This is a genomic window from Kitasatospora sp. NPDC057904, from assembly GCF_042887925.1.
Classification (GTDB): Bacteria; Actinomycetota; Actinomycetes; order Streptomycetales; family Streptomycetaceae; genus Kitasatospora.
Genome location: NZ_JBHVOL010000009.1, coordinates 113,014 through 277,069 on the forward strand (window position 1 = coordinate 113,014; position 164,056 = coordinate 277,069).

General features: G+C 73.9%; 152 protein-coding genes, 4 tRNA genes, 1 other RNA gene and 1 riboswitch (1 of these 158 cut by a window edge). Of the genes, 74 read left to right on the forward strand and 83 right to left on the reverse strand.

Features of this window, described 5'->3' with window-relative positions; all coding sequences use genetic code 11:
- On the reverse strand, positions 1-2,050 hold the 5' portion of the coding sequence (locus tag ACFVSN_RS23315; RefSeq protein ID WP_387956499.1) for a BTAD domain-containing putative transcriptional regulator. Its footprint begins 1,268 nt before the window's first position; only the first 2,050 of its 3,318 coding nucleotides appear in the window; its start codon is at positions 2,048-2,050; its stop codon lies beyond the left edge, outside the window.
- A 192-nt stretch (positions 2,051-2,242) separates the two neighbouring features.
- On the opposite strand from ACFVSN_RS23315, the gene ACFVSN_RS23320 reads away from it, so the two are divergent.
- Entirely contained in the window at positions 2,243-3,061 is an 819-nt protein-coding gene (locus tag ACFVSN_RS23320) for a site-2 protease family protein (protein WP_387956500.1), read from the forward strand.
- 18 nt (positions 3,062-3,079) lie between these two features.
- Here the strand turns inward: ACFVSN_RS23320 and ACFVSN_RS23325 are convergent, their stop codons facing one another.
- Positions 3,080-3,268, reverse strand: coding sequence for a hypothetical protein (locus tag ACFVSN_RS23325; protein WP_380443431.1), 189 nt, complete (start codon positions 3,266-3,268; stop codon positions 3,080-3,082).
- Positions 3,269-3,395: 127 nt separating this feature from the next.
- A complete protein-coding gene (gene npdG / locus ACFVSN_RS23330; RefSeq protein ID WP_380498981.1) occupies positions 3,396-4,088 on the reverse strand; it encodes an NADPH-dependent F420 reductase in 693 nt (230 codons plus the stop codon).
- Between the two features lie 46 nt (positions 4,089-4,134).
- Here npdG and ACFVSN_RS23335 point away from each other — a divergent pair, with 46 nt between their 5' ends.
- Entirely contained in the window at positions 4,135-4,833 is a 699-nt protein-coding gene (locus ACFVSN_RS23335) for a hypothetical protein (RefSeq protein WP_387956501.1), read from the forward strand.
- Between the two features lie 65 nt (positions 4,834-4,898).
- On the forward strand, positions 4,899-6,233 hold the full coding sequence (locus ACFVSN_RS23340; protein ID WP_387956502.1) for an MFS transporter: 1,335 nt from the start codon (positions 4,899-4,901) through the stop codon (positions 6,231-6,233).
- 7 nt (positions 6,234-6,240) lie between these two features.
- Here ACFVSN_RS23340 and ACFVSN_RS23345 read toward each other — a convergent pair whose 3' ends face one another.
- A complete protein-coding gene (locus ACFVSN_RS23345) occupies positions 6,241-6,474 on the reverse strand; it encodes a hypothetical protein (RefSeq protein ID WP_380443423.1) in 234 nt (77 codons plus the stop codon).
- A 106-nt stretch (positions 6,475-6,580) separates the two neighbouring features.
- Here ACFVSN_RS23345 and map point away from each other — a divergent pair, with 106 nt between their 5' ends.
- On the forward strand, positions 6,581-7,426 hold the full coding sequence (gene map / locus ACFVSN_RS23350; protein WP_380443421.1) for a type I methionyl aminopeptidase: 846 nt from the start codon (positions 6,581-6,583) through the stop codon (positions 7,424-7,426).
- Between the two features lie 34 nt (positions 7,427-7,460).
- On the opposite strand, the gene ACFVSN_RS23355 is transcribed toward map, so the two are convergent.
- On the reverse strand, positions 7,461-8,162 hold the full coding sequence (locus tag ACFVSN_RS23355) for a bifunctional DNA primase/polymerase (protein ID WP_359961575.1): 702 nt from the start codon (positions 8,160-8,162) through the stop codon (positions 7,461-7,463).
- 423 nt (positions 8,163-8,585) lie between these two features.
- Here ACFVSN_RS23355 and ACFVSN_RS23360 point away from each other — a divergent pair, with 423 nt between their 5' ends.
- Together ACFVSN_RS23360 and ACFVSN_RS23365 are read left to right on the forward strand one after the other, a co-directional pair.
- Positions 8,586-8,813, forward strand: a complete 228-nt coding sequence (locus ACFVSN_RS23360) for a hypothetical protein (protein WP_380443419.1) — start codon at positions 8,586-8,588, stop codon at positions 8,811-8,813.
- Between the two features lie 47 nt (positions 8,814-8,860).
- Positions 8,861-9,058 carry a hypothetical protein gene (locus ACFVSN_RS23365; RefSeq protein WP_380443418.1) on the forward strand — a complete coding sequence of 66 codons (198 nt, stop codon included), beginning with the start codon at positions 8,861-8,863 and terminating at the stop codon, positions 9,056-9,058.
- Positions 9,059-9,155: 97 nt separating this feature from the next.
- On the opposite strand, the gene ACFVSN_RS23370 is transcribed toward ACFVSN_RS23365, so the two are convergent.
- A complete protein-coding gene (locus ACFVSN_RS23370) occupies positions 9,156-9,830 on the reverse strand; it encodes a PadR family transcriptional regulator (protein WP_380443416.1) in 675 nt (224 codons plus the stop codon).
- A 154-nt stretch (positions 9,831-9,984) separates the two neighbouring features.
- Here ACFVSN_RS23370 and ACFVSN_RS23375 point away from each other — a divergent pair, with 154 nt between their 5' ends.
- Positions 9,985-10,383, forward strand: coding sequence for an ACT domain-containing protein (locus ACFVSN_RS23375; RefSeq protein WP_380443414.1), 399 nt, complete (start codon positions 9,985-9,987; stop codon positions 10,381-10,383).
- Between the two features lie 92 nt (positions 10,384-10,475).
- A complete protein-coding gene (locus ACFVSN_RS23380) occupies positions 10,476-10,733 on the forward strand; it encodes a Prokaryotic metallothionein (RefSeq protein ID WP_359961560.1) in 258 nt (85 codons plus the stop codon).
- 80 nt (positions 10,734-10,813) lie between these two features.
- Here the strand turns inward: ACFVSN_RS23380 and rnpB are convergent.
- From rnpB to ACFVSN_RS23405, 5 genes are all read right to left on the reverse strand, one after another.
- Positions 10,814-11,209: RNase P RNA component class A (rnpB, locus tag ACFVSN_RS23385), an RNA gene on the reverse strand.
- 13 nt (positions 11,210-11,222) lie between these two features.
- Entirely contained in the window at positions 11,223-12,719 is a 1,497-nt protein-coding gene (locus tag ACFVSN_RS23390; RefSeq protein ID WP_387956503.1) for an MFS transporter, read from the reverse strand.
- Positions 12,720-12,756: 37 nt separating this feature from the next.
- Positions 12,757-14,241, reverse strand: coding sequence for an RNB domain-containing ribonuclease (locus ACFVSN_RS23395; RefSeq protein ID WP_380443410.1), 1,485 nt, complete (start codon positions 14,239-14,241; stop codon positions 12,757-12,759).
- A 135-nt stretch (positions 14,242-14,376) separates the two neighbouring features.
- Positions 14,377-14,766 (reverse strand): type II toxin-antitoxin system death-on-curing family toxin, encoded by a 390-nt coding sequence (locus ACFVSN_RS23400; protein ID WP_387956504.1) that lies wholly within the window; start codon positions 14,764-14,766, stop codon positions 14,377-14,379.
- On the reverse strand, positions 14,763-15,095 hold the full coding sequence (locus ACFVSN_RS23405) for a hypothetical protein (protein ID WP_380443406.1): 333 nt from the start codon (positions 15,093-15,095) through the stop codon (positions 14,763-14,765). The genes ACFVSN_RS23400 and ACFVSN_RS23405 overlap by 4 nt, the downstream gene beginning before the upstream one ends.
- A 388-nt stretch (positions 15,096-15,483) precedes the next feature.
- Here ACFVSN_RS23405 and ACFVSN_RS23410 point away from each other — a divergent pair, with 388 nt between their 5' ends.
- A complete protein-coding gene (locus ACFVSN_RS23410; RefSeq protein ID WP_380504655.1) occupies positions 15,484-15,933 on the forward strand; it encodes a DUF3995 domain-containing protein in 450 nt (149 codons plus the stop codon).
- Positions 15,934-15,975: 42 nt separating this feature from the next.
- The gene (gene yaaA / locus ACFVSN_RS23415) at positions 15,976-16,761 is read left to right on the forward strand and encodes a peroxide stress protein YaaA (protein WP_380498971.1); all 786 of its coding nucleotides are present in this window, start codon (positions 15,976-15,978) and stop codon (positions 16,759-16,761) included.
- A gap of 66 nt (positions 16,762-16,827) precedes the next feature.
- On the opposite strand, the gene ACFVSN_RS23420 is transcribed toward yaaA, so the two are convergent.
- The 3 genes from ACFVSN_RS23420 to ACFVSN_RS23430 are packed head-to-tail and all read right to left on the reverse strand — an operon-like array spanning position 16,828 to position 19,587.
- On the reverse strand, positions 16,828-17,979 hold the full coding sequence (locus tag ACFVSN_RS23420) for a bifunctional RNase H/acid phosphatase (RefSeq protein WP_387956505.1): 1,152 nt from the start codon (positions 17,977-17,979) through the stop codon (positions 16,828-16,830).
- Positions 17,980-17,983: 4 nt separating this feature from the next.
- Positions 17,984-18,727 (reverse strand): zinc ribbon domain-containing protein, encoded by a 744-nt coding sequence (locus tag ACFVSN_RS23425; protein ID WP_380443398.1) that lies wholly within the window; start codon positions 18,725-18,727, stop codon positions 17,984-17,986.
- A 23-nt stretch (positions 18,728-18,750) separates the two neighbouring features.
- Positions 18,751-19,587, reverse strand: a complete 837-nt coding sequence (locus tag ACFVSN_RS23430; protein WP_380443396.1) for a Nif3-like dinuclear metal center hexameric protein — start codon at positions 19,585-19,587, stop codon at positions 18,751-18,753.
- Positions 19,588-20,091: 504 nt separating this feature from the next.
- On the opposite strand from ACFVSN_RS23430, the gene ACFVSN_RS23435 reads away from it, so the two are divergent.
- From ACFVSN_RS23435 to ACFVSN_RS23460, 6 genes are all read left to right on the forward strand, one after another.
- Entirely contained in the window at positions 20,092-23,511 is a 3,420-nt protein-coding gene (locus ACFVSN_RS23435; RefSeq protein WP_387956506.1) for a lanthionine synthetase LanC family protein, read from the forward strand.
- Positions 23,508-25,496 (forward strand): alpha/beta hydrolase family protein, encoded by a 1,989-nt coding sequence (locus tag ACFVSN_RS23440; RefSeq protein ID WP_387956507.1) that lies wholly within the window; start codon positions 23,508-23,510, stop codon positions 25,494-25,496. The genes ACFVSN_RS23435 and ACFVSN_RS23440 overlap by 4 nt, the downstream gene beginning before the upstream one ends.
- A gap of 149 nt (positions 25,497-25,645) precedes the next feature.
- Positions 25,646-25,789, forward strand: coding sequence for a VenA family class IV lanthipeptide (locus ACFVSN_RS23445; protein ID WP_363659199.1), 144 nt, complete (start codon positions 25,646-25,648; stop codon positions 25,787-25,789).
- Between the two features lie 108 nt (positions 25,790-25,897).
- Positions 25,898-27,556 carry an ATP-binding cassette domain-containing protein gene (locus ACFVSN_RS23450; RefSeq protein WP_387956508.1) on the forward strand — a complete coding sequence of 553 codons (1,659 nt, stop codon included), beginning with the start codon at positions 25,898-25,900 and terminating at the stop codon, positions 27,554-27,556.
- Positions 27,557-28,623: 1,067 nt separating this feature from the next.
- The gene (locus ACFVSN_RS23455; RefSeq protein WP_387956509.1) at positions 28,624-30,291 is read left to right on the forward strand and encodes an ATP-binding cassette domain-containing protein; all 1,668 of its coding nucleotides are present in this window, start codon (positions 28,624-28,626) and stop codon (positions 30,289-30,291) included.
- Between the two features lie 987 nt (positions 30,292-31,278).
- The gene (locus ACFVSN_RS23460) at positions 31,279-31,449 is read left to right on the forward strand and encodes a hypothetical protein (RefSeq protein ID WP_380443386.1); all 171 of its coding nucleotides are present in this window, start codon (positions 31,279-31,281) and stop codon (positions 31,447-31,449) included.
- 60 nt (positions 31,450-31,509) lie between these two features.
- Here the strand turns inward: ACFVSN_RS23460 and ACFVSN_RS23465 are convergent, their stop codons facing one another.
- Positions 31,510-32,598 (reverse strand): Zn-dependent alcohol dehydrogenase, encoded by a 1,089-nt coding sequence (locus ACFVSN_RS23465; RefSeq protein WP_387956510.1) that lies wholly within the window; start codon positions 32,596-32,598, stop codon positions 31,510-31,512.
- A 170-nt stretch (positions 32,599-32,768) separates the two neighbouring features.
- Here ACFVSN_RS23465 and ACFVSN_RS23470 point away from each other — a divergent pair, with 170 nt between their 5' ends.
- From ACFVSN_RS23470 to ACFVSN_RS23485, 4 genes are all read left to right on the forward strand, one after another.
- Positions 32,769-33,428, forward strand: a complete 660-nt coding sequence (locus ACFVSN_RS23470) for a class I SAM-dependent methyltransferase (RefSeq protein ID WP_380499679.1) — start codon at positions 32,769-32,771, stop codon at positions 33,426-33,428.
- A 126-nt stretch (positions 33,429-33,554) separates the two neighbouring features.
- A complete protein-coding gene (locus ACFVSN_RS23475; RefSeq protein WP_387956511.1) occupies positions 33,555-34,790 on the forward strand; it encodes a hypothetical protein in 1,236 nt (411 codons plus the stop codon).
- Positions 34,791-34,797: 7 nt separating this feature from the next.
- Positions 34,798-35,793, forward strand: coding sequence for an N-acetylmuramoyl-L-alanine amidase (locus ACFVSN_RS23480; RefSeq protein ID WP_387956512.1), 996 nt, complete (start codon positions 34,798-34,800; stop codon positions 35,791-35,793).
- Positions 35,794-35,997: 204 nt separating this feature from the next.
- Complete coding sequence (locus tag ACFVSN_RS23485; protein WP_380439437.1) at positions 35,998-36,921, forward strand: hypothetical protein; 924 nt, start codon at positions 35,998-36,000, stop codon at positions 36,919-36,921.
- A gap of 72 nt (positions 36,922-36,993) precedes the next feature.
- Here ACFVSN_RS23485 and ACFVSN_RS23490 read toward each other — a convergent pair whose 3' ends face one another.
- The 3 genes from ACFVSN_RS23490 to ACFVSN_RS23500 all read right to left on the reverse strand — a co-directional run bounded on the left by ACFVSN_RS23490 (position 36,994) and on the right by ACFVSN_RS23500 (position 40,217).
- Complete coding sequence (locus tag ACFVSN_RS23490) at positions 36,994-38,055, reverse strand: prenyltransferase (protein WP_387956513.1); 1,062 nt, start codon at positions 38,053-38,055, stop codon at positions 36,994-36,996.
- Positions 38,052-38,786, reverse strand: coding sequence for a class I SAM-dependent methyltransferase (locus ACFVSN_RS23495; RefSeq protein WP_363656604.1), 735 nt, complete (start codon positions 38,784-38,786; stop codon positions 38,052-38,054). The genes ACFVSN_RS23490 and ACFVSN_RS23495 overlap by 4 nt, the downstream gene beginning before the upstream one ends.
- 120 nt (positions 38,787-38,906) lie before the next feature.
- A complete protein-coding gene (locus ACFVSN_RS23500) occupies positions 38,907-40,217 on the reverse strand; it encodes a glycosyltransferase family 4 protein (RefSeq protein WP_387956514.1) in 1,311 nt (436 codons plus the stop codon).
- Positions 40,218-40,459: 242 nt separating this feature from the next.
- On the opposite strand from ACFVSN_RS23500, the gene ACFVSN_RS23505 reads away from it, so the two are divergent.
- The 7 genes from ACFVSN_RS23505 to ACFVSN_RS23535 all read left to right on the forward strand — a co-directional run bounded on the left by ACFVSN_RS23505 (position 40,460) and on the right by ACFVSN_RS23535 (position 47,527).
- A complete protein-coding gene (locus tag ACFVSN_RS23505; RefSeq protein ID WP_380439431.1) occupies positions 40,460-41,080 on the forward strand; it encodes a TetR family transcriptional regulator in 621 nt (206 codons plus the stop codon).
- Between the two features lie 113 nt (positions 41,081-41,193).
- A riboswitch (cobalamin riboswitch) is annotated at positions 41,194-41,278 on the forward strand.
- A 158-nt stretch (positions 41,279-41,436) separates the two neighbouring features.
- Positions 41,437-42,720: a prenyltransferase/squalene oxidase repeat-containing protein gene (locus tag ACFVSN_RS23510; protein ID WP_387956515.1), complete on the forward strand. Its 1,284-nt coding sequence runs from the start codon at positions 41,437-41,439 to the stop codon at positions 42,718-42,720.
- A 338-nt stretch (positions 42,721-43,058) separates the two neighbouring features.
- A complete protein-coding gene (locus tag ACFVSN_RS23515; RefSeq protein WP_387956571.1) occupies positions 43,059-43,748 on the forward strand; it encodes an SCO2322 family protein in 690 nt (229 codons plus the stop codon).
- A complete protein-coding gene (locus ACFVSN_RS23520) occupies positions 43,745-44,836 on the forward strand; it encodes a CbiQ family ECF transporter T component (protein ID WP_387956516.1) in 1,092 nt (363 codons plus the stop codon). Before ACFVSN_RS23515 ends, ACFVSN_RS23520 begins: the two co-directional genes overlap by 4 nt.
- The gene (locus ACFVSN_RS23525) at positions 44,833-46,434 is read left to right on the forward strand and encodes an ABC transporter ATP-binding protein (protein WP_387956517.1); all 1,602 of its coding nucleotides are present in this window, start codon (positions 44,833-44,835) and stop codon (positions 46,432-46,434) included. The genes ACFVSN_RS23520 and ACFVSN_RS23525 overlap by 4 nt, the downstream gene beginning before the upstream one ends.
- Complete coding sequence (locus ACFVSN_RS23530) at positions 46,431-47,264, forward strand: ECF transporter S component (RefSeq protein ID WP_387956518.1); 834 nt, start codon at positions 46,431-46,433, stop codon at positions 47,262-47,264. Before ACFVSN_RS23525 ends, ACFVSN_RS23530 begins: the two co-directional genes overlap by 4 nt.
- Before the next feature lie 95 nt (positions 47,265-47,359).
- Positions 47,360-47,527 (forward strand): hypothetical protein, encoded by a 168-nt coding sequence (locus ACFVSN_RS23535; RefSeq protein ID WP_380439421.1) that lies wholly within the window; start codon positions 47,360-47,362, stop codon positions 47,525-47,527.
- Between the two features lie 22 nt (positions 47,528-47,549).
- On the opposite strand, the gene ACFVSN_RS23540 is transcribed toward ACFVSN_RS23535, so the two are convergent.
- Complete coding sequence (locus ACFVSN_RS23540) at positions 47,550-48,374, reverse strand: helix-turn-helix domain-containing protein (protein ID WP_387956519.1); 825 nt, start codon at positions 48,372-48,374, stop codon at positions 47,550-47,552.
- A 227-nt stretch (positions 48,375-48,601) separates the two neighbouring features.
- Between ACFVSN_RS23540 and ACFVSN_RS23545 the strand changes: the two genes are divergently transcribed.
- Entirely contained in the window at positions 48,602-49,423 is an 822-nt protein-coding gene (locus ACFVSN_RS23545; RefSeq protein ID WP_387589308.1) for an alpha/beta hydrolase, read from the forward strand.
- Here ACFVSN_RS23545 and ACFVSN_RS23550 read toward each other — a convergent pair.
- Complete coding sequence (locus ACFVSN_RS23550) at positions 49,420-50,748, reverse strand: tetratricopeptide repeat protein (protein WP_380506448.1); 1,329 nt, start codon at positions 50,746-50,748, stop codon at positions 49,420-49,422. The genes ACFVSN_RS23545 and ACFVSN_RS23550 overlap by 4 nt on opposite strands.
- 147 nt (positions 50,749-50,895) lie before the next feature.
- Here ACFVSN_RS23550 and ACFVSN_RS23555 point away from each other — a divergent pair, with 147 nt between their 5' ends.
- Together ACFVSN_RS23555 and ACFVSN_RS23560 are read left to right on the forward strand one after the other, a co-directional pair.
- Positions 50,896-51,399 (forward strand): ATP-binding protein, encoded by a 504-nt coding sequence (locus ACFVSN_RS23555; protein ID WP_387956520.1) that lies wholly within the window; start codon positions 50,896-50,898, stop codon positions 51,397-51,399.
- A 222-nt stretch (positions 51,400-51,621) separates the two neighbouring features.
- On the forward strand, positions 51,622-52,107 hold the full coding sequence (locus ACFVSN_RS23560) for a hypothetical protein (protein ID WP_387589300.1): 486 nt from the start codon (positions 51,622-51,624) through the stop codon (positions 52,105-52,107).
- 218 nt (positions 52,108-52,325) lie between these two features.
- Here the strand turns inward: ACFVSN_RS23560 and ACFVSN_RS23565 are convergent, their stop codons facing one another.
- Entirely contained in the window at positions 52,326-52,859 is a 534-nt protein-coding gene (locus tag ACFVSN_RS23565; protein ID WP_387956521.1) for an NUDIX domain-containing protein, read from the reverse strand.
- A gap of 272 nt (positions 52,860-53,131) precedes the next feature.
- On the opposite strand from ACFVSN_RS23565, the gene ACFVSN_RS23570 reads away from it, so the two are divergent.
- The 4 genes from ACFVSN_RS23570 (at position 53,132) to ACFVSN_RS23585 (ending at position 55,104) form a co-directional block, all read left to right on the forward strand.
- Entirely contained in the window at positions 53,132-53,620 is a 489-nt protein-coding gene (locus ACFVSN_RS23570) for a pentapeptide repeat-containing protein (RefSeq protein WP_387956522.1), read from the forward strand.
- A 3-nt stretch (positions 53,621-53,623) separates the two neighbouring features.
- A complete protein-coding gene (locus ACFVSN_RS23575) occupies positions 53,624-53,800 on the forward strand; it encodes a hypothetical protein (protein WP_387956523.1) in 177 nt (58 codons plus the stop codon).
- A gap of 90 nt (positions 53,801-53,890) precedes the next feature.
- A complete protein-coding gene (locus tag ACFVSN_RS23580) occupies positions 53,891-54,055 on the forward strand; it encodes a hypothetical protein (protein ID WP_380506459.1) in 165 nt (54 codons plus the stop codon).
- 404 nt (positions 54,056-54,459) lie between these two features.
- On the forward strand, positions 54,460-55,104 hold the full coding sequence (locus ACFVSN_RS23585; RefSeq protein WP_387956573.1) for a LysE family translocator: 645 nt from the start codon (positions 54,460-54,462) through the stop codon (positions 55,102-55,104).
- Positions 55,105-55,183: 79 nt separating this feature from the next.
- Here the strand turns inward: ACFVSN_RS23585 and ACFVSN_RS23590 are convergent, their stop codons facing one another.
- Together ACFVSN_RS23590 and ACFVSN_RS23595 are read right to left on the reverse strand one after the other, a co-directional pair.
- On the reverse strand, positions 55,184-55,513 hold the full coding sequence (locus ACFVSN_RS23590; protein WP_387956524.1) for an antibiotic biosynthesis monooxygenase family protein: 330 nt from the start codon (positions 55,511-55,513) through the stop codon (positions 55,184-55,186).
- Between the two features lie 41 nt (positions 55,514-55,554).
- The gene (locus ACFVSN_RS23595; protein WP_380493518.1) at positions 55,555-55,965 is read right to left on the reverse strand and encodes a cupin domain-containing protein; all 411 of its coding nucleotides are present in this window, start codon (positions 55,963-55,965) and stop codon (positions 55,555-55,557) included.
- A gap of 47 nt (positions 55,966-56,012) precedes the next feature.
- On the opposite strand from ACFVSN_RS23595, the gene ACFVSN_RS23600 reads away from it, so the two are divergent.
- Positions 56,013-56,504: a MarR family winged helix-turn-helix transcriptional regulator gene (locus ACFVSN_RS23600; protein ID WP_387956525.1), complete on the forward strand. Its 492-nt coding sequence runs from the start codon at positions 56,013-56,015 to the stop codon at positions 56,502-56,504.
- A gap of 1 nt (position 56,505) precedes the next feature.
- Here the strand turns inward: ACFVSN_RS23600 and ACFVSN_RS23605 are convergent, their stop codons facing one another.
- Positions 56,506-58,599 (reverse strand): MFS transporter, encoded by a 2,094-nt coding sequence (locus ACFVSN_RS23605; RefSeq protein ID WP_387956526.1) that lies wholly within the window; start codon positions 58,597-58,599, stop codon positions 56,506-56,508.
- Positions 58,600-58,932: 333 nt separating this feature from the next.
- Here ACFVSN_RS23605 and ACFVSN_RS23610 point away from each other — a divergent pair, with 333 nt between their 5' ends.
- Complete coding sequence (locus ACFVSN_RS23610; RefSeq protein WP_387956527.1) at positions 58,933-60,087, forward strand: peptidoglycan-binding domain-containing protein; 1,155 nt, start codon at positions 58,933-58,935, stop codon at positions 60,085-60,087.
- A gap of 130 nt (positions 60,088-60,217) precedes the next feature.
- Here the strand turns inward: ACFVSN_RS23610 and ACFVSN_RS23615 are convergent, their stop codons facing one another.
- The 4 genes from ACFVSN_RS23615 to ACFVSN_RS23630 form a co-directional block, all read right to left on the reverse strand.
- Complete coding sequence (locus ACFVSN_RS23615) at positions 60,218-60,802, reverse strand: TMEM165/GDT1 family protein (protein ID WP_380439397.1); 585 nt, start codon at positions 60,800-60,802, stop codon at positions 60,218-60,220.
- A 117-nt stretch (positions 60,803-60,919) separates the two neighbouring features.
- Positions 60,920-61,777 (reverse strand): ABC transporter permease, encoded by an 858-nt coding sequence (locus ACFVSN_RS23620; RefSeq protein ID WP_380439448.1) that lies wholly within the window; start codon positions 61,775-61,777, stop codon positions 60,920-60,922.
- A gap of 56 nt (positions 61,778-61,833) precedes the next feature.
- Positions 61,834-63,450 carry a dolichyl-phosphate-mannose--protein mannosyltransferase gene (locus ACFVSN_RS23625; RefSeq protein ID WP_387956528.1) on the reverse strand — a complete coding sequence of 539 codons (1,617 nt, stop codon included), beginning with the start codon at positions 63,448-63,450 and terminating at the stop codon, positions 61,834-61,836.
- A 171-nt stretch (positions 63,451-63,621) separates the two neighbouring features.
- On the reverse strand, positions 63,622-64,914 hold the full coding sequence (locus tag ACFVSN_RS23630; RefSeq protein WP_380493507.1) for an MFS transporter: 1,293 nt from the start codon (positions 64,912-64,914) through the stop codon (positions 63,622-63,624).
- A gap of 160 nt (positions 64,915-65,074) precedes the next feature.
- Here ACFVSN_RS23630 and ACFVSN_RS23635 point away from each other — a divergent pair, with 160 nt between their 5' ends.
- Positions 65,075-65,635, forward strand: coding sequence for a MarR family winged helix-turn-helix transcriptional regulator (locus ACFVSN_RS23635; protein ID WP_380493505.1), 561 nt, complete (start codon positions 65,075-65,077; stop codon positions 65,633-65,635).
- 120 nt (positions 65,636-65,755) lie between these two features.
- On the opposite strand, the gene ACFVSN_RS23640 is transcribed toward ACFVSN_RS23635, so the two are convergent.
- The 3 genes from ACFVSN_RS23640 to ACFVSN_RS23650 all read right to left on the reverse strand — a co-directional run bounded on the left by ACFVSN_RS23640 (position 65,756) and on the right by ACFVSN_RS23650 (position 69,246).
- Positions 65,756-67,588, reverse strand: a complete 1,833-nt coding sequence (locus ACFVSN_RS23640) for a glycosyl hydrolase family 18 protein (RefSeq protein WP_387589276.1) — start codon at positions 67,586-67,588, stop codon at positions 65,756-65,758.
- A 317-nt stretch (positions 67,589-67,905) separates the two neighbouring features.
- Complete coding sequence (locus ACFVSN_RS23645; protein ID WP_387956529.1) at positions 67,906-68,526, reverse strand: hypothetical protein; 621 nt, start codon at positions 68,524-68,526, stop codon at positions 67,906-67,908.
- 159 nt (positions 68,527-68,685) lie between these two features.
- On the reverse strand, positions 68,686-69,246 hold the full coding sequence (locus tag ACFVSN_RS23650) for a DoxX family protein (protein WP_380439387.1): 561 nt from the start codon (positions 69,244-69,246) through the stop codon (positions 68,686-68,688).
- A 149-nt stretch (positions 69,247-69,395) separates the two neighbouring features.
- On the opposite strand from ACFVSN_RS23650, the gene ACFVSN_RS23655 reads away from it, so the two are divergent.
- On the forward strand, positions 69,396-70,025 hold the full coding sequence (locus ACFVSN_RS23655) for a MarC family protein (protein ID WP_387956530.1): 630 nt from the start codon (positions 69,396-69,398) through the stop codon (positions 70,023-70,025).
- 73 nt (positions 70,026-70,098) lie between these two features.
- Here the strand turns inward: ACFVSN_RS23655 and ACFVSN_RS23660 are convergent, their stop codons facing one another.
- Positions 70,099-70,638: an NADPH-dependent FMN reductase gene (locus tag ACFVSN_RS23660; protein WP_387589271.1), complete on the reverse strand. Its 540-nt coding sequence runs from the start codon at positions 70,636-70,638 to the stop codon at positions 70,099-70,101.
- A 97-nt stretch (positions 70,639-70,735) separates the two neighbouring features.
- Positions 70,736-71,170: an Lrp/AsnC family transcriptional regulator gene (locus tag ACFVSN_RS23665; protein WP_380439382.1), complete on the reverse strand. Its 435-nt coding sequence runs from the start codon at positions 71,168-71,170 to the stop codon at positions 70,736-70,738.
- 238 nt (positions 71,171-71,408) lie between these two features.
- Here ACFVSN_RS23665 and ACFVSN_RS23670 point away from each other — a divergent pair, with 238 nt between their 5' ends.
- Together ACFVSN_RS23670 and kynU are read left to right on the forward strand one after the other, a co-directional pair.
- The gene (locus tag ACFVSN_RS23670; protein ID WP_380439380.1) at positions 71,409-72,239 is read left to right on the forward strand and encodes a tryptophan 2,3-dioxygenase; all 831 of its coding nucleotides are present in this window, start codon (positions 71,409-71,411) and stop codon (positions 72,237-72,239) included.
- A gap of 14 nt (positions 72,240-72,253) precedes the next feature.
- Positions 72,254-73,504, forward strand: coding sequence for a kynureninase (gene kynU, locus ACFVSN_RS23675; protein WP_387589345.1), 1,251 nt, complete (start codon positions 72,254-72,256; stop codon positions 73,502-73,504).
- A gap of 229 nt (positions 73,505-73,733) precedes the next feature.
- Here the strand turns inward: kynU and ACFVSN_RS23680 are convergent, their stop codons facing one another.
- A complete protein-coding gene (locus ACFVSN_RS23680) occupies positions 73,734-75,260 on the reverse strand; it encodes a choice-of-anchor A family protein (RefSeq protein ID WP_387956531.1) in 1,527 nt (508 codons plus the stop codon).
- A 251-nt stretch (positions 75,261-75,511) separates the two neighbouring features.
- Between ACFVSN_RS23680 and ACFVSN_RS23685 the strand changes: the two genes are divergently transcribed.
- Positions 75,512-76,231, forward strand: coding sequence for a 4'-phosphopantetheinyl transferase family protein (locus tag ACFVSN_RS23685; RefSeq protein ID WP_380506488.1), 720 nt, complete (start codon positions 75,512-75,514; stop codon positions 76,229-76,231).
- Positions 76,232-76,340: 109 nt separating this feature from the next.
- On the forward strand, positions 76,341-76,823 hold the full coding sequence (locus tag ACFVSN_RS23690; protein WP_380439374.1) for a DUF2269 family protein: 483 nt from the start codon (positions 76,341-76,343) through the stop codon (positions 76,821-76,823).
- Between the two features lie 83 nt (positions 76,824-76,906).
- Here ACFVSN_RS23690 and ACFVSN_RS23695 read toward each other — a convergent pair whose 3' ends face one another.
- Positions 76,907-77,896 carry an Lrp/AsnC family transcriptional regulator gene (locus ACFVSN_RS23695; RefSeq protein ID WP_387956532.1) on the reverse strand — a complete coding sequence of 330 codons (990 nt, stop codon included), beginning with the start codon at positions 77,894-77,896 and terminating at the stop codon, positions 76,907-76,909.
- 109 nt (positions 77,897-78,005) lie between these two features.
- Between ACFVSN_RS23695 and ACFVSN_RS23700 the strand changes: the two genes are divergently transcribed.
- Positions 78,006-78,806 (forward strand): inositol monophosphatase family protein, encoded by an 801-nt coding sequence (locus ACFVSN_RS23700; RefSeq protein WP_387956533.1) that lies wholly within the window; start codon positions 78,006-78,008, stop codon positions 78,804-78,806.
- Positions 78,807-78,877: 71 nt separating this feature from the next.
- Here ACFVSN_RS23700 and ACFVSN_RS23705 read toward each other — a convergent pair whose 3' ends face one another.
- The 6 genes from ACFVSN_RS23705 to ACFVSN_RS23730 form a co-directional block, all read right to left on the reverse strand.
- Complete coding sequence (locus ACFVSN_RS23705; RefSeq protein WP_380493485.1) at positions 78,878-79,786, reverse strand: amidohydrolase family protein; 909 nt, start codon at positions 79,784-79,786, stop codon at positions 78,878-78,880.
- The gene (locus ACFVSN_RS23710; RefSeq protein WP_380506496.1) at positions 79,783-81,417 is read right to left on the reverse strand and encodes an acyl-CoA dehydrogenase family protein; all 1,635 of its coding nucleotides are present in this window, start codon (positions 81,415-81,417) and stop codon (positions 79,783-79,785) included. The genes ACFVSN_RS23705 and ACFVSN_RS23710 overlap by 4 nt, the downstream gene beginning before the upstream one ends.
- Entirely contained in the window at positions 81,401-82,108 is a 708-nt protein-coding gene (locus ACFVSN_RS23715) for a TetR/AcrR family transcriptional regulator (protein ID WP_387956534.1), read from the reverse strand. Before ACFVSN_RS23715 ends, ACFVSN_RS23710 begins: the two co-directional genes overlap by 17 nt.
- 187 nt (positions 82,109-82,295) lie before the next feature.
- Complete coding sequence (locus ACFVSN_RS23720; protein ID WP_387589253.1) at positions 82,296-83,819, reverse strand: S28 family serine protease; 1,524 nt, start codon at positions 83,817-83,819, stop codon at positions 82,296-82,298.
- A gap of 139 nt (positions 83,820-83,958) precedes the next feature.
- Positions 83,959-84,858: a trypsin-like peptidase domain-containing protein gene (locus ACFVSN_RS23725; RefSeq protein WP_387956535.1), complete on the reverse strand. Its 900-nt coding sequence runs from the start codon at positions 84,856-84,858 to the stop codon at positions 83,959-83,961.
- A gap of 165 nt (positions 84,859-85,023) precedes the next feature.
- Positions 85,024-85,710, reverse strand: a complete 687-nt coding sequence (locus ACFVSN_RS23730; protein ID WP_380506508.1) for a TetR family transcriptional regulator — start codon at positions 85,708-85,710, stop codon at positions 85,024-85,026.
- A 163-nt stretch (positions 85,711-85,873) separates the two neighbouring features.
- Between ACFVSN_RS23730 and ACFVSN_RS23735 the strand changes: the two genes are divergently transcribed.
- The 3 genes from ACFVSN_RS23735 to ACFVSN_RS23745 all read left to right on the forward strand — a co-directional run bounded on the left by ACFVSN_RS23735 (position 85,874) and on the right by ACFVSN_RS23745 (position 87,408).
- Positions 85,874-86,029 (forward strand): hypothetical protein, encoded by a 156-nt coding sequence (locus ACFVSN_RS23735; RefSeq protein WP_380439356.1) that lies wholly within the window; start codon positions 85,874-85,876, stop codon positions 86,027-86,029.
- Between the two features lie 87 nt (positions 86,030-86,116).
- A complete protein-coding gene (locus ACFVSN_RS23740; protein WP_380439354.1) occupies positions 86,117-86,401 on the forward strand; it encodes a hypothetical protein in 285 nt (94 codons plus the stop codon).
- A 125-nt stretch (positions 86,402-86,526) separates the two neighbouring features.
- A complete protein-coding gene (locus ACFVSN_RS23745) occupies positions 86,527-87,408 on the forward strand; it encodes a metallophosphoesterase family protein (RefSeq protein ID WP_387956536.1) in 882 nt (293 codons plus the stop codon).
- Positions 87,409-87,581: 173 nt separating this feature from the next.
- On the opposite strand, the gene ACFVSN_RS23750 is transcribed toward ACFVSN_RS23745, so the two are convergent.
- From ACFVSN_RS23750 to ACFVSN_RS23785, 8 genes are all read right to left on the reverse strand, one after another.
- Positions 87,582-90,140, reverse strand: coding sequence for an FtsX-like permease family protein (locus ACFVSN_RS23750; RefSeq protein ID WP_387956574.1), 2,559 nt, complete (start codon positions 90,138-90,140; stop codon positions 87,582-87,584).
- Positions 90,141-90,160: 20 nt separating this feature from the next.
- Complete coding sequence (locus ACFVSN_RS23755; RefSeq protein ID WP_380493467.1) at positions 90,161-90,916, reverse strand: ABC transporter ATP-binding protein; 756 nt, start codon at positions 90,914-90,916, stop codon at positions 90,161-90,163.
- Positions 90,913-91,200 carry an SHOCT domain-containing protein gene (locus ACFVSN_RS23760; protein WP_380439346.1) on the reverse strand — a complete coding sequence of 96 codons (288 nt, stop codon included), beginning with the start codon at positions 91,198-91,200 and terminating at the stop codon, positions 90,913-90,915. Before ACFVSN_RS23760 ends, ACFVSN_RS23755 begins: the two co-directional genes overlap by 4 nt.
- A 274-nt stretch (positions 91,201-91,474) precedes the next feature.
- Positions 91,475-92,152 carry a response regulator gene (locus ACFVSN_RS23765; protein ID WP_387589239.1) on the reverse strand — a complete coding sequence of 226 codons (678 nt, stop codon included), beginning with the start codon at positions 92,150-92,152 and terminating at the stop codon, positions 91,475-91,477.
- Positions 92,149-93,438, reverse strand: coding sequence for a sensor histidine kinase (locus ACFVSN_RS23770; protein ID WP_380506523.1), 1,290 nt, complete (start codon positions 93,436-93,438; stop codon positions 92,149-92,151). Before ACFVSN_RS23770 ends, ACFVSN_RS23765 begins: the two co-directional genes overlap by 4 nt.
- A gap of 115 nt (positions 93,439-93,553) precedes the next feature.
- Complete coding sequence (locus ACFVSN_RS23775) at positions 93,554-96,166, reverse strand: ATP-dependent Clp protease ATP-binding subunit (protein ID WP_387956575.1); 2,613 nt, start codon at positions 96,164-96,166, stop codon at positions 93,554-93,556.
- Between the two features lie 85 nt (positions 96,167-96,251).
- Complete coding sequence (locus tag ACFVSN_RS23780) at positions 96,252-96,944, reverse strand: VIT family protein (RefSeq protein WP_387956538.1); 693 nt, start codon at positions 96,942-96,944, stop codon at positions 96,252-96,254.
- Between the two features lie 144 nt (positions 96,945-97,088).
- Positions 97,089-97,163: transfer RNA gene (locus ACFVSN_RS23785), tRNA-Val, on the reverse strand.
- A 168-nt stretch (positions 97,164-97,331) separates the two neighbouring features.
- Here ACFVSN_RS23785 and ACFVSN_RS23790 point away from each other — a divergent pair.
- Both ACFVSN_RS23790 and ACFVSN_RS23795 read left to right on the forward strand, forming a co-directional pair.
- Positions 97,332-98,675 carry a hypothetical protein gene (locus ACFVSN_RS23790; RefSeq protein ID WP_387956539.1) on the forward strand — a complete coding sequence of 448 codons (1,344 nt, stop codon included), beginning with the start codon at positions 97,332-97,334 and terminating at the stop codon, positions 98,673-98,675.
- 123 nt (positions 98,676-98,798) lie between these two features.
- Positions 98,799-99,017: a zinc ribbon domain-containing protein gene (locus ACFVSN_RS23795; protein WP_380439336.1), complete on the forward strand. Its 219-nt coding sequence runs from the start codon at positions 98,799-98,801 to the stop codon at positions 99,015-99,017.
- Between the two features lie 43 nt (positions 99,018-99,060).
- On the opposite strand, the gene ACFVSN_RS23800 is transcribed toward ACFVSN_RS23795, so the two are convergent.
- The 3 genes from ACFVSN_RS23800 to ACFVSN_RS23810 all read right to left on the reverse strand — a co-directional run bounded on the left by ACFVSN_RS23800 (position 99,061) and on the right by ACFVSN_RS23810 (position 103,749).
- Positions 99,061-99,897, reverse strand: coding sequence for an HAD family hydrolase (locus tag ACFVSN_RS23800; RefSeq protein ID WP_387956540.1), 837 nt, complete (start codon positions 99,895-99,897; stop codon positions 99,061-99,063).
- Entirely contained in the window at positions 99,897-102,482 is a 2,586-nt protein-coding gene (locus ACFVSN_RS23805; protein ID WP_387956541.1) for a phosphoribosyltransferase, read from the reverse strand. The genes ACFVSN_RS23800 and ACFVSN_RS23805 overlap by 1 nt, the downstream gene beginning before the upstream one ends.
- 64 nt (positions 102,483-102,546) lie before the next feature.
- Complete coding sequence (locus ACFVSN_RS23810) at positions 102,547-103,749, reverse strand: HpcH/HpaI aldolase/citrate lyase family protein (RefSeq protein ID WP_387956542.1); 1,203 nt, start codon at positions 103,747-103,749, stop codon at positions 102,547-102,549.
- Positions 103,750-104,144: 395 nt separating this feature from the next.
- Here ACFVSN_RS23810 and ACFVSN_RS23815 point away from each other — a divergent pair, with 395 nt between their 5' ends.
- Positions 104,145-105,341, forward strand: coding sequence for a TerD family protein (locus tag ACFVSN_RS23815; RefSeq protein ID WP_387956543.1), 1,197 nt, complete (start codon positions 104,145-104,147; stop codon positions 105,339-105,341).
- A 138-nt stretch (positions 105,342-105,479) separates the two neighbouring features.
- Here the strand turns inward: ACFVSN_RS23815 and ACFVSN_RS23820 are convergent, their stop codons facing one another.
- A complete protein-coding gene (locus ACFVSN_RS23820) occupies positions 105,480-106,220 on the reverse strand; it encodes a Tellurium resistance (protein ID WP_380439442.1) in 741 nt (246 codons plus the stop codon).
- Positions 106,221-106,599: 379 nt separating this feature from the next.
- Between ACFVSN_RS23820 and ACFVSN_RS23825 the strand changes: the two genes are divergently transcribed.
- Positions 106,600-107,805, forward strand: coding sequence for a DUF2637 domain-containing protein (locus ACFVSN_RS23825; RefSeq protein WP_380500224.1), 1,206 nt, complete (start codon positions 106,600-106,602; stop codon positions 107,803-107,805).
- Positions 107,806-107,909: 104 nt separating this feature from the next.
- Here ACFVSN_RS23825 and ACFVSN_RS23830 read toward each other — a convergent pair whose 3' ends face one another.
- The 5 genes from ACFVSN_RS23830 to ACFVSN_RS23850 form a co-directional block, all read right to left on the reverse strand.
- Entirely contained in the window at positions 107,910-109,010 is a 1,101-nt protein-coding gene (locus ACFVSN_RS23830) for a DUF475 domain-containing protein (protein WP_380439323.1), read from the reverse strand.
- 174 nt (positions 109,011-109,184) lie between these two features.
- The gene (locus tag ACFVSN_RS23835) at positions 109,185-109,763 is read right to left on the reverse strand and encodes a TerD family protein (protein WP_380493449.1); all 579 of its coding nucleotides are present in this window, start codon (positions 109,761-109,763) and stop codon (positions 109,185-109,187) included.
- 237 nt (positions 109,764-110,000) lie between these two features.
- Positions 110,001-110,576: a TerD family protein gene (locus ACFVSN_RS23840; protein ID WP_380439318.1), complete on the reverse strand. Its 576-nt coding sequence runs from the start codon at positions 110,574-110,576 to the stop codon at positions 110,001-110,003.
- 167 nt (positions 110,577-110,743) lie between these two features.
- Entirely contained in the window at positions 110,744-111,202 is a 459-nt protein-coding gene (locus ACFVSN_RS23845; protein WP_380439316.1) for a peroxiredoxin, read from the reverse strand.
- A 392-nt stretch (positions 111,203-111,594) separates the two neighbouring features.
- Entirely contained in the window at positions 111,595-112,035 is a 441-nt protein-coding gene (locus tag ACFVSN_RS23850) for a DUF3052 domain-containing protein (RefSeq protein WP_380439314.1), read from the reverse strand.
- A gap of 516 nt (positions 112,036-112,551) precedes the next feature.
- Here ACFVSN_RS23850 and aceE point away from each other — a divergent pair.
- Positions 112,552-115,302, forward strand: coding sequence for a pyruvate dehydrogenase (acetyl-transferring), homodimeric type (gene aceE / locus ACFVSN_RS23855; RefSeq protein WP_380439312.1), 2,751 nt, complete (start codon positions 112,552-112,554; stop codon positions 115,300-115,302).
- 130 nt (positions 115,303-115,432) lie between these two features.
- On the opposite strand, the gene ACFVSN_RS23860 is transcribed toward aceE, so the two are convergent.
- Positions 115,433-117,037, reverse strand: a complete 1,605-nt coding sequence (locus ACFVSN_RS23860; RefSeq protein ID WP_380500223.1) for an MFS transporter — start codon at positions 117,035-117,037, stop codon at positions 115,433-115,435.
- Positions 117,038-117,266: 229 nt separating this feature from the next.
- On the opposite strand from ACFVSN_RS23860, the gene ACFVSN_RS23865 reads away from it, so the two are divergent.
- The 7 genes from ACFVSN_RS23865 to ACFVSN_RS23895 all read left to right on the forward strand — a co-directional run bounded on the left by ACFVSN_RS23865 (position 117,267) and on the right by ACFVSN_RS23895 (position 124,410).
- Positions 117,267-117,962 carry a TetR family transcriptional regulator gene (locus ACFVSN_RS23865; protein WP_380439308.1) on the forward strand — a complete coding sequence of 232 codons (696 nt, stop codon included), beginning with the start codon at positions 117,267-117,269 and terminating at the stop codon, positions 117,960-117,962.
- Positions 117,963-118,068: 106 nt separating this feature from the next.
- Positions 118,069-119,370, forward strand: coding sequence for a sensor histidine kinase (locus ACFVSN_RS23870; RefSeq protein ID WP_387589147.1), 1,302 nt, complete (start codon positions 118,069-118,071; stop codon positions 119,368-119,370).
- Complete coding sequence (locus ACFVSN_RS23875; RefSeq protein WP_380439304.1) at positions 119,367-120,041, forward strand: response regulator; 675 nt, start codon at positions 119,367-119,369, stop codon at positions 120,039-120,041. The genes ACFVSN_RS23870 and ACFVSN_RS23875 overlap by 4 nt, the downstream gene beginning before the upstream one ends.
- 117 nt (positions 120,042-120,158) lie before the next feature.
- Positions 120,159-121,280 carry an alpha/beta hydrolase gene (locus ACFVSN_RS23880; protein WP_380500221.1) on the forward strand — a complete coding sequence of 374 codons (1,122 nt, stop codon included), beginning with the start codon at positions 120,159-120,161 and terminating at the stop codon, positions 121,278-121,280.
- A gap of 38 nt (positions 121,281-121,318) precedes the next feature.
- Complete coding sequence (locus tag ACFVSN_RS23885) at positions 121,319-122,548, forward strand: acyltransferase (RefSeq protein ID WP_387956544.1); 1,230 nt, start codon at positions 121,319-121,321, stop codon at positions 122,546-122,548.
- An 87-nt stretch (positions 122,549-122,635) separates the two neighbouring features.
- Entirely contained in the window at positions 122,636-122,980 is a 345-nt protein-coding gene (locus tag ACFVSN_RS23890; RefSeq protein ID WP_380439298.1) for an MmcQ/YjbR family DNA-binding protein, read from the forward strand.
- A 212-nt stretch (positions 122,981-123,192) separates the two neighbouring features.
- A complete protein-coding gene (locus ACFVSN_RS23895; RefSeq protein ID WP_387956546.1) occupies positions 123,193-124,410 on the forward strand; it encodes an alpha/beta hydrolase in 1,218 nt (405 codons plus the stop codon).
- Between the two features lie 40 nt (positions 124,411-124,450).
- Here ACFVSN_RS23895 and ACFVSN_RS23900 read toward each other — a convergent pair whose 3' ends face one another.
- The 3 genes from ACFVSN_RS23900 to ACFVSN_RS23910 all read right to left on the reverse strand — a co-directional run bounded on the left by ACFVSN_RS23900 (position 124,451) and on the right by ACFVSN_RS23910 (position 127,108).
- The gene (locus ACFVSN_RS23900; protein ID WP_387956548.1) at positions 124,451-125,428 is read right to left on the reverse strand and encodes a helix-turn-helix transcriptional regulator; all 978 of its coding nucleotides are present in this window, start codon (positions 125,426-125,428) and stop codon (positions 124,451-124,453) included.
- 166 nt (positions 125,429-125,594) lie between these two features.
- Positions 125,595-126,608, reverse strand: coding sequence for an aldo/keto reductase (locus tag ACFVSN_RS23905; RefSeq protein WP_387956550.1), 1,014 nt, complete (start codon positions 126,606-126,608; stop codon positions 125,595-125,597).
- Positions 126,605-127,108 (reverse strand): MerR family transcriptional regulator, encoded by a 504-nt coding sequence (locus tag ACFVSN_RS23910; protein ID WP_380500217.1) that lies wholly within the window; start codon positions 127,106-127,108, stop codon positions 126,605-126,607. Before ACFVSN_RS23910 ends, ACFVSN_RS23905 begins: the two co-directional genes overlap by 4 nt.
- Before the next feature lie 118 nt (positions 127,109-127,226).
- Between ACFVSN_RS23910 and ACFVSN_RS23915 the strand changes: the two genes are divergently transcribed.
- On the forward strand, positions 127,227-128,066 hold the full coding sequence (locus ACFVSN_RS23915; protein ID WP_380439289.1) for a serine hydrolase domain-containing protein: 840 nt from the start codon (positions 127,227-127,229) through the stop codon (positions 128,064-128,066).
- Positions 128,067-128,107: 41 nt separating this feature from the next.
- Here the strand turns inward: ACFVSN_RS23915 and ACFVSN_RS23920 are convergent, their stop codons facing one another.
- Positions 128,108-128,884 (reverse strand): pirin family protein, encoded by a 777-nt coding sequence (locus tag ACFVSN_RS23920; RefSeq protein ID WP_387589127.1) that lies wholly within the window; start codon positions 128,882-128,884, stop codon positions 128,108-128,110.
- A 206-nt stretch (positions 128,885-129,090) separates the two neighbouring features.
- Between ACFVSN_RS23920 and ACFVSN_RS23925 the strand changes: the two genes are divergently transcribed.
- From ACFVSN_RS23925 to fabF, 5 genes are all read left to right on the forward strand, one after another.
- On the forward strand, positions 129,091-130,287 hold the full coding sequence (locus ACFVSN_RS23925; RefSeq protein ID WP_380439440.1) for a PucR family transcriptional regulator: 1,197 nt from the start codon (positions 129,091-129,093) through the stop codon (positions 130,285-130,287).
- A 90-nt stretch (positions 130,288-130,377) separates the two neighbouring features.
- Positions 130,378-131,328 (forward strand): ACP S-malonyltransferase, encoded by a 951-nt coding sequence (locus ACFVSN_RS23930; protein WP_380439285.1) that lies wholly within the window; start codon positions 130,378-130,380, stop codon positions 131,326-131,328.
- Between the two features lie 73 nt (positions 131,329-131,401).
- On the forward strand, positions 131,402-132,433 hold the full coding sequence (locus ACFVSN_RS23935; RefSeq protein WP_380439283.1) for a beta-ketoacyl-ACP synthase III: 1,032 nt from the start codon (positions 131,402-131,404) through the stop codon (positions 132,431-132,433).
- 80 nt (positions 132,434-132,513) lie between these two features.
- Positions 132,514-132,762, forward strand: coding sequence for an acyl carrier protein (locus ACFVSN_RS23940; RefSeq protein ID WP_380439280.1), 249 nt, complete (start codon positions 132,514-132,516; stop codon positions 132,760-132,762).
- A 133-nt stretch (positions 132,763-132,895) separates the two neighbouring features.
- On the forward strand, positions 132,896-134,164 hold the full coding sequence (gene fabF / locus ACFVSN_RS23945) for a beta-ketoacyl-ACP synthase II (RefSeq protein WP_380439278.1): 1,269 nt from the start codon (positions 132,896-132,898) through the stop codon (positions 134,162-134,164).
- Positions 134,165-134,244: 80 nt separating this feature from the next.
- Here fabF and ACFVSN_RS23950 read toward each other — a convergent pair whose 3' ends face one another.
- Positions 134,245-134,739: a DUF3145 domain-containing protein gene (locus ACFVSN_RS23950; RefSeq protein WP_359969683.1), complete on the reverse strand. Its 495-nt coding sequence runs from the start codon at positions 134,737-134,739 to the stop codon at positions 134,245-134,247.
- A 352-nt stretch (positions 134,740-135,091) separates the two neighbouring features.
- Positions 135,092-136,117, reverse strand: a complete 1,026-nt coding sequence (locus ACFVSN_RS23955; protein WP_387956552.1) for an NADP-dependent oxidoreductase — start codon at positions 136,115-136,117, stop codon at positions 135,092-135,094.
- Between the two features lie 121 nt (positions 136,118-136,238).
- On the opposite strand from ACFVSN_RS23955, the gene ACFVSN_RS23960 reads away from it, so the two are divergent.
- Positions 136,239-136,706, forward strand: a complete 468-nt coding sequence (locus ACFVSN_RS23960) for a MarR family transcriptional regulator (protein ID WP_329931053.1) — start codon at positions 136,239-136,241, stop codon at positions 136,704-136,706.
- 119 nt (positions 136,707-136,825) lie between these two features.
- On the forward strand, positions 136,826-138,316 hold the full coding sequence (locus tag ACFVSN_RS23965; protein ID WP_387956553.1) for an LCP family protein: 1,491 nt from the start codon (positions 136,826-136,828) through the stop codon (positions 138,314-138,316).
- A 15-nt stretch (positions 138,317-138,331) separates the two neighbouring features.
- Here ACFVSN_RS23965 and ACFVSN_RS23970 read toward each other — a convergent pair whose 3' ends face one another.
- The 9 genes from ACFVSN_RS23970 to ACFVSN_RS24010 form a co-directional block, all read right to left on the reverse strand.
- Complete coding sequence (locus ACFVSN_RS23970) at positions 138,332-139,249, reverse strand: 1-aminocyclopropane-1-carboxylate deaminase/D-cysteine desulfhydrase (protein WP_380445348.1); 918 nt, start codon at positions 139,247-139,249, stop codon at positions 138,332-138,334.
- Between the two features lie 9 nt (positions 139,250-139,258).
- The gene (locus ACFVSN_RS23975) at positions 139,259-139,906 is read right to left on the reverse strand and encodes a response regulator (RefSeq protein ID WP_380445347.1); all 648 of its coding nucleotides are present in this window, start codon (positions 139,904-139,906) and stop codon (positions 139,259-139,261) included.
- 11 nt (positions 139,907-139,917) lie between these two features.
- On the reverse strand, positions 139,918-141,207 hold the full coding sequence (locus ACFVSN_RS23980) for a sensor histidine kinase (protein WP_380445352.1): 1,290 nt from the start codon (positions 141,205-141,207) through the stop codon (positions 139,918-139,920).
- Positions 141,204-141,953, reverse strand: a complete 750-nt coding sequence (locus tag ACFVSN_RS23985) for an ABC transporter permease (protein WP_387956554.1) — start codon at positions 141,951-141,953, stop codon at positions 141,204-141,206. The genes ACFVSN_RS23980 and ACFVSN_RS23985 overlap by 4 nt, the downstream gene beginning before the upstream one ends.
- A 31-nt stretch (positions 141,954-141,984) precedes the next feature.
- Positions 141,985-142,887: an ABC transporter ATP-binding protein gene (locus tag ACFVSN_RS23990; RefSeq protein WP_387956555.1), complete on the reverse strand. Its 903-nt coding sequence runs from the start codon at positions 142,885-142,887 to the stop codon at positions 141,985-141,987.
- Positions 142,888-143,129: 242 nt separating this feature from the next.
- Positions 143,130-143,759 carry a GPP34 family phosphoprotein gene (locus ACFVSN_RS23995; RefSeq protein ID WP_380445344.1) on the reverse strand — a complete coding sequence of 210 codons (630 nt, stop codon included), beginning with the start codon at positions 143,757-143,759 and terminating at the stop codon, positions 143,130-143,132.
- A gap of 40 nt (positions 143,760-143,799) precedes the next feature.
- Entirely contained in the window at positions 143,800-144,024 is a 225-nt protein-coding gene (locus ACFVSN_RS24000) for a hypothetical protein (protein ID WP_380445343.1), read from the reverse strand.
- 14 nt (positions 144,025-144,038) lie between these two features.
- Positions 144,039-144,998, reverse strand: a complete 960-nt coding sequence (locus tag ACFVSN_RS24005) for an SPFH domain-containing protein (protein ID WP_380445342.1) — start codon at positions 144,996-144,998, stop codon at positions 144,039-144,041.
- Between the two features lie 271 nt (positions 144,999-145,269).
- Positions 145,270-145,343, reverse strand: a tRNA-Ile gene (locus ACFVSN_RS24010).
- 197 nt (positions 145,344-145,540) lie between these two features.
- On the opposite strand from ACFVSN_RS24010, the gene ACFVSN_RS24015 reads away from it, so the two are divergent.
- Together ACFVSN_RS24015 and ACFVSN_RS24020 are read left to right on the forward strand one after the other, a co-directional pair.
- On the forward strand, positions 145,541-146,401 hold the full coding sequence (locus ACFVSN_RS24015; protein WP_380500248.1) for a hypothetical protein: 861 nt from the start codon (positions 145,541-145,543) through the stop codon (positions 146,399-146,401).
- Between the two features lie 138 nt (positions 146,402-146,539).
- Complete coding sequence (locus tag ACFVSN_RS24020; protein WP_380445341.1) at positions 146,540-147,286, forward strand: trypsin-like serine peptidase; 747 nt, start codon at positions 146,540-146,542, stop codon at positions 147,284-147,286.
- Between the two features lie 134 nt (positions 147,287-147,420).
- Here ACFVSN_RS24020 and ACFVSN_RS24025 read toward each other — a convergent pair.
- Positions 147,421-147,493, reverse strand: a tRNA-Asn gene (locus tag ACFVSN_RS24025).
- Positions 147,494-147,555: 62 nt separating this feature from the next.
- A tRNA-Asn gene (locus ACFVSN_RS24030) sits at positions 147,556-147,628 on the reverse strand.
- Positions 147,629-147,871: 243 nt separating this feature from the next.
- Between ACFVSN_RS24030 and ACFVSN_RS24035 the strand changes: the two genes are divergently transcribed.
- From ACFVSN_RS24035 to ACFVSN_RS24050, 4 genes are all read left to right on the forward strand, one after another.
- Positions 147,872-148,165, forward strand: a complete 294-nt coding sequence (locus tag ACFVSN_RS24035) for a hypothetical protein (protein ID WP_380445340.1) — start codon at positions 147,872-147,874, stop codon at positions 148,163-148,165.
- 116 nt (positions 148,166-148,281) lie between these two features.
- A complete protein-coding gene (locus ACFVSN_RS24040; protein WP_380445339.1) occupies positions 148,282-149,715 on the forward strand; it encodes an FGGY family carbohydrate kinase in 1,434 nt (477 codons plus the stop codon).
- A 103-nt stretch (positions 149,716-149,818) separates the two neighbouring features.
- Positions 149,819-151,222 (forward strand): glutamate decarboxylase, encoded by a 1,404-nt coding sequence (locus ACFVSN_RS24045; RefSeq protein ID WP_380445338.1) that lies wholly within the window; start codon positions 149,819-149,821, stop codon positions 151,220-151,222.
- A gap of 427 nt (positions 151,223-151,649) precedes the next feature.
- On the forward strand, positions 151,650-152,684 hold the full coding sequence (locus ACFVSN_RS24050; protein WP_380500207.1) for a helix-turn-helix domain-containing protein: 1,035 nt from the start codon (positions 151,650-151,652) through the stop codon (positions 152,682-152,684).
- 9 nt (positions 152,685-152,693) lie between these two features.
- On the opposite strand, the gene ACFVSN_RS24055 is transcribed toward ACFVSN_RS24050, so the two are convergent.
- From ACFVSN_RS24055 to ACFVSN_RS24075, 5 genes are all read right to left on the reverse strand, one after another.
- On the reverse strand, positions 152,694-153,875 hold the full coding sequence (locus ACFVSN_RS24055; protein ID WP_387956556.1) for a sigma-70 family RNA polymerase sigma factor: 1,182 nt from the start codon (positions 153,873-153,875) through the stop codon (positions 152,694-152,696).
- A 140-nt stretch (positions 153,876-154,015) separates the two neighbouring features.
- The gene (gene dnaG / locus ACFVSN_RS24060) at positions 154,016-155,917 is read right to left on the reverse strand and encodes a DNA primase (protein ID WP_380445335.1); all 1,902 of its coding nucleotides are present in this window, start codon (positions 155,915-155,917) and stop codon (positions 154,016-154,018) included.
- A gap of 59 nt (positions 155,918-155,976) precedes the next feature.
- Positions 155,977-157,290: a deoxyguanosinetriphosphate triphosphohydrolase gene (locus ACFVSN_RS24065; protein WP_380445334.1), complete on the reverse strand. Its 1,314-nt coding sequence runs from the start codon at positions 157,288-157,290 to the stop codon at positions 155,977-155,979.
- A 152-nt stretch (positions 157,291-157,442) separates the two neighbouring features.
- A complete protein-coding gene (locus tag ACFVSN_RS24070) occupies positions 157,443-158,447 on the reverse strand; it encodes an SGNH/GDSL hydrolase family protein (RefSeq protein WP_387956558.1) in 1,005 nt (334 codons plus the stop codon).
- 120 nt (positions 158,448-158,567) lie between these two features.
- Positions 158,568-159,512 carry a PAC2 family protein gene (locus ACFVSN_RS24075; RefSeq protein WP_380445332.1) on the reverse strand — a complete coding sequence of 315 codons (945 nt, stop codon included), beginning with the start codon at positions 159,510-159,512 and terminating at the stop codon, positions 158,568-158,570.
- 667 nt (positions 159,513-160,179) lie between these two features.
- Between ACFVSN_RS24075 and ACFVSN_RS24080 the strand changes: the two genes are divergently transcribed.
- Positions 160,180-160,926 (forward strand): GNAT family protein, encoded by a 747-nt coding sequence (locus ACFVSN_RS24080; protein ID WP_359969740.1) that lies wholly within the window; start codon positions 160,180-160,182, stop codon positions 160,924-160,926.
- On the opposite strand, the gene ACFVSN_RS24085 is transcribed toward ACFVSN_RS24080, so the two are convergent.
- Positions 160,916-162,133 carry an ADP-ribosylglycohydrolase family protein gene (locus ACFVSN_RS24085; RefSeq protein WP_387956559.1) on the reverse strand — a complete coding sequence of 406 codons (1,218 nt, stop codon included), beginning with the start codon at positions 162,131-162,133 and terminating at the stop codon, positions 160,916-160,918. The two genes, ACFVSN_RS24080 and ACFVSN_RS24085, sit on opposite strands and share 11 nt — an antisense overlap.
- Before the next feature lie 109 nt (positions 162,134-162,242).
- Here ACFVSN_RS24085 and ACFVSN_RS24090 point away from each other — a divergent pair, with 109 nt between their 5' ends.
- The gene (locus ACFVSN_RS24090; protein ID WP_380445330.1) at positions 162,243-163,247 is read left to right on the forward strand and encodes a hypothetical protein; all 1,005 of its coding nucleotides are present in this window, start codon (positions 162,243-162,245) and stop codon (positions 163,245-163,247) included.
- 96 nt (positions 163,248-163,343) lie between these two features.
- Here the strand turns inward: ACFVSN_RS24090 and ACFVSN_RS24095 are convergent, their stop codons facing one another.
- Positions 163,344-163,877, reverse strand: coding sequence for a ribonuclease (locus ACFVSN_RS24095; RefSeq protein ID WP_387956560.1), 534 nt, complete (start codon positions 163,875-163,877; stop codon positions 163,344-163,346).
- Positions 163,878-164,056 lie beyond the last annotated feature (179 nt).

The window sequence follows — 164,056 nt, forward strand, 5'->3', positions numbered from 1 at the left end:
TCGCGGTGTACCAGCCGCGGGCCTCCAGGCTGTAGCCGCGCAGCGACCAGTACCAGCTCATGCCGAGCGCGAGGGCGAGGGCCTGCTCCTCGTCCCGCCGGTCGACCGCGCGGCGCAGCGCGGCCCGGATGTTGTCCTGCTCGCGCTCCAGCACCGCCAGCCAGTGCAGTTGCTGCGGGCCGTGGATGCTCAGGTCGGCGGTGGCGACCAGTTCGCGGAAGTGGGCGAGGTGGCGGCCCTCCGTCTCGGCGTTCTCGACGGCCTCGGCGAGGCGCTCCTCCGCGTACTCGTGGATGGTCTCCAGCATCCGGTAGCGCGGCAGGTCCCCGTCGCCGAGGTCGGCCACCAGCAGGGACTTGTCCACGAGGGAGAGCAGCAGGTCGGCGACCTCGGTGCGGGTCACCTCGACGCCGTCGGCGCAGACCGCCTCGGCGTCCTCCAGGCGCCAGCCGCCGGCGAACACCGACAGCCGCCGCAGGACGGCCCGTTCGCGCTTGCCGAGGAGGTCCCAGCTCCAGTCGACCACCGCGCGGAGGGTCTGCTGGCGCGGCAGCAGGGTGCGGCTGCCTGCGGTGAGCAGGCCGAACCGGCCGTCCAGGCGGTCGGCGATCTGGCGGGCCGTCATCACCCGCAGCCGGGCGGCGGCGAGCTCGATGGCGAGCGGCAGGCCGTCCAGGCGGCGGCAGATCTCGGCGCAGGCCTCCGGCTCGCTGCCCGGGTCGTAGCCGGGACGGGCGGCGGCGGCCCGCTCGCCGAGCAGCCGCAGCGCGACGGGGGCGGGCAGCGGCTCGACCGGCACGACGGTCTCGCCGGGCACGCCGAGCGGCTCGCGGCTGGTGGCGAGCACGGTCAGGCCGGGGCACTCGACGAGCAGGGTGGCGGCGAGGTCGGCGGCGGCCTGGATCAGGTGCTCGCAGTTGTCGAGGACGAGCAGCATCCGGCGGTGGGCGCAGTGCTCGACCAGCCGGCTCAGCGGGTCCTCGGCGCGCTTGTCGATCACCTCGGCGACGATGCTGCCGGTGTGCAGGACGGTCTCGCGCAGGCCGAGCGCGGAGACCACGGCGGCGGGGACGGCCTCCGGGCTCTCCAGCGGGGCGAGTTCGGCCACCCAGACGCCCTCCGGCCAGCGGCCGGCGGCGAGTTCGGCGCGGCCGGCCTCGACCGCGAGGCTGGTCTTGCCGGAGCCGCCGGGGCCGGTCAGGGTGGTCAGCCGGCCGGTCGTCAGCGCCTCGCGCAGGGCGGCGAGATCGCTCTCGCGGCCGACGAAGCTGGTGAGCCGGCCGCGCAGGTTCCCGGCGACGACGGCGCGGGCGGGCGCCCTGGGCGGTGGCACGGCCTCCTCCGGCACCAGCAACTCGGCGTGGAGGTCCTGGAGTTGACGACCGGGGTCGACGCCGAGCTCGTCCGCGAGGGCGCGCCTGGTCCGCTCGTAGTGGCGCAGCGCCTCGGCCGTCCGGCCGCTCCCGTGCAGCGCGCGGAGCAGCAGGTACTGCCAGGGCTCGTCCAGCGGGCGCCGCTCGCAGTGCTCGGTGAGCTCGGCGACCAGGTCGGCGGCCCGGCCGAGCCCGAGCTCGGCGGTGATGCGGTGCCGGCGGGCCTCGTCGCGCTGGGCCTCCAGCCGGGCGGCCGGGCCCCGGTCCGGCAGGTCGGCCAGCGCGGGGCCGCGCCACAGCGCGAGGGCGGCCCGCAGCCGCTCGGCGGCGAGCGCGTGGTCGCCGGCGTCCAGCGCGCGGCGGCCCTCGGCGGAGAGCCGGCGGAACTCGGCGAGGTCGGTGGCGGGGCCGGTCAGCCAGTACCCGGCGGGACCGGAGCCGATCTCGTCCCGGCCGACGGTGCGGCGCAGCCGGCCGACCAGGGTCTGCAGGGCGGCGGAGGCGTCCTGCGGTGGTTCCGCGTCCCACACCTCGTCCACCAGGAGGTCGGCCGGCACCGGACGGCCCTCGCGCAGGACCAGGGCGGTGAGCAGCGCGCGCAGCCGGGCACCGCCGAGCGGGACCGGCGTGCCGTCGTCGTGATGGGCCGTGGTGGTTCCGAGGATGCCGTAGTGCACCGGACCATTCTGGTCGATGTCCGGTCGCGGGGGCGCACAATTGTCCGGGCACCCACGGAAGCCCCCGGAACCCGGACGAGGGCGCCGGACGTTCACCCTGGACGGCTTGTCCGGTCACGGGCGCGCCCGGCATGATCGGTGCGCCGTCCGCTTGCCCCGTTCCACCCCCCCTGACCCCCGGAGCACCACACCATGACCTTCGCCGCAACGCAGCGCTCGCGCAGCGACGACCGCCGGATCAGCCCGGTGTTCTGGGTGCTCCTGGCCATACTGGGCACCTCCGGCTGGGCGGTGTACGCCGGCTACGGCAACGCCTCGTTCGGGGTGTTCCTGTTCGTCGTCGCGGGCTGGATGGTCTCGCTCTGCCTGCACGAGTACGCGCACGCGCGCACCGCGCTGCACGGCGGCGACATCAGCGTCGGCGCGAAGGGCTACCTGACGCTCAACCCGCTCAAGTACGCGAACGTGCTGCTCAGCTTCGTGCTGCCGATCGTCTTCGTGATCCTCGGCGGCATCGGCCTGCCCGGCGGCTCGGTCTGGATCGAGCGCCACCGGATCCAGGGGCGGCTCAAGCACAGCCTGATCTCGGCGGCGGGGCCGCTGGTGAACCTGGTCTGCGCCGCGGTGCTGCTGATCCCGGTGGGTGCGGGGTGGCTGCACAACAGCGACGTACCGTCCTACCACCTGGCGTTCAGCGGCGACCAGATGACGGCCCTCGAAGCCGGCATGGGCTTCCTCGGCCTGCTCCAGCTCAGCGCGGCGCTGCTGAACCTGCTGCCGGTGCCGGGCCTGGACGGCTACGGGATCATCGAGCCCTGGCTGTCGTACAACGCGCGCCGCGCCGTCGAGCCGTTCGCCCCGTACGGGATGCTGGCCGTGTTCGCGCTGCTGTGGCAACCGCAGGTCAACTCGTTCTTCTTCGGGATCATCTACGACGTGATGGACCTGTTCGGGGTGAACTCCACCTACGCGGCGCTCGGCCGCGCCCTGTTCAGCTTCTGGAAGAACTAGCCCGGCCGCAGCAACCGGCTAGCCCTGTTCGGCGGCCTGGGCGGCGGCCAGCTTCGCCCGGCGCCGGTTCATCCACAGGACGTTGCTCGCGACGCCCGCCAGCGGGATCCAGATCAGGCCCAGCCAGAAGCCCTGGGTCAGCGAGACGACGGCGGCGGCCAGTGCGAGGACGACGACGATCAGGGCGAAGACGGACGTGCGGGGCATGGCGGGCGGCTCCTCGGGCGCGGACGGCGGGCCGGCCGGAAGGGATCTGCCCGGCGGCCGGCCCCCATTGTCGCCGACCTCACCTCCGGACCGGGTCCAGGGGTGAGGCCGACACGGCGGGACGTGCTCAGACGTCGGTGATCCGCAGGCCCGCGTGCGCCTTGTAACGGCGGTTGACCGAGATCAGGTTGGCCACCAGCGACTCGACCTGGTGGGCGTTGCGCAGCCGGCCGGCGAAGATGCCCCGCATGCCGGGGATCCGCTCGGCGAGCGCCTGCACGACGTCGGTGGCGGCCCGCTCGTCGCCGAGGACCATGACGTCGGTGTCGATCCGCTCCACCGACTCGTCCTGGAGCAGCACCGCCGACAGGTGGTGGAACGCGGCGGTGACCCGCGAGTCCGGCAGGAGCGCGGCGGCCTGCTGCGCGGCGCTGCCCTCCTCCGGGACGAGCGCGTAGGCGCCCTGCTTGTCGAAGCCGAGCGGGTTCACGCAGTCGACGACGATCTTGCCGGCCAGCTCCTCGCGCAGGGCGGTGAGGGTCGCGGCGTGCCCGTCCCACGGGACGGCGATGATCACGATGTCGCTCTCCCGGGCGACGGCGGCGTTGTCGGCGCCGCGCACGCCGAGGCCCAGCTCGGCGGCCGAGGCCTCGGCCCGGGCGGCGTCGCGCGAGCCGATGATCACCTGCTGGCCGGCCTTGGCCAGTCGCAGGGCCAGCCCGCGCCCCTGGTCGCCGGTGCCGCCGAGGACGCCGACCACCAGCTGCGAGACGTCCGGCAGCTCACGGGCCGGGTTTGTCGCTGAATCGAGGGAAGTCATGGGCCGATCCTGCCAAATCCCCGGCCGGGCGGACATTCTGAGGCCCATGGACGCGGTGAGAGTTTCGGCACTCCGGGAGCGGCTGGCGGGCACCGGCTGGCTGGAGGCGGTCGGCGGCTTCGCCGGAGCGCTGCGCCGCTCGGTGTCCCGGCGCGGGGCGGGCGAGCTGCTGCTGGTCGGCACCGAGGCGTACGAGCCCTGGCACCTGGCCGCCCACCTGGACGACGAGGCCGCCTGGTCGGACGTCCCCCGGCTGGCGCCCACCCTGCTGCGGCACGGCCCGACGGCCGGCGCCCCGGCGCACCTGGCGCACGGCCTCGGGCGGCTCAGCGGGGCCCGGCGCGGCGCCACCGTCCTGGTGGTCGCCCCGCGGGCCGTCGGCGCGCCGCTGCTGGAGCGCGTCCTGGACGCCCGCCGGGGCGGCGCGACGGTGCTCGCGCTGGACGGCGGCGCCGCGGCCGGCGGGCCGGGCGGGCTCGCGAATCCCAGCGGGCTCGCCCGCCTCGACGACCTCCGCGGACTCGACGGCCCCGACCGGCTCGACGGCCCCGACGGACTCGACGACCTCCGCGCGCTCGCGCACGAGCGGCTGGCCGTCGGCACCGGCGCGGAAGAGCCCTTCGACCTCGCCCAGCACCTGGTGAGCGCCGCCGCCGCGCAGCCCCCGCCCCGCCGCTCGGCCCTCGGCCGGCTCGCCGACCTGGCCGCCCGGCTCACCGCGCCCCCGGCGATCGGCCGCTGGTAGGCCCCGCCCCGGCGGCCGGAAAACCCGTTGCGGCACCCGGAACGGCCGTCCGAGGATGGTCGTTCGTGAACGACGACGAACCACCCCATACCGGTCGGCTGCGCGCCCTGCTGCGCTCGCTGCGCCCCGACCTCTCGCCCTGGCGCTCCTCCCGCGACTTCCGGCTGCTCTGGACGTCCGGCTGCGTGACGAGCTTCGGCAGCTTCCTCACCTACGTCGCCGTGCCGATGCAGATCAAGGACCTCACCGGCTCGTCCTTCGCGGTCGGCCTGGTCGGCGCCTTCGAGCTCGTCCCGCTGATCGTCTTCGGGCTCTGGGGCGGCGCGCTCGCCGACGCCCTCGACCGGCGCCGGCTGGTGCTGCTGTCCGAGGCCGGGCTCGGCCTGCTGGCCGGGCTGCTCCTGCTCGACGCGCTGCTGCCGCACCCGCTGCTCTGGCCGGTCTACGCGGTCGCCGCGCTGGTCGCCGCGGCCGACGGCCTCCAGCGCCCGGCGCTGGACTCGCTCGTCCCGCGGATCGTCCGGCACGACCAGCTGGCCGCCGCGTTCGCCCTCAAATCCCTGTACCGCAACGTCGCTTCGGTGGCGGGCCCGGCGCTGGCCGGCGTCACCGTCGCCTTCGCCGGGGTGCGGACGGCGTACGCGCTCGACGTCCTCACGTTCGCCGTGTCGCTGCTGCTGCTCGCCCGGATCCGCGCCGTGCCGCCCGCGAGCGACGCCGAACGCCCCACCCTGCAGGCCGTGTTCACCGGACTCCGGTACGCGTGGAGCCGCAAGGACCTGCTCGGCACGTACGCGATCGACCTCTGCGCGATGCTGTTCGCCTTCCCCGTCGCCGTCTTCCCGTTCCTGGCCTCGGAGTTGGGCGCCGACTGGGCGCTCGGCCCGATGTACGCGGCCTCCGCCGCGGGCGCCCTGCTGGTCGGCGCGACCAGCGGGTGGACCTCCCGGGTGCACCGGCACGGCCGCCTGCTGGTCGTCGCCGCCGTCGGCTGGGGTGCGGCGATGGCGCTCGCGGGCCTGGCCGGCAACGTCTGGGTGGTCCTGCTCGGCCTGGCGCTGGCCGGCGGTGCCGACGAGATCAGCGGCGTCGCCCGCTCGACCATGTGGAACCAGTCCATCCCGGACGAGGTCCGCGGCCGGATGGCGGGCGTGGAATTGCTCAGCTACTCGGTCGGCCCGCAGCTCGGGCAGGTCCGGGCCGGCACGATGGCCGGCCTGATCGGTGTCCGGGCCTCCGTCTGGACCGGCGGTGCGGCCTGCGTCCTCGCCGTCGTCGCCGTCGCCGCGGCGCTCCCCGGCCTGCTGCGGTACGACGACCGCACCGACCCGAACACCGCCGCCGTCCGGGCCGGGCACGAACGGGCAGAGCGCGAACGGGCGGCGGCGGCAGCCCCCTGACGAGCCGTCACTCGGCCTGTCGCTCCGCCCCGCCCTCCGGCTTGTCGTCCGACGCGTTGCGCCACTCGCGGTTGCGCTCCTCGACGAGCTGGAGGGCGTGCGCCGCCTCGTCGCGGGTGGCGTACGGGCCGAGGCGGTCCTTGGCCGGGCACTCGGGGCCCTCCTCGACCTTGTTGTGCTTGATGCAGTAGAACCACTCGCCGGGCTTGCCGGTCGGCTTGCGGTGGAATCCCAGGGGCATGGCGGTCTCCTGTACGACGGCGGACGGTCCGCTACCGATCATTCCCCCGCCGGGGCCGCTCCGCACACCTCCCGGCCGCCCGGGGCCCGGCCGATAGACTCGCCGCATGGCTCTCGTACCCGGCACCCAGTCCCCCACCCGCAAGGTCCCGGCGCACATCGCGCGCCCCGAGTACGTCGGCAAGCCCGCGCCGACGCCGTACACCGGGCCCGAGGTGCAGACCGCCGAGACGATCGAGAAGATGCGGATCGCGGGCCGGATCGCCGCGCAGGCGATGGCCGAGGCGGCCGCGCTGATCGCGCCCGGCGTCACCACCGACGCGCTGGACGCCGTCGCCCACGCGTACATGTGCGACCACGGCGCCTACCCGTCCGACCTCGGCTACCGGGGCTTCCCCAAGTCCGTCTGCACCTCGATCAACGAGGTGATCTGCCACGGCATCCCGGACTCGACCGTGCTCCAGGACGGCGACATCGTCAACATCGACGCCACCGCCTACATCCACGGCGTGCACGGCGACCTCAACGCCACCTACCTGGTCGGCGACGTGGACGAGGAGTCCCGGCTGCTGGTCGAGCGGACCAGGGAGTCGCTCGACCGGGCGATCAAGGCGGTCAAGCCGGGCCGTCAGATCAACGTGATCGGCCGGGTCATCGAGTCCTACGCCAAGCGCTTCGACTACGGCGTCGTGCGGGACTTCACCGGCCACGGCATCAACACGTCGTTCCACTCCGGCCTGATCATCCCGCACTACGACAGCGAGCGGGCCACCGAGGTGATCAAGCCCGGGATGACCTTCACCATCGAGCCGATGCTCACCCTCGGCACCTACGACTACGAGATCTGGCCGGACGGCTGGACCGTCGTCACCAAGGACCGCAAGCGCACCGCCCAGTTCGAGCACACCCTGGTGGTCACGGCGGACGGCGCGGAGGTCCTGACCCTGCCGTGACCCACGCCGCGGTGCCCCGCCCCGGCGGGCGTCGTCAGCCGATGAGCCACTGCTCCTCGGCCACGGCGCCCACCTCGGTGCAGGCGTCCGTCAGCACGTCGAGGACGCGCAGCGGGTCCGGCAGGGACAGCTCGGGCCCGCGCAGCCACCGCACCTGGGAGCCGTCCGGCAGCGCGGCCGGCGGCAGCAGCGTGTACGAGCCACGGCAGTGCCAGCGCAGGCCGGGGTGCTCGGACATGGTGTCCGGCGTGGAGTCGAGCGCGCTCGGCCACCACTCGTCCTCGTCCTGCGGGGTGCCGCGGGTGGCGGTGAAGAACAGGTAGCGGTCCTCGCCGACGGCGGCCACCGGGCCCTCGACGCCGAGCGCCGTCAGCCGCTCCAGGGCGAGCCGCCCGGCCTCGGCCGGGACGTCCAGGACGTCGTGCGCGCGGCCGGTGGCGGTCACGAAGTTGGCGTGCGGGTCGCGGGAGAGCCAGCGGGCCAGCTGCTCCGGATCCGTGGTGGCCTGGGTCTGCCAGGCGAAGGACACCGGGTGCTGGGCGGGCGCCGGACAGGCGACCCGGTCGCACGAACATCGGTAGCCGGCCGGATGGGCCGCGGGTGCGAGCGGGAAACCGGCGCGGACGGCGCCGAGCAGCTGATCCAGTCGGGCGGCGGGAGTGTCCGCGTCGCCCGGACGGGCCCGCTCACGGTCACGCTTCTGCCACCAGGTCGTCCACCTGCTGCCGGCTTCCATCGGGCCCCTTCCGCGCGCTGCCGTGCCTGGTGCGACACAGCGTTCGACGTACCTCTCCGACGCAACGCACGGCGCCCCCCGCTGCTTCCCGGGTCGGTGCTCGGCCTTGCCGTCCACGCCCTGCCGGCCGGAGCCGGGGTCACCGGACGGCCGACGCCCGGGTCACGGTACGGAGTCGCGGCAGCGCTCGGGCTGCGGCTCGAAGGCCGGGAGAGCACGCCGATCCGCGCCTCGCCCGGCCCGCACGGGGCCCGCTGACCCGGGTGGACCCCGAGGGCGTAACAGGAAGGATAAGGGTGCGCGGGCCCTTCGGATGACCGGGGGCGGTGCCTCGCCGGTCACACTCCCGGCACGCAGTGGCCACAAGGCCCCCTCCGGTGGTCCGCCGTAACGTCACCCGCCCGGAGGTGAGACCCTGGTGGGGTGAAAGCGGAGACCGAATTCGTCGGCGGCCCCATGGACGGCCAGGTCCTCCCCATCGAGGTGGGGATGATGCTCGGCGTGCCCAAGAAGTACAAGGTGCCGGTCCCCGCGCACGGCGACACCCCCGCGCGCACACTGGTGTACGTCCGGTCCAAGCAGGTGCACGGCACCCGCTGGTTCTGGCGCTACGAGTACGACGAGGCGGCCACCGAGCGCGCGTCCGACTGACGGCCGCGCGGGCCGCGCCCCTCCGCAGCCTCCCCGGGAGGACGGCCATGGCGAGAACCGTGCGGCACCCCAGGAGCAGGACCCAGGCCATCGCGCACCACAACCGGCAGGTGGCCGGCGTCACCGCGGCGCTGCTGGTCGTGATCAGCCTCTACACCGTCGTCATCGGGCCCGACGGCTGGCTCTGGTTCGCGTGGGCGGTGCTGCTGCTCTCCTGCGTGGCCCTGTTCACGATCCGCGGCTGAGCCCGCTCCCGGGCCCGCCCCCGAACAGCGGCACCGCCCGCTTCCCCCGGCGACGGTCGGGCACCTCGGTCATTCGTCCCCGGTCATTCTTCCTCGGTCATTCGTCCTCGGCGAGGATCAGGTACAGCTTCTTGCGGGCCTCGGTCAGCACCGCCAGGCCCTTGGTGCGCTGCCCCTCCGAGCCGGTGGCCATGACCTGACGGATCGCCTGGTCGACCGCGGCCAGCGCCTGGCCGACCTCCTGGACGGCCTCCCAGTCGACCTCCCGGCCGGCCTCCGCCCACGGCTCCGCGGCCCCCGCCTCGGCCTCGGCCCGGCCCGCCTCGGTGAGCGAGACCAGCCGCTTGCCGCCGATCACCTCCGCGACGATCAGGCCCTCCTCCTCCATCAGCTGGAGGTTCGGGTAGATCGAACCCGGACTCGGCCGCCAGGCCCCGCCGGTCCGCTCGGTGATCTCGGCGATCATCTCGTACCCGTGCATCGGCCGCTCCTTGAGCAGCGCCAGCAGCGAGGCACGGACGTCCCCGCGCCGCGCCCGGCCCCCGCGCCGCCCGTGCGGGCCGCCGCGCCGGCCGCCGTGCCCGCCGAAGCCGTGCCCGAACGGACCGCCCATCGGGCGGCCGGGGCCACCGCCGCCGAACGGCGGACCGAAGCCGCCGAACGCCGCGCGGCGCTCGTAGCCCTCCCCCGGCATCCCCTCGAACTCCGGGCCCGGGCCGCGACGCCGGTCGCCGCGGGGACCCTCTCCACGAAATCGCATTCCTGAGCGCATGGCGCCCACCTCCTGTGGTTCGGCGAAACAGTCGAGTAACTGTCTCGATAGTTCGACGATATATCGGTGACTGTCGCTCGTCAACGGATACCGACACCCGACACGGCCGCCGAGCGCAGCGGTCGGCCCCCGTCCAGCCGCTACGGTGACGGGCATGGCCGGAGAACGCGATCTTTCGACGCTGCTGCGCGGCATGCGCCCGCTGCTCAACCCGGGGCGGTACGTCTACTGCACGCTGCCCGCGAAGGTGCCCGCCGGAATGCGGCCGGTGGTGACCGTCGCCGAACCCGAAGGGGTGACGGTGGTGCTCCCGCAGGAGGAGGCGGACGCCCTCGGGCTGCGGTACGAGTACGTGGCCGCCTGGATCACCCTGCAGATCCACTCGGCACTGGAGGCCGTCGGACTGACGGCGGCGGTCGCCGGCCGGCTCGCCGAGGAGGGGATCAGCTGCAACGTCGTGGCCGGCTTCCACCACGACCACCTGTTCGTCGGCGCCGACGACGCCGAGCGCGCCGTCCGGGCCCTGACGGAGCTGGCCGACCGCTCCGCCTGACGGTGCCGCCGAGTGGCCGCGGCCGTCCGCCCCTTCGACACTGGAGGCAGCCGCCCCGCCAGGGCCGGCCCCACCGGAAGGAGACGGCCGCCATGGCCATCTGCGTCACCTGCGGCAACGACTACTGGCTCGCCTTCGAGATCAAGACGGTCACCGGCGACACCTACACCTTCGACAGCTTCGAGTGCGCGATGGAGAAGCTCGCGCCCCGCTGCGAACAGTGCAGCGTGCGCATCGTCGGCCACGGCGTCGAGGTGGCCGGCATGTTCTTCTGCTGCGCCAACTGCGCCCGCGTCAACGGCGGCCTCGGCGAGCAGATCCGCGACGCCGTCGGCGCCCACCCGGCCTAGTCGGACCCCGCCCCGGCACGACGAAGGCCCTCCGGCCCGCGCTTCTCGCGCGGCCCGGAGGGCCTTCGGCTGCATGGGGGCGGAAGAGTCGGCCTGTACGCCGGGTTCTGTCACCCGGGCTGCTTGCGCGGCCCGGGGAGACGGCCATCCATCTAGGGCTGCCGTTGCCGACAGCCTCGTGCGGTCTACCCGCGAGCTCGGGCGAGCAGCCCTCGAACACTCGCGCACGGCGCCCGGAGGCACCGATCTTGACCTTGCTCCAGGTGGGGTTTACCGAGCCGGCCGGGTCACCCCGGTCGCTGGTGGTCTCTTACACCACCGTTTCACCCTTACCCGCCGCAGAACGGCGGGCGGTCTGTTTTCTGTGGCACTGTCCCGCGGGTCACCCCGGGTGGGCGTTACCCACCACCCTGCTCTGTGGAGCCCGGACGTTCCTCGGCGGGTCTGGGACCCGTCGCGACCGCCCGGCCGGCTCTTCCGCCGTAGTGGTCATCGTAGCCGCTCGGGCGGCGCCTGCCGTACTCCGGTCCGGACCGCCGGCGCATCCCCGCCGAGCCGGGCGGCGACCTGGGCCGCGGCCGCCGTCGCCCGGGCCGAGGTGGTGGCCAGGCCGAGGGCGAGGATCGCACCGCCGAGGCCCACCAGGATCCACCAGCCGGCGTGGCTGGCCGGCGCGAAACCCGTGGCCACCGGGCCGACCACCGCCGAGGTCACCACCGTCCCGATCACCGCCACCCCGAGCGACTGGCCGACCTGCCGGCTCGTCGACGCGACGGCCGCCGCCACACCCGCCTGGGCCCGCGGCATGCCGGAGACGGCCGCGTTGGTGATCGGCGCGTTGACCATGCCGAAGCCGAAGCCGAACAGCGCGTACGCGACGAGCAGCAGCACCGCCGGGGAGTCCGCGGTCAGCCGGGTGAGCAGCAGGCCGCTCGCGGCCAGGCCCAGCCCGGCCGCGACCAGCGGCAGGCGCGGGCCGCGGCCGCCGACGATCCGTCCGGACAGCGGCGCGCAGACCAGCATCATCCCGGCCATCGGCAGCGTCCACAGGCCCGCCTCGACCGGGCCGTAGTGCCGGACGTCCTGCAGGTAGAGGGTGTTGAGGAAGAGGAAGCCGCCGAGCCCGGCGAACGCGCACACCGCCGTGACGGTGGCGCCGGTGAACGGCGGGCTGGCGAAGAAGCGCGGGTCGACCAGCGGCTCGGCGACCCGCCGCTCCCACAGCGGGAAGGCGACCAGCGCGGCCACCGCGACCCCGGCCAGGGCCAGGATCAGCGGGGACGTCCAGCCGTTGCCGGGGCCCTCGATGATGGCGGCGGTGCCGCAGCCCAGCAGCAGGACCATCAGCAGCTGCCCGACCGGGTCCAGCCGGCGCGGCCGCGGGGCGCGCGACTCCGGGACGTAACGGATGGTCAGCGCCACGGCGACCAGCGCGACCGGAACGTTGATCAGGAAGATCGACGGCCACCCGGCGCCGTCCACCAGGAACCCGCCGAGCAGCGGCCCCATCGCCATCGAGATGCCGACCACCCCGCCCCACACGCCGATCGCCCGGGCCCGCTCGGCCGGGTCGGTGAAGGTGTTGGTGATGATCGACATGGCGACCGGGTTGAGCATCGACCCGCCGACCGCCTGGAGCGCCCGGAACGCCACCAGCCACTCCAGGCTCGGCGCCAGACTGCACAGCAGCGAGCCGAGCGCGAAGCACAGCAGACCGATCTTGAACACCCGGCGGCGGCCGAAGCGGTCGGCCACCGAACCGAACAGCATCAGCAGCGAGGCCAGCACGAGGGTGTACGCGTCGATGATCCACTGCAGGCCGGACGCCGGGGCGTCGAGGTCGTGCTGGATCGCGGGCAGCGCGATGTTCACCACGGTGTTGTCGAGGCCGACGATGAACAGGCTCAGACAGCAGATCGCCAGCACGAGCAGGCGCCGGCGGCGCCCCTGATCGGCGGGGGCGGTGGGGGCGGAGGGTTCGGACACGGCACGATCCTCCCACCCCCGCCCGCCCCCGGGCGGCTCAGAGGGCCGCGAAGCGGACCGTCCGGGTGGCCGGATCGGCCGCCGCCAGCCGCACCCGGATCAGCCCGCCGAGCGGCAGCGGGGCCGGGACCGCACCGGGGGCGGCCGCTTCGGGGCCGGCCGGCCGGTCGCAGCGGGCCCGGACGGCCGGCTCGCGCAGTTGGACGGTGCCCGAAGCCGGCCGCTTCTCGTCCACGTCGATCACCACCGCCGTGAAGTCCTCGCCCTCCCGGCCCGCCAGCAGCTCCGCCTCCACCAGGTCCACGCACGCCCGCTCGACCTCGGCCGAACGGCGGTCCCCGCTCGCCATCAGCGCCGGCACGCCGGGCAGCGCCTCACGCGTCCAGTCCGGCACGTCCTCCCCCGCGGCCACCGCCGCGCACACCTCCTGGGCGAACCGGTCGCCGAGCCGGCGCAGCGGCGCCGTGCAGTGCGCGTACGGCGCCGCCAGCGCCGCGTGGCCCGGATCGGCGGGGGCGGGCAGGCCGCGGGACTCGTCGAACGCGTGGTAGCCGGCGCCGCGCAGCAGCCCGGTGCACTCGTTGAGGAACGCGGCGTTGAGCGGCACGTCCGGATCCAGCGAGCGGATCAGCTCCTGGTACGGGAGGCCCTCCGGCCAGGCCACGTCCAGGGCGGCGGCGATCCGGCGCAGCCGCGCGTACGCGGAGGCGGGCGCGGCCGGCAGGGTGCGCAGCAGGCCGACGCCCGCGTCCAGCATCATCTCCGCGGCGGCCATGCCGGTGAGCAGCGAGATCTGGGCGTTCCAGCCGTCGGCCGGGCCGGGCGCGCGATAGCCGAGGACGTACCCGTGCAGGGTCTCCTCCACCTCCTGCTCGGGCACCGGCAGGCTGATCCCGCCGCGCGCCCGCTCCTGCTCCTCGCGCAGCCCGCCGACCGTCGCGAGCAGGGCCAGTTGCTCGTCGGCCCCGCCCAGGTCGACGGCGCGCTGGACGGCCGCGTAGTCCAGGCGGCGGTGCGAACGGACCACGGCGCGGCGCGCGTCCGCGAGCACGACCCCGCCGTCCGCGTCCAGGTCCAGTTGCCACAGCAGCGCCGGGCGGGGCTCGCCGGGCAGGAGGCTGGCGGCGTCCTCGGAGATCCGGGTGGGGTGCAGCGGGATGCGGTGGTCCGGGAAGTACAGGGTTTCGACCCGGCGGCGGGCCTCGGCGTCGATCGCCCCGCCCGGGCGGACGAAGGCGGCGACGTCGGCGATCGCGTAGTACACCCGGTAGCCGCCGCCCGGGCGGCGGGTGAGGTGCATGGCCTGGTCGAGGTCCCGGGAGCCGGGCGGGTCGACCGTGAAGAGCGGCAGGTCGGTGGCGTCGTACTCGGGCATCCGGGGCCGCTCGGCCGCCTCCTCCGCCTCGGCCAGCACCGCCTCCGGCCACTCGGCGTGGATCTCCAGTCGGGTCCTGAGCTCGGCCAGTTCCGCGTTGATCCGGGCGGAGTCGGCGGCCTTGACGCGCAGTTTTCGGCGTGGCATGCACGTCAGCGTAGGGCGAATCGGGTGATTCCGGACGGAGGCTCGGCGGCCCCGGTGGCCCCCTCCGGGGTTTCGGTGGCCTCCGGGGTATCGGTGACCTCCGGGGTATCGGTGGCCTCGGCGGCCTGAGCGGCCTCAGCGGCCCAGGAGCTTCCTGAGGTCGGCGGCGGCGAGGGAGACGGAGTCGTCGTAGCCGCCGGTGGCCAGGCACAGCACGAAGGCGACGGCGTCGTCCGGGTGCGGGTCGGTGTAGGACTCGCCGTTGTAGTCCAGGAACAGCAGCATCGCCTCGAAGGCGGTGCGCTTGTTCCGGTCGACCAGCGGGTGGTTGCGGGCGAGGCTCTGGCCGAGCGCGGCGGCCTTGGTCCAGAGGTCCGGGTAGGCGTCGGCGCCGAACAGGCTCGCTTGCGGGCGGCCGAGGGCGGACAGCAGGGCGCCGAGGTCGCGGATGTTCTCCGGGCCGCCGGCGAGGTAGGTGACGTCGTCGAGGTCCAGGAACTCCGTGGGCCCGGTGGGCCGGGTCACAGGTCCTTCAGCCTCTCCAGCGTCTCGGCGTTGGCCGCGCGGATGCGGGCCACCATGGCCGCCCGGCGCTCGGCCCGGCCGGGCCGCGTCAGGCCCTCCGGCACGTCGGACTGCCGCACCTCGAACGCCAGCTCGGCGGTGTCGCCCCCGCCCTCCCCCTCGGTGACCCGCACCCGCCCGGCCATCACGGCCTGCGCGGCGGCGCGCAGCGCGAACTCCAGCGCCTGCCGCGTCTCCACCGGCAGGTCGGCGGGCAGCCGCACGGACAGGGACTCCTCCACGGCGTCGTCATCCTCGCCGGGCACCAGGTCCAGGGGTCGCAGGGACATCTCACTCACTCTCCTTCGCCACCCACCGTAACGGCCGGTGGACCCCTGCCCCCACCGAATTCCCCCCGCTGTTCCCCCTGGGCACGGGCAGGGCGCAGCAGCCGAACGGCGGGCCACGGCCCGGGGAGCGGACGGACAGCCGACCGACACCCGCCACCCCCACCGAAATACCCCGGGCGCCACCGGCGACAGCAGCCGAACGGCGGGCCACGGAACAGCGAGCAGGCGGACAGCCGACCGACACCCGCCCCCACCGAAATACCCCCGGCACCACGGGCGACAGCAGCAGCCGAACGGCGGGCCACGGCCCGGTCGGACGGCCGGCGGTCAACGGACGTAAGGGTCCGTAGAGTTGGGGCAGGTGGTCGAACGTGGAGGGGGTCCGGTGATGAGTACGGTGAAGGCGACCGGGGTGGCGGTGTCGGCCGCGTTGGCGGGCGTCGGGGCGCTGCACGCGGTGTGGTCGGTGACGCCGTGGCCGTTGCGGACGCCGGAGGAGTTCGCGGACACCCTGGTCGGCGCGGGCGACGAGCTGCCGCCGGCGGCCGCCTGCCTCGCGGTGGCGGGGCTGCTCGGGACGGCCGCGTACCTGGTGGCGGCCGAGGCCGGCGCGCTGCCGCCGGTGGGACCGCGGCGGCTGCGGCGGGCCGGAGTGCGGGCGGTGTCCGGGGTGATGCTGGCGCGCGGGATCGGCGGGCTGGCGCTGTTCGGGAACGTCGTCGAGCGTTCGGAGCGGTTCACGCGACTGAACACCCGGTACTACTCGCCGCTCTGCCTGGCCCTCGGTGCCGGGGCGGCCGTGGTCGCGCGGGCGGGTGCCGGGGAGCCGTCGCAGTAGGGTGGCGGGGTTCGGTTGCCACAAAGTGTTGAGGAGTCCGCTGTGCTGGTGCTGTTGCCGCCCTCGGAGGGGAAGGCCGCGTCCGGGGACGGGGGGCCGGTGGTGCTCGACCGGTTGTCGTTGGCGGGGCTGACGACGGCGCGGGCCGAGGTGCTGGAGGCGCTGGTCGCGCTGTGCCGGGGGGACGAGGACACCGCCGCCGAGGTGCTCGGGCTCAGTCCGGGGCTGCGCGGGGAGATCGCGCGGAACGCCGGGCTGCCGTCGGCCGGGGTGCGGCCGGCGGGCGAGGTTTACACAGGGGTGCTGTTCGACAACCTGGGCCTGGCCACCCTGGACGAGGCCGCGTACGGCCGGGCCGAGCGCTCGCTGCTGGTGTTCTCCGGGCTGTGGGGCGCCGTGCGGATCGCCGACCGGATCCCGCCGTACCGCTGCTCGATGGGCGTGAAACTCCCCGGCCTGGGGGCACTCGGGGCGTACTGGCGGAGTGCGATGGCCCCCGTGCTCCCGGAGGTCGCGGACGGGCTGGTGCTGGACCTGCGCAGTTCCGCGTACGCGGCCGCGTGGAAGCCGGCCGGCGAGGTGGCCTCGCGCACGGCGACCGTCCGGGTGCTCCAGGAGCGGAACGGCAAGCGCACGGTCGTCAGCCACTTCAACAAGGCGACGAAGGGCCGGCTCGTCCGGGACCTCCTGGTGGCCGGCGCCGAGCCGAAGACCCCCGCCGAGCTGATGGACGCCCTGCTGGAGCTGGGCCACCGGGTGGAGCTCGCCGCGGAGGGCACGGCCCGCAAGCCGTGGCAGCTGGACGTCGTCGTCACCGAGGTGCACTGACGGTGTGAGGCGGGGCCCGCGCACTGACGGTGTGAGGCGGGGCCCGTGCCCCGCCTCACGGTCGGGTCAGCGCAGGTGCGACGTGTCGTTGAGCAGCCGCACCGACGCGTTGCCGTCCGCGTAGTACTGGACGGCGCACAGCGAGGCCGCCGACAGCTCCATCCGGTACAGCGAGTCCGGCGGGGCGCCGAGGGCCAGTCGGACCAGCGTCTTGATCGGGCTGACGTGCGACACGACGAGGACCGTCCGGCCGGGGTGGCGGGCGATGATCTTGTCGCGGGCGACACCGGCCCGGTGGGTGAGCGTGGTGAAGCTCTCGCTGCTGCCGGTCGGCTTGGCCTTGGCCGAGCCGAGCCACGCCGTGAGGTCGTCCGGGTAGCGCTCGCTCACCTCGGCGAAGGTCAGGCCCTCCCACGCGCCGAAGTCGACCTCGCGCAGGCCCTCCTCGTACCGCACCTCCAGGCCGAGCCTGGCCGCGACGGTCTCGGCGGTCTGCCGGGTGCGCTGCATCGGGGAGGCGACGACCGCCTGGATGCTGCCGCGCGCGGCGAGCGCCTCGGCGGCCCGCTCGGCCTGCCAGCGGCCCTTCTCGGAGAGCTCCGGGTCGCTGCCGCCGCTGCCGGAGAAGCGCTTCTCCGGGGTGAGCGCGGTCTCGCCGTGGCGCAGCAGCACGAAGGTGGTGGGGGTGCCGAGGTCGGCCGGGGCGGCCCAGCCGGCCTTGGGGGCCGCGGTCTCCAGCGGCGGTTCGGCGACGGCCGCCGCGGCCGGCGCTGCCGCAGCGGGCTTCCTGGGCTCCCACTGGCGGCCCGCCTTGCCGGCGTCCATGGCCTCGTTGGCGAGCCGGTCGGCGCCCTTGTTCCGCTCGCGCGGGATCCAGGTGTAGGTGACGCGGCCCCGCGGGAGGACGGTTTTCGCCTCGGCGGCGAGCGGCTGCATGTCGGGGTGCTTGATCTTCCAGCGCCCGGACATCTGCTCGACGACGAGCTTGGAGTCCATCCGGACGTCCACCGTGGCGTCCGGGTCGAGCTCGCGCGCCGCCCGGAGCCCGGCGATCAGGCCCTTGTACTCGGCCACGTTGTTGGTGGCGTGCCCGATGAACTCGGCGGCCTCGGCGACGATCTGCCCGGTGTCGCCGTCGCGGACGACCGCGCCGTAGCCGGCCGGCCCCGGGTTGCCCCGGGACCCGCCGTCCGCCTCGACGATGAAGCGCGCCACCACCGGATCAGACGCCCGAGTCGGCGGTGCGGACCAGGATCCGCGAGCAGTTCTCGCAGCGGACCACCTTGTCGGCCGGCTCGGCCTTGATGGCGTTGAACTCGGTGATGGAGAACTCGGTGCGGCAGCCCTCGCAGCGGCGCTGGTAGAGGCGGGCCGCGCCGACGCCGCCCTGCGTCTCGCGCAGCTTGGCGTAGAGCTTCATGAGGTCGGCCGGGACGACGGCGGCGACGGTCTCGCGGTCGCGCTTGACCTTGTCGGCCTCGGTGTCGATCTCGGCGAAGGCGGCATCCCGGCGGCCCTCGGCCTCGGTGAGGACGACGGTGGAGTGCTCCAGGCGGGCGGTCAGCTCGGTGACGCGGGTCTGGGCGCTCTCCAGGCGCTCCATGACGTCGAGCACGACCTCCTCCAGGTCGCCCTGGCGCTTGGCGAGCGAGCCGATCTCGTGCTGGAGGTTCTCCAGGTCCTTCGGCGAGGTGATCGCGCCGGAGTCGAGGCGCTGCTGGTTGCGGGCGGAGCGGGCGCGGACCTGCTCGACGTCCTGCTCGGCCTTGGTCAGCTCGCGGGCGGTGTCGCCCTGCTGGGCCTGGGCGGCGACGACCAGGTCCTTGAGCGCGGTGTGGTCGGCGGTGGCCTTCTCGATCTCGGCGTGCTCGGGCAGGCTGCGACGCCGGTGGGCCAGCTGGTCGAGCTTGGAGTCGAAGGCCTGGAGGTCGAGCAGGCGGATCTGGTCGGCGGGCGCGGCGTTCAAGCGGAGAGCTCCTGTGAATCGGGTCAGGCGGGGAAGGACATGGGGGCGTGCGCGGTCCACGGGTCGGTGACCCGGTGGGAGACCTTGGTCTCCACGGCCCAGCCGCGCTGGTCGGCGGCGGCCCGCAGGGCCCGCTCGGCCAGGGTGAGCCAGGGCCACTCGGTGGCCCAGTGCGCGGCGTCGACCAGCGCGACCGGGGCCGCCTCGGCGGCTTCGGACGCCGGGTGGTGGCGCAGGTCTGCGGTGACGTAGGCGTCCACGCCGGCCGCCCGGACCTCGGCGAAGAAGCCGTCCCCGGAGCCGCCGCACACCGCGACCCGGCTGATCAGCCGGTCCGGGTCGCCGGAGACGCGGACGCCGGCGGCGGTGGCGGGCAGGCCCTTGGCGACCTGCTCGGCGAAGGCGGCGAGGGTCAGCGGGGGCTCCAGCAGGCCGATCCGCCCGCCGCCGCGGCGGCCGAGCGGGTCGGTCGGGTCCGGCACCAGCGGACCGGTGACGGTCAGGCCGACGGCCTCGGCGAGGGCGTCCGAGACCCCGGGGTCGGCGTGGTCGGCGTTGGTGTGCGCGACGTGCAGGGCGATGCCGTTGCGGATCAGCGTGTGCACCACCCGGCCCTTGAAGGTGGTGGCGGCGACGCTGGTGGTGCCGCGCAGGTAGAGGGGGTGGTGGGTGACGACGAGGTCGGCGCCCCACTCCACGGCCTCGTCGACGACGGCCTGCACGGGGTCGACGGCGAACAGGACGCGGCCGACCTCGGCCTCGGGGTCGCCGCAGACCAGGCCGACGGCGTCCCAGGACTCCGCCCACTGCGGCGGGTAGACCTCTTCGAGTGCGGTGATGACGTCGGACAGTTTCGGCACCTGTCGAGACTACCGTGCGCGCGGGGGCGGTCGGGCCCCGGCCGCTCGGTCTCGGGGGCGGTCGGGGGGTCTCCCGGGCCCGGGCTGCGGGTTCGGCCGGCGTACATGGGTGCCACCCGCACACGGATGCTCGTCAACCCGCCACGATCCGCCGCTCGCACCCCCCGGGCGCCGGGGGCGCGGGCCGCGCACGCCGGTGCGCCGGGCGCGCGTTGCTCACACCGTGCCCTTCGCACGAATTCGAAACCCGCGCTGGATCACCCTTATGAGTGAAGTGACCGGCTGTGCGTTGAGCCTCTCCCGCCTCGAAAGTAACTTCAGTTCTGCGAACGGCAGTTGCCCCGGCCCGAGGTCGGGATCGCACTCCGTCGGCGCGGGCCGGAGCCCGCCGCACCAGGGGTTGGGCTCATCGCCCCTCATGAGGAATTGCAACGAGGGGCCGTAGCGAGGGGCTGCCACGAGCAGCGCGCACCCGTGGGCGGCGGCCGATACGAAGGGATGTGGATGCGGATGATGGGGGCGGGCACATCGCTGCGTACGGCCGGGGGCCCGGGCCCGGTGACCGGCGGGCCGGACGCGGCCGGTCCGTGGCCGGAGGCGACGCGGGCGGCGCTGGCCGGCACCGGAGACCGGGAGGGCGGCGGGGACTGGGAGGTCACCGCCGGGGGCTTCTGGTGCACGGCCAGGCCGTCCGGGTCGTCACCCTTACCCGGGCAGGGCTGGAAGCTGCACGTCAGCGCGGCCTCGGCGGTGGGAGAGGCGGTGCTCGCGGCCGTCGTGCGGGTGGTCGCCGAAGACCCGTGCACCTTCAAGTTCGCGGCCGGGGAGCAGCGGCTGCGGGAGCTCAACTCACGCAACGGCGACCGCGGTTCGGCGGGCAAGTTCATCACCGTCTACCCGGCGGACGACGGCCAGTTCCGGCGCCTCGCCGCCGCGCTCGACCGCGCGACGGACGGGCTGCCCGGACCCGTCGTGCTCTCCGACCGGCCGTACCGGCCCGGCAGCCGGGTGCACTACCGCTACGGCGCGTTCGCGGCACGCGCCGAGCTCGGCAACGACGGGGAGTACCGGTCGGTGCTGCGCGGGCCGGACGGGGAGCGGGCGGTGGACGTCCGCGGGGCCTCGTACCGGGCGCCGGGGTGGGTGCGGGACCCGTTCGCCCTGCCCTTGGGGCCCGCGACACCGTCGCCCAGGAAGCGGGCCGGCGGCGTGCTGCTCGCCGGGCGGTACGCGATCACGTCCGCCGTGCGGCACAGCACCAAGGGCGGCGTGTTCCTCGGCCGGGAGGCGGCGAGCGGCGCCGAGGTCGTGGTCAAGCAAGCCCGCGCCCACATCGAGGTCGACCGCGCCGGAACGGACGCCCGCGACGCGCTGCGGCACGAGGCCGCCCTCCTGACCCGGCTGGCCGGGCGGGGCCTGGCACCGGCCGCGATAGAACTCATCGAGCAGGACGACTCGGTCTTCCTGGTGCAGGAACGAATCGCCGGGCAACCGCTGGGCAGCTGGGTCGCCACCCGCCTGCGGCGCGACGGCAGCCCCGACGTCGACTGGGCCGAGGCCGGACCGATGGCCCGGGCCCTGCTCGACCTCGTCGAGCGGGTGCACGCGGAGGGACTCGTCCTGCGCGACCTCTCCCCCGGCAACGTCATGGTGCGGCCCGACGGCGGCCTGCGGCTCGTCGACCTCGAACTCGCCGCCGAGACCGGCCGGCACGCCGGCGCGGCCGGCACCCCCGGCTACCGCGCCCCCGAACAGGGCCCGGGCCGGCTCAGCCTCGTCACGGACGGCACGTGCGTCGCCGACCCCGCCGTCGACCTGTACGCCCTCGGCGGCCTCCTCTTCCTCCTCGCCACCGGCCACGACCCGCTCCTCCCCGAGGACCTCCCCCACGCCCGCCCCGTCACCGAACGCCTGACCCGCTGGCTCACCCTCGCCGCCCGCACCGGCACCACCGCCCGCCGCCTGGCCCCGGCCGTCCTGGGGCTCCGGGCGGACACCCCGGCGGAACGCTGGGGGGTGGCGGCCGTCCGCGCGGCGGTCTTCGGCGGGGACGGGGAGGGCGCGCCGTCGGGTGCGAGCCCGAGCGCCGAAGGCCGGAGCGGGGAGGGCACGCCGTCGGGTGCCAGCCCGACCGCCGAAGGCCGGGGCGGCGAGGGCACGCCGTCGGGTGCCAGCCCGACCGCCGAAGGCCGGGGCGGCGAGGGCACGCCGTCGGGTGCGACCCCGACCGCCGAAGGCCGGGGCGGCGAGGGCACGCCGTCGGGTGCATCCGGCGCCACACAGCCCCCTAGCGCGCTCCGCCCCGTCGGCGCCTCCGACCTCCTCCCCCGCGATGCCGCACCCGCCGCCGAGCAACAGGGCGGCACGCAGCCCACGGCAGGAAGCCCCGAGGCCTCCGCGCAGTCCCCCAGTGCACTCCGCCTCGCCGACGTCGTTGGCCTCCCCTGGTACGACGCTGCGCCCGCCGCCGAACGACAGGACAGCACGCAGCCCACGACCGAGAGCCCCAAGGCCGACGGCCACCCTGGGTCCGCAACCGCCCACCCGGGTGCGCAGCAGGCCGGGACGGGCCCGGCCGGAGACGCCTCCGCGCAGTCCCGCAGCGCGGTCCGCCTCGCCGACGTCGTCGACCTCCACTGGTCCGACGCTGCGCCCGCCGTCGACCTCGACCGGGTGCTGACGGACGGCCTGCGGCACCTCGCCGTCACCGCCACGCCCGCACGGCGGGACCGCCTGTGGCCCGTCGTGGCGGCCGGGGAGCGGACGGATCCGTGCAACGTGCAGCACGGGGCCGCCGGGGTGCTCGCCGTTCTCGCCCGTGCCGCGCTCGTGGGCGGGCTTCCCGAAGACGACGGAACGCTCCGGGTGGCGGCGGACTGGATCGAGCGCCGCTGCGCGGCCGAGCCGGTCGTCCTGCCGGGGCTGCACTTCGGGCGGTCGGGCACGGCGTGGGCACTCCTCGACGCCGCCCGGGCGCTCGACGACCGCGAACTCGCCGAGCGGGCCTCGGCGATGGCGCTGCGGGTCGACGTCGAGTGGCCCAACCCCGATGTCTGCCACGGCGCCGCGGGGGCGGGCCTCACCCAGCTGCGGTTCGCCGCCGACGCCGACGCCGACACCGACGGCACCAGGGCGTCCGCCTTCCTCGCCCGCGCCGCGCGCGGCGGCCGTGCGCTCCTCGCGGCCGCCCGGCGGGAACCGTACGGGCTGGTCTGGCCGGTGCCGAAGGACTTCGACTCGGCGCTCGCCGGGATCACCCACCTCGGGTTCGCGCACGGTGTCGCCGGGGTCGGCGCCTTCCTGCTCGCCGCCGCCGAGGCCACCGGCGATCCCGCGCTCCTGGCCGGTGCCGTCGAGGCGGGCCGCACGCTCACCGCCACCGCCCGCCGCGACGGCGGCGGCGGCGCCGGCACCGGCACCGGTCCCGCCTGGTGGCCGCAGAGCGCGGACGACGCCCCGCACGTCCGGCTCCCGCACTGGTGCAGCGGCTCCTCCGGCGTCGGCACGTTCCTCCTCCGGCTCTGGCAGGTCACCGGGGACGCCACCGCCCACGAGCTGGCGCTCGCCGCCGGGCGGGCCGTGCTGGCCGGCCGCTGGCACAGTGGGGTGAGCGCCTGCCACGGTCTGGCGGGCGACGGCGAGTACCTGCTGGACCTCGCCGAAGCCACCGGTGAGCGCGAATTCCACTCCGGGGCCGAGGAGTTGGCGCACCTGATCGTCGCCCGCTCCGCCCTCCGCGACGGCCTCGTGGTGCTCCCCGACGAGACGGGCACCGGGTGCGCGCCCGGCTACGGCACCGGCACCGCCGGCGTGCTCGCCTTCCTGCTGCGCCTGCGGCACGGCGGCCCCCGCCTCTGGGTGGACCCGGTGCCGCCCGCCACGCGCCGGCCGGCCCGCGCCACGGACGAGGTGGGCCGACCGTGAACGTCGCCGCCCCGACCCGCACCAACGCGCTGCGCCGCCTGAGCTTCACCTTCGCGCCCGACGGCAGCCACGCCGCGTGCCTCGCCTCGGCCGCCGACGGCGGCTGGTACGCGGAGAGCTGGCTCCTCCCGGCGGACGGCGGACCGGCGGCCCCGACCGCGCTGCCGCTGTCCGGCAACCGTTCGGAGAGCCTGCGCTCGCAGTTGGTCTCGCTGCCGGACGGGTCGGTCCTGATCTGCCGGCACGACGGCGAGCGGCACGACCTCGTCCACCTGTCGTCCCGCGAAGGCACGTGCACGGAAACGCAGTTGGCGACGCTCCGGATGCCCGGCCTGCGCCTCCTGCCGCTGCCGGCCGGCCGCACCGCCCCCTCCGCCCCCGTGGCGCTCGCGCTCGGCACCGACACCCGCCCGGCGACCACCGTCTGGCTGGTCCGGACGGACGGCAGCGAGCCCGAACAGGTCGCCGAGGTGCCGGGTCTGCACGGCGGCGGGGTCTGGCTGGACCACACCGGGGCGCTGCTCGCCCTGGACCGGGTGAGCGCGGGGATCGTCCGCACCGTCGTGCTGGACGTGCGCAGCGGCGCCGTCACCCCGCTGCTGGAGATCGGCGAGCGCAGCAACGACCGCCTGGTCCTGTTCGACCCGGACAGCCGCTTCGCGATGGTGCGCAGCGACGCGCCGGGCACCGACCGGCTGGGCTGGGGCGTGCTGGGCGGCGGCGAGCCGCTGCGGTTCCCGGAGCGGCTGCACGTGGCGGGGATGTTCCTGCGGCCGGTGGCGCTGCGGCAGGCGGCAGACGGGCCGCGGGTGGCGGTGCAGATCGACCACGGCGCGGGTTCGGCGCTGGCGCTGTGGCGGCCCGCGGCGGGACGGCTGGACCCGCTCCCGGTGCCGCCGGGCCGGCTCGGCGCGGTCGGGCACTGGGGGGAGGCGGGGCTGCGGATGCCGTACTCGGCACCGGACCACCCGGCGGCGCTCGCGGCGCTGGACGTGGACGCACTGCTGGCGCACGGCCCGGCGTCCCCGGCGTCCGGACCGATGCCGCTGCCCCTCCAACTGGCCCCGCTGGGCTCGGGGTTGCCCGGCCCTTGGCGGGACACGGTGCTGCCGTGGCAGCCCGGCGGCGCACGCATCCCCCGTACGCAGCCGCCCGGTTGGCGGCTGGACGGCAGCACGGCACCCGGCGACGGCGGTCGCTGGCAGCCTGCCCAGAGCATCGAACTCGCGGGCCCGGCCGGGCCGTTGGAGGCCGTCGTATACGGCGGCGACGCGTGGCTGAGCAGCCCGCACCTCGTCCTGGCGCTGCACGGCGGCCCGGCGGACGCCTGGCGGCTGGAGTTCGACCCGGCCCTGCAGCGGATGGCCGCGGACGGCCTGGCCGTGGTCGCGCCGAACCAGCGCGGCTCCACCGGGTACGGCGTGCCGCACGCGATGGCGATCCGCGGCGCGTGGGGCGGGCCCGACCTGGACGACGTCCTGTACCTGCTCGACGGCCTCGCGGGGCAGCGCGCGGCGCTCGGCCTGGAGCCGCCGTCGCTGTTCGGCGTCAGCTACGGCGCGTTCCTCGCCCTGCTGGCGGCGGCGCACGCCCCGGCCGAGCACGTGGCGCGGTGCGCGGTGGTCGCGCCGTTCCTGTCCGGCGCCCGGCTGCTGGCCGAAGCGGCGCCCCCGGTGCGGGCGTTGACCACCCGGCTGGGCGGCGGCGAGCAGATCGCGGACGCCCGCGGGCCGCGCGACGTGCTCCAGCTCGCGCACCGGCTGAGCGCCCCGCTGCTCGTGGTGCACGGCAACCGGGACGAGGTCGTCCCGGTGAGCCAATCCCGTTCGCTGCGACACGAGTTGCTGCGGATCGGCCGGGTCGAGGGCGCGGACTTCCGGTACGTCGAGGCGGCCGGCTCCGGGCACGAGGTGCTGGCCGAGGAGGGCGCGGCCGTGCTGCACGAGCTGCTCGCCGCCTTCCTGCGCACCGGCCGGCCGGGCTGACCGGCCCCGCACGGCGACACACCCCACAGACTCCCGGGCCCGACGGCCCGGGGCACCACCCCGGCGCGGCGGACGGAGCCGCCCGGGGGCGATACCCGGCGCCCGCAGGCAGATCGCGGCGGGCGCGCACTCAAGGGGAGGAACAGATCATGGAGAACATGGTGGACTTCGAGACCGACCTCGCGGCGCTCCAGGAGCTGCCGGAGAGCGAGTCCGTCGAGCTGACCGGCCACGGCGCCGGCTGCCAGTACACCTGCCTCATCCTGACCTGCCTGATCTTCACCATCAACTGATCACGGCAGCGCCAGGGTCCTCCGATGACCCACGGGCGCCGTCCCGCCTGTCCGGACAGGCGGGACGGCGCCGTCCTTTTCCCCCGACTCTCCTGCAGGAGCGCCCACTTGCCCCGCCGACCCGACGGACCGACCCTCGCCCTCGGCCTCGCGCTGCCCGTCGAGGCCGCCACCACGCTCGCCCTGCCCGCCGCTCTGGCCGGGGCCGTCGACGCCGTCCTCGCCGGCGCGGGCCGGTCCGCGACCGGCGCGTTCGCGCTGCTCGCCCTCACCGTGGGCACGGCCGCCGCCGCCAACGCCGCCGCCGCTGCCGCCGGACCGGCGGGCGCGGCCGACGCCACCGCCGCCCTGCGCGGACGCCTCGTCCGGCACCTGCTCGACCTCGGGCCGGGCGGCCGGCTGCGCGGCGGGCCGCCGCCCGGCGACCTGGCCGCGCGCCTGGTGGGCTCGGCCGGCGACGCGGGCGGGCGGCTGCCCGCCGGGCTCGGCGCGGTCGGCGCGCTCTTCACGTCGGTGGGCGCGATCGTCGGCCTCGGGGTGCTGTCACCGTGGCTGGCGCTGGCCTTCTTCGCCGGGGTGGTGCCCGGCGTGGTGCTGATCCGGCTGTTCCTGCGCGACGCCGGTTCGGCGTTCGCCCGCTACCAGGAGGTGCAGGCGGAGCTCGCCGCGCGCCTCACGGGCGCACTCACCGGGCTGCGCAGCATCCACGCCGCCGGCGCCGAAGAACGCGAGGCCGCACGGGTGTTGGCGCCGCTGCCCGACCTCTCCGCGGCCGGGCACGCGCTGTGGACGGCGCAGCGCCGCACGGCATGGCAGGCGACGCTGCTGATCGCCGCGGTCGAGATCGCGGTCCTGACGACGGCGGGCGTGCTGCTCGCCGCCGGCGCCCTGGCACCGGGAGACCTCGCCGCCGCGGCCGGGTGGGCGGCGCTCGGGGCCGGCCTCTTCGAACAGGTCGAATCGCTGGTCGGGGTCGCCCACGCCCGCGCCGGGCGGGCCCGGGTCGATGCCCTGCTCGCGCTCCCGCCCGCACCCGTGGGAGCGGCGACGCTTCCGGTCGGCGGCACCGGCGAACTCGCCTTCCGCGGCGCGGTGGTGCGCGACGGCGACCGCGTGCTGCTCGGACCGATCGACCTCACCGTCCCCGGCGGACACACGCTCGCACTGGTCGGGCGCTCCGGCTCCGGCAAGTCCCTGCTGGCCGCCCTCGCCGGACGACTGCGCGACCCCGACGAGGGCGCGGTGCTCATCGACGGCGTCCCGGTCGACGAGCTGGCCCCCGACGAACTCCGGAACGCCGTCGGCTACGCCTTCGAGCGGCCCGCCCTGGTCGGCGGCACGGTGCGCGACGCACTCGCCGGCGCGGGCGAGGCGGAGGCCGAGGCCGCCCGCGCGGACGGCTTCCTGCGTCGGCTGCCCCGGGGATGGGACACCCCGCTCGACGAACTACGGCTCTCGGGAGGCGAGTTGCAACGCCTCGGGCTGGCCCGACTGCTGGCCCGGCCGGCGCGGGTGGTGGTGCTGGACGACGCGACGTCGGGGCTCGACCTCGCCACCGAGTACCAGGTCACCGAGGCACTCGACCGCGCCACCCTCGGCCGCACCCGCATCGTGATCGCCCACCGCGCCACCGTCGCCGCCCGCGCGGACCTGGTGGCCTGGCTGGAAAACGGCCGCCTCCGCGCCCTGGCCCCACACACCGCCCTCCTCGCACACCCGGACTACCGCGCCGCCCTGTCCGACACCGCCCTACAAGCAGCCGCCTGATGGCCCGCCACCGCACACCACACACAGAAAGTCGGCCGGGCCGACTTCCCACGCAGCCCTCTGCGCCCTCCGCACCCCATCAAGCAACCGATGCCGGCACAGAAAGTCAGGCCAACCGAGTGCCGAACGCCTCGAACACCGAAAATCGGCCCGATCGACTTCTTGTGCACGACCCGGCATCGGCCGCCGCAGGCATGGAAAGTCGGCCCGACCGACTTCTCACGCACGACCCGGGAACGGGCGCCGCCAGCGTGGAAAGTCAGCCCGACCGACTTCTTGTGCAGCACCCTGGGCCATCCGCGGGCCACCAGCTCCGCGACGCCCGAGTAGAAAGTCGGCCCGATCGACTTCTCACGCCAGGCCTCGGGCCGAACGCCTCGGACAGCGAAGATCGGGCCGACCGATTTCCCGCGCACGACCCAGGGCCGAACACCTCGGGCACCGAAAGTCGGCCCGACCGACTTCTCACACACGACCCGGGAACGGGCGCCACCGGCGTGGAAAGTCAGCCCGACCGACTTCTTGTGCAGCACCCTGGGCCCGGCGCGGGCCACCAGCTCCGCGACGCCCGCATGGAAAGTCGGCCGGATCGACTTCCCGCGCCAGACCCGGGGCCGGACACCGCGGACACCGAAAGTCGGCCCGATCGACTTCTCACACACGACCTGGGACCGGACACCGCGGACACAGGAAGTCGAGTAGGCCGACTTCCCGCGCACGGCTCGACATCGGCCGCCGCAGGCGCTGTCGCGCAACCCGGCGACGCAGGAAGTCGGCTCGGCCGACTTTCCGTGCAGACGGCTCCTGCCTCCGCTTACTCAGGGCGCGGAGCCCACCGCCGGTCCTCGCGTGCCAAGGCGCCCGGCGCGAGAAGTCGGGCCCGCCGACTTCTCGCGTCACCGTCACCGTCACCGTCACCGCCACCGCAGCCGCCCCGGACGCCCACGGCCGCCCACCACCGCCGCGCAGGAAGTCGGCGGCGCCGACTTTCCACTCCCACCGCCACCTCGCCCGGGTGGGCGCTCCTCCTTCGGCAGTTCGCCACCACACGGCGACCGCTACTGCGGTTGCTCGCCTGGTCCGTGGTCGAGGCCCTGCCGCCGTTGCTCTCCGGGCTGCTCGTGTCGGCCGCCGTGGACCGCGGCTTCCTCGCCGGGCGGCCCGGGGCCGGGGTGGCCTGGCTGGCCGGGTTCGGCGCGGCCGCGGTTCTGCGGGCGTTCGCGGCGCGGGCCGGGTTCCCGCACCTCGCGGCGGTCGTCGAGCCGTTGCGGGACGCGCTCGTCACGCGGGTGGTCCGGAGCGCGCTCGCCCGGCCCGTCGCCGACGCCGCCGAGGTCGCTCGGCTCACCGAACAGGTCGAGTCCGCACGACAGTTGACCGCCACCCTGCTCCGCACCCTGCGCGGCGTCGGAATCACCCTGGCCGCCGCCCTGATCGGCCTGGCGCTGCTCGCGCCCGCCGTCCTGCCGCTCGTCCTGCTGCCGCTCCTGGCCGCCGGGCTGCTCTTCGCCCGCCTACTGCGGCCGCTGGTGGAACGCCGCCGGGCGGTCGTGCTGGCGGAGGAACGGTTCGCCGCCGAGGCGGGCCGCGCCCTGCACGGCCTGCGCGACGTACAGGCCACCGGTACGCAGACGCAGGTGGCCTCCGCACTGGCCGAGGCGGCCGGGACGAGTGCCGCCGCCTCCCGCGCGCTGGGCCGGGCGTCCGCCCTGCGCGCGCTCGTGGTCGCGCTCGGCGGGCGGTTGCCGGTGCTCGTCGTGCTCACGGCAGCGCCGTGGCTGCTCGCGCATGACGTGCTCACGGCCGGCGAACTGCTCGGCGTCGCCACGTACCTGCTCCAGCAGCTCGACCCGGCGGTGCGGACGTTGGCCGGTACGGTCGGCGGCTGGCTGCTCGGCCTCGCGGTCGTGCTGGACCGCCTGGCGACGGCTTCCGTCGCCGACGCCCCGACCACCCGGTCGACGGCGGGAGGCGCGACCGCCCGTGACACGAGCCTGCGCCTCACCGCTCTTCGCTACGCGCACGCCCCCACCGCCGAACCGGTCCTCGACGGGCTCGACGTGACGATCGGCGCGGGGGAGCACGTCGCCGTCGTGGGCCCGAGCGGAGCCGGCAAGTCCACGCTGGCCGGGTTGCTCGCCGGATTGCTCACACCCACCTCCGGCGATCTCACCATCGGTGGGGAACACCTCTCGCCGGGCGATCGCACCCGGGTGGTCGCGTTGCTGCCACAGGAGGCGTACGTCTTCCCCGGCCCGCTGCGCGAGAACCTGACGTGGCTCGCGCCGGATGCCACCGACGCCCAACTCACCCGTGCCATCGAGGTTGTGGGCGCCGGTGAACTCGTCACGCGGCTCGGCGGAACGGACGCCGTCCTCACCGACCCCGCCGCACTCTCCGCCGGCGAGCGGCAGTTGCTCGCGCTCGTCCGGACGTACCTCTCCCCCGCCCCGGTCATCGTGCTCGACGAGGCGACCTGCCACCTGGACGCCACCGCCGAGGACCAGGCCGAACGGGCCTTCGCCGCCCGACCGGGAACACTCGTCGTCGTGGCGCACCGGATCAGCTCCGCCCTGCGCGCGGACCGCGTCCTCCTCCTGGACGGCGGCCGCGGCACGCTCGCGAGACATGGAGACCTCCAGGTCCTGTCGCCGCTCTACCGGGAACTGGTCGGCCACTGGCTGGACTCCACACCGCGCAACAACAGCGCATCGCACACCGGGCACGCGCCATGAAGAAGCCGCCCGCGCAAGCCAACACCTGCGCTCCGGCCAGCGGATCCACGGGATGCGACGCGGAAGGTCGGCGGGCCCGACTTCTCGCGCAGGAGGCCCGGGGCGCGGGCCGGGGCGCGGGGCGGCCAACACCCCTCCACCGCAGGCCGGGCACAGGACGCCGATGTCGCCGACTTCCCACGCAGGCGGCCAGTGGCTGGGGGCGGAGGGCGCTGCACGAGGCGGGCGCCGGCGGGCTGTGCGCTGCCGGGCGTGGGATCAGGATCTCCCGTAGCCGGGGCAGGGCAGCGCAGGGGCAGCCACCGGTCGGAGGCGGGCGGCGCCGGGCGGGGTGGGTGCTGGCGGGCCGGAGGCGGTCAGGGTCTCGGCGGGGCCAAGCGGGGGCGGCGCCGGGCGGGGTGGGTGCTGGCGGGCCGGAGGCGGTCAGGGTCTCGGCGGGGCCAGGCAGGGGCAGCGCCGGGCGGGGTGGGTGCTGGCGGGCCGGAGGCGGTCAGGGTCTCGGCGGGGCCAAGCGGGGACGGCGCCGGGCGGGGTGGGTGCTGCCGGGCCGGAGGCGGTCAGGGTCTCAGCGGGGCCAGGCAGGGGCAGCGCCGGGCGGGGTGGGTGCTGCCGGGGTGGAGGTGGTCAGGGTCTCGGCGGGGCCAGGCCGGGACGGCGCCGTGCGGGGTGGGCGCTGGCGGGCCGGAGGTGGTCAGGGTCTCGGCGAGGACGGCGCCGTGCGGGGTGGGCGCTGCCGGGCCGGAGGCGGTCAGGGTCTCGGCGGGGCCAAGCCGGGACGGCGCCGGGCGGGGTGGGCGCTGGCGGGGTGGGGTGTCAGGATCTCGATAGGATCTCGGGCGCCGCGGCCGTTATGGTGGCCGGGGCACGGGCCGCGATCACCGGCTGTGGCGCGGTTCCTGCGCCCGAAACGGGGGCCCGACCGCGCATTCACAGTGCCGGGCGGGGCGCCGATGCATCTGCAAGCTCCGCACGGAAAAGACGATTCTGATGTCCGACACCCTCACCGACACCACCGGCCCCGCGACCAACGGGACCGACGCCGACGAGATCACGGCCGAGGACACCGCGTCGCACGGCCGCCACCGCGGCCTGTCCTCCGCCGACGACAGCCCCGAGGCCGGCGCGCACGGCCGCCACCGCGCTGCGAACCAGGGCTGACGAGAACCAGGGCTGACGGAGGGCCCGCCGGGAAGAGCTCCCGGCGGGCCCTCCGCGCGCTCAGTCCAGGGTGACGACCGTCCGCAGGGCCTCGCCGCTGCGCATCTGGGCGATCGCGTCGTTGACGTCGGAGAGCGCGACCCGGTGCGTCACCATGCCGTCGAGGTCGATCCGCCCGGCCCGCCACAGGTCGACGACCAGCGCGATCGTGGACGGCACGGGCGCCCCGCCGTAGAGCGAGGGCAGCAGGCGCTTCTCGTTGAAGAACAGCTCGCCCATGGTGAACTGCGCGAGGTCGTCCTGCGCCCCGGCGCCGATCACGACGACCGCGCCGCCGCGCCGGGTGGCGTCGTACGCGGCGCGGACGGTGGCCGAGCGGCCGACCGCCTCGAAGACGTAGTCGTAGCCGCCGCCGGGCAGGCCCTTGGCGGTCGCCTTGAGGTCCTCCGGGGCGATGGCGTCGGTGGCGCCGAAGGCCAGTGCCCGTTCGCGCCGCGAGACCACGGGGTCGACGACGGTGATCCGGCCCGCGCCGCAGACCCGGGCGCCCTGGACGGTCGCCACGCCGACGCCGCCCGCCCCGATCACGGCCACCGAGGCGCCGGGCTCGACGCGCGCGGTGTTGACGGCGGCGCCGACGCCGGTGGTGACGCCGCAGCCGATGAGCGCGGCGGCCTCGTACGGGAGGTCGGCGGGGACCTTGATCACGGCGTCCTCGGCGACGACGACCTCCTCGGCGAACGAGCCGGTGCCGTAGAACCCGGACGCGTCGACCGCGGCGCCGCCCTCCTCGAAGCGGAACCCGGGCGCGCCGAGGCGCCGCAGGCTCGCGACGCAGAGGTGGCCGCGGCCGCGCTCGCAGTGCGCGCAGCGCCCGCAGGGTGCCATCCAGCACAGGACGACGCGGTCGCCGGGCGCGACCGACCGCACGCCCTCGCCGACCTCGACGACGTCGCCCGCGCCCTCGTGGCCGGGCACGAACGGCGCCGGCTGGGGCAGCACGCCGTTCATCGCGGAGAGGTCGGAGTGGCACAGGCTGGCCGCGCGCATCCGGACCCTGACCGTGCCGGGCCCGAACCCGACCGCCGTCACGTCCTCGCGGACGTCGAGCGTGTCCTGCCCGGTCTTGTGCAGAACGGCTGCGCGCATGGGGCTGCTCCCGGTGTGCCTCGGATCCATGGTCGGGCCGATTCTGGCACGGGCGCGGGGCGGCGACTAGAACACGTTCCAGCGGCGGTCCCGGGAGGAAGCGCGGACGTACCGTCGAGTAGGGTCCGACCGGAGTACCCGGAACCCACCCCGTCGCGAGGAGTCGCCCCATGTCCGACCTGCTGGAGAGCGTCCGTCCGGCGGACGAGGTGGTGGCGGCGTTCGAGGCGGCCACCGGGTTCATGCCGGTCGACGAGGGCCTCGCGCTGTACGCGGCCGCGGTCACGGCGGCGCGGCGCACCGGGTTGCCGGTGCTGGAGATCGGGACGTACTGCGGGCGCTCGGCGGTCCTGCTGGCGGCGGCGGCCCGGGAGACCGGGACGGTCGCGCTGACGGTGGACCACCACCGGGGGTCGGAGGAGCAGCAGCCGGGCTGGGAGTACCACGACCCGACGCTCGTGGACCCCGAGGTCGGGCTGATGGACACGCTGCCGGCGTTCCGCCGGACGCTGCACGCGGCCGGGCTGGAGGAGCACGTGGTGGCGCTGGTCGGCCGGTCGCCGCGGATCGCGGCGCTGTGGGGCCGTCCGGTCGGCCTGGTGTTCATCGACGGCGGGCACACCGACGAGCACGCGACCGGCGACTACGAGGGCTGGGTGCCGCACCTCGCCCCGGAGGGCCTGCTGGTGGTGCACGACGTCTTCCCGGACCCGGCGGACGGCGGCCAGGCGCCCTACCGGGTGTACCTGCGGGCGCTCGCGGAGGGCTTCGAGGAGGTCTCCGTCACCGGTTCGCTGCGCGTGCTGCGCAGGCGTGCACCGATGCTCTAACGTCGTGCCGGAGCCGCCGGGCGGGGGTCCGGAGGGTACGGTGGCCGCGCCGCAGCAGGCAGCGAGCGGCAGCGGGACACGGCGGCACCGGACAGAGCGACGGCGGATGGTGGGGGCTAGCGGCACATGACGGACCAGAACAACACCGCTCCGGCGGTCTGGGACCCCACCGCCCGCGGCGGCGCCGGCGGCTGGGTCCGCGGCCCCCAGCAGCCCGCCCCCCAGCAGCCCGGCCGGCCCCAGCCGAACCAGCCGCAGCAGCCCGCCGACGCCGCGCCCCAGGCGCCTCCCGCACCTCCCGCACCTCCCGCGCGCCCCATGGCCCCGCCGCCCGGCCCGGGCGGGGTCGGCGACCAGGGCCCGCCGCTGGGCGCCCGCCCGTACCTGGCGACGGCCCCGGGCTACGACGCGCCGACGGCGCCCGCGTTCCCGTCCGCCGCGCCGCCGCCCCCGCCCGTCCCTCCCGCGTCGCCGTTCCCGGCCCACGCGAGCGCCCAGGCGAGCGCCCAGGCGGCCGCGCAAGCGCCCGGCCCGTACCCCGGCCCCGGCTACCAGTACCCGCCGCGGCCCGGCTACCCGGCCCAGCCGGACCACCCGGCCGGCTACGAGGACCTGGACGACGACGGGGAGCGCCCCACCAACCGCAAGGCGCCCCTGCTGATCGGCTTCGCGCTGCTCCTGGTGCTGGCGGTCGGCGGCGGCCTGCTGATGGCGGTCAAGGACAACGGCAAGAAGGACCAGGCCGCGCCCGCCCCGGCCGCCACGGCCACCGACCCGGGAGCGTCCGGCACCCCGCAGCCGGCCCCGGCACCCAGCGGTTCGGCCGGCGACCCGAGCGCCGCCGCGACCGACCCGGCCTCGGCGGGCGCGACGCCCAGCCCGTCCGCGACCACCGCCGGGCCGAACGCCAAGGCCCAGGCCGGCGCGCTGGACGACCTGCTCACCCAGGGCGAGAGCGCGAAGGCCCCGATCGGCAGCGCGGTGGCGAAGGTCAGCAGCTGCCCGGCCAAGCCCGACATCGCCGACGCGGCGCAGGTGTTCGACAACGGCGCCAAGCAGCGCGACGAACTGCTGCGCAAGCTGGGCGCCTTGAGCGCCTCGGACGTCCCGGGCGGCGCGGACGCCATCCAGTCGCTGAAGTCGGCCTGGCAGCTGTCGGCCGACATCGACCGGGCGTACGCGGCCTGGGCGCGCTCGGTGGCCGGCCAGGGCTGCTCCGGCACCGCCCCGACCACCGCCGACAAGAAGCACGCCGACGAGTTCAACCCCCAGGCGACGCAGGCGAAGAAGGACTTCGTCGGAAAGTGGAAGCCGATCGCCGACGCGTTCGGCCTCACCGCACGGACCCAGGACAGGATCTGAACCGCTCGTGACCGGCCCGACGAACCGCCCTCCCCGCCGCTCCGCCCTGCTGCGCACCACGACGGTGGTCGGCGCGGCCGTACCGCTCTGCCTCGCGGGCTGGTTCGGCTGGCAGGCCGTCAGCCACGACGCGCCCGCCGGCGCGACGGCCGCCACCGGCACGGCTGTCGCGAGCGCCGCGCCCGGGGCGGCACCGCCGTCGACGGCCGCCGCGCCCTCGACGGCCGCCACCCCGGCGCCCGGGGGCACCCCGAGCGCCGCCACGCCACCCGCCGCACCACCCGCCACCCCGTCGGACGCTCCCACCCCCGGGACCGCCGCCTCGACCGCCCTCACCGGCCGCACGATCCTGCTCGACCCCGGCCACAACCCCGGCAACTCCTCGCACACCACCGAGATCAACCGTCAGGTCGACATCGGCAACGCCCGCAAGGAGTGCGACACCACCGGCACCGAGACCGACGCCGGCTACACCGAGGCCGACTACACCCTGGACGTCTCCCGCCGCGCCCGCGCGATCCTCACCGCCCGCGGCGCGACCGTGGCGTTCACCCAGGACGGCGACCGCCCGTGGGGCCCGTGCATCGACGAGCGCGCCAGGGCCGCCGCCGACGCCCACGCCGACGTGGCCCTCTCGGTGCACGCGGACGGCGCTCCGGCGAGCGGCAGCGGGTTCCACGTGATCATGCCCGCCAAGGTGGTCGCCGGGAAGGCGGACAACTCGGCGATCGTCGAACCGTCGCACCGGCTCGGCCTGCTGCTGCGCGAGCGGTTCCACGCCGCGACCGGCGAGCCGTTCGCCGACTACATCGCCGAGAACGGCCTGGACACCCGCTCCGACCTGGGCGGCCTCAACCTCTCGACGGTCCCCAAGGTGTTCATCGAGTGCGGTAACATGCGCAACCCGGCGGACGCGAAGCGGATGACGGACCCTCAGTGGCGCCAGAAGGCGGCCGAGGGGATCGCCGACGCGCTGACGGCGTATCTGACCTCGCGGGGCTGAATCCGGCGGCGCTCCCGCGGCGCCCGGGCCACGCTCCCGGGGCGCTCGGGCTGCGCCGTTTGCAACGAATTCGCCCCGTTCCCGGTCCCCGCTGTGCGCCGGTGGGGCGGTTGGCCCTAGGCTTCTGGTCCGTTCGGGGGTTCCCGGCCGGTCGGCGCGACCGGGCGGACCGCCGTCCACGAACCGTCAACGAGGGGAACGTAAGTGAATCTGCGCGCTCTCACCAGGGGAGACGCCGCCGTCGCAGGCGCGGCCGTCCTGCTCTTCATCGCCTCCTTCCTGCCCTACCTGAGCTGGAACTGCTCCGGGGCGTACTGCGGGAACATCGACACGTCGCAGAACGCCTGGAGCACCGCGCTGTTCCCCGTCCTGCCGTCGATCTACCTGCTGGGCATCGCCGCCGCCGCGCTGATCCTGGTGCAGCGGTTCCAGGGCCCGGCCGCGGCCAACCGTCAGGTCCTCGGCCTGCGGCTGGACCAGTGGGGCATCGCCTTCGCGGTGGCCGCGCTCTGGACGTCCGTCTGGGCGCTGGGCGGCGCCGGCACCGGTCCGAGCGTCAGCCACGGCTTCGGCGCCTGGCTCGGCCTCATCTCGCTGATCGTGCTCGCCGGCGCCGCCGCGGCCGCTCCGCTGGTGCCCGCGCTGAAGGCGCCGCTGGTGACCGACCGTCCGGCCGTCCCGTACCAGGGCGGCTACCCGATGCCGGGCCAGCCCGGTCAGCCCGGTCAGCCCCAGCCCGGCCAGTACGGCTACCCGGTGCAGGGCCAGGACCCGAACCAGGCCCCGGCGTACGGCGCCCAGCCCGGCGGCTACGGCTACCCGGCCCCGGGTGCGCCCGGCCAGGCCGGCCAGCCCGGCCCGCAGGACATCACCCCGGCCCCGGTCGCCGCGCAGCCGGCCCCGGCCCCGCAGCCGGCCCCGGCGGCCGACTTCGCGCCGTTCTGGTTCGCCGTCCCGGCCCCGCGCGCGCTGGCGCCGAAGGACAACCCGGTCGGCGCGCCGATCGGCGAGCTGGTCCCCGGCACCTGGTACCTGGCGGTCGAGCAGCGCGGCACCGCGCTGGTCGCCCAGCTCCAGGACGGCACCCAGGGCGTGCTGGCCGACACCTCGGGCATCCAGCGCGGCTGAACCGCCACGCAGCCGGAAGGGGCGGGACCACCTCGTGGTCCCGCCCCTTCCGCGTGTCCCGGCCCGGCCGCCTCAGCAGCAGTCCTGGACCACCAGTCCCTCCGGCAGGTCGTCCCCGCCGAACACCGCGACCGTCGCCGGGTCGCCGCCGAGCGCGGCGACGGCGAGCAGCAGCGCGCCGGCCGTCCAGGTGGTGCGCTCCTCGGGCCAGATGGCGTCGTCCTCGAACACGTACCCGGTCCAGTAGGAGCCGTCCTCGTGCCGCAGGTGCTTCTGGATCCAGCGCAGGATGTCCACGGCGCGGTCGGACTCGCCGATCGCCCAGAGCGCGAGGGCGAGTTCGGCGCTCTCGCCGCCGGTCACCCACGGACGGTCGCTGACGCAGCGCACGCCGAGGCCGGGGACGACGAAGCGGTCCCAGTCGCGCTCGATCCTGGCCAGCGCCGCCTCGCCGCGCAGCGCGGTGCCGAGCACCGGGTAGTACCAGTCCATCGAGAAGCGGTCCTTGTCGAGGAACCGCTCGGGGTGGCGGGCGACGGCGTGCCGCAGCCGGCCGGCCGCGAGCTCCCAGTCGGGCTGCGGCTCCTCCAGGTACTCGGCGACGGCCAGCCCGCAGCGCAGCGCGTGCAGGATGCTGGACGAGCCGGTGAGCAGCGCCTCGTCGGTCGCGGTGCCGTCCTCGTCGAGGCGCCAGGAGATCGGGCCACCGGGCAGCCGCAGCCGGACGATGAAGTCCAGGGCGCGGCGGACCACCGGCCAGATCCACTCCAGGAACGCGTCGTCGCCGGTGCTGAGGTGGTGGTGCCAGACCCCGACGGCGACGTAGGCGCAGAAGTTGGTCTCCTTGGCCCGGTTGGAGACCTCGCCGTCCGTGTAGGCCGCGTACCAGGAGCCGTCCGGGTTCTGGTGGGCGGCGAGCCAGCGGTAGGCGGCCTCGGCGGCGGCGTGCTCGCCCGCGGTGTCGAGGGCCATCGCGGCCTCGGTGTGGTCCCACGGGTCGAGGTGGTGGCCGGTGAACCACGGTATGGCGCCGTCGGGGCACTGCTCGGCGAGGATGCTGCGGACGGTGCCGGCGGCCTGCTCGGCGTCGAGCACCCCGTCGAGCAGCAGCACCTCGGGGACGGCGGCGGTCATGCGCCGGCCCGCCGCGGCTTGGAGGCGTAGGCGACGAAGCTCTTGCCGATGACCGGGTTGAGGGCCTTCTCGGCGGCCTTGGTGAGCGTGCTGATCACCGGGGTGCCGACGATGTCCCAGACCAGCAGCTGGTGGTAGGCCTTGACGGGCAGCGCCTTGTCGTTGTCCACGCCGACGGCGCACTTGATCCACCAGTACGGCGAGTGCAGCGCGTGCGCGTGGTGGGTGCCGTAGGGCTCCAGGCCGGCGTCCTTGAGCTTGCCGAGCAGTTCGTCGCCGCGGTAGATGCGGATGTGGCCGCCCTCGACCTCGTGGTACTCGTCGGACAGCGCCCAGCAGATCTTCTCGGGCAGCCAGCGCGGCACGGTGACGGCGAGCAGGCCGCCGGGCTTGAGGACCCGGAACATCTCGTTGAGCACGCCCTTGTCATCGGGTATGTGCTCCATCACCTCGGAGATGATGATCTTGTCGAAGTACTCGTCCTCGAACGGCAGCGCCAGCGCGTTGCCCTCCATCGCGGTCGCCGACGCGCCCTCGGGGGCCTCGCCGGCCTGCTCCATCGCGGCGAACCACTTCTTGACCTCGGCGATCTCCTCGGCGTTCTGGTCGAGGGCGATCACGTTGGCACCGCGGCGGTAGCACTCGAACGCGTGCCGGCCCCCGCCGCAGCCCAGGTCGAGCACCCGGTCGCCGGGGGCGAGCGGGAAGCGCGAGAAATCGACGGTCAGCACTGCAGGGCTCCCATTCCTTTTGCTACCAAGCGTCTTGCTACCAAGCGTCTTGCCATCAAGCGCGTTTGACGCTTCACCAGATCTCCCGCACGCCGGTCGGCGCCGCGGACCGGCCCGGACTCAGGGCACGTACCGCCAGCCCGGCCCGGAGCGGGCCCGCGCGCCGACCCCGGTGGCGATCGCCGCGCGGTAGGCGTCGGCGGTCAGTTCGGCGGCCCGCTCCCAGGTGAACCGGGCCAGCACCCGCTCGCGGCCGGCCGCCCCGAGCCGCTCGCGCAGCTCCGGGTCGTCCAGCAGCCGGCCGAGCGCGCCGGCCAGCGCGTCCGCGTCCCCCGGCGGCACGGCCAAGCAGGTCTCCCCGTCCGGCCCGGCCACCTCGGGGATCGCGCCGCCGGTGGTCGCCACCAGCGGCGTGCTGGTGGCCATCGCCTCGGCGGCGGGCAGCGAGAAGCCCTCGTACAGCGACGGCACGCAGGCCACCTCGGCCGAGCGGTACAGGTCGACCAGCTCCGGGTCGGTCAGCCCGCTGCGGAACTCGATGTGCTCCTCCAGCCCGAAGCGGCGGACCGCCTCGGTGACCGGGCCGTCCTCCTTCTGCGGCTTGCCGACCACGACCAGGTGCGCGGGCCGCTCGGTGCGGACCTTGGCCAGCGCCTCGACCAGGTACACCAGGCCCTTGAGCGGGACGTCCGCGCTGGAGGTCGTGACGATCCGCCCGGGCACCCGCGCGACCTCCGCCGACGGGGACCACAGCCGGGTGTCGGCGCCGATCGGCACCACCGAGACGGCGCCGGGCGCGGCGCCCAGGTGCTCGGCGATCTCCCGCTTCGAGCTGCCGGAGACGGTGATCACGTGGTCCAGCCGGGTGGCGACGCGGCGCTGCATCCGGGTGAAGGCGTACCAGCGGCGCAGCGACAGCCGGCGCATCCGGGTGGTGGCCGCGTCCAGCTCCAGGCGCCGGTCGACGGTGATCGGGTGGTGGATCGTGGTGACCAGCGGGAAGCCGTGCCGGGCCAGCCCGAGCAGGCCGTAGCCGAGGGTCTGGTTGTCGTGCACGACGTCGTAGCGGCCCTTGTGCCGGGCCAGGTACTGCCGGGCGCGCAGCGAGAACGTCAGCGGCTCGGGGAAGCCGCCGGTGCGCATCGTGGCGAACTCCAGCACGTCCACCGGCCCGCGGAACTCGCCGCGCCCGGGCGTGCGGAACGGGTCGTCCGCGCGGTACAGGTCCAGGCTGGGCAGCTCGACGAGGCGCACCGACCCCGGCCCCTCGACCTCGTCCAGGACGGCGTACGGCTGGGCGCCGATCACGTCCACGTGGTGGCCGAGCCTGGCCAGCTCGCGGGACAGGTGACGCACGTAGACGCCCTGGCCACCGCAGAACGGGTCGCCGCGGTACGACAGCAGGGCAATCCGCAGCGGCTGCGCGGTCATCCTGGGCCCTCTTCTCTAGCTGCTATCTGTGCTGCCGGTCGCTAAAGTAGATCAGGTTTCAGTGGCTGTGGAACTCGTCATCGACCATGTGAACAATGAGAGACCTCGAAGATACCGGCCCGTAGCTTTCCCTCCGGAGCCAGGGCTGGTGATTCCCGCCACGCCGACCCGGCCGACCCCGGGTCGACGGTGCGCCGCCCCCGTGCGGCGCGCCGCCACCCACGCGCCCCCGGGAGCACCCCTTGTCGTCGCCGAGCACGTCCGCGAGCCCCGCCGCCCCGCCGGCCGGGGAGCCGCCGCTGACCGCCCGCCAGGCCGAGCGCCGGCGGCGGATCCTGCGGGCCGCCACCGCCCTGGCCGCGCGCGGCGGGTACGAGGCGGTGCAGATGCGGGAGGTCGCGGAGAGCGCCGAGGTCGCCCTCGGCACGCTCTACCGGTACTTCCCGTCCAAGGTCCACCTGCTGGTCGCGGTCATGCTCGAACAGCTGCAGAGCCTCCAGGAGCACATCCGGCGCCACCCGCCGACCGACGACGAACCGGCGCCGCGGGTGGCCGACACGCTCACCCGGGCCTTCCACGCGCTCCAGCGCGAACCGCTCCTGGCGGAGGCCATGGTGCGGGCGCTGTCCTTCGCGGACCGCTCGGTCGGGGCCGAGGTGGACCAGGTGAGCTCCGCGACCGGACAGCTCATCCTGGACGCGATCGGCCAGTCCGGGCCACCGAGCGAGAGCCAGCGCGCGGCCGTCCGGGTGATCGAGCACACCTGGCACTCGGCGCTGGTCTCCTGGCTCTCCGGCCGCTCCTCGATCGCCGAGGTCCGGGCCGACCTGCACACGGCGGCGCGGCTGCTCACGCTGCCGTGAGGTCTCCGCTCGCCCCCGCTTACTGGAACGTGTTCCTGCTCGCCGCGGTCCGGCGGGCGGCGCCGGCGGCTAGAGTCAACAGGCAGCAAAAACTTCATCCCGTCCCTCTCCCGGGGGAAGCCGGTGCGAGTCCGGCGCTGACCCCGCAACCGTGAGGCCGTGCTCCCGCGCGTGAGTACCGGCCGAGCCGGAGCGCCCGGGGAGGGGCGAGCGGCCAGGACGTGTCCGTCGGATCAGCCCTCCGACCTGATCCGAGGGACACGACCCGAGGGCCGGACGCACCCGTCCGGCACCGTCGAGGACTACGGAAGGGCCCCGCCGGGCCCGCCCCGCTCACCGAAAGGCACACCTCCACCATGCTCACCGCCGCCCGCCTGGGCGCCGCCGCCCTGTCCGCCGCGCTGCTCACCGGCGCCGCCGCCGCACCGGCCCTCGCCGACACCCCCTCCCCGTCGGCCCCCGCTGCCCCCGCTGCCCCCGAGGGCCTGTACGGCAAGGGCGACCCGACGTACGACGGGGTGTGGCGCCAGTCCCTCGCGCTCACCGCGCTCGCGGCGGCCAAGGTGACCCCGGCCGACCAGGCGGTCGCCTGGCTGACCGGACAGCAGTGCGAGGACGGCGGCTGGCCGTCCTACCGGGCCGCCGGCGCGGCCTGCGACGCCAAGACCGAGGACAGCAACGCCACCGCCGTCGCCGTCCAGGCCCTCGTCGCGCTCGGCGGGCACCAGGACGCCGTCGACAAGGGCGTCCAGTGGCTCAAGACCGTCCAGAACGCCGACGGCAGCTGGGCCTACAACCCCGGCAACCCCGGCGACGCCAACTCCACCGGCCTCGCCGTCAACGCCCTCTTCGCCGCCAGGACCGACCCGGCGGGCGTCGCCAAGGACGGCAAGAACGCCTTCGACGGGCTCGCCCGCTTCCAGCTCGGCTGCGCCGCCCCCGCCGACCAGCGCGGCGCCTTCGCCTTCCAGCCCGACGCCGCCTCCGGCGCCCTCGCGCCCAACGCGCTCGCCACCGCCCAGGCCTCGCTCGCCGCGGCCGGCGGCCGGCTCCCGGTCACCGCCGGCGTCCGCTCCGACGCCGCGCCCAAGCCGCTGACCTGCCAGGACGGCGCCACCGCCACCCCCGCCACCCCGGCCTCCCCCGTCGCGCACGCCGACTCGGCGGAGGCCGCCGGGGCGTACCTCACCGCGCAGCTCGGCGCGGGCGGCAACCACCTCACCCTCACCATGCCCGGCGCCACGCCCACCCCCGACTACACCGCCACGGCCTGGGCCGCCCTCGGCCTCACCCAGAGCGGCCACCCGCAGCAGGCCGCCGGCGCGGTGGACTGGCTGACCCAGAACGGCGCCGCCTGGACGAAGGGCGGCACCGACGCGGGCGCCGCCGCGACGCTGCTCCTGGTCGCCCAGGCCGCCCAGCGGGACACGGCCGCGCTGGTGCAGCAGCTCACCACGCTCGGCCCGGTGCCGAAGGCGACGGCTTCCGCCCCTGCTGCTCCCGCTTCCGCCGCGCCCGCCGCCGAGAAGAAGAAGGACGGCGGCATCTCCCAGTACTGGCTGATCGGCGTCGGCCTGCTCATCGGCGTCGGCGGCGGCCTCATCCTGAGCCTCCAGCGCAAGCGCGCCCCGAAGCTGTGACGTCCAACCCCCGCCACGCCGCCGGAGCCTCCGGGCTCCCGGCGGCGGGCGGGCCCGGCTGGAGCCCGTCGTTCGAGGGCAGCGCGTCGGGCCCGGCGCCCGCGCCCGCTGCCCGCACGCGACGCCCGACGGCGACCGGGCGTGCCCGCACGGCGGTCCGGGGAGCCTCGTCTGCGCCGGGCACCCCGGTCGGGCTCACGGCAGCGAGCGACCGCTCCCGTGCCGCCGCGCCCGGCAACCGCCTCGGGCGCGCCGACGCTCCCACCACCCCTGCCGGCCGACTCGCCAGCCGCCTGGCCGGCCCCACCACCACCCCCGCCAGGCAACTCGCCAACCGCCTGGCCGGCCCCACCGCCCACGGCCACACCGCCGCCAGGCAACCCACCGGCCGCCTCGCCGCGCTCCTCACCGGCCTGCTCACCGTGCTCCTCGTCGCCGGTTCCGCCGTGCCCGCCGAGGCGGCCGGGTACCGGTACTGGTCGTTCTGGAAGGGTGCCGACGGCGGCTGGGCCTACCAGCAACAGGGTCCGTCGGTCCACGTGCCGGCGGACGGGAGCGTCGACGGGTGGCGGTTCGCCATCAGCCCGGACGGCGGGCAGAACGCCGCGCAGCCCCGCGCCGGCGCCGACTTCGCCGCCCTCTGCGCGAGCACGCCCCCGCAGCAGGGCCGCAAGCGCGTGGCCGTCGTCCTCGACTTCGGCACGGCCGACGATGCCGCCTCCGCCGAGCAGCCGCCCGAGCAGCGCACCGCCTGCGCCACCGTCGCCGCCAACGCGACGTCCGCCGAGGTGCTCGCCGCCGTCGCGCCGCCGCTGCGGTACGACACAAACGGCCTGCTCTGCGCCATCGCCGGCTACCCGAAGGCCGGTTGCGCCGACCAGGTCGGCGCCGGTGCGAAGACGGACAGCAAGGCAACGGCCAAGGACGACGGCAGCGGCCCGGACCTCGGCCTGATCGCCGGCGGAGTCCTCGTCGCCGCCCTCGCGGCCGGTGCCGTCTGGCAGTCGCGCCGCCGCCGTCCCCGATGAGGTCCCTTTCCGTGCACGTCTCCCGTCAACTGCACCCCGGCGCCTGGTGGTTGTGGGCGCTCGGCCTGGGCGCCGCGGCCACCCGCACCACCAACCCGGCGATCCTGCTGCTGCTCGCCGCCGTCGCCGGCTACGTCGTCGCGGCCCGGCGCGGTGACGCGCCCTGGTCGCGGTCGTACGGCGCGTTCCTGCGGCTCGGCCTGTTCGTCCTCGGCATCCGGCTGCTGTTCGCCATGCTGCTGGGCTCGCCGATCCCCGGGACGCACGTGCTGTTCACGCTGCCCGAAGTGCCCCTGCCCGCCTGGGCGCAGGGGGTGCGGATCGGCGGCCGGGTCACCCTCGAAGGCCTGCTGGCCGCGCTCTACGACGGGCTGCGCCTGGCCACGCTCCTGGTGTGCGTCGGCGCCGCGAACGCGCTCGCCAGCCCGGCCCGCCTCCTGCGCGCCCTGCCCGGCGCGCTGTACGAGGCGGGGGTGGCCGTCGTCGTGGCGATGACGTTCGCGCCGAACCTGGTCGCCGACGTCCGGCGGCTGCGCGCCGCCCGCCGCCTGCGCGGCCGGACGGACAAGGGCGTCGCCGCCGTGCTGAGCGTCGGACTGCCCGTCCTGGAGGGCGCGTTGGAGCGTTCGGTGGCGCTGGCCGCCGCGATGGACACCCGCGGCTTCGGCCGCACCGCCGACGTCCCGCGACGCCTCGCGCGGGCGACGGCCGCGCTCACCCTGGCCGGGCTGCTGGGCGTCTGCCTGGCCGCGTACGGCCTGCTGACCGCCGGGGGCGCCGGCTGGGCGCTCCCCGTCCTGCTGATCGGCCTGGCCGCGGCGTTCGCCGGACTGCTCCTCGGCAACAGGCGGTCCGTCAGGACGCGCTACCGGCCGGACCCCTGGGCGCTCCCGGAGTGGCTCACCGCCGGTTCGGGCGTCGCCGTCGCCGCGCTCACCGTCTACCTCTCCACCCGCGATCCCGCCGCCTTCGCGCCCACCGTCGTGCCGCCGAGCGTCCCCGTGCTGCCGGCGGCCGCCGTCCTCGCCGCGCTCCTGGGCCTGGTACCGGCGTTCGCCACCCCGACCCCGCCCCGGAGGGCTTCGTGATCACCTTCGAGCAGGTCTCCGTCCAGTACGCGGACGCTCCCGCGCCGGCCTTGAACGGCGTCGACCTGACCGTCCCCGAGGGCGAACTCTGCCTGCTGGTGGGCCCGTCGGGCTCCGGCAAGTCCACCCTCCTGGGCACCGTCAGCGGGCTCGTCCCGCACTTCACCGGCGGCACCCTGCACGGCCGGGTCACCGTCGGCGGCCGGGACACCCGCACCCACCGCCCACGCGACCTGGCCGACCTGGTGGGCACGGTGGGGCAGGACCCGGTCGCGCACTTCGTCACCGACACCGTCGAGGACGAACTCGCCTACGGCATGGAGTCCCTGGGCCTGCCGGCCGACGTCATGCGCCGCCGCGTCGAGGAGACGCTCGACCTGCTCGGCCTCGCCGACCTGCGCGACCGCGCCCTCGGCTCGCTCTCCGGCGGCCAGCAGCAGCGCGTCGCGATCGGCTCCGTGCTCACCGTCCACCCGCGCGTGCTGGTCCTGGACGAGCCGACCTCGGCGCTCGACCCGGGCGCGGCCGAGGAGGTGCTGGCCGTGCTGCAGCGGCTCGTGCACGACCTCGGCACGACCGTCCTGATGGCCGAGCACCGGCTGGAGCGCGTCGTCCAGTACGCCGACCAGGTGCTGCTGCTCACCCCGGGCGCCGCGCCCGTCCTCGGCGAACCGGCCGACGTGATGGCGCACTCGCCGGTGCACCCGCCGGTGGTCGGCCTCGGACGGCTCGCGGGCTGGCGGCCGCTGCCGCTGTCCGTACGCGACGCCCGCCGCAAGGCCGCCGGGCTGCGCGAGCGCCTCGACGGACACCGTCCGGCCGCCGCGCCCTCCCCCGACGGCTCCCCGCTGGCAGCCGCCGACCGCCTCGCCGTCCGACGCGGCCCCGTGCACGCCCTGCGCGGCGTGGACCTCGCCCTCCGCCCCGGCGAGATCACCGCGCTGATGGGCCGCAACGGCGCCGGCAAGTCGACCCTGCTGGGCAGCCTCGTCGGCCTGCACGCCCCCGCCTCCGGCACCGTCCGGGTGGGCGACCGCACCCCGCACCGCACCAGGCCCGCCGACCTGATCCGCCAGGTCGGCCTCGTCCCGCAAGACCCGCGCGACCTGCTCTACGGCGAGAGCGTCACCGCCGAGTGCGCGGCGGCCGACACCGATGCGAGCGCCCCCGCAGGCACGTGCCGCGCGCTGGTCGAACGCCTGCTGCCCGGCATCGCCGACACCGCCCACCCGCGCGACCTGTCCGAAGGCCAGCGACTCACGCTCGCCCTGGCCGTCGTCCTCACCGCCCGGCCCCCGCTGCTCCTGCTCGACGAGCCCACCCGCGGCCTCGACTACGCGGCCAAGGCCCGGCTGGTGGAGATCCTGCGCGGCCTCGCCGCCGAGGGCCACGCCGTGCTGCTGGCCACCCACGACGTCGAGCTGGCCGCCGAACTCGCCCACCGCACGGTCATCCTGGCCGAGGGCGAGATCGTCGCGGACGGCCCGACGGCCGAGATCGTCGTCTCCTCCCCCGCGTTCGCCCCGCAGGTCGCCAAGGTGCTGGCCCCTGGACCGTGGCTCACCGTCCACCAGGTGGCGGAGGCGCTGGAAGCATGACCCGTCCCGTCCCCCTCGGCCGCCGCTCCGTCACGGCCCTGACCCTCACCTCCCTCGTCGGCGTGACGGCCTTCGGCTGGCCGCTGCTCGCCTCGACCAAGTCCGCCCTGGTCGGCCACTCCGCCGACGCCCCTTGGCTGTTCGCCCTCCTGCTGCCGTTGCTGTTGGCCGTCGTGATCGCGCAGATCAGCGAGGGCCGGTCGGCGGGCGGGGGCGCTCCAGGCCTGGACGCCAAGTCCGTCGCGCTGCTGGGCGTCCTCGCCGCGGCAGGCGCCGCGCTGCGCCCGCTCGGCGCAGGTACGGCCGGCCTGGAGCCGATGTTCTTCCTGATGGTGCTCTCCGGCCGCGTCCTCGGCCCGGGCTTCGGCTTCGTCCTCGGCTCGCTGTCGATGTTCGCCTCCGCCCTGCTGACCGGCGGCGTCGGCCCATGGCTGCCGTTCCAGATGCTCGCGATGGGCTGGGTCTGCCTGGGCGCGGGCCTCCTCCCCGGCGCCGCGACCCTGCGCGGCCGCCGCGAACTCGCCCTTCTCGCCGCCTACGGCGCTCTCTCGTCCATCCTCTACGGCACGATCATGAACCTGCAGGGCTGGCCGTACATCGGCGGCCTCTCCAGCTCCATCTCCTTCGTCCCCGGCGACCCGCTCCCCGCCAACCTGGTCCGCTTCGCCGCCTACTGCCTGACGACGTCCCTCGGCTGGGACCTCCCCCGCGCCGCCCTCACCGTCACCCTGTGCCTCACCCTCGGCACCCCCGTCCTGCGGGCCCTCCGCCGCACCACCCGCCGCGCCGCCTTCGCGGCCCCGGTGACCTTCCACCCGCCGGCCGAGTAACGGCCTAATCAATTGCCCTGCCCCACAACCACGTTGCACACTGACGGACGGCCGCGTCCATCGACCGGCCGTCCCACGGGGAAGGGGAAACCGGCATGACCCACACGATCGGCAGGGTGCTCGCGGCCGCCGCACTGGCAGCACTCGGGGCGCTCCTGGTCACCACGCCCGCCACGGCCGGCAACGCCAACGCCTGGGTCGGCAACCCGGTCAAGGCCGGATCGTCGACCGGCCCGGACGGCATCGAATGGCCCGACGACTGATAGCACCCTGCTGAGACGGGTCCTACTCTCGGCACGACACGCACAGACTGCGCGCCTCACGAACCGGCCGACCGCACAGGCCGTCCCGGCCGGGGCACTCGTGGTGCCGCGTCCCCGGTTCCGAGCCGACCACGGCTGGCCGAGGGCGCGGGACGGGCGGAACGGCCAACAGGCGGGCGGCGAGGATCGCGCCGACGCTCCGGGCGATCCGGTCCGGCAGCGGGGCGGACAGTACGCTCGTCAGCTCATCCGGCGTCCAGCCGCCTGCCAGGAGCCCCTCCACCATGGCGGCCTGGTCCGCCAACGGCCTGCCCGCGAGGGCCATACGGGGCTCGCGGCGGCCCAGTTCGAGCAGCAGCGCCATGCCGTCGGTCAGGCGCTGGGGCCGAGCGGGAGGGACGGACGGCCTTCCGGCATCCTTCTCCGTCAACTTCCTTACCTTCACGGAAGGGTTTCCCGTCTTTCCGCCGCCTGGCTCCCCAGCTCCAGGACACCCGGCGGCCGGAGACACGGGAAGCGGCGGCAGCGCGTGAACGGCCTTGCCCGCCACCGGCACTTCATGCACCGAAACAGCCGTCCGAACCTGCCCCGTCAGCGGATCCCGCTGAGTGCGCCGGACGTAGTGCCCGGCCGCCTCCAGCTCACGGAGAGCCCGCGCCACCGTCGTGCGCCCCTCAACGCTCTTCGCCGCCAGCGTCCGAACATCTTCACGAGCGCCGTCCGGCAGGCTGAGCAGGTAACTGAGCAGCCCACGCGCCGCCCAACTCAGCGAGTGCTTACGGACGACATGCCCGTTGTCGAGAATCGTGTAGCCGGGGGCGTGCTTGGGGATACGATGAATCTGCATTGGGAGTCCTTAGCTCCAGGTGCCATACCCCGGGGTGTTGTCAGCACCGCCGGGGCTCACTATGTGCGCGCGCTCCGCTCGAAGCACTCACGCCGCAATAGTCACCGTAGCTTCGTGACTAGCCGTCAAACTCCGATCCACGTCACCCATTCGGACGGCGCAGGCGCACAGCCCCCGGCGCACATAGATCGCGAGTGACACTCGCCACAGGTTGCTACCTTCAACGCATGACTGACTACGAGACTGCGTTCCGGTCGTTGGACGGCACAGCGCTGTTCGGCACGGTCACCCCCTCCCCGACGTCACCTACCGCCCTGGCCGTTCTCATTCACGGAGCCGGTGTCACCCGCGAGGAGGGCGGGTTCTTCGGCCGACTGGCAGCCGGCCTGGCCGCGACCGGAGTGACCTGCCTGCGGTTCGACCTGCGGGCCCACGGCGCCAGCGGCGGGCGTCCGGCAGATCTCACGATCGCCGGAGTGGCCAACGACATTCGCGCCGCAAGCGATCACCTCGCCGAAGTCGCCAAGCGGCCGCGCCCAGTTCACGTCATCGCAGCATCGTTCTCAGGTGGCGCTGCCGCCATGCACGCCGGCCAGTACCCGGGGGAGGTCGAGCGACTGGTGCTGTTGAACCCGCGAATCGACTACAAGGACAGGTTCATCACCGAGCGAGCCGGCTGGTCAGGGAACTACCTCTCGCCGGATCGCGCCGCGCAGCTCGATCAAACCGGAGCTTTGCCGCGACAGCCGTTCGAGACCGGCCGGGCACTGCTCAATGAGATGTTTCTCCTGCCGGCGCCGGAAGCCGTCTGCGCCGGCGTTCATTGCCCGGTACTCATCGTCCACGGGACAAAAGACACCTTCGTGGATGTGCAGTTGTCACGCCAGTACGCCCCCTTGTTCCGGAACGGCTCGGGAGCCGAGTTGTATGAACTCGACGGCGCGCAGCACGGCTTCGCAGTCCATGACGATCCCGCATACGCCGACCCGCAATCACAGGCTTGGCAGCGAGACGTGATCGCCAAGGTGACTGCCTTCCTCTCTTCCTAGCCGGCCGCCAGGATCACCAGTCGCTCGTGGAGTTCCCGTACCTGTGGTCTCTGTCGGTACGGAAACAGGGTCTTCGCAGTGCCGTGAAGTGCGCCGATGGCTTGCCGGGAGCGAACATCCGTAGCAACACGCAGCGCTTTCAGGGCGACTGCGGCAGCTTCGTCAGGTTCCCCGAGATCGGCAAGAGCACCGGCCAAGAACGCGCTGTAGTGAGCACGGTCACGTGGAGCGAACGCCTCGGCGGTGAGATGCGCCTGGAACGCTGCGATGGCTTCAACGGGGCGTCCGGCTTCCCGTAGTCGGATCGCCGTCTGGATGAGGAGCCGTTCCCGCGTGTATCCGTCGCCGAGCGGCCCCGTACACGATGGAGGCTCCGCTGGTCGGTCGGCCCGGTCGAGGGCGGCGTGCGCTTGGTCCAGTACCCGGGCGATCTGATCGGGGTGGGCACCGGTCATCGCCATTCCCCGCGCCTGCTGCTGGAGCGCTTCGGCATGCGCGCGGGCCGGCAGCTTCGACGGCCCGCTCGTCGCGGCCCTGGCAAGGTCGAGCATGCGCGCGGCATCGTGGCGCCCGAGGATCTGGGCCTGCCGCATCAGCACGTAGGCATGCATGGCTTCATCATTGGTGAAGGTCGCCCATTCCTTGGCCTGGTTGTGCCAATAGGCAACGACCTGGTCAGGAGCGCCCGCGTCGTGGTGCAGCCACGCCGCGAACTCCGCCGCCCTGGCCCCGAGGACAAGAAGCTCACGACGGATAGCCGGCCTGGCGTCGCGGGCAGTGGTACTGGTGGCAGACAGGATTCCCAGTGCTGCGGGCAACGCCCGATGCGACCCCACGCGCAGATCCGTACGAGCGGTGTCGTCCAGAGCATCCCGAAGGTGGCCCACAAGTTCGTGGTCAGCAAATCGGTAGGCATTGCAAGCGGCCGCGGTGAGGTGCTCCAGGGCTGCGAGATCGAGCAAGGGCGTGGCGAGCGGACCACTCATGAAGCTGCGGTGAAGCATTGGCTCCTCCACGTCTGACTTCGAGCCGGTAGCCGTCCCGAGCCGGATCGGCTTACTCGGCAGCGGGACGAAACCAAGTCGTTCGAGAGGCGCATCGAACATCTCGGTCAGCACGTACCGCGCATCCCGATTGGGCCAGGCGGTCTGACCGGACTCCCAACGCCTGACCTGGCGAACCGAGATCCTGGCCTTCGAGTTCAGAGTGACGGCTTTGGCGTTATACGCATCGGCGAAGTCCTCTTGCGTACGCCAGCCACGTTCGATCCGCGCGGCTACGAACGTCCCGTTCGCTGCGCATTCGGGCATATCTTGCACCCCCACGAATCCACGCTAGGCCACTGACACCATCCTGCGGCAGGAGACACAAGCTACCCGCCGAGATGTCCGGTGATGTGTCCTCCGGTCCGACCTGGTTCTTTGCCACGAGCCGCCATTGACTGTTCATCAGTCATCTCGGAGGAGGCTCCCGTGCACCGCTCAGTCGACGGCCGGATCCGGCAGCAGCGGCTTCTCGACACCACAGCCGACCGCTCCGAGTCCATGTCGCAGACGGGCTCCGCGAGGGACTCGGCTCCAGCACGCACCGAGATCCCCGGCCCGGCAACGGCCTCCCTGAAGTACCGGTCGGAGTCTGCCTGCACGGCTCGCAAGCTGGTTCGACGCAAGCTCCGGGAGTGGGAGCTGGACGACCTGGCGGACGACGCCCAGCTGATCGTCACCGAGTTGGTCAGCAACGCCTGCAAGACCGGCTGCCTGACATTCATGCTCGTCAAGATCCGCAGGATCACACCCCAGACAGTCAGGATCTCCGTCCGCGATGGCTCGCGCACGGTGCCCGTGCTGCTCCAAGCCGGAAGCGACGACGAGTGCCATCGAGGCCTCGCCCTGATCCACCTGCTGACCGCCGGGTGCTGGGGCACAGCGCTGGACACCTGCGGCAAGACCGTGCATGCCGATCTCCGTGCCCGCTGACGCCCGGTCCCCCCGAAGAGAGGAGCACAGTGTCCGTCCTCCTGTCCCACAGCTCACGCGACCGGTACCAGCGACGGCGCTTGTTGCGGTGCCCCTCGGCGAGCCGAGGGGCACCGCTGTGCGTCAACTGCGCTGGCCAAGTCAGGCGTTGACGATCGCTGCCGTACGGGACATCCGCGCTAGCATCCACGAGCTACTGGCGAACGGACCCAAGGGAACGGCATGGCAGTGATCGCAGTGACCGGGCACATGGACCTGACCGCGGGCAGCATCCAGCCGGTTCGCGATGCGCTCCTGGACCTGCTCTCCGAGTATCCGAGCGATCAGCTGACCGGACTGTCCTGCATCGCCAAGGGCGCCGATGCCTTGTTCGCCGACGTCGTCTTGTCGCTCGGTGGCCTGCTGATCGCTGTGATCCCGTCCGCGGATTACCGCAAGGCCAAGGTCAAGCCCGACTACGCAGCCGAGTTCGACCGCCTGTACGAGGCGGCAACCGACGTGATCGTCATGCCGTTCGCAACAGCCGACCGCGAGGCGTACGAGGCCGCAAGCAACGAGTTGCTTCGCCGCGCTGACCGGCTGGTAGCGGTATGGGACGGTCAACCGGGCAACGGACGGGGTGGGACGGCCGACACAGTGGCAGGCGCACAGGCCGCAGCGATCCCGGTGGACGTCGTATGGCCCAAGGGAGCCTCCAGGAAGGGCTGAGGCGCCGAACGCTGCCCTCCAGATCACAACCTGCACAACGCCCAGGCGTTCCAGTGAGCCCGCCGAAGTCGCCCAGCCACGCACCACCGGTCAGGTCCCCCTGGGCGCCCCGGCCACCCGGCCGGGGCGCCCAGGCAAAAGACCAACCTCCCGGGTGGTCGCGCACCTCCGAGAGTTCCGCCAGTTGCTCAGGCCGCATCGCCGAGCCGGCCGGCTGATCAGAGGCTGGCCTCATCCAGCAGCAGGTACAACACGCCCACCAGCGTGCCGCTGCTGACGATCTCGCGCCGGTCGATCATCCCTCGCAGCTCAGAAAGGGGAATCCACTCGATCCGGTCGGACTCGTTGTGTTCGGTCGGCGGACCCACGTGCTCGACGGCGTCAGCCCGGAAGACGAAGTGCTCGGAGTCGGTGATCCCATTCGCCGGCTGGGCGTAGATCAACGGCTTGACTTCGCCAACCCTCCAGCCTGTCTCCTCCAGTGCTTCGCGAGCAGCCGCCTCCGCAGGGGTTTCGTCCGGTTCGATCAGCCCCATCGGGAGTTCCCAGGCCCAGGTGTCGGTGATGAAGCGATGCCGCCACATCATGAGGACCTGCTTCTCACCGTTCACGATGGCGGCCACGGCAAGGTGCCGCAGCTTGACCACATGATGCTCCCACCAGTGTCCGTCAGGCTGCTCGACGTCGGCCAGCCACAGGTTCACCCATGGGTTCTCGTAGATCGGACGTTCCCCATGGATCTTCCACTGCATCGCGGCGGCCCCTCTCGATGGCCTTCAGCATGTCAGACGCAAACCGGCCGCAGACCTGCCCCGACAGATTTATGTCAAGGTGACGAAATCCTCCAACCCACCGCCGGTCAGGCACCCAGGAGAGCAACGAAGGCCTCCCACGTGCGGGCCTGCCGCGTGGCGCGGCAGGCCCGTCTCGTCACACTCTCTCGGCTGCCGTCCCGGACGGAGACCACCGTGGCCGGGCCCGCGACGCCTGGCGCGGGCCCGGCTCCTTCGAGAGCGAGCGCGCAATGACCACCCGCACCTTCGGCCGCACCAGCATCGCCCTGCCCGATCTCGCCGACGGCTACCTGTCCAACGTGACCTCCCTGGAGAGCGGCCGGGGCACCGTCCAGGACTTCAACTACGCCGACGCCGGCCTGCGGGATCTCGACCTGGCGCACGCCCACCTCATCACAGGCCGAATCACCAGCCCGCGCGCGTCCTACGTGCGGATGGACGAAGTGCGAGTCGACTCGGTCGAGTTCGACGGCTGCGATCTCGGCGATCTCCAGTGGGCCGACGGCAAGCTGTCCCGCGTCGTCTTCAAGAACTGCAAGATCATGGGCGGCACCTTCAACGACCTCACCCTCGACAACGTGCTGTTCGACAACTGCAAGCTCGACTACTCCACGTTCGAGAGGATCCGCGCAGCTGGCCCGGCCGCCTTCACCCACTGTGTGCTCACCGAATCGACGTTCACCGGGTGCGACCTCACCAACGCCGTCTTCAACGACTGAACGTTGCGGGACACCGAATTCCGCCGTGGCACCTACAAGACGACCGACCTGCGCGGCAACGACCTCTCCGCCCTGCGTGGCGTCGGAAATCTTGCGAAGGTCGTCATCGACCGCTCCCAGCAGATCGAGCTGACGCAGGCCCTCATGGCCGAGCTGGAGGTCACCTTCGGGGAACCGTGACGGACAGCAGAGCGGCACGCCGACTGGAAGCCGGGCAACGCGGCCTGACGTCCGCGTACGCTGCGGAGCACACGAGTAGGAGGCATTCCGATGGAGTGGATCAACCCGCAATACGCGGACCTGGTCGCGCGCTACCGGCAGCAGGACGACGACGCCGAGCCGGTCACCCCGTTCGGCGCCCCGCTCCGACGGGTTGACGGCGAGGATGTCCCATCGCGGCTCGGGTTCATCGTGGAGCCGCTCCTGAGCGAGTAGCAGGTGGCGCCCCTGGTCGGCCGCACACCGGTGCGGCCGACCAGAGCCCATTTCCCACCAACCACGCCGACCGACGACGACCGTACGCCCAACGGGGAGCCCGCCCAGCACTCGGAAGTCGGATGGGCCGACGTTCACGCAGTACCGGAGAACTTCGTCTCCACCACCAGGGAAGCTCTCATCAGCTACCTCATTAACGGTCCGAGCGTCTCCCTCGAATCGTGGTCCCAGTGAGGCATTTGTTGCGGTGCCCCTCGGTGAGCCGAGGGGCACCGCTGTGACCGAACTGCCCCGGATGCAGCGTTTCGACCCGGCCCAAGGTGCGCGCCGCCACCGCCTGGAGCACCGCTGGTCGGATGCCGGGTGACGTCCGGTGCGCCGCATCTGACAGGGTGGCGCGTGTGATGATCTCATCGGCGGCAGCCGGCGGAATGGCCCTGGTCGAACTGGGAATGGCGCTGACGCCGGGCCCGAACATGGTGTACCTGGTGTCCCGGAGCGTCAGCCAGGGCCGCGCGGCCGGGCTTGTCTCGCTGGTCGGGACTGCGGTTGGCTTCCTTGTGTACATGACTTTGGCCAACCTGGGGTTGGCGGTGGTCTTCGTTGCCGTCCCATGGCTGTACATCGGCTTCAAGGCCGCCGGCGCGGCCTATCTCGCCTTCCTGGCCTGGCAGACGCTCAGGCAGGGAGGCCGCGGGTTGTTCGAGCCACGCGGCCTCCAGCGCGATTCGCACTGGAGGCTGCTGCGGATGGGGCTGATCACCAACCTGCTCAACCCGAAGGTCGCCATCCTGTACCTCGCGCTCATCCCGCAGTTCATCGATCCCGCTCGCGGCCACACCACGGCCCAAGGGTTCGCCCTCGGCGCCATACAGATCGCGGTGGGCCTCACCGTGAACGGGCTGATCGTGCTCGCGGCCGGGTCGATCGCCGGTCTGCTCAAGAGCCGCCCGGCATGGGCCACGTGGCAACGCCGGATCACCGGGAGCCTTCTCGGTGCCGCCGCGCTCGTCCTCGCCCGGGAGGTACCCGCCCGCGCGCGGGCTTGACCTCGGCCCACGAACCTTCCTCCCACGACGAAGCGGCGCGCCCCGAATGCTCGGGGCGCGCCGCTCGTTCAGCAGATGCTCAGGCCTTCGGGCCCGCCGACTGGACGACCTCGAAGGACCACAGCGTGGAGCCGGACGCGGCCGGGCGCTTCGGGGCCTCGCCACCCCCGGCGGGGGCGCCGCGGTGGGCGGCCTGCATCGGGCCCTCCATCCAGGCCTTGAAGTCCTCCTCGCTGCGCCAGCGGGTGTAGACCAGGTACTGGTCGGTACCCTCGACCGGGCGCAGGAGCTCGAACCACTCGAAGCCGTCGGAGTTCTCCACCGCGCCGGCGCGGGAGGCGAAGCGCTGCTCCAGCACCTCGCGCTGCTCGGCGGGGACGGTCAGGACGTTGATCTTGACGACGGACATGCTGCTCCTTCTCTCGGGTGCTTCGAGAAGTCTCCTACACCTCACGCGATCCACGGCGGGAGCACCCGCTCGTCGCCCTTCGGTGCCATCCCGCAGGCTCCCTCCGGGGTGACGGCGTCGGGATTGTAGGCGTGGGCGGGTGAAGGTGAGGCCACGATGGCGGTGAAGCCGTCGTCGGTCGAGATCTGGCGGGCCGCACCGGCGGGGAGGGCGACGGTGTCCCCGGCGAAGAGGGAAAGCGCTTCACCGGCGAGAGAAACGACGGCGGAGCCGCTCAGGAGCGTCCAGATCTGCTCGACGTCCATGGCGTGCAGCGGCCCCTGCTTCCCGGCACCCATGTCGACATGCCACATCGCAAGGGCAGTTGAGCCCTGGGTCGGCGAGGCGTAGGTGGTCATGACGGCGTTCGGCGTCTCGGTGCGGCGCGCGTCGGCGTGACGGATCACGGGCATGGCGATGGAACCCCCTAAGATGGACAATGTCGTTGTCTATATGGTCAATGAGGTTGTCTATTGTGTCAAGCGAACCCGCCCCGCCCGGCTTCGAGCTGCCGCTGCGCCTCCTGCTCGCCTTCCGGACGATCATCGACGAGCTGCACGAACGCCTGGCCCGCGAAGGACATCCCGACGTGCGGCCGATGCACGGCTTCGTGTTCCAGGCGATCGGGCCGCACGGCACCACCGCCGTCGAGCTCGGCCGCCGCCTCGGCGTGTCCAAGCAGGCCGCCGGGAAGACCGTCGAGGGCTTGGAGCAGCTCGGCTACGTCGAGCGCGGCAGCGACCCCGCCGACGCCCGCCGCAAGGTCGTCCGCCTCACCGCGCGCGGGGTGGACTGCCTCGCCCGTTCGGCCCGGATCTTCGACGAGCTGCGCGCCCAGTGGTCCGCCACCCTCGGCGAGGAGCACCTCCGACAGATGGAGAAGGACCTGCGACTGCTCGCGCCCGGCGACCCGTTCCGGCTCGACACCCCGCGCTGGTTCGGAGCACCGTGAATCAGAACGAGCGGCCCTCGCCCCGGTACGGCGGCTCCAGGCCGCCCACCGGGTCGGGGCGGTCACGCGGGTCGGCGCAGAGGCCGGAGCTGAGCCGGGTGAGCAGGTCGGCGAGGTCGGCGTACTGCTTCTCGTCCCAGTCGCCCAGCAGTTCGGAGAGCTGGGTGCGCCGGGCCGCGACGAGTTTCAGCGCGGCCTGCTCCCCCGGCTCGGTGAGCCGCAGCGGCAGTCCGCCGTGGCGCGAGGCCAGCCCGCGGCTCTCGACCTCGCGGGCCGCCGCCTCGATGACGGCGATCGGCACGACCCGCCGCTCGGCGAGCTCGGCCGGCTCGGCGGAACCGTGCTGGTGCATCTGGAGGAGCAGCCAGCTGGAGGCGGGCAGCAGGTCCAGGCCGGCGGTGGCGGTGATCCGGCGGAACAGGTCGCGCCGGGCCTCGCGGGTGCTCAACACCGAGAGGGCGCGGGCGATTTCGTCCAGCGAGGAGCGTTCCACCGGATTGAGGCCGATGGACTCGCTCAGGTCCGGTGCCGTCACGGTGGTGCGCAGCGTCTGCTCGCGCAGGAACAGCGACAGCACGAAGGCGACCACCGCGACGGGCACCGCGTACAGGAACACGCGGGTGATCGATTCGGCGTACGCGTGGTGGACGGCCGTCTGGACGGCGGCCGGCAGGCGGCTGACGACGCGCGGGTCGGAGGTGATCGCGTCGGGACGGAAGCCGGGCGGCAGCGGCACGCCCCGCAGCGCGTCCGCGAGCCGGGACTTCAGGCCGCTCGCGAAGACCGTCCCGAAGATGGAGACGCCGAACGAGGCGCCGATGGAGCGGAAGAAGGTCGCGCCCGCGGTGGCCACGCCGAGGTCCTGGTAGCCGACCGAGTTCTGCACGATCAGCACCAGCACCTGCATCACCAGGCCCAGCCCGAGGCCGAAGACGAGGAAGTACAGGCTCATCTCCCCCGTGCCGGTGTGCTCGTCGAGCCGGGAGAGGAGCAGCAGGCCGACGGTGGTGACGGCCGTCCCGGCGATCGGGAAGACCCGGTAGTGCCCGGTGCGGGCGACGATCTGGCCGGAGCCGATCGAGGTGGCCAGCATGCCGAGCACCATCGGCAGCATGTGGATGCCGGACATGGTCGGCGAGACCTGCATGACGACCTGGAGGAAGGTCGGCAGGTAGGTGAGCGCGCCGAACATCGCGAAGCCGACGACGAAGGAGATCACCGCGACCAGGCTGAACGTCCGTGAGCGGAACAGCCGCAGCGGCAGGACGGGCTCCTGCCCCGTCCGCTCGACCTGAACGAAGGCGACGAGCAGGACGAGCCCCAGCACGCCGAGCCCGACGATCTGCCAGGAGCTCCACGCCCACGTGGTGCCGCCGAGCGAGGTCATCAACACGAGGCAGGTCGCGACGGAGGCGATCAGCGCGGTGCCGAGGTAGTCGATCCGGTGCTCGCGCTTGACCTCGAGACCGTGCAGCACCGCCGCGATGACGACCAGGGCGACCACGCCGATCGGCAGGTTGATGTAGAAGACCCAGCGCCAGCTGAGGTTGTCGACGAACAGACCGCCCAGCAGCGGCCCGAGCACGCTCGTCACGCCGAACACGGCGCCGAACAGGCCCTGGTACTTGCCGCGGTCGCGGGGCGAGACGAGGTCGCCGACGATCGCCTGCGACAGCACCATCAACCCGCCGCCACCGAGGCCCTGGAGCGCCCGGAAGGCGATCAACTCGCCCATGTCCTGGGCGATTCCGCAGAGCACCGAGCCGAGCAGGAAGATGACGATGGAGGCCTGGAAGAACCGCTTCCGGCCGTACATGTCGCCGAGCTTGCCCCAGAGCGGGGTGGCCGCGGTCGAGGCGAGCATGTAGGCGGTGACCACCCAGGACAGGTGTTCCAGGCCGCCGAGGTCGCTGACGATCGTGGGCAGCGCGGTGGAGACGATGGTCTGGTCGAGCGCGGCGAGCAGCATCGCCAGCAGCAGGGCGCCGATCGGCACCCAGAGGTTGGGGACGGTGACCGCCGGCGGGCCGGGCTCGGGCGCCGGGCTCCGGCCGAAGGCCGCGGGAGGGTCCCGAGGGTCCGGCAGGTCCGTCATGGCGCCTCCTGGCGTCTGCGTGGGGTCGCGGGCCGGGCGGGAGCGGACGGCCCGGGCGGATGATCACTCCCAGCCACCATGCTGTCAGAATTGCCCTGCTTTGTGCCGCCTGATTGAGCCGAACGTAAGCGCCCCACCTGTCAACCGAACACGGACCGTTCACCTGGTGCCAACCACCACCAACCGGCACAACCCCACCGCGGACGGCCGGACGGCCCTGTCCACCCTCCGGGACGTCCTGCATAATCAGGCCCGATCGTGCGACCCGGGACCGCCCGGCCGCGCGCCAGAGAGCACGAGAACCGCGAACCGAGATCCGAGGAGGGCCGGCCCATGCCGGACCAGCACTGCCCGACGTGCGGCACCGCACGCACCGCCGGGTGCGGCTGCCTCCCGGACCGGAGTCTCGACGAGACCGCCGTCCTCCCGCACGTCGAGGGCCCGCCGCTGGTCCGCCCGTACGTGCCGCAGGCAGCCGGCCAGGTCGCGGAGGAGCCGCCGCACGCCGCAGCGCCGCACAGCCCTCCGGCAGCCGCACCCATGGCCGCGCACCCGCCCGTGCCGCCGCTCGGGCCCGACGCGGACGCGTACGCCACCACCGTGCTACCGCCCGTCCCCGGCGCCGCTCAGGACGCGTACGCCACCAGCGTGCTGCCGCCCGTCCCCGGCGCCGCCCCGGACGGGTACGCGCCGGACGGGTACGCGCCCGACGCGTACGCCCAGGACGGCTACGCGACCACCGCGATGCCGCCTGTCCAGCCCGTCCCGCCCGTCCAGCCCGGGGACGACCTCGGCTACTTCCCGTTCGACAACCCCGCCCCCGAGCCCGACCCGGAGGCCGCCCCCGTCGCCGGCCGGGCCGCGCGGAGGGCCGCCGAGCAGGCCGAGCAGAGCCCGCTCGCCCGGCACAAGCTGCTGGTCGCGGGCGCCGGCGCGGGCCTGCTGGCGCTCACCGTCGGCCTCGCGTACGCCGTGACGCCCTCGTCGCCGCCGGCGCAGAAGGCGCTGCCCGCGCCCACGTCGCTCGCCCCCGCGCCGGCGGACCCGACCACCGATCCCGCCCCGCAGCCGAGCGCCGCGGCGCCGACGAGCGACACCCCGAGCCCGACGGCCACCCGGACGGCCAAGCCGAGCCCGACGAGGACGCCGACGCCCACCCCGTCCCACACCCCGACCCCGACGCCGACGCCCACCCCGACGCCGACGCCGACCCCCACTCCGACGCCCACGCCCACCCCGACGCCGACCCCGACCCCCACGCCGCGTCTTCTGCAGCTCGGGATGGCCGGCGCCGACGTCAAGGCGATGCAGCAGCAGCTCTACGCCGCCGAGTGCGGATTCGTCGACAAGTCGATCGTCACCGGCACCTTCGACTACTGGACGCAGTCGGTGCTGATCAGCTACCAGCACGACAACCGGATCAAGGGCGAGAACGGCGTCTACGGTCCCAAGACCCAGGCCGCCCTCGCCGCGGACCCCGGCTGCTGACCCCGGCTGCTGATCCGTTCCCGCTAAGGGCGAGCGGATCCGCCCCCCCCCCCCCCGCTAAGGGCGAGCCGATCCGCCCCCGCTAAGGGCGAGCCGATCCCGCCCCGGAGAGCCGGAACGGGCGGGCGCGTCAGCCCGTGACGGCCCCGACGATGCTGACGCCCGCCAGCACCACCATGATCGCCGCCGCGACGCGGACGATCAGCTTCATCGGCACGTGCTTCAGCAGCTTCTGCCCGCCCACGATCGCGATCCCGCCGACCGCGCACAGCGCCAGCCAGGAGCCGATGCCGACGGCCAGCGGATCGGCGTACTTGGCGGCCAGGTTGGCGGTCATGATCTGGGTCAGGTCGCCGAACTCGGCCACCGCGACGACCACGAAGCTCGCCCCGGCCACCTTCCAGAAGCTGCTGGAGGACGGCTCCTTGGCGGCGTGCTCGTCATCGTCGCCGCCACCGTGGAAGAGCAGCATCGCGGCGCCGGCCAGGAACAGCGCGCCGGTGACGCCCTCGACCCAGCGGTGCGGCAGGAGCGAGAGCAGGTGCCCGGCCACCAGGGCGATGCCCACCTGGACGGCGAAGGCGGCGGCGATGCCGGCGAAGACGTAGCTCGCGCGGTACTTCGTGCCGAGGACCAGGCTGGCCAGGGCGGTCTTGTCCGGCAGCTCGGCCAGGAAGATGATGCCGAACGTCAACGCGGCTACGGTCACACTCATCGGAGGATTCCCTCGGTCGGGCCGCCGGTCCGCGGCAGCTCCGTCAGGGGACGCCTCGGCCCGACAGCACTGGAAACGGTCACAGCACTGCGGCCGAAGGTCTCGCCGGCACCGGTCTCACGACCGCGTGCCCCGGGCGCCGGGCCCGTGGGGGCCAGTATGTCGACGGTCCGGTGGAGGGCTACTCCCCTTCAACGCCGTCCAGGTTACCCGACGCCGGGCGGGCTCCCCACCCGGTGGGAGGTCGGCCGCCGTCACCAGCCCGCGCCCGACCAGCTCCAGGACCACCACGACGGCGGCCGCCTCCACCGCCAACAGGCCGACCAGCACGAACAGTTGGACCGCACCGGCCTGCACCGGGGAGGACCCGCCGAGCAGCATGCCGACGAAGGCGCCGGGGAGCGTCACCAGGCCGACCGTCCGCGTCTGGTCCAGGGCGGGGACGAGCGAGGTCGCGGCGGCCGTCCGGCAGATCTCCAGCCGGGCGTCGCGCTCCTCGAAGCCGAGCGCCAGCGCCGCCTCCACCTCGCCGCGCCGCTGCCGGAGCTCGTCCAGGGCGCGCCGCCCGGCGAGCGAGGTGGCGGTGAGCCCGCCGCCGATCAGGATCCCCGCGACCGGGATGACGGACAGGCCCTTCGGCGGCAGCAGTCCGACGGCCAGCAGCAGGACGAGCACCGGCAGCACCCCGGCGCCGATCGGGGCCGCCGCCCACACCCAGCCCGGCCCCGGGGTCATCCGCCGCCCGGCGGTGCGCACCGCGACGGTGAACATCAGCAGCACGAACAGCGCCGACCACCACAGGGAGCCGACCACCCAGGTGATCACCGCGGCGACGGCCGCCAGCTGCACCACCGCCCGCAGCCCGGCCCGCAGCACCGCGTGCCCGTGCCCCAGCAGGCCCCACCCGGCCACCGCGACGGCGGCCAGCAGCAGGACGGCGGCCACCACCCCGAGCACCGGGGTGACGGGCAGCAGTTGTCCGCCCGACGCGGCGAGCGCGGAGCCCGCCCAGGACCGTCCGGTCAACGGGCTCAGATCCAGCTGGTGAACCACATCCGGTCCTGCCAGGACGTCAACGGGATCACCTCCGCCGTGTAGAGCGGGTAGAAGAAGGCGAAGCACCCGACGATCGCGAGCACGATCAGCCCGGCCGCCGCCGCGCCGATCCGCCGCCGCTCGGGGGTGCTGCCGGCCGGGCCGAGGATCGCGCCGAGCATCTGGGCGACGGCCAGGCACAGGAACGGCACCAGCACGACCATGTAGAAGGAGAAGACCGTCCGCTCCTGGTACTGGAACCAGGGCAGGTAGATCGCGGCCACCGCGCACAGCACGGCGCCCGAGCGCCAGTCGCGCCGGAAGAACCAGCGCCACAGCAGGTAGACGAGCGCGAAGCAGGCCGTCCACCAGAGCAGCGGCGTGCCGAGCCCGAGGATCTGCGCCGAGCAGCCGCCGGGCGTGGTGCAGCCCCGGGTGCCGATCGGGACCTGCTCCCAGTACATGGAGACCGGGCGGCCCATGACCAGCCAGCTGAACGGGTTGGACTGGTAGGTGTGCGGGGTGCTCAGCCCGGTGTTGAAGTCGTACATCTGCGAGTGGTAGTGCCACAGGCTGCGCAGCGGCGCGGGCACCCAGCTCATCGAGACCTGCGGCAGCGGGACGCCGAGGACGCTGTCCGGCGAGAGCCCGGCGCGGTCGTCGGCCCAGTGCCGGTCGTACCCGCCGCCGCCGTTGGCGCCGTTGGCCAGCCAGCCGCTCCAGGCGCCGACGTAGACGACGACCGCGGAGCCGACCATGGCGAGGAAGGCGGGGACGGCGTCCCGGCGCAGCATCGAGCGCCAGGGATGGCGGGCGCCGGCGGCGCGGCGGCCGGACTGGTCCCACAGGACGGTCAGGATGCCGAAGGCGGCGAGGACCATGACGCCGTTCCACTTGACCGCGGCGGCGGAGCCGACGAACACGCCGGCGGCGATCCGCCAGGGCCGCAGGCCGAGCCGGACGGTGTCGCCGTCGGTGACGCCGGCCAGCCGGGCGCGCACGTGGTCGCGGTCGATCAGCAGGCTGCCGAACGCGGCGAGGACGAAGAACATCTGGACGCCGTCGAGCAGGCCGACCCGGCTCATCACCAGCTGGAGGCCGTCGACGGCCATCAGGAGGGCGGCGGTGCAGCCGATCAGGGTGGAGCCGAAGAGGCGGCGGCCGATCCGGGCGAGCATGAGCACGGTGACGGTGCCGAGCAGGGCGGTCATGAACCGCCAGCCGAAGGGGTGCAGTCCGAAGAGCTGCTCGCCGACGGCGATCACCCACTTGCCCAGCGGCGGGTGGGCGACGAACTCCGGGGCGTTGGTGAGCGGGACGCCCTGCGGGACGGCCAGGACGTCGGCGTTGGCGTGGTCCGGCCAGCTGCCCTCGTAGCCCTGCTTGAGCAGCGACCAGGCGTCCTTGGGGTAGTACGTCTCGTCGAAGACGAAGGCGTTGGGGTAGCCGAGGTTCCAGAACCGCAGCAGGCCGGCGAAGAGCGCGACGCCGATCGGCCCGAGCCAGCCGAACCACGCGGCCCGGTCGGCCGCCGCGACCAGCGGCCCGCGCGGGGCCGGTCCGGGGTCCGGGGCCGGTGCCGCCGGGGGGTGCGTGAGCGCCGCTTGCGTCATAGCCTCGCCGATTCGCCGGTGTACCGCTGTGCCAGTGACCGCCGTGCCGGCCGGGGCCGGGCGGTCGACAGGCACTGACACTATGTGGCGGTGGTCGCGAAGCCAAGCGCGACGGGCGCCGCCCGGGTGACCCGGTCGGCGCCCGTGCGCGCGGTGTTCGTCGGGGCCCGCTCAGGCGGCCGTCTGGAGCTCCCGGACGGGGATCGCGTGGACGACGGCCGGGGCCGCGTTGTCCTGCTCCGGCGTGAGGTGCGGGCGCAGCCGCAGGGCCAGGGCGACGATCAGCAGGGTGGAGCCCGCCATGGCCGCGAGGTAGAGCGGCCAGGTGCCGGAGCCGACCAGCAGCACGCCGACGGCCGGGCCGACCGCGATCGCGATCTGCTTCACCAGGGCGTAGCCGGCGTTGTAGGTGCCGAGCAGCCGGGCCGGGGCGAGGTCGGCGACGATCGGGCCCATGGTGGGCGCGAGCAGCGACTCGCCGACGCCGAACAGGGCGTAGATCGAGACGATCGCGACCGTGGCGGCCATGGCCTCGGTCCGGATCAGGCCGGCCACGAGGGCCATCGTCCAGGCGCCGAGCCAGACCACGCCGGCCGCGGCCATGGCGGTGGTGCGGCGGCGGCGCGCGGTGATCCGCACCATGAACATCTGCAGGACGACGATGGTCAGCGCGTTGGCGCCGATCGCGAAGCCCAGGGTGGAGGGCGCGGTGCCGACGGTGTCGGTGGCGAAGGCCGCGACGCCGGACTCGAACTGGCCGTAGCAGGTGAAGAAGATCAGCCCGGCGAGGACGCAGAGCCGCACCATCGCCTTGTCGGCGACCAGGGCGCGCAGGCCGGTCGGGCCTTCGGTCTTGCCGTGGACGGCGGTCAGCTGGACCTTGGGCATCCGGGCGGTGCCGGTGACCAGGGCGAGGCCGAGGAAGGTCGCCGCCTCGATGGTGAACAGCCGGGTGAGGCTGGCCGGGTCGGCCACGTTCACGATCTGCCCGCCGACCAGCGCGCCGATGCCCATGCCCAGGTTGACCAGGGTGAACTGCAGCGCGAAGGCGTGCGCCCGGGTCGCCGCGGTGGAGCAGCGGACGATCATCGTGGCGAGCGCCGGCTGGCAGGTGGTGACGCCCGCGCCGAACAGGAACGAGGAGACCAGCAGGGCGGGGGTGCCGGTGGCGTGCCCGAAGGCGAACGCGCCGGTGGCGGCGAGCGCGGTGCCGGCCAGCAGGACGGGCCGGGGACCGTACTTGTCGATGCCGCGGCCGGTGAACGGCAGGACGGCGAGCGCCGCGAGCGCGAAGACGGTGAACACCATCCCGGCCGCCAGCGAGCCGAGCCCGCGCACCTGGTCCACGTACACGAACATGTACGGCATCGTGAACCCGCTGCCGAACGCGCTGAGCGCGTTGCCGATCTGGACGCGGCGCAGCGGGCCGCCCGCCCCGCGTCGCTGCTGCCTCTGCTGCTTCACCGTGCCGGTCACCGTGCACACCCCTTCTTGGAGATTCGACTGGATACTCTTAAGTCCAGAAGATTTCAGAGCTAAAGTTTGACGAGATAAAGTCTTAGCACCAGAAGAGTGTGGAGTCAAAGGCTTAAGAGATGCACGCCCCCGTGCGACACTGGTCCGCATGACTACGGACAAGCCCGCTCCGGCCAAGCCCAGGGAGCTCGGCATCGCCGAGCAGGTGGCCGTCTACCAGCGGGAGTTCCCCACGGTGGACCCGCAGGTGGAGACCATCGTGCAGACCCTGAACCGGGTCTCGCGGCGGATGGGGGTGGCCTACGACCGGCAGCTGACTGTGCTGGGGATCACGTCCGCGGAGTGGGAGGTGCTGAAGGCCCTGGTGGTCTCCGGCAGCCCCTACCGGCTGGGACCGGGCGAGCTGGCCAAGCGGCTCGGGCTCACCCCGGCGGCGATGACGCACCGGATCGACCGGATGGTGGCCGAGGACCTCGTCACCCGGGAACGGGACGAGTCCAACCGGGTCCGGGTGATCATCGAGCTGACCGAGAACGGCCGCGACAAGTGGCTGGAGTCGATGCGGATGGCGGCGGTGTTCGAGGAGGAACTGCTCCAGGACATCGCGGGCGAGGAGCGGGCCGTGCTGTCGGCCCTGCTGGCCCGGATGCTGCGGCGCATCGAGGAGAGCCGGCCGGACGCACCCGGGCGCGCCGCGGACCCCGCGTAGCAGCCCCGCACATGGCTCCGGCCCGCCGAGGGAGTGGTCTCCCCCGGCGGGCCGGACGTCTTTCGGTTTCGGTGCGGGGTCCGTCAGGCCCTCAGCCGTTCTCGGGATCGGGCCCGGGCGTCAGCAGGGGCCGTTGTCGGTCCAGACGCCCCACTGGCCGCTCTGGGTCGGGTCCTCGCCCTTGGTCCACCACTTGTTGGTGTAGTAGTGGCCCTTCCAGGAGACCTTGGTGCCGCCGGCCGCGTAGGTGGCGTTCGGGTCCCAGCTCGGGGCGGCCGGGCAGGTGACCGGCGTGCCGGTGGGGGTGCCGGTCGGCGTACCGGTCGGGGTGCCCGTGGGGGTCCCGGTCGGCGTGCCGGTGGGGGTGCCGGTCGGGGTCTGGGTCGGGGTCGCGGTGGAGCTCGGGGTGCCGGTCGGCGGGGCCGGGCAGGCCGCGGCCGAGCCGTTGGTGGCGTTCGCCATCGTGTCGAACAGGGAGGTGTTGGTCCCCAGGTCGTACAGCGAGAAGGCGAAGGAGCCGCCGAGGCCGTTGCAGTGGGCGTAGTCGAGCTTGGCCTGGATCGACCGGGCGTCCTCACCGCTCCAGAAGGTGGTGCCGTCGTAGAAGTACGTGGCCTTCGCGGCGTCGTCCCAGAAGGTCTTGGACGGGTTGTCGACGAAGCCCGTGAGCTCCTTGTACATCTGGATGCCGGGGACGTTGCCGGACATCGCGGCGCCGGCGGCGGGGTTGGCGGCGGGCTGGAACAGGCCGTTCTGGCCGTTGTTCGGGACGCCGGTCCAGCCGCGGTAGTAGAACGGCACACCCATGTTGATCTTGTTGGCGGGGAAGCCGCCGGGGATGCCGTAGTCCGGGTCGCCGACCGTCCACGCCTTGACGGCGTTGTCGATCGAGTACTTGCCGTGGCCCGGCTTGGCCGGGGTCATCGGGTCGTTCGGGCCGGAGTAGAGCGGGGCCTGGTGGTTGGTCGGGCCCTGGGCGTCCCAGCCGCCGTGCATGTCGTAGGTCATGACGTCGAGGAACGTGAGGTACTGGCCGATCTTGTCGGTCTCGACGTTCATGATCTTGTCCTGGCCGGCGCCGACCGCCGCCGACAGGGCGTAGGTCTTGTTGTCGGCCTTGCCCTGCGCGTCCAGCTGGTTGCGGAACTCCTGCAGCAGCAGGGTGTAGTTCTGCTTGTCGGCCGGGCTGGAGATGTTGCCGGTGTGACCGCCGCCGCCCGGGTACTCCCAGTCGATGTCGACACCGTCGAAGACGCCGGCCGCCGAGCCCGGGCCGCCGTAGCCGGCCTCGCTCGGGAGGTTGCCCTTGATGAACATGTCGAGGCAGGACGAGACCAGGTGCTTGCGCGAGGCGTCCGTGGCGGCCGCCGACGAGAAGTACTTGGAGTAGGTCCAACCGCCCAGCGAGATCAGGACCTTGAGCTTCGGGTTCTTCGCCTTCAGCTTCTTCAGCTGGTTGAAGTTGCCCGCGATGCCCTGGTTCCAGACGTCGCCGACGCCGTCGACCGAGATGTCGGCGCCGAAGCTCTTCTGGTAGTCGGCGAACGCGTCGCCCGCGCCGTCACCCGCGTTGGGGTTGTTGTCGTTCGTGTCCGCGGCCTTGGTGGCCTCGAAACAGCCCAGGTCGGTCGGGTTGATGTTGGCGAAGTCGTAGATCAGGTAGTCCAGCTTCCCGGCCACGCCGGTGTCCTGGATCGTCTTCGGGTAGTACCCGTTCGCGTAGATCGACCACTGGTCGAAGTAGGCGACCTTGATGCCGCCGCTGGTGGCGGGCGCGCCGGTGGAGTTGGTGGTCGCGGCATTGGCCGCGCCGCCGCCGGTGAGGGCGAGGCCCGCGCCGAGCAGCAGGGAGGCGGTGGTGCCGGCCGCGATCGCGGCCAGGCTCTTCGGGCGCCGACGGCGGACGCCTTCCTGAGCCGGGGTCCCGGCCCTTTCAATGCGTGAGCGCAGCATGGGTGCGTGACTCCTGGGTGTGGGGGTTCTGTCCGCCCCGGGGACGCCGTCCGGGGTGGGGCCGGACGACCGGGGCATGACAGATCAAGGAAGGGAATCGAGCGGGAAAGGGAATCGAGCGGGATCAGGCCGTAACGGACACCGGGATGTGCCGAACCGGCGCCGGCGGCCGTACGGCCGCTGACGCCGGTTCAGGGGCTCCCTGCACCTGGGCAATAAAAATGGACTAGACCAACTCGCCCGTCAAGAGGGGCCGTCGGGCCTTGACCCGCGCTTAAGGTTCGCCTCCCCCACGGGCACCCCCGGCGACCTGCGCGTCAGTAGCGGACGGCGTTCGCCACCACGGCCTTGATCGTCCCGGACAGGTCCCGGTTGCTCTTCGCGGTGGCCTGGGCGCCCTGCCCGGCGGCCACGTCGTCCAGGGTCACCGCCGTCGCGTCCTGCACCTGGCCGGATCCGTCCGTGAAGTCGACCTGGATCACGTACCGGTAGGACTGCTGCCCGTGGTTGGTCACCGTCAGCTGCGCCTGCGCCCTGCCGTCCGAACCGGTCGTCACCGCCCCCACCGCGACGTCGGCCTTGGCGTCCAGCCCGCCCTTGATCCCCGCCACGGCGGACGAGGCGGCCGAGAACGCCGCCGAGGCCTGCGCCTGCGCCGACGAGAGCGCCGAACCGGCCCCGCCGGCCGCCGAGGCCAGCGCCGAGGCGGCCGACGCCGCGGCCGAGACGCCCTTCTCGATCTCGCCGGCGGCCGAGGACACCGCGCTGCTCGGGCTCTTGCCCGACGAGCACCCCGCCAGCACCGCACCCGCGACCACCGCGGTGGCCAACACCCCGGCCACGGCGCGGCGTCGGCGGCGCAGCAGCGGGGCGTCCGGCAGCTGCGCGGTGACCCTGCGGGTGACCCGGGTGGCCCGGGTGAGCGGCTGGCGGTCCATGGGCGGTCCCGTCCCTTCTGGTGTCCTCCGGCGCCCGGGCCGCCCGGCACGCCTCCCGGCCCACCCTCCGAGGCCCCGGGCGGAGCCGCCAGCGGGGCGGTGCCTCCGGGTGAGCCGGGCGGGCGGCGACGTCAGGGTGGCGATGTCAGGGCGGCGACGTCAGGACAGGCCCGAGCCCTCCTGCTCGTCCGCCTCCACCGCCGCCCGCTCCTCGCGCAGCCGCACGACGTGCCGGCGCCGGGCCACCACGCCGTACGCGGACGCGGCGCTCGCGACGAAGGCCAGCACGCCGACCCACGGCCGGTCGAAGGCGTGGCCGGTCACGTGGTCGAGCGAGTACCGGCCCGGGCCGGCCAGGCCCAGCGCCAGCCCGGTCGCGCCGAGGAATGCCGGGTACTCGTAGCCGCCGGAGGTCATGAAGAAGCCGGCCGGGGCGTGCACCGCCACGGCGCCGGCCATCGTGCCAGCCACCACCGCGCCGGCCGCCGGCGTGGCCAGGCCCGCCACCAGCAGCGCACCGCCGCCCGCCTCGCCGAGGCCGGCCGCGATCGCGCTCTCCCTGGCCGGGTGGAAGCCCATGCCCTCCATCGCCTTGGTGGTGCCCTCCAGGCCGCCGCCGCCGAACCAGCCGAACAGCTTCTGGGTGCCGTGCGCGATCAGCACCCCGCCGACCGCGCCGCGCAGGGCCAGCAGGCCCAGGTCCCTACGGTTCAGACACATGTCGCAACCTCGTTCCCGCGGTGGTGGTCCTCCGTCCATGGGACCCGAGACCGCGCACCCGTTCGAGCCGGGACCGCCATCCGGGCGAATCAGCCGCCGACCGGGAACGGACCGCGGCCCCCGGCGGACCCCGCGGTCATGCTGAGCGGATGTTCGTCTTCAACCTGTCCAGCGCCTTCATCACCTTCTTCGCCGTCGTCGGACCGCCGAAGGTGCTGTTGTCCTTCGCCCGGCTGGCCCCCACCCGGACCACCCGGGAACTGCGGCGGCTCGCCGCCTGGAGCACGGTCGTCTCGGCCGTGATCGGCCTGGTGCTGGGCTTCAGCGCGGACGAGGTCACGACGCTGTTCCACATCAGCGACCAGTCGCTGCAGCTCGCCGGCGGGACGATCTTCTTCATCTACGCCGTCGCGCTGGTCTTCGGGGTGCACCTCGGCGAGGGCGAGGACGACGAGCACCTGCCGAACCCGATGCTGGACGGCTTCCGCGAGCTCCTGCTGCCGTACATCGCCAGCCCGCTCGCCGTCAGCGCCGTCCTGGTCGCCTCGCTCACCAAGGACGACTGGGGCTGGCGGACCACCGTCGCCGGGGCCTACGTGGCCGTCGTGGTGATCAACTACGTCGCCGTGGCGCTGCTCGCCCCGCTGATGCGGCGCACCCACCGCACCTCGCTGGAGGTGCTGTCCCGGCTGCTCGGACTGCTGCTGGCGGCGGTGGGCGTCGAGCTGTTCCTGAACGGCCTGGCCGGGCTCGGCGTGCAGATCGCCGAGGGGCACTGAGGGGCACTGGGGGCCCTTGAAGGGCGCCGGGCCCGGCGGCGCCGATGGGCGCCGGGCCCGGCCGGCCGCGCCGTCAGGCCGCGGCGAGGCGGGTCAGCACCTCGCCGATCCGCTCCCGCGCCAGCGGGTCGGCGATCAGGCCGTCCGCACCGACCGCCCCGCGGTCCAGCGGGATCCGGACACAGGCCTCGTCCACGACGGCCGCGCCGGTGTAGCCCAGGACGGCGCGCAGGGTGGCCTCGGCGCCCTCGCCGCGGCCGGGGGCGGCGCAGTTGATCCAGGCCGCCGGCTTGTCGGAGATCTCGACCCCGCCGACCGTCCAGTCCAGCAGGTTCTTGAACGAACCGGGCAGCGTGCCCGCGTACTCCGGCGTGCAGATCAGCAGCGCGTCGGCGGCCTCGACCGCGGCGCGCAGCGCGGCCACCGCCTCCGGCAGCGGATCGGTGTCGTGGTCGGGGTTGAAGTGCGGGAGGTCGGCCAGCCCCTCGAAGTAGGTGGCGCGCAGGCCCGGGGCCCCGGCGGCGAGGGCCTCGGCCGTCCGCAGCACCGTCTCGTTGGAGGATCCGGCGCGGAGGCTCCCGGTCAGAAGCAGGATGTGACGCTCGTTCGGCATGCCGAGGAACCTACTCCCCGGTCCCGGGACCGGGGAGGGGTTTTCCCCACGGCCACGGGAGTCACGGGAGCCATGGGCGTCACGGGAGTCACGGGAGTCACGGCACGACGACCGTGCGCCACGGCACCGGGCTGGAGAGGATCATCGAGCTCGACGGCTGGCCGTAGCCGCCGAGCCGGTCGCACAGCCGCTCGAACTCGGCCATCGTGGGCGCCGCGACCAGCAGCACGCAGCAGGCCCCGCCGGTGACCCGGTGCAGCTGGAGCACCTCGGGCCAGTTCGCCACCTCCGGGTCGCGCAGCACGCAGCGCGGGCCGTAGCACTGGATCTGGACCAGTGCGGTGATCGGCAGCCCGGCGCGGGGAAGGTCCACGTGGGCGTGGTAGCCGGTGATCACACCGTCCGCCTCCAGCCGGCGGACCCGTTCGGCCACCGCGGGTGCGGACAGGCTCACCCGGCGGGAGAGTTCGTTGTACGAGAGCCTGGCGTCGGCCTGGAGCTCGGCCAGCAGGCGGCGGTCGACGGCGTCCATGGCGGCTCCCGGAGTGCTGTGCACGTGGCGTGCGAGTGGCTGGAATCGGCGGTCTTGCCGATCGTAAAGGGAATCGGCGCAACGCCTCGCGAACAACAGCCCGAGGGCCCGTTGCGGTACCCGGAGGCCATTCAATCCGGGGCCGACACCGCCGCACAATGGGGCCCCCGGTGGAACCAGGCCGTCCGTCTGGTCACCGGGCCCGGGCCGTGGTGCCCGGCCGTCAGGAGGGATCGGGATGGGGCACGACACGGTGGAAACGCCCAGCCTGTCATTCGTCGGGGGCGAGGAACCGGGTCGGGGGACCCCGTACGCCCGCTACGCGCGCCTGGACGAGCTGCACGGCCTGCAGCACCCGCTCAGCAAGGCGCCGGCCGAGATGTCGTTCATCGTCACCACGCAGGTGATGGAGCTGCTGTTCGACCTGCTGCGGCACGAGTGGACGCTCGCCCAGCAGGCACTGCGCGAGGACGACCTGCCGGCGGCGCTCGCCGCCCTGCGGCGCGGCACGCACGTCCAGGACGTGCTGACCGAGTCCTGGGACCTGCTCGCCACCATGACACCGCAGGAGTTCAACTCCTTCCGCGCGCTGTTCGGCGAGGCCTCGGGCTTCCAGTCCTCGGCCTTCCTGCACCTGGAGTTCCTGCTCGGCAACAAGAACGCCGCGCTGCTGAACATGTACGCGGACGCGCCGCGCACCCGCGACGAGCTGGCCGAGGCGCTGCGCGCGCCCAGCCTGTACGACGACGCGCTGGCCGTGCTCGCCCGCCGGGGACTGACCGTCCCGCACCTGCCGTCCGAGCAGCGCCACCACGCCTCCCCCGAGGTCGAGGCGGCCTGGCGCCGGGTGTACGCCGAGCCGGAGTTCGCCGGCCTCCAGCCGCTCGCCGAGGCGCTGCTGGACGTCGCCGAGCGGGTCACCCGGTGGCGCCAGCGCCACCTGAACGCGGTCCGCCGCACGATGGGCGCCAAGCCCGGCTCGGGCGGCTCCAGCGGGCTGACCTGGCTGCGCAAGTCGGCCGACCAGGACGTGTTCCCGGAGCTGTGGTCCATCCGGGACGAGATGTGAGCGAGAGGCAGGACATGGGCACGGGCAAGATCACGGGTGCGCTCACGCGCGAGGAGTGCGCGGCGCTGGACGCCGTCGACCCGCTGGCGGCGTTCCGCAAGGAGTTCGCACTGCCGGACGGGGTGATCTACCTGGACGGGAACTCGCTGGGCGCACTGCCGGTGCGCACGCCCGAGCGGGTGCGCCAGGTGGTCGAGGAGGAGTGGGGCCGCGACCTCATCCGCAGCTGGAACGACGCCGGCTGGTTCGAGCAGCCGTACGCGCTCGGCCGCCGGATCGCACCGCTGGTCGGGGCCGGCGCGGACGAGGTCGCGGTCTGCGACACCACCTCCGTGAACCTGTTCAAGGTGCTCTCGGCGGCGCTGCGGCTGCGCCCGGGGCGCGGCACGGTGCTCGGCGACGCCGAGGCGTTCCCGACCGACCTCTACATCGCCGAGGGCGTGACCGGCCTGGTCGAGGGCGCGCGCAGCGTGCTGATCCGCCCGGAGGAGCTGGACGCGCACCTGGACGGGGACGTCGCCGCCGTCGTCCTGTCCCACGTGGACTACCGCACCGGGGAGCTGCTCGACATGCCCGGGATCACCGCGCGCGTGCAGGCCGCGGGCGCGCTGATGATCTGGGACGTGTGCCACTCGGTGGGCGCACTGCCGGTCGAACTCGGCGCCTCGGGCGCGGACTTCGCGATCGGTTGCACCTACAAGTACCTGAACGGCGGCCCGGGCGCGCCGGCCTTCCTGTACGTCGCCGAGCGGCACCTGGCGGCCGGTCCGGTGCAGCCGCTGAGCGGTTGGTTCGGCCACGCGCGGCCGTTCGCGTTCGAGCCCGGGTACGACCCCAAGGAGGGCATCGGGCGCTTCCTGTGCAGCTCGCCGTCACTGCTCGGCCAGGCCGCGCTGGGCGCCAGCCTGGACGTGTGGGAGCGCGCCGACCTGGCCGCCGTGCGGGCGAAGAGCCTCGCGCTGACCGACCTGTTCATCGCGCTGGTCGAGGGCCTGGACGGGATCGAGGTGGCGACCCCGCGCGAGCACGCCCGGCGCGGCAGCCAGGTCGCGCTGCGGTTCGCCGACGGCTACCCGGTAGTGCAGGCGCTGATCGCGCGCGGCGTGATCGGGGATTTCCGCGCGCCGGACCTGATGCGCTTCGGGTTCACCCCGCTCTACCTGTCCCACGTCGACGTCTGGGACGCGGCACAGCATCTGGCGGAGGTGCTGGAGAGCGGCGAGTGGCGGCAGGAACGGTTCTCCCGCCGGGGCGAGGTGACCTGACCGGGCCCGGGCTTCCCGGCCGGGGGATCCGGCCGGGAACGGGCGCTCCCTGCCCGCGTCGTGGGGCAGTGACGAAGGCCATGGACCGGTTCCTCGCGGGACGCTGACCGCACGACCGGTGGCCGGCCCCTCGCGTTCCGGCCTCTTCACACGCTCGCCGACGGCCGCCGGCACGGCTCGGGCCGCCCGGTCGGGAGTGACCGAGCGGCCCGTCGTGCCGTGGGGGTGGTCAGCTGTGGCGGCCGCGGCGGCGGGCGACCATCACGGCGAGGCCGCCGAGGGCGAGTGCGCCGACACCCGCGGCGCCGAGGACGAACGGAGCGTTGCCCGCGCCCGTCGACGGCAGCTCACCGCCACCGTGGTGGTGACCGCTGGACTCGTGCCCGGTCGGGTGCCAGCTGGTCGGCACGGGGCCCGCGGTGGACGAACTCGCCGAGGGCGAGGTGGTGGTGGCCGACGGCGACGTGGTGCTCGCGGTCGGGGACGGCGACGGGGAGTTCGTCGGGGACGGGGAGCTGGTCGGCGAAGGCGAGTTGGTCGGCGAAGGCGAGTTGGTCGGAGACGGGGAGCTGGTCGGCGAAGGCGAGTTGGTCGGCGAAGGGGAGTTCGTCGGGGACGGGGAGTTCGTCGGAGACGGCGAGTTCGTCGGCGACGGGGACGGCGAGTTGGACGACGGCGACGGGCTCGGCGAGGTCTTGCACTCCGGCAGGTCCCCGTCGAACGGGTAGCTGTGGATCTCGTAGCCGCCGGTGCCGGTGTGGATCAGGTTGCCCGCGAGGTACACCCGGCCGTTCATTCCCGCCTGGGCGATGGTCGTCGTCCCGCCCGGGTTGCCCGCCAGGACAGAGCCCTGGAACTGGGCGCTGCCGAGGATCTGCGCCGTGGTCGCGGTCGGGAAGTTGTACATCAGCTTCGAGCGCATGTCCGTGGTCTGGTCCCCGGCCAGGCCCGTGCCCGTGTAGGTGTTGATGACCGGGCTGTCGCCGAGCATGTTCACCACGACGGTGGCCCCGGCCGGGATGTTGTTGAACACCAGGCCGATCTGCCCGCCGGTCGGCGAGGCGAGGTTCCGGGTGACGTTGAAGACCTGCTTCGTGCTGGTGCCGTCACCGGTGAAGGTGGCCTGACTGGAGGACACGTCGACGGTGCCCGTGGCGGTGGCCCGCCCGACGCAGTCCGAGACCTCCTCGATCTGGGTGAGCACCGTCTGGTACGGCGCTGCCGCGTTCGGGTCCTGGATCGACTCGCCGATCGGGTCGATGCTGACGGTTCCGGTGACGCTGCCCGCGTGGCGCAGGTTGCCGAAAGCCGGGCCGTGGGAGTCGCTGCCGCCGATCAGGATCGAGTTGCCGCTCTTCACGTCGACGTTGCCGCCGGTGGTGACGAAGTCGCTGCCGTTGGGCGGCACGACGCGTGAGCCGACACCCACGACGCCCATGTTGTAGACGCCGCCCCCGTTCTTGTCGAGGGTCAGGACCCCGAGCGTGACGATCTTGCCCTCGGCCTCGGCGGCACGGCCGTTGACGGTGTAGTCGCCGCCGGTGAAGACGTTGATCGTGGCGTCCCGGCCGGTGAAGTCGCCGTTGTTCGGCGGCGGCCAGGTGGACGGGCAGTCGGGCCCGGTGCAGGCGCCGAGCGGCGGCGCCAGCGGCGCGGCGGAAACGACCGACAGCACGGCGGCCATCGGCACCGCGGCGAAGGCCGTGGCGACGGCGATCCGCACGGCCCGGCGGCCGGGAACCTGCGGTCTCTTCACGGCGGTCGTTCTGTGATCCGGCGTACCGGTGCCCTGACCCATCGACGCGTTCCTCCACACAAGGAAAAAGGCAGGTCGCTCAACCTGCCATCTTCGGGTGATTACCTGGTGATCCCACATATTCGCGACGCGACGTCACAAATCGGACTATTCATACCCTGTGGATCCTCGGATCCGATCCCGGTGTCCATCGAACGGCCGAGCGGATCGACCGGCCCCCGGGGCGCGGGCCCATGGCCTAGGTTGGGGACATGACCACCGAGGACCACGACCGGCGCCAGGACCGGCCCGCCCCGCTCGTCGCCGTCGCCTCCGCCGAGGCCGTCCTGCGCCGCCCCGAGGTGGGCGAGCACCTGCTCACGGACCTCGAACGGCAACGCGCGGCACGCTTCCGGACGGAGACCGGGCGGGTCGACTTCACCGCCGGCCACCTCCTGGTCCGGCTCTGCGCCGCCCGGCTCCTCGGCGTCCCGGCCGACGGCCTCGCGCTCGCCCAGCAGTGCCCCGACTGCGGCCGGGCCGACCACGGCAAGCCGTTCCTCCCGGACCACCCGGACGTGCACGTGAGCCTCTCGCACACCCGGGGCGTGGTCGCCGCGGCCGCCGGCTTCGAGCCCGTCGGTGTCGACGTCGAGCTCGCCGCGCGCGGGCGCTCGCTGGGCGAGGTCGCGCAGCGGGTGCTCGCGCCGGCCGAGCTCGCCCTGGTGCAGGCGGCCCCGGAGCCGGACCGGGCCTTCCTGCGGCTGTGGGTGCGCAAGGAGTCGCTGATCAAGATCGGGCGGACCAGCATGGACACGCTGGCCGCGGTCGACCTCTCCGACCTGCCACTGGCCGTCCCGGCGGACGGACCGCTGCGCAGCCGCCACCAGGACCTGCACTTCGTCGACTGGACGGACCCGGCGCACGGCGCCGCGGTGGCGGCGGTCAGCACCGCCGAGCCGCAGGTCGTGGAGCTGACGGCCGGGGCCTGACCCGCGCGGCGGGCGCCGGGGTAAGCGGTGTTAGCGTGCCTGGTCGGGCGCCGGACCGCGGCCGCCCCGCCGAATCGCTGCCCACCGCCGGATTAAGGGTGTCCCCGCCATGGCCAAGTTCCTGCTGAGCCTGCACGTCCTCGCGTCGGTCCTGTTCATAGGCCCGGTCGCGGTGGCCGTCAGCATGTTCCCGCGCCGTGCGAAGGCGGCGCTGGCGGGCGGGCCCGACCAGGCCTCCGACGCCGGCGTGCTGCGGATCCTGCACCGGATCACCCAGGTCTACGCGCTGCTGGGGGTGGCCGTGCCGGTGCTGGGCATCGGGCTGGCCCAGGTGATGGACGTGCTCGGGCAGTCCTGGCTGATCGTCTCGATGGTCCTGACCGCGGTCGCCGCGCTCTCGCTGCTGCTCTTCGTGCTGCCCGGCCAGCAGGCCGCCGTCGACGCGCTCGCCCAGGAGACCGGGGACGAGCAGCGCGACAAGGCCGTGAAGGGCCTCAAGATGCTGCCGATGACGGCCGGCGTCTTCAACCTGCTGTGGGCGGTCGTCGTGGTGCTGATGGTCATCCGTCCGGGGTCGAGCACCGGCGTCTGAGGCCGGTAGGCGCTTGAGCGTTGGCGCTTGGGTGCTTGGGCACTTGGGACGCCGGGACGCTGGTGAGGCCCCGGTGGGCCCGGTCACCGCTGTGGGCCGAGCCTCCTGAGCGGGACGCCCGCCCGCTTCACCGCGCGCGCGACGATCGCCGTCTCGGCGCGCGTCACCCCGAGCGGGCCGAGGGTGTCCGTGACGAACCGGTAGAGCCCCGCGTGGTCCCGGCAGAACACCGCGGCCATCAGGTTCGTCGGCCCGCTGGTCGCGAGCACCCCGTGCACGTGCGGGTGCCGGGCCAGGGCCGCGCCGGTCTCGGCGAGCCGGCCGGGCGGCACGTCCAGCCAGAGGTTGGCGTCCACGGCCAGGCCGAGCAGCCGGGGGTCGACGGTCGCGTGGGTGCGCAGCAGCCCGGACTCGTCGAGGCGGTGCAGGCGGCGGCGGACGGTCGACTCGGGTGCGCCGACGGCCTCGGCGAGGGCGGCGTGCGACTGCCGGGCGTCCTCGGTGAGCCGGGCCAGCAGCGCGTGGTCCAGCTCGTCCGACGGCGGGGGCGTCCGCGGGCGCGGTGCGACGGGCCGGGCGAGCGCCGCGGCCTCGTCCGCGTCCAGGTATCCGGCCTGCCACTGCCCGGCGTCCGCGTAGGCGTGCAGGACGGCGTGGGTGGTGGTCTCGGTGACGGCGGCGGTCGCGGGCAGCTGCCCGTACAGCAGGCGGTCGCGGCCGCCGGCGTCGCTCAGCATGACGGCGCCGATCTCCTGGCCGCCGAGCATCACGTCGACGAACGGGACGTCCGGGCGGTCGGCCAGCGCCTTCGCGATGGCGTCCACCGTGCCGCGCAGCACCCGCACGCGCAGCAGCGCGCCGACGGCCGCGTCCTCCACGTCCGGCATCCGCACCACCCGCAGCACGCCGGCCCCGCGCAGCCTGGCCAGGCGGCGGGTGACCGTCCGGGCTGAGACGCCCAGCACCTCGGCGATCCGGCCGGTCTCGGCCCGGCCGTCGACCTGGAGCGCGCAGACCAGCCGGCGGTCGAGGAGGTCGAGGGCCGTGTCCGGATCAGCCGTCGATAGATCCATGGTGTCCGATCTCCATCATTCTGAGCCCATTGAGCGTCCTGTTCATCCGCTCCGACGGTACTCCTTGTCCTGTGCGGCCGGACGGTCCGGCCAGGAGTGGGGTACGACGATGGAACTGTGGGCGCTGGCCGAGGGTGTGGAGGCCGCGGTGCGCGAGGTCGGCGCGAAGCTGGTGGCCCGACGGCCCACCGAGCCGACCCCGGCGCGGACGGCCGAGGAGGCGGTGGCGCGGTTCGCCGAGATCGACGGCCCCGCCGCAGCCGAACTGCGGGAGCGGCTCGGCTCGTTGCGCCCGGACGCCGGTTGGCTGGACGACGAGTTCGACGGCGCGGTGCCGGCCGAGGGCGAGTGGTGGCTGTGCGACGCCACCGACGGCGCGGTGCAGTACCTGCTCGGCCTGCCGTACTGGGCCGTCACCGCGACGCTCGTCCGGGACGGCCGGGCCGTGCTGGCCGTGGTCCACGCGCCCGAGCTGCTCGGTGGACGGACCTACCGCGCCGTGCTCGGCGGCGGCGCCCACCTGGACGGGCGGCCGATCGCGCCGCTGCCCCGCACCCTGGGGTCGGCCGTCGCGGCGACCAGCCAGCCGCCGACCGCCGCCGGCGACCCGGTCGCCCTGCGCCGGGCGGGCGAGTCGCTGGCCGCGATGGCCGGCGCCGTCGTCGCGGTGCGCAACCTCGGCCCGACCGCCCTCCAGGTGGCGCAGGTCGGCTCCGGGCACCTCGCGCTGTTCTGGGAGTACGGCGCCGACGCGCCCAACCTGCTGCCCGGCGCACTGATCGCGAGCGAGGCGGGCGCGACGGTGACGGACACCGCCGGGGCGGCCTGGACGGCCGCGTCCGACGGGTTCCTCGCCGCCGCGCCCGGACTGCACGCGGACGTGGTCCGGGTGCTGCGGAACGTCGACTGACCTGCGGGGCGCGGACGTGGTCCGGGTGCTGGGGACGTCGACTGACCTGCTGCACGCGGACGTTCGGCGGCCTACGCGGACGGGCCGCCGAGACCGAACAGACCAGCCGCGTTGTCGTGGCAGACGGCCCGCAGCCACTCCTCCCCCAGGCCCAGCCCGGCCAGCGACTCCAGCTGGTGGACGTACCGGTACGGGATGTTCGGGAAGTCGCTGCCGAGCAGGACGCGCTCCTGCAGCCCGCGCAGGCGCGGGAGTTCGTCGCGCGGGAACGGGACGTCGGCCTCGGCGAAGTCGGTGAACGCGATCGTGGTGTCCAGCCGGACGGCCGGGTGGCGCTCGGCGAGGTCGAGGAAGTCCCGGTACTCGGGCATGCCGAGGTGGGCGACCACCAGCACCAGCCCGGGATGGCGGGCCACCACCTCGCCGATCGGCCCCGGACCGGTGAACTTGCCCGGCACCGGCCCGGATCCGCAGTGCGTCACCACCGGGGTGCCGCTCTCCGCCAGCAGCCCCCACACGTCGTCCAGCCGCGCGTCCGCCGGGTCGTAGCCGCCGACCTGGAGGTGCGCCTTGAACACCCGGGCGCCCTCGTCGATCGCGCGCGCCACGTACTCCGCCGCCCCGGGCTCGGGGAAGAACGTCGCGGTGTGCAGGCAGTCCGGCGTGCGGGCGGCGAAGTCCGCGGCCCACGCGTTCAGCCAGGCGGCCATGCCCGGCTTGTGCGGGTAGAGCATGGAGGTGAACGCGCGGACACCGAACTCCCGCAGCCGCTCGACGCGCCGCTCCTCGGCCTCCCGGTAGGTGATCGGCCAGGGGCGGTTCACCAGCGGGCCGGCCGCGTCGAAGTACGCCCACACCTTGTCGAGGACGTTCTGCGGCATGAAGTGGGTGTGGACATCGATCAGGCCGGGCAGGCCGAGGTCCCGCCAGAACGCCCGGACGGCCGCCGCCTCGGCGCCTTCCGCGGTGTGGTCGTTCACGCGGGCACCGGGCGGGCGCGGTCGATGATCTCCGTGACGTCGACGCCGGGCGGCAGGGTGCCGAACGCACCGCCGTGGTCGCCGCCGAGGCGGGTCGCGCAGAACGCGTCGGCCACCGCCGGGCTGCCGTACCGGACGAGCAGCGAGCCCTGGAAGGCCAGCGCCATCGCCTCGACCAGGCGGCGGGTGCGGTACTCCAGGTCCGTCGGGTCGGAGAGCTGCTTGCGCAGTTCGGCGACCGCCGCGTCCAGGCGGCGGTCCGCGCCGGCCGCCGAGTCGAGCTCGCCGAGGAACGCCTCGACGCTCTCCGGGCGCCTGGCCATGGCCCGCAGCGCGTCCAGGGCGGCGACGTTGCCCGAGCCCTCCCAGATCGAGACCAGCGGCGCCTCCCGGTAGAGCCGCGGCATGCCGGACTCCTCCACGTAGCCGTTGCCGCCCAGGCACTCCAGCGCCTCGGCCGCGTGCGCCGGACCGCGCTTGCAGACCCAGTACTTGGCGACGGCCAGCCCCAACCGCCGTACCAGCGCCTCGTTCTCGTCCCCGGCGAGGGCGAGGTCGGTGGCGTGGGCCAGCCGCATGGCGACGGCCGTGGCGGCCTCGGACTCCACCACCAGGTCGGCGAGCACGTTGCGCATCAGCGGCTGGTCCACCAGCGCCTTGCCGAACACCCGCCGGTGGACGGCGTGGTGGACGGCCCGGGTCGCGCCGTAGCGCATGCCGGAGGCACCGCCGACGGTGCAGTCGAGGCGCGTCATGTTGACCATCTCGATGATGGTCGGCACGCCCCGGCCCTCCTCGCCGACCAGCCAGCCCACCGCGCCGTCGTACTCCAGCTCGGCGGAGGCGTTGGACTTGTTGCCCAGCTTGTCCTTGAGCCGCATCAGGTGGAGGCGGTTGCGGCCGCCGTCCGGGAGCACGCGCGGCAGCACGAAGCAGCTGAGCCCGCCCGGCGCCTGGGCGAGCGTCAGGAAGAGGTCGGACATCGGCGCCGAAGTGAACCACTTGTGGCCGGTCAGGCGGTAGGTGCCGTCCGCGTGCGGGGTGGCCGTGGTGGTGTTGGTGCGGACGTCCGAGCCGCCCTGCTTCTCGGTCATCGACATGCCGGCGATCAGCCCGCGCTTGGAGCGCGGCTCGCGCAGCCCGAAGTCGTACTCCGTGGCGGCCAGCAGCGGTTCCAGCTCGGCCGCCAGGGAAGGGTTCGCCCGCAGGGCCGGGACAGCGGCGTAGGTCATCGAGACCGGGCAGGTGTGACCCGCCTCGACCTGGCCCCACACGAAGAACTTCGCGGCGCGGGCGGAGTGGGCGCCGGGCCGGCCGTCCCGCCAGGGCGCGGCGTGCAGGCCGTGGGAGACGGCGGTGCGCATCAGCTCGTGCCAGGCCGGGTGGAACTCGACCTCGTCGATCCGGTGGCCGAAGCGGTCGTGGGTGCGCAGCACCGGCGGGTTCTCGTTGGCCAGCCGGCCCCACTCGGCGGCCTGCTCGGAGCCGGCCAGTCGGCCGAGCTCGCGCAGCTCGGGCTCGGCCCAGCCGGCGCCGGCCCGGTCCAGGGCGGCGAGCAGGGTCGGATCGGCGGCGGTGTCGTGTCCGTACGGCAGGGGCACCTGGTTGGTGACCTCATGCGTCGCTGTCATCGCGTCCTCCCAGGGCACGCAGGGTGAAGGAGACCAGGGCGGGGACCACCTCGGCGGTGGTCCGTTCGGGTCCGGCTCCGGCGGGGGTGGTGCTGGGCGGCTCGGGCTCGGCGGGGGCCAGCGCGGGCTCGGGCTCCATGCGGGCCGGATCGGGCTCGGGCTCGGCGGCCAGGGGGCCGGCCAGGGCCTCGCCGACCGCGCCGACCAGGGCGGCGGCGGTCAGCACCGGGTCCTGGGCGGGCAGCCGCCCGGCGGCCACGGCGGCGGCGATCTCGGCCGCGATCACGTCGCGGAACGCCCGCCGGAACACCAGGCGTTCGGCGTCCACGACCGCGTCGGCCGGCTCGACCAGCAGCGCGTACGCCAGCCGTGGCGCGCGCAGGGCACGGGCGGCGAACGTCTCCACGACCGCGGCGATCCGCTGTTCGGGCGTCTCCCGGCGGGCGACGGCCGCGTTCACCGCAGCGATCTCGCGCGTGACCACCCGGCGGAACAACTGCACCGACAACTCGGCCTTGTTGGTGAAGTGCTGGTACACGCTGCCGGTGGCGATCCCGGCGCGGTCCGCGACCGCGGCCATCGTGCAGCCGCCGTACCCGCGCTCGGCGAGCAGGCCGACGGCCGCCTGCAGCACGGCCTCGCGCTGGGCGTCCAGACGGGCTTGGACGGCGGGGGTGCGTCGGTAGGCCATGGAAGCATTGAAGCACCGATTCACTGCTTCGGGGAGGGGTTCGGCGGGGGCGGCTTCCGGCCGGATGCGAGAGCCGGAGCGAGAGCCGTACGCGAAAGCCGGAGCGAGAACCGGACGCGAAAGGCCGCCCCCTCGAATTCACCGAGCGGAGGCGGCCTTCCTGCGTGCGTGGTACCCGGCTACGACACTAGAGCGGGTGGCGCTCCAGCTTCTGGCCCTCCTCGTCGAGCGGGCCGAACGGCGGGATCCGGTACTGCGACGACGGTGCCTGCGACTGCGACTTCGCGAGCGAGCGCGCGTCGTCCTGGCCACCGGCCAGGCCGGCCCACTCCAGCACCTTGGCGGTCGCCGCGGCCGACTCCTCGGCCGGCAGCTTGCCGATGTTGGAGCCGTGGTTGCCGCCCGGAACGGTGTAGACGTAGCAGTCGTCGCTGCCCCGGCCGAGCTCGAACGGCTTGGCGCCCCACGGGTCGTTGCCGCCGTAGACGAAGATGATCCGCTCGGCCTCGCGCTTCACCCAGCGGTCGATGTCGGGCATCGCCTTCGGGTTGAAGGTGGTCGGGATCTCCTTGGGCACGTACGCGCGGGGCGCGTACAGCTCCTTGTAGTCGTAGTGCAGGAGGTCCTTCAGGTACGAGACGTCGAAGTAGGGCGCGCCGAGTTCGGTCGCGGCCTGGTAGTAGTACGCGGTGTACTTGGCGAGGCCCTGGTCGCTGGAGCTGGTCACGCCCTCCTGCGCGTCGAACCACTTGTACAGCTCGTCGTCGGTCGCGGTGGCCGCCACCGGGACCTTCGCGCAGTCGGACTGCAGGCTGTACTGCCAGAAGCCCCAGACCACGTCGAGCACGCTGCCCTCGTAGGCCCGGTCCACCGAACCGACGACGGCGAAGGTCGAGCCGGCCGCCTTGTTGTCGGCCGTGAAGCGCGTCTCCAGCCGGTCCCGGCGCACCAGCAGCTCGCGCTGCACCGCGTCGAGCGCGGCCCGGCACTCGGGGGTGCCGACGTTCCGGAAGAACTCGGAGTACGGCGCGTCGTCGTTCACGTCGGTGTTGTTCGGCGCGACGTACGCGATCGTGCCCGCCACGTCGTCCGGGTAGAACCGGCGGTAGTAGGTGGAGGACATTCCGCCCTTGCTGGCGCCGGTGGAGAGCCACTCCTGCTGGTAGATCTCCTTGAGCGCGGTCACGATCCGGTGCGAGTCGGCGGCCGCCTGGCGGATCCCGGCCTTGGTCCAGTCCGCCGGCTCCGGGCGCGACGGGGTGAAGTACCGGTACTCGATGGAGACCTGGTTGCCGTCGACCAGCCGGGTCGGCTCGGTGCGCGAGGGCGTGGTGCCCAGCGTGTAGCCGTTGGTGTAGAAGACGGTCGGGCGGTCGTAGCCGCGGTGCAGCACGCTGATGCGCTGCTGGAATGTGCCCAGCCAGGGACGGAAGTGGTCGATCGGCTGGGTGTAGGTGAGGAGGAAGTACCGGTGGTCCGCGTCGGTCGGCTTCTCCTCGGTGATGGTCATCCCCGGGATCGCCGCGAGGCGGGCCTTGATGTCCGCGGTCGGGTCGGCGGCCACGTCGCGCTGCGCGTGGGCGGCGGTCGCGGCCGTGCCCTGCGCGAACGCCGGGGCCTGCGCGAACGCCGGGGCCGCCAGGCCGCCGCCGGCGCTCAGCAGCGGTATCAGCAGGGCGGAAACCAGCAGTCTTCTGAACCTGGTGCTCATCAACTCTCCATCTGGTCAACGGATATGACAGCTGCCTCATCGGCACTACTCTGCGGTGCGGTTGGTGCGGCGGCCGCCCGGTGGACGGCCGAATGGGCCACCCGCCGGGTGGCGGGCGGCCCATCGCGGAAGGTGCTGGTCAGGGGCGGGGAAGGGCACAGCCGGGCAGGGTGAGGTCGAGGACGTTCCCGGCGCCGAAGCAGGGCGGGATGATGTACGTCTCCTGGGCGTAGCCGATGCCCTGGTGGACCGTCACCGCGCCGCCCTGGTCGACCTCGCACGGGTTGTTCAGCGTGCAGGACTGGCCGTTCTCGTTGATCGTGTTGTTGACGGCGACCAGCAACCCGCTGTTCGCGTCGACCACCGGCGAGCCGGAGGTGCCGCCGATCACGTTGCAGCCGGACGTGTAGCGGACCGAGTCCTTGAACGTCCAGTCCGCCTCCCGCAGTTGGTAGGCGAAACCGTCGACCGAGCACGAGTAGATCCGCTTCCAGTAACCGGAGACCACCCGGATGTCGGCCCCCTGGGCGGGGTGGTCGGCGGAGACGGTCAGCGGGGCGATCCCGTACTGCGCCTGGATCGTGTCGTAGCTGGAGTCGAGCTGGTAGATCGACACGTCGGTGTCGGTCATGGCGCCGTAGACCACCTTGACCGCGTTCAGCGTGCCGAGGTCGGCGCCGGAACCGTCGAGCAGGGTGAACGTCCGGCTGGACGGCTGGTCGGTGACCACCTGACCGGGGCCGGGCATACCGGACTCCAGGCAGTGGCCGTTGGACAGGACGAGTGCGGGGTCACTGCCTGCCGAGCCGGGCATCCGGACCAGCGACCCGGAACAGTTGTCGAGCGCCACACTGCCGGTGAAGTCGACGGCGGCATCCGCCGGGGCGGGGGCGGCGATGGCGCCCTTGGCGCCCGTCGCGACATTCGCAAGGGGGGCGGCGTTCGCAAGGGGGGCGGCCTGTGCCGGGGCCAGTCCGGCCAGCGTGGTGGCTCCGGCGACCAGGACCGTCGCGAGCATGCCTATGAGCGGCTTCCTCATGAGAGACCTCTCGGTGTGGGGGTCCACCAAAGCTGTCGCGGACATGACTAGATGTCAAGAGGTCCGCCGCCACCGAGAGGTCAACGGAGAGATCAACTGAGAGGTCGCTTGGAAGGGCCGGAGCACACCCCGGCCGCGGTCATCGACTCCGGCCGACCGGTGCGCTCAACTCCTCTGCCAGTGGCGCCGACCGACGCTGATCAGGCGCAACTGCAGCCGGGCCGTCGCGGCGATCCGCCCTTCGCGGCCCGGATCGGCCTCCTGAGCCTCCAGCGCTTCCAGGAACGCGGCGGCCGTGGACACCATGTGGTCCACGTACAACTCGGCGAGCATCCGCAGGTCACCCTCGCTCCAGCCCGCCGAGACCGGCTGGAGCCCGAGCGCCGCACCCACCTCCGCCGCGAAACGGCCGAGTTCGGCGTCGATCGCCTCCCGCACCCGCCGGACACCGCCGTGCCGCTCGCGCGCGAGGAAGCGCACGTGCGCACGGTTCTCACGGACGTGCCGCTGGATGACGTCGACCGCACGGTCGATCAGCTCCTCGGCGCCGCCCTCCCCGACGAGCACCGAGCGGATCATGAGGTGCAGGCTCGCCAGCGACTCCTCGACCAACGCGACGCCGAGCGCGGCGAGGTCCGGGAAGTGCCGGTAGAACGCGGCCGGCGACAGCCCGGCGGCGCGGGTGACCTCGCGGACGCCGAGGCTCGCGAGATTCTGATCGGCCAGCAGGCGCAGACCTGCGTCCAGCAGCGCCCGGCGGCTCTGCTGCTTCTGGGCCTGTCTGACGCCGACGGTCTCGGGCTGCTCGGCCCCTGCGCTCCGGGGCGACTCGGCCCCCTCGGTGTGATTCACGCCATTCAGTAAACAACTGTTTGCCGAACCTGGCCAGCCCGGCGTAGAGTGAGGCCAACTCGGTGAACACTTGTCAACCGAAACCGGGGTCAGGCTCGACGCCGAGACTGAACCCGACGTCGAACCCGAAACCGAAGCCGAAACCGGAAAGGACTGGTCGGCCGTGATCCTGCTCTCCGCCCTCGTCGCCATGGGTGTCCTGATCGGCGCCGCCGCACACACCTCGCTCCCGGTCTTCCTCACCGCCTCCGCCGCCATCACCGCCTGGCTGCTCGCCTTCGGCGCCCGCGAGGGCATCGCCCGCCTGCGGCAGCGCTGAGCCCCTGCCGCCCTCGGCTCCTTCCGACCCAGCTCCTTTCTCCGCCCCTTTCACCGCTCCTTTCACCCGAGAGGACCCGCCACCGTCATGAGCACCGTCACCGACCACCAGCCGGCCACCGCGAGCCAAGCGACCGTCACCGAGGCCGACAACCTCGCCGTCGCCTCCTTCCTGCTCGGCCTCCCCGGCCTGCTGATCTTCAACATCGTCCTCGGTCCGCTGGCCATCGTCCTCGGCACGCTCGCCCTGGTCCGCGGCACCCGGCGACGCGGCCGGGCGGTCCTCGGCCTCGTGCTCGGCGTCGCCGCGCTCGCCGTCTTCACCGCCACCACCGTCTCGGCGCACGGCGTGATCATGGAGTTCGGCTCCTGAACCGGACCCCCAGCTCCTGAGCCCGGCCGCGTCCCCGCGCGCCGCTGAGCTCCGCGGTTCCGCCCCGCGAACCCGGCCCTGCCCCGTACTGTGGCGGCATCGACCGGTGACCACAGGGGGCAGGAGTGACGACCGAGTACGGCAGCGGAGCGCAGCCGGGGAGCGGCGCGGCGGGCGGGAGGCTGCTCGCCGTCAGCGACCTGCACATCTCCTACGAGGAGAACCGCGGCCTGGTGGAGAAGCTCCAACCCACCAGCCCCGACGACTGGTTGATCGTCGCCGGTGACGTCGCCGAGCTCTCCACCAGTATCGAGTGGGCGCTCGGACTGCTCGCCGAACGCTTCGCCCGCGTGGTGTGGGCCCCCGGCAACCACGAGCTGTGGACCCACCCCGAGGACCCGGTGCAGCTGCGCGGCGTGGCCCGCTACGAGCACCTGGTCGCCATGTGCCGCCGGCTCGGGGTGCTCACCCCCGAGGACCCGTACCCGGTCTGGCAGGGTGCCGGCGGGCCGGTCGCCGTCGCCCCGCTCTTCCTCCTCTACGACTACTCCTTCCGTGCTCCGGGCGCGACCACCAAGGAGGAGTCCCTGGCGGCCGCCTACGAGAGCGGCATCGTGTGCGCGGACGAGCGGCTGCTGCACCCCGATCCGTTCCCGGACCGCGACTCCTGGTGCCGCGAGCGCGTCCGGCTGACCGAGCAGCGGCTCGCGGCCTGCGACCCGGACCTGCCGCTCGTCCTGGTCAACCACTACCCGCTGGTCCGCCACCCCACCGAGATCCTCTGGTACCCCGAGTTCGCCCAGTGGTGCGGCACCGAGCTGACGGCCGACTGGCACCGCCGCTTCAACACCGCCGCGATGATCTACGGCCACCTCCACATCCCGCGCAAGACCAGCTACGACGGCGTGCCCTTCGAGGAGGTCTCGCTCGGCTACCCGCGCGAGTGGCGCCGCCGCGGCCTGCCGGACCCGCTGCTGCGGGAGGTGTTCCCGCGGGCGGCGGACTGACGTCCCGGCCGGGTGCCGGGTCGGTGCCTTCTCCTGGGGCGTTCACCATGTCCGTTCCTTGGCCCTCCTTCCGCTGAGCCCTTCCTCGTCCTGGGCCCTTCTTTGCTGTCGGTCCTTCTCCGGCCTGGGCTCTTCTTCGGTCACCTCCCTGTGGTCCCGCGCTCTCCCGCCGGTCAGTCCGTGGCGATCGCCCGCAGGATGTCCAGCCGTGCCGCCCGGCCCGCCGGGCGGAGCCCGGCCACCGCGCCCGCCAGCAGACCGGCCGTCAGGACCACCGCCAGCTGCACCGGCGGTATCGCGAACGAGCCCGTCCCCGCGCTGTCGGAGGCCCGCACGAGCGCCCAGCCGAGGAAGGCCCCGAGGCCGAGCCCGCCGACCGTCCCGAAGGCGGCCACCAGCACCGACTCCCAGCGCACCATGCCCCGCAGCTGCGCCCTGGTCTGGCCGACCGCCCGCAGCAGGCCCAGCTCCCTGGTCCGCTCGTGCACCGCCAGCGTCAGCGTGTTGGCGATGCCCAGCAGCGCGATCAGCACCGCCAGCGCCAGCAGGGCGTAGACCACCGAGAGCATCGTGTCGACCCCGGCGGCCGCACTCGCCGCGTACTCCGCCCGGTCCTGCACCTGCGGACCGCCGTACGGGACCAGCGCCTGCTGCACCGCCGCCTTGCCGGCCGCCGGGGAGACGCCGGCCCGCAGCCCGACCGCGACCAGGGTGTCGCTGTCCTGCCCCCGGTGGGGCGCCCAGGCCTGGCGGGTCATCAGGTAGTCACCTGCCAGCCCGCCGCCCTCGTAGAGCGCGCGGATGGTGAAGGGACCGCTCGCGCCGTCCGCGAAGCCGACCGTCACGCTCTGGCCGAGCTTCCAGCCCTGCTGCTCCGCCTCGCCGCGGGAGACCGCCAGTCCGTCCGCGCCGAGCGCGTCCAGCGAGCCCTCGACCCGGCCGAGGTCGACGATCCCGGCCAGGCGGGCCGGATCGGTGACGTCCAGCACCCGGCCGTGGCCGTCGATCCGGGCCACGCCGCGGCCGAGGCCGACCGTCTGCCGCACCTCGGGCAGCCCCGCGAGCGCGTCGGCCGCCTTGGGGCTGATCCCGCTGCCGCCCGCGCCGAACGACGGTGCGGTGACGGCGAGATCGCCCGCGAAGGACTTGTCGACCGTGTCGTCCAGGGTGGCCTTGATCGACGCACCGAAGACGGTGAACAGCGTCACCACCGCGACCCCGATCATGAGCGCGCTCGCCGTGGCCGCCGTCCGGCGCGGGTTGCGGGCCGCGTTGCGACGGGCCAGGGTGCCGGAGACCCCGCGCAGCCGGGGCAGTGGCGCGCCCAGGACCCGTACCGCGAACGCCGCCGCGACCGGCCCGAGCACCACCACGCCGACCAGCACCGCGAGCGCCCCGCCGGCCGTCAGGAGCACCGACGGACCGTCCGTGGCACCGAGCACCGCCGCCGGCACCCCGCCCGCGATCAGCAGGCCCCCGAGCAGCACCCGCAGGACGCCCGAACGCCCCTGGGCCGCCCGGTCGACGCCGGTCTCGCGCAGCGCTGCCAGCGGTGCCGTCCGCCCGGCCCGCACGGCGGGCAGCAGCGCCGAGCCCACCGCGACCAACGTTCCGACCGCGAGCGGCAGCACCACCGCTGCGGTGCTGATCACCATGCCGCCGGTCGGCAGCGCGAAGCCGAGCACCGAGAACAGCGCCTTGAGCCCGGTCGCCACCCCGATCCCGCCCAGCAGCCCGCCGAGCGAGGCCAGCACGCCGACCGCCAGGGCCTCGGCGAGCGTCGCCGCGAGCACCTGGCCGCGGACCGCGCCGAGCGCCCGCAGCAGCGCGTTCTCCCTCGTCCGCTGGGCGACCACGATCGCGAAGGTGTTGTGGATGGTGAACGTGGCCACCAGCAGTGCGATCCCGGCGAAGACCAGCAGCAGCGTGGTGAACATGCTCAGGAAGCGCCCGGACAGCTGCTGGGTGCTCTCCCGGGTGGCCGCCGCGCCGGTGACCGCCTGCACCCCGGCCGGCAGCCGCGGCGCGATCCGGGCCGCCAGCTCCTGCTGGGAGACCCCGCCCGTCGCGCGGAGTTGGATCGAACTGGCCTGCCCCGCGCCCTCGGGAGTGAGGTGGCGCTCGGCGTCCGCGAACGTCATCGCCGTGAACGTGCTCGGCCCCATGCCATCCGCGCTCGCGCCGAAGGTCGCGATGCCGACAACGGTGACCGGCACCGGATCGGGCGTGCGCAGCACGGTGGTCGAACCGACGTGCAGCCCACCGCTCTTGGCGGCCCCCCGGTTGATCACGACCTCGCCCGGGGCGGCCGGCGCCCGGCCCTCGGCCAGCCGGTACGGGTTGAGCCGACCGTCGGCGAGCCAGTTCCCCGCGAGGGTGGGCGGGCCCTGGCCACCGATCGGTCTGCCGTCGGCGCCGACGAGTTGGCCCGCGCCCTGGACGGACGGCTCGGCGGCCGCGACCCCGGGCACGGCGCGCAGCCGGTCGGCGAGCGCCGCGTCCACCGGTGCCCGGACACCGCCGGCCGTCCCCGGGGAGTCGAGCACGTCGGCGCTGCGCACGACGACGTCGGTGCCCGCGTTGGCATCGGCGAAGAGGGTGTCGAAGTTGGCCCGCAGGGTGTCGCCCAGCACCATCGTGCCGGTGAGGAAGCTGACGCCGAGCAGGATGGACAGGAGCGTGCCGGCCAGCCGCCGCTTGTGAGCGCGCAGCGAGCGCAGGCCGAGGCGCATCACGACCGGGTCGAGGACCGTCACGACCGCCCCCGTTCGAAGGCCTTCATCCGGTCCAGCACCAGTCCGGACGTGGGCCGCTCCATCCGGTCCACCAGGCGTCCGTCGGCGAGGAACAGCGCCTCGTCGGCGTACCCGGCCGCCGTCGGGTCGTGGGTGACCATGACGACGGCCCGGCCCATCTCGTCCACCGCGCGGCGCAGCAGGCCGAGGACCTCGCCGCCGGTGCGGGAGTCGAGGTTGCCCGTCGGCTCGTCGGCGAAGACCACCTGCGGCCGCCCGGCCAGCGCCCGGGCCACCGCGACCCGCTGCTGCTGGCCGCCGGAGAGCTCGCTCGGCCGGTGGTGCAGCCGGTCGCCGAGGCCGACGACGTCGATGAGGGTCGTCAGCCAGGCCTCGTCGGGGGCGGCCCCGGCGAGGTCCAGCGGAAGGGTGATGTTCTCCCGGACGGTGAGCGTGGGCACCAGGTTGAACGCCTGGAACACGAAGCCGAGCCGCTCCCGGCGCAGCAGCGTGAGCCGCCGGTCGCCCAGTGGGCCGAGCTCGGTGTCCCCGATCCACGCGCGGCCGGCCGTGAGGGTGTCGAGGCCGGCCGCGCAGTGCATCAGGGTGGACTTGCCCGAGCCGGACGGTCCCATGATCGCGGTGAAGCGCCCGGCCGGGAACTCCACCGTGACGCGGTCCAGCGCCCGGACCTCCGTGCCGCCGACGCCGTAGACCTTCACGGCGTCGGCGACCCGGGCGGCGGTGCCGTGCAGGACGTCGAGGGTCGTCACTTCCCGGCACCTCCCCCCGCCCCGTCGCGCGGCGACCGCGGCGACTCGCTGAGCACGGCCCGCTTCGAGCGGTACTCCTCGGCGTCGATGTCGCCCTCGGCGTAGCGGCGGCCGAGGACGGCCAGCGGGTGGTCGGCTCCCGCGCGGTACCCGCAGCCGCGGCGCCAGACCGTCCGGCGCAGCACGAAGATCACCAGGAACACGACGGCGATCCAGATCAGCGGGAAGAACAGGATCCAGGGACCGGGCCCGTGCCCGTCCCAGTCGGCGAGCAGCGTGTACATGGGTGGTTCATCTCCTCGGCGTGGGGCCTCCAGGACCTCGGGCGGTTTCCCGAGGTGACTAGAGCGTCCCGCCGGGCGGTCTCATCACGCGTCCCACCGGCAGAGGCAGTTGGGGTACTCCCGAGGGAGTACGAGCGGGCTGCGACACGCCGGGGAGGAAGTAGCCGGAGCGGAAGCAGCCGGGAGGAAGTAGCCGGAGAGGGACGAAACGTCGCCGGGGAGGCGGCGGCCAGGGGCGGCCCGGCCACCAGGAGGAGCGCCGGGCCCCGGACGCTCAGCCCAGCCAGCCCGGCCGCACGAGCCCCGACTCGTAAGCGAGCACGACGAGTTGTGCCCGGTCCCGCACGCCGAGCTTCACCATCGCCCGGCTGACGTGCGTCTTCGCCGTCAGCGGGCTCACCACCAGCCGCCGCGCGATCTCCTCGTTCGACAGCCCCATCCCCACGAGCGCCAGCACCTCGCGCTCCCGCTCGGTGAGCCCTGAGACGTCCGCCAGCCCGGCCGGCCCCGCCTCCGGCGCCTTCGAACGCGCCGCGAACTCGCCGATCAGCCGCCGCGTCACGCCCGGGGAGAGCAGCGCGTCCCCCGCGACGGCGACCCGGATCGCGCGAAGCAGGTCGGCCGGGTCGGTGTCCTTGACCAGGAAACCCGCGGCCCCCGACCGCAGCGCCTCGAAGACGTACTCGTCCAGCTCGAAGGTGGTCAGCACGACCACCCGGACGGAGGACAGCGAAGGGTCCTCGGCGATCCGCCTGGTCGCCTCCAGGCCGTCCATCCGCGGCATCCGGATGTCCATCAGGACGACGTCCGGCACGAGTTCGCGGGCGAGCAGCACCGCGGCCTCGCCGTCGTCCGCCTCCCCGACCACGGTGATGTCGTCCTGCAGCGACAGCAGGGCCCGGAAGCCCGCCCGCACCAGCAGTTGGTCGTCCGCCAGCAGTACCCGGATCACTCGCCCTCCGCCTTCGGTGTCGGCAGCTCCGCCCGTACCCGGAAGCCGCCGCCCGGCAGCGCTCCCGCGGAGATGGTGCCACCGAACGCGCCCGCCCGTTCCCGCATGCCGGCCAGCCCGCTGCCCGATCCGCCGGCGTCGCCGAGCACCGCCGGGCCCGGGTCCTCGACCCTGACGACGAGCGCCTCCGGATCCGTCCAGTCCAGGACGACGACCGCCTCGCGCGCCGCCGAGTGCCGGACGACGTTGGTCAGCGCCTCCTGGACGATCCGGAAGGCGGTGAGGTCGGCCGCGGCGCTCAGGGGCCGCCGGTCGCCCAGCTCGTGCACCTCGGCCGTGAGCCCCACCCGGTCGGCCTGGTCGGTGAGTTCGTCGAGCCGGGCCAGCCCGGGCGCCGGGCCGCGCGGCGCCGCCCCGGGCCCGCGCAGCGTCGCGAGCACCTGGCGGACCTCGCCGAGCGCCTCCTTGCTGGTCGACTTGATGGTGGCCAGCGCCGCGCGGGCCTCCTCCGGCCGCTGGTCCAGCAGCGCGAGCCCGACCCCCGCCTGGATGTTGATCAGCGACAGGCTGTGGGCCAGGATGTCGTGCAGCTCCCGGGCCATCTTGAGCCGTTCCTCGTTGGCCCGGCGCTGCTCCAGCTGCTGCCGGTAGGCCCGGTGGGCGGCGATCCGCTCGCGCCGGAACCGGATGATCTCGGCGATCGCCAGCACGAGCAACAGCCAGGCCAGCAGGCCGAGTTCCTGCTGCCACGAGAACGCTGTGCGCGGCACGCGCTGCCAGCCGTCCGGCAGCACGAAGGTGACCAGGACGTGCACCAGGTACACCCCAACCATCCCCGCCCAGGCCGCCCTGCGGCGCCCGCAGGCGATCGCCGAGCAGCAGGCGATCAGCCAGCTCGCGAACACCGGCCCGTACGGGTACCCGGCGGCCAGGTACCCCGCGGTGACGACGGAGGTGCCCGCCACCGCCGGCACCGGCCGGCTGCGGCACACCACCAGCAGGGCCGGGCCGAGCAGCAGCAGGACGTAGCCGAACGCGTCCAGCGGGACCCGCCCGCTCTGGTGCCGCCCGGCGAACGACGACCCGACCACCTGCACCACGGCGACGCCCACCGCGAGCCCCAGCGACCGGCCGCCCCAGGCACCCCGCACCCACGGCGGACGCCACGGCTCGGGCGGCGGCCCGGCCGGACCGTCGGCGGGCGTGGGGCCGTCCGCGGCACCGGGCTCGGCCCCGCTCCGACCGGGCGGCCGCTCCGACGGCGGCGGGGACATCGGCGGCATCATGCCCGGAAGGCTAGACCCGCGCCCCGCCCGCGCGCGTCCTCCACCAGTGGCGTTCGGGCGTACTCCCCCGGGAGTACGCCCCTGCGGGCCACGCCCGGAACCCGGCCGCCGCGGCTCACCCCCTCGCAGCCGCGCCGGCCTCCGCATCGGCCGCCCTGGCCCCGGTCCCGACCCCAGTCCCGGCTCCGGTCCCGGCTCCGGTCCCGGCCCCGACCGCCGCCTTTGCCTCCGCCTCGTCGAAGGTCGCCGACGGCTCCGGCCGCGCCAGTGTGACCACCAGACCGCCCTCCCCCACGTCCGCGATCAGCGTGTCCCCTTCCCGCACCGTGCCGTCCAGCAGCAGGTTGGACACCCGGTTGTCCAGCTCCGACTGGATCGTCCGGCGCAGCGGCCGGGCCCCGAACTCCGGCTGGTACCCCCGGTTGACCAGGAACTCCTTGGCCGCCCCGGTCACCTCCAGCCGCACGTCCTGCGCCCTCAGCCGGCGCCGGCTGCGCTCCAGCAGCAGGTCCACGACGGACAGCAGGTCCTTGCGCGTGAGCGCGTGGAAGACGATCACCTCGTCGATCCGGTTGAGGAACTCCGGCCGGAAGTGCAGGCGGAGGTCCCGCATGAGGTCGTCACGGATCTCGTCGACGTTCCCCACGTGGTCGAGGATCCGCTGCGAACCGATGTTGCTCGTCATGATCACCACGGTGTTGCGGAAGTCGACCGTACGCCCCTGGGAGTCGGTCAGCCGCCCGTCGTCCAGCACCTGGAGCAGCAGGTTGAAGACGTCCGGGTGCGCCTTCTCCACCTCGTCGAACAGCAGCACGCTGTACGGCTTGCGGCGCACCGCCTCGGTGAGCTGCCCGGCCTCGTCGTAGCCGACGTACCCGGGCGGCGAGCCGACCAGCCGGGAGACGGTGTGCTTCTCCTGGAACTCGCTCATGTCGAAGCGGACCATGCGGTCCGGGTCGCCGAACAGCAGCGCCGCCAGCGCCTTCGCGAGCTCCGTCTTGCCGACGCCGGTCGGCCCGAGGAAGAGGAAGGAACCGGTCGGCCGCTCGGGGTCGCCCATCCCGGCCCGGCCGCGGCGCACCGCCTGGGACACCGCGGTGACCGCCTCGTCCTGGCCGATCACCCTCTCGTGCAGGTGCTCCTCCAGCTTGAGCAGCCGCTCCCGCTCGGTCGCGTTCAGCTCCGCCACCGGGATGCCGGTCCGGGAGGAGAGCACCTGCGCGATGTCGTCCGCGGTGACCGCGACGACCTCCTCACGGGACTCGGCGACCGCCGCCAGCTCGTCCTCGGTCTGCCGCAGTTCGGTCTTCAGGTTGGCGGCCCGCACGAACTCCTCGTCCGCGACGGCCTCCTCCAACTCCCGCTTGAGCTTGGTGATCCGGTCCTGCACCGAGGTCGCCGCGGTCGAACCGGACAGGCTGCGCAACCGCACGCGCGCGCCCGCCTGGTCCAGCAGGTCGATCGCCTTGTCGGGCAGGAAGCGGTCACTGACGTACCGGTCCGAGAGCGTCGCCGCCGCGTCCAGCGCGTCGTCGCCGAACCGCACCTGGTGGTGCGCCTCGTACGCGTCGCGCAGCCCCCGGAGGATCTCCACGGTCTCCTCGACGCTCGGCTCCGGCACCAGCACCGGCTGGAAGCGGCGCTCCAGCGCGGCGTCCTTCTCCACGTGCTTGCGGTACTCGTCCAGCGTCGTCGCCCCGACCACGCTCAACTCGCCGCGCGCGAGGGCCGGTTTGAGGATGTTGCCGGCGTCCATCGAACCCTCGCCGCCACCGCCCGCGCCGACCACCGTGTGCAGCTCGTCCAGGAACAGGACCACGCTCTTCTCGGCCGCCGTGACCTCGTCGATCACGTTCTTCAGCCGCTCCTCGAACTCGCCCCGGTACTTCGAGCCCGCCACCAGCGCGGTCAGGTCCAGGGTGACCACGCGCTTGTCCCTGAGGCTCTGCGGCACGTCCCCCGAGACGATCCGCTGCGCCAGCCCCTCCACGATCGCCGTCTTGCCGACGCCCGGCTCGCCGATCAGCACCGGGTTGTTCTTGGTGCGGCGGGACAGGATCTCGACGGTCTGCTCGATCTCCTCGGCCCGCCCGACCACCGGGTCCAGCCGGCCCGAACGGGCCTCCTCGGTGAGGTCCCGCCCGTACTCGTCGAGCGTCGGCGTCCCGCTCGGGTGCGCGCCCGTACTGCTGCGCTCCCCGCCGACGCCCCGCCCGTCCAGCACCGTCTTCAGCGCCTCCTGCGAGGGCGCCGCGTTGCGCAGCGCCGCCCCCGCGCCCGAGCGCTCCTGGTCCAGCAAGGCGCCGAGGATGTGCTCCGGACCGATGTACGACGCCCCCGCCGCCTGCGAACGGGCGTGCGCCGCGAGCAGCGCGCGCTTGGCCGAGGGCGTGAGTGCCGGCTGCCCGTCCACCGCCGGCGCGGGGCCGGACGGCAGCACCTGCTCCAGGTCCGCGGACAGCTCGTCCGGATCGATGCCCGCCCGCTCCAGCATCCGGCGCGAGGGCTCCACCCGGGTGGCCGCCCAGGCCAGGTGCGCGGTGTCGAGGTCGCTGCTCCCGTCCTCCGCCGCGCGGTGCGCCGCCATCGCCAGCAGCTCCTGCGACGACTCGCTCAGCAACCGGCCGATCGGCACCCGCTGAACGGCGGGCGGGGAGGCCAGCGGACTCATCCCGAAGAACCGGCTGAGCAGGTCGGAGAACGGATCGCTGGATCCGAACGGGGGCATGGTCACGACGGCTCACCTCTCCCAAGCGGTTTGCTGCCACACAAACACAGGCCGTGGCGGCCCGCCTCCGGAAGCTCCGGCACGCTCACCCGGTGAAGCGGTCCAACAACACGCCCCCGCTGTACGTCACCGCCATCGCCAGCAGCCCGCCCGCGACGTTGCGCAGCACCGCACGCACCGGACCCGCCCCGCCGAGCCGGGCGCTCGTCCACCCGGACAGCGTCAGCGCCGCCACCACCGCCACCACCGTCACCGGCAGCCGCCACGACTCCGGCGGCAACAGCACCGCCAGCAACGGGACCAGCGCCCCGAGGGTGAACGCGGCGGCACTCGCCAGCGCCGCCTGCCACGGATCGGTCAGCACCTGCGGGTCGATGCCGAGCTCGGTCTGCGCGTGCGCGGCGAGGGCGTCCCGCTCGGTCAGCGCCACCGCCACCTCACGGGCGAGCCCGTCCGTCAGCCCGCTCCCCCGGTAGTAGTCCGTCAGCTCGTCGAGCTCCCCCTCCGGATCCTCCGCCAGCTCCCGCCGCTCCTTCGCCAACGCGGCCCGCTCGGTGTCCCGTTGGGTGCTGACCGAGACGTACTCACCGGCCGCCATCGACATCGCCCCCGCGAGCAGCCCAGCGACCCCCGCCGCCAGCAACGCCGTCCGCGACCCCGCCGCCCCCGCGACACCCGTCACGATCCCCGCCGTCGACACCACCCCGTCATTGGCCCCGAGCACCGCGGCCCGCAACCAGTTCAACCGCGCCGACAACGCCGCCCGCGACTCGTCCACCCCCCGATCCTCACCCGCCCCAACACCCCCCGCCACCCGCAGCACCCCCACCCGACGGACCAAAATGAGCCCCTCACCACCACGCCCCACAACGCCGAAAGGGCCGGCCCAGGAATGACTCCTGAACCGGCCCTTCGAGACAACTGGTGGGCGCGGACGGTTTCGAACCGCCGACATCTGCTTTGTAAGAGCAGCGCTCTACCACTGAGCTACGCGCCCCCCGTCGCGGCCCGGTGGGGGCACGACGACTGCCTAGGGTACCTGGTCGTCGGGGGTGGTGTGGTGCGGGTGGGCGGGGAGTGGGGTGGGTGGGGGTGCCGGTGGGGTGGGGTGATCGGGGACAATGGCGGGCGGATCAGCGGTCGGAGCAGGGAGCGCGCAGTGTCGGTGGGACGGCGTCGGGCGGGGAGCGGGCTGGCCGAGGCGCTGGTGCTGCCGGTGGTGCTGGCCGGCGCGCTGGGCGCGGTCGGGCTGGCGTCGGCCGGCGGTGGCGGCTGGTGGGGGCGGCGCGGTGGCGACGGCGTGCGGGCGGACGCCCGCGCGGCGCGGGACGCCGCGCAGGAGGCGTTCTACGAGCTGGACTCGACGCAGCGCGAGGTGCAGCTGGCGGTGGAGACCGTCCGGGCCGCCGGGAACGCCGCGACCTCGCAGCGGACGCAGGCGGACTTCGACGCGATCTCCGGCCGGGTCGACCAGGTCACCGTGAACTACCTGGCCGCGCTGGACGCGTACGACCTGGACGACGAGACGCTGGACGCCGGCGCGGCGGCCCGGGCCCGGCGCGTCCTGGAGGACGTGCGGGGCCGGCTGGGCTCCGCGCGGGCCGAGCTGAACGACTTCCTGCAGCGTCTCCAGCCGGTGCTCCAGCACGCCGAGCAGCAGTTGATGCGGGTCACCCCGGCGGTCGAGCAGGCGAAGCGCGCGCTGCTCGCGGCGAGCAACGCGCTGGACGCCGCACGCGCCGCGGGCCTGCGGGCGGACGACCTGGCGGCCCGGCTGGCCGAGCTGGCGCCGGAACTGGGCCGGCTGAACGAGGGCGCCGCCCGGCACGGCGTGGCGGCGACGCTGCAGCGGGCGGAGACCGTCGCGCAGCAGGCGGGGGCGATCACGGCCGACGCCGCGCAGCTGCCCGAGCGCGCGCGGGAGATCGACCGCCGGCTGTCCAGCCTGCGGACCCGTGTCCAGGCACTGGAGACCAAGGCCGAGACGGTCGGGCCCGCGCTGAGCGAGCTGCGCCGCCGGTTCAGCACGGCCTGCTGGCAGGACCTGCAGCGGGTGCCGGAGCAGGTGGCGGAGGCCGGCCGGTCGGCGGAGGGGAAGCTGGCGGAGGCGGCGCGGGCGCGCGACGAGCAGCGCTGGGCGGACGCGACCGGCGCGATCGGTACGGTGCGCGCCCTGCTGGACACCGCGGACGGCTCGGTCGCCGCGGTCAACGAGCGGCTGCGGCAGCTGAACGAGGTGCAGCACGACCCGAGCCGGGAGGTCGAGCGGGCCCGCTTCGCCGTCCGGGACGCGCAGCGGCTCGCGATGGCCGGCCGGCACGCGCCGGACCCGCGGCACGCCGCGCCGCTGGACGAGGCGGTCGCGCGGATCGACCGGGCGCTCGCAACGCTGGAGGAGGGCGGCCGGCACCCGGACTACTGGCTCTTCCTGACCGAACTGGCGGCGGCCCGGGACACCGCGGCCCGGGTGATCGAGCTGATCCGCGGCGACCTCGGCTCCCATCGCTGATCCGCGGCGACCAGGGATCACGCCGCCGAGCCGCGGCGGCCTCGGATCCACCGCTGAGCCGCGGCGGCCTCGGATCGCACCGCCGAGCCACCCGACCGGCCCGCTCGTCGGTACCCTGCGGGTATGCCACGCTACGACTTCCGCTGCCGCTCCTGCGGCGCCACGTTCGAACTGCGCCGCACGATGGCGCAGGCCAACGACCCCGCCGTCTGCCCGCAGGGCCACGAGGACACCGTGAAGCTGCTGTCCGCCGTCGCCGTCACGGGCGGCGCCGGCAGCAGCGCACCGCAGTCCGCCCCCTCCGGCGGGGGCGGCTGCTGCGGCGGGGGTTGCTGCGGCTGAACACCCCGCCGGACACCCCGCCGAACGCCCCACTGAACGCGCCCTAAAGGGCTCCCCGCACCCCCGCCAGGAACCGACGGACGATCTCCTCCCCCGCCGCCACCCCCGTCTCCGCCAGGGCGGTGACGCCGGGGGCCGTCCAGCCGCGGTCGGCGAGTTCGCCGTGCCCGGGGCGCCAGGCGGCGTCGGCGGCGAGCAGCAGGTCGGCGTCGAGCAGGGAGTCCCCGGCGGCGAGGACGGTGCCGGCGCCGGTGCGCCGGACCACCTCGGCCAGGGCGGCGCTCTTCGTCAGCCCCGCCGGGACGGCGTACACCTTGCGCCCCTGGAGCGAGACGGTCCAGCCGCGTTCGGCGCACCAGCCGGCCAGGTCGTCGAGCCAGCCCGCCGGCATCCGCGCCCGCTCGACGACGCAGTAGACGAACGACCCGTCGGCGACGCGCCGCCGGTGGACCCACTCCTGGTCGGCCCCCAACGCCAGGCGGTCGACGACCTCGGCGAGCGGCGCCGAGGCGGCGGCGACCCGGCCGGTGATCTCCGCCCGCCAGTCGCCGTCCGGCACGCCGTCGACGAGCAGTTGCCCGCCGTTGGCGCAGATCGCGTACGCGGGGGTCCAACCCTGCTGCGGGCCCGGCAGGTTGACCCGTTCGTACTGCTCGACGGTCCGGGTGGTCGCCGGGACGAACCAGGCCTCCCGGGCGAGTTCGGCGAGCAGCGCCGCGGCCCGTTCGGTGACGAATGAGTGCGCCCTGCCCTCGTACACCTCGACCGACAGCAGCCGCGGGGCGTGCCGGTCGGGGGCGGTCAGGGCGAGGGCCTGGTTCGAGTAGACGAGGGTGCGGTCGAGGTCGCTGACGACCAGCGAAGAGAGTCGGGCGTGCATCAGGCCTCCCCCACAACGGCCGTACCGGAAGCCCCGGTTGCTCCCCGACTGTAGCGCGGGTGGATGAGGCCGACGCACGTGTACGGCAAGTCGTCGACCTCCTCCACCGGTACCCCGCGCTGCGCGGCGAGCAGCCGCACGTGGTCGAGGTCGGCGCCGGCGCCGCGCCGGGCGAGCACCCGCCAGGGGACGCGGCGCAGCAGCACCCGGGTGGTCTCGCCGACGCCGGGCTTGACGAGGTTCACGCTGCCGATGCCGTACTCCGCGGCGATCCGCTCGACGGCGGCCCAGCCGGCCCAGTCGGGCGTGCGGTCGGGGTCGGTGGCGAGCCGGCCGGCGGCGAGCGCGACCTCGTCCCGGACGGCCGCGAAGTGGCCGGCCACGGTGTCGAGGAAGGCGGCGGAGACGTCCCCGTCGGCCAGCTCGGTGTAGTGCTTGGCGCCGTGGAAGTCGTCCGGGCCGATCAGGTCGCCGCGCAGGACGGTGCGCGAAACCAGCCCGGACACCGTGGAGTTGAGGCAGGCGGAGGGGATCAGGAAGTCGTCCCGGGTGCCGTAGGTGCGCACGCAGCGGCCGGGGTCGGCGAGCACGGCGAGGCCGGGGTCGAAGGAGGTGCCGGCCAGGGCGGCGGCGAGTTCGCGGGTGATCGCGCCCTTGCCCGTCCAGCCGTCGACGAACACGACGCCGGAGGCGTGGTGGTGGGCCGCGAGGTAGCGCAGCGCGACGGGGTCGAGGCCGCGGCCGCGGACGATCGAGACGGCGTAGTGCGGCGCGTCGAACCCGTGCGCGAAGGCGAGCCAGCGGCGCACCAGGATGCCGACGGGCGTCCCGGCCCGCGCCAGCGACGCGAGCACCAGACCCCGGCCGCGCTCGCGCAGCAGTGTCTCGGCGACGGTACCGACGGCGACGGCCATGCGGCGGGCGGAGGCGCGCAGCGCCTGGTGGTACAGCTCCTGGTACTCGGGGCTCGGCCGGTACTCGACCGGGAGCGACTCGGCGTAGTGAGCACCGCCGTGCTGGACGGCCTCCTCGCGCTCCTCGGTGGGGGCTTCGAGCGGGACACCGGAGAGGTCCTTGAGCAGCCAGGCGACTTCGTCGGGGCGGTAGGAGGAGAACCCCGGCCCCCTCAACGGCTGCGGGAAGGCCAACGGCTGCGGGAACGCCAGCGGCTCCGGGAAGGCCAGCGGCTCCGGGAAGGCCGACGGCTCCGGGAACGGGAGTGACGGATGCACGGGAGCCTCCGGCCGGTACGACGGCAGCACCGCGAGCACCACCCGGTCGGTGACCTGCCGCAGCTGCGTGAGCAGCGCGCGCTCGCCCTCGGCCAGCGCGGCCGTGTCGGCGACGTCGTCGACGACCAGCACGACGGCGCCGAAGCGGCGGTCGGGGTCGGCGCCCGGGGCGACGTTGTAGGCGTAGCGCTCGCGCGGGGCGTCGTCCTGCGGGTCGTCGTGGGCGGGGAAGGCGAGGCGGGTGCGGATGGCGTAGCCGGGGTCGTCGACGGCGAGGACGGGCGAGCGGGTCGTGGTCGAGTACCGCACGCGATCCCCTCCCAGCCGGTCGGCGAGGGCGCCGGCCAGCCGCAGCGGCGCGTACATCAGCTCCTCGAAGCCCAACACCAGGATCCGGTCAGGGAGTTCGCCGACAAGACCGCCACCACCACCGTCACCGTCCCCGAGACCACCACCGAGACTGCCCCCGAGACCACCACCGAGGGCGTCGGCCAGCTGCCCGGCCAGGCGGGGCAGGGCGGCGTCGAGGCGGGCGCGGTCCGCGGGGGTGAAGCCGTGCCGCCCGCCGTCCGGGAGGGCGGTCGGCCAGTCGAGGGGGACGCGGACGAGCGGGGCGGGCGTGGCGGCGGGCGGGAGTTCAGGCGCCGGACCGACGTCGGCTATCAGGCGTTCGGCGCGGTCGAGTATGTCCCCGGGCAGCCGGACGGCGCCGCTGGCGGTGGCCACCAGGTCCAGGCGGACGCCGAGTTCGGCGGCGAAGTCGGCGAGCCGGTGGCGGTCCGCCTCGGTGCGCAGGTCGACCAGGGCGACGAGGACGTAGTGGGAGCGCGGATGGCGCGCGTGCAGTTCGCGGATGGTGTTGAGGACGGTCGTGCCGGTCGAGAGCTCGTCGTCGACGAGCACCAGGGGACCGTCACCGGCGAGGAGTCGGGGGTCGGCCGGGAGCAGCAGGTGCGCGGTCGCGTGCGAGTGCTCCTCCGCGAAGCCGCCGAGCGGTCGCACGCCGGGCACGGGGCGCCGGGTGGAGTGGAGGCAGGGCGCGTCGAGAACATCGGCGACGCTGTGGCCGAGCGCCGTCGCGGTCTCCGCGTACCCGAGGACGACGGCGCGCGCGGCGGCCTCGGCGCCGAGCAGCGCGCGGACCCGCAGGCCGAGGTCGAGCCCGGCGCCGTGGACGACGGAGGGGCGCTGCGGCACGTGCTTGCCGAGCACGGTGGAGACCAGCAGGTGGGCGCGTTTGCGGTTCTCGCGGAGGGCGAGGCCGACGAGGTCGGGGAGGTGGTCGGAGCCGACCAGGCCGACCCCGGCCCGCTCGGCGACCCAACGGCCGGTCCACGTTCGCTGTGCTGTCACTGCGGTCCCGCTTCCACTGGTACGACTGGTACGACGGCATGTTCTTCGCGAGTCCACGAGGCGCTCACCCGTCCAAGGTGCTCACCAGCAACTCCGCGAAGCCCACGTCCTCCCGCGCCACGCCGAACACCTCGGCGCGCAGCAGCACCCGCTCCGCCCAGGTCCGGTGCGGCCGGGCCTCGTTCATCTTGTTGGTGTACGCCGAACGCAGCACCCCGCCGCCGCCGCGCTCCTGCCGGAGGACGTCCTGGGCGTCGCAGTACTCCTCGTGCGTGACGACGGAGAGCGCGTGCACCGCGGGCACGTGGCTGGGGTGGATGCAGGTCTTGCCCAACAGTCCGTTGGCGCGGTCGAGTTGGATCTCCCGGATCAGCCCGTCCAGGTCGTGCTCGATGATCCGCCGCCGGACCCCCTCGCCCGCGCCGGACCCCTGGCGCGAGCCGGACGTGAACGACGTGAACGGGGTGCGCCGCAACTGCGGGCGGAACATCCGCTCCTGGTGCGGGAAGTACTCCCAGACCGGGCCCGTGATGGTGTGCCCGGTGCCGTCCGCCCGCCCGAGGACGTTGACGACGTCGCCGATCACCCCGGCCACCAGCGCGACGTCGTACGCGGTGAGGTCGGGCGAGCGCCGCAGGCCGTACGCGGAGCAGAGGTCGGTGACGCCGAGGCGGACGGCGAGCACGCGGTCGCGGTGCTCGGCGAGCAGGCGGGCGATGCCGGACAGCTGGGTGCGCCGGGTCTCCAGGTGGGCCAGCTCGGGCGACTCCAGGACGGGCATCGCGAACAGCCGTCGCCCGCAGGCGTGCTCGGCCTCGGCGAGCGCGGCCAGGTACGCACCGCCGGCGTGCTCGGTGAACTTGGGCAGGACGAAGCCGCTGAGCAGTCCGACGGCGGCACCGAGCCGCCGGGTGAGATCGACGATCTGGGAGGGGGTGCGAACTCTGATGAAGAGCAGGGGATGGGACTGTGCGCAGTCGGTGAAATCCCTAACCAGGTCACCCAACTGCTCGACGAGGTTGCGCTCCCCCGCGGCCACCTCGTGGTCGGCGATGGCGTCCTCCAGGCAGAGGACCATCGAGACCACGCCCCGAGCAGCCTGTTTGCGGATGTCGGCGGCCAGCGCGGGCCGCGTCGCGGGGCTGTAGAGGGTCCCGCCGAGGGCGGTGGCGAGCAGCGCCGGGTCGCCGTCGGCGGAGAACGGCCGGGGCGGTTCGAGGAAGAGCCGGCCGCGTACGTCGTCGGCGAGGTGGCCGAAATGGCGCAAGGTGCTCTCCTCAGGGGTTTCGACGCCCGCCGGCACGTTTCCGGGGTGCGAAGCGGCGCGCGGCGGCGCGGGACGACACGAGAGTTAACCGGTCCGCCCGTCGCGGTGGTTCCCGATCACCCGTCCGTGTGCACCGCCGGTACCGTCCCGTCCGGGGCGCCCGGTGCGCCCGGCCGTCGGACGCACCGCGCGCCGGGGGGGGCGACTTCCGGCCGAAGACGACCGGTCCCGCACCCTGCTCCGCACGGCCACCGGAAGGCTATCGTCCACTTGACCCGGCCCAGATCGCATCAGGGAGCGGGCGGCCAAACGCAAGGCTTGGCAAAATCCGGCGCGATCCCGGCTGCTTCGGTCACGTTGTCCGAAGGGGTGGCGAACAGGCAGGATGGTCGGCTATGACGCACGTGATGGCCAAGGGCGCCAACATCGCACTGCCGGCGGCGGCGGTCCGCGCCGTGCTGCGCTGGAGCGCCACGCCCGGTGCGCCGGACGTGGACGCGTCCGCGCTGCTGCTCGGCACCGACGGCAGGGTCCGTTCGGATGCCGACTTCGTCTTCTACAACCAGCCGCGGCACCCCTCCGGCCTGGTGCGCCATCTGCCCAAGCAGCGGACCCCGGACGGCACCGAGATCACCGACACCGTCGAGGTCGAACTCGCCAAGCTGACCGCCGACGTCGACCGGGTGGTGCTGGCGGGCTCCTCCGAGGGCGGCGCCTTCGGCACGGTGACCGGGCTGCGCGTGCTGCTCTTCGACGCCTCGACCGGCGAGAGCGGGCCCCCGATCGCCGAGTTCGCGATCACCGACGCCGACACCGTCACCGCGCTGGTCGTGGGCGAGCTGTACCGGCGCTCGGGCACCTGGAAGTTCCGGGCGGTCGGCCAGGGCTACAGCGCCGGGCTGATCGGGCTGGCGACCGACTTCGGCATCACCGTCGACGACGAGGCCGAGCAGGCGGTCCAGCAGGCCGCCGCCGCACCGACCGGCCCGCCGCCCGCCGTCGGCCAGGCCCCCGGCCACGCCGTCGACCCGCGCAGCACCCCGCTGCCGACGTCCGGCCCGGCGGCCGCCCGGCCCGAGCCCGGCACCTTCACGCTGGCCCCGGCCGTCCCGGCATCCGCCGCCGCGGCCACCCCGCCCCCACCCGCCACGGCACCGACGGCCGGCCCCGCCGCGCCCCCGCCGCCGCCGGCGAACCCGCCCACGATGACCCCGCCGCCCGGCTCGCCGGCGCCGAACACACCCCCGCCGTTGCCACCCACGCACCCCGCCCCGCAGCCCGGCACCGGTTACGGCTACCCGCCGCCCCCGCAGCCCGGCACGGGATACGGCTACCCGCCGCCGCCCGGACACGCCTCCCAGCAGCAGCCCGCCCAGGGCTACGGCTACCCGCCGCCCCAGCCCGGCACCGGGTACGGCTACCCGCCGCAGGCACCGGTCCCGCACCAGCAGCACCCCGGCGGCTACGGCTACCCGCCCCAGGCCCAGCCGCCCCGGCAACCCCAGCCGCCGGCCGCGCCGACGACCCAGAACCAGCCCCCGGCCGAGGAGTTCGCGCTGCCCCCGCAGGGCCCGCAGTTCCAGCCCCGCTGAGCAAAACCCCGCTGTGCAAAACCCCGCCGAGCGAAACCCGCACAGCAAAGCCCCACCCAGCGAAACCCGCACAACGAAGCCCCGCCGAGCCCGCAGAATGCCCGGCGGGGCCGTCACGGCCGTCACGGCCGCCGCCGCTCAGTCGCCCTGGTTCTTGTACCCGCGCTGCCACTGCATCCCGAACCCGTACAGCCGGTCGATGTCCGCCTGGAACCCGTTGACGTACCGCACCTCGCGGCGCACCGTCAGCTGGTTGTCCCCCGCGTTCTCGATCAGCACCACCGCGCAGGACCGCGCCGCCCGGGTCCGCTCCTCCAGCTTGATCTCGATCCGCGGCCCGGTCTGCGGCACGATCGTCACCACCGCGTGGGACTGCTCGAAGGCCGGGGTCCCGTCGTAGATGTAGACGAAGATGAGCAGCCGCTTGAACTTGTCCTTCTTCTCCAGGTTCACGTACATCGTCTCGCCCGACGGCGCCCCGTACTGGTCGTCGCCGCTGAGCTTGATGTACGGCGGGTCCCGCAGGTCGCCGAAGAAGTTGCCGAGCGGCTGCACCACGCCCCGGGTGCCGTCGGTGAGTTCGTACATGCACGCCAGGTCGAGGTCGACGTTGACCTGTTCGTTCACCTGGGACGCCGGCTCCACCGGGCTGAAGATGCGCGGGCTGAAGAAGCGCTTGAGCGTCTCCCGCCCGCTGGGGCGGCCGGCGCTGGAGCGCATGGTCCAGTGCAGGTTGACGTAGAGGTAGCCGGTGGTGGCCGCGGCGCCGGTGATCGCGTGCTGCGGGGCCGACTTGGTGAGGGTGACCTTGTGCTGGCCGCCCGGGTTGTCGAAGGTGTAGCTCCGGTCGCCGCGCAGGTACTCCCAGATCGAGACCATCCAGTCCTCCCCCTGCTCCCGCCAGGCGATCTGACGGTGCGCCGCTCCATGATCGGGCATCGGCCCGGCCGTCGGATACCCCGGCCTCCTCCTCCCCTACCCGATCCGGCCGCCCCGCGTTCACCGAAGTCCGCGGAAGGGCCGATTGGCGGGAGGAAGCCGCCCTCCCGTAACATGCCGCCCCTTCGGACGCGATATCGTCTAGCCGCACAGGTGTCCCGTCCGCCCCTGCGCGGGCGCGGTGGGCACACCGTGCGGCGACGAACGAGACGGACGGCCCGTCAGACCCGGTCCGTACGACCGGACCTGACCGCCCGTACCGCTCAGCCCCGCTCGCCCGTGAAACTGTCCCCTGCGGAAACCCGAGGCCCGACCCGCAATGAACCTGACCTCCATACAGCTGGTCTGGACCGTCGTCGGCGGCGCAGCCCTGCTGTTCGTCGCCATCCTCATGGCGACGCTGCGATTCAAGAACGCGAAGAAGGACGAGTCCGGCGACTCGTGGGAGCGCAGCGAGGAGCGGCGCCGCCGCAAGGAGATGATCTACGGGATCTCCTCCTACACGCTGCTGTTCTGCTGCGCCGGCGTCGCGGCCGCGCTGTCCTTCCACGGCCTGGTGGGCTTCGGCAAGGAGAACCTGGGCCTGTCGAACGGCTGGGAGTACCTCGTCCCGTTCGGCCTGGACGGCGCCGCGATGTTCTGCTCGGTGCTCGCCGTCCGCGAGGCCAGCCACGGTGACGCGGCGCTCGGCTCGCGGCTGCTGGTCTGGGTCTTCGCGATCGCCTCGGCCTGGTTCAACTGGGTGCACGCGCCGCGCGGCCTCGGTCACGCCGGCGCCCCGCAGTTCTTCTCCGGCATGTCGATCTCGGCGGCCATCCTGTTCGACCGGGCGCTGAAGCAGACCCGCAAGGCCGCGCTGCGCGAGCAGGGCCTGGTGCCGCGCCCGCTGCCGCAGATCCGGATCGTGCGCTGGCTGCGCGCCCCGCGCGAGACGTACGCGGCGTGGTCCCTGATGCTGCTGGAGAACGTCCGCAGCCTGGACGAGGCGGTCGAGGAGGTGCGCGAGGAGCGCCAGGCGAAGCAGGACGCCAAGGTGCGCGCCCGCACCGCCGACCGCCGCGAGCGGGCCGAGCTGAAGGCGCTCTCCCGGCGCCAGGGCGGCGTGCTGTCGCGGACCCGCGGCGGCCGCAACCTGCCCGCGCTCACGGCGGCCGGCGACGGCCCGACCGCTACGGAGCCTGCCCTAGCCGCCGGGTCGGACACCGCCTCCCCCGCCTCCACGGGCTCCCTGTTCGAGCCCTCCTCGCGCAGCGCCCTGGACTCCGGCCGCACCCCGCGTGCCGCCGTCGGCTCGTCCTCCTACTCGTCGCCGACGACCTACTCGTCGTCGTCCTCGTCCTACTCGTCCTCGTCGTCCTCCTCCGCGTACTCGTCCTCGTCCTCCTCGTCGTCCGCCCTCGACGCGTCGGGCTCCGCCCGCCGCAGCTCGGCGATCGACCTCACGGCCGACGACGACACGCTGTCGATGCCGAAGCTGGACTCCCTGGAGCGCAAGCTGCGCGCCATCGAGCAGCAGCTGGGCTGAGCTGAGCCGAGCTGGGCTAAGCACCCGCGCACGACACGCGAAACGGCCGCCCCCGGATTCCCGGGAGGCGGCCGTTTTCGCGTACAACGGGCGGAGCGGACGGGCTACTTGTCCGCGCCCACCAGCTCGTTCTCCTCGCCCGCGCCGTCGCCCTCGCGCCGGTTGCGCAGGATCGACGAGCCGAGCGCGAGCCCGATGAAGGCGACACCGATCAGGCCGGTGACGATCTCCGGGATGTGGAACCTGATGCCGACCAGCAGGATGCCGGCCAGCGCGCCGATCGCGTAGTGCGCGCCGTGCTCCAGGTAGACGTAGTCGTCCAGGGTGCCCTTGCGGACCAGGAAGACGGTCAGCGAGCGGATGTACATCGCGCCGATGCCGAGGCCCAGCGTGATCATGAAGATGTCGTTGGAGATGGCGAACGCGCCGACCACGCCGTCGAAGGAGAACGAGGCGTCCAGGACCTCCAGGTAGAGGAAGAGGAAGAACGCGGCCTTGCCGCCCACCTGGATCAGCGACTTGCCCGCCTTCTCGTCCTCCTCCTCGCGCTCGGCCTCGGCCTCCAGGCCCGACTCGAAGATCGACGAGAGTCCGCCGACCACGAGGTAGGTGATGAGGCCGAGGACGCCGGCGAGCAGGACGGTCTCGGCGTGCTCGGCCGCGAAGAAGCGGGCCGAGAGCACGAGCGCGACCAGCGCGACGACCGAGGACAGGGCGTCCAGCTTGCCGACCTTCTCCAGCGGACGCTCGATCCAGGACAGCCAGTTGTGCTCCTTCTCCTCGAACACGAAGTCCAGGAAGATCATGAGCAGGAAGACGCCGCCGAAGGCCGCGATGGCCGGGTTGGCCGCCGCCAGGTACTGGCCGTAGGTGAGGCCGTCGTGCGTCTTGTCGGAGTGCAGCGCGAGGTCGACGACCGTCGCGGGGTTGAGCTTCGCGGTGAGGCCGACGACCAGCAGCGGGAAGACCAGGCGCATGCCGAAGACGGCGATCAGGACGCCGACGGTCAGGAAGATCTTCTGCCAGTACGGGTTCATCCGCTTCAACACGGTGGCGTTGACCACCGCGTTGTCGAACGACAGGGAGATCTCCAGGATCGAGAGGATCAGCACGATGCCGAACCCCTTGGCCCCCCAGAAGAGACCGGCCGCGGCCAGGCCGACGGCGGTGATCGCGAACGACCAGCCGAAAGTGCGGAGGAACACGGGACTTGGTTACCTTTCGGGATGTTTCGGGCGTGCCCAGGTGCGGCCTCGTCCCGAGACGCCCCGACCGGGCGCCGCCCGGTCAGGTCACCTCCGCACTGCCCTCCGTCGTCATGACGGTTTCGTGATCATGGAATGGATGCGCTTGGTCCGTCTTCCGCTGCCACCGACCCCCTACTGGACGTTGACGCCGAAGTCGAGGGCGATGCCGCGCAGGCCGGAGGCGTAACCCTGGCCCACCGCGCGGAACTTCCACTCGCCCGCGTACCGGTACAGCTCGCCGAAGATCATCGCGGTCTCGCTGGACGCGTCCTCGGAGAGGTCGTAGCGGGCGATCTCCCGGCCGTCCACGGAGTCGACGACCCGGATGAACGCGTTGCGCACCTGGCCGAAGTTCTGCAGCCGCGCCTCGGCCTCGTAGATCGAGACCGCGAAGACGACCTTGTCGGCCTGGGCCGGGACCAGTTCCAGGTTGACGAGGACCACCTCGTCGTCGCCTGAGTCGTCGCCACCGGTGAGGTTGTCACCCTGGTGTTCGACGGAGCCCTCCGGGCTCCTGAGGTTGTTGTAGAAGACGAAGTACTCGTCCCCCAGCACCCGGCCCCCGCCGCAGATCAGCGCGCTCGCGTCGAGGTCGAACGGTGCGCCGGTGGTGGAGCGGGCGGACCAGCCGAGTCCGATCTGCACCTGCGTCAGATTGGGCGCGGCCTTGCTGAGCGAGACGTTCCCGCCCTTGGCGAGTGTGACGACCATGGCTGTTCTTCCTCCCTTGCCTTCTCCCGGGGCGCGTTGTTCGGCGCGACGTTCCAGGTTTAGTCGCCCGAGGCCCCGGTCGGCCCCCTTGAGCCGCCTGAACTTCCTGAACTCACATCCTCGCAGCGCCCGCGGACAGCACGAAGCCGGGGCGGCCGAGGACCCTCGGGTCCGCGGCCGCCCCGGCCGGGTGACGCGGTGTCGGGGCGCCGCACGCCCCGTCGGACGAACGGCGGATCAGACGTTGACGCCGAAGTCCTGGGCGATGCCGCGCAGGCCGGAGGCGTAACCCTGGCCGATGGCGCGGAACTTCCACTCGCCGCCGGCCCGGTACAGCTCGCCGAAGACCATCGCGGTCTCGGTCGAGGCGTCCTCGGAGAGGTCGTAGCGGGCGAGTTCCTTGTTGTCGGCCTGGTTGACGACCCGGATGAACGCGTTGCGCACCTGGCCGAAGCTCTGCGAGCGGGTCTCGGCGTCGTAGATCGAGACCGGGAAGACGATCTTCTGGACGTCGGCCGGGACGGTGCTCAGGTTGACCTTGATCGCCTCGTCGTCGCCCTCGCCCTCGCCCGTGCGGTTGTCGCCGGTGTGCTCGACCGAGCCGTCCGGGCTGCGCAGGTTGTTGAAGAAGACGAAGTTGCCGTCGCCGGACACCTTGCCGAGGTCGTTGCAGAGCAGGGCGCTGGCGTCCAGGTCGAAGTCCGTGCCGGTGGTGGTCCGGACGTCCCAGCCCAGGCCGACGACGACGGCCGTGAGGCCGGGGGCCTCCTTGGTGAGCGAGACGTTGCCGCCCTTGCTGAGGCTGACTCCCACGTGTCCTCCAAGAATCGGGAGGCACGCGCGGCGCGCCCCCGGTGGTGCGGTGCGGGGCACGAGCCGGCCTGGCGGCCTCCGCGCCCCACCCGATCAACGGACCGAGCGTAGTTCGAAGTTCCCCCGCCGGCCCACGACGCACCCGTGGAAGGCCCGGGCCGCGCCCGTCAGAGCGAGGCGAGGACGCGCAGGTACTCCTGCTCGTCCCGGGCGTCCGGGAGGCCGTTCACGACGCTCCACCGGACCGTTCCGGTGCTGTCGATCACGAACGTGCCGCGCAGGGCGCAGCCCTTCTCCTCGTCGAACACGCCGTACGCGCGGGCGACCTCGCCGTGCGGCCAGAAGTCGGCGAGCAGCGGGAAGTCCAGGCCCTCCCGGTCGGCGAAGACGCGCTGGGAGAACTGCGAGTCGACGGAGATCCCGAGCACCTGGACGGCGTCGTTCTGCAGCCGCGGCAGTTCCTTCTGGATCGCGCCGAGCTCGCCGGTGCAGACCCCGGTGAAGGCGAACGGGTAGAAGACCAGGACGACGGCCTTGGCGCCCCGGAAGTCCGAGAGCCCGATCAGCTCGCCGTGCTGGGTCCTGAGCTCGAAGTCCGGAGCCCCGGTGCCGACCTCGATGGCCATGGTGGGACCTTTCTGACGGGCGGGCGCCGCCCGGCGGGCGCGGCGAGCCAACATCCTCGCATCCGTTCGGGTGCGTTCGGCCGGACGGGTGAGGGCAGGCCGCCGGACGGCCGACGGCGTTCGCCCTGGGCGAACGCCTCCCCCGGCGCGGCGTCCGGCCGCAGCGGCGGAACTCCGGAGGCCGGGCGGCACCGGAACGCCTGGCAGCCGGTACGCCGAGCGGCGCCGGAGCACTGGAGCACCGGAGCACCGGAACACCGGAACACCGGAGCACCGGAGCACCGGAGCACCGGAGCACCGGAGCACCGGAACGGAAAACGGCCGGGCCCCGTCGGAGGAGTTCCGACGGGGCCCGGCCGGGGCTCTTCAGCGGCCCGGGGCTCGGTGCGCGGTCAGCGCTTGCCGCCCGCCTTCGGGGCGGCCTTGGTCGCCAGGCGGGTGGCCGCCCAGTCCTTGGCGACGGCGATGGAGCTGGTCTGCGACAGGCCGGCGGTCTTGGCCGCGTCGGCGATGTCCGAGGCCTCGATGTGGCCGTCGCGGCCGGTCTTGGGCGTCAGCAGCCAGATGAGGCCGCCCTCGGCCAGGTACTCCAGGGCGTCGACGAGGGCGTCGGTGAGGTCCCCGTCGTCGTCGCGGTGCCACAGCAGGACGGCGTCGGCGACGTCGTCGTAGTCCTCGTCGACGAGATCCGTCCCGGTGATCTCCTCGATGCCCTCGCGGAGATCCTGGTCAGTGTCTTCGTCGTACCCCAGCTCCTGAACGATCTGGCCCTCCTCGAAGTTGAGACGGGCCGCCGGGTTGGACTTGTCCGCGGGGTCCGCGGTCGCGCTCACGGGAATAACCTCCAGTATTCGGCTCGGCATCCATGCCGAGGCTGTGGCCGTAGTCCACACGGGCGCGGCGGTTCGCGCAAGTACCCGACCCCCGATCCCCTCCAAAGGTTGACGTGTCGCACCGGGACACGCCGGTCGAGGTGGCGGGAATCACACCGATTTGCCCTTCTCTGCATGGGACAAGGATGCTTCGGGTGGTCCCGGCCCACAGGCCGTACGCATGCCCGAGATGCGAACGGCATTCGGGTCCGCGCGTGCGCGGGCGTAGAGTCTCCTGTTGGCCCTCACCCCGGCCGCCCGCCATCGGGCGGACGGGAAACCAGGTCGGACCACCTCTTTTCGTAACACCCGGGGGTGCGCGACGCAGGCGAAGACGCCTGTTCCGCTCACCGCCAGACCGTCCCGCCCACCAGGCGGAACGGTTACCGATCGGTAGAGATGACGGATCTCCGAGCGCGGTAGCACGATGGAGGCGGCGCGACACACCTCAGTTTCGACCGACAGTGAAGGAACAGCGTGGCTTCCGGATCCGATCGCAACCCGATCATCATTGGCGGCCTTCCGAGTCAGGTCCCGGACTTCGATCCCGAGGAGACCGCGGAATGGCTGGAGTCGCTTGACGCGGCCATCGACGAGCGGGGGCGCGAGCGTGCCCGTTACCTGATGCTCCGCCTGATCGAGCGCGCCCGCGAGAAGCGTGTCGCCGTGCCCGAGATGCGCAGCACGGACTACGTCAACACCATCGCGACCAAGGACGAGCCGTTCTTCCCCGGCAACGAGGAGATCGAGCGCAAGATCCTGAACGCGACCCGCTGGAACGCGGCCGTCATGGTCTCCCGTGCCCAGCGTCCCGGCATCGGCGTGGGCGGCCACATCGCCACCTTCGCCTCCTCCGCGTCGCTCTACGACGTCGGCTTCAACTACTTCTTCCGTGGCAAGGACGCCGAGGGCGAGTCCGGCGACCAGATCTTCTTCCAGGGCCACGCCTCCCCCGGCATCTACGCCCGCGCCTTCCTCCTGGACCGACTCACCGAGCAGCAGCTCGACGCGTTCCGCCAGGAGAAGTCGAAGGCCCCGTACGGCCTGTCCAGCTACCCGCACCCGCGGCTGATGCCGGACTTCTGGGAGTTCCCGACCGTCTCGATGGGCCTCGGCCCCCTCGGTGCGATCTACCAGGCCCGGATGAACCGCTACCTGGAGCACCGCGGCATCAAGGACACCTCCGACTCGCAGGTGTACGCCTTCCTCGGCGACGGCGAGATGGACGAGCCCGAGTCGCTGGGCCAGCTGTCCCTGGCCGCGCGCGAGGGCCTGGACAACCTGACCTTCGTGGTCAACTGCAACCTGCAGCGCCTGGACGGCCCGGTCCGCGGCAACGGCAAGATCATCCAGGAGCTGGAGTCCCAGTTCCGGGGCGCCGGCTGGAACGTGATCAAGCTGGTCTGGGACCGCAGCTGGGACCCGCTGCTCGCGCAGGACCGCGACGGCGTCCTGGTCAACAAGCTGAACACCACGGTGGACGGCCAGTTCCAGACCTACGCCACCGAGACCGGCCAGTACATCCGCGAGCACTTCTTCGGCTCCGACCTGCGCCTGCGCAAGATGGTCGAGAGCATGACCGACCAGCAGATCCAGCACCTGGGTCGCGGCGGCCACGACCACAAGAAGATCTACGCGGCGTTCAAGGCGGCCCGCGAGCACCAGGGCCAGCCGACGGTCATCCTGGCCCAGACGGTCAAGGGCTGGACGCTGGGCCCCAACTTCGAGGGCCGCAACGCCACCCACCAGATGAAGAAGCTGACGGTCGAGGACCTGAAGCGCTTCCGCGACCGGCTGCACCTGCCGATCACCGACAAGCAGCTCGACGAGGGCTACCCGCCCTACTACCACCCGGGCCGCGACTCGGAAGAGATCCAGTACATGCACGACCGCCGCAGCGAGCTGGGCGGCTACGTGCCGACCCGCAAGGTGCGCCCGCGCAAGCTGGAACTGCCCGGTGACGACGCCTACAAGGCGGTCAAGAAGGGGTCCGGCAACCAGACCATCGCCACCACCATGGCGTTCGTCCGGGTGCTCAAGGACCTCATGCGGGACAAGGGCATCGGCAACCGCTTCGTGCCGATCGCGCCCGACGAGTACCGCACCTTCGGCATGGACTCGCTCTTCCCGTCGGCGAAGATCTACAACCCGCTCGGCCAGACCTACGAGTCGGTCGACCGCGACCTGCTCCTCGCCTACAAGGAGTCGCCGACCGGCCAGATGCTGCACGACGGCATCTCCGAGGCCGGCTGCACCGCCTCGCTGATCGCCGCCGGCTCGTCCTACGCCACCCACGGCGAGCCGCTGATCCCGGTCTACGTCTTCTACTCGATGTTCGGGTTCCAGCGCACCGGCGACCAGTTCTGGCAGATGGCCGACCAGCTGGCCCGCGGCTTCGTGATCGGCGCCACCGCCGGCCGCACCACGCTGACCGGCGAGGGCCTGCAGCACGCCGACGGCCACTCGCACCTGCTGGCCTCGACCAACCCCGGCGTCGTCGCGTACGACCCGGCGTACGGCTTCGAGATCGCGCACATCGTCCAGGACGGTCTGCGCCGGATGTACGGCACCAGTGCCGAGCACCCGCACGGCGAGGACGTGTTCTACTACATGACCGTCTACAACGAGCCGATCAAGATGCCGGCCGAGCCCGAGAACGTGGACGTCGAGGGCATCCTCAAGGGTCTGCACAAGTACGCGCCGGCCACCGCCGGCCAGATCCCGGCCCAGATCCTCGCCTCCGGCGTGGCGGTGCCGTGGGCCCTGGAGGCCCAGCGCATCCTCGCCGAGGAGTGGAACGTCAAGGCCGACGTCTGGTCCGCGACCTCCTGGAACGAGCTGCGCCGCGACGCGGTGGAGGCCGAGGAGTTCAACCTGCTGCACCCCGAGGAGCAGCAGCGCGTCCCGTACGTCACCCAGAAGCTCCAGGGCTCCGAGGGTCCGTTCGTCGCCGTGTCCGACTGGATGCGCGCGGTGCCGGACCAGATCTCGCGCTGGGTGCCGGGTCAGTGGCAGTCGCTGGGTGCCGACGGCTTCGGCTTCGCCGACACCCGTGGCGCCGCCCGCCGCTTCTTCCACATCGACGCGCAGTCGGTCGTCCTGGGGGTGCTCACCGAGCTCGCCAAGCAGGGCAAGATCGACCGCAGCGCGCTGAAGGAGGCGGTCGACCGCTACCAGCTGCTCGACGTGACCGCGGCCGACCCGGGCGCCGCCGGCGGCGACGCCTGATCAGCCCGTAGACACTGAAGGGCCGGACTCCCGCAGGGGGTCCGGCCCTTCGGCCTTCCGGGGCGGCGCCGGGTGCGCGAACGGCCCCGGACTCCGCCGAGTCCGGGGCCGCCGTACGGGCGCGCGGCGGTCAGATGTGCACGGCCGGGCCCGCGTCGTTGGCGCCGCGGCGGGTGAGCAGGCCGAGCAGGGCGGCGCCGAAGGCCACCACCGCGGCGACCGCGAAGGCGAGCGACATGCCGCTCACGAAGGACTGGTGGACCGCGCCGGCCATCCCGTCCACGACCTGCTGCGGGGTGCCGGGCGGGGCCGGCGGGGCGATGCCGAGCTGGGCGGCCTGCTTGAGGCCCTCGGCCTGCGCGCCCTCGACCGGCGGCAGCCCGGCCTTGGCCCAGTTGCCGGGCAGCACGTCGCCGACCTTGGCGGCCATCAGCGCGCCCAGCACGGCGGTGCCGAGGCTGCCGCCGACCTGCATCGCGGCCTGCTGGAGGCCGCCGGCCACACCGGACAGCTCCAGCGGGGCGTTGCCGACGATCACCTCGGTGGCGCCGACCATGACCGGGCTGATGCCGAGGCCCATCAGGACGAACCACAGCGACATCACGCCGGTGCCGGAGCCGGTGTCCAGGGTGGACATGCCGAACATCGCGGCGGTGGTGATCAGCATGCCGGCCACGATCGGGACGCGCGGGCCGAGCTTGCCGATCGCGATGCCGGCGACCGGCGAGCCGACGATCATCATGCCGGTCATCGGCAGCAGGTGGACGCCCGCCTGGACCGGCGTCATCCCGTGCACGTTCTGCAGGTAGAAGGTGACGAAGAAGATCGCGCCGAAGAACGCGAAGGCCATCAGCACCATCAGCAGCGTGCCCGCCGACAGCGGCACCGAGCGGAACAGGCCGAGCGGGATCAGCGGCTCCCCGGCCCTGCCCTGCCAGAGCGCGAACAGCACCATCAGCACGACGGCGCCGCCGAGGAGCAGCAGCGTGGACGCGTCGCCCCAGCCCCACTCGGGGGCCTTGATGATGCCGAAAACGAGGGCGAACATCGCCACCGAGAGCAGCACGATGCCGGGCACGTCGAAGGACTTGGCGGCGTTCTCGGCGCGGACGTCCCGGAGCACCAGCAGGCCGAGGACGAGCGCGATCAGGCCGACCGGGATGTTGATGAAGAACACCGACTCCCAGCTGACGTGCTCGACCAGCAGGCCGCCGACGATCGGGCCGGCCGCGGTGGAGGCGCCGATCACGCCGCCCCAGATGCCGATCGCCATGTTGAGCTTCTCGGCCGGGAAGGCCCCGCGCAGCAGGCCGAGCGCGGCCGGCTGGAGCAGCGCGCCGAACAGGCCCTGCAGGACGCGGAAGGCGATCACGGTCCGGATGTCGCCGGCGAAGCCGATCGCGGCCGAGGTGGCGGCGAAGCCGACCGCGCCGACCAGGAACGTGGTCTTGTGCCCGAAGCGGTCGCCGATCTTGCCGGCGGTGATCAGGAAGACCGCGAGCGCGAGCAGGTAGCCGCTGGTCACCCACTGGATCTCGGACGGCGCGGCCTTCAGCTTCTCCTGGATGACCGGGTTGGCGATCGCGACGATCGTGCCGTCCAGGGCGACCATCATCACGCCGACCGCGACGGTCAGCAGGGTCAGCCACGGGTGGCCCTTGATCCCACCCCCCGGCGGTGCCGAGCGCTGCGGCGGGTCGTCCGCCTTGGCGTTGTTGACGACGGACTGGCTCATCTGGGGCCCTCCACGGGGCGTGTGCGGCGAACGAAGCCGAATGAACGTGGTCGTGGCGCCCCGGCCCACCCGTCCCCACGAGCTACCCGGCCCGACGGGCGCCACTTCCGGCAGATTATGTCAGCCACTGACAATAGGCAAAGGCTGACTTCTGGCCAGTGCTGCCATTTGTCAGGCCGCTAAGGTTGTCCTCCCACCCCGACCGCACCCGCGCCCGGAAGGCCCCGCCATGGCCGCTCACGCCCCCCACCCCGCTGCCCCGACCGGCCCCGCGCCGATCACCCCGCCGGGGCGGGTGCCCGGACTGCGCGAGCGCAAGAAGCAGCAGACCCGCGACGCCCTCGTCCAGGCCGCCCACGTCCTCTTCCTCGGCCAGGGCTTCGCGCGGACCACCGTCGACGAGATCGCCACCGCCGTCGACGTCTCCCAGCGCACCTTCTTCCGCTACTTCGCCAACAAGGACGAGGTCGCGCTCGCCGTCATGGCCGACGCCGAGGACTACTTCATCGAGTGCCTGCGCCACCGCCCCGCCGCCGAGACCCCGCTCCAGGCGCTGCGCGCCTCGATCGTCAAGGCCTGGCGCGACCTCGGGAGCGCCGAGCGCACCGGCCTCGGCTCCATCCACAGCGCCCTCGAACTCATGCGGATGATCGAGGAGACCCCCACCCTGCTCGCCGCCCACCTGCGCCGGGTCACCGAACAGGAGCGGGTCGTGGTCCAGGTGATCGCCGAGCGCGAGGGCCTCGACCCGGCCCTGGACCTGCGCCCCACCGTCCTCGCCGCCGTCTTCGGCAGCGTGCTGCGCGCCGCCCACCTCTCCTGGACCGCCGACCAGGAACCGGCCGGCCCGGAGGGCATGATCGCCGTGATCGAGCGCCACTTCGACCAGCTCGGCCCCGCCCTCGCCGGCCACTGGCGCTCGTAGCACCCGGCGTCACGCCGGAGTCATGGCCGGCGTCATACCGGAGTACTAGGCGCGATCCGGTCCCCGGTCCGACGCCGACCGCGCCACCCGCCCCTACGCTGGCCGGATGATCGCCCCGCCCACCGGGAAACCCCGCCGGCCGTCCCCGCGCGCCCTGTTCGTCGCGCTGCTGAGCCCGTCCACCGACCACACACCGCTCCTGGCGCAGTCACGCCGGCCCTGGCTGCGCTACCTGCCGTACGTCCTCGCGCTGGCCGCGATCTCCGCGCTGCTGCCCAGCTCGATCAACGTGCTCGCCAACGACTACGGCATCGACACCGGGCTCGCGGCGGCCCTCGCCGTCGCGCAGACCGCGCCGCTGCTCCTGGCGCCCGCCCGGCCGCTGCCCGCCTGGTGGATGATCGGGCTGACGGACCTCCTCACGGCCGCGGTGGTGCTCGCCACGGCCACCAAGACCGCGCCGGTCTTCCCCTGGCCGGCCACCAGCCTGGTCGGGTACCTGCTGCTGATGGTGCCGCTCGCCCTCCGCGAGGCGCGCCGCACCCTGGTCGCGGTGTGGCTGGCCACCACCGCCGTGAGCCTCGTGTTCTCCGTGCTCGGCGCGGTGCGCGACTGGGGCGGGGACAACAGCCTGCTGGCGATCGCCCTCAGCGGCGCGGTCCTGGTCCTCGGCGGCGCCCTGCGGGAACGCGCCGAGGCCCGCCGGCTGCTCACCGAGCAGGAGCACATCAGCGAGGCCGAGCGCGAGCGCCGCACGCTGCTGGAGGAGCGCGCCCGGATCGCGCGCGAGCTGCACGACGTGGTGGCGCACCACATGTCGGTGATCGCCGTGCAGGCGGCCAGCGCGCCGTACCGGATCGGCGGCGTCCCGGACGAGGCCGTCGAGGAGTTCACCGCGATCGCCGGCTCGGCCCGCGAGTCGCTCGCCGAAATGCGGCGCCTGCTGGGGGTGTTGCGCAGCGAGGAGAGCGCGGCCGAGACGGCGCCCCAGCCGGGCGTGGAGCAACTCGGCCAGCTGGTCGAGACGGTGGGCCGGGCCGGGGTGCCGGCCGAGCTGACGGCGGATCCGGGGCTGGCGGAGCGGGTGCCGCAGGCCGTCGCCCTCTCCGCGTACCGGATCGTCCAGGAGGCGCTGGCCAACGTCGTCCGGCACGCGCCCGGGGCGCGGACCTGGGTGTCGCTCACGGCCGACGGCCCCGAGCTGCTGGTCACCGTGGTGAACGCGCCGCCACCCGAACGCCGCGAGTCGCTGGAGGCCACGGCCGAGGGCACCGGGCAGGGGCTGGTCGGCATGCGCGAACGCGTCCGGCTCGTGGATGGCAGGCTGGACACCGGCCCGCTGCCGGACGGCGGCTTCAAGGTGGCCGCCGTCCTGCCCCTCGACCCCGCCCGGGAGACACCCGCATGACCATCCGCGTGATCATCGTCGACGACCAGGCCATGGTGCGGGCCGGCTTCGCCGCACTGCTGAACGCCCAGAGCGACATCGACGTGGTGGGGGACGCGGCGGACGGCGCGCAGGCCCTGGAGGTCAGCGGCCGCACCCACCCGGACGTCGTCCTGATGGACGTCCGGATGCCCGGCATGGACGGCCTGGAGGCGGCCCGCCGGCTGCTCGACCCGGCCGTGCCGGGCGCGCACCGGCCCAAGGTGCTGATGCTGACCACCTTCGACGTGGACGACTACGTGTACGAGGCGCTGCGCGCCGGGGCGAGCGGCTTCCTGCTGAAGGACGCCCCGCCGGCCGACCTGATCGCCGCCGTGCGGGTCGTCGCGGCCGGGGAGGCGCTGCTCGCGCCCTCGGTGACGCGCCGGCTGATCGAGGACTTCGCCCGCACCCGCCCGGCCCGCCGGCGCGACCCCAAGGTCCGGCTCAACGGCCTGACCCCGCGCGAGACCGAGGTGCTGGAACTGATCGCCCGCGGCCTGTCCAACCAGGAGATCGCCGGCCGCCTGGTGCTGGCCGAGCAGACGGTCAAGACGCACATCGGCCGGATCCTGGCCAAGCTCGACCTGCGCGACCGCGCCCAGGCGGTCGTGCTCGCCTACGAGTCCGGGCTCGTGACCCCTGGTGGGTAGCAGGTAGTACCGGGGTAGCACCCCCGACTTGGCCCCGCGGTGTGACGTCCGCGGGGCCTTCCCGTTCCTACCTTCCTCTCCGTCGCCAGTGAGCAACGGACAAGGGAGCACGGGAAGATGGGAAAGTTTCGGGCCAGGCGTGCGATCGCCGCCGCCACGGTGGCCCTCGCGGCGGTACTCGGCGCCGGCGGCTGGGCCGCCGACACGCAGCAGGCCGTCACCGGCCCGCCGCCCGGCAGCGCCGCGTGGACGGCCGACACCGCCCTCGGCCTCCGGCTGCCCGACCCGGCCGCCACCGACCCGGCCGAAGTCGCCGCGTTCTTCGCCCGGTTGACGCCCGCCCAGGGCGAGGCCCTCGCCGCCCGGCACCCGCTGGTGGTCGGCAACCTGGACGGCGCGCCCGTCCGACTCCGCTACCACGCCAACGCCCTGGCCCTCGCCGCCGAGCGCGACCGGGAGGCCGCCCGCGCCGCCGACCCGGCGCTCACCCCGCAGGACCAGGCCGCCGCCCGCACCCGCGCCGAGCGCTACCGCACCCTGCTCGACGGCGGACGGCAGGTCCTCGCCTTCGACCCGCGCGGCCGCGGCCAGGTCGCCGAGGTCTACGGCGACCTGGCCGGCGCGAGTCGCACCGCCGTCGTCGTCCCCGGCTCCGACATCGACCTGCTGAACTTCGACCGCGCCGCCGACCCGTACGGCACCCCCGCCGGCATGGCGAGGTCCCTGTACGAGGCCACCGGCCGGACGACCGCCGTCATCGCCTGGGCCGGCTACACCACCCCGGTCGGACTCGGCGTGGACGCCGCCACCGAGGACCTGGCCCGCGCCGGCGCCGGCCGGCTGGCCCGGCTGCTCGACGGGCTCGCCGTCAGCACCCGCCCCGAGGCCCCGGCCACCGTCTTCTGCCACAGCTACGGCTCGGTCGTCTGCGGCCTGGCCCGCCCGGGCCCCGCACAGGCCTCCGGCGTGGTGGTGCTCGGCTCGCCCGGCATGGGCGTCGGCTCCGCCGCCGACCTCGACCCCCGCGTCCCGCTCTGGGCCACCACCCGCAACGACTCCGACTGGATCGGCCGGGTGCCCAACGTCTCGCTGTTCGGCCTCGGCCACGGCGCCGACCCGACCGGCCCGGACTTCGGCGCCCGCCCCCTGCCGTCCACCGGCTCGCACGGCCACACCGGCTACTTCGCCCCCGGCACCGCCTCGCTCACCGCCTACGCCGCCCTCGCGCAGGGCCGCTGACCAGCCCGGACCGCCGCAACCGGAGAAGGAGCACCGCCATGGCCCACCCGCTCACCGCCCTGCGCCGCGCCGCCCACGAGGTCGACGCCCGCACCCCCGCGCACCGCGACCGCGCCCTCGACGGCCTGCGCGCCCTCGCCCTGCTCGCCGTCCCGCTCGGGCACTGGATGCTCGGCGGCTTCACCCGCGACCCCGACGGCACCCTGCACAACGCCAGCCCGCTCTCCGCCCTCGGCGGCTTCGCCCCGGTCAGCTGGGTGCTGCAGATGCTCGGGGTGTTCTTCCTGGTCGGCGGCTACTCCTCGGTCCGCTCGCTGGACCGCGCCCGTGCCAGGGGCACGACCTACGGGGGCTGGCTGCGCGCCCGGACGGTCCGGCTGCTGCGCCCGGTGCTCGGCGTGACGGCGGTGTGGGCGGTGCTGATCCCGGTGCTGCCCCGGCTCGGCGTCCCGGCCGGCACCGTCCGCACCGGCGCGACGCTGGTGGTGCAGCCGCTCTGGTACATCGCCGTCTACCTGGGGGTGACCGCGCTCACCTCGGTCTGCCTGGCCGCCGCCCGCCGGCTCGGCGCGTGGTCGGCGGGGCTCCTGGTGGCCGTCGTCGCCGTGGTGGACGCACTGCGGTACGGGCCGTGGGCGGAGGCGGTGCCGTCCTGGGTCGGGCTGGTCAACATCCTGCCGGGCTGGCTGTTCGGCTACCAGCTGGGCGTGCTGTGGGCGCGGGGCCGGCTCGACCGCCGGGCCGCGCGGGTCCTGCTGGGCGGCGGCGCCGTGCTGTTCGCCGCGCTGCTGCTGGTGTTCCACTACCCGGCGAGCATGGTCGGCGTGCCCGGCGTCGAGCGGACCAACTCGCACCCGCCGTCCCTGCTGGTGCTCGCCCTGGCGGCGGCGCAGTGCGGCGCCGCGGTGCTGCTGCGGGAGCGCCTGGGCCGGCTGCTGACCCGCCGTCCGCTGCTGTGGCTGCCGGTGGTCGTGGTCAACCTGTCGGCGATGACGGTCTTCTGCTGGCACCAGACCGCGATGCTCGCCGTGGCGGTGCCCGGCGCCGCCGGCCTCGGCGCCGTCCCCGGGCTGACCACCGCGCCGGACTCCCTCGCCTGGGTGGCCGCCAGGCTGGCGCTGCTCCCGCTGTTCGCGGCCGCACTGGTGGGGATCGGCTGGTTCGCCCGGCGGTTCGACGCGCCGTGGACGGCCCTCTCCCGCCCGTGGAAGGCCGTGGCCGGAGCCGGTGCGGCCCTGTTCACCGCGTACGCGCTGGGCGTGGTGTGACCCGCCCGCCCCAGCTGGCACACGCCCCCGGAGCGCCTCGGCGCGCACCGGGGGCGCGTTGTCGGTGGCGTGCTCTAACCTGCCGTCATGGTGACGTTCGACGAGTTCCGCGCGATGGCCCTGGCCCTTCCGGAGGCCGCGCAGGAGCCGACGTGGGAGATCGAGACGCTGCGGGTGCGGGCCAGGATCTTCGCGATGGGCTCCCCCGAGGGCGAGCGGGTCACCGTCAAGGCCAGTCCCGAGGACCAGGCCGAACTCCTGGCCGCCGAACCCGAGGTGTTCTCGTCCGCCCCCTACGTCGGCCGGCACGGCTGGGTGAGCGTCCGGCTGGACCTCGTCGACCCCGAGGAACTCCGCGACCTGGTCACCGAGGCCTGGCGGCGCACCGCGCCGAAGCGACTCGTCAGGGAGTTCGACGAGGGGGCGCGGTGACGCCCGGGACGACGGCGCCCCCGGCCCGGCGGGGCGTCCCGAACCACGGGAAGACGCGAACCGGACACCCACGGTTCATGTGATCCATCCCACAGTTTGGGCGTGTCCGTCACCCTCCCGTGACCTCTACGCTTGCGGAGGGAAGTTCGCAGTCTGACGCACCCCTCGGGCCCCGCCCAGGACATGGTGACGGGCCCAAGGGAGTTGGTGCGGTGCGCAACCGTCGACGCTGGAAGCGTGTACTGATCGGGGCGTTCGCGGGCTTCGCGGTCCTCGCCGACGCCGGCGCCTCGGCCGCCGCGGCCGCCGCCTCCACCGAGCAGCTGGCGATCAGCACGCCCCCGGCCGGCAGCGCCGCCTGGGTCCAGGACCACTCCTTCGGCCGCGGCCTGCCCGACCCGGCCACCACGACCCCGGCCACCGCCGCCGAGTTCTTCGCCTCGCTGGCCCCCACCGAGCTCGACCGGCTGATCCGGCAGTACCCGCTGGTCGTCGGCAACTTCGACGGCGCCCCGCTCGACCTGCGCTACCGCGCCAACCGGATCGCCCTCACCGAGGAGCGCGACGCCGCCCGCGCCCGCGCCAACGACCCCAAGCTCGACTCCGACGCCCGCGCGCTGGCCGTCTCCCGCGCCAACGACGTCGAGCACCTGCTCTCCCCCGACCGCCAGGTCCTCGCCTTCGACCCGCGCGGGCGCGGCCTGGTCACCGAGGTGTGGGGCGACCTCGCCGACGCCGAGCGGGTCTCCGTCCTGGTGCCCGGCTCGGACGCCGACCTCGGCCACTTCGACCAGGCCGCCGACCCGCTGCGCTCCCCCGCCGGCATGGCCCGCGCCCTGTACGCCGAGGAGCACAAGCAGGCCCCGAAGACCCGCACCGCGGTGATCGCCTGGACCGGCTACGTCACCCCCTCCGGCCTCGGCCCGGACGCCGTCACCTCCCGCCTCGCCGACATCGGCGCGCCCCGGCTGCAGCGCCTGCTCGCCGGGCTCAAGGAGACCACCCGCCCGGACGCGCCGCCGTCCCTGCTGTGCCACTCCTACGGGTCCGTGGTCTGCGGCGACGCCGCCCCCGAGATCCCGCGCGCCGCGGCCTCGCCGTCCGACACCTCCGGCGTCACCGACATGATGGTGTTCGGCAGCCCCGGCATGGGCGTGCAGAGCACCAGCGAGCTCGGCACCGGGGTCAAGGTGTGGGCCACCCGCAACCCCAGCGACTGGATCGGCAACGTCCCGTACCTGGAGGTCGGCGGTCTGGGCCACGGCGCCGACCCGACGTCCTCCGGCTTCGGCGCCGAGGAGATTTCCTCGGCCCGCGCGGCCGGCCACAACGGCTACTTCACCGAGGGCACCGACAGCCTGCACAACTTCGCGGCGATCTCGCTCGGCCACTACCAGGACGTCGTCCTCCGGCCGCAGTCCGGCTCCTGATCCCCGCCGGGAGTTCAAGGCCGGGGGCGAAAGGCACGCCCTACTCCTGGTAGAGCCTCAGCGCCTCCGCCGCCGCCCGGGCCAGTTCCCGGCGGGCGGCGGGCGGGGACAGCACCTCGGCCTCCGGGCCGAAGGCGAGCAGCGCGCGGACGGCGGCCGGCGTGGGGAACGCCATCGCCAGCTCGACCCACTCCTCGGCCGGCCCGGCGCCCGCCTCCGGCGGCTGCGCGGTGACCCGCCCGCCGTGGACACGGACGAACAGGTCCAGCCGCCCGCGCCGCACCCGTACCCGCACCGGCAGCTCGTTCGGCCGCCGCTCCACGTGCTCGCGCAGCCCCGCCCACACGTCGCCGAGCCCCGCCCCGGGGCGGCGGCGCACCGGCTCCTCGGCCGTCTCGGCGGCCAGCACCCGGTCGGCCCGGAACAGCCGGGGCTCGCCGTTCAGGTCGGCCACCAGGTACCAGAGCGCGGCCCGGCTCACCAGGCCGTACGGGTCGACGGTGTACTCCACCGGCACCGGCGTGCCGCCGTGCCGGTAGCGCAGGCGCAGCCGCCGGTCGGCGAAGACGGCGTACTGCAGCTCGCCCAGGTCTGGCCCGGCAGCGGCGCCGGCCCCGCTCGGCAGCCAGCGCGGCGGGTCGACCAGGACGCGCTCGCCGCCGCGCCCGCCGGCGGGCGGCTCCGGCGCCGGCAGCGCCGCCATCACCTTGCGCAGCGCCGAGCCGAGCGCCCCGTCCAGCGCGAGCTCGCCGTGCGCGCCCCGCGCTGACAGCACGAGCAGCGCGCGGGCCTCGTCCCCGGTCAGCCCGCCGACGTCGGCGCGGTGGCCGGGCAGCAGGCCGATGCCGCCGCGCCGGCCGCGCTCGGTGAACACCGGGACGCCGGCCGCGGCGAGCGACTCCACGTCGCGGTAGATGGTGCGGACGGACACCTCCAGGCGCTCCGCCAGTTCCGTGGCGGGCATCCGGCCGCGGGTCTGCAGCAGCACGAGGATCGAGAGCAGCCGGTCGGCCTTCATGGCAGCAGAATCGCAGCAATCATGACGGCCGTTGTCAGGCTTTACCCGGAGATTGCCCGCCCGATGCGAAATTCCGTTCGATTGCCGGGAGTTGACCCGCCGTACGCGAGCGGCCCGGGGAGCCGGCGCAGCCCCCCGGGCCGAACGCGCCCGGCCCCGAAGGCCGTTACTCGCGCTCGACCTGCGTGTTCGCCATGCTCGGGTAGCGGTCCCCGGCCACCTCGCCGGCCACCGGCTCCAGCAGCGCCAGTTCGGCGGGGCGGAGCTCCAGCGTCGCGGCGGCGGTGTTCTCCGCGAGCCGGGTGCGCTTGCGGGTGCCGGGGATCGGCACGACGGTGAGCCCGTGCACCTGCGCCCGCTGGTGCACCCAGGCCAGCGCGACCTGGGCCGGCGTCACCCCGCGGTCCGCCGCGATCCGCCGCACCGGCTCCAGCAGGGCGTCGTTGGCCTTCGCGTTGGCGCCGGTGAAGCGCGGCTGGGTGCGCCGGAAGTCGTCGGCCGGGAGCTGCTCGGCGTCCTGGAAGGAGCCGGTCAGGAAACCCCGGCCGAGCGGCGAGTACGGCACGAACGCGACGCCCAGCCCGGCCGCGGCCGGCACCACCGAGCGCTCGACGTCGCGGGAGAACACCGACCACTCGGACTGCACCGCGGCGATCGGGTGGACGGCGTGCGCCTCGCTCAGCTCGGCCCCGGTCACCTCGGAGAGCCCGAGGTGGCGCACCTTGCCGGCCCGCACCAACTCGGCCATGGCGCCCACGGATTCGGCGAGCGGCACGGCCGGGTCGCGGCGGTGCATGTAGTAGAGGTCGATGACGTCGACACCCAGCCGGCGCAGCGAGGCGTCGACCGCGGCCCGGATGTACTCGGGGTCGTTGCGGACGGCCCGGTAGCCCGGGTCCTCCGCCCTGCGCTCGATGGCGAACTTGGTGGCGATCACCACCCGGTCGCGGTTGGCCCGGACGAACGGGCCGATCAGCTCCTCGTTGTGGCCGGAGCCGTACATGTCGGCCGTGTCGAACAGGGTGACGCCGGCCTCCAGGGCGGCGTCCAGGGTGGCCAGCGACTCGGTCGTGTCGGTCGGGCCGTAGAACTCGCTCATGCCCATGCAGCCGAGGCCCTGGACACCGACGAGCGGGCCGTCGGCGCCGAGTCGGGCGGTGGGGAGTGCGGGGTGCGTCATGCTCGCTGCTCTTCCTCTGCTCGGTAGTACTGGCACTGGACGGGTGCGCCGGAGGCGTCGGCGATCTTCCCCGCGTAGAGATCGATCTTGTAGTCGAGGACGGCGAGAGTGGCCTGGAGGTCGGCGATCCGCTGGCGGACCTCCTCGCGCTGCGTCACCAGCAGCTGCCGCCGGCCCTCGTACGTCCGCTCGCCCTCGCGGGCCATGTCGACGTACCGGAGCATGTCCGCCACCGACATGCCGGTCAGCCGCAGCCGGCCGAGGAAGGCCAGCCGGTGCAGGTCGGCGTCGCAGTAGCGGCGCTGGCCGCCGACCGCGCGGTCGACCGGGTCGAGCAGGCCGATCCGCTCGTACCAGCGCAGGGTGTGCGTGGTCAGTCCACTGGCCGCCGAGACCTCGCTGATGGTGTGCCGCGGAGTCCGGTCCGGATCGCCGACCGGCCGGCCGAACACCTCGGAACAGCTCCGCAGATCGACCTCGACGGGTGCGAGTGTGGCCATGACCGATACCCCCTGTGCCGTGATGACGACGACGCTACCTAGTTGGAGTGCACTCCAAGCAAGCCTCACAACCGGGTGGTCCCGCCACCCGCTTTCGAGCCCCGTTAGAGTCGGGCCCATGGAGAGCTTGCGGATGATCGAGAACTGGCCCGTCCCCCACGCCGCCGCGGCGGTCGTCCGGGGCTCGGACGGAGCGGTGCTGGGCTCGCACGGACCGCAGCAGCACCTGTTCCCGCTCGCGTCGGTGACCAAGCTGCTCACCTCCTACGCCGCGCTGGTCGCCGTGGAGGAGGGAGTCTTCGAGCTCGACGACCCGGCCGGCCCGCCCGGTTCGACCGTCCGCCACCTGCTCGCCCACACCTCCGGCCTCGGCTTCGACGAGGACCGGGTGTTCGGCGAGCCGGGCAAGCGCCGCCTCTACTCCAACGCCGGCTTCGACGCGCTGGCGAACGCCCTCGCCACGGCCGCCGGGATCGAGTTCTCGCGCTACGCCGCCGAGGCGGTGTTCGAGCCGCTGGGCATGCACGACACCCTGGTCAACACCGCCCACAAGTCCCCGGCCGGCGCGGGCGGCCTGTCCACGCTCGCCGACCTCACCCGGTTCGCCGCCGAGCTGCAGTCCCCCAAGCTGCTCGACCCGTCCACCGTCCACCGGGCCACCCGCGAGGTCGCCTTCCCCGGCACCAGCGGCGTGCTGCCCGGCTACGGCCACCGCCGCCCCAACGACTGGGGCCTCGGCTTCGAGATCCGCGACGGCAAGACCCCGCACTGGACGGGCACCGCCAACTCCCCCGCGACCTTCGGCCACTTCGGCCAGTCCGGCACCTTCCTGTGGGTCGACCCGGCGGCCGGGGCCGCCTGCATCGCCCTCACCGACCGGGACTTCGGCCCCTGGGCGGCCGAGGCCTGGCCGCAGCTGTCCGACGCGGTGCTGGCCGAACTGCCGGGGCTGGCCTAGCTGCCGGGGGCTGGCCTGGCTGCCGGAGCTGGCCGGCCGAGTCAGCCGTACGAGACCGGCGAGTGCATCTCCCACAGCAGGAGTTCGGCGCCGGTCTCACCGGCCGACGGGTCCGCGAACGCGTCACCGGTGATCCGCACGCTGTCCCCCGGCACCATCGAACGCCCCTCGCCCTTCGGGCCCGGCACCGTCCGGTAGCCCAGCGCGCCGGCCGTCAGATGCGCGTAGCGCCAAGCCGCGGAGGGCAGTCGGGGCAGCGGCTGCCACGGCCCCGCGGTCGCCAGCCAGAGCGCGGCGTCGCTGCGCCGCAGCCGCAGGACGTCCGCCCCGGCGTCGCGCTCCAGCCCGGAGGCCAGCAGCGTCAACCCGCCCGCGGCCGCTTCCACCCGGCGCAGCCCGTACGCCGGGGGCGCGTCGAACGCGTCCGGCTGGAGCCACATCTGGACGAACCGGACCGGCCCCTCGGCACCGCCGACGTTGCGCTCGGTGTGGGTCACGCCCGAGCCCGCGCTCAGGTGCTGGACCATCCCCGGGCGCACCACGCCGCTGTGGCCGTGCGAATCCCGGTGCGCCAGCGCGCCCTCCAGGACCCAGGTGAGGATCTCGGTGTCCCGGTGCTTGTGCTCGTCGAACCCGGCCCCGGGCGCGAGGAGTTCCTCGTTGCAGGCGAGCAGCGCGCCGAAGTGCGTGTTCTTCGGGTCGTAGTGCCCCGAGAAGGAGAACGCGTGCCTGGTCTCGACGCCCTCGGCCGGGGTGGAGAGGTAGCGCTCGGCGGTGCGGCGGTGGTCCGCGCGGGGGCGGGCGGGGGCGTCGGTCACGGCCCCACCGTAACCGGTGTGACGGGTGCCACCGCGGCGCTCCGCCGGGGGGTGTGCACGAGCAGTGACTCACGTGAGGCAGTCTTGTCCTTGTGCCAGCCGCTTCCTCAGACGCCACCAGCGACCCCACCGAGAATCCCGCGCCGGGCGGGAAGGCCCCGGCCTCCGCACCGGGCCGCCACCGCCCCGGCCGCTCCGCGCCGCGCCTGACCCCGCAGGAGCGCAGAAACGCCGCGGACCGCGCCGAGCGCCGGGCCGCGACGCTCAAGCGGCTGGAGAAGTCCTCGGGCAAGCTGGCCAGCGCCGCGATCGCGCGGATGGACGACCAGCTCGGCTGGTACCGGCGGATGCCGCCCGAGCACCGCTCCTGGATCGGCCTGGTCGCCCAGGCGGGCATCGCCGCCTTCACCGAGTGGTACCGCCAGCCGGAGGCCGCGCAGGCGATCTCCACCGACGTCTTCGGCACCGCCCCGCGCGAGCTGACCAGGGCGATCACGCTGCGCCAGACCGTCGAGCTGATCCGCACCACGATCGAGGTGATGGAGGAGGCCATCGAGGAGGTGGCCGCCCCCGGCGACGAGGCGGACATGCGCGAGTCCGTGCTGGTCTACGCCCGGGAGATCGCCTTCGCCACCGCCCAGGTCTACGCCCAGGCGGCCGAGGCGCGCGGCGCCTGGGACGCCCGGCTGGAGGCGCTGGTCGTCAACTCGCTGCTCTCCGGCGATGCGGACGAGGGAGTGCTCTCGCGCGCCGCGGCGCTCGGCTGGGGCCAGCCGAGCCAGGTCCGGGTGGTGATGGGCAGCGCCCCGGACGGCGACAGCGAGCTGGTCGTCGAGGCGATCCGGCGGGCCGCCCGCTACGCCAAGCTGAACGTGCTGACCGGCGTCCTGGGCAAGCGCCTGGTGGTCGTGGTGGGCGGCGACAAGGAGCCGGTGCACGCGGCCCGGGCACTGATCGGCCAGTTCGCGCCGGGCCCGGTCGTGGTCGGCCCGACCGTGCCCGACCTGCTTTCGGCCACCCGTTCGGCGCACGCCGCCGCGGCCGGCCTGCGGGCCTGCGCCGCCTGGCCGGACGCCCCCCGCCCGGTGCTGGCCGACGACCTGCTGCCCGAACGCGCGCTCGCCGGCGACGAGGCAGCCCGCCGCCAGCTGGTGGAGGAGATCTACACACCGCTCGACGAGGCGGGCTCGGCCCTGCTGGAGACGCTGAGCGTCTACCTGGAGCAGGCCTCCTCGCTGGAGGGCGCCGCCCGGATGCTCTTCGTCCACCCGAACACGGTGCGCTACCGGCTCCGACGTGTGACCGACGTCACGGGCTATGCGCCATCGGACGTTCGATCGGCGTTCACGCTGCGGATCGCCCTGGCCCTCGGCCGACTGACGTCCGTCGGCGAGCAGGGCTGACCAGGATGTAGGGAACTTACAATCCCGGATGGTTTTCTTCGTTACCGTCGCCTACCCGCCCCCGGGCGCCTGGCGAGAGAGGGTTGAACCGTGCTCGTAATCGTCGCCCCTGGACAGGGTGCCCAGACCCCCGGTTTCCTCAGCCCCTGGCTGGAGGTCGACGGTGTCGCCGACCGCCTGAGCGGCTGGTCGGAGGTCGCCGGACTCGACCTCCTGCACGCCGGCACGGAGGCTTCCGCGGAGGAGATCAAGGACACCGCCGTCGCCCAGCCGCTGCTGGTCGCCGCCGGCCTGGTCACCGCCCGCGCGCTCTTCCCCGACGAGACCGCCGCCCGTTCCCTGGTCGGCGCCGTGGCCGGCCACAGCGTCGGTGAGATCACCGCCGCCGCCGGCGCCGGTGTGCTCGGCGCCCACGACGCGCTGACCTTCGTCCGGGAGCGCAGCCGCGCGATGGCCGAGGCCGCCGCCGTCACCGAGACCGGCATGACCGCCGTCCTCGGCGGCGACCCGGAGGCCGTCGCGGCCAAGCTGACCGAGCACGGCCTGACCCCGGCCAACAACAACGGCGGCGGCCAGATCGTCGCTGCCGGCACGCTCGCCCAGCTGGAGGCGCTGAAGGCGGACCCGCCGACCGGCGCCCGGCTGATCCCGCTGAAGGTGGCGGGCGCCTTCCACACCGAGCACATGGCCCCGGGCGTCGAGCGGCTGGCGAAGCTGGCCCCGACCCTGACCGTGGCCGATCCGCAGGTGCGCTACGTCTCCAACCGGGACGGCGCGGTGGTCTCCTCCGGCACCGAGGTGCTGGAGCGTCTGGTGTCGCAGGTCTCCAACCCGGTCCGCTGGGACCTCTGCATGGAGACGCTGGCCGCGCTGGGCGCGACCGCCGTGATCGAGCTGGCCCCCGCGGGCACGCTCACCGGCCTGGTCAAGCGCAACCTCAAGGGTGTGGCGACGCTCGCCCTCAAGACCCCCGCCGACCTCGACAAGGCTCGCGAGCTGATCGCGGAGCACGGCGGTAAGGACCAGGAGAGCCAGGCATGAGTGAGCGCAGCGAACGAATGATCGGCAGGTGCGCATCTTGCGAAGCGACCGCCGAGCGCAGCGAGGTGGCCGCATGAGCAAGCCGCAGATTCGTCCTTCGACCGGGGCCGAGTACTCACGGATCCACGGCGTGGGCGGTTACCGTCCCGTCCGCGTGATCCCGAACTCCGAGGTCCTGGAGTGGATCGAGTCCTCGGACGAGTGGATCCGCACCCGCAGCGGCATCGCCGAGCGCCGTTGGGCCGGTCCGGAGGAGAGCGTCGCCGAGATGTCGGTGCAGGCCGCCGGCAAGGCCATCGCCCAGGCCGGGATCGCCCCCGACCAGATCGGCGGCGTCATCGTCGCGACCGTCTCGCACCTCAAGCAGACCCCCGCGATCGCCACCGAGATCGCCGAGCGCCTGGGCTGCGGCACCGCCCCGGCCTTCGACATCTCGGCCGCCTGCGCCGGCTTCGGCTACGGCCTGGGCCTGGCCGACGGCATGATCCGCGGCGGCAGCGCCGAGTACGTGCTGGTGATCGGCGTCGAGCGGCTGAGCGACCTGACCGACCAGTCGGACCGCTCGACCGCGTTCATCTTCGGCGACGGCGCCGGCGCCGCGATCGTCGGCCCCTCCGACACCCCCGGCATCGGCAAGGTGATCTGGGGTTCGGACGGCTCGCAGAAGGACGTCATCTCGCAAACCCAGGCCTGGGACACCGCGTTCGCCAAGCCCGACGCCGTCAACGGCGCGGGTGAGGAGGCCAAGTGGCCGGCCCTGCGGATGGAGGGCCAGACGGTCTTCCGCTGGGCCGTCTGGGAGATGGCCAAGGTGGCCCAGCAGGCGCTGGACGCCGCCGGCATCACCGCCGACCAGCTCGGCGCCTTCATCCCGCACCAGGCCAACATGCGCATCACCGATGCCATGATCAAGGCCCTCAAGCTGCCCGACTCGGTGCCGGTCGCCCGCGACATCACCGAAACCGGGAACACCTCGGCGGCCTCCATCCCGTTGGCGATGGAGCGCATGCTGGAGAGCGGCGAGGCCCGCAGCGGAGACCTCGCGCTGATCATCGGGTTCGGGGCGGGTCTCGTGTACGCCGCGGCAGTCGTTACGCTCCCCTAGGCGCGTTTCGCCCCACTCATCCGCAAGCCTGCGTCCGTCCGCCGGTCGGACGCGTTCAACACCGAAGAGGAGCAGCCAGTATGGCTATGGACAAGGCCGAGGTCCTGGAAGGTCTCGCCGAGATCGTCAACGAGATCGCCGGCATCCCGACCGAGGACGTCCAGATCGACAAGTCGTTCACCGACGACCTGGACGTCGACTCGCTCTCCATGGTCGAGGTCGTCGTGGCCGCCGAGGAGCGCTTCGACGTCAAGATCCCGGACGACGAGGTCAAGAACCTGAAGACCGTCGGCGACGCCGTCGAGTACATCGTCACCAACGCCGCCTGAGCGGTCGCGTGATCGTCGGTCGGCTCGCCGAGTCGGCCGACCCGCCGGCCGGGCCGCCCCCACCGGGCGCCCGGCCGGGCCCCACCCCCCGGCTCGCCGCCGACCCCGCACCAACGTGAGAGAAGAAGAACCAGTGACCGCTGAAAACCGTACCGTGGTCGTCACGGGTATCGGCGCCTTCACGCCGCTGGGCGGCGACGCCGCCACCACCTGGGAGAACCTGGTGGCGGGCCGTTCCGGAGTGTCGGCCCTGACCGAGGAGTGGGCCGCGGACCTGCCCGTCCGCATCGCCGCCCGCACCGCGGTCGACCCCGGCGAGATCCTGCCCCGCCCGCTGGCCCGCAAGCTGGACCGCTCGGCGCAGTTCGCGCTGATCGCCGCCCGCGAGGCCTGGGCCGACGCCGGCTACGAGACCCCGGCCACCGACGAGTCCTCCAAGCTCGCCCCCGAGCGCCTCGGCGCGGTCATCGCCTCCGGCATCGGCGGCGTGACCACCCTCCTCGACCAGTACGACGTACTGAAGGAGAAGGGCTCCCGCAAGGTCTCCCCGCACACCGTCCCGATGCTGATGCCCAACTCCCCGGCGGCCAACGTCGGCCTGGAGGTCGGCGCCCGCGCGGGTGTGCACACCCCCGTCTCCGCCTGCGCCTCCGGCGCCGAGGCGATCGGCTACGCGATCGAGATGATCCGCAGCGGCCGCGCCGACGTCGTGGTGGCCGGCGGCACCGAGGCCGCGATCCACCCGCTGCCGATCGCCGCGTTCGCCAACATGATGGCGATGTCCAAGAACAACGACGATCCCGAGCGCGCCTCGCGCCCGTACGACAAGGGCCGCGACGGCTTCGTCCTCGGCGAGGGCGCCGGCGTCGTCGTGCTGGAGTCGGTCGAGCACGCCGAGGCCCGCGGGGCCCGGATCTACTGCGAGGCCGTGGGCCAGGGCCTGTCCTCGGACGCCCACCACATCGCCCAGCCCGAGCCGACCGGCGCCGGCGTGGCCCGCGCGCTGGCCGACCTGTTCGACCGCAACACCCTCGACAAGGCCGAGATCGTGCACGTCAACGCGCACGCCACCTCGACCCCGCAGGGCGACACCGCCGAGCTGAAGGCGCTGCGCAAGGAGCTCGGCGAGCACCTGGACCACATCGCCGTCTCGGCCACCAAGTCGATGACCGGCCACCTGCTGGGCGGCGCCGGCGGCATCGAGACCGTCGCCACCGTGCTGGCCCTCTACAACCGGCTCGCCCCGCCGACCATCAACGTCGAGGAGCTCGACGACGACGTGGACGCGGACATCGTGCGCGACGAGGCCCGCGCGCTGCCCGCCGAGGGCCGGATCGCGGCGCTGAACAACTCGTTCGGCTTCGGCGGCCACAACGTGGTGCTGGCCTTCCGCACCCGCTGACCCGCCCGTACGTCCGGAAGGGGCCGGCGCTCTTCGTGAGCGCCGGCCCCTTCCGTCGTTCCGGGGGTGCGTGCCGGAGGTCAGACCACCTGGTGCAGCCAGCGCACCGGCGCGCCCTCACCGGCGTACCGGAACGGCTCCAGCTCGTCGTCCCAGGGCTTGCCGAGCAGCCGGGAGATCTCGGCCTCCAGGTCGGCCCCCTCGCTGCGGGCGCGCAGCAGGACGGCGCGCAGCCGGTCCTCGGGGATCAGGATGTCCCCGTGGATGCCCGTGACGGCGTGGAAGATGCCGAGCGAGGGCGTGCTGCTGTAGCGCTCGCCCTCCGCCGTGGCGCAGGGCTCGCTGGTGACCTCGTACCGCATCAGCTGCCAGCCGCGCAGCGCGGAGGCGAGCTTCGAGGCCGTTCCGGGCTCACCCTGCCAGGAGAGCTCGGCGCGCCAGTGTCCGGGTGCGACCGGCTGGCGGATCCAGTCCAGGCTCACCCGCACACCGAGCACTCCCGCGACGGCCCACTCGACGTGCGGGCACAGCGCGCGGGGCGCGGAGTGGATGTAGAGAACTCCACGTGTCGTCACCGGGACCTCCAGGCTGTGGACGAGGGTCGCCTTCCCCAGCTGCCTCGTGCCTGCAGTTGATCCACAGTTACCCACGTTTGCCGACATTAAGCCACTAAATTGAGCAAAACGGACAGGCTTTCGCTCAATGCTAGTCGAATCCTCAACGAGGTCTACCCCTCGGCCGGATCTCTCCCCCGAACGGCCCCATCGCCAGGCGGGACCACCGTACCGCGCCGCCCCGCACGATGGATGACGTGCTTTCGGATCCGGCCGGAATACGGTAGTGCGACGACCCTCCCTGCGCCGTGCATGCAAACCGCCCCGCGCGCCCGGGGCGGGCGGCGGGGCGGTCGGATTTCCTGATGACGGGTCAGGCGTCCAGGCGGACGACCATCTTGCCGGTGTTGGCGCCGCGCAGCAGGTCGATGAAGGCCTCCACCGCGTTCTCGAAGCCGTCCACCACGGTTTCGTCGGAACGGAGTTCGCCGGCCGCGAGCCAGCCCGCGACCTCGCCGACGAACTGCGGCTGGAGCGCGGCGTGGTCGCCGACCAGCATGCCCTCCAGGCGCAGCCGCTTGCCGATCGCGAGCGCGAGGTTGCGCGGGGCGGCGGGCGCGGTGGTGTCGTTGTACTGGGCGATGGCACCGCAGAGCACCGCGCGGCCGTGCACGCCGAGCGCGCCGATCGCGGCCTCCAGGTGGTCGCCGCCGACGTTGTCGAAGTAGAGGTCGATGCCCTCCGGGGCGACCTTGGCGAGCTGCTCGGCGACCGGGCCGTCCTTGTAGTTGAAGGCGGCGTCGAAGCCGTACTCGTCCACCAGCTTGGCGACCTTCTCCGCGGAGCCGGCCGAGCCGACCACCAGGGAGGCGCCCTTGAGCCGGGCGATCTGGCCGACCAGCGAGCCGACCGCGCCGGCCGCGCCGGAGACGAAGACCTTGTCCCCCTCCTTGAGGGCGCCCACGGCGAGCAGGCCCGCGTAGGCGGTCAGGCCGGGCATGCCGAGCACGCCGAGGTAGGCGGAGAGCGGGGCGGCGGTGGCGTCGACCTTGACGGCGCGCTTGGCGTCGACGGTCGCGTACTCGCGCCAGCCGAGGCCGTGCAGCACGGCGTCGCCGGGGGCGAAGCCCTCGGCCTCCGAGGCGACGACGTAGCCGACGGCGCCGCCGTCCATGGCCTCGCCCAGCCGGAACGGCGGCAGGTAGGACTTCACGTCGTTCATCCGGCCGCGCATGTACGGGTCGACCGAGAGGAAGGCGTTGCGGACCAGGATCTCGCCCGGGCCGGGGGTGCGGACCGGGGCCTCGACGAGGGCGAAGTCGGCCGGGACCGGCCAGCCCTGCGGACGCGCGGCGAGGTGCCACTCACGGGCGGTGGTCGGCGCTGCCTGCTCTGCCATCGGATTGTTCCTTTGTTCCTGGGAGTGATCGGCGGTGTCTCACACATGAAATGTTGAGTGAATGAAGTAACGATGGACATGAAAGGTTCAGGTTGTCAACTTTTCAGGTAGACTGTGCCCCATGGAGACGCAGCCGACCGCGGCCGCCACGCCGCAGCAGCCCGACGAGATCACCCGCGAGGTCGTCGACCTCATGGCCAACCTGGTCGCGCTCTTCCACCGCGAGTACGAGGACGCCGCGGCCGCCCGGTCGCTCACCGGGGCCCAGGCCAAGGTGCTCGCCCTCCTGCGCCGGGGGCCGATGCCGATGCGGCAGATCGCCCAGACGCTCAGCTGTGAGCCGTCGAACATCACCGGCATCGTCGACCGCTTGGAGTCCCGCGGCTTCGTGACCAGGGAGGCCGACCGGCAGGACCGCCGGGTCAAGCTGGTCGCCGCCACCGACAGCGGCGCCGCCGCCTCCGAGGAGTTGCGCGAGTCGCTGAACTTCGCCCGCGAGCCGCTGGCCGCGCTCGGCCAGGACGAGCGGACGGTCCTGCGCGACCTGCTCCGACGGATGCTCACGGGCGCCTCCGGACCCGGAGCGTGACCAGCATCACAGGCGCGGGCGCCGAACCCGGACCTTCACCGAGGTAACCGAACGCCTTCCCGAAACGTCTAATGTTCGAACACCGAACAGCAACAGACGAAGACGGGGGGACCGCGAGGATGAGCAGCAGCTCGCCCAGGCGGCGTTTCCTGCGGACCGCCATCGGCCTGGCCGCCGTCCTGGTGCTGTCCGTCGTGGGGGCCGGGGCCTGGTTCTACCACCGGCTCGACCACAACATCACCACGTTCGACGCGGGCGGCGTCGCCACCGAGCGCCCGCCCGCGCCCGCCCCGGCGACGCCGGGCGCCCAGGTGCCGGTCAACGTCCTGCTGCTCGGCTCGGACACCCGGGACGACGGCAACGACGCGCTCGGCGGCGGCGACGAGGGCGTCGGCAACTCGGACACCGCGATCCTGGTGCACATATACGCGGACCACAAGCACGCCGTCGGCGTCTCGATACCCCGGGACACCCTGGTCACGATCCCGTCCTGCAAGCTGCAGGACGGCACCTGGACCAGGCCGCGCAACGACCAGATGTTCAACTCGGCCTTCAGCCTGGGCCAGTTCGCGCACGGCAACCCGGCCTGCACGCAGAACACCGTCGAGAGCCTCACCGGCCTGCGGATCGACCACACCGTCGTGGTCGACTTCAAGGGCGCGGCCGCGATGACCGAGGCCATCGGCGGCGTGGACGCCTGCGTGCCCAACGACGTCGACCAGTACGGCATCCACCTCAAGAAGGGCCTGCAGAAGCTCTCCGGACAGTCCGCGGTGGACTACCTGAGGACGCGGCACGGCATCGGCGACGGCTCGGACATAGGCCGGATGAAGCGCCAGCAGGCCTTCCTCTCCTCGATGATCAAGAAGGTCCAGGCCCAGGGCTTCTCGCTGCCCACCCTGCTGCCGCTGGCCGACGCGGCCACCAAGTCGCTCACCGTGGACGAGGGCCTCGGCACCGCGATGAAGCTCGTGGACTTCGCCCGGTCCGTCCAGGACATCAAGCTCTCCGACGTCACCTTCGTCACCGCGCCCTGGCGCTTCGCCGGGGAGCGCGTCCGGCTGGTGCAGCCCGACGCGGACACCCTGTGGAAGCTGCTCAAGGAGGACCGCACCCTCGACGGTCAGGGCACCGCGGGCACGGGCGCGGCCACCGCGTCCGCGAGCGCCGGCGCGACGGCGTCCGCCTCCGCCGGGCCGCTCGCGCCCGAGCAGGCCGCGGCGCCGGTCGTCGTGGTCAACGGGGTCGGCACCTCGGGCCTGGCCGGCTCCGGCGCGGCGGCGCTCAAGGCGCGCGGCTTCACGAACGTCACGCTCGGCGCCAACGACCCCGGGCGGCAGACCACCCAGGTCTTCTACGACCCGGCGCTGAAGGCCGCCGCCGACCAGGTGGCCGCCCTCTTCCCGGGGGCCAAGGCCGTCGAGGAACCCGGCAGCGGGGCGGTCACCGTCACCCTCGGCCGCGACTACCAGCCGGCCGGCACCCAGATCAACGACCTGGGCGCGAGCCCGAGTCCGACCGCGACGGTGCCCGGCGGGATCCCGACGGGCATAGCGGAGAACGAGCGCAACGCCGACACCGACCCCTGCACGAACCTCACGTTCGGGTAGGACGCCGGGCAGGGCTCAGACCGGGTCCGGCAGGCCCGTGACGACGGCCGTCAGACGGGTGCCGCGGGGGAACTCCCCCTCGGCGGCCAGGTCGTGGAGGGCGGCCAGGAGCTTCGCGACGTACCGGCGCTCCAGCGCGACGCCGTGTCGGCGCTCGAACCGCTCGGCGAAGGCGGCGAGTTCGGGCCGGACCTTGCCGTAGCCGCCGCCGTGGTGGGCGTGGTCGATCCGCCAGTTGCCGAACTCCCGCCCGTACGCGGCCCGGTGGAGCCGCGCGACCTCGTCCTCCAGGTAACCCGCGCCGCCGCGCAGCACCGCCACGCCGAGCGCCCGGGCACCGGACGGCAGGCCCGCCGCGATCCCGGCCAGCGTGCCGCCGGTGCCGACCGGACAGCAGACGACGTCACGGGCGCCGAGGTCGGTCAGCTCGGCCGGGATCGCCGCCGCGCCGATCGCGGCGAGCGCGTTGGAACCGCCCTCGGGGAGCACCAGGCACGGGCCCCACCGCCGTTGCAGCGCCGCCCGGCCCTCCGCATCGGCGGAGCCACTGCGGCCGGTCGCCTCGCGGTACTCCGTGCGGGACAGGAAGGCGAGCTCCATCCCGGCCGCCTCGGCCGCCCGCAGCGACCAGTTGCGCGGCCGGCCGGCCAGCTCGTCGCCGCGGACGAGTCCGACGCTCTCCAGCCCCAGCGCCGCGGCGGCCACCGCGACCGCGCGCAGGTGCGTGGAGTACGCGCCGCCGAAGGTGAGCAGCCGGGTATGGCCCTGCTCGACCGCCGCCGCCAGGTTGGGCCCGAGCTTGCGCCACTTGTTGCCGGGGACGGCCGGGTGCAGGAGGTCGTCCCGCTTGAGCCGGAGCTCGACCCCGGCCCGGGCGAGCGCCTCGTCGGTGCAGTCCACCAGCGGGGTCGGCAGCAGAGCAGGTTCGAGCACCGTCCCAGGTTACCGAGGCGGCGTCGGCGTCAGCAGGCCCAGGTTGTAGCCGGCGGCGACGGCGGACGCGCGGTCCTTGACGTCGAGCTTCGTGTAGATGTGGATGAGGTGGGTCTTCACCGTCGCCTCGCTGATGAACAGCCGGGCCGCGGCCTCTCGGTTGGTCGCGCCGGAGGCGACCAACTCCAGCACCTCCACCTCGCGCGGACTGAGCGCCTCCCGGACCGGCTCGCGGACCTGGCCGAGCAGTTTGGCGGCGACCGTCGGCGCGATCACCGAGGCGCCGCGGGCGGCCTCCCGGACGGCGTGGAAGAGCTCCTCGCGGGCCGCGTCCTTGAGCAGGTAGCCGGTCGCGCCGGCCCGGACGGCGGGCAGCACGTCCGCGTCGGTGTCGTACGTCGTGAGCACCAGCACCCGGCTGGTCAGGCCGCGCTCGGCCATCGTGCGGATCGTCGTGACGCCGTCCATCCGCGGCATCCGCAGGTCCATCAGCACGACGTCCGGGAGCAGCGCGGCGATCAGCGGCAGCGCCTCCGCGCCGTCGCCGGCCTCGCCGACCACCTCGAAGCCGGGGGCGGCGGTGAACATGCCGCGCAGCCCGTCCCTGACCACCGGGTGGTCGTCGACCAGCAGCAGCCTGATCGGTGCCTCGTTCACGAAGGTCCCCCTCATTCCTCGATGCCGATCGCCGGCAGGGTCGCGGTCACCGTGGTGCCGGCGCCCGGTTCGGTCTCCAGGTCGAGCCGGCCCGCGAGGCGCTCGGCGCGGCGGCGCATCACGGCGAGACCGTAGCCGCCGCCGGTGGCCCGGGAGGCCGGTTCGGCGGCCGGGTCGAAGCCGACCCCGTCGTCCCGGACGTCCAGGGTGACGAGGCCCGGCATGTAGGAGAGCGTCAGTCCGACCCGGCCCGCCCGCGCGTACTTGGCGGCGTTGGCGAGCGACTCCTGGGCGATCCGCAGCAGCGTCACCTCGACCTCGGGGTGCAGCGGGCGGGCCTCGCCGGTGACGGTCAGCCCGGCGGTCGTGCCGTTGCGCTCCTGCCACTGCTCGGCGAGCTCGGCCAGCGCCTCCGGCAGGGCGGCGCGCTCCAGTTCCAGCGGGCGCAGCGCGTGGACGGCCCGGCGGGCCTGGGTGAGGCTCTCGCGGGCGAGGCCGGCCGCGTTGTCGAGGTGGCGGCGCCACTGCTCGACCGGGGTGTCCTGCTCGCGGGCCAGGTCGGCGGCCTGGAGCTGGGTGACGATGCCGGCCAGGCCCTGGGCGACGGTGTCGTGCAGTTCGCGGGCGAGCCGGCGGCGCTCGTCGGCGGCCCCGGCCTCGCGGGCCTGGACCAGGAGCTGGGCGTGCAGTCCGGCGTTCTCGGCGAGCATCTCGGTCAGCAGCCGGTTGGCCTCGGCGAGTTCGGCGTTGGCGGCCTTGCGGCGCAGGCTCAGCCGGTCGGTGACCTCGCTGAGCGCGAGGATCACGCCGACGACCACCAGGTTGAAGGCCATGACCGCGAGGAGCCCGCCGACCTGGGCGGCGCCGGCGGGCAGCACCCCGCCGGTCTGGGAGAGCGCGCTCGGCACGGTGGTGGCCGCCGCGCCGGCGATCCGGGCCCGGCCGCGCAGGTACCGGGCGGCGTGCAGGTAGCCGGTGAAGGCGAAGAACCCGAAGTACGGGTTGTCCAGCACCAGGACGGTGATCAGCACCAGCAGGACGGCGAAGTGGGCACCGGCCCAGCGGGCGCGCCCGTCCGGGAGCGGCCGGCGGTCGAGGGCGGAGCGCAGCACCAGCCACAGGAACGCGGCGGCCGCCGCCGGGAGGGTGGCGGCGGCGGAGCGCGCGGTCGGGACCGGGACCAGGAGGGCCAGCGCGAGGGCGATCAGCAGGGCGACGTAGCACAGCGGGCCGATCAGCCGGTCCAGGCGGTGCTGCCAGTCGCCGAGGGTGTTCTCGTCCGCGGCCGGCTCCTTGATCATTCCCACCGGAACAGCTTGGCAGCGGCGGCGCCCGCGAGCACCGCGTACGCGGCGAGTGTGAGCAGGCCCACGGCGTGCGGGAAGTGTCCGTTCCAGGAGTCCTGGAGGGCCTGGACGGCGGCGCCGCTCGGGGTGAAGTCGCCGATCCGGTCGAGCAGCGCGGGCGACATGTCGCGGGGCAGCCAGATCCCGGAGAAGAACATCATCGGGAAGAAGGCGAGGGCGCCGACCGCGTTGCCGGCCTTGGCCGAGGGGACGAACGAGGCGATCAGCAGGCCGACCGACATCATCGCGGCGGCGGCGAGCACGAAGGCCAGCAGGAAGCCCAGCGGCTGGCGCGGCAGCGGCACCCCGAGGGCCAGCCCGCCGAGGACGACCAGCAGCACCGAGACGGTCGCGATGCCGACGTACATCGGCACGAGCGCGCCGAACAGCAGCCCCGGGCGGACCGGGCTGGCCGACATCCGGCGCAGCACGCCGCGCTCGCGGTAGGCGGAGAGCAGCGACGGCAGGCCGTTGAGGCCGAGCAGCAGCAGGGTGAAGACGGCCAGGATCGGCGCGTACAGCTGGATGGTGCTCATGCCGTGCAGGTCGGGCGAGGTGCGGCGCAGGGCCGGGATGCAGCCGAGGACGACCAGCAGCAGGACCGGGAAGGCCAGGCTGAAGAACGCGGTCAGCGGGTCGCGGAGGAACAGGCGGGCCTCGACGGTGGCCATCCGGCGGACGGCGTGGACGGTGTGGTTCATGGCGGTGGGTCCGTTTCTGGAGTGCGGTGGCTCAGGCGTGGTGGCGGGTGAGGGCGAGGTAGGCGTCGTCGAGGCTGTGCTCGCGGATCCGCAGGCCGGTGACGACGATGCCCTCGCGGGCGAGCAGGCCGGTCACCTCGTCGGCGAAGTCCCCGGTGCCGGTGACCTCGATCCGGCCGTCCCGCTCCTCGACGGCGGTAACCCCGGGCAGGGCGGCCAGCCGGGCGGTGTCCAGCGGCACGGTGGGGCGGAAGCCCAGGGTGCCGCCGGTGCCGGAGCGGGCGACCAGCTCGGCCGGGGTGCCGGCGGCGACGATCCGCCCGCCGTCCAGGACGGCGGCCCGGTCGCAGAGCGCCTCGACCTCGTCCATGAAGTGCGAGACCAGCACCACCGTCACGCCGTTGTCGCGGATCCGGCGGACCAGCTCCCAGGTGTCCCGGCGGCCCTGCGGGTCGAGCGCGGTGGTCAGCTCGTCCAGGAACGCCACCTCCGGGTCGCCGACCAGCGCGAGGGCGATGAACAGCCGCTGGCGCTGGCCGCCGGAGAGCTTGTCGAAGGGCGTCCGGACCTCGCCAGCCAGCCCCCACTCGTCGAGCAGCTCGCGCGGCTCCCGCGGCTTCGGGTAGAGGGCGGCGTACAGCTCCAGCGCCTCTCCGACCCGCAGCGCGCCCTGCAGCTGGGCCTGCTGGAGCTGGATGCCGATCCGGGGGCGCAGCTTGTGCGCGTCGCGGACCGGGTCCAGGCCGAGCACCCGGACGGTCCCGGAGTCGGCCCGGCGCAGGCCCTCGCAGCACTCGACGGCGGTGGTCTTGCCGGCGCCGTTCGGGCCCAGCAGGCCGAACACCTCGCCGCGCTCCACGGTGAAGGACACGTCCTCCAGCACCTGGCGCCGCCCGTACGCCTTCCGCAGGCCCGCCACCTCGATCACGGCCATCGTGCCGCTCCCTCCCGTTCGTCCCGGGCGCTCCCCGGCTCACAACGAGCTTCCCGCGCGGGGGCCTTGCGGCGGATCGACCAGCCGGTCCTATCGCTCGGACGATGCGGTGGAGCGCCGATCAACCGATCGGTGGATGGCGGGTGGCGGCGCCGGGGGCGGACAGCACGGAGCCCGGCCGCCGGATCGGCGGCCGGGCTCACGGTCGAGCGGTCGTGCGGTCGTGCGGTCGTGCGGTCGGGTCAGCCCGCCCCGCCGTCCGAGTTCTGGGCGTCGACCGCGCGGCGCAGGGCGCGCCGGATGGGGCCGGTGACGGGGGCCAGCTTGTCGATCCTGGCCCGGAACTCGCGGCGCCGGCGCCACGTCAGGACCGAGCCCAGCCGGGCGCCGTCGGCCAGCGCGACCAGGGCGGCGTCGGCCCGGTCGACCCGGCTGAGCGGGCCCTTCAGCGCCGACGTGATGCCCGAGGCCAACGCCTTGTGCACCCGGGGCTCCGGCAGGGTGACCCGGGCGACCGGGAAGATCCCGAGGACCCGGCGCTTCTCGACCCGGATCCGGCCATCGGCCGCGAGCCCGTCGCGAACCATGTGCGACGGAAATCCCTGGCGCCCGATCCAGCTCTTCCAGCTGCGCCGGCGTCCCTGGCGAATCTGCTCCAGCAGCCGGGCGGACAGCGGGTCGAGGCCGTCGGCCGCGCCGTCGACGCCGACCGGGTGCCGGCCGTCGTCGCGGATCAGCCCGCGGTGGAGGAGTTCGGTGAGCGCCGCCGCCCGCAGGGCCGGGTCGAGGTTCAGGGTGCCGGTGTGCCGCCCGCGCTCGGGGTCGTAGGCCAGCAGGTACAGCTTCTCCGGGAGGGTGGTGGGCACGTCCATCGTGGGCTCCAGGCTGGGGACGGTTGGGTGGGCCGCCCGGTCAGTCGGCGTCGGGGCCGTCCTCCGGGCTCTCCTTGGGCGGTCGGCCGCGCCGGGGAAGCGTCGCCGCACCGCTGGGCATCCGCCCCGCGTCGGTGAGGGCGCGGCGGAGCAGGAACTCGATCTGTGCATTCGCGCTGCGCAGTTCGTCCGCCGCCCACCGGGCCAGCGCGTCGTGCACCGCCGGGTCCAGGCGCAGCAGGATCTTCTTCCGCTCGGTCGCCAACGCCGCGCCGCTCCTTACTGGTAGAGGGAGCCCGTGTTCACGACCGGCTGGGTGCCGCGGTCTCCGCAGAGCACCACGAGGAGGTTGCTCACCATGGCCGCCTTGCGCTCCTCGTCCAGTTCGACGACGTCGCGCTCGGCCAGCCGGTCCAGGGCCTCCTCGACCATACCGACGGCGCCCTCGACGATCAGCCTGCGCGCGGCCACCACGGCCCCGGCCTGCTGGCGCTGCAGCATCACCTGGGCGACCTCGGGCGCGTACGCGAGCCGGGTGATCCGGGACTCGACGACCCGCACGCCGGCCGACACGACCCGGGCGCCGATCTCGGCGGAGAGCTTGCGGGTGATCTCCTCGGCGCCGTCGCGCAGCGACAACTCGCCCTCGCGGTGGGCGTCGTAGGGGTAGCTGCCGGCGATGTGCCGGACGGCGGTCTCGGTCTGGATGGCGACGAAGTCGGTGTAGTCGTCGACCTCGAACACGGCCTTGGCGGTGTCCTCGACCTGCCAGACCACGACGGCGGCCATCTCGATCGGGTTGCCGTCGGCGTCGTTGACCTTGCTGGTCTCGGTCTCGTGGTTGCGGATCCGGGTGGAGATCCGGCGACGGCTGGTGAAGGGGTTCACCCAGCTCAGGCCCTCGGTGCGGATGGTGCCGCGGTAGTCGCCGAGCAGCTGGACCACCCGGGCCTCGCCGGGCGAGACCACGGTCAGGCCGGCCAGCACCACCAGCGAGGCCAGCGCGAGCACCGGCCCGGCGACCACCAGGGCGGTGCCGAGGCCCTTGGTGCCGCCGGCGATCTGCACGCCGCCGACGATGACCAGGGCGGCGCCCGCGACCAGCCCGAGCAGGCCGGCCCCGAGGACCGGCAGGCCGGCGCGGGGGGTGATGAGGCGTTCGGTGATCTTGGGGACCGGCAGGTCCAGGACGGGGCCGTCTTCGTCGTCGACGTCGACGGGGATGCGCGGTGTGGTCATGGGACCGGCTCCTCCAGCGAGTGATTCCGCCTAGCAATCAAAGTGATATCACTTTTCGCGCAAGCGGGCCAGGGGCCGGAACGGAACGACGGGAGGTGGCGGCCGAGGGACCGCAAACGCGCTGCTCAGGCGCCCGGAACGTCAGCGGAACGTTCCCGGGCCCTTACCGGGCGGGTGAACTTCGGCGTGTAATCACCGCCGGACGGTCGCCGTTCGCCTACAGTTCTCGCAGGTCAGCGACCCCGCGGCCCGATGGGCCGGTCGATCTGGGTGGGGCGGGTGGGACTCGAACCCACGACCAAGGGATTATGAGTCCCCTGCTCTAACCGGCTGAGCTACCGCCCCGGTTCGCCGCGCGCGCCGGTCGTCGGCCACGGCAGCAGCAGACGGCCCCGAAAGGCCGTCCCGGGCAGCATAGCCGGTCGATCACCCGCGGTGCGCGCCGGGGGCGCACATGGGGTGCGCAGGCGTGCACGCGGTTTCCGTGCGGACCAGTCCGGTTGGCACGCGCGGCGGCGGGCGGGCAGCCTGAGCGGGTGACGATGCGTGAGGCGGGAGTGGCGGCGGGCACCGTGCTGGTGCTGCTGGCGGCGGCCGGCTGCACCACGGCGGCCCGGCCCGGCGCCGGCACCCCGACCGTCACCTCGGCCCCGGCCTCGCCCGGCGCCTCGTCCGCCACGTCGGACGGCGCCCACGGCTGGAGCCGCCAGCGCCTCAAGGGCGCGATCGGCAAGCACACCGGGATCACCCGCACCGCCCGGCCCACCGTGCTCAACGGCCTGGTCGGCGCCGTCTTCACCCGCAACGCGGACGGCGACCACTTCTGTACCGCCAGCGTGGTCGACAGCGCCGGCCAGAACCTCGTCGTCACCGCCGCGCACTGCGTCTGGGACCCGAAGCTCGGCCAGCGCAGCGACCTGGTCTTCGTGCCCGGCTACCGCAACGGCGACACCCCGAGCGGCATCTGGCCGCTGGTGGCCGTCACCGTCGACGACGGCTGGAAGGACCACGCCGACCCGGACGTCGACGTCGCCTTCGCCGTCGTCGGGGCCCAGAACGGGCAGCAGGTGCAGCAGGTGCTCGGCGCCAACAAACTGGGCGTCGACCTCGGCTACCAGCTCCCCGTGCGGGTCACCGGCTACCCCGGGACCAGCGACGTCCCGATCACCTGCGCCAACAACACCGTCGAACAGAGCCCCACCCAGCTGCGGATCGACTGCCCCGACTACACCGGCGGCACCAGCGGCAGCCCGTGGGTCACCGACTTCGACCCGAGTACCAGGACCGGCACGGTGGTCGGCGTGATCGGCGGCTACCAGGAGGGCGGCGACAACCCCGACATCTCGTACACCAGCTACTTCGGGGACCGCGTCCAGGCGCTCTACGACCGCGCGACCCAGTAGCCGGGCGGGTCCGGGCGCCCCGCCGCGGTGTGATCGAACGATCGGCAGTGGCGCTGCCGCGCGCGGCCTGGTAGATCTTCCTCACGAACGGCGGATCGAAGGACCCGCACCCGCCCCGAGGAACGAGACGGAGCCCCGATGGCCCCCCGCCCGGCACGGCCCGCGCGCGCCGCACGGACGGCCGCGCTGACGGCCCTGCTGCTCGCCGCCGGCACCGCCTGCGCCGGGACGGACCAGGCGCCCACCGCCGAGGTCGCGCAGCAGAGCGCGGCCCGCGACCGCATCGGCACCCTCTCGGTCCGCACCCCGCAGGGCCCGCGGGCCTGCACGGCCAGCGTCGTCCAGAGCCCCGGGCACAACCTGCTGGTGACCGCCGCGCACTGCGTGCACAACCGCAGGGTCGGCCTGCTGGACGGCCTGGTGTTCACCCCGGGCTACCGCAACGGATACTCCCCCTACGGGAGTTGGCCGGTGCAGTCGATCACCGTCGACCCCCGCTGGGCGGACGACGACGATCCCGAGTACGACGTGGCGTTCATCACCGTCCGCCCGGTCGACGGCCGGGAGGTCGAGGACGCCGTCGGCGGCAACCGGCTCGCCACCGGCCAGGGCTTCGGGCTGGACGTGTCGGTCACCGGCTACCCCAACGAGCGCGACGAGCCGATCACCTGCTCGGTCCGGACCCGCTCGCAGAGCCCCACCCAGGAGCGCTTCGACTGCGGCGGCTACACCGACGGCACCAGCGGCAGCCCGTGGGTCACCCCCGGCGGGACGGTCGTCGGCGTCATCGGCGGCTACGAGGAGGGCGGGGACACCCCCGGCACGTCGTACAGCATCACCTTCGACGGCCGGGTCTCCGACCTGTACCAGCAGGCGACCGCCTGACGGCCCGGGGGTGACGGGGCCCGGGGTGACAGAGCTCGGTGTGACGGAGACGACACGTAGGCGGGAAACACGAAGGCCCCCCGGTCGTCCGAGGGGCCTTCGCTCTGAGCAGTCACCGGGCGCACCCGGTGCAGCTCCCGCATTTGGACTCGAACCAAAAACCTGCCGGTTAACAGCCGGCTGCTCTGCCAATTGAGCTATGCGGGATCGCGGTACACAACTGCCGTACCACGGACGGAAGAACGGACCCCGAGGGACCGCTTCCGGAGCTCCCCCAATTGGACTCGAACCAATAACCTGCCGATTAACAGTCGGCTGCTCTGCCAATTGAGCTATGGGGGATCGGCTTCCGCTCCGGCCCCCGGTTCCCCGGGCTCCTCGGCGTTCGCTGCGGGACATACATTAGCGCACTCGGGGGGGTGGTCCGCCAATCGCTTTCCCCCGCCGCCCCGGAGCCCCGTGCGGCGTGCCCCGCGCGCGCCGGGCGCACCCCCCGGGGATGCTGGGGACGCGGACGGTTCGCCGTCCCGACGGACGGGTAGGGCAATGCGGCAGAAGGCCGCCAGGAGAGGGTGGAATCCGATCATGTGGAAGCTGTCGTTGGCCGTCGGACTCGCGGCCGGCTACGTCCTTGGCTCCCGGGCCGGGCGCCAACGCTACGACCAGATCGCCAAGGTCACCCGGCAGATCGCCCGGAGCCCCAAGGTCCAGGGCGCGACGGACCGGGCCAGGCAGCAGGCCGGCGCAGTGGCCGGGAAGGCCGCCGGCGCGGTCGCGGACCGGGTCGGCGACCACCTGCCGGCCGCCGTGACCGACCGGGTGCCGTACTTCAACCGGGCCCGCCCGGAGGACGACGGCTGGGGTACCTTCCGGCCGTGACACCCCGGTGAAGTCCGGGTGTCCGGGGGGCCGAAGACAGGCCCCCCGGGTACCGAACGGGCAAAGGCCTCCCCGGTCCGGACGCGTCCCGGGCCGGGCTGAGGCATGATCTCGACATGGCCATCGTCGCGGGGATAGACAGCTCGACCAGTCGCACCCGGATCGTCGCGTGCGACGCCGAGACCGGTGCCGTGCTGCGCTCCGGGAAGGCTCCGCACCCCGTCCCCGAGGGCACCGAGACCCGGGCCGGCGAGGCCGACCCGCAGGTCTGGCTGCACTCCCTCGGCGACGCGGCCGCCGGCGGCCTGCTGGAGGGCGTCCGCGCGATCGGAGTCAGCGCGCAGCAGCACGGCATGATCGGCCTCGACGCGGGCGGCGTGCTGGTGCGGCCCGCGATCCTCTGGCACGACCCGCGCTCCAGCGGGGCCGCCGCCAAGCTGCTCGACGCCCTCGGCGGCCCGGCCGCCTGGACGGCCGCGATCGGCGCCGTCCCCGGGCCGACGTACACCATCGCCAAGCTGCGCTGGCTGGCCGAGTTCGAGCCCGCCAACGCCCGCCGGGTGGCCGAGGTGCTGCTGCCGCACGACTGGCTGGTCTCCCAGCTGCTCGGCAGCCCCAAGCGCCGCACCACCGACCGGGGCGACGCCTCCGGCACCGGCTACTGGTCCCCGATCACCGGCGAGTACCGGCAGGACCTGGTGAAGCTCGCGCTCGGCCACGAGCTGAAGCTGCCCGACGTCCTCGGCCCCGCCGAGCCCGCCGGGCACACCCCCGAGGGCCTGCTGATCTCGGCCGGCACCGGCGACAACATGGCCGCCGCGCTCGGCCTCGGCCTGCGCCCCGGCGACGCGGTGGTCTCGCTGGGCAGCGCCGGGACGATCTTCGCGGTGCACGACCGGGCCGTCGTGGACGCCACCGGGCTGGTCTCCTCCTTCGCCGACGCCACCGGCCACCACCTGCCGATGGTCGCCACCCTGAACGCCGCCCAGGTCCTCCGCTCCACCGCCGCCCTGCTCGGCCAGGACCTCGACGGGCTGAGCGACCTCGCCCTGCACTCCTCCCCCGGCGCGTACGGCCTCGTCCTGCTGCCCTACCTGGACGGCGAGCGGACCCCCGCCCTGCCGCACGCGGCCGGCACCCTGTCCGGCCTGCGGGCCGAGTCGATGGCCCCGCAGCACCTGGCCCGGGCCGCCGTCGAGGGCATGCTCTGCAACATCGCGGACGCCCTGGACGTCCTGCGCGCCCAGGGCGTGGGGATCAAGCGGGTGTTCCTGCTCGGCACCGCCGGACGGCTGCCCGCCGTCCGGCACGTGGCCCCGCTGGTGTTCGGCGTCCCCGTCGTCATCCCCCCGCCGGGCGCCCACGCCGCCCGCGGGGCCGCCCGGCAGGCCGCCTGGGCGTTGGCCGGCACGCCCGGGCCGCCGCAGTGGGAGCTCGCCGGGGCCGAGACCGTCGAGCCCGAGGGCGACCAGGACCTGGCGATCGGCTCCGCGGTGCTGCGCCAGTACCGGGCCGCCCGGGAGCGGATCCACCCGGAGACGGCCGCCTGAGCCGTCCGGCTCCGCGGATCCGCCCGATGAAGGTGCGTCAGCCCGCCCCCGGTGGCAGCGTGGGACGGGACACGGCCACCCGGGCGAAGGGCGACAGGCACCCATGGCGCTGCACAAGGGGGCCGGCGACGACCGCCGGCTGAGCATCAGCCCGTTCGTGGCCACCGCCGACCCGCTCGGCGCGATGGAGCTGGCGCCGCCGCTGCACCGCCTCGGCGACGGCCCCGTCCCGGCCGACACCGCCTACCAGCTGATCCACGACGAGCTGATGCTGGACGGCAACGCCAGGCTCAACCTGGCCACCTTCGTCACCACCTCCATGGAGGTGCAGGCCACCCGGCTGATGACCGAGTGCCTGGACAAGAACATGATCGACAAGGACGAGTACCCGCAGACCGCCGAACTGGAGCGGCGCTGCGTGGCGATCCTCGCCGACCTGTGGCACGCCCCCGACCCGGACGCCGCCGTCGGCTGCTCCACCACCGGCTCCAGCGAGGCCTGCATGCTGGCCGGCCTCGCGCTCAAGCGCCGCTGGATGCGCCGCAACGCCGAGCGCTACGCGGCCGGGGCCCGGCCCAACCTGGTGATGGGCGTCAACGTCCAGGTGTGCTGGGAGAAGTTCTGCACCTTCTGGGAGGTCGAGGCGCGCACCGCCCCGATGGAGGGCGAGCGCTTCCACCTCGACGCCCTGCGCGCGGTCGAGCTGTGCGACGAGGACACCATCGGCGTCGTCGGCGTCCTCGGCTCCACCTTCGACGGCTCCTACGAGCCGGTCGCCGAGATCTGCGCGGCCCTGGACGAGCTCCAGCGGCGCACCGGCCTCGACGTCCCGGTGCACGTGGACGGCGCCTCCGGCGGCATGGTGGCGCCCTTCCTCGACCCCGACCTGGTGTGGGACTTCCGGCTGCCCAGGGTCGCCTCGATCAACACCTCCGGCCACAAGTACGGGCTGGTCTACCCCGGCGTCGGCTGGGCGCTGTGGCGCGACCACGAGGCGCTGCCGCAGGAGCTGGTCTTCCGGGTCAACTACCTCGGCGGCGAGATGCCCACCTTCGCGCTCAACTTCTCCCGGCCCGGCGCCCAGGTGGTCGCGCAGTACTACACCTTCCTGCGGCTCGGCCGGGAGGGCTTCCGGGCCGTCCAGGGCGCGTCCCGGGAGGTCGCGACGTACCTGTCCGGGAGGATCGGCGAGCTCGACGGCTTCCGGCTGCTCACCCGCGGCGACCAGCTGCCGGTGTTCGCCGTCACCACGGACGACGGCGTCCCCTTCGACGTGTTCGACGTGTCCCGGCGCCTGCGCGAGCGCGGCTGGCAGGTGCCCGCGTACACGTTCCCGGCGAACCGGGAGGACCTGTCGGTGCTGCGGGTCGTGTGCCGCAACGGCTTCTCCCGCGACCTCGCCGACCTGCTGCTGGCCGACCTCGGCCGGTTGCTGCCCGAGCTGCGGCGCCAGCCCGTCCCGCTGAAGGAGCTCGGGGTGCCGGCCCGGACGGGGTTCCACCACTGAACCGTCCCCGCCGGACCTCCCAGTGAACGGCCACGACGGGGAGGGCGCCGGAGCGCCCTCCCCGTCGTGCGTCCCGGTACATCCGGGGCAGCCTCCCCCCGCGAGGCTGCCCCGGACGGTGGGGGTACCGGGACCTGGGTGTCGGACGGACGACCGCTGAACGGTCCGCGTCCGAACGAAGCGTCCGGTGGGCGAACCGCACCGGCTAGAGAACTGTGCACGACGGAGACACGATTGTTCGAGCGTCCCCGGGGGTTGTGAGACACTTCGGTCCGTCTCAGCGCCAGGACCTGGGGTTTGGGACGGCCGAAGGTTGAGGTTGGAGAAGCGGAGACACCCGAACGGCCCGGGGTCGGAGCCCCCCTCACCCGGAGCTCCCCCCGATCGATCCTCCCGATCCACCGTCTCGATTGCATGGAAGGGCCGCATGGGTTCCGCCTGGAAGCAACTGCCCGAGGAGCTGACCGGGCCCGCTCGAAGCCTTGCCGAGGAACTGCGCACGCTCAAGGACGCCGCCGGGCTCTCGCTGTCCGAGCTCGCCACCCGGACCCACTACAGCCGGGCCTCCTGGGAGCGCTGGCTGAACGGCAAGCGGGTCATCACCGAGCAGGCCCTGGACGCGCTGATCGGGGCCGTCGAGTGCGACGGGCCCGCCCTGCGGGCGCTCTGGCAGCAGGCCGTGGCCGGGCCCTCCGGCGCGGAAGCCGGTGCGCAGGACACGGCCGCCGAGGCCGACGCGGACGCGGACGCTCCGCGGGTCGCCGGCGTCCAGGACACCGCCGAACCGGTCGAGGTCCTCCCGGCCGGCGAGCCCGAACCCGCCACGGCCTGGTGGCGGCGCCCCGCCCCGCTGCTGGCCTGCGCGGCCGTGGTGGCCGTCGTCCTGGTCCTGGTGGGCCTGCGGGCGACCCGGCACGACGATCCGTCGACGCCCCTCGCGGACCCCGGCACCTCCTCCGCCCCCGTGACGGTGCCCGCCAAGCCCGTCTCGTCCGACCCCACCTGCCAGGCCATGGGCTGCGCGCACAAGAACCCCAAGGACACCGGCTGCGGCAAGGACGCCCGCACGCTGCAGTCCGACGTCATCGGCAAGGTCGTCATCTACCTCCGCTACAGCCAGAAGTGCCAGGCCGTGTGGGCGGCGATCAACGAAGGCCAGCCGCAGGACTACGCGACCATCACCAGCAGCACCGGTGAGAGCGAGCAGGCGCTGATCCACTACGGCTACGACAACTACTCGCTGATGCTCAGCGCGGCGGACCCGGCCGTCACCTTCCAGGTCTGCGGGCACCAGCCCGAGGGCAACCTGTGCATCGCGCCGATGTCCGACCCGGCGGGCATGGTGGCGTCCACCCCGATCCCGGTCGGACCCGCCTCGCCGCCCCCGGGGGTCGGGGGCACGGCGAGTCCCACGGCCGACGCCACCGCGAGCCCGTCCGCCGCTCCCACGGCCGTGTCGTAGCGGCGCCGCTCAGTCGAGGTACCCGCGCAGCTGCGCGGCGAAGGCGTGCTCGCGGAGCTTGACCAGCGTCTTCGACTCGATCTGGCGGATCCGCTCGCGCGTCACCCCGAACACCGAGCCGATCTCCTCCAGCGTGCGCGGGCGCCCGTCGTCCAGCCCGTAGCGGAGCTGGACCACCTGGCGCTCGCGCTCGCCGAGGGTGGCCAGCACCGCCTCCAGGTGCTGGCGCAGCAGGAGGAAGGTCGCGGACTCGGCGGGCGAGGCGGCGTCGGCGTCCTCGATCAGGTCCCCGAGCGCGACGTCGTCCTCCTCCCCCACCGGGGTGTGCAGCGAGATCGGCTCCTGCGCCAGCCGGAGCAGCTCGCGCACCCGCTCCTCCGTCAGTTCGAGCGCCGTCGCGATGTCGGCCGCGCCCGGCTCGACACCGCGCTCCTGGAGCAGCGCCCGCTGCACCCGGACCACCCGGTTGATCAGCTCGACCACGTGCACCGGCACCCGGATCGTCCGGGCCTGGTCGGCCAGGGCCCGGCTCATCGCCTGCCGGATCCACCAGGTGGCGTAGGTGGAGAACTTGTAGCCGCGCGCGTAGTCGAACTTCTCCACCGCCCGGATCAGGCCGAGGTTGCCCTCCTGGACCAGGTCCAGCAGGGTCAGCCCGCGGCCGACGTAGCGCTTGGCGACGGACACGACGAGGCGCAGGTTCGCCTCGATCAGGCGGCGCTTGGCGATCCGGCCGAGCACCACGAGGCAGTCCAGCTCGTCGGCCAGCGGGTCGGGCGGCGGGGGTTCGCGGTGCAGGCGCTCCTCGGCGAACAGGCCCGCCTCGATCCGGCGGGCCAGCTCCACCTCCTCGGCGGCGTTGAGCAGCCGGATCCGGCCGATCTCGCGGAGGTACTGGCGGAGCAGGTCCGCGGCCGAGCCCCCGGTGTCGGGACGGCTCCGGTCGTCGGGCTCCTCGTCGGGATCGGCCTCCGTCGCCGCCCCGGCCACGGGCACCGGGACGTCCGGGGCTTCGGGGTGGCCCTCCGGCCGGCCCTGGGCGGGCACCCGGGCACCGTCCGGGGGCGGGGCGCCGGCCCGGCCGTGGTCCGCCTCCTCGCAGGGGATCGGCACCGGGCCGGCGGGCGGCGCGGGGGGATTCGGTCTGTCGGTCGGACTGGACGTCGCGGCAAGGCCTTGGTCCACGGGCATCCCCTCGGGGCGCGCGCGACTCTGGCGGACCCGCGCTGTACGGTGCTGGGACGCCCTCCAGTGTGCGGTACGCCACGCTCCGTGGCCGAGACTCGTGCGCCGACTTTCTGGACGCGCCCCGCGCGCCGCCCGCGCCCGCGTCAGAGCGCCGCGGCGCCCCCGCTGCGCAGCTGCTGCCCGTACTGCTGGAGCTGCCACAGCTCCGTCTGCACCGCGTGCTGCTGCTCGGCGTCGGCCCGCGGGCCGAGCCGCTGGAGGTAGCCGCGGACCTCGGCGATCCGCCGGTCGACGGCCAGCAGGCGCAGCTTGACCAGGAACTCCCCCGCGTAGACGGCGTCCGCCTTGCGGCGCGAGCGCACCGGCTCCACGATCAGCTCGGTCACCAGCGAGCGCACCCGGTCGTCCGGGGCCGCCTCGCGCACCGCGCTCGTGAAGTCCGGCAGGGTCGCCCCGTACGCGGCGCCGCCGGCCTTGGCGATCGCCTGCCGCACGGCCGTGTAGGGCGCGGTCGGGAACTCGTCCTCGCCGTAGTGGTCGAAGGCCGGGCTGACCAGGTCCGGGTGCTGGAGCGCCAGCTTGAGCAGTTCGCGCTCCACGAACTGGGCCGGGTCGCGCGGGTTCAGCACGAAGGCGGGCCGGGCCGGGCGGACCTGCTCGGACTCCGGGCGGCGCTGGGCGGCGCCGCGCGGGTTCTGCTGGCGCTCGCGGTCCCAGCGAGCGAGCTGGGAGACCCGGCGGACGACGAAGGGCTCGTCCAGGATGCCGAGCATGCCGGCCAGGCGGACGGCGTACTCGTGCTGGATCGAGCGGTCCTTGATCTTGGCGACGATCGGGGCCGCCTCCTCCAGCGCCGCCGACCGCCCCTCCGGGGTGTCCACCCGGTGCCGGGCCACCGCCGAGGTCAGCGCGAACTCGAACAGCGGGACCGGGTTGTCGATCAGCTCGCGGACCGCGTCGTCGCCCTTGGCCAGCCGCAGCTCGCACGGGTCCATGCCGCCCGGGCTGACCGCGATGGAGGTCTTGGCGGCGAACTTCTGGTCGTCCTCGAACGCGCGCAGCGCGGCCTTCTGGCCGGCCGCGTCGCCGTCGAAGGTGAAGACCGTCTCGCCGCGGTACTGGGAGGTGTCCATCAGCAGCCGGCGGATGATCTTGATGTGGTCCTCGGCGAAGGCCGTGCCGCAGGTGGCCACCGCCGTGGTGACGCCCGCCAGGTGGCAGGCCATCACGTCGGTGTAGCCCTCGACCACCACCGCGCGGCCGGACTTGGCGATCTCCTTCTTCGCCAGGTCGATGCCGTACAGCACGTGGGACTTCTTGTAGATCGGCGTCTCGGGGGTGTTCAGGTACTTCGGGCCGTTGTCGTCCTCGCGCAGCCGACGGGCGCCGAAGCCCACCACCTCGCCCGCGATGTCCCGGATCGGCCAGACCAGCCGGCCCCGGAAACGGTCGATCAGGCCGCCGCGCTGCCCCTGCGAGGCCAGGCCGCCGAGCAGGATCTCCTTGTCCGAGAAGCCCTTGCCGCGCAGGTAGCGGACCAGGTGCTCCCAGCCGGCCGGGGCGTAGCCGACGCCGAAGGTCTTGGCGGACTCCTCGTCGAAGCCGCGCTCGGCCAGGAAGCGGCGGCCGATCTCCGCCTCCGGCGAGGCCAGCTGCTCCTGGTAGAAGGCGGCGGCCACCTTGTGCGCCTCGACCAGGCGGGTGCGCTCGCCCTGCTGGTGGCGGGGGCTGTAGCCGCCCTCCTCGTAGCGCAGGGTGATGCCGGCCTGGGCGGCCATCCGCTCGACGGCCTCGGCGAAGGTGAAGTGCTCGATCTTCATCAGGAAGGCGATGGTGTCGCCGTTCTCCTGGCAGCCGAAGCAGTGGAAGACGCCCTTGGCGGGGTTCACGTAGAAGGAGGCGGACTTCTCGTCGTGGAAGGGGCAGACGCCCTTGTACTCGCCGCCGCCGCCATTGGTCAGCTGTACGTAGTCGCCGACCACCGCGTCGATGGGCAGTGCGCTGCGCACCGCCTGCACGTCTTCGTCCCTGATCCGCCCGGCCACCCCGGAAGTCTACTGGGGTGGCCGGGGTTTCCGGCGGCCGCGATCCCCCGTTCCCTCCGCTACTTCCAGGCGGCGCCGACGAGCTTGGCGTGGAGGGCCAGCGCCGAGGCGTCGGTGAGGGTGGCGATCTGGTCGATGACCGTCCGCAGGGCCGCCCGGTCGTCCTCGGCCTCGTGGTACTGGGCGGCGAAGACCGGGTCGAGGCCCTCGGGCGCGCGCTCGGTCAGCACGTAGGCCAGCTCGGCGATCACGATCCGCTGGCGGGCCCGCAGCTGGGCCTGCTCGTCGCGCTGCATCACGTAGCGGACGGCGACCGCCTTGAGCACCGCGCACTCCAGCCGGACGTCCCGCGGCACCACCAGCTCGGCCGCGTAGCGGGTCAGCCGGCCGGGGCCGTAGCGGGCCCGGGTGGCCTGCTCGGCGGCCAGGCAGAAGCGGCCGATCAGCTGGCTGGTGAGGTCCTTGAGGCCGGCCCGGGCGCGCGCGGTGCCGTCGTAGGAGCGCGGCCACCACTCCTGGGCGAGCAGCCGGTCGAGGGCGGCGGCGAGTTCCTCGGGCTCGGCGTCGCGGGCGTAGCGCTCGGCGACCTTGAAGAGCTCCTCGCGCTCGCCGGGGGCGCGCAGCGCGGCGGGGTCGATGTGCCCGGCCTGGAGGCCGTCCTCGACGTCGTGGGTGGAGTAGGCGACGTCGTCGGACCAGTCCATGACGGTGGCCTCGAAGCACTTGCGCCCGGCCGGGGAGCCCGCCCGCAGCCAGCGGAAGACCGGCAGGTCGTCGGCGTAGACGCCGTACTTGGGCGAGGCCGGGTCGCCCGGGTGGGCGCCGTGGGTCCACGGGTACTTGGTGGCGGCGTCGAGGGCGGCGCGGGTCAGGTTGAGGCCGACGCTGCGGCCCGGCCAGGGGGCGAGGCGGGCGGCGGGCTGCTCGTCCTGCGGGGCGAAGCGCTTGGGTTCCAGGCGGGTGAGGATGCGCAGGGACTGCGCGTTGCCCTCGAAGCCGCCGCAGGCCTCGGCGGCCTGGTCGAGGGCCTCCTCGCCGGTGTGGCCGAAGGGCGGGTGGCCGATGTCGTGGGCCAGGCAGGCCGTCTCGACGAGGTCCGGGTCGCAGCCCAGGGCCGCGCCCAACTCCCGGCCGACCTGCGCGCATTCGAGGGAGTGGGTGAGCCGGGTGCGGGGGAAGTCGCTGCGCATCGGGGCGACCACCTGCGTGGTGCCGGCCAGGCGGCGCAGCGCGGCCGAGTGCAGCACCCGGGCGCGGTCGCGCTGGAAGGCCGTGCGACCGGGACGCTTGTCGGGTTCGGGGACCCAGCGGGCCTCCGCGGCGTGGTCGTACGGGTCGGGGGCGGCGGCGGGGCGGTGCGCAGTGTCGTCCATATGGGCTTCACCGTACGCCGCGCCTCCGACACGCGGGGTGTGCCGCGCGCGAAGGGGCGCGGACCGGGGCGTGAATCCTTTGCGTACGCGCCGTGCCCTGCCGTTCGGGCCCTTCGGCCCTTTCGGCCCACTTCAGCCCTGTTCGGCCCTCTTCAGCCCTTGACGGCCTTGAGGACGACGGCGGCCACCGCCTCCTGGCCCTTGGCGTTCGGGTGGATCGCCGCGAGGCCCGGGGCCGGGAACGGCGGCTCGACCCAGCGGGCGCCTCCGGCGCACATGTCGTGCCCCGCGGAGGGGGTGGCCGCGTCCACGAAGACCGCGCCGGCGCTCTCCGCGCGTTTGCGGAGCATGCCGTTGAGCTGCTGCTCCTTCTCGACCAGGAAGCCGAGGTCGGCGGGGGCGAGGGTGCTGCCGAGCACCGGCCCGCAGCTCGCCGGGTCGGCCGGGAGCAAGGCCGGGTAGCCGACCACGTACACCCGGGCCTGCGGGGAGCGGCGCCCGATCTCCTTCAGGGCCCGGCCGAGCCGGTCACCGGCCGCGTCGACCTTGCGCTGCACCTCGTCGGTGCCGCCGGCGGCGTAGCGGTCCCGGCAGGGCGAGGCGGCGCGCCCGCTGCCGACGAGGCCCTTCACCGCGTCCACCAGGTTGTCCTTGGCGCACTGGGTGACGACCTCCATGAAGCCCGCGTCGTTGCCGCCGATCCCGACCGTGACCAGGCGGGTGGCCGGGGTGAGCGCGTCCAGCTGGGGCGGGTTGGCGCCGCCGTCGGTCTGCTGGGGGCTGGTGAGGTCGCCGGTGCGGGCGCCGCTGCAGCTGACGTCCTGGAACTGGCCGGGTGCCAGCCCGAGTGCCTTCGCCACCAGGGACGGGTAGTTGACCCCGGAGCGGTCACAGCCCTTCGGGTCGCCGACCTGCGGGGCGATCTTGATGCCGGCGGTGTAGGAGTCGCCGAGCGCCACGTAGGGCCCGGCGGGGAGCGGCGTCGGCGTCGGCGTGGGTGTCTGCGTGGCCGTGGGCGTCGCCGGGGCGTGAGCGGGCAGCGCGCCCGCGAAGCCCTTCCCGGACGCGCCGTCCGACCCGCTCCCGGAGCTGCAGGCCGCGAGCAGCACCGCGGCCAGCCCGGCGGCCGTCACGGCGGCGGCCGGGCGTGTCGTCATCGGCATGGCATCCCCCCGGGGGCAGCAGTCGTCTCGCTGCGGCGACCCGTCCCCCGGGCACCGCAGGGGCCAACGAACGGCGGGCGCCGGATGACTCCCGGTCGGCTGTCCCGCTGTTCCCTATTCCGTGCCGCGCTCGTGCTCGGCCAGGAACTGCTCGAAGCGGCGGCCCAGCTCGTCCGCCGAGGGCAGGTCGACCGGCTCCGCCAGCAGGCTCTCCCGGCTCTCCGCGCCCGCCACGGCGTCGTACTGGCCCTCCATGCCGCGGATCGCGGACCGCAACTCGCCGTCCCCCTGGGACAGCTGCTCCTCGATGTCGGCGTGGACCTCGTCCACCCGGCGGCGCAGTCCGGTGCCCGGGAGCACCAGGCCGGTGGCCGACTGCACGGCCTCCAGGATCAGCACGGCGGCCGCCGGGTACGCCGAGCGCGCCACGTAGTGCGGCACGTGCACGGCGAAGCCCAGGACGTCGTGGCCGGACTCGGCGAGCCGGTACTCCAGCAGCGCCTGCGCACTGCCGGGGACCTGCGCCTGCTCGAACCACTGCGGGTGGTCGGCGGCCAGGTCGAGCCGGTTGCCGTGCGGCGTCAGGCCGACCGGGCGGGTGTGCGGCACGCCCATCGGGATGCCGTGGAAGTCCAGGCTCAGCCGGACCTCGAAGCGCTCCACCAGCTCGCGGACGGCGCCCGCGAAGCGCTCCCACTCGACGTCCGGCTCGGGGCCGCTGAGCAGCAGGAACGGCGCGCCGGCGGCGTCGCGCACCAGCTGGAGCAGGATCTCCGGCGGGTCGTACGACGTCCAGTGGTCGCGGTCGAAGACCATCGACGGGCGGCGGGCCCGGTAGTCCACCAGGCGGTCGTGGTCGAAGCGGGCGACGACCTGCGGCGACCCCGACTCCAGCAGGTGGTCCACCACCTGCCCGCCGGCCTCGCCGGCGTCCATGAAGCCCTCGAAGTGGTGGAGCAGCACGAGGCCCGCACCGGTGTCGCTCAGCTCGGCGTTCGCCGCGGCCACGGCGGCCACGCCCTGCTGATCCAGCTCGTACAGCGCCTGGAAATCACGCACCGCGCACCCAACCCCGTTCTCTGCTCGTCCCGGCGGACCCGGCTGTTCGCCCTTCTCGTCGTCTCCAGCGTGCGGCGCGCCGCCGGAATTCCCGCCCACCCGGACGACGTCGCCGCGGCCGCGGCCGACCGCCGCGAACCATGATCGCACCCGATCGAAAAGCCGCTGGTCAGGGGGGTCGCCAAGGGGTCCCGGCAGCAAGATCCGGAGCGCGCCGCGACGACCCGAGCCCCCAAACGCGCGCCGCGAAGTGACGCACCGCCTTCTGGCGGGTATCGTCCTCTCGCTGCCTCGCATCGTCGCGTCGTCATCACGTCGTCCGTAACGCCGTCGATCACGTCCCGGATCGGTGCCGGCAGAACCCACGACGCATCTTGCCTTCATCTGGCCGCCCGCTTCCTTTCGCGCTCTCGTTCCTCCTCGGCCATTTCGCGGACGCATACTGTCCCCTCGCACATCCCGCCGGACCGGTCCGTGGACCCGTGACCATTCCGGCACCCGCGCCGCCCGCTCCGGGCCGCCGCCCCCGCCCCGCCCGACCGGACCTCCGGCGCGCACCGGGGTACCCGGCGACCGGTCACCGGGCCGGGGCGAACCAGTCCACCGCAGCCCGTGCCGCACCCCGGCGCGAGATGCCCCCTACGACCGATGAAGGACAGAAGGTTCCGTGCCCGTACCTGTCACCCTCACCGGCCGCACCGTGCGGCTGGAGCCCCTCGCCGCGCACCACGCCGAGGCCATCGCCGAGGCCGGCGCCGAGGACCGTACGACCTACGCCTTCACCCCCGTCCCGCACGGCCTCGAAGCGGCCCGCGACTACGTCGCGCGCGCCCTCGCGGACCAGGCCGCGGGCCGGTCGCTGCCGTTCGCGACGGTGAACGCCGCCGACGGCCGGGTGGTCGGATCCACCCGCTTCCTGGAACTCGACTACTGGCAGGGCCCGCTGGTGTGGCCGCCGGTCCCGGGCGTGCCGCACGGCGACCCGGCCACCGCCGTGCCGGACGCCGCGGAGATCGGCAACACCTGGCTCTCGCCGCGGGCCCAGGGCACCGGCATCAACACCGAGGCCAAGCTGCTGATGCTGCGCCACGCCTTCGAGACCTGGGGGGTGCAGCGGATCTCGCTGCGCGCCGACGCCCGCAACCTGCGCTCGCGCACGGCGATCGAGCGGCTGGGCGCGACCTCCGAGGGCGTCCGCCGGGCGCACTCGCGCGGCCTGGACGGAGTGGTCAGGTCCACCGCGTTCTACTCGATCCTGGACGCCGAATGGCCGGCCGTCCGGGACATCATCGAGCTGCGGATCGCCAACGCCACGTCGCCGAGCGCCCCGGATCCGGAGATCAACCAGGAGTGCCTTAGACACGGCGGCAGCGGCTCCGGCCATCTGAGCTACGGCCTGAGCGTCACGGCCTGAGCGGCCCACCGTCGGCGGACCCCAGGACCCGGGCGAGGGCGCCCGGGTCCCACGGCCCGCGCCGCCCGGCCTCGACGACCGCCGAGGCCGGACGCCAGCCGCCACGCACGCGCGTGACCGCCACCTCCCACACGGGGTGGCCGCTCACGGCGTCGCAGATGCTCAGGACGCCCTCCCCGGTGTGGACGGCCCAGCCGTCGAGCCCGGTCCGCAGGCGCTGCCACTGCTCGTCGCTCCACACCACGTCGGGGACGGGGTGCGGCCGCGGCACGAGCAGCTCTGCGCGGGCGCGGGCGGCCGGGACGGACCCCGGCACCGGGAACGCCCAGGCGGGCAGCGGCTCGCGGGCGGACCGCCAGGCCTCCGGGACGCCGGCGGTGCCGGTGTGCGCGGCGACCACTCCCCCGGTGATGGCGGCGACGGTGTCCACGTCGCCCCCGGCCGCGATCGCCTCCCACACGGCCGCCGGATAGTCGCCGAGCCGGCGGGCGGCGCACCACAGCGCGTACGGGACGGTGTCGGCGGCGGACGTCCGGCTGCCGTTGCCGAGCACCTTCGCGGCGACGCGGAAGTCCGGCTCCGCGAGCAGGTGGCGCGCCTCGGCGAGCCCGTCCCGCACGGCGCCGTCCGGGGTGTGGTGCAGGACCTTCCGCAGCAGGCCGTCCGGCGTCAGCGGCTCGCGCCGGGCCCGCACGGCGTACGCGGCGGCCACCGCGACGGCGACGGCGCCGTCGACGGCCTGCGGGTGGGTGTGCGTGATCACCGCGGTGCGCGCGGCCAGCCGGACGCACGCGTCCGGGTCGTCGGCGAGCGCGGCGCCGAGCGGGGCGACCCGCATCGCGGCGCCGTTGCCGTACGAACCCTGGCCGTCGAAGAGTCCGGCGGCCAGCGCCGCGGCGTCCCCGCCCTCGCGGATCAGCCGGAGCATCCGGTTGGCGGCCGGGCCGTAGCCGCGGTCGAAGTCGTGGCGGAGGGCGAAGGCGTAGGTCAGGTCGAAGGTGTCGACGGTGCCGCGCTCGGTGTGGGCGGCGTACACCGAGCAGGCCATCTCGGTGTCGTCGGTCCACGGCCAGGGCGCGGGCGGAGTCGTGCGGGCGGCGAGGTGCGCGGCGGCGACCTCGGGGACGAAGAACTGGGCGCCGAGGGCGTCGGCCACGGAGAGGCCGACGAGCGCGTCGAACGCGGGGCCTTGGTGGGGAGTCGTCATATGCCCCCCAGCTCACCGGCCCGGCCGAGGCCGCGTCAACCTGTTTTGCCGGGCCCCTCCCACGGGCGATGTTTCGCATACATCCGATCCTGGTGGGAAGCACCGTGACATGACCTGCGCCATTCCCCTCGACTCCCTCGACCCCGTCGCCCTGCTCGGCGCCGACCAGCAGCACGTCGTCACCCGGGCGCAGTTGCGCCGCCTCGGGGTGCCGTCCGGCACGATCGCCCACCGGCTGCGGCCGGGCGGGCCGTGGCAGCAGGTGCTGCCCCGGGTGATCTGCCTGCAGACGGGGCGGCTGACCGCACATCAACGACTGCGCGCCGCACTGGCGTACGCGGCGCCGAAGGGGCGCTCGCCGCAGACCGGGGAAGTCCTGCTGACCGGGTTCGCGGTGCTCGCGGACGCGGGTCTGCCGAGCGCCGGGCACCCGGCCGACCTCATCGGCGTCGACGTGCTGATCCCGGGGCAACGCCGGGTCGGCGACCGCGAGTTCGTCCGGATCCACCGGGCGGCCGGGCCGATGCCGAGCGGGTACCAGCGGGACGACGGGCTGTGGAGCACCACCGTCGCGCGGGCACTGGCGGACCTCGCCCCGCGCGAGCCGGGCCTGCGGCGCTTCCGGGCGCTGTGCGCGGAGGCGGTCCAGCGGCGGCACTGCGAACTCGGCGAGCTGCTGGACCACTTGCTCGCCCGGCCGGGTGCGCTCGGGCTGCCGCAGGTCGCCCAGGTGGTCGAGGACCTGACGTCCGGGGTGCGGTCGGTGGTCGAGGGCGAGGCGCGCGACCTCCTGCGGGGCTCGGGCCTGTCGGAGCCGCTGTGGAACCCGGTGCTGTTCCTGGACGGCCGCTTCCTCGCCGTGCCCGACGCCTACTGGCCGCACGCGTGCGTGGCGCTGGAGATCGACTCACGGGCCTGGCACCTGCGCCCGGCCGACCACGAGCGCAGCCTGGTCCGGGCCAACCGCCTCACCACCGCGGGCCTCCCGGTCGTCCGCACCACCCCGGTCCAGCTGCGCCGCGACCCGACCCCGGTCCTCCACGAGCTGACCGCCCTGCTGACCACCGGCCCTCACGGCCCGCACGCCAGGATCACCTGGCGGCGGGCGCGTTGAGGGCGTCAACTCCCTTGCTGCGCCCGGGCCGCGTGCTGGGCTCCGGCGGCCTCGGCGGCGGAGACGAGTCGCTGGAGTCCTGACTGGAAAGTACTTTCAGCAGCGCGGGTCGATCTCCTGGAAGGTCGCGTAGTGGTCGGGGGACCAGTACTGCTCGCCGGCGCCGCCGGTGACGACGCGTCGGGTGCCGCGGTCGTTGGAGCCCGGGGTGACGACGGTGAACTCGTGGTAGTAGCCGTCGGACTTCTTGGGCAGGCGGCTCTCGCGGTTCTCGAAGACGATGCCGTCGCGGTTGTACGGGTAGGGGCCACCCTTGTCGATCAGGCCGAGGGTGTCCTGGGCCTGGCTGGGGAGCTTGGTGCGGCAGACGTCGGCCAGCGCGGGGTCGGCGGGCACCCAGGTGCCGCTCGGGGCGGGGGTGCGGCCGGCGGGCGGGGACGGCTTCGGGGCCTGGGACTTGGCGCCCGGGGAGCCCGCGGAGTTCACGGCGGCCGCGGCGGCCGTGGTGGAGGAGCCGGAGGCCTTGGAGTGGCTGCTGCCGCCCTTGCCGGCGAGCAGGTACCCGACCGCGCCGAGGACGGCCAGGATCAGGACGGCCACGACTACGAGCGGGCTTTTGCGTCTGGTCATGCGCACCAGCTTGCCAGCACCGGGGGAAGGCCCACGGGTGGGTGGCCGACGCAACACACGTACGGCCGGGGGGGGGCGGGCGCCGGGGGTGGGGGCCCCCCCCCCGGGGGTGGTATGGCCGGTGTGAGGCGCCCAGCGACGGGGGGAGCCCCCCCCCCCGGGGGGGGGTGGGGTCAACG

Bases quoted from the DNA above. Each gene is read 5' to 3' on its own strand.
- ACFVSN_RS23445 (WP_363659199.1), top strand. From the start codon at position 25,646: ATGGAGAACATGGTGGACTTCGAGACCGACCTCGCGGCGCTCCAGGAG.
- ACFVSN_RS24055 (WP_387956556.1), bottom strand. From the start codon at position 153,875: ATGCCCGTGGACCAAGGCCTTGCCGCGACGTCCAGTCCGACCGACAGA.
- ACFVSN_RS23915 (WP_380439289.1), top strand. From the start codon at position 127,227: ATGGAGAGCTTGCGGATGATCGAGAACTGGCCCGTCCCCCACGCCGCC.
- ACFVSN_RS23795 (WP_380439336.1), top strand. From the start codon at position 98,799: ATGCCACGCTACGACTTCCGCTGCCGCTCCTGCGGCGCCACGTTCGAA.
- ACFVSN_RS24095 (WP_387956560.1), bottom strand. From the start codon at position 163,877: ATGACCAGACGCAAAAGCCCGCTCGTAGTCGTGGCCGTCCTGATCCTG.
- ACFVSN_RS23720 (WP_387589253.1), bottom strand. From the start codon at position 83,819: ATGAGCACCAGGTTCAGAAGACTGCTGGTTTCCGCCCTGCTGATACCG.
- ACFVSN_RS24085 (WP_387956559.1), bottom strand. From the start codon at position 162,133: ATGACGACTCCCCACCAAGGCCCCGCGTTCGACGCGCTCGTCGGCCTC.
- ACFVSN_RS23825 (WP_380500224.1), top strand. From the start codon at position 106,600: ATGAACCTGACCTCCATACAGCTGGTCTGGACCGTCGTCGGCGGCGCA.
- ACFVSN_RS23520 (WP_387956516.1), top strand. From the start codon at position 43,745: ATGAGGTCCCTTTCCGTGCACGTCTCCCGTCAACTGCACCCCGGCGCC.
- ACFVSN_RS23685 (WP_380506488.1), top strand. From the start codon at position 75,512: ATGACCACCGAGGACCACGACCGGCGCCAGGACCGGCCCGCCCCGCTC.
- ACFVSN_RS23465 (WP_387956510.1), bottom strand. From the start codon at position 32,598: ATGCGCGCAGCCGTTCTGCACAAGACCGGGCAGGACACGCTCGACGTC.
- ACFVSN_RS23865 (WP_380439308.1), top strand. From the start codon at position 117,267: ATGGCCGCTCACGCCCCCCACCCCGCTGCCCCGACCGGCCCCGCGCCG.
- ACFVSN_RS24065 (WP_380445334.1), bottom strand. From the start codon at position 157,290: ATGGACGACACTGCGCACCGCCCCGCCGCCGCCCCCGACCCGTACGAC.
- ACFVSN_RS23665 (WP_380439382.1), bottom strand. From the start codon at position 71,170: ATGGACGCCGTCGACCGCCGCCTGCTGGCCGAGCTCCAGGCCGACGCC.
- ACFVSN_RS23890 (WP_380439298.1), top strand. From the start codon at position 122,636: ATGGTGACGTTCGACGAGTTCCGCGCGATGGCCCTGGCCCTTCCGGAG.
- ACFVSN_RS23740 (WP_380439354.1), top strand. From the start codon at position 86,117: ATGAGCACCGTCACCGACCACCAGCCGGCCACCGCGAGCCAAGCGACC.
- ACFVSN_RS23435 (WP_387956506.1), top strand. From the start codon at position 20,092: ATGCGGATGATGGGGGCGGGCACATCGCTGCGTACGGCCGGGGGCCCG.
- ACFVSN_RS23835 (WP_380493449.1), bottom strand. From the start codon at position 109,763: ATGGTCGTCACACTCGCCAAGGGCGGGAACGTCTCGCTCAGCAAGGCC.
- ACFVSN_RS23625 (WP_387956528.1), bottom strand. From the start codon at position 63,450: ATGACGCAAGCGGCGCTCACGCACCCCCCGGCGGCACCGGCCCCGGAC.
- ACFVSN_RS23470 (WP_380499679.1), top strand. From the start codon at position 32,769: ATGTCCGACCTGCTGGAGAGCGTCCGTCCGGCGGACGAGGTGGTGGCG.
- ACFVSN_RS23560 (WP_387589300.1), top strand. From the start codon at position 51,622: ATGGCAGTGATCGCAGTGACCGGGCACATGGACCTGACCGCGGGCAGC.
- ACFVSN_RS23710 (WP_380506496.1), bottom strand. From the start codon at position 81,417: ATGACAGCGACGCATGAGGTCACCAACCAGGTGCCCCTGCCGTACGGA.
- ACFVSN_RS23325 (WP_380443431.1), bottom strand. From the start codon at position 3,268: ATGCCCCGCACGTCCGTCTTCGCCCTGATCGTCGTCGTCCTCGCACTG.
- ACFVSN_RS23510 (WP_387956515.1), top strand. From the start codon at position 41,437: ATGCTCACCGCCGCCCGCCTGGGCGCCGCCGCCCTGTCCGCCGCGCTG.
- ACFVSN_RS23960 (WP_329931053.1), top strand. From the start codon at position 136,239: ATGGAGACGCAGCCGACCGCGGCCGCCACGCCGCAGCAGCCCGACGAG.
- ACFVSN_RS23995 (WP_380445344.1), bottom strand. From the start codon at position 143,759: ATGGACGTGCCCACCACCCTCCCGGAGAAGCTGTACCTGCTGGCCTAC.
- ACFVSN_RS23500 (WP_387956514.1), bottom strand. From the start codon at position 40,217: ATGACCGCGCAGCCGCTGCGGATTGCCCTGCTGTCGTACCGCGGCGAC.
- ACFVSN_RS23595 (WP_380493518.1), bottom strand. From the start codon at position 55,965: ATGCCCGTGATCCGTCACGCCGACGCGCGCCGCACCGAGACGCCGAAC.
- ACFVSN_RS23760 (WP_380439346.1), bottom strand. From the start codon at position 91,200: ATGTACACGCTGCTCGCCGACTGGGACGGGCACGGGCCCGGTCCCTGG.
- ACFVSN_RS23405 (WP_380443406.1), bottom strand. From the start codon at position 15,095: ATGTCCCTGCGACCCCTGGACCTGGTGCCCGGCGAGGATGACGACGCC.
- ACFVSN_RS23800 (WP_387956540.1), bottom strand. From the start codon at position 99,897: ATGCACGCCCGACTCTCTTCGCTGGTCGTCAGCGACCTCGACCGCACC.
- ACFVSN_RS23750 (WP_387956574.1), bottom strand. From the start codon at position 90,140: ATGCGCCTCGGCCTGCGCTCGCTGCGCGCTCACAAGCGGCGGCTGGCC.
- ACFVSN_RS23540 (WP_387956519.1), bottom strand. From the start codon at position 48,374: ATGCAGATTCATCGTATCCCCAAGCACGCCCCCGGCTACACGATTCTC.
- ACFVSN_RS24035 (WP_380445340.1), top strand. From the start codon at position 147,872: ATGTGGAAGCTGTCGTTGGCCGTCGGACTCGCGGCCGGCTACGTCCTT.
- ACFVSN_RS23600 (WP_387956525.1), top strand. From the start codon at position 56,013: ATGAGGTTGTCTATTGTGTCAAGCGAACCCGCCCCGCCCGGCTTCGAG.
- ACFVSN_RS24040 (WP_380445339.1), top strand. From the start codon at position 148,282: ATGGCCATCGTCGCGGGGATAGACAGCTCGACCAGTCGCACCCGGATC.
- ACFVSN_RS23475 (WP_387956511.1), top strand. From the start codon at position 33,555: ATGACGGACCAGAACAACACCGCTCCGGCGGTCTGGGACCCCACCGCC.
- ACFVSN_RS23580 (WP_380506459.1), top strand. From the start codon at position 53,891: ATGGAGTGGATCAACCCGCAATACGCGGACCTGGTCGCGCGCTACCGG.
- ACFVSN_RS23695 (WP_387956532.1), bottom strand. From the start codon at position 77,896: ATGGATCTATCGACGGCTGATCCGGACACGGCCCTCGACCTCCTCGAC.
- ACFVSN_RS23335 (WP_387956501.1), top strand. From the start codon at position 4,135: ATGGACGCGGTGAGAGTTTCGGCACTCCGGGAGCGGCTGGCGGGCACC.
- ACFVSN_RS24045 (WP_380445338.1), top strand. From the start codon at position 149,819: ATGGCGCTGCACAAGGGGGCCGGCGACGACCGCCGGCTGAGCATCAGC.
- ACFVSN_RS23985 (WP_387956554.1), bottom strand. From the start codon at position 141,953: ATGAACCACACCGTCCACGCCGTCCGCCGGATGGCCACCGTCGAGGCC.
- map (WP_380443421.1), top strand. From the start codon at position 6,581: ATGGCTCTCGTACCCGGCACCCAGTCCCCCACCCGCAAGGTCCCGGCG.
- ACFVSN_RS23990 (WP_387956555.1), bottom strand. From the start codon at position 142,887: ATGGCCGTGATCGAGGTGGCGGGCCTGCGGAAGGCGTACGGGCGGCGC.
- ACFVSN_RS23715 (WP_387956534.1), bottom strand. From the start codon at position 82,108: ATGGCCTACCGACGCACCCCCGCCGTCCAAGCCCGTCTGGACGCCCAG.
- ACFVSN_RS23610 (WP_387956527.1), top strand. From the start codon at position 58,933: ATGCCGGACCAGCACTGCCCGACGTGCGGCACCGCACGCACCGCCGGG.
- ACFVSN_RS23880 (WP_380500221.1), top strand. From the start codon at position 120,159: ATGGGAAAGTTTCGGGCCAGGCGTGCGATCGCCGCCGCCACGGTGGCC.
- ACFVSN_RS23700 (WP_387956533.1), top strand. From the start codon at position 78,006: ATGGAACTGTGGGCGCTGGCCGAGGGTGTGGAGGCCGCGGTGCGCGAG.
- ACFVSN_RS23585 (WP_387956573.1), top strand. From the start codon at position 54,460: ATGATCTCATCGGCGGCAGCCGGCGGAATGGCCCTGGTCGAACTGGGA.
- ACFVSN_RS23955 (WP_387956552.1), bottom strand. From the start codon at position 136,117: ATGGCAGAGCAGGCAGCGCCGACCACCGCCCGTGAGTGGCACCTCGCC.
- ACFVSN_RS23605 (WP_387956526.1), bottom strand. From the start codon at position 58,599: ATGACGGACCTGCCGGACCCTCGGGACCCTCCCGCGGCCTTCGGCCGG.
- ACFVSN_RS23590 (WP_387956524.1), bottom strand. From the start codon at position 55,513: ATGTCCGTCGTCAAGATCAACGTCCTGACCGTCCCCGCCGAGCAGCGC.
- ACFVSN_RS23380 (WP_359961560.1), top strand. From the start codon at position 10,476: ATGGCCATCTGCGTCACCTGCGGCAACGACTACTGGCTCGCCTTCGAG.
- ACFVSN_RS23860 (WP_380500223.1), bottom strand. From the start codon at position 117,037: ATGAGCCAGTCCGTCGTCAACAACGCCAAGGCGGACGACCCGCCGCAG.
- kynU (WP_387589345.1), top strand. From the start codon at position 72,254: ATGGGCACGGGCAAGATCACGGGTGCGCTCACGCGCGAGGAGTGCGCG.
- ACFVSN_RS23900 (WP_387956548.1), bottom strand. From the start codon at position 125,428: ATGAAGGCCGACCGGCTGCTCTCGATCCTCGTGCTGCTGCAGACCCGC.
- ACFVSN_RS24090 (WP_380445330.1), top strand. From the start codon at position 162,243: ATGACCTGCGCCATTCCCCTCGACTCCCTCGACCCCGTCGCCCTGCTC.
- ACFVSN_RS23885 (WP_387956544.1), top strand. From the start codon at position 121,319: ATGGCCCACCCGCTCACCGCCCTGCGCCGCGCCGCCCACGAGGTCGAC.
- ACFVSN_RS23980 (WP_380445352.1), bottom strand. From the start codon at position 141,207: ATGATCAAGGAGCCGGCCGCGGACGAGAACACCCTCGGCGACTGGCAG.
- ACFVSN_RS23655 (WP_387956530.1), top strand. From the start codon at position 69,396: ATGTTCGTCTTCAACCTGTCCAGCGCCTTCATCACCTTCTTCGCCGTC.
- ACFVSN_RS24070 (WP_387956558.1), bottom strand. From the start codon at position 158,447: ATGACGACACGCCCGGCCGCCGCCGTGACGGCCGCCGGGCTGGCCGCG.
- ACFVSN_RS23690 (WP_380439374.1), top strand. From the start codon at position 76,341: ATGGCCAAGTTCCTGCTGAGCCTGCACGTCCTCGCGTCGGTCCTGTTC.
- ACFVSN_RS23530 (WP_387956518.1), top strand. From the start codon at position 46,431: ATGACCCGTCCCGTCCCCCTCGGCCGCCGCTCCGTCACGGCCCTGACC.
- ACFVSN_RS23545 (WP_387589308.1), top strand. From the start codon at position 48,602: ATGACTGACTACGAGACTGCGTTCCGGTCGTTGGACGGCACAGCGCTG.
- ACFVSN_RS23370 (WP_380443416.1), bottom strand. From the start codon at position 9,830: ATGCGCTCAGGAATGCGATTTCGTGGAGAGGGTCCCCGCGGCGACCGG.
- ACFVSN_RS24050 (WP_380500207.1), top strand. From the start codon at position 151,650: ATGGGTTCCGCCTGGAAGCAACTGCCCGAGGAGCTGACCGGGCCCGCT.
- ACFVSN_RS23345 (WP_380443423.1), bottom strand. From the start codon at position 6,474: ATGCCCCTGGGATTCCACCGCAAGCCGACCGGCAAGCCCGGCGAGTGG.
- ACFVSN_RS23660 (WP_387589271.1), bottom strand. From the start codon at position 70,638: ATGCCGAACGAGCGTCACATCCTGCTTCTGACCGGGAGCCTCCGCGCC.
- ACFVSN_RS23820 (WP_380439442.1), bottom strand. From the start codon at position 106,220: ATGGTCTCGATCTGGGAGTACCTGCGCGGCGACCGGAGCTACACCTTC.
- npdG (WP_380498981.1), bottom strand. From the start codon at position 4,088: ATGACTTCCCTCGATTCAGCGACAAACCCGGCCCGTGAGCTGCCGGAC.
- ACFVSN_RS23490 (WP_387956513.1), bottom strand. From the start codon at position 38,055: ATGACCGCCGCCGTCCCCGAGGTGCTGCTGCTCGACGGGGTGCTCGAC.
- ACFVSN_RS23940 (WP_380439280.1), top strand. From the start codon at position 132,514: ATGGCTATGGACAAGGCCGAGGTCCTGGAAGGTCTCGCCGAGATCGTC.
- ACFVSN_RS24020 (WP_380445341.1), top strand. From the start codon at position 146,540: ATGGCCCCCCGCCCGGCACGGCCCGCGCGCGCCGCACGGACGGCCGCG.
- ACFVSN_RS23910 (WP_380500217.1), bottom strand. From the start codon at position 127,108: ATGGCCACACTCGCACCCGTCGAGGTCGATCTGCGGAGCTGTTCCGAG.
- ACFVSN_RS23365 (WP_380443418.1), top strand. From the start codon at position 8,861: ATGGCGAGAACCGTGCGGCACCCCAGGAGCAGGACCCAGGCCATCGCG.
- ACFVSN_RS23460 (WP_380443386.1), top strand. From the start codon at position 31,279: ATGTCCGACACCCTCACCGACACCACCGGCCCCGCGACCAACGGGACC.
- ACFVSN_RS23935 (WP_380439283.1), top strand. From the start codon at position 131,402: ATGAGCAAGCCGCAGATTCGTCCTTCGACCGGGGCCGAGTACTCACGG.
- ACFVSN_RS24005 (WP_380445342.1), bottom strand. From the start codon at position 144,998: ATGACCACACCGCGCATCCCCGTCGACGTCGACGACGAAGACGGCCCC.
- ACFVSN_RS23570 (WP_387956522.1), top strand. From the start codon at position 53,132: ATGACCACCCGCACCTTCGGCCGCACCAGCATCGCCCTGCCCGATCTC.
- ACFVSN_RS23725 (WP_387956535.1), bottom strand. From the start codon at position 84,858: ATGAGGAAGCCGCTCATAGGCATGCTCGCGACGGTCCTGGTCGCCGGA.
- ACFVSN_RS23645 (WP_387956529.1), bottom strand. From the start codon at position 68,526: ATGGACCGCCAGCCGCTCACCCGGGCCACCCGGGTCACCCGCAGGGTC.
- ACFVSN_RS23670 (WP_380439380.1), top strand. From the start codon at position 71,409: ATGGGGCACGACACGGTGGAAACGCCCAGCCTGTCATTCGTCGGGGGC.
- ACFVSN_RS23410 (WP_380504655.1), top strand. From the start codon at position 15,484: ATGAGTACGGTGAAGGCGACCGGGGTGGCGGTGTCGGCCGCGTTGGCG.
- ACFVSN_RS23395 (WP_380443410.1), bottom strand. From the start codon at position 14,241: ATGCCACGCCGAAAACTGCGCGTCAAGGCCGCCGACTCCGCCCGGATC.
- ACFVSN_RS23375 (WP_380443414.1), top strand. From the start codon at position 9,985: ATGGCCGGAGAACGCGATCTTTCGACGCTGCTGCGCGGCATGCGCCCG.
- ACFVSN_RS23870 (WP_387589147.1), top strand. From the start codon at position 118,069: ATGATCGCCCCGCCCACCGGGAAACCCCGCCGGCCGTCCCCGCGCGCC.
- ACFVSN_RS23320 (WP_387956500.1), top strand. From the start codon at position 2,243: ATGACCTTCGCCGCAACGCAGCGCTCGCGCAGCGACGACCGCCGGATC.
- ACFVSN_RS23640 (WP_387589276.1), bottom strand. From the start codon at position 67,588: ATGCTGCGCTCACGCATTGAAAGGGCCGGGACCCCGGCTCAGGAAGGC.
- ACFVSN_RS23815 (WP_387956543.1), top strand. From the start codon at position 104,145: ATGACGCACGTGATGGCCAAGGGCGCCAACATCGCACTGCCGGCGGCG.
- ACFVSN_RS23615 (WP_380439397.1), bottom strand. From the start codon at position 60,802: ATGAGTGTGACCGTAGCCGCGTTGACGTTCGGCATCATCTTCCTGGCC.
- ACFVSN_RS23965 (WP_387956553.1), top strand. From the start codon at position 136,826: ATGAGCAGCAGCTCGCCCAGGCGGCGTTTCCTGCGGACCGCCATCGGC.
- ACFVSN_RS23845 (WP_380439316.1), bottom strand. From the start codon at position 111,202: ATGGCCATCGAGGTCGGCACCGGGGCTCCGGACTTCGAGCTCAGGACC.
- ACFVSN_RS24015 (WP_380500248.1), top strand. From the start codon at position 145,541: ATGCGTGAGGCGGGAGTGGCGGCGGGCACCGTGCTGGTGCTGCTGGCG.
- ACFVSN_RS23535 (WP_380439421.1), top strand. From the start codon at position 47,360: ATGACCCACACGATCGGCAGGGTGCTCGCGGCCGCCGCACTGGCAGCA.
- ACFVSN_RS23875 (WP_380439304.1), top strand. From the start codon at position 119,367: ATGACCATCCGCGTGATCATCGTCGACGACCAGGCCATGGTGCGGGCC.
- ACFVSN_RS23635 (WP_380493505.1), top strand. From the start codon at position 65,075: ATGACTACGGACAAGCCCGCTCCGGCCAAGCCCAGGGAGCTCGGCATC.
- ACFVSN_RS23770 (WP_380506523.1), bottom strand. From the start codon at position 93,438: ATGATGCCGCCGATGTCCCCGCCGCCGTCGGAGCGGCCGCCCGGTCGG.
- ACFVSN_RS23775 (WP_387956575.1), bottom strand. From the start codon at position 96,166: ATGCCCCCGTTCGGATCCAGCGATCCGTTCTCCGACCTGCTCAGCCGG.
- ACFVSN_RS23355 (WP_359961575.1), bottom strand. From the start codon at position 8,162: ATGGAAGCCGGCAGCAGGTGGACGACCTGGTGGCAGAAGCGTGACCGT.
- ACFVSN_RS23565 (WP_387956521.1), bottom strand. From the start codon at position 52,859: ATGCAGTGGAAGATCCATGGGGAACGTCCGATCTACGAGAACCCATGG.
- ACFVSN_RS23650 (WP_380439387.1), bottom strand. From the start codon at position 69,246: ATGTGTCTGAACCGTAGGGACCTGGGCCTGCTGGCCCTGCGCGGCGCG.
- ACFVSN_RS23905 (WP_387956550.1), bottom strand. From the start codon at position 126,608: ATGACGCACCCCGCACTCCCCACCGCCCGACTCGGCGCCGACGGCCCG.